The organism is Acidovorax sp. 69 (assembly GCF_002797445.1).
Taxonomy (GTDB): Bacteria; Pseudomonadota; Gammaproteobacteria; order Burkholderiales; family Burkholderiaceae_C; genus Acidovorax.
On sequence record NZ_PGEP01000001.1, the window covers coordinates 3,640,957 to 3,866,946 of the forward strand.

General features: G+C 64.7%; 212 protein-coding genes, 1 tRNA gene, 2 pseudogenes and 1 riboswitch (1 of these 216 only partly in view). Of the genes and pseudogenes, 106 read left to right on the plus strand and 109 right to left on the minus strand.

The window, feature by feature from the left end:
* A protein-coding gene (locus CLU85_RS16660) for an FAD-binding oxidoreductase (protein ID WP_100411236.1) crosses the window boundary here: on the plus strand, positions 1–1,232 show its 3' portion. The gene continues 262 nt to the left of window position 1, outside the view; 1,232 of the gene's 1,494 nt are visible here — the last part of the coding sequence; its start codon lies beyond the left edge, outside the window; it ends in the stop codon at positions 1,230–1,232.
* 37 nt (positions 1,233–1,269) lie between these two features.
* Here CLU85_RS16660 and CLU85_RS16665 read toward each other — a convergent pair whose 3' ends face one another.
* The 7 genes from CLU85_RS16665 to CLU85_RS16695 form a co-directional block, all read right to left on the minus strand.
* On the minus strand, positions 1,270–2,604 hold the full coding sequence (locus tag CLU85_RS16665) for a diguanylate cyclase domain-containing protein (protein ID WP_100411237.1): 1,335 nt from the start codon (positions 2,602–2,604) through the stop codon (positions 1,270–1,272).
* 168 nt (positions 2,605–2,772) lie between these two features.
* Positions 2,773–3,618 (minus strand): MipA/OmpV family protein, encoded by an 846-nt coding sequence (locus CLU85_RS16670; protein WP_100411238.1) that lies wholly within the window; start codon positions 3,616–3,618, stop codon positions 2,773–2,775.
* Between the two features lie 10 nt (positions 3,619–3,628).
* Positions 3,629–4,453 (minus strand): undecaprenyl-diphosphate phosphatase, encoded by an 825-nt coding sequence (locus tag CLU85_RS16675; RefSeq protein WP_100411239.1) that lies wholly within the window; start codon positions 4,451–4,453, stop codon positions 3,629–3,631.
* 100 nt (positions 4,454–4,553) lie between these two features.
* Positions 4,554–5,996 (minus strand): efflux transporter outer membrane subunit, encoded by a 1,443-nt coding sequence (locus CLU85_RS16680; protein ID WP_100412603.1) that lies wholly within the window; start codon positions 5,994–5,996, stop codon positions 4,554–4,556.
* Between the two features lie 10 nt (positions 5,997–6,006).
* Positions 6,007–9,189: an efflux RND transporter permease subunit gene (locus CLU85_RS16685; protein WP_100411240.1), complete on the minus strand. Its 3,183-nt coding sequence runs from the start codon at positions 9,187–9,189 to the stop codon at positions 6,007–6,009.
* The gene (locus tag CLU85_RS16690; protein WP_100411241.1) at positions 9,186–12,290 is read right to left on the minus strand and encodes an efflux RND transporter permease subunit; all 3,105 of its coding nucleotides are present in this window, start codon (positions 12,288–12,290) and stop codon (positions 9,186–9,188) included. Before CLU85_RS16690 ends, CLU85_RS16685 begins: the two co-directional genes overlap by 4 nt.
* 17 nt (positions 12,291–12,307) lie before the next feature.
* Positions 12,308–13,657, minus strand: a complete 1,350-nt coding sequence (locus CLU85_RS16695) for an efflux RND transporter periplasmic adaptor subunit (protein WP_100411242.1) — start codon at positions 13,655–13,657, stop codon at positions 12,308–12,310.
* A gap of 336 nt (positions 13,658–13,993) precedes the next feature.
* Here CLU85_RS16695 and CLU85_RS16700 point away from each other — a divergent pair, with 336 nt between their 5' ends.
* The 7 genes from CLU85_RS16700 to CLU85_RS16730 are packed head-to-tail and all read left to right on the plus strand — an operon-like array spanning position 13,994 to position 18,716.
* Positions 13,994–14,404, plus strand: coding sequence for a DUF2306 domain-containing protein (locus CLU85_RS16700; protein WP_100411243.1), 411 nt, complete (start codon positions 13,994–13,996; stop codon positions 14,402–14,404).
* Positions 14,405–14,453: 49 nt separating this feature from the next.
* Positions 14,454–15,032, plus strand: coding sequence for a DUF6622 family protein (locus CLU85_RS16705; RefSeq protein ID WP_100411244.1), 579 nt, complete (start codon positions 14,454–14,456; stop codon positions 15,030–15,032).
* 52 nt (positions 15,033–15,084) lie between these two features.
* On the plus strand, positions 15,085–15,378 hold the full coding sequence (locus CLU85_RS16710) for a 2TM domain-containing protein (RefSeq protein WP_100412604.1): 294 nt from the start codon (positions 15,085–15,087) through the stop codon (positions 15,376–15,378).
* A gap of 15 nt (positions 15,379–15,393) precedes the next feature.
* Complete coding sequence (locus tag CLU85_RS16715; protein WP_100411245.1) at positions 15,394–16,437, plus strand: dienelactone hydrolase; 1,044 nt, start codon at positions 15,394–15,396, stop codon at positions 16,435–16,437.
* A 54-nt stretch (positions 16,438–16,491) separates the two neighbouring features.
* A complete protein-coding gene (locus CLU85_RS16720; RefSeq protein WP_198509210.1) occupies positions 16,492–16,782 on the plus strand; it encodes a 2TM domain-containing protein in 291 nt (96 codons plus the stop codon).
* Between the two features lie 36 nt (positions 16,783–16,818).
* Positions 16,819–17,880: a sensor histidine kinase gene (locus CLU85_RS16725; protein WP_100411247.1), complete on the plus strand. Its 1,062-nt coding sequence runs from the start codon at positions 16,819–16,821 to the stop codon at positions 17,878–17,880.
* Positions 17,877–18,716: a LytTR family DNA-binding domain-containing protein gene (locus CLU85_RS16730; protein ID WP_100411248.1), complete on the plus strand. Its 840-nt coding sequence runs from the start codon at positions 17,877–17,879 to the stop codon at positions 18,714–18,716. The genes CLU85_RS16725 and CLU85_RS16730 overlap by 4 nt, the downstream gene beginning before the upstream one ends.
* 12 nt (positions 18,717–18,728) lie before the next feature.
* Here the strand turns inward: CLU85_RS16730 and CLU85_RS16735 are convergent, their stop codons facing one another.
* The 7 genes from CLU85_RS16735 to CLU85_RS16765 all read right to left on the minus strand — a co-directional run bounded on the left by CLU85_RS16735 (position 18,729) and on the right by CLU85_RS16765 (position 25,174).
* Positions 18,729–19,361: a LysE family translocator gene (locus CLU85_RS16735; RefSeq protein WP_100411249.1), complete on the minus strand. Its 633-nt coding sequence runs from the start codon at positions 19,359–19,361 to the stop codon at positions 18,729–18,731.
* A gap of 113 nt (positions 19,362–19,474) precedes the next feature.
* A complete protein-coding gene (locus tag CLU85_RS16740; RefSeq protein ID WP_100411250.1) occupies positions 19,475–20,104 on the minus strand; it encodes an ATP-binding cassette domain-containing protein in 630 nt (209 codons plus the stop codon).
* Between the two features lie 32 nt (positions 20,105–20,136).
* On the minus strand, positions 20,137–21,045 hold the full coding sequence (locus CLU85_RS16745; protein ID WP_100411251.1) for an EamA family transporter: 909 nt from the start codon (positions 21,043–21,045) through the stop codon (positions 20,137–20,139).
* The gene (locus tag CLU85_RS16750) at positions 21,042–22,052 is read right to left on the minus strand and encodes an NAD-dependent epimerase/dehydratase family protein (protein ID WP_100411252.1); all 1,011 of its coding nucleotides are present in this window, start codon (positions 22,050–22,052) and stop codon (positions 21,042–21,044) included. The genes CLU85_RS16745 and CLU85_RS16750 overlap by 4 nt, the downstream gene beginning before the upstream one ends.
* Positions 22,049–22,984: a bile acid:sodium symporter family protein gene (locus CLU85_RS16755; RefSeq protein WP_100411253.1), complete on the minus strand. Its 936-nt coding sequence runs from the start codon at positions 22,982–22,984 to the stop codon at positions 22,049–22,051. Before CLU85_RS16755 ends, CLU85_RS16750 begins: the two co-directional genes overlap by 4 nt.
* Before the next feature lie 10 nt (positions 22,985–22,994).
* Positions 22,995–24,329, minus strand: coding sequence for an NAD(P)/FAD-dependent oxidoreductase (locus CLU85_RS16760; protein WP_100411254.1), 1,335 nt, complete (start codon positions 24,327–24,329; stop codon positions 22,995–22,997).
* Entirely contained in the window at positions 24,326–25,174 is an 849-nt protein-coding gene (locus tag CLU85_RS16765) for an SDR family oxidoreductase (RefSeq protein WP_100411255.1), read from the minus strand. The genes CLU85_RS16760 and CLU85_RS16765 overlap by 4 nt, the downstream gene beginning before the upstream one ends.
* A gap of 88 nt (positions 25,175–25,262) precedes the next feature.
* Here CLU85_RS16765 and CLU85_RS16770 point away from each other — a divergent pair, with 88 nt between their 5' ends.
* The 6 genes from CLU85_RS16770 to CLU85_RS23170 all read left to right on the plus strand — a co-directional run bounded on the left by CLU85_RS16770 (position 25,263) and on the right by CLU85_RS23170 (position 29,653).
* Positions 25,263–26,015, plus strand: coding sequence for an IclR family transcriptional regulator (locus tag CLU85_RS16770; RefSeq protein WP_100411256.1), 753 nt, complete (start codon positions 25,263–25,265; stop codon positions 26,013–26,015).
* Positions 26,016–26,021: 6 nt separating this feature from the next.
* Positions 26,022–26,399 carry a hypothetical protein gene (locus CLU85_RS16775; RefSeq protein ID WP_369858243.1) on the plus strand — a complete coding sequence of 126 codons (378 nt, stop codon included), beginning with the start codon at positions 26,022–26,024 and terminating at the stop codon, positions 26,397–26,399.
* Positions 26,400–26,535: 136 nt separating this feature from the next.
* Complete coding sequence (locus CLU85_RS16780) at positions 26,536–27,504, plus strand: MBL fold metallo-hydrolase (protein WP_100411258.1); 969 nt, start codon at positions 26,536–26,538, stop codon at positions 27,502–27,504.
* A complete protein-coding gene (locus CLU85_RS16785) occupies positions 27,482–28,096 on the plus strand; it encodes a histidine phosphatase family protein (protein WP_100411259.1) in 615 nt (204 codons plus the stop codon). Before CLU85_RS16780 ends, CLU85_RS16785 begins: the two co-directional genes overlap by 23 nt.
* A gap of 357 nt (positions 28,097–28,453) precedes the next feature.
* Complete coding sequence (locus CLU85_RS16790; protein WP_100412605.1) at positions 28,454–29,341, plus strand: transglutaminase family protein; 888 nt, start codon at positions 28,454–28,456, stop codon at positions 29,339–29,341.
* Between the two features lie 141 nt (positions 29,342–29,482).
* Entirely contained in the window at positions 29,483–29,653 is a 171-nt protein-coding gene (locus CLU85_RS23170; RefSeq protein ID WP_008902830.1) for a hypothetical protein, read from the plus strand.
* Positions 29,654–29,792: 139 nt separating this feature from the next.
* On the opposite strand, the gene CLU85_RS16795 is transcribed toward CLU85_RS23170, so the two are convergent.
* From CLU85_RS16795 to CLU85_RS16810, 4 genes are all read right to left on the minus strand, one after another.
* On the minus strand, positions 29,793–32,330 hold the full coding sequence (locus CLU85_RS16795; RefSeq protein WP_100411260.1) for a PAS domain S-box protein: 2,538 nt from the start codon (positions 32,328–32,330) through the stop codon (positions 29,793–29,795).
* Between the two features lies 1 nt (position 32,331).
* Positions 32,332–33,126: an ABC transporter substrate-binding protein gene (locus CLU85_RS16800; RefSeq protein ID WP_100411261.1), complete on the minus strand. Its 795-nt coding sequence runs from the start codon at positions 33,124–33,126 to the stop codon at positions 32,332–32,334.
* Positions 33,127–33,168: 42 nt separating this feature from the next.
* The gene (locus CLU85_RS16805) at positions 33,169–33,864 is read right to left on the minus strand and encodes an HD-GYP domain-containing protein (RefSeq protein WP_232727958.1); all 696 of its coding nucleotides are present in this window, start codon (positions 33,862–33,864) and stop codon (positions 33,169–33,171) included.
* A gap of 77 nt (positions 33,865–33,941) precedes the next feature.
* Complete coding sequence (locus CLU85_RS16810; RefSeq protein WP_100411263.1) at positions 33,942–34,313, minus strand: response regulator transcription factor; 372 nt, start codon at positions 34,311–34,313, stop codon at positions 33,942–33,944.
* A 148-nt stretch (positions 34,314–34,461) separates the two neighbouring features.
* Between CLU85_RS16810 and CLU85_RS16815 the strand changes: the two genes are divergently transcribed.
* The 3 genes from CLU85_RS16815 to CLU85_RS16825 all read left to right on the plus strand — a co-directional run bounded on the left by CLU85_RS16815 (position 34,462) and on the right by CLU85_RS16825 (position 36,823).
* Positions 34,462–35,142, plus strand: a complete 681-nt coding sequence (locus tag CLU85_RS16815) for a response regulator (RefSeq protein ID WP_100411264.1) — start codon at positions 34,462–34,464, stop codon at positions 35,140–35,142.
* Positions 35,139–35,876, plus strand: a complete 738-nt coding sequence (locus tag CLU85_RS16820) for a response regulator (RefSeq protein ID WP_100411265.1) — start codon at positions 35,139–35,141, stop codon at positions 35,874–35,876. The genes CLU85_RS16815 and CLU85_RS16820 overlap by 4 nt, the downstream gene beginning before the upstream one ends.
* A 260-nt stretch (positions 35,877–36,136) precedes the next feature.
* On the plus strand, positions 36,137–36,823 hold the full coding sequence (locus CLU85_RS16825) for a glutathione S-transferase family protein (protein WP_198509212.1): 687 nt from the start codon (positions 36,137–36,139) through the stop codon (positions 36,821–36,823).
* A 69-nt stretch (positions 36,824–36,892) separates the two neighbouring features.
* Here the strand turns inward: CLU85_RS16825 and CLU85_RS16830 are convergent, their stop codons facing one another.
* The 7 genes from CLU85_RS16830 to CLU85_RS16860 all read right to left on the minus strand — a co-directional run bounded on the left by CLU85_RS16830 (position 36,893) and on the right by CLU85_RS16860 (position 44,674).
* Positions 36,893–37,966 (minus strand): XdhC family protein, encoded by a 1,074-nt coding sequence (locus CLU85_RS16830; RefSeq protein WP_100412606.1) that lies wholly within the window; start codon positions 37,964–37,966, stop codon positions 36,893–36,895.
* A 29-nt stretch (positions 37,967–37,995) separates the two neighbouring features.
* Positions 37,996–38,628 (minus strand): CoxG family protein, encoded by a 633-nt coding sequence (locus tag CLU85_RS16835; RefSeq protein WP_100411267.1) that lies wholly within the window; start codon positions 38,626–38,628, stop codon positions 37,996–37,998.
* A gap of 99 nt (positions 38,629–38,727) precedes the next feature.
* Positions 38,728–39,975, minus strand: coding sequence for a VWA domain-containing protein (locus CLU85_RS16840; protein WP_198509213.1), 1,248 nt, complete (start codon positions 39,973–39,975; stop codon positions 38,728–38,730).
* Complete coding sequence (locus CLU85_RS16845; protein WP_100411268.1) at positions 39,962–40,888, minus strand: MoxR family ATPase; 927 nt, start codon at positions 40,886–40,888, stop codon at positions 39,962–39,964. Before CLU85_RS16845 ends, CLU85_RS16840 begins: the two co-directional genes overlap by 14 nt.
* Before the next feature lie 108 nt (positions 40,889–40,996).
* Positions 40,997–41,788 carry a xanthine dehydrogenase family protein subunit M gene (locus CLU85_RS16850; protein ID WP_100411269.1) on the minus strand — a complete coding sequence of 264 codons (792 nt, stop codon included), beginning with the start codon at positions 41,786–41,788 and terminating at the stop codon, positions 40,997–40,999.
* Between the two features lie 13 nt (positions 41,789–41,801).
* A complete protein-coding gene (locus CLU85_RS16855) occupies positions 41,802–44,189 on the minus strand; it encodes a xanthine dehydrogenase family protein molybdopterin-binding subunit (RefSeq protein ID WP_100411270.1) in 2,388 nt (795 codons plus the stop codon).
* Positions 44,190–44,203: 14 nt separating this feature from the next.
* Complete coding sequence (locus CLU85_RS16860) at positions 44,204–44,674, minus strand: (2Fe-2S)-binding protein (RefSeq protein ID WP_100411271.1); 471 nt, start codon at positions 44,672–44,674, stop codon at positions 44,204–44,206.
* 220 nt (positions 44,675–44,894) lie between these two features.
* Between CLU85_RS16860 and CLU85_RS16865 the strand changes: the two genes are divergently transcribed.
* Positions 44,895–46,046: a helix-turn-helix domain-containing protein gene (locus CLU85_RS16865; RefSeq protein ID WP_100411272.1), complete on the plus strand. Its 1,152-nt coding sequence runs from the start codon at positions 44,895–44,897 to the stop codon at positions 46,044–46,046.
* Between the two features lie 127 nt (positions 46,047–46,173).
* Here the strand turns inward: CLU85_RS16865 and CLU85_RS16870 are convergent, their stop codons facing one another.
* Both CLU85_RS16870 and CLU85_RS16875 read right to left on the minus strand, forming a co-directional pair.
* Positions 46,174–46,986 carry a TOBE domain-containing protein gene (locus CLU85_RS16870; RefSeq protein ID WP_100411273.1) on the minus strand — a complete coding sequence of 271 codons (813 nt, stop codon included), beginning with the start codon at positions 46,984–46,986 and terminating at the stop codon, positions 46,174–46,176.
* A 28-nt stretch (positions 46,987–47,014) separates the two neighbouring features.
* A complete protein-coding gene (locus CLU85_RS16875) occupies positions 47,015–47,458 on the minus strand; it encodes a helix-turn-helix domain-containing protein (protein ID WP_100411274.1) in 444 nt (147 codons plus the stop codon).
* Positions 47,459–47,540: 82 nt separating this feature from the next.
* On the opposite strand from CLU85_RS16875, the gene CLU85_RS16880 reads away from it, so the two are divergent.
* From CLU85_RS16880 to CLU85_RS16890, 3 genes are read left to right on the plus strand one after another with little or no spacing between them, the layout of a single operon-like run.
* The gene (locus CLU85_RS16880) at positions 47,541–48,038 is read left to right on the plus strand and encodes a DUF2938 domain-containing protein (protein WP_100411275.1); all 498 of its coding nucleotides are present in this window, start codon (positions 47,541–47,543) and stop codon (positions 48,036–48,038) included.
* 44 nt (positions 48,039–48,082) lie between these two features.
* Complete coding sequence (locus CLU85_RS16885; RefSeq protein ID WP_100411276.1) at positions 48,083–48,682, plus strand: flavodoxin family protein; 600 nt, start codon at positions 48,083–48,085, stop codon at positions 48,680–48,682.
* Positions 48,679–48,906 carry a DUF2798 domain-containing protein gene (locus tag CLU85_RS16890; protein ID WP_100411277.1) on the plus strand — a complete coding sequence of 76 codons (228 nt, stop codon included), beginning with the start codon at positions 48,679–48,681 and terminating at the stop codon, positions 48,904–48,906. Before CLU85_RS16885 ends, CLU85_RS16890 begins: the two co-directional genes overlap by 4 nt.
* A gap of 24 nt (positions 48,907–48,930) precedes the next feature.
* On the opposite strand, the gene arsB is transcribed toward CLU85_RS16890, so the two are convergent.
* The 4 genes from arsB to CLU85_RS16910 are packed head-to-tail and all read right to left on the minus strand — an operon-like array spanning position 48,931 to position 51,370.
* Positions 48,931–49,950, minus strand: coding sequence for an ACR3 family arsenite efflux transporter (gene arsB, locus CLU85_RS16895; RefSeq protein ID WP_100411278.1), 1,020 nt, complete (start codon positions 49,948–49,950; stop codon positions 48,931–48,933).
* A gap of 56 nt (positions 49,951–50,006) precedes the next feature.
* Positions 50,007–50,513 carry an arsenate reductase ArsC gene (locus CLU85_RS16900; protein ID WP_100411279.1) on the minus strand — a complete coding sequence of 169 codons (507 nt, stop codon included), beginning with the start codon at positions 50,511–50,513 and terminating at the stop codon, positions 50,007–50,009.
* Between the two features lie 9 nt (positions 50,514–50,522).
* A complete protein-coding gene (locus CLU85_RS16905; protein WP_100411280.1) occupies positions 50,523–51,020 on the minus strand; it encodes an ArsI/CadI family heavy metal resistance metalloenzyme in 498 nt (165 codons plus the stop codon).
* Positions 51,017–51,370: a helix-turn-helix transcriptional regulator gene (locus CLU85_RS16910; protein ID WP_100411281.1), complete on the minus strand. Its 354-nt coding sequence runs from the start codon at positions 51,368–51,370 to the stop codon at positions 51,017–51,019. The genes CLU85_RS16905 and CLU85_RS16910 overlap by 4 nt, the downstream gene beginning before the upstream one ends.
* 151 nt (positions 51,371–51,521) lie before the next feature.
* Between CLU85_RS16910 and modA the strand changes: the two genes are divergently transcribed.
* The 8 genes from modA (at position 51,522) to CLU85_RS16950 (ending at position 58,561) form a co-directional block, all read left to right on the plus strand.
* Positions 51,522–52,283, plus strand: coding sequence for a molybdate ABC transporter substrate-binding protein (gene modA / locus CLU85_RS16915; protein ID WP_100411282.1), 762 nt, complete (start codon positions 51,522–51,524; stop codon positions 52,281–52,283).
* A 35-nt stretch (positions 52,284–52,318) separates the two neighbouring features.
* Complete coding sequence (modB, locus tag CLU85_RS16920; RefSeq protein WP_100411283.1) at positions 52,319–53,002, plus strand: molybdate ABC transporter permease subunit; 684 nt, start codon at positions 52,319–52,321, stop codon at positions 53,000–53,002.
* A gap of 1 nt (position 53,003) precedes the next feature.
* Complete coding sequence (gene modC, locus CLU85_RS16925; RefSeq protein WP_100411284.1) at positions 53,004–54,101, plus strand: molybdenum ABC transporter ATP-binding protein; 1,098 nt, start codon at positions 53,004–53,006, stop codon at positions 54,099–54,101.
* A gap of 218 nt (positions 54,102–54,319) precedes the next feature.
* On the plus strand, positions 54,320–55,444 hold the full coding sequence (locus CLU85_RS16930) for a saccharopine dehydrogenase NADP-binding domain-containing protein (protein ID WP_100411285.1): 1,125 nt from the start codon (positions 54,320–54,322) through the stop codon (positions 55,442–55,444).
* Between the two features lie 4 nt (positions 55,445–55,448).
* On the plus strand, positions 55,449–55,973 hold the full coding sequence (locus tag CLU85_RS16935; RefSeq protein WP_100411286.1) for a hypothetical protein: 525 nt from the start codon (positions 55,449–55,451) through the stop codon (positions 55,971–55,973).
* A complete protein-coding gene (locus CLU85_RS16940) occupies positions 55,970–56,362 on the plus strand; it encodes a DoxX-like family protein (RefSeq protein WP_100411287.1) in 393 nt (130 codons plus the stop codon). The genes CLU85_RS16935 and CLU85_RS16940 overlap by 4 nt, the downstream gene beginning before the upstream one ends.
* Complete coding sequence (locus tag CLU85_RS16945) at positions 56,359–56,835, plus strand: DUF2269 domain-containing protein (RefSeq protein WP_100411288.1); 477 nt, start codon at positions 56,359–56,361, stop codon at positions 56,833–56,835. Before CLU85_RS16940 ends, CLU85_RS16945 begins: the two co-directional genes overlap by 4 nt.
* A gap of 28 nt (positions 56,836–56,863) precedes the next feature.
* Positions 56,864–58,561: an AarF/ABC1/UbiB kinase family protein gene (locus tag CLU85_RS16950; RefSeq protein WP_100411289.1), complete on the plus strand. Its 1,698-nt coding sequence runs from the start codon at positions 56,864–56,866 to the stop codon at positions 58,559–58,561.
* A gap of 127 nt (positions 58,562–58,688) precedes the next feature.
* On the opposite strand, the gene CLU85_RS16955 is transcribed toward CLU85_RS16950, so the two are convergent.
* The 3 genes from CLU85_RS16955 to CLU85_RS16965 are packed head-to-tail and all read right to left on the minus strand — an operon-like array spanning position 58,689 to position 60,975.
* Positions 58,689–59,516: an extracellular solute-binding protein gene (locus tag CLU85_RS16955; protein WP_100411290.1), complete on the minus strand. Its 828-nt coding sequence runs from the start codon at positions 59,514–59,516 to the stop codon at positions 58,689–58,691.
* On the minus strand, positions 59,513–60,241 hold the full coding sequence (locus tag CLU85_RS16960; RefSeq protein ID WP_100411291.1) for a phosphate ABC transporter ATP-binding protein: 729 nt from the start codon (positions 60,239–60,241) through the stop codon (positions 59,513–59,515). Before CLU85_RS16960 ends, CLU85_RS16955 begins: the two co-directional genes overlap by 4 nt.
* Positions 60,238–60,975 carry an ABC transporter permease gene (locus CLU85_RS16965; protein WP_100411292.1) on the minus strand — a complete coding sequence of 246 codons (738 nt, stop codon included), beginning with the start codon at positions 60,973–60,975 and terminating at the stop codon, positions 60,238–60,240. The genes CLU85_RS16960 and CLU85_RS16965 overlap by 4 nt, the downstream gene beginning before the upstream one ends.
* Before the next feature lie 63 nt (positions 60,976–61,038).
* Here CLU85_RS16965 and CLU85_RS16970 point away from each other — a divergent pair, with 63 nt between their 5' ends.
* The 3 genes from CLU85_RS16970 (at position 61,039) to CLU85_RS16980 (ending at position 64,773) form a co-directional block, all read left to right on the plus strand.
* Positions 61,039–62,166 (plus strand): substrate-binding domain-containing protein, encoded by a 1,128-nt coding sequence (locus CLU85_RS16970; protein WP_100411293.1) that lies wholly within the window; start codon positions 61,039–61,041, stop codon positions 62,164–62,166.
* A gap of 181 nt (positions 62,167–62,347) precedes the next feature.
* Positions 62,348–62,968: a TRAP transporter small permease subunit gene (locus CLU85_RS16975; protein ID WP_100411294.1), complete on the plus strand. Its 621-nt coding sequence runs from the start codon at positions 62,348–62,350 to the stop codon at positions 62,966–62,968.
* A gap of 14 nt (positions 62,969–62,982) precedes the next feature.
* Positions 62,983–64,773 carry a TRAP transporter large permease subunit gene (locus CLU85_RS16980; RefSeq protein WP_100411295.1) on the plus strand — a complete coding sequence of 597 codons (1,791 nt, stop codon included), beginning with the start codon at positions 62,983–62,985 and terminating at the stop codon, positions 64,771–64,773.
* A 549-nt stretch (positions 64,774–65,322) separates the two neighbouring features.
* Here the strand turns inward: CLU85_RS16980 and CLU85_RS16985 are convergent.
* From CLU85_RS16985 to xseB, 4 genes and pseudogenes are all read right to left on the minus strand, one after another.
* Positions 65,323–66,405, minus strand: a complete 1,083-nt coding sequence (locus CLU85_RS16985) for a TRAP transporter substrate-binding protein (RefSeq protein ID WP_100411296.1) — start codon at positions 66,403–66,405, stop codon at positions 65,323–65,325.
* A 257-nt stretch (positions 66,406–66,662) separates the two neighbouring features.
* A pseudogene (gene dxs / locus CLU85_RS16990) lies at positions 66,663–68,554 on the minus strand (1-deoxy-D-xylulose-5-phosphate synthase).
* 125 nt (positions 68,555–68,679) lie between these two features.
* Complete coding sequence (locus CLU85_RS16995) at positions 68,680–69,624, minus strand: polyprenyl synthetase family protein (protein WP_100411297.1); 945 nt, start codon at positions 69,622–69,624, stop codon at positions 68,680–68,682.
* Complete coding sequence (xseB, locus tag CLU85_RS17000) at positions 69,621–69,863, minus strand: exodeoxyribonuclease VII small subunit (RefSeq protein WP_100411298.1); 243 nt, start codon at positions 69,861–69,863, stop codon at positions 69,621–69,623. Before xseB ends, CLU85_RS16995 begins: the two co-directional genes overlap by 4 nt.
* Before the next feature lie 268 nt (positions 69,864–70,131).
* Between xseB and CLU85_RS17005 the strand changes: the two genes are divergently transcribed.
* The 5 genes from CLU85_RS17005 (at position 70,132) to flhC (ending at position 74,796) form a co-directional block, all read left to right on the plus strand.
* On the plus strand, positions 70,132–71,262 hold the full coding sequence (locus CLU85_RS17005; protein WP_100411299.1) for an aromatic ring-hydroxylating dioxygenase subunit alpha: 1,131 nt from the start codon (positions 70,132–70,134) through the stop codon (positions 71,260–71,262).
* 262 nt (positions 71,263–71,524) lie between these two features.
* Complete coding sequence (locus tag CLU85_RS17010) at positions 71,525–72,436, plus strand: DMT family transporter (RefSeq protein ID WP_100411300.1); 912 nt, start codon at positions 71,525–71,527, stop codon at positions 72,434–72,436.
* A gap of 90 nt (positions 72,437–72,526) precedes the next feature.
* Positions 72,527–73,429, plus strand: a complete 903-nt coding sequence (locus CLU85_RS17015) for a sulfurtransferase (RefSeq protein WP_100411301.1) — start codon at positions 72,527–72,529, stop codon at positions 73,427–73,429.
* Between the two features lie 443 nt (positions 73,430–73,872).
* Positions 73,873–74,199, plus strand: a complete 327-nt coding sequence (gene flhD, locus CLU85_RS17020; RefSeq protein ID WP_008902803.1) for a flagellar transcriptional regulator FlhD — start codon at positions 73,873–73,875, stop codon at positions 74,197–74,199.
* Between the two features lie 45 nt (positions 74,200–74,244).
* Entirely contained in the window at positions 74,245–74,796 is a 552-nt protein-coding gene (gene flhC / locus CLU85_RS17025; protein WP_100411302.1) for a flagellar transcriptional regulator FlhC, read from the plus strand.
* A 153-nt stretch (positions 74,797–74,949) separates the two neighbouring features.
* Here flhC and CLU85_RS17030 read toward each other — a convergent pair whose 3' ends face one another.
* A complete protein-coding gene (locus CLU85_RS17030; protein WP_100411303.1) occupies positions 74,950–75,525 on the minus strand; it encodes a FlgO family outer membrane protein in 576 nt (191 codons plus the stop codon).
* Positions 75,522–76,253, minus strand: coding sequence for a hypothetical protein (locus CLU85_RS17035; RefSeq protein WP_232727853.1), 732 nt, complete (start codon positions 76,251–76,253; stop codon positions 75,522–75,524). The genes CLU85_RS17030 and CLU85_RS17035 overlap by 4 nt, the downstream gene beginning before the upstream one ends.
* A 383-nt stretch (positions 76,254–76,636) precedes the next feature.
* Between CLU85_RS17035 and CLU85_RS17040 the strand changes: the two genes are divergently transcribed.
* Positions 76,637–77,734, plus strand: coding sequence for an AI-2E family transporter (locus CLU85_RS17040; RefSeq protein ID WP_100412608.1), 1,098 nt, complete (start codon positions 76,637–76,639; stop codon positions 77,732–77,734).
* Between the two features lie 23 nt (positions 77,735–77,757).
* Here the strand turns inward: CLU85_RS17040 and ppc are convergent, their stop codons facing one another.
* Positions 77,758–80,547 carry a phosphoenolpyruvate carboxylase gene (ppc, locus tag CLU85_RS17045; RefSeq protein WP_100411305.1) on the minus strand — a complete coding sequence of 930 codons (2,790 nt, stop codon included), beginning with the start codon at positions 80,545–80,547 and terminating at the stop codon, positions 77,758–77,760.
* Between the two features lie 128 nt (positions 80,548–80,675).
* Between ppc and hemC the strand changes: the two genes are divergently transcribed.
* From hemC to CLU85_RS17085, 9 genes are all read left to right on the plus strand, one after another.
* Positions 80,676–81,617 (plus strand): hydroxymethylbilane synthase, encoded by a 942-nt coding sequence (gene hemC, locus CLU85_RS17050; RefSeq protein ID WP_100411306.1) that lies wholly within the window; start codon positions 80,676–80,678, stop codon positions 81,615–81,617.
* A gap of 11 nt (positions 81,618–81,628) precedes the next feature.
* Positions 81,629–82,444: a uroporphyrinogen-III synthase gene (locus tag CLU85_RS17055; protein ID WP_100411307.1), complete on the plus strand. Its 816-nt coding sequence runs from the start codon at positions 81,629–81,631 to the stop codon at positions 82,442–82,444.
* Positions 82,441–83,568, plus strand: coding sequence for a uroporphyrinogen-III C-methyltransferase (locus tag CLU85_RS17060; RefSeq protein ID WP_100411308.1), 1,128 nt, complete (start codon positions 82,441–82,443; stop codon positions 83,566–83,568). Before CLU85_RS17055 ends, CLU85_RS17060 begins: the two co-directional genes overlap by 4 nt.
* Positions 83,569–83,579: 11 nt before the next feature.
* A complete protein-coding gene (locus tag CLU85_RS23045) occupies positions 83,580–83,720 on the plus strand; it encodes a hypothetical protein (RefSeq protein WP_157803983.1) in 141 nt (46 codons plus the stop codon).
* Between the two features lies 1 nt (position 83,721).
* Complete coding sequence (locus CLU85_RS17065; protein ID WP_100411309.1) at positions 83,722–84,999, plus strand: heme biosynthesis HemY N-terminal domain-containing protein; 1,278 nt, start codon at positions 83,722–83,724, stop codon at positions 84,997–84,999.
* Between the two features lie 358 nt (positions 85,000–85,357).
* Positions 85,358–85,933: a cytochrome b gene (locus tag CLU85_RS17070; RefSeq protein WP_100411310.1), complete on the plus strand. Its 576-nt coding sequence runs from the start codon at positions 85,358–85,360 to the stop codon at positions 85,931–85,933.
* 57 nt (positions 85,934–85,990) lie between these two features.
* Positions 85,991–86,566 carry a YceI family protein gene (locus CLU85_RS17075; RefSeq protein ID WP_100411311.1) on the plus strand — a complete coding sequence of 192 codons (576 nt, stop codon included), beginning with the start codon at positions 85,991–85,993 and terminating at the stop codon, positions 86,564–86,566.
* Between the two features lie 164 nt (positions 86,567–86,730).
* Positions 86,731–87,312 carry a YceI family protein gene (locus CLU85_RS17080; RefSeq protein ID WP_100411312.1) on the plus strand — a complete coding sequence of 194 codons (582 nt, stop codon included), beginning with the start codon at positions 86,731–86,733 and terminating at the stop codon, positions 87,310–87,312.
* A 215-nt stretch (positions 87,313–87,527) separates the two neighbouring features.
* Positions 87,528–88,151, plus strand: coding sequence for a VOC family protein (locus tag CLU85_RS17085; protein ID WP_100411313.1), 624 nt, complete (start codon positions 87,528–87,530; stop codon positions 88,149–88,151).
* A 179-nt stretch (positions 88,152–88,330) separates the two neighbouring features.
* Here the strand turns inward: CLU85_RS17085 and CLU85_RS17090 are convergent, their stop codons facing one another.
* A complete protein-coding gene (locus CLU85_RS17090; protein ID WP_100411314.1) occupies positions 88,331–90,178 on the minus strand; it encodes a M48 family metallopeptidase in 1,848 nt (615 codons plus the stop codon).
* 366 nt (positions 90,179–90,544) lie between these two features.
* Between CLU85_RS17090 and CLU85_RS17095 the strand changes: the two genes are divergently transcribed.
* Both CLU85_RS17095 and galU read left to right on the plus strand, forming a co-directional pair.
* The gene (locus tag CLU85_RS17095; RefSeq protein ID WP_100411315.1) at positions 90,545–93,442 is read left to right on the plus strand and encodes a valine--tRNA ligase; all 2,898 of its coding nucleotides are present in this window, start codon (positions 90,545–90,547) and stop codon (positions 93,440–93,442) included.
* Positions 93,443–93,542: 100 nt separating this feature from the next.
* Positions 93,543–94,430, plus strand: a complete 888-nt coding sequence (gene galU / locus CLU85_RS17100) for a UTP--glucose-1-phosphate uridylyltransferase GalU (protein ID WP_100411316.1) — start codon at positions 93,543–93,545, stop codon at positions 94,428–94,430.
* An 84-nt stretch (positions 94,431–94,514) separates the two neighbouring features.
* Here the strand turns inward: galU and CLU85_RS17105 are convergent, their stop codons facing one another.
* The 3 genes from CLU85_RS17105 to cysM all read right to left on the minus strand — a co-directional run bounded on the left by CLU85_RS17105 (position 94,515) and on the right by cysM (position 96,309).
* Positions 94,515–94,742 (minus strand): sulfurtransferase TusA family protein, encoded by a 228-nt coding sequence (locus CLU85_RS17105; RefSeq protein ID WP_100411317.1) that lies wholly within the window; start codon positions 94,740–94,742, stop codon positions 94,515–94,517.
* Between the two features lie 5 nt (positions 94,743–94,747).
* The gene (locus CLU85_RS17110; RefSeq protein ID WP_100411318.1) at positions 94,748–95,317 is read right to left on the minus strand and encodes an NUDIX domain-containing protein; all 570 of its coding nucleotides are present in this window, start codon (positions 95,315–95,317) and stop codon (positions 94,748–94,750) included.
* Between the two features lie 89 nt (positions 95,318–95,406).
* Positions 95,407–96,309, minus strand: coding sequence for a cysteine synthase CysM (cysM, locus tag CLU85_RS17115; protein WP_100411319.1), 903 nt, complete (start codon positions 96,307–96,309; stop codon positions 95,407–95,409).
* A 39-nt stretch (positions 96,310–96,348) separates the two neighbouring features.
* On the opposite strand from cysM, the gene CLU85_RS17120 reads away from it, so the two are divergent.
* A tRNA-Leu gene (locus CLU85_RS17120) sits at positions 96,349–96,433 on the plus strand.
* A gap of 176 nt (positions 96,434–96,609) precedes the next feature.
* A complete protein-coding gene (locus tag CLU85_RS23455; RefSeq protein WP_232727855.1) occupies positions 96,610–97,458 on the plus strand; it encodes an integrase arm-type DNA-binding domain-containing protein in 849 nt (282 codons plus the stop codon).
* 325 nt (positions 97,459–97,783) lie between these two features.
* Here CLU85_RS23455 and CLU85_RS17135 read toward each other — a convergent pair whose 3' ends face one another.
* From CLU85_RS17135 to CLU85_RS17260, 26 genes are all read right to left on the minus strand, one after another.
* Complete coding sequence (locus CLU85_RS17135; RefSeq protein WP_100412609.1) at positions 97,784–97,993, minus strand: hypothetical protein; 210 nt, start codon at positions 97,991–97,993, stop codon at positions 97,784–97,786.
* Positions 97,994–98,079: 86 nt separating this feature from the next.
* Complete coding sequence (locus CLU85_RS17140) at positions 98,080–98,877, minus strand: 4'-phosphopantetheinyl transferase superfamily protein (RefSeq protein ID WP_100411321.1); 798 nt, start codon at positions 98,875–98,877, stop codon at positions 98,080–98,082.
* Position 98,878: 1 nt separating this feature from the next.
* Positions 98,879–99,328, minus strand: a complete 450-nt coding sequence (locus CLU85_RS17145; RefSeq protein ID WP_100411322.1) for an excinuclease ATPase subunit — start codon at positions 99,326–99,328, stop codon at positions 98,879–98,881.
* Between the two features lie 99 nt (positions 99,329–99,427).
* Positions 99,428–99,865, minus strand: coding sequence for an excinuclease ATPase subunit (locus tag CLU85_RS17150; RefSeq protein WP_232727856.1), 438 nt, complete (start codon positions 99,863–99,865; stop codon positions 99,428–99,430).
* 65 nt (positions 99,866–99,930) lie between these two features.
* Entirely contained in the window at positions 99,931–100,356 is a 426-nt protein-coding gene (locus CLU85_RS17155) for a hypothetical protein (RefSeq protein ID WP_232727857.1), read from the minus strand.
* A 6-nt stretch (positions 100,357–100,362) separates the two neighbouring features.
* Positions 100,363–101,607: a beta-ketoacyl-ACP synthase gene (locus tag CLU85_RS17160; RefSeq protein WP_100411323.1), complete on the minus strand. Its 1,245-nt coding sequence runs from the start codon at positions 101,605–101,607 to the stop codon at positions 100,363–100,365.
* Positions 101,604–102,368, minus strand: a complete 765-nt coding sequence (locus CLU85_RS17165; protein WP_100411324.1) for a 3-ketoacyl-ACP reductase FabG2 — start codon at positions 102,366–102,368, stop codon at positions 101,604–101,606. Before CLU85_RS17165 ends, CLU85_RS17160 begins: the two co-directional genes overlap by 4 nt.
* Positions 102,369–102,455: 87 nt before the next feature.
* Positions 102,456–102,932: a hypothetical protein gene (locus tag CLU85_RS17170; RefSeq protein ID WP_100411325.1), complete on the minus strand. Its 477-nt coding sequence runs from the start codon at positions 102,930–102,932 to the stop codon at positions 102,456–102,458.
* A 2-nt stretch (positions 102,933–102,934) separates the two neighbouring features.
* Positions 102,935–104,131: a beta-ketoacyl-ACP synthase gene (locus tag CLU85_RS17175; protein WP_100411326.1), complete on the minus strand. Its 1,197-nt coding sequence runs from the start codon at positions 104,129–104,131 to the stop codon at positions 102,935–102,937.
* Positions 104,131–104,724 (minus strand): DUF3261 domain-containing protein, encoded by a 594-nt coding sequence (locus CLU85_RS17180; protein ID WP_100411327.1) that lies wholly within the window; start codon positions 104,722–104,724, stop codon positions 104,131–104,133. Before CLU85_RS17180 ends, CLU85_RS17175 begins: the two co-directional genes overlap by 1 nt.
* Positions 104,721–105,980, minus strand: coding sequence for an NAD(P)/FAD-dependent oxidoreductase (locus CLU85_RS17185; protein WP_100411328.1), 1,260 nt, complete (start codon positions 105,978–105,980; stop codon positions 104,721–104,723). Before CLU85_RS17185 ends, CLU85_RS17180 begins: the two co-directional genes overlap by 4 nt.
* Positions 105,981–105,991: 11 nt before the next feature.
* Positions 105,992–108,352, minus strand: coding sequence for an MMPL family transporter (locus CLU85_RS17190; RefSeq protein ID WP_100411329.1), 2,361 nt, complete (start codon positions 108,350–108,352; stop codon positions 105,992–105,994).
* Positions 108,353–108,371: 19 nt separating this feature from the next.
* The gene (locus CLU85_RS17195) at positions 108,372–109,007 is read right to left on the minus strand and encodes an outer membrane lipoprotein carrier protein LolA (RefSeq protein WP_100411330.1); all 636 of its coding nucleotides are present in this window, start codon (positions 109,005–109,007) and stop codon (positions 108,372–108,374) included.
* A complete protein-coding gene (locus CLU85_RS17200; protein WP_100411331.1) occupies positions 109,004–109,444 on the minus strand; it encodes a thioesterase family protein in 441 nt (146 codons plus the stop codon). The genes CLU85_RS17195 and CLU85_RS17200 overlap by 4 nt, the downstream gene beginning before the upstream one ends.
* A gap of 57 nt (positions 109,445–109,501) precedes the next feature.
* A complete protein-coding gene (locus tag CLU85_RS17205) occupies positions 109,502–110,485 on the minus strand; it encodes an acyltransferase (protein ID WP_100411332.1) in 984 nt (327 codons plus the stop codon).
* A complete protein-coding gene (locus CLU85_RS17210) occupies positions 110,482–111,261 on the minus strand; it encodes a glycosyltransferase family 2 protein (protein WP_100411333.1) in 780 nt (259 codons plus the stop codon). The genes CLU85_RS17205 and CLU85_RS17210 overlap by 4 nt, the downstream gene beginning before the upstream one ends.
* A complete protein-coding gene (locus CLU85_RS17215) occupies positions 111,258–112,970 on the minus strand; it encodes an AMP-binding protein (protein ID WP_100411334.1) in 1,713 nt (570 codons plus the stop codon). Before CLU85_RS17215 ends, CLU85_RS17210 begins: the two co-directional genes overlap by 4 nt.
* Before the next feature lie 46 nt (positions 112,971–113,016).
* On the minus strand, positions 113,017–113,580 hold the full coding sequence (locus CLU85_RS17220) for a hypothetical protein (protein WP_100411335.1): 564 nt from the start codon (positions 113,578–113,580) through the stop codon (positions 113,017–113,019).
* Positions 113,581–113,602: 22 nt separating this feature from the next.
* The gene (locus tag CLU85_RS17225; RefSeq protein ID WP_100411336.1) at positions 113,603–113,863 is read right to left on the minus strand and encodes an acyl carrier protein; all 261 of its coding nucleotides are present in this window, start codon (positions 113,861–113,863) and stop codon (positions 113,603–113,605) included.
* A gap of 32 nt (positions 113,864–113,895) precedes the next feature.
* Complete coding sequence (locus tag CLU85_RS17230) at positions 113,896–114,156, minus strand: phosphopantetheine-binding protein (protein WP_007855388.1); 261 nt, start codon at positions 114,154–114,156, stop codon at positions 113,896–113,898.
* Entirely contained in the window at positions 114,143–114,919 is a 777-nt protein-coding gene (locus CLU85_RS17235) for a 1-acyl-sn-glycerol-3-phosphate acyltransferase (protein ID WP_100411337.1), read from the minus strand. The genes CLU85_RS17230 and CLU85_RS17235 overlap by 14 nt, the downstream gene beginning before the upstream one ends.
* The gene (locus CLU85_RS17240) at positions 114,912–115,679 is read right to left on the minus strand and encodes a beta-ketoacyl synthase chain length factor (RefSeq protein ID WP_157803984.1); all 768 of its coding nucleotides are present in this window, start codon (positions 115,677–115,679) and stop codon (positions 114,912–114,914) included. Before CLU85_RS17240 ends, CLU85_RS17235 begins: the two co-directional genes overlap by 8 nt.
* A 131-nt stretch (positions 115,680–115,810) precedes the next feature.
* A complete protein-coding gene (locus tag CLU85_RS17245; RefSeq protein ID WP_100411339.1) occupies positions 115,811–116,155 on the minus strand; it encodes a DUF1090 family protein in 345 nt (114 codons plus the stop codon).
* 162 nt (positions 116,156–116,317) lie between these two features.
* A complete protein-coding gene (locus CLU85_RS17250) occupies positions 116,318–117,196 on the minus strand; it encodes a DUF6279 family lipoprotein (RefSeq protein WP_100411340.1) in 879 nt (292 codons plus the stop codon).
* A 187-nt stretch (positions 117,197–117,383) separates the two neighbouring features.
* Complete coding sequence (locus CLU85_RS17255; RefSeq protein ID WP_100411341.1) at positions 117,384–117,599, minus strand: hypothetical protein; 216 nt, start codon at positions 117,597–117,599, stop codon at positions 117,384–117,386.
* An 83-nt stretch (positions 117,600–117,682) separates the two neighbouring features.
* The gene (locus tag CLU85_RS17260) at positions 117,683–118,627 is read right to left on the minus strand and encodes a LysR family transcriptional regulator (protein ID WP_100412612.1); all 945 of its coding nucleotides are present in this window, start codon (positions 118,625–118,627) and stop codon (positions 117,683–117,685) included.
* A gap of 185 nt (positions 118,628–118,812) precedes the next feature.
* Between CLU85_RS17260 and CLU85_RS17265 the strand changes: the two genes are divergently transcribed.
* The 3 genes from CLU85_RS17265 to CLU85_RS17275 all read left to right on the plus strand — a co-directional run bounded on the left by CLU85_RS17265 (position 118,813) and on the right by CLU85_RS17275 (position 123,361).
* On the plus strand, positions 118,813–120,009 hold the full coding sequence (locus CLU85_RS17265; RefSeq protein ID WP_100411342.1) for an acyl-CoA dehydrogenase: 1,197 nt from the start codon (positions 118,813–118,815) through the stop codon (positions 120,007–120,009).
* Positions 120,010–120,115: 106 nt separating this feature from the next.
* Complete coding sequence (locus tag CLU85_RS17270) at positions 120,116–121,387, plus strand: CaiB/BaiF CoA-transferase family protein (protein WP_100411343.1); 1,272 nt, start codon at positions 120,116–120,118, stop codon at positions 121,385–121,387.
* 441 nt (positions 121,388–121,828) lie between these two features.
* Positions 121,829–123,361 (plus strand): methyl-accepting chemotaxis protein, encoded by a 1,533-nt coding sequence (locus CLU85_RS17275; protein WP_100411344.1) that lies wholly within the window; start codon positions 121,829–121,831, stop codon positions 123,359–123,361.
* 87 nt (positions 123,362–123,448) lie between these two features.
* Here the strand turns inward: CLU85_RS17275 and CLU85_RS17280 are convergent, their stop codons facing one another.
* From CLU85_RS17280 to CLU85_RS17290, 3 genes are all read right to left on the minus strand, one after another.
* Complete coding sequence (locus CLU85_RS17280) at positions 123,449–123,994, minus strand: 6,7-dimethyl-8-ribityllumazine synthase (RefSeq protein WP_100411345.1); 546 nt, start codon at positions 123,992–123,994, stop codon at positions 123,449–123,451.
* A 127-nt stretch (positions 123,995–124,121) separates the two neighbouring features.
* Positions 124,122–124,292, minus strand: a riboswitch (FMN riboswitch).
* 113 nt (positions 124,293–124,405) lie between these two features.
* Complete coding sequence (locus CLU85_RS17285) at positions 124,406–124,891, minus strand: hypothetical protein (RefSeq protein WP_100411346.1); 486 nt, start codon at positions 124,889–124,891, stop codon at positions 124,406–124,408.
* Positions 124,892–125,063: 172 nt separating this feature from the next.
* A complete protein-coding gene (locus CLU85_RS17290) occupies positions 125,064–126,032 on the minus strand; it encodes a LysR family transcriptional regulator (protein ID WP_100411347.1) in 969 nt (322 codons plus the stop codon).
* A gap of 154 nt (positions 126,033–126,186) precedes the next feature.
* On the opposite strand from CLU85_RS17290, the gene CLU85_RS17295 reads away from it, so the two are divergent.
* From CLU85_RS17295 to CLU85_RS17330, 8 genes are all read left to right on the plus strand, one after another.
* Positions 126,187–127,209, plus strand: coding sequence for a TRAP transporter substrate-binding protein (locus tag CLU85_RS17295; RefSeq protein WP_100411348.1), 1,023 nt, complete (start codon positions 126,187–126,189; stop codon positions 127,207–127,209).
* 93 nt (positions 127,210–127,302) lie between these two features.
* Positions 127,303–129,084: an IlvD/Edd family dehydratase gene (locus CLU85_RS17300; protein WP_100411349.1), complete on the plus strand. Its 1,782-nt coding sequence runs from the start codon at positions 127,303–127,305 to the stop codon at positions 129,082–129,084.
* Between the two features lie 80 nt (positions 129,085–129,164).
* Positions 129,165–130,382: a fumarylacetoacetate hydrolase family protein gene (locus CLU85_RS17305; protein ID WP_100411350.1), complete on the plus strand. Its 1,218-nt coding sequence runs from the start codon at positions 129,165–129,167 to the stop codon at positions 130,380–130,382.
* A 55-nt stretch (positions 130,383–130,437) separates the two neighbouring features.
* The gene (locus tag CLU85_RS17310) at positions 130,438–130,998 is read left to right on the plus strand and encodes a TRAP transporter small permease (protein ID WP_100411351.1); all 561 of its coding nucleotides are present in this window, start codon (positions 130,438–130,440) and stop codon (positions 130,996–130,998) included.
* Between the two features lie 22 nt (positions 130,999–131,020).
* Positions 131,021–132,301 (plus strand): TRAP transporter large permease subunit, encoded by a 1,281-nt coding sequence (locus tag CLU85_RS17315; RefSeq protein WP_100411352.1) that lies wholly within the window; start codon positions 131,021–131,023, stop codon positions 132,299–132,301.
* A 62-nt stretch (positions 132,302–132,363) separates the two neighbouring features.
* Positions 132,364–133,788 (plus strand): FAD-binding oxidoreductase, encoded by a 1,425-nt coding sequence (locus CLU85_RS17320; protein ID WP_100411353.1) that lies wholly within the window; start codon positions 132,364–132,366, stop codon positions 133,786–133,788.
* 37 nt (positions 133,789–133,825) lie between these two features.
* Positions 133,826–134,584 carry an SDR family oxidoreductase gene (locus tag CLU85_RS17325; RefSeq protein WP_100411354.1) on the plus strand — a complete coding sequence of 253 codons (759 nt, stop codon included), beginning with the start codon at positions 133,826–133,828 and terminating at the stop codon, positions 134,582–134,584.
* Positions 134,585–134,603: 19 nt separating this feature from the next.
* Positions 134,604–135,467, plus strand: a complete 864-nt coding sequence (locus tag CLU85_RS17330; RefSeq protein ID WP_100411355.1) for a fumarylacetoacetate hydrolase family protein — start codon at positions 134,604–134,606, stop codon at positions 135,465–135,467.
* Between the two features lie 127 nt (positions 135,468–135,594).
* Here the strand turns inward: CLU85_RS17330 and CLU85_RS17335 are convergent, their stop codons facing one another.
* A complete protein-coding gene (locus CLU85_RS17335; protein ID WP_100411356.1) occupies positions 135,595–136,236 on the minus strand; it encodes an NAD(P)-dependent oxidoreductase in 642 nt (213 codons plus the stop codon).
* Between the two features lie 135 nt (positions 136,237–136,371).
* Here CLU85_RS17335 and CLU85_RS17340 point away from each other — a divergent pair, with 135 nt between their 5' ends.
* From CLU85_RS17340 to CLU85_RS17355, 4 genes are all read left to right on the plus strand, one after another.
* A complete protein-coding gene (locus tag CLU85_RS17340; RefSeq protein ID WP_100411357.1) occupies positions 136,372–137,274 on the plus strand; it encodes a LysR family transcriptional regulator in 903 nt (300 codons plus the stop codon).
* A gap of 632 nt (positions 137,275–137,906) precedes the next feature.
* Entirely contained in the window at positions 137,907–138,866 is a 960-nt protein-coding gene (locus tag CLU85_RS17345; protein ID WP_100411358.1) for a chemotaxis protein, read from the plus strand.
* A 304-nt stretch (positions 138,867–139,170) separates the two neighbouring features.
* Positions 139,171–139,719, plus strand: a complete 549-nt coding sequence (locus tag CLU85_RS17350; protein ID WP_100411359.1) for a hypothetical protein — start codon at positions 139,171–139,173, stop codon at positions 139,717–139,719.
* Positions 139,720–139,773: 54 nt separating this feature from the next.
* Positions 139,774–140,424 carry a DUF4124 domain-containing protein gene (locus CLU85_RS17355; RefSeq protein ID WP_100411360.1) on the plus strand — a complete coding sequence of 217 codons (651 nt, stop codon included), beginning with the start codon at positions 139,774–139,776 and terminating at the stop codon, positions 140,422–140,424.
* Between the two features lie 39 nt (positions 140,425–140,463).
* On the opposite strand, the gene CLU85_RS17360 is transcribed toward CLU85_RS17355, so the two are convergent.
* Positions 140,464–141,408 (minus strand): SDR family oxidoreductase, encoded by a 945-nt coding sequence (locus CLU85_RS17360; protein ID WP_100412613.1) that lies wholly within the window; start codon positions 141,406–141,408, stop codon positions 140,464–140,466.
* Between the two features lie 49 nt (positions 141,409–141,457).
* On the opposite strand from CLU85_RS17360, the gene CLU85_RS17365 reads away from it, so the two are divergent.
* Genes CLU85_RS17365 through CLU85_RS17380 form a run of 4 tightly spaced genes read left to right on the plus strand, consistent with a single transcriptional unit; the run spans position 141,458 to position 146,433 of the window.
* Positions 141,458–142,522: a CDP-6-deoxy-delta-3,4-glucoseen reductase gene (locus tag CLU85_RS17365; RefSeq protein ID WP_100411361.1), complete on the plus strand. Its 1,065-nt coding sequence runs from the start codon at positions 141,458–141,460 to the stop codon at positions 142,520–142,522.
* Positions 142,519–144,708 carry an ATP-binding protein gene (locus CLU85_RS17370; protein ID WP_100411362.1) on the plus strand — a complete coding sequence of 730 codons (2,190 nt, stop codon included), beginning with the start codon at positions 142,519–142,521 and terminating at the stop codon, positions 144,706–144,708. The genes CLU85_RS17365 and CLU85_RS17370 overlap by 4 nt, the downstream gene beginning before the upstream one ends.
* 11 nt (positions 144,709–144,719) lie before the next feature.
* A complete protein-coding gene (locus CLU85_RS17375) occupies positions 144,720–145,394 on the plus strand; it encodes a response regulator transcription factor (RefSeq protein ID WP_100412614.1) in 675 nt (224 codons plus the stop codon).
* Between the two features lie 58 nt (positions 145,395–145,452).
* Positions 145,453–146,433 carry a tripartite tricarboxylate transporter substrate binding protein gene (locus tag CLU85_RS17380; protein WP_100411363.1) on the plus strand — a complete coding sequence of 327 codons (981 nt, stop codon included), beginning with the start codon at positions 145,453–145,455 and terminating at the stop codon, positions 146,431–146,433.
* 89 nt (positions 146,434–146,522) lie between these two features.
* On the opposite strand, the gene folK is transcribed toward CLU85_RS17380, so the two are convergent.
* Genes folK through hda form a run of 4 tightly spaced genes read right to left on the minus strand, consistent with a single transcriptional unit; the run spans position 146,523 to position 150,120 of the window.
* Positions 146,523–147,038 carry a 2-amino-4-hydroxy-6-hydroxymethyldihydropteridine diphosphokinase gene (gene folK / locus CLU85_RS17385; protein WP_100412615.1) on the minus strand — a complete coding sequence of 172 codons (516 nt, stop codon included), beginning with the start codon at positions 147,036–147,038 and terminating at the stop codon, positions 146,523–146,525.
* 15 nt (positions 147,039–147,053) lie between these two features.
* Complete coding sequence (pcnB, locus tag CLU85_RS17390; RefSeq protein WP_100411364.1) at positions 147,054–148,637, minus strand: polynucleotide adenylyltransferase PcnB; 1,584 nt, start codon at positions 148,635–148,637, stop codon at positions 147,054–147,056.
* A gap of 37 nt (positions 148,638–148,674) precedes the next feature.
* Complete coding sequence (locus tag CLU85_RS17395) at positions 148,675–149,385, minus strand: HAD family phosphatase (protein ID WP_100411365.1); 711 nt, start codon at positions 149,383–149,385, stop codon at positions 148,675–148,677.
* A gap of 36 nt (positions 149,386–149,421) precedes the next feature.
* Positions 149,422–150,120: a DnaA regulatory inactivator Hda gene (gene hda / locus CLU85_RS17400; protein WP_100411366.1), complete on the minus strand. Its 699-nt coding sequence runs from the start codon at positions 150,118–150,120 to the stop codon at positions 149,422–149,424.
* Positions 150,121–150,370: 250 nt separating this feature from the next.
* Here hda and CLU85_RS17405 point away from each other — a divergent pair, with 250 nt between their 5' ends.
* The 4 genes from CLU85_RS17405 (at position 150,371) to CLU85_RS17420 (ending at position 155,687) form a co-directional block, all read left to right on the plus strand.
* Entirely contained in the window at positions 150,371–151,600 is a 1,230-nt protein-coding gene (locus tag CLU85_RS17405; protein ID WP_255409691.1) for an MFS transporter, read from the plus strand.
* Between the two features lie 77 nt (positions 151,601–151,677).
* The gene (purM, locus tag CLU85_RS17410) at positions 151,678–152,727 is read left to right on the plus strand and encodes a phosphoribosylformylglycinamidine cyclo-ligase (RefSeq protein ID WP_100411367.1); all 1,050 of its coding nucleotides are present in this window, start codon (positions 151,678–151,680) and stop codon (positions 152,725–152,727) included.
* A gap of 35 nt (positions 152,728–152,762) precedes the next feature.
* The gene (locus tag CLU85_RS17415) at positions 152,763–153,869 is read left to right on the plus strand and encodes an AI-2E family transporter (protein ID WP_100411368.1); all 1,107 of its coding nucleotides are present in this window, start codon (positions 152,763–152,765) and stop codon (positions 153,867–153,869) included.
* A gap of 210 nt (positions 153,870–154,079) precedes the next feature.
* A complete protein-coding gene (locus CLU85_RS17420; RefSeq protein ID WP_232727858.1) occupies positions 154,080–155,687 on the plus strand; it encodes a methyl-accepting chemotaxis protein in 1,608 nt (535 codons plus the stop codon).
* 114 nt (positions 155,688–155,801) lie between these two features.
* Here CLU85_RS17420 and CLU85_RS17425 read toward each other — a convergent pair whose 3' ends face one another.
* Positions 155,802–156,905 (minus strand): PHB depolymerase family esterase, encoded by a 1,104-nt coding sequence (locus CLU85_RS17425; protein ID WP_100412617.1) that lies wholly within the window; start codon positions 156,903–156,905, stop codon positions 155,802–155,804.
* A gap of 324 nt (positions 156,906–157,229) precedes the next feature.
* Between CLU85_RS17425 and CLU85_RS17430 the strand changes: the two genes are divergently transcribed.
* The 5 genes from CLU85_RS17430 (at position 157,230) to CLU85_RS17450 (ending at position 160,543) form a co-directional block, all read left to right on the plus strand.
* Positions 157,230–157,790, plus strand: a complete 561-nt coding sequence (locus tag CLU85_RS17430) for a cysteine hydrolase family protein (protein WP_100411369.1) — start codon at positions 157,230–157,232, stop codon at positions 157,788–157,790.
* Entirely contained in the window at positions 157,787–158,422 is a 636-nt protein-coding gene (locus CLU85_RS17435; RefSeq protein WP_100411370.1) for a DJ-1/PfpI family protein, read from the plus strand. The genes CLU85_RS17430 and CLU85_RS17435 overlap by 4 nt, the downstream gene beginning before the upstream one ends.
* A gap of 124 nt (positions 158,423–158,546) precedes the next feature.
* Positions 158,547–159,542, plus strand: a complete 996-nt coding sequence (locus CLU85_RS17440) for a GlxA family transcriptional regulator (RefSeq protein WP_100411371.1) — start codon at positions 158,547–158,549, stop codon at positions 159,540–159,542.
* A gap of 108 nt (positions 159,543–159,650) precedes the next feature.
* Positions 159,651–160,157, plus strand: a complete 507-nt coding sequence (locus CLU85_RS17445) for a GAF domain-containing protein (RefSeq protein WP_100411372.1) — start codon at positions 159,651–159,653, stop codon at positions 160,155–160,157.
* Positions 160,154–160,543: a response regulator gene (locus CLU85_RS17450; RefSeq protein WP_100411373.1), complete on the plus strand. Its 390-nt coding sequence runs from the start codon at positions 160,154–160,156 to the stop codon at positions 160,541–160,543. Before CLU85_RS17445 ends, CLU85_RS17450 begins: the two co-directional genes overlap by 4 nt.
* Positions 160,544–160,580: 37 nt before the next feature.
* Here the strand turns inward: CLU85_RS17450 and ppk2 are convergent, their stop codons facing one another.
* Positions 160,581–161,495 carry a polyphosphate kinase 2 gene (ppk2, locus tag CLU85_RS17455; protein WP_100411374.1) on the minus strand — a complete coding sequence of 305 codons (915 nt, stop codon included), beginning with the start codon at positions 161,493–161,495 and terminating at the stop codon, positions 160,581–160,583.
* A gap of 118 nt (positions 161,496–161,613) precedes the next feature.
* On the opposite strand from ppk2, the gene CLU85_RS17460 reads away from it, so the two are divergent.
* Both CLU85_RS17460 and CLU85_RS17465 read left to right on the plus strand, forming a co-directional pair.
* Positions 161,614–162,672 (plus strand): transporter, encoded by a 1,059-nt coding sequence (locus tag CLU85_RS17460; RefSeq protein ID WP_100411375.1) that lies wholly within the window; start codon positions 161,614–161,616, stop codon positions 162,670–162,672.
* Between the two features lie 75 nt (positions 162,673–162,747).
* On the plus strand, positions 162,748–163,611 hold the full coding sequence (locus CLU85_RS17465; protein ID WP_100411376.1) for a plasmid replication/partition related protein: 864 nt from the start codon (positions 162,748–162,750) through the stop codon (positions 163,609–163,611).
* A gap of 36 nt (positions 163,612–163,647) precedes the next feature.
* Here CLU85_RS17465 and CLU85_RS17470 read toward each other — a convergent pair whose 3' ends face one another.
* Both CLU85_RS17470 and murJ read right to left on the minus strand, forming a co-directional pair.
* The gene (locus CLU85_RS17470) at positions 163,648–164,499 is read right to left on the minus strand and encodes a SirB1 family protein (protein WP_100411377.1); all 852 of its coding nucleotides are present in this window, start codon (positions 164,497–164,499) and stop codon (positions 163,648–163,650) included.
* A gap of 92 nt (positions 164,500–164,591) precedes the next feature.
* Positions 164,592–166,156 (minus strand): annotated as a pseudogene (murJ, locus tag CLU85_RS17475) (murein biosynthesis integral membrane protein MurJ).
* A 241-nt stretch (positions 166,157–166,397) separates the two neighbouring features.
* On the opposite strand from murJ, the gene rpsT reads away from it, so the two are divergent.
* Positions 166,398–166,700, plus strand: coding sequence for a 30S ribosomal protein S20 (gene rpsT / locus CLU85_RS17480; RefSeq protein WP_100411378.1), 303 nt, complete (start codon positions 166,398–166,400; stop codon positions 166,698–166,700).
* 183 nt (positions 166,701–166,883) lie between these two features.
* On the plus strand, positions 166,884–167,420 hold the full coding sequence (locus CLU85_RS17485) for a hypothetical protein (RefSeq protein WP_100412618.1): 537 nt from the start codon (positions 166,884–166,886) through the stop codon (positions 167,418–167,420).
* A 73-nt stretch (positions 167,421–167,493) separates the two neighbouring features.
* Here CLU85_RS17485 and CLU85_RS17490 read toward each other — a convergent pair whose 3' ends face one another.
* The gene (locus CLU85_RS17490; RefSeq protein WP_100411379.1) at positions 167,494–167,820 is read right to left on the minus strand and encodes a DUF3579 domain-containing protein; all 327 of its coding nucleotides are present in this window, start codon (positions 167,818–167,820) and stop codon (positions 167,494–167,496) included.
* A gap of 266 nt (positions 167,821–168,086) precedes the next feature.
* Between CLU85_RS17490 and CLU85_RS17495 the strand changes: the two genes are divergently transcribed.
* Genes CLU85_RS17495 through CLU85_RS17505 form a run of 3 tightly spaced genes read left to right on the plus strand, consistent with a single transcriptional unit; the run spans position 168,087 to position 170,918 of the window.
* Positions 168,087–169,283: an aspartate aminotransferase family protein gene (locus CLU85_RS17495; RefSeq protein ID WP_100411380.1), complete on the plus strand. Its 1,197-nt coding sequence runs from the start codon at positions 168,087–168,089 to the stop codon at positions 169,281–169,283.
* Positions 169,284–169,294: 11 nt separating this feature from the next.
* Positions 169,295–170,221, plus strand: coding sequence for an ornithine carbamoyltransferase (gene argF, locus CLU85_RS17500; RefSeq protein ID WP_100412619.1), 927 nt, complete (start codon positions 169,295–169,297; stop codon positions 170,219–170,221).
* Positions 170,222–170,237: 16 nt separating this feature from the next.
* Positions 170,238–170,918, plus strand: a complete 681-nt coding sequence (locus CLU85_RS17505; RefSeq protein WP_100411381.1) for a hypothetical protein — start codon at positions 170,238–170,240, stop codon at positions 170,916–170,918.
* A gap of 324 nt (positions 170,919–171,242) precedes the next feature.
* Here the strand turns inward: CLU85_RS17505 and CLU85_RS17515 are convergent, their stop codons facing one another.
* The 3 genes from CLU85_RS17515 to CLU85_RS17525 all read right to left on the minus strand — a co-directional run bounded on the left by CLU85_RS17515 (position 171,243) and on the right by CLU85_RS17525 (position 175,649).
* Positions 171,243–173,168, minus strand: coding sequence for a ferrous iron transporter B (locus CLU85_RS17515; RefSeq protein WP_100411383.1), 1,926 nt, complete (start codon positions 173,166–173,168; stop codon positions 171,243–171,245).
* Positions 173,165–173,485 carry a ferrous iron transport protein A gene (locus CLU85_RS17520; protein WP_369858249.1) on the minus strand — a complete coding sequence of 107 codons (321 nt, stop codon included), beginning with the start codon at positions 173,483–173,485 and terminating at the stop codon, positions 173,165–173,167. Before CLU85_RS17520 ends, CLU85_RS17515 begins: the two co-directional genes overlap by 4 nt.
* A 178-nt stretch (positions 173,486–173,663) precedes the next feature.
* Positions 173,664–175,649 (minus strand): S9 family peptidase, encoded by a 1,986-nt coding sequence (locus CLU85_RS17525; RefSeq protein WP_100411384.1) that lies wholly within the window; start codon positions 175,647–175,649, stop codon positions 173,664–173,666.
* A gap of 123 nt (positions 175,650–175,772) precedes the next feature.
* Here CLU85_RS17525 and CLU85_RS17530 point away from each other — a divergent pair, with 123 nt between their 5' ends.
* The 5 genes from CLU85_RS17530 (at position 175,773) to kynA (ending at position 181,139) form a co-directional block, all read left to right on the plus strand.
* On the plus strand, positions 175,773–176,438 hold the full coding sequence (locus CLU85_RS17530; protein WP_100411385.1) for a response regulator transcription factor: 666 nt from the start codon (positions 175,773–175,775) through the stop codon (positions 176,436–176,438).
* An 8-nt stretch (positions 176,439–176,446) separates the two neighbouring features.
* Positions 176,447–177,865, plus strand: coding sequence for a HAMP domain-containing sensor histidine kinase (locus tag CLU85_RS17535; RefSeq protein WP_232727859.1), 1,419 nt, complete (start codon positions 176,447–176,449; stop codon positions 177,863–177,865).
* A 340-nt stretch (positions 177,866–178,205) separates the two neighbouring features.
* On the plus strand, positions 178,206–178,856 hold the full coding sequence (kynB, locus tag CLU85_RS17540; protein ID WP_100411387.1) for an arylformamidase: 651 nt from the start codon (positions 178,206–178,208) through the stop codon (positions 178,854–178,856).
* An 88-nt stretch (positions 178,857–178,944) separates the two neighbouring features.
* Positions 178,945–180,255 carry a kynureninase gene (gene kynU / locus CLU85_RS17545; protein WP_100411388.1) on the plus strand — a complete coding sequence of 437 codons (1,311 nt, stop codon included), beginning with the start codon at positions 178,945–178,947 and terminating at the stop codon, positions 180,253–180,255.
* A 2-nt stretch (positions 180,256–180,257) separates the two neighbouring features.
* A complete protein-coding gene (gene kynA / locus CLU85_RS17550; protein WP_100411389.1) occupies positions 180,258–181,139 on the plus strand; it encodes a tryptophan 2,3-dioxygenase in 882 nt (293 codons plus the stop codon).
* A gap of 156 nt (positions 181,140–181,295) precedes the next feature.
* Here the strand turns inward: kynA and CLU85_RS17555 are convergent, their stop codons facing one another.
* Complete coding sequence (locus CLU85_RS17555) at positions 181,296–181,655, minus strand: MliC family protein (RefSeq protein ID WP_100411390.1); 360 nt, start codon at positions 181,653–181,655, stop codon at positions 181,296–181,298.
* A gap of 676 nt (positions 181,656–182,331) precedes the next feature.
* Here CLU85_RS17555 and CLU85_RS17560 point away from each other — a divergent pair.
* A complete protein-coding gene (locus tag CLU85_RS17560; RefSeq protein ID WP_100412621.1) occupies positions 182,332–183,510 on the plus strand; it encodes an MFS transporter in 1,179 nt (392 codons plus the stop codon).
* On the opposite strand, the gene CLU85_RS17565 is transcribed toward CLU85_RS17560, so the two are convergent.
* Complete coding sequence (locus CLU85_RS17565) at positions 183,482–183,952, minus strand: hypothetical protein (protein ID WP_100411391.1); 471 nt, start codon at positions 183,950–183,952, stop codon at positions 183,482–183,484. The genes CLU85_RS17560 and CLU85_RS17565 overlap by 29 nt on opposite strands.
* Positions 183,953–184,067: 115 nt before the next feature.
* On the opposite strand from CLU85_RS17565, the gene CLU85_RS17570 reads away from it, so the two are divergent.
* Entirely contained in the window at positions 184,068–184,445 is a 378-nt protein-coding gene (locus CLU85_RS17570) for a MerR family transcriptional regulator (protein ID WP_100411392.1), read from the plus strand.
* A 122-nt stretch (positions 184,446–184,567) separates the two neighbouring features.
* Here the strand turns inward: CLU85_RS17570 and CLU85_RS17575 are convergent, their stop codons facing one another.
* The 5 genes from CLU85_RS17575 to CLU85_RS17595 form a co-directional block, all read right to left on the minus strand.
* Positions 184,568–185,779, minus strand: a complete 1,212-nt coding sequence (locus CLU85_RS17575; protein WP_100411393.1) for an FAD-dependent monooxygenase — start codon at positions 185,777–185,779, stop codon at positions 184,568–184,570.
* A 37-nt stretch (positions 185,780–185,816) separates the two neighbouring features.
* Entirely contained in the window at positions 185,817–188,330 is a 2,514-nt protein-coding gene (locus CLU85_RS17580) for an EAL domain-containing protein (RefSeq protein ID WP_100411394.1), read from the minus strand.
* Positions 188,327–191,653: an EAL domain-containing protein gene (locus CLU85_RS17585; RefSeq protein WP_100411395.1), complete on the minus strand. Its 3,327-nt coding sequence runs from the start codon at positions 191,651–191,653 to the stop codon at positions 188,327–188,329. The genes CLU85_RS17580 and CLU85_RS17585 overlap by 4 nt, the downstream gene beginning before the upstream one ends.
* Before the next feature lie 164 nt (positions 191,654–191,817).
* A complete protein-coding gene (locus CLU85_RS17590; RefSeq protein WP_100411396.1) occupies positions 191,818–194,757 on the minus strand; it encodes an aconitate hydratase in 2,940 nt (979 codons plus the stop codon).
* A gap of 220 nt (positions 194,758–194,977) precedes the next feature.
* Positions 194,978–195,385, minus strand: coding sequence for a hypothetical protein (locus CLU85_RS17595; RefSeq protein ID WP_100411397.1), 408 nt, complete (start codon positions 195,383–195,385; stop codon positions 194,978–194,980).
* Positions 195,386–195,499: 114 nt separating this feature from the next.
* On the opposite strand from CLU85_RS17595, the gene CLU85_RS17600 reads away from it, so the two are divergent.
* On the plus strand, positions 195,500–196,372 hold the full coding sequence (locus CLU85_RS17600; protein ID WP_100412622.1) for a helix-turn-helix domain-containing protein: 873 nt from the start codon (positions 195,500–195,502) through the stop codon (positions 196,370–196,372).
* A 254-nt stretch (positions 196,373–196,626) separates the two neighbouring features.
* On the opposite strand, the gene CLU85_RS17605 is transcribed toward CLU85_RS17600, so the two are convergent.
* Together CLU85_RS17605 and CLU85_RS23050 are read right to left on the minus strand one after the other, a co-directional pair.
* Positions 196,627–196,929 carry an H-NS histone family protein gene (locus tag CLU85_RS17605; protein ID WP_100411398.1) on the minus strand — a complete coding sequence of 101 codons (303 nt, stop codon included), beginning with the start codon at positions 196,927–196,929 and terminating at the stop codon, positions 196,627–196,629.
* Positions 196,930–196,980: 51 nt separating this feature from the next.
* The gene (locus tag CLU85_RS23050) at positions 196,981–197,175 is read right to left on the minus strand and encodes a hypothetical protein (protein ID WP_157803986.1); all 195 of its coding nucleotides are present in this window, start codon (positions 197,173–197,175) and stop codon (positions 196,981–196,983) included.
* A gap of 652 nt (positions 197,176–197,827) precedes the next feature.
* On the opposite strand from CLU85_RS23050, the gene CLU85_RS17610 reads away from it, so the two are divergent.
* Entirely contained in the window at positions 197,828–198,670 is an 843-nt protein-coding gene (locus CLU85_RS17610) for a symmetrical bis(5'-nucleosyl)-tetraphosphatase (RefSeq protein ID WP_100411399.1), read from the plus strand.
* A 24-nt stretch (positions 198,671–198,694) separates the two neighbouring features.
* Here CLU85_RS17610 and CLU85_RS17615 read toward each other — a convergent pair whose 3' ends face one another.
* The gene (locus tag CLU85_RS17615; protein ID WP_100411400.1) at positions 198,695–199,744 is read right to left on the minus strand and encodes an FAD:protein FMN transferase; all 1,050 of its coding nucleotides are present in this window, start codon (positions 199,742–199,744) and stop codon (positions 198,695–198,697) included.
* Positions 199,745–199,755: 11 nt separating this feature from the next.
* Positions 199,756–200,175 (minus strand): cytochrome c5 family protein, encoded by a 420-nt coding sequence (locus tag CLU85_RS17620; protein ID WP_100412623.1) that lies wholly within the window; start codon positions 200,173–200,175, stop codon positions 199,756–199,758.
* A 231-nt stretch (positions 200,176–200,406) separates the two neighbouring features.
* Here CLU85_RS17620 and CLU85_RS17625 point away from each other — a divergent pair, with 231 nt between their 5' ends.
* The 8 genes from CLU85_RS17625 (at position 200,407) to CLU85_RS17660 (ending at position 209,799) form a co-directional block, all read left to right on the plus strand.
* On the plus strand, positions 200,407–200,769 hold the full coding sequence (locus tag CLU85_RS17625) for a DUF2946 family protein (protein WP_100411401.1): 363 nt from the start codon (positions 200,407–200,409) through the stop codon (positions 200,767–200,769).
* 22 nt (positions 200,770–200,791) lie between these two features.
* Positions 200,792–202,717 carry a TAT-dependent nitrous-oxide reductase gene (nosZ, locus tag CLU85_RS17630; protein WP_100411402.1) on the plus strand — a complete coding sequence of 642 codons (1,926 nt, stop codon included), beginning with the start codon at positions 200,792–200,794 and terminating at the stop codon, positions 202,715–202,717.
* Between the two features lie 207 nt (positions 202,718–202,924).
* Positions 202,925–205,546 (plus strand): NosR/NirI family protein, encoded by a 2,622-nt coding sequence (locus CLU85_RS17635; protein WP_100411403.1) that lies wholly within the window; start codon positions 202,925–202,927, stop codon positions 205,544–205,546.
* Entirely contained in the window at positions 205,546–206,814 is a 1,269-nt protein-coding gene (locus CLU85_RS17640) for a nitrous oxide reductase family maturation protein NosD (RefSeq protein WP_100411404.1), read from the plus strand. The genes CLU85_RS17635 and CLU85_RS17640 overlap by 1 nt, the downstream gene beginning before the upstream one ends.
* On the plus strand, positions 206,789–207,733 hold the full coding sequence (locus CLU85_RS17645; protein ID WP_100411405.1) for an ABC transporter ATP-binding protein: 945 nt from the start codon (positions 206,789–206,791) through the stop codon (positions 207,731–207,733). The genes CLU85_RS17640 and CLU85_RS17645 overlap by 26 nt, the downstream gene beginning before the upstream one ends.
* Positions 207,734–207,735: 2 nt before the next feature.
* Positions 207,736–208,551: an ABC transporter permease gene (locus CLU85_RS17650; protein ID WP_100411406.1), complete on the plus strand. Its 816-nt coding sequence runs from the start codon at positions 207,736–207,738 to the stop codon at positions 208,549–208,551.
* Entirely contained in the window at positions 208,548–209,111 is a 564-nt protein-coding gene (locus CLU85_RS17655; protein ID WP_100411407.1) for a nitrous oxide reductase accessory protein NosL, read from the plus strand. The genes CLU85_RS17650 and CLU85_RS17655 overlap by 4 nt, the downstream gene beginning before the upstream one ends.
* A 7-nt stretch (positions 209,112–209,118) precedes the next feature.
* Entirely contained in the window at positions 209,119–209,799 is a 681-nt protein-coding gene (locus CLU85_RS17660) for a nitrous oxide reductase accessory protein NosL (RefSeq protein WP_369858250.1), read from the plus strand.
* Between the two features lie 94 nt (positions 209,800–209,893).
* Here CLU85_RS17660 and CLU85_RS17665 read toward each other — a convergent pair whose 3' ends face one another.
* The 3 genes from CLU85_RS17665 to CLU85_RS17675 form a co-directional block, all read right to left on the minus strand.
* Positions 209,894–211,402 (minus strand): DEAD/DEAH box helicase, encoded by a 1,509-nt coding sequence (locus tag CLU85_RS17665; RefSeq protein ID WP_100411408.1) that lies wholly within the window; start codon positions 211,400–211,402, stop codon positions 209,894–209,896.
* A 160-nt stretch (positions 211,403–211,562) separates the two neighbouring features.
* Complete coding sequence (locus tag CLU85_RS17670) at positions 211,563–213,752, minus strand: SulP family inorganic anion transporter (RefSeq protein ID WP_232727860.1); 2,190 nt, start codon at positions 213,750–213,752, stop codon at positions 211,563–211,565.
* A 45-nt stretch (positions 213,753–213,797) separates the two neighbouring features.
* Positions 213,798–214,682, minus strand: coding sequence for a neutral zinc metallopeptidase (locus CLU85_RS17675; protein WP_100411409.1), 885 nt, complete (start codon positions 214,680–214,682; stop codon positions 213,798–213,800).
* A gap of 161 nt (positions 214,683–214,843) precedes the next feature.
* On the opposite strand from CLU85_RS17675, the gene pcp reads away from it, so the two are divergent.
* From pcp to CLU85_RS17690, 3 genes are all read left to right on the plus strand, one after another.
* Positions 214,844–215,518 carry a pyroglutamyl-peptidase I gene (gene pcp, locus CLU85_RS17680; RefSeq protein ID WP_100411410.1) on the plus strand — a complete coding sequence of 225 codons (675 nt, stop codon included), beginning with the start codon at positions 214,844–214,846 and terminating at the stop codon, positions 215,516–215,518.
* A gap of 77 nt (positions 215,519–215,595) precedes the next feature.
* Positions 215,596–216,564 (plus strand): delta(1)-pyrroline-2-carboxylate reductase family protein, encoded by a 969-nt coding sequence (locus CLU85_RS17685; protein WP_100411411.1) that lies wholly within the window; start codon positions 215,596–215,598, stop codon positions 216,562–216,564.
* Positions 216,561–218,261 (plus strand): diguanylate cyclase, encoded by a 1,701-nt coding sequence (locus CLU85_RS17690; protein ID WP_100411412.1) that lies wholly within the window; start codon positions 216,561–216,563, stop codon positions 218,259–218,261. Before CLU85_RS17685 ends, CLU85_RS17690 begins: the two co-directional genes overlap by 4 nt.
* On the opposite strand, the gene CLU85_RS17695 is transcribed toward CLU85_RS17690, so the two are convergent.
* The 7 genes from CLU85_RS17695 to CLU85_RS17725 form a co-directional block, all read right to left on the minus strand.
* The gene (locus CLU85_RS17695; RefSeq protein ID WP_100411413.1) at positions 218,228–218,626 is read right to left on the minus strand and encodes a hypothetical protein; all 399 of its coding nucleotides are present in this window, start codon (positions 218,624–218,626) and stop codon (positions 218,228–218,230) included. The genes CLU85_RS17690 and CLU85_RS17695 overlap by 34 nt on opposite strands.
* A 139-nt stretch (positions 218,627–218,765) precedes the next feature.
* The gene (gene dcd / locus CLU85_RS17700; RefSeq protein ID WP_100411414.1) at positions 218,766–219,338 is read right to left on the minus strand and encodes a dCTP deaminase; all 573 of its coding nucleotides are present in this window, start codon (positions 219,336–219,338) and stop codon (positions 218,766–218,768) included.
* Positions 219,339–219,419: 81 nt separating this feature from the next.
* Complete coding sequence (gene guaD, locus CLU85_RS17705; RefSeq protein WP_100411415.1) at positions 219,420–220,718, minus strand: guanine deaminase; 1,299 nt, start codon at positions 220,716–220,718, stop codon at positions 219,420–219,422.
* 91 nt (positions 220,719–220,809) lie between these two features.
* Entirely contained in the window at positions 220,810–221,913 is a 1,104-nt protein-coding gene (locus tag CLU85_RS17710) for a BMP family ABC transporter substrate-binding protein (protein WP_100411416.1), read from the minus strand.
* A gap of 139 nt (positions 221,914–222,052) precedes the next feature.
* A complete protein-coding gene (locus CLU85_RS17715) occupies positions 222,053–223,627 on the minus strand; it encodes a methyl-accepting chemotaxis protein (protein WP_100411417.1) in 1,575 nt (524 codons plus the stop codon).
* 296 nt (positions 223,628–223,923) lie between these two features.
* Positions 223,924–224,976: an adenosine deaminase gene (locus tag CLU85_RS17720; RefSeq protein ID WP_100411418.1), complete on the minus strand. Its 1,053-nt coding sequence runs from the start codon at positions 224,974–224,976 to the stop codon at positions 223,924–223,926.
* Entirely contained in the window at positions 224,976–225,959 is a 984-nt protein-coding gene (locus CLU85_RS17725) for an aromatic ring-hydroxylating dioxygenase subunit alpha (RefSeq protein ID WP_100411419.1), read from the minus strand. The genes CLU85_RS17720 and CLU85_RS17725 overlap by 1 nt, the downstream gene beginning before the upstream one ends.
* Between the last annotated feature and the right edge of the window lie 31 nt (positions 225,960–225,990).

The window sequence follows — 225,990 nt, forward strand, 5'->3', positions numbered from 1 at the left end:
ACGACGTGCTGGAATGTATGGCGGTGGCACGCAACCACGGTGTCTGGGTGGCTGTGCGCTGCGGGGGCCACAGCACGGCGGGCTACTCGGTCAACAGCGGCATGGTGGTAGACCTGAGTGACCTGCAAGGCGTGATACTGGACCCGGCCCAAGAGTGCGTGCATGTGCTGCCGGGCACTGATTTCGACCATTTCAACGGTGCCATGAATCACACAGGCTGGCATGTACCCACGGGTGCCTGCGGCAGCGTGTGCGTGGGTGGGTTTGTGCAGGGAGGTGGCTATGGCTACACCTCGCGCGCCTTTGGCATCCAGAGCGACCTCGTCCAATCGCTCCGGGTGGCGCTGGCAGATGGCACCATCGTCTTGGCCAATGCACAAGAGCATCCCGACCTGTACTGGGCCCTGCGCGGCGGCACCGGAGGCAACTTTGGCGTAGTGCTGCAAGTGACCTACCGCATGCAGAGGCTCGACCAGGTATGGGCCTGGGCCATCCGCTGGGAGCCGGCTCACGCGGCCGAGGTTCTCACACTGATGCAGTCCCGCTTCATGAAGATCGGCGCTCCCGATGCGCTGGGCTACATGATGAATCTGGGCTTCCAGAACGGGGTGCCGGTGTACATGGTGCAGGGCATGTTCTGCGGAACCCGCGAGGCGGGACTGGCGGCCATAGCCCCACTGCTGGCCGTTCCCTGTGCGCAGTTGCTGGTGGACAAGACTGGCACCTACCCCGACATGAACATCTGGCTGGAAGATCACCCATACACGCTGCCAGACAACCTGCCGGATGGCGTGGCCGAAACCAAGGCCAGCGGCTACATCAACACCCCCCTGGCACCCGCCGACTGGCAGCGCATCATCGACTACTTCAAGACCTCGCCCAATCCATGGTCCCTGGCCTATCTGGAACCCTATGGAGGCGCCATCAACCGCTACCCGGTGGCAGCCAGCGCCTTCGTCCACCGCAACGTGGATGCAGACCTCGTGGTGGATGTGTTCTGGCGCGATCCCACGGAGCGCGCCCAGATGGAAGCCTGGCTCGACGGGTTCATGCAGCTGGTGAAACCATTTTTGAACGGGCATGTGTACCAGAACTACCCGGATGCGCGGCTTTCAGACTTTGCCTTTGCTTACTGGGGGCCCGCGTACCCCAAACTGCAGCAAATCAAGGCCGCTTACGACCCCAGCAACTTCTTCCACTTTGCGCAGAGCATTGGACTACCCGCCACCTGAAAACAGGGCCTGATATCCCCGCCCGTCCCGGCGTGCATCACACAGAGACGGCCTGCGCATAGTGCAACCGCCCCTTGCCCGCCCGCTTGGCTGAATACATGGCCTGATCTGCACGGCTCATGAGGGCATCAATGTCTCCTTCGAGTGGGGGATACACGGCAACGCCAATGCTGGCGCCGATACAGAGATCCCGCCCATCCACCACCATGGGCAAGTGCAGCGCCTCGATGATGCGATGACCAATGGTGTCGGTCACATCGCGGGTCACCTCCCGGTCGAGCATGACGAGAAACTCATCCCCGCCCAGGCGCGCCACGGTATCGCCCGCGCGCACGGTGCTCGCAATGCGCTGGGCCACGATGCGGAGCACCTCATCCCCAGCCCGATGACCTTCTGCGTCGTTCACGCGCTTGAATCCATCCAGGTCAAGAAACAGGAGCGCGACAGAACCTTGGTTGTGCCGCGCCTGCACCAAGGATTCTTCAAGACGCCCCTGAAATGCCGCACGATTGAGAAGACCCGTCAGCGAATCGTGATTGGCCAGGTAGTGGTGCTGGCGCGCAATCTGGATCTTGGCCGAAACATCCTGCACCAGCGCCATGATGGAAGTGACCTGACCCTCCTCGTCGGTCAGTGCTGAGTTGAACCACTCACAATGCACCTCCACCCCATCGCTGCGTACAAAGCAGGTTTCTGCGCGGTTCTGCGACTCCTCGCCCAACTGGAGGCGTTGCAGCGCTTTCTGCAGGCTGTCATCCATGGCGGCTGGGTTCAGAAGGTCGTCCAGCCGCCGCCCCTCCAGCCCGGCCACATGCAACCAACCCATGAGCTGCACCGCCCGTTGCGAGCAATGGAGCAACTGCAGCTTGTGGTCCATTTCCAACAACGCCAGCGGGCTGTTTTCCATGTGCGAGGAAAGCCTTTGATTGGCTGCCCGCAGCGCGTTCATGGTCACCTGCAGCTCATGTACATCCAGCGCTGTGGTGATGAAACCGTCGATGGCACCCTCGGGGTTGCGCCAGGGCGTCAGGCAAATCGTGCGCCACTCGTCAAAGCCATAGGGGGTGCGCAACATGCGCTGGTACTGAACCCTTTCGCCCCGCAAGACACGCTCCACAAAGGGCATGAACCGGGCGCAGTCTTGTTCGCCATACACGTCCACCAGCGTCTTGCCCACCAGCTGCTGCGGCACCGTGCCGAACCACCGGGAATACTCGTCGTTGACGTAAATCATGCGGAGACTGCGGTCGATGACTGCCATGGTCGCACCCGCGCTGCGAGAGATCAGATCAAGCAACTCCGCCTTGGACCACGTCTCTTTCAAGGAGGTGGTGCGGGAAGATTGTGACAACTCTGGCTCGTCTTGCATCATGCGGCAAAAGCCCCATCAAGGAATAGTCATCAACAGGAAGGCAATCCAAATGACTCTGGGATTGCGCTCCAAGTGCTGCCATGCGGCCCGGCCGTTTGCAACAACATGTTGGCGCCAGCTTATCACTTTCGACCGCCAGACCCGCTTTGCCGGGCAACAACCAGCCTCTCAGCGGCAACAGCGGTAGGCGAGTCCTACGGACACCGAATAGCCCATGGGCTCGACCGTCAGAGGACTGCGGCGGGCATCCCCTTTCAACTGCGACACCCGGACAGCGCCAAGAACCACCCAGTGGCGATTGATGGCCGACATGACCTCCACGCCACCGTCTACGCTGTACAGGCCCGCGCGCGGATCAAACGCCGGCAAGGGACTTGCACCGCCCGCAGGAACACCAAAATGGCCACGCACATAAGTGTGGTCACCAAAACCGGCCCCCGCACCCACCGTTATCTTGGTGTCTGCGGTCACGGGCCAGGTGTATCCCACGCTGGTGGAAAGCTGTGCGCCACCATCGCGCCCCAGGATGTCCTGCGACACGCCAGCCCCCACGGACCATCGGTCCGTGACGGCGTAACCCGCACTCAGCCGCGCACGCAAGGTCGAGCGTACCGACGGCAACCCCACCAGGATGGGTGCATCGGACCCATCACGGCCCTTGTCAATGCGCAACGCGGCGCTCAGGCTGAAACGGTCACTTTGCGCCAGCGTGGCACTGGCGCCCGACTCCCGAGGCCCCAGACCATGCCCCATGAATGCACTTCCCCGCGAGGTGCTGAGTCGAAAGCGTCCATATTCAACAGCCCAAGCGGGCCGCAGACTGTTCTTGCGGCCATTGCCACCGGCATAGTCCGGGCTGCTTCCGACGATGGCACCCAGTGCATAGTTGAACGAAGGCGCGGCGGATTTGTCTGGCAACTCCGACTCCTCGGCCCAGGCCGCCGGGAGAGCGCAGACAGACACAAGCGCCAAAACGCCCGCACGCAAGAAAATAGAACCGGTGGTGCAACACATGGATGGATTATCAATCCGCCCACTGCACCCATCCAGTCCATGCGGTCACCAAAACGATGATCCCGAAAACGATGCGGTAGTACGCAAACGGTACAAAATTGTGGGTGCTGATGTAACGCAAAAGCCAGCGCACGCACAACCAGGCACTGAGGAAAGAAAAAACCAGCCCGGTGATGAACAGGGGAACGTCCGCCACGGACAGCAGCGCTCGCTCCTTGTACAGGCTGTATACACCCGCCCCGATCAGCGTGGGGATGGCCAGAAAGAACGAAAAATCCGTGGCTGCCTGCCGCGACAACCCCAGCAGCATGCCGCCAATGATGGTGGAGCCACTGCGGCTGGTGCCGGGCACCATGGCCAGACATTGCACGAACCCCACCTTGAGGGCATCCAGCGGTGTCATCTCATCAACGCTGTAAACCCGTGTAGCAGACGGCGGGCGGCGCTCGGCCCACAAAATGATGAAGCCCCCGATGATGAACGTGCTGGCCACCACCACTGGCGTGAACAGGTGGGCCTTGATGACCTTGCCAAACAACAGCCCCAGAACCACCGCCGGCAGAAAACCGATGAACACGTTGAGGGCAAACCGCTGCGCCTGCCGCTCGGTGGGCAGGGACACCAGCGTGGAACGTATCTTTTGCCAATACACCAGGATGACCGCGAAAATCGCACCCGTCTGGATCGCGATATCGAACACCTTGGCTTTGGCATCATCAAAACCCAGCAACGAACCCGCCAGGATCAGGTGGCCGGTGGAAGAAATGGGCAGAAACTCGGTCAGACCCTCGACGACACCCATGATGGCGGCCTTGACCAGCAATACAACGTCCACGCGGGCTCCTTCAAGAATATGATTAAAAACGGCCTCTAGCGCTTACAAAAAAAGCGCCAACAGCTATCAAAACAGGAGTATATGCCCAGGCCGGTGTGGATTATCCGCCAGGGCCAGCCTGCCACGGAACCTGCCACCCACCACCCAGCGCCTGGATCAGCGTGACGGCCGCAAGCTGTCGGTTGACCTGCAGCTGCAGCAAGGCCCGCTGGGCCGACAGCGCAGAGGCTTGGGCGGCCACCACCTCGGTGTAGCTCACCTGGCCGCTGCGGTAGCGGTTGAGCAACTGTTGCACGGTGCGCTCGGCTGCCGCTACCGCCTCCCGGCGAAGTGGTTCCTGTTCCTGCAAGGTGCGCAACGTGGTGAGCTGATCTTCCACCCCCTGAAAGGCGGTCAGCACCGTTTGCCGGTAGGCCGCCACACGGGCGTCGCGCGCTGCCTGGGCCTCATCCACCCGGGCTGCCGTAGCGCCCGCATCGAACAGCGTTTGCGCTACCGACAATCCCAACGACCACACCGTGCCCGAGGCCCTGAAAAGGTCGGCCACGCTGGAGCCGCCACTGCCCAGCGACGCTCCAAGGCTGATGCTGGGGAAATAGGCTGCGCGTTGAATGCCGATCTGCGCGTTGGCCGCAGCCACCGCACGCTCTGCCGCTGCAATGTCGGGCCTGCGCTGCAGCAGCGTAGAAGGCACACCCAAAGGCACATCGGGCACCTGGGCCACCCAATGTGCCGAGGGGAGATCAAAGGCTGCAGGCACCTGCCCGGTCAACACGGCCACGGCATGCTCGAAGCGTGCGCGGTTCTGGCGCACCGTGGCCAGATCTGCACGGGCGTTGACCAACTGGGTTTGCGCCTGCAACACATCGGTCTGGGCCACCACGCCGGCAGCGTAGCGGTTTTGCACGATCTGCAAGCTGCGTTCATAGCCCGCCACCGTGGCCCGCAACAAGTCCATCTCGGCATCGGCCTCGCGCAATTGAAAGTAGGCAGAGGCCAGGGTGCCGAGGGCCGAGAGGCGGGCTGACGCCAGATCGGCCTCGCTCGCTTGTGCGCTGGCCTGGGCATTGCTCACGCCGTTTTGCAGTCGCCCCCACAGGTCGGGCGCCCAGTCCACGCCAAGTGCCGCCTGCGTCGTGGTGCCAGACCGGCTGGAGCCCTCGCCCCCTGATCTTGTCGCGCTGCCCGACAGGTTGACCGACGGAAAGAACCCCGCGCGCTGCTGGCGCACCACAGCCTGTGCCTGGGCATACGCCGCCACCGCCGCCGCAATGTTCTGGTTGGACAGCTGCACCTGCGCTGCCAGCCGGTTCAGCTCGGCATCGCCGAACAGCTCCCACCAGGGGCCTCGCTCCAGCACATCGCCCGGCGCTGCGGGCGCCCAGGTAGCCCCTGCCTCCTTGAAGCTGGTGGGCACGGCCATGTCAGGGCGCTGGTACGGCGGTGTGACGGAGCAGGCCGTCAACAGGGCCATCGCCAGGCCCAGGGATACCCATCGCGCCGCACGCGCGCCTGGGGTAAGCAAGTGAGAAGGTGATGTCATGGTGCGCAGATCAGGCAGCGGTGCCGGGAGGCCCGGCACGGCTCAGGTGTTGTTCATTGGGGGCGGGGGTACGCAGTTTGTCGAGCAGCACATACACCACCGGCGTCGTGAGCAGGGTCAGCAGCTGGCTGGCCACCAGGCCGCCAATGATGGCCACGCCCAACGGCTGGCGCAGCTCAGACCCCTGGCCAAAGCCGATGGCCAGCGGCAATGCCCCGAGCGCAGCGGCCATGGTGGTCATGAGAATGGGGCGAAATCGCATCAGGCAAGCCTCGCGCACGGCCTCCAGTGCCGTGAGCCCGCGCGCACGCTCTGCCTCCAGGGCAAAGTCGATGATCATGATGGCGTTCTTCTTCACGATACCAATGAGCAGAAACACACCAATCAGCGCAATGATCGTGAACTGCATGTTGAACAGCAGCAGCGCCAGCACGGCGCCCACGCCGGCCGAGGGCAGCGTAGTGAGCACCGTGATCGGGTGGATCAGGCTCTCATACAGGATGCCCAGCACGATGTAGATGACCACGATGGCCGTGATGATCAAGAACGTCTGCTGCCCCTGCGACTGCTGGGCACTCAACGCGGTGCCCTGGAAACTGCCGCGCACATTGGTGGGCATGGCGATGTCGGCTTCGGCCTGCGCGATGACATCACGCGCCTGGCCCAACGACATGCCAGGGTCGATATTGAAGGAGATGGTGGTGGCCAGTTCACCGTCCTGGTGGCTGATCGACGTGGGTGACGCCTGCTCCACCACCCTTGCCATTGCGCTCAGGGGCACCATGGTCGAGGGCGCTGTGCTGATCACCTGACCGGTGGACGCCCCGCGCTGACCCGGGTTCGCCACCGTTCCCGTGGCACCGGTGGGGTTGGCCGCCACATAGATGTCCTTGAGCGCCGGGGGCCCGCGCGTGTACTCGGGCGCCCACTCCATGATGACGGCGTACTGGTTGAGTTCGCCATAGATCGTGGCCACCGAACGTTGCCCGAACGCGTTGTACAAGGCGTTGTCGATCGCCGATGAACTCACCCCCAGCCGCGACGCACTGGGGCGGTCGACCTCTACGTAGGTTTCCACCCCGTTCTCGGCCTGGTCCGTATCGACGTCCTGCAGCAGGGGCTCCTCTTTGAGTCGATCTGCCAGCTTGGTGGCCCACTGCTTGAGGTCCGCCAGGTTGTCGCTCTTGAGCGTGTACTGGTAGGTCGAGTTGCTGGACCGCCCACCCATGCGCAGGTCCTGCACCGGGTTCAGGAACACACGCAGGCCGGTGATCTGGTTGAGCTGGGGCCGCAGCCTTGCAATCACCGCAGGTGTGGTGTCGGTGCGCTGCTTCAGCGGCTTGAGATTCACGAACATGAATCCGCCGCCTGCGCGGCTGCCGCCGGAGAACCCGACCACAGTGTCCACCGCAGGGTCCTTGCGGATGATGTCCACCGCCTGGCGCAGCTTGCGTGCCAGCGCATCGGAAGAAATGCTCTGGTCGGCACGCAGTCCGGCATTGAGTTGCCCGTTGTCTTGCTCGGGAAAGTAGCCTTTGGGAATCTTGGCGAACAGGTACACGTTCAGCCCGATCACCGCCAGCAGGATCAGCACCACCAGCGCCTTGCTGGCCAAGGCCCAGTCCAGGCTGCTTTCATAGCCACGCAGCACCCACTGATAACCGCGTTCAGACCACCGCGCCAGGCGCGACGGCGGCTTGCCATTGGCGGGGTCATGCGCCTGCAGCAGCCAGGCACACATCATGGGCGTGGTGGTGAGCGAAATCACCAGTGAAATCATCACGGCCGCCGACAGCGTGATCGCAAATTCACGAAACAAGCGCCCCACCTGCCCGTCCATGAACAACAGGGGAATGAACACCGCCACCAGCGAGAGGCTGATGGACAACACGGTAAAACCCACCTCCCGCGCGCCTTGGAGCGCGGCCTGCATGCGGTCCATGCCCGCCTCGATGTGCCGCATGGTGTTCTCCAGCACCACGATGGCGTCGTCCACCACAAACCCCGTGGCCACGGTCAGCGCCATCAGGCTCAGGTTGTTGAGGCTGAACCCCAGAAAGTACATCACCCCAAAGGTGCCCAGCAAAGAGACCACCGTGGCCACCGCAGGTATCACCGTGGCGCGCGCCTTGCGCAAAAAGAGGCCCACCACCAGCACCACCAGGGCAATCGAGACCATCAGCGTCAGCTCGATCTCATGCAGCGACGAGCGGATGGAATTGGTGCTGTCTGAGGCCACAGCCACCTGGATGTCTTGCGGCAGTTGTGCCTGCAGGTCGGGCAGCAAGGCACGCACCGCATCCACGGTTTCAATGATGTTGGCACCCGGCTGGCGCGTCACCAGCACGATGATGGCGGGGTCGCCATTGAAAAGGCCTACCGTGCGGCGGTTTTCAACCCCATCCTCCAGGCGTGCCACGTCGCCCAGGCGCACCGGAGCGTTGTTGCGCCAGGCCACCACCAGAGATTCATACTCCGCGGCCTTGCGTGCCGGCGACGGCGTATAGATCTGAAGGCGCCGCCCGTCCCCTTCGATGGCACCCTTGGGACGGTTGGCGTTCGATGCCTGGATGGCAGCGCGCACATCTTCCGTGCTGATGCCATAACGGCTCAGCGCAAACGGCAACAGCTCCACGCGCACCGCGGGCAGAGAACCGCCACCGATTTCCACCTCGCCCACGCCATCGACCTGCGACAGGCGCTGGCTCACCACATTGGAGACGGCGTCGTAGATTTCGCCCGGTGTGCGCGTCTTGGAGGTCAGCGCCAGGATGATGACGGGGGATGCCGCCGAATTGCGCTTGCGGTAGGTGGGGTTGCTGCGCAGCGTGGCTGGCAGATCGGCCCGGGCCGCATTGATGGCAGCCTGCACCTCGCGGGCCGCCGCATCGATGTTGCGGGTGAGATCAAATTGCAGGCTCACCCGGGCCGATCCATTAGAGCTGGTCGAGGTCATTTCGTTGACCCCGGCGATCACGCCCAAACGTCGCTCCAGCGGTGTCGCCACGCTGGTGGCCATGGTCTCCGGGCTGGCGCCTGGCAAACTGGCAGACACCGAAATGGCCGGGTAATCCACCTGCGGCAACGGCGACACCGGCAAAACGAAAAACGCGGCAATGCCAGCCAAAGCCACACCGATGGTCAACAGCACGGTGGCAACCGGGCGCTCCACAAAAGGGCGCGACAGATTCATGGCGCCGCTCCTGGCTGCACCGGGGCAGCAGCCGTGCCCCGCCCTGTCCAGCGGCGACCCAGGCGGTCAAACGCCAGGTAAATCACCGGCGTGGTGAACAGCGTGAGCATCTGGCTCAAGATCAGCCCGCCAAAGATGGCCAGGCCCAGCGGTCGGCGCAGCTCGGCACCATCGCCCCATCCGAGCATCAACGGCAGCGCTGCAAACAAGGCGGCGAGCGTGGTCATGAGAATGGGCCGGAAACGCAGCAACGCGGCCTGGTGGATCGCCTGCTGCGGCGGCATGCCGTGATTGCGCTCCGCGTCGATGGCGAAGTCGATCATCATGATGGCGTTTTTCTTGACAATGCCAATCAGCAAAATGATGCCGATGATGCCGATCACCCCCAGGTCGTTGCCCGACACCATCAGCGCCAACAAGGCGCCCACGCCGGCAGATGGCAGGGTGGAAAGGATGGTCACTGGGTGGATGTAGCTCTCATACAGCACGCCCAGCACGATGTACACGCAAACCATGGCGGCCAGGATGAGCCACAGCTGGCTGGAGAGCGATTTTTCATACGCCCCGGCGGCCCCCAGGAACTCCATCGACAGGCCCTGCGGCATACCGATCTCTTGGGCTGCGGCGCGAATGGCATCCACGGCACTGCCCAGGGACACGCCCTCGGCCTTGTCAAACCCGAGCGTCGCAGCCGGGTACTGGGCCACACGCGTCACCTGCAACGGTGCCAGCTGTTCACGAATGGTGGCTACCGCAGCCAGCGGCGTGGGTGAACCTGACCCCGTGCGTAACTGCAACGTGCCCAGGGCCTCGGGCGTATTGAGCTGGTCTTGCTGCGCCTCCAGAATCACCCGGTACTGGTTGGTCTCGGTGAAGATGGTGGACACGATGCGCTGGCCAAAGGCGCTGTAAAGCGTGTCGTCCACCGAACTGGCCGTGATTGACAGGCGCGACGCCGTGTTGCGGTCAATGTCCACATAGGCCGAGAGGCCCTGTGCCCCGGCATCGGTGGTCGCATTGCGCACCCTGGGCTCGCTCTGGAGGCGGTTCACCAGTTTCTGGGTCCAGCCGTTGACCTGCTCGGCATCCACGCCGCCGATGGACACCCGATATTCGGTGGGCCCCGTCTCCGCATCGATGGTCAAGTCCTGCGTGGGCTGCAGGTAGAGCGTGACGCCCGCCACCGACTGCACGCGCTCCCGCAGTCGCTGGATGATGGTCTCCTGCGCATCACGTTCCGACTTGAGGTTGATCAGCATGCGTCCGGCATTGAGCATGGTGTTGTTGGCGGCATCCACCCCGACGAAAGAACTGAGCGACTCGACATCCGGGTCTTGCAGGATGGCGCGCACGGCCGCTTGTTGCAGTTCGCTCATGCGGGCATAGGAGACCTCTTGCGAGGCCTCGATGCGCGCCTGCAGTTGCCCCGTGTCCTGGGTCGGAAACAACCCCTTCGGAATCACCACGTAAAGCAATACGGTCAATGCCAGCGTCAGCACGGCCACCAACAGTGTCACCCCCTGGTGGCGCAGCACCCATTGCAACCAGCGGTCATATCCGGCGATCACGCGCTCGAAACCCCGGTTGATGCTACCTGCCACCCCTTGTGGACCGCCTGCAGGTTCATGGCGCAGCCAGCGTGCGGCCATCATGGGCACGAGCGTCAGTGACACCAGGCCAGAGATCAGGATGGTGATGGCCAGCGTGACAGCGAACTCGCGGAACAACCGCCCCACCACATCGCTCATGAACAGCAACGGAATCAGCACCGCAATCAGCGACACCGTGAGCGAAATGATGGTGAAGCCAATTTGTGTGGCGCCTTTGAGTGCCGCCTGGAACGGCGGCTCGCCCTTCTCCAGGTAGCGCGCGATGTTCTCGATCATCACGATGGCGTCGTCCACCACGAAGCCCGTGGCAATGGTCAGCGCCATCAAGCTCAGGTTGTTGAGGCTGTAGCCCAGTAAATACATCACCCCGCAGGTACCGATGAGCGAAATGGGAACGGCCAGGCTGGCGATGACAGTGGCACGCAGGCTGTGCAGAAAGAAAAAGATCACCAGCACCACCATGAGCACGGCCAGTGCCAGCTCCATCTCGACATGCTCCACCGACGCCCGGATGCCCTTGGTGCGATCCGACAACACCTGCACCTTGAGCGAGGCCGGCAGCCCCGCCTGCAGCTCCGGCAGCAACTTCTTGATGTTGTCCACCGTCGCAATCACGTTGGCGCCTGGTTGGCGCTGCACATTGAGGATGATGGCGGGCGTTTCGTTGGCCCAGGCGCCCAGGCGGTTGTTCTCGGCGCTGTTCACAACCCGCGCCACCTCCAGCATGCGCACCGGCGCACCGTTGCGCCACGACACGATGAGGTTCTTGTAGTCGTCTGCGGTCAGCAGCTGGTCGTTGGCATTGATGGTGTAAGAGCGCTGGGGCCCGTCAAAACTGCCCTTGGCACTGTTGGCATTGGCCGACGTGATGGCCGTGCGCAAGGTATCCAGGCCAATGCCATATGACGCCAGCGCCTTGGTGTCGGCCTGGATGCGCACCGCAGGCCGTTGCCCGCCCGCCAGCGACACCAGCCCCACGCCTGACACTTGGCTGATCTTCTGCGCCAGGCGTGTGTTCACCAGGTTCTGCACCTCCGTAAGAGGCAATGTGTCGGAGCTGACGGCCAGCGTCAGCACCGGTGCATCGGCCGGGTTGACCTTGGCGTACACCGGCGGTGCGGGCAGGTCGGCCGGCAACAGCGAGTTGCCCGCGTTGATGGCTGCCTGCACCTCTTGCTCGGCCACATCCAGTGCCAGACCCAGACCAAACTGCAGCGTGATGATGGACACCCCCGACGCACTGGTCGATGCCATGCGTTCCAGCCCCGGCATCTGGCCAAACTGGCGCTCGAGCGGCGCACTCACCGTGCGGCTCATGACCTCGGGGCTGGCGCCCGGGTACAGGGTCTGCACCTGGATGGTGGGGTAATCGACCTCGGGCAGCGCCGACAGCGGCAGGAAGCGAAAACCCACCAGCCCGGCGAGCACGATCGCCACCATCAGCAGCGCGGTGGCCACGGGCCTTTCAATGAACGGACGCGAAGGACTCATGGTGTCGTCACCCGCGCTCAGGGGTTCTGGGCCGGACGCTGGCGGCGCTGGCCTCCCTCGCCGGATGCACCCCCACCGCGCGGCCCGGAGGCGCCACTGCGGGGCCCGCTCGCGCCCGCACGGGGGCCGCGTGCACCTTGTGCCCCCTGAGCGCCCGGCACCTGCACCGCCATGCCATCCTGCAGGCGGTCCCCGCCTTCAGTCACCACCCGCTCGCCTTCCTTGAGCCCCTCGGTGATCGCCATGAGCCCCACCGTTGCCTGCCCGCGCTTGACCTTGCGCAGCGACACCTTGCGGTCCTCGCTGATGACATACACATAGTCGCCATTGGCGCCCGTGCGCACGGCCGTGACAGGCACCACCACCGCAGGCACATTGCGCAGCAAGAGCTGCACGTTCACGAACTGGTTGGGGAACAGCGCGCCCGCCGCATTTTCAAAACGCGCCTTGGCCTTGACGGTACCGGTGGTCGTATCCACCAGGTTGTCCAGCGTGGAAAAGCGGCCCTTGTCGAGTTCGGCTTTGCGGGTGCGGTCCAGGGCCGTGACGGCCAGGGCCGCGGAATCTGCCTGCGCGGCCAGGATGTCGCCCACGCGGTCCTGCGGCACGGCAAACTGCACATCGATGGGCGCGACCTGGGTGATGGTGGCAATACCCGCGGCATCCCCCGAGGTCACATAGTTGCCCGCATCCACGGTGCGCAAGCCAATGCGCCCCGTGGCAGGTGCGGTGAGGCGGGTGTAGCCCAGATTCAGCCGGGCCGTACCCTCCTGGGCCTTGTCGGTCATCGCCGTGCCTTCCAGCTGCTTGACCAGCGCTGCCTGGGTGTCCACATCCTGGCGTGCAATGGAGTCTTGCGACAGCAGTGTGCGGTAGCGCTCCAGCGTGAGGCGCGCGTTTTCCAGCTGCGCCTCGTCTCGCTGGCGCGTACCTTGGGCCTGCATCAGCGCCTGCTCGAACGGCCGAGGGTCGATCTGTGCCAGCAGCTGCCCCTTCTTCACCATCTGGCCCTCAGTGAACAGCACCTGGGCCAGCATGCCCGACACCTGGGGCCGCAGGGTGACCGTGGTGGCCGGGATCACCGTCCCCAGCGCGTCGATGATCACAGGCAGCTCGGCCTTGCGCACGGTCGCCTCACCCACTGTGACCATGGGCCGCCCGCCCCCGGGGCCCCGCCCTGACCCCTGGCTCGGGTCGCTGGTGGAGCGCTGGATGAGGTACCAGGCAGCCCCTCCCACCAGCCCGACCAGCACCAGCGCCACCAGGCTCCCCACCCAGCGCGACCGTTGGGCGGACTTGTGGGACGGGGTGGGGGAGGCAGGGGGATTGGCCGATGGCGGGGTCGCTTTGACTTCTTGCGGGTTCATGACGGTCCTGATTCGTGTTCTTGGGCTGCGGGCCGGGCCTTCGCATGACGGCGACAGGCAAAGAAGCCGCGCCATGCCGGATCGTAGAGGGTCCACTCCGGCTCTGCCTTGAACGCTTTGCGAAGAAAAGTAAACCTGAGGGTTAAGGACCGCTCCAGCACCCGCCGTACAGGCGCCGTGAGGGCTGTGACCGCCTCCACCCTGAGAAATGCCAAGCAGATCGCGCAGTGACCGCGCATTTCACGGTGTCGCACCCGCATTTCGTCGCATCGCGCTGGCGATGCCCACGGGGCGTCGGCACAGTCCACTCCATCAAACGCGCCAGGAGCACCCACCATGCAACTCACCCCCGTCATCGCCATCCACCTCGCAGCAGCGCTGGCCGCCGTCACCATAGGGCCCATCGCCCTGTGGGCGCGCCAGGGCCGCGCGCAGCGGCCCCGCCTGCACCGTGCGGCCGGGTATGCCTGGGTGACCTTGATGGTGGCCACCGCCGTGTCCGCCATCTTCATCAGCGGGAGCAGCGGGCCGCGTTGGGGCAGCTTCGGGCTGATCCACCTGCTGGTCCCGATAACACTGGGCATGTTGACACTGTCCTTTGTCTACCTTGCACGCCGCAACATCGTCGGCCATCGCCAGACCATGCAGCGGATCTATATCGGCGCTTGTGTGGTGGCAGGTGCTTTCACCTTGCTGCCCGGCCGCTATTTGGGCCATTCGCTCTGGTCCGCCCTGGGCGTGAACTGACCCCACCCCTTTTCCAGACATTCCTGTCCCTCCACCCGGAACCATCGCCATGCTGCTCAATCTGCTCATCCAACAGCCCCAGATCCTGGGCACCATCATTCAAAACACGCCCTCGTGGGTCTGGGGCCTTCTGGTTGGCCTGCTCGGGCTGGGCGCCAGCCAGCTCCGTGGCCGCAATGTCGGCTTGGCGCGGGCCATGCTCATGCCCCTGGCCATGACCGGCCTTTCGGCATATGGCATCGCTTCTGCGTTTGGCAGTGCGGGCCAGGCGGGTGTCTTGGTCAGTGCCTGGCTGGCGGCGGCCGTCGCCCTCGCGGGCCTGGCTCTGTGGCTCCAGCCGACGGTGCCACAAGGCACTTTGTACGCGGCCACCTCACGCAGCTTCTATATCCCGGGCAGCGCCATGCCCCTGGCACTCATCCTGGGTATTTTTCTGACCAAATACTTTGTGGGCGTGGAACTGGCCATGCAACCCGTCCTGGCGCGTGACACCGGCTTTGCGTTGCAAATCGCTGTGCTCTACGGCATTTTCAACGGCTTGTTTGCAGCCCGGTCGCTGCGTCTTTGGCTTCTGGTGCGGCGCAGCGCTGCCTTTCGCACATCACCCGCCTCCACCGCTTGTGCCTGAAACACGCGGCTACTACCTCGTCCTTTTGTCTTGCTTGTCCAAGGAATTCACCATGCGCCACCAACACCTGATCAACGATCCCATCGAACACCTGGCCCGCAAGCGCGCCGGGGCCAAGCTGGGCTGGTACATGCATGCGGGGGTGTACCTTCTGGTCAACCTGCTGCTGGTCACGCTATCGGCCACCAGCGGGCGCCACTGGGCAGTCTTCCCCGCTGTGGGCTGGGGTATCGGTCTGGCCGTGCACGGGTTGGTGGTGTTTTTCCTGGCCGGCGGCACCGACCTGCACGAGCGCATGGTGCAGGCCGAACGCGACCGCATTGCCCAGCAGCACACCGGTTCTTGACACCAAGGAGCCTCCATGAAAAAACTGTGCATCGCCGCCCTTTTTGCATTGGGTCTTCACTCGGCAAGCCAGGCAGGAACAGGCCTGAAAGAGTTGCCAGGCATTCGCGGCGACGGCCCGGTCACCGTGTTCTACCCCAGCAGTGCCACCGACCACCCCGTCCAGCGCGGCCCATTCAGCATGGCGCTGGCACCCCAAGGCATTCCCGTGCAGGGCAACGGCCGTCTGGTGGTCATCTCGCATGGCTCGGGAGGCAATCCCTGGGTGCATTCCGACCTGGCCCGCGCACTGGTGTCGGCCGGTTTTGTCGTGGCGTTTCCTGAACATGCCGGCGACAACGCCCGCAACCCGTCCACGCCCGGACCGGAAAGTTGGAAGCAGCGCCCGGCAGAAGTCTCCAGAGCCATTGACGCGGTGGCGCAAGACGCCAGCCTTGCCCCCTTGCTGCAGCTGGACAAGGTCGGCATGTACGGCATGTCGGCAGGCGGCCACACAGCGCTCAGTCTGGCCGGAGGACGCTGGTCACCGGCTCTTTTCAAGCAGCATTGCGAAGCGCACATTGCCGAGGATTTTTCCACCTGCGTGGGGCTCATCACCCAGCTCAAAGGCAATTTTCTGGATGGCATCAAGAAAGCCGTGGCGCTGGGGGTGATACGCCAGCGGTTCGACGATGCCTCCTGGCAGGTGCATGAGGATCCACGCATCCGCGCCATCGTGGCGGGCGTGCCTGCGGCAGCCGACTTCGACTTCCCGTCGCTGAGCAGCCCCCGGGTGCCACTGGGCCTGGTGACGGCGGGCCAGGACCGCTGGCTCGTGCCACGCTTTCACAGCGGCAAAGTGTTGCAGGTCTGCCAGACCTGTACGGTGGTGGCCGATCTGCCCACAGCAGGCCATGGTGCGCTGTTGTCACCGCCGCCACCCGCCCAGGTGCTGGACAGCCTGGCCACCGAACTCCTGGGCGACCCGCCGGGCTTTGATCGCAGCCTGATGCCGCAGGTGGATGCACGTATCGTTGCCTTCCTGGCGCAGCACCTGGAGCCCCTGCGGCCCACACACTGACAGTACGCCGCGTGACCCAAGCCACCGCCTGGTCCGCCTAAAATGACCGCCTCCATGCCCATAACACCCGACGACATCGAACGACTGGCCCGCAAGCGCGCTGGAGCCAAACTGGGCTGGTACACACATGCCGCCGTTTTCACCCTGGTCAACCTGGTGCTCTTCGGCCTGTCGCGCTACGGTTTTGGCAACCGGCCCTGGTCGGTGTTTCCATTGCTGGGCTGGGGACTGGGGCTGGCGCTGCATGGCATCTCGGTGTTTGTGCTGGGCACCGGCAGCGGACTGCGTGAGCGCATGGTGCAAAAAGAGCGCGAACGCCTCCAGCGCCAGCGCGACAGGCACTGACGCGCTGCGCCTTCGCCCCCCAACCCGGCAGCCCCTATGACCATCGACTGGATCGACAAGCTGCGCCGCCTGCTGCAGACCATTGCTTTCTGCCTGGCGGTCTCGGCCATCCAATACGCGTTCCAGCCCGAAAAACCCTACGACATCCCCGCCCGCTACTCACTGGCCATCGGTCTCCTGACCTGGGCACTCATCGACTTCGGCCGGCACCTTTTCACGTCGAGCGAGGACACCGGCTGGCCGGCGGGCATCGCAGGTGTCGCCCTGCCGGTCGTGGGCATCGTCCTGGGCTATGTGGCCGGCACGGCGCTGGCCGACTGGTGGTGCGGTGTTTCGTCCTGGGCAGAACAGGGCCGCGCGCAGTTGCGCATCTCCATCGGCATCACGCTGCTGGCGGGCATTGCGGCCATCTATTACTTCTACATCAACGGCAAAAGCGCCTGGCTGCAGGCCCGCATGAACGAGGTGCGCGGCCAGGCCACCGAGGCGCAACTCAAGCTGCTGGAGACCCAACTGGAACCCCACATGCTGTTCAACACGCTGGCCAACCTGCGCATGTTGATCGGCACCGACCCCGTGCGCGCCCAGGACATGCTGGACCGCATCATTGCCTACCTGCGCGCCACCCTCAGCGCATCGCGCAGCACAGAGCACCCTCTGGCCCGCGAGTTCGAGCGCCTGCGCGACTACCTGGAACTCATGGCCGTGCGCATGGGGCCCCGTTTGGCCTACACACTCGACCTGCCCGACACATTGCGCGAAGTGCCCGTCCCCCCGCTGCTGCTGCAACCCCTGGTAGAAAACGCCATCCGCCATGGCCTGGAGCCCCAGGTGCAGGGTGGCCACATCACCGTGCGCGCACGCACGCGCACCGGGCCCGACGGCCCGCTGCTGATGATCGAGGTCAATGACACCGGCGCAGGCCTGCCCACCACCTTGCCCACGCCGGGCCCCGGCCAAAGTTTCGGACTGGTCCAGGTGCGTGAGCGTCTGGCGACCTTGCACGGCGATGCAGGCACTCTTGATTTGATAGCTGCCAGCGCAGGCGGCACTAGCGCTTGCGTCACTTTTCCCTTGAAAATGGCACCCACCCCATGAACCCACCCGCCCCCCGCGCCCTGATTGCCGAAGACGAACCCCTGCTGGCCGCAGCCCTGCGGCAGGAGTTGGCCCAAGCCTGGCCGGGGCTGGAAATCGTGGCCACCGTGGGCGACGGACGATCGGCCGTACAACAGGTGCTGGCACTGCAGCCCGACGTGCTGTTTTTTGACATCCGCATGCCCGGCCTGAGCGGGCTCGATGCGGCCGTGGAGCTGGCCGACGCCTGGCCCACCGAGGGCCCGGCCAGCCGCCCCTTCCCGGCCCTGGTGTTTGTCACGGCCTACGACCAGTACGCCGTGCAGGCATTCGAGGCGCAGGCCATCGACTACCTGCTCAAGCCCGTGCAAACGATTCGCCTTCAAAAAACTGTGCAAAAAGTACAGGTTGCACTGATGAATAAAGCGCAAGCAGCTATCAATTTTGAAGTAACCATTCGTCAATTGCGCCACCTGATGACGGCCCCAGGTGTCGTCGCACCGGGTGGGACACCCGCCACTGCCGGCATCACCCCCCTCACGCTCATCCAGGCCAGCAACGGCAGCCAGATTCACATGGTGCCGGTGGCCGACGTGCTGTATTTCGAGGCCGCCGACAAATACGTGCGGGTGCTGACTGCCGCACGCGAGTACCTGATCCGCACCCCGCTCAAGGATCTGATCGGGCAACTCGATACCCAGGTGTTCTGGCAGATTCATCGCAGCACGCTGGTGCGCGCCAGCGTCATCACCACCGTGACCCGCGATGAAGCGGGCAAACTGCACCTGGAGCTTGCAGGCCGCACGGAAAAACTGCCCGTCAGCCGTCTCTACGCCCATCTGTTCAAGGCGATGTAACGCACAGGGACGTCAGCGGTTGGTCGCCAGCAACAGGCAGCCCGCCCCCATGAAGAAACCGCCAGTGGCCTTGTTCAGGCGCACCACACCGCGCGAGGTACGGATGAAACGGCGAATCTGCCGACCACCCGCTGCATACACTGCAGTGGCCACAAACTCGGCCGCCAGATACACGGCACCCAGGATCACAAACTGGCGTGCAGCGGGCTGGCTCGGATCGATGAACTGGGGAAATATGGCGGCAAACAAGATGATGGCCTTGGGGTTGGTGATACCGAGCAGAAACTCCTGCGCGATGAGCGATCGAAGACGCACAGGCACCGTGCCCGCCTTCACCTCACCCCCGTCCACCACGTCCAGCCCGCTGAACTCGCGGCTGCGCCACGCACGCCAGCCCAGCCAGAACAGATAGCAGGCACCCACCCACTTCACCGCCGTGAAAGCTGCCTCGGACGCCAGCAGCATGGCGCCCAGCCCCACCGCAGACACGGTCAAAAAAATTGCGAACGCAGCCACCCGCCCCAGCGTACCCACCAGCGCAGCCCCCACACCTGCCCGGATGCCGTTATTGAGCCCACAAAAGTTGTTGGGCCCTGGCGTGAGCGCGATGGCAACCGCCACCGGGGCAAAAAGAAACGCGTCCATAAAACAATCCTTCAGGGAACCGGCAACACCACGAGGCGCTGCCACCAGCAGCCTTGCAGTCTAAAACAAGGCGGTATCAGGACGCTCGCACCGTCGGGTGCCAAGGACTGATGTCAGGCCTTCAATTCCATCACCGTGCCCCAGGGCACGCCCAGCAGCGCCTCGTAGTGCGCCACCACCACCACACGCCCTGGCTGGTCAGCCACTTGCGCCAGGGCATGCCCGAGATAGGTGGCCGATGGTTTGTCGAGCCCACCCACAGGCTCATCGATCAGTGTGAGCGGCGCCCCCGAAGCCAGGGCCCCGGCCATCAGCACCTTGCGTTTGCTGCCGGTGGACAACGCGTAAAACGGCTTGTCCAGATGCTCCTGCAGCGTAAAGCCCTCGGTGTGTGCCGCCAGCGCGGCGGCATCCCACAGGGGGTAACGTGCTGGCAGACTGCCGAGCCAGCCACGGGCTGTGAGCTGATCGACATTGCCGGAGCGTGGGTCGGCCCAGAACACCTTTTGCGCATAGTCCGTGGGCGCCTCGCTTTGGCGAACACCCTGCAGGCTGATGTGCCCGGCCTGCGCGGTGAGCTCCCCCGCCAGCAGGCGCAACAACGTGGTCTTGCCACTGCACTCGTCGCCGCGCACCAGTACCAGGCCCGCAGGCCATGCCAGCGACAGCCCGTCCAGCACCGCGCACTCGGGGTAGGAAAACCGCAGCCCATCCACTTGCAACACCAGGTTCTCAACCGCCATGTTTCTCAGCCAAAAAGAAGAAAGGGGGAATTTTAGGGAGCACGCCGTGCCCGCCACCAGCCTCCGGCCTGGTTCACCACCAGGCCACACAACACCGCCGCCGCGCCCGCCCATTGCAGTGGCAAGGGCGTCTCGCCCAAAAAGGCATAGGCGGCCCACAGCCCCACCACGGGAACCAGTAGCGAAAACGGCGTGACCCGCCCTGCTGCATGGCGCTGCAGCAGTTGGGTCCACAGCGTGTAGGCCAGCAGGGTGGCCAAAAATGCCAAGTAGCCCACGGCAAGAAGCGCTGTGCCATCGATGGCCTGCAATTGCGCCACGACGCCGCTGGCACTTTCGGTCCACACCGCCAGCGCAAAGAACGGCGCGATGGGCACCACGCTGCTCCACACGATGAACGGAAACGGTGCATAGGCACCGGCTTGCGCCGCGCGCCGCACCACCAGGTTGGACACCGCCCACATGAACGCCGCCCCCAGCGTCAACACAAAGCCCGCCAGCGTCATCTGCCCGGGCCCTTCGCCATGGGCCAGGCCAATCGTCATCAGACCGCCAAACGCCAGCAGCAAGCCCCACCACTGCCAGGGCTTGGCGCGCTCGCCGAGCAGCGGAGCAGCCAGCAGCAGCGTAAAAAATGCCTGCGTCTGCATGACCACCGAGGCCATGCCCGCCGTCATGCCCAGCTGCAAGCCCAGAAACAGAAAGCCGAACTGCCCGAGCCCCTGCGCCAGCCCGTAACCAACCACAAAGCGCCAGGGCAACGACGGGCGTGGCACAAAAAGCAAAAAAGGCAGCGACGCGGCAGTGAACCGCAGGGCGCCCAGCAGCATGGGGCTGAGCCCCTGCAAGCCCAGCTTCATCACGACAAAATTCAGCCCCCAGATGACGACCACGGCCAGCGCCCGCAGCAGGTCGCCACGGCTCAGTGCGCGGGCCGTCATGCCAGCGCCGGGCGCACGGACGCCGTGACCGGTCGGCCCTGGCGATCCCGGGCAGCCACAAAGGCATCGAACGCCTCGGCGCTGGTCTTGCCGGGTACGTAGCCCAACACCTCCTTGAGCGCCGTGTTGAGCAGCACCGGGCGGTAGCGCAGAAAGTCCAGCTGCTCCGACCCGTAGCGACTCACGCCCAGCGTGGAGCCAACCGCCAGCGCGGCGCGCAGCAGGCCTGCGGGCAACTCCAGCACCGGTTTGCCCAGGCGCCGGGCAATCTCGCGCAATGGCAACGCGCCATCCCCCGCCAGGTTGAAGCAGCCCGCGCGCTGCGTGCGCAGCGAATGCACGATGGCACCCGTCACGTCCTCGTCCCAGATAAAGACGAAAGGGCTCTCGCTGCCACGGATGGCCAGCAGGCGTGGCTTGTCGAACAGCGCCGTGATCTGGTTGTCCACGCGCTCGCCCAGGATGGTGCCAATGCGCAGCACGGTCTGCGCCAGCGCGGGATGTTGGGCGCGGTACTGCGCCAGCATTTCTTCGACCAGCCGCTTGTGGTGCGAATAGGCAAACACTTCATTGCCGCGCAGTGCATCGGTTTCACGCAACCAGTCCGGGTTGTCGGCGTGGTAGCCATACGCGGCCCCGCTGGAACTGACCACGATGTGCTGGACCCCCGTGGCCACGCAGGCATCAAGCACATTCTGGCTGCCGAGCACGTCCACAGAATATTCAAATTCCCGGCTGGAGCCCTTGCCCGGCGTGACGATGGAAGCCAGATGCACCACGCTGTCGATGGCATGGGCGGCCAGCGTCTGCGCCAGTGCCGGGTCGCGCACGTCCAGCACCACATAGGTCACACCGGGCAGGCGGCGCTCGGCAGGCACTTCCCGCACATCGGCGGCCACGAGGGTGGAGACGCCCTCCCGAACCAACGCAGCCACCACGCCGCGCCCCAAGAAGCCATCGGCCCCGGTGACCAGAACACGGCGCGTGTTGAACGTCGATGCAGTCATTCGCCGTTCCCCTTGCCATTGGCCACCGCTGGCACCACGGCCGGCCTGCGCCCCCACCACCCCGCGAGCGCCAGGCCCGCGATGATGTCCCAGAAGCCCCACACACCTGCCACCACGGCCATGCCACCCAGGCCTCCGAAGAAGCTGAAGATCAACACCAGGCCCAGCCCCGCATTGCGGATGCCTACTTCGATGCTCACGGCACGCCGGTCATAGTCAGAAAGGCCACTGAGCCGCGCGCAGGCATAGCCCGTACCAAAAGCCAGTGCATCGTGCAGCACCACCGCCAGCAGCACCAGCGCCACGTAGTCCAGAAAGTAGCGCCAGTTGCCCGCCACGGCGCCAAGGATGAAGCCAATCAGGCAGACAAAACTCAGGATACGCACGGGCTTGTGCACCCTTTGTGTGAAGCGCGGCAGCTTCTCGGCACACAGAATGCCCAGTACAAACGGCAATCCGATGATGACCACGATGTGCCCCGCCATCTCCAGCGGGTCGATCGCAATGGCCCGCAGGAGCGGCGCCGCCGTAGGATGCATGCCGCCCCAGAACGCGAAATTGAGCGGCATGAGCACGATGGCCAGCGCATTCGATATCGCCGTCATGGACACCGACAGCGCCACATTCCCGCCTGCCCGGTGCGTGAGGATGTTGCTCACATTGCCAGGCGGGCAGCACGCCACGAGGATCATGCCCAGCGCAATGCTGGGGCCGGGCTTGAGCAGCAGTGTGAGCGCAAAGGTCACCGCAGGCAGCACGATGAACTGGGCCGCGATGCCCACCGCCATGGCCCCGGGCATGCGCAGCACGCGCTTGAAGTCGGCCACGCGCGTATCGAGCGCAATGCCGAACATGAGAAAGCCCAGCACCACGTTGAGCGCCACGAGCGATGCAGGGTTGAAATTGAGGCGTATTTCGTCGACAGGCAGCATCGTGGGCCTTTCAGGCGAGGGCCGCCGAGGCTGCCCGCACCGCGTTGCGGTAGGTGTCTTTGTGCACGTAGTACGCCATGCGCTCCAGCTTGAGGTACTTGAAACCGCCTGACAGATCGGGCTGCGGGCCCGCCTTGGCTTGGCGCAGGGCTTCGGCACGCGGAGACCCCTCGGCTTGCGCCTTGAAGAAGCGCGCCATCAGCTCGGCCTGTTCGTAGCGGCCCTGCCAGCCGATGCCACTGGCCTCGATCATGCCCATCACCGCCAGGTTGTCGAAACGCGGCGACAGAATGTTGAGATACAGCTGCGGCGCCATGCCCTGCCAGTTGAGCAGGCTGTGGTCGATGAAGGGGTAGTGCAGTTGGTAGCCCGTGGCGCAGAGCACCAGGTCGTAGTCCTGCGCGCGGCCGTCTTTGAAGTGCACGGTGTGGCCGTCAAAGCGGGCGATGTCGGGCTTCACATGAATATCGCCATGGCCCAGGTGGTGCAGCACCAGCGAGTTCACCACGGGGTGCGACTCATACATCTTGTAGTCGGGTTTGGGCAGGCCAAAACGCACCGGGTCGCCGGTGAACCACTGCAGCACCACGCTGTCGACTTTTTGCTTGAGCCAGGGCGGCATCTTGAACTTGCCACCCAACGTGTCAGCGGGCTTGCCGAACACATATTTGGGAACGAAGTAATAGCCGCGCCGCACCGACAGATCCACGCTGCGCGCGTAATGCACCGCGTCTACGGCAATGTCACAGCCCGAGTTGCCCGCGCCCACCACCAGCACGCGTTTGCCCTTGAACAGCTCGGCGCTTTTGTAGGCGCTGGTGTGCAGCAGTTCGCCATCAAACTGGCCTTCAAAGCGCGGCATGTTGGGCTCGGCCAGCGTTCCGTTGGCAATCACCACGCCCTTGAACTCTGCGGTTTGCGCGGGGCCGCCGTGCTGGCTCCAGGTGATGCGCCACAGCGGCGCATTGCCCTCGCCCACGGGCTCCACCTTGAGCACCCGCGTGCCAAACCCGTAGTGCGGGCGCAGGGCAAAGTGCTCGGCAAAGTCCATGAAGTACTGCCGCATCTCGCGGTGACTGGGGTAGTCGGCGACCTCGGCGCGCATGGGGAACTCGGTGAACTCCGTCGTGTGTTTGCTGGAGATCAGGTGGGCCGACTCGTACACCGTGCTGCGCGGGTTTTCGATGTTCCACAAACCGCCTACCTCGGTGTGCGCTTCAAAGCCCTGAAAAGGAACGCCCAGCTTTTGCAGGTTGCGGGCAGCCGCCAGGCCGCTGGGGCCGGCGCCAATCAGGGCGATCTGGGTGCGGGTGTCTGCCACGGTGGGTTGTGTCTCCGTTGTCATGTGTTCTTGCTTTCATTTTTTATCGGTGTTTCTGCAGGCAACGGCAGGCCCGGAATGGCCGTTGCCCCCGCCTCGCCCACGCGTGGCTTGCGCGGTTGACCCAGCAGCAGGCGGTCGTGCAGGGCATCGGGCAGCAGGTTCAGCAAGCGGGCCAGCCAGCCGATGCGCGCGGGCAGCACGATGTGGGTGCGGCCGTTTGCAACGCCTGCCAGCAGGGCCTTGGCAGCGGCGTCGGGCTCCATGAGGCCCGGCATGGCAAAACGGTTGCCCGCGGTGAGCGCGGTGCGCAGATAGCCGGGGCTGACTGTGCTGACTAAGATGGATTCACTGCGCAGCTCGGCACGCAAGCTCTCCAGGTAGCGAATCAACCCGCCCTTGCTGGCGCAGTAGGCGCCGTTGCCCGGCATGCCGCGCCAGCCCGCAATGCTGGCCACACCCACCAGGGCGCCGTGCCGCTGCGCGCGCATGACTTTCACAAACGGTTGAAACGTGGTGGCCGCGCCCAGCAGGTTGATCTCCAGCATGCGGCGCAGCACAGCCAGGTCATCGGCTTCGGCAGTGTCAAAACCGCCCGCCACGCCCGCGTTCGCAATCACAAGATCGGGCGCTGCGCCCGAGCGCGCCATCCAGTCGGCGGCCATGGCTTGCATCGCGGTGCTGTCGGCCACATCGGGCGTGTACACCGCACAGCGCTCAGGCGCCAGCGCTGCCAGCGCCTGCAAAGCGGGCCTGTGCAGCCCCACCAACGCCACGGCGGTGCCTTGCCCGATCAGCTCCCGCGCCAGGGCCTGGCCCAGGCCACCACAAGCGCCCGTGAGTACCGCGTTCTGAAAAGTCACCGCCATGCCCCCCGTGAAATGTTGGTTTGCAGCTTAGCCACAATGCTCAATAATCCCGAAATGTTTTATGGATTCGTCTCGAATTCCGAGATTTATGACCAATTCATCACCCAGCCTGCGCCTGTTTGAACTGCTGGAAATCATGTGCGCCCGCGGCCGGCCCTTCAGCTTGGCGGACGCCATCGAGGCATCGGGCTGGCCCAAGCCCAGCGTGCACCGCATGCTGGGCCAGCTCGAAAGCGGCGGCTTGCTGGCGCGTGAGCCCGATGGCCGCCGCTACACCCCCGCTCCACGCCTGCTGCGTCTGGCCGAAAGCGCCCTCAGCGCGGGCACCCAGCATGGCGTGCGCCACGCGGTGCTACGCCAGTTGGTGGCAGACATCGGGGAGAGCTGCAACCTCACGGCGCTCAGCGGCGCCGAGGTGATTTACCTCGACCGTGTGGAATCGGCCTTTCCGCTGCGCATGGAACTGCGGCCCGGCACCCGGGTGCCCATCCACTGCTCAGCCAGCGGCAAGCTGTTTCTGGCCCACCTGTCGGCTGCGCGCCGGGCGGCCATCCTGGACGGCCTGCCCCTCACCCGCCACACCGCGACCACGTTGATCCACCGCGCCGCCCTGGAGGCCGAGCTGGAGCAGATCCTGCGGCAGGGCTACGCCACCGACGCCGAGGAGTTTGTGGATGGCCTGGTCTGTGTCGCCGTGCCCGTGGTGGGCAGTGGGCAACGCCAGGTACGCTGCGCGGTGGCACTGCAGGCACCAGCGGCACGCATGCCGCTGGCACAGGCGCTGCAGCAAGTGACCCGCCTGGGCGAAGCCGCCAAGGCACTGAGCCGCACCTGGGCATGACTTTGAATGACGAAGATGAACCTGAAATACCTGGATTTTGACTACAGCGAAGACGCGGACGGCGTGGGTACTTTTGATGCCATGGCCAGCGTGTCGCCCGCACAGATTCCCGCATTGCACGCCGAGATCGGCGCGTTGCTGGCCTGGGCGCACCAGCATTGGCCCGATGCCTGCGGCGCCTTGGAAGACGGGGGCGAATGGCACTACGACCTGCAGGGCGTGCAGGAGGTCAGCACACCGCTGGTACTGACGTTTGATGACACTGCCGGGCAACTGCGCACGGAGGCAGGCAGCCCCACCCCGCCCCGGACCACGATCACCCTGACGGTCAGTGGCAACGCTGCCTTTTGCGCTGCGTTGCGCGAAGCCTTCGAGATCGAATAGCCACCCAAAATGGGGTTAACCCCAGTTGCCAGCAAAAGCCCCACGTTGCGAACAGGTTAGCGCTCAGGCACGCGAACTCCTCTCGGGCAACGCTACAGTTGCAACTCATCAGTTCAACTTAATACCGGAGAGTTTCATGCTGTCACGCCGCCACTTCCTGAGCGCAAGCCTGGCCACCACCGTTTACGCAGCGGGCTCCTTCGTCCCCGTGTGGGCCCAGAACGCGCCCAACTTCGGTGCGCCCACCCTGCCCAGCCCCGGCTTTCGCCGCATGAAGGTGGGCGATGTGGAGGTGATTGCGCTCAACGATGGCATCACGCGCCGCCCACTGGGAGAAGAATTTGTAAAAAATGCGCCACTGACCGAGGTGCGTGCACTGCTGGCGTCCCAGGGACTGCCCACCGACTACATCGACGTGCCCTACACGCCTTTCCTGGTGGTGGCAGGCGCGCGCAAGATCCTCATCGACACTGGACTGGGCGAGTTTGGCGGCGCCACCACAGGCAAGCTGCTCGACAGCCTGCGCGCGGCGGGCCTGCAGGCAGCCGACATCGACACGGTGCTGATCAGCCACTACCACGGCGACCACATCAATGGCATCCGCAACAAGGCGGGTGAGTGGGCGTTCCCCAAGGCCAAGGTGATGGTGCCCGCAGCCGAACACGCGTTCTGGATGGACGACGCCCGCATGGCTGCAGCGCCCGCTGGCATGAAGGGCGCGTTCGAAAATGTGCGCCGCACATTTGCCACCATGCCTGCCGACACGCTGGTGCCGTTTGCCGCAGGCGCCGAAGTCGCACCGGGCATCCAGTCGGTGGCGGCCTATGGTCACACGCCCGGCCACACGCTGTTCGAGTTGAAGTCTGCAGGCCAGAACTTCTTTTACGTGGCGGACCTGACCAATGTACCGGCGCTGTTTGCACGCAACCCCGACTGGGCCGTGACGTTTGACATGGATGCCGAGGCCGCGCGCAGGGTACGTCGTGAGGTGTTCCAGCGCATCACGGCGAGCAATGCCATGCTGGGCGGCTTCCACTTCCCGTTCCCGGCATTCGGTCGCATGGCGGCGTCGGGAAGCGGTTATGCCTTCCAGCCTGCCGCCTGAAATGCAGATCAACCGGCGCACTTTTCTGGCCACAGGTACTGCGGGCACCCTGGTGCTCTCTGCACTGCCCGCCTGGGCACAACAGGAAGCGAGCGCAGAAACCCTGCTGCGCCAGGGCGGTGTTGTGGCCGTGTTCCGCCACGCGCTGGCCCCCGGCACCTTCGATCCACCGGGTTTTCGCCTGGGCGACTGCAGCACCCAGCGCAACCTGAACGACGAAGGCCGGGCACAGGCCCGGCGTATCGGTGACTGGTTCAAGGAGCGGCAGTTGCAACCTGCCAAGGTGCTTTCCAGCCCCTGGTGCCGGTGCGTGGACACCGCCACGCTGGCTTTTGATTCACCGCAGGTCTGGCCCGCGCTCGGGTCTCCGTATGGCGCACGCGAGACCACCGGGGCAGCCCATCTGCGTGAACTGCGCGCAGCACTATCAATAGCCTCTGCACGCAGCAACGGTTTTGAGGTGTGGTTCACCCACATGTTCGTTCAGTCCGATCTGGCCAACGACAGCACCCGCTCAGGCGACGCCCTCATCGTGCGGGTTGATCGTGGCGCACAACCCCGGGTATTGGCCAAGCTCTCCGTGACAGGCTGAGCACAGGCCATCCGCCTACAGCCTGCGGGCGCACAAGCGCCTATCCTGAAGCGGCGTTATCGCTGCGGGATATCCCCGTCGTGCACTGCGCACCGGGAGATGCTGATGAAAACCACCACCAAATCTGTTGCGCGGGCGCCTTGCCGTCTCACGCAAGGCCACCACACAGCCAGATGGCGCGGTAAAGCGGTGTGGCCGTGCGTGGACGCATAGGGGCGAAGATCCATGGCACTCAGCAACAATACCGCCCACAGTCCTTCCTGGCCGCAGGCCGCCAACCGCGTTTCGGCAAACGGCTTGCCCCCTTCCGTTGAACAACCTGCTCCAGCGCTGCGCACTACGTCGGGCCGCGTGCGCATGGAGTTGCAGATTGATCTGCAGTACGAGATCGACTCCTACGGTGCCGATTTCGTGTTCAACATCCATGCAGCGCAAACCGCCCACCAAACCGTCAGCAATGAACGACTGACCCTCAACCAAGGCATTGCGCACCAGGTCCACACCGACCCGGCCACAGGCACGCGCTACCTGCGGCTGCACGGCGAGCCGGGGCTCTTGGCGCTGACCTACGCTGCCACCGTAGACATTGCCCATCACCGGGCCGACCCAGCGCCACTGCAAGAGGTACCCATGCGAAGCCTGCCACAGGAGGTGATGGGTTACATCTACCCCAGCCGGTACTGTCAATCCGATCGCCTTCTGCGGCTGGCGCTCAATGAGTTTGGCACCCTGTGGCACGGATACAGCCGGGTTCAGGCCATCTGCGACTGGGTGCAGGCACATGTGGCCTTCACCTCCAACACCTCCAACTCCAACACGTCGGCGGTGGATACGCTGGTGGAACAAGTGGGCGTCTGCCGGGACTTTGCCCATCTGATGATTTCGCTGTGCCGCGCCATGAACATCCCTGCGCGTTTCACCACCGGCACCGACTACGGCGCTGACCCCGCCCTGGGCCCGCCAGACTTTCATGCCTATGTGGAGGCCTATCTCGGCGACCGGTGGTACCTGTTTGATCCCTCTGGCACGGCCATTCCCATGGGTCTGCTGCGTTTTGGCACCGGCCGTGATGCGGCGGATGTGGCGTTCGCCACCATCTTCGGGGGCGTGCGGGCACAACCTCCCGTGATCCATACCCGCGCCGTCGAAGACCCTGCCCGGGGCTTCGTCCTGCCTCATCACTGCACCGAAGCGCTTTCAACAGACTCTGGCGGTGGCGTGGCCACGAGGTTTGTCCCGCAGTGAAAGCACCGCTTCATGCGGCCTGGCGCCTGTTTCCACAGGTGCGCCCCGCGCGCGGCGGGGTTCCAGAAAAGCCTGCGGAAAGGCCGTGAACCCAGCTGTGGCCTAATATCACTCTTTTTTCCACTATCTCAGAGACCTACCATGGGCAACAAGATCGTCACCGAAGCAGACCGCAAGCGCACACCCCAACCCAAGCCAATGCCCGGCGTGACCCTGAATACCCCCGGTCGTGGCCAGCGCGTGAGCCTGGAACGTGGTGTTGCAACCCGCAGCAAGAAGAACCCCGGCAAGCGTTCGCGCAAGGGCGGTTAATTCGCCAACGGGGCGCCACCACGGTGCCCCCGCCCCATAAAAAAGCCCTCCAAGGAGGGCTTTTTTATGGGTGAGTGCAAGGTTGATAGGGTCACACCGTGTCAATGCCAGACGGCAACCGGCAAACGCCATGCCTGAATTACTCCAGCGGAGCTGGCATCGTCTCTGCCTGACCGCGCGGTGGCAGCACGATATGGAAGGCAGCGCCGCTGGCCGGTACGTTCTTGGCAAAAATATGCCCTCCCATCGCCTCCACGATCGTTCGGCAGATGGCCAAGCCCAGGCCGGTGCCACCAGACCCGTCCTTGGTCTTGCTTGACTGCACGAAGGCTTCGAAAATACTTTCCAGCTCTGTCTCTGGAATACCCGGCCCCTCGTCCTGTACCACCAGATGTGCCTGACCCTTGGCGTCCATGAACCCCTCCAGTGTGATCGTGCTCCCCGGGGGGGAAAACTTGATGGCATTCGCCACCACGTTGCGAATCACCTGCTGAAAACGCAACGGATCGGCCTTAGCCACCAAAGGCGTGTCGGACATGCGCACATCCATCATCAGATGACTGCGCTCCAGCAGCGGCTCCAGTTCACGGATCACGGGGCGCACCACTCCGCGCAAATCAATGCGCTCCATGTGGAAGGTGCCCACAGTGCTTTCAAGCTTCGAGACTTCCAGCAGGTCATTGACCAGGGTCAGCATGCGTTTGCCGGCCAAATGGATGTCTTCAAACATGCCTGCCAGTTTGGGCTGGGCACGCCCACGCAGCATGCCCAATTCAGCAAAACCCAGAATCGACTGCAGGGGGGTGCGCAGTTCATGGCTCATGTTGGCCACAAATTCGGACTTGGAGCGCGACGCCTCTTCCGCGGCATCGCGGGCCTCCTGCGTGGCGCGCTCCGCTTCACGAAACTCGCTCACGTCCATCAAGATGCTGAGCACGCCTGTCACCCGGCCATGCTCATCGGCAATGGCTGCCTTGGCCAAACGCGTATCACGCCGCGATCCGTCGCCATGGCGCACCTTGACTTCTACCATCGCCCTCCCGCCCCAACGCAGCAGCTGGGTATTGGCGGACTCGTGCACCTTGGCCTCGTCGGGAGGCACGCAACGGGCCAGCTCCTGCCCCAACACGGTATCACGCGACTTTCCCTTGTACTCTTCCCAGGCCTTGTTGACCCGCACAAAACGGTCTTGGGCGTCTGTCACCGAGATCGGCAGGGGATTGGTCTCCAGCAGCAAATCCTGAAACGCGATCTGTGCCTGCAGCTGTTGTTGCGCCACCCAGCGCTCGGTCACGTCCACCGCACTGCCCGCAAACCCCACAATACGCCCGTGGACGAGTAACGGAACGGCAGCCAGCTGAAACATCATCTCTTTGCCGTCCTTGAAACGCGCAAGCGCCTGGCATACCCGCACGCCCTCTGAAGAACGCACGTCCAGGGCCTTGAGCACATCCTTGCGACTCTGGGGGTCCACAATTTCCTGCAGCTTCTTACCGATGGCACTGTCCACACCGTCACCGGTGAATGCGGTCCAATGGGCATTTACATAGGTAATGGCGCCTTCGGCATCGGTGCGAAAGATGAGTTCCTGCACGCTGCGCATCAGCACCGAAAGCTCGCGCTCATTCTGGGCAATGCGGGTGTGCGCGGCGTCCACGGCAAGGCGCGCAGATGCTCGCGTCCGCACGCCACGCCAGACGGCGAATGTCAGCCCCAGCACCATGAGAATCAGTGCAGCACCAATGCCAAGCAAGCCTCCGGCATCTGCCAACCAGCGCTGCAGGGCGTGGCGACGGGACTCTTCAACAATCACCACCAGGGGCTTCGTGCTCGACGCCCTGAAGCCAATGATCTGGCGGTCCCCCAAAACCCCCGCCCCTGTATAGGTCGCATACTCCTGGCGTGGCAAAAACCGGGTGAACACAGGAATCTGGTCCACGCGCTTACCCACCAGATGCGCAGCAGCACCCGAAGTTGCCAAAACCAGGCCATCGTAGGAAGTCACCACCGAATCGAACGAATCAGCTTCCAGAGTGAGGTGCTGAAAGTTCGCCAGAGAATCGGTGTTGATCAATGCCACCAGCGCAAGCCCGTGCCCAGCTTCGGTTTTGTAACCGTACAACACCGGCACAAACGACACCCCGGCGGGTGCCTTGACAGGCGCTTCACGCAGGCGGATGGCCTGCAGGCCCCGCCCCGGTGTCAAGGCGCCCATCAGGCTCTGCCCCTCGACGACCTTGGGGCCCAGCAGAGACAGATCCACAAACATCTCGGCATCGCCCGCCTGCGTGCTGGCGATCACGCGCCCGCCAGCGTCAACCACCGCCAAACCGCGCAAGAAGGATAAGCCTGCCAACGCCTGGCCCAGCGCTTCTTCCATGCGATGGGGCTCTGTGGTGGCGGATACCAGCGCAGGCGAGGTTGCAAGGGCTTCCAAGGCCAGTTCGGTGGTTTCCACGGTTCGCGTGGCCTGGTCCTCCAGAATGCGCGCCAACATGGCTGCATGGGAATGGTCATTGGTGTTGGCACCCCGAAAATCATTCACAGCCAACGCACTGACCGCCATGAGGGTCCCCAACGCCGACAGCCCTCCGGTGACCAGAACCAGGTGACTGGCATTCGACACCCAGGCCTGTACCCGCAGCAGCAATGATGCGCGGGGGCGTTTATCCGCCATATCAGCGCACCACAATCGCGCTCAGCCCATGGTGCCCTGCTGCACGCTGCAAGCGGCCATCGGCTTTGATGCGCGACACGAAGGCGTCCACAGTCGCCAACCACGCGTCATCTCCCCGCTTCACCGCATAGGCATAGGGGAGCACAGAGAAAGGCTCTGGTGGCTCGACCAACTTGGCCCAATCGGCGTTGTCCAGCAAACGCCGACTGTAGGGATAGTCGGTCATGAACACATCCACGCGGCCAGCGACCAACTCCCGCTCACGCGTGGCTGGCAGCTTGATCTTCACCACGGTGGCGCTCTTGAGGCGCTGCAGCATGATGGGCTCCATGAACGTACCCGCCTGCACGGCCACCATCACGCCCGGCTTGTCGATGTCTGACCACTGCTTGACCACGGCATTGCTCTTGGTCGTGATCGCGTAAATGTCGCTGCGCAGGTAGGGCTGGGTGAAGGCCAGTTTTTCCATCCGCTGCGACAGCATGCCAATCGCATACATCGCCACGTCGCACCGGTCCTGGCCCAGATCCTCAATCAAGGTGGGGAAGGACGACTCCACATACTCCACCTTGGCCTTGAGATCGCGCGCCAGTTCGGCCGACAACTCGATGTCAATACCAACCAGCTCTTGTGTTCGCGGGTGACGGTAGGTCACGCCGTAGTAGTCAGGCCAAATACAGACTTTCAACACGGATTGGCTCTGCACGCGGTCCATCACCGGCCCGGCCAGGACGCCCGTCGAACATGCCGCCAGGCACAGGCCCGCCGCCACCATCCATCGATTCAACACATTCATTCTCAGGACTCCTTGGTCACCAGGTTCTGTTGTCTGCAAGACTTACGGCGAATCAATCAGCGCGTCGAAAGATGGGCACTCTTGCGTGATCTTGCATCGCAATGCGTTGATTTCCTCGGCCCGCGCGAGAAAAGCATCCACCACCACGGGATCAAAAGCGCGCCCACGCTCAGCGGCCAACATCTCCAGGGCCACCTCTACGCTGAAAGCTGGGCGATAGACGCGGTCCATGGTCAACGCATCAAAAAAATCCACCACCGCCGTGATGCGGCCTGCCAGCGGTATCGCGTCACCCACCAGCCCGTGGGGATACCCTTTACCGTCATAACGCTCATGGTGCGTCAACGCTACTTCGGCAGCCATGCGAAACACAGGAATCTGGGCCCGACCCAGAATCTCTGCGCCCATGGCGGCATGGCAATTCATGATCTGGCGCTCTTCGGGGTTCAGCGGGCCGGGCTTTTTCAACACATTGTCCGGTGTACCGATCTTGCCAATGTCATGCATGGGTGCCGCCTTGCGCAGCATGCGTGCGTAGCCTGTGGTTTGCCCCAGCGCCATTGCCAGGGCCTCCGCCAGATACCCGATACGAACGATGTGCACCCCCGTGTCGTCGTCTTTCAGATCCGCTGCCGCCGACAACTGCAACAACGCAGCATGGTGCGCCCGCGTCACTTCGCGCAGGGCTTCGTTGCGCTCGCGGTACATGCGACCGAAGTCGCGCACAAACCGTTCCATCTGGGCTGAGGCGGCCTCGTCAAAGCACCGCTCACCATCATCTGCGGGCCGCTCAAGATTGGGCGCAAAGGCCCCACTCACAAAGCAGACTCCATGCGGTAGATGGTTTCAAGCACCTGCAGGGTGCTGAAAGGTTTCATGAGGTAGTCATCGGCCCCGGCCGCCATGCCCGCCTCCTTGTCCACGGCCTGCACGCGCGCGGTCAACATGATCACCTTGGTGTGCAGCATTCCCGGATCAGACTTGATGCGGCGGCACACATCCAGCCCATTGAGGGTGCCGGGCATCATCACATCCAGCAGCACGATGTCAGGGCAAAGCTCGCGCGCCAAGGCCCAGCCCGCATCTCCGGTGGCGGCTTCATGGATCTCGAAGTCATCGAACTCCAGCGTCATCCTGAGCAGCTTGCGGATATCCATGTGGTCTTCGACGATCAGGATCTTTTTCATGGCGAGAGGTCTTTCCAGGGCATTGGGAGCAATTGGGAGCGCTAAACACCACATCGAGTGATTTTTCCGCGATTGATTCGATCATATCAATCATATTTATCAAATACAAGATGCAATCAAAGAAAAATAAGTCCAAAATGCGCGATCTATGCAATCTGACAAATATCCAACGGGGCTTCAGGTGCCTGACCACTACACCACGCTTGAAGTCGCCAAGATGCTGGGCATGGCCGTTCGCTCGGTCCAGCTGATGGTGGACCGCAACGAACTGGAGGCATGGAAGACCCCGGGCGGACACCGGCGGATATCACGGACCTCCGTAGAGCGCTGGATCAGCGCCCACGGCCCTGCAGGTGCAGATACCCCTGGCACGTCCTCCACGGGTGCGGGCACGGCACCCGCCAGCCGCCCCCCGGCAGCCGCCGCCAAGACATCTGCGCGCGCCCAGCAGATCCTGCTGATCGAAGACTCGATCCATTTCCAGAATCTGGTCGGCCTTATTGTTCAGCAGCACTTCCCTGGCGCGGCACTGCATGTGGCCAACGACGGCATTACGGGATTGGCCATGTACGGCCAGATCCAGCCCGATGTGCTGATCGTCGACATCCTGTTGCCCGGCATCGACGGCGCCACGCTGATCACCACGTTGCGCTCGCACGCACAGTTCGCACGCAGCCACCTCATCGTGGTCACGTCGCTGGATGAGCAGCAGCGTGAGCCCTACGCGTTTGCCCTGCAAGGGGTAAAGGTCATCCACAAACCCCGGCTGGTCGCAGAGCTGCCCGCTGCACTGGCCACCTGCATTCCGCCAGCCAGGGTGCTGGCATGAACCTGCCCAGGGTTTTGCTGGTGGAGGACGACGCGTCCATCGCACGCTTCGTGCAGATGGCATTGGAGGAGTTGCCCATCGAACTGGTAACTTGCTCCAACGTCCCCGATGCTATGCAGGCCCTGCGGGACAGTTGCACTCAGCTCATCATCACCGACCTCATGCTGCCCGGCGAATCGGGAATCGACCTTGTGCAAAGGCTGCTTCATGAACCCGGCTTGGGCCGCAGTATTCCCGTTGCGGTGTTCAGCGCTGGCCTGACGCCCGCAGTGCGCGATCAGCTCAACGCCATGAAAGTGTGGCGGATGTTGTCCAAACCGGCTTCTGTGGCGGAGCTGGAGGACTGTGTCCGCGATGCTCTGGCGCTCAAGCCAGACGAGGTGGAGGGCCGCCCCCCCGGCGACACACTTGCCGCGGAGACAGACGCCAGCACCGCCGAAGCACAAGCCATTGCCACCCACTTTGCAGGCGACGAATTCCTGTTCAAAGCCTACCGCGCCAGTTGCCTGCAACAGTTCCCTGTCGATGTGCGGCAAGGAGATGTGGCCTGTACCGCGCAGGACTGGGCGGCCCTGCGGCGCCTGGCGCACAGTCTGGTCACCGTATTGCTGACGCTGGGCTACCCCACCGAAAGCGTGCGTGCGCGCCAGCTTGAGAACGCAGCCGCCAACCTCACGGCCAGCCAGTGTGCGGAGCACTGGGGCATGCTGCGGGCCTTTCTGACCAGGCTCTGAATCCCGCTCACGCCAGGGCTCTGGGCCTTGTGTGGGTACCGGTACCACCAACCCGCTCGCGGCCAACACCGCTTTGCGAGACCTGCTGCCGATTGCCTTGCCCCGCCCATTGCAGACCCACGCCATGGCACTATGTCCAATCAACGCAGCATCGAGCCGCGTTGCGGTGCCCACCCCGGGCGCTGCGCGACCAAGAACGCATTGATGATGATCTCGCTGGGGGCCTCAGGCCATCGCCTGCAGGTTCTAAGATGGCGCACATGATCACCCTCCACCACCTTGAAACCTCGCGCTCGCAGCGCATTCTCTGGCTGCTTGAAGAGCTTGGCATCCCCTACGAACTCAAGATCTACCGGCGGGACAAAGCCACCAAGCTGGCACCTCCAGAGCTGAAAAAGATCCACCCCCTCGGCAAATCACCTGTGATCACCGATGGCGATGAGGTGATTGCCGAATCGGGCGCAATCATCGAGTATCTGGTGGAAACCTACGGCTCCCAGGCCCCTGGCGACCTGGCCCACCTGCAGCCGACGCTGCGCACGCCCGAGCACCGCCAGTGCCGCTTCTGGATGCACTACGCCGAGGGTTCACTGATGAACTGGCTGGTGATGAAGCTCGTGTTCATGACCATTCCCACCCAGCCCATGCCATTTTTTGTAAAGCCTATCGCACGGGCACTGTGTGGCACGGTGCAGAAAAAGCTCGTCGACCCCAATGTGGACAGCGCACTGGCGTTCATCGAGACACATCTGGCCACCCACCGCTGGTTTGCGGGCGAGCACCTGACCATGGCCGACTTCCAGATGAGTTTTGCCGTAGAGGCCCTGTTGTCGCGCGCCAATGACGCCAGCGGCAGCCCGCACTTGCAGGCCTACAAACAGCGCATGGAAGCGCGTCCGGCCTACCAGCGGGGCGTTGCCAAGGGTGGCCCGGTGGTCATCCGCTGAGTGCAGGCCGCCGAAGCCACCGCCTGCGGCGGCACCTGATAGCGCCCCAACCTGCCAACCGTGGACGCGCTAACGCACGCCGCACACCAGAGCCCCGGGCTCGTTGTGCACCAGCTCCCGATCGTTCTTGGCCTGGGCCACCTCCACGTCGCGAGGCAGGGTCACGCCATTTTTGACCGCCAGAATTTCGGCCATCACGCTCACAGCGATCTCAGGCGGCGTCTTGCTGCCGATGTAGATGCCAATGGGCCCGCGCAGCCGCGCAAGCGTCTGCGGCGTCTGGTCGAAGTGCTCGATCATGCGGGCCCGGCGCGCCTCGTTGTTGCGGCGCGAGCCGATACCGCCCACATAAAACGCCTCTGTGCCGAGAGCCTCCAGCAAGGCCAGGTCGTCAAGCTTGGGGTCATGCGTCAAGGCCACCACACAGGTTCTACGATCCGGCTTGAAGGCGAGCACCACATCGTCCGGCATGTCGCTCACCACCGTGGCGCCCGGCACGCTCCAGCTACCCCGGTATTCCTCGCGGGGGTCGCACACGGTCACGGCAAAGCCGTTGAACAAGGCCATGGTGGCCAGGTACTCCGTGAGCTGCCCGGCGCCGATGAGCAGCATGCGGTATTCCGGTCCAAAGGTGTTAGTCAATTGCAGCGCATCCACCGCCAGGTCTTCGGGTGCGGTGGCGGGTGTCAGAGCCACAAATCCATCCGCCAGGCGCACGGTGCGCTGCATCAGGCGCCCCGCACCGAGCTGAGCAATCAGCTCCGCCAGCAGCACCGGGTCGGAGTCGTATTCAAGCAACAATTCCAGCGTGCCACCACAGGGCAGGCCAAAACGGTGGGCCTCGTCAGCACTGATGCCGTATTTGACAAACGCGGGGGGACCACTGGGGATGCGATGCTCGCCAACGCCCGTGGCCACACCCGTTTGGGCATAGGCACGGGTGTGGCGGTCGATCAGGTCATCTTCAATACACCCACCCGACACCGACCCCACCACCGAGCCGTCTTCGCACAGCGCCATGATCGAGCCGACAGGCCGAGGTGACGAGCCCCAGGTGCGCACCACCGTGGCCAGCAGCGCACGGCGCCCGGCAGCACGCCAGCCGTGCAGCGTGCGCAACACCACAACATCCAAATTTTCCATGGCTGACATCCTCTGTTTCCTGGCCTTGCCTATCCCCGATTGAACCACCAGGCCAGGAATACGAGGGCCACCACACCAACACCCCACGCCCAAGCGGGGATACCGGCGCCCTGCGGGGCCGTGGCGGTACCGTCAACCCCTCCAGGCAGAGTGACCGCGTCCGCACCGGTGGTATCGGCCGCAGGGAGTTCCGGGCGGGGGTGGCGGCGTTGCATCTCGTTGTCAAAGCGCTTGAAGAAATCCTCGGCCATCGTCTTGGCGGCACCGTCGATCAGGCGCTGGCCCAGCTGCGCGATCTTGCCGCCCACGGAGGCGTGCACGGTGTAGTGCAGCTCGCAGCTGGCCTGCCCCGCAGCATCAGCGGGCAACGGCACCAGCTTGACCTGGGCATTGCCCTTGCCAAAGCCCGCGACACCACCCGAACCATCGAAGGCGATGTTGTAGCTCTCGGGCGCAACGATGTCCGACAGCGTGATCTTGCCCGCAAACTTGGCCGACACAGGCCCGATCTTGAGCGCCATGGCCACCGCGTACTGGTTGTCGGCGGTGGGATCGACCTTGTCACAGCCGGGAATACACAGCTTGAGCACCTCGGGATCATTGAGTGCCTCCCAGGCCTGCTGCTGGCTGACGGCAAGGGTGCGGCTGGCTTGCATTTCCATGGTGTGTCCTCTCGGGGGTTCAGATGGTGGTGATGTCGTGGGAGTTCAATCGGTCGGGTGCCTTGCGCGGCTTTGGGTCCGCCTGCATCGACCACGCCGTCATTGCCGCAGCACGCTGGCCAGGCCCGCGGCCAGGTCCTGCAAATGGCCCAGGTTGTGCACGGCCAACATGCCATGGGCCTGGCGGTGCAGTTGCGTCGCACCCCGCGCCGTGGGCAGATAGCCTTCAAAACGCAGCAATGGGTTGAGCCACAACAGGCGACCACCGTGGCGGCGCAGCCAGCCCAGCTCCTGCGCCAGTACCTCGGGTGCGCCCGTGTCCAGCCCATCGCTGATCAGCAGCACCAGCGTGCGCCGCCCGACCAGGCGCCTGGCGTGGGCCAGGCGCAACTGGGCCAGGCTGTCACCCATGCGGGTGCCACCAGCAAAGTCGGCGATCGCGTGGCTGGCCGCCTCGAGCATGGCGTCGGTGTCAGCAAGGCGAAACGCCGGGGTCAGGTCGGTCAAGCCCGTGCCAAAGGCAAACACATCGCGGCGCACCGCAGTACCAGTGTGACGCGGTGCCGTGGCAGCGTGCAAAAAGGCCAGCAGCAGCCGTGCATAGCGCTCCATCGAGCCCGACACGTCCACCAGCACCAGCAGCGGGAGAGGCTGCCGGCGCCGCTGCAGCAGCGGGATGTGCAGCACCTCGCCGCCGTTGCGCGCTGCATGGTGCATGGCACCGGGCCAGTGCGGACGATTGCCCCGCACACCCGGCCGGGTGCGGCGGGCCGCATAACGCGGCAGGGGCAAGGGCACCTCGCGCGCCAGGCGCTCCACCAGGATGTATTCGCTGGCCGAGAGCTGGTTGAAGTCGGCTTGCCGCAGGCGCTGCAGGTCGCTGGCCGTCATGGCGGCATCGAACTCGATCTTGTCCTCTTCACGCGCAGGTGGGGCGTTGCGCGCGGCACGCACGGGGGCCAGCGCCTCGCTCACACGCGGGCGGCGCTTGGCGGGCTCTGCCTTGGATTCGGCGCTGGGCAGCATCTGTGCGAGCAGTTTTTGCGCCACATTCGGGTTGCGAAAGTAAGCATCAAACAGCTCGCGGAACACCATGCGGTCTTGCTCACGGCTGACCAGCACGGCCTCCAGTGCGGCGCAAAAATCACCGCGCTGCAGGCCCACCAGCATCACAGCCTGCTGGGCCAGCGCCATGCGCGCGGCATCTACCCGCACACCGGCGCGGCGCAGCGTGCGGCCAAAGCCGCTCAGGTTGTCGGCCAGCTTGCCGGTGCGGGCATCGCCCAATTGGGAGATCGAAGAGATCGTCTTGCCCTCTGCCACGGCTGCGCCCTCAGGCATCGACATCAGCAGGCTGCAGCAGTTGTTCTGCCATATCGCGCGTGAGCGCCGCCACATCCTCGCGCTGCTTGAACAAGATGCCTGCGGTGTCGGACACGACTTCGGGGTCCACCACGATGGTGTCCAGCGCCACCAGCGCCTTGGCCCATTCCACGCTCTCGGCGATGCCCGGCGCGCGCTGGAAGGCGTTGGCAAACGGCTGGCTGCGCAGGCGGCCCACAAAGTCTGCTACCTGGGTGGCCAGCGCCGCACTCGCGCCCGGCACCTGGGCGCGCACGATGGCCAGTTCACGCTCGCGCTCAGGGTAGTCAAGCCAGTGGTAGAGGCAACGGCGCTTGACCGCGTCGTGCAGGTCGCGGGTGCGGTTGCTCGTGAGGATGGTGACCGGCGTGGCCGTGGCGCACACGGTGCCAATCTCGGGAATGCTCACCTGGTATTCGCCCAGGTATTCGAGCAAAAACGCTTCAAAGGGCTCGTCGGCCCGGTCCACTTCGTCAATCAACAACACCGCACCAGGCGCGGGGGCTTGCAGCGCCTGCAACAAGGGGCGACGGATGAGGAAACGGTCTTGGTACACCTCGCGCTCCACCTGCGCCATGTCGGCACTGCCTTGGCCCTCTGCCGCACGCATGTGCAGCAACTGGGCGGCGTAGTTCCATTCGTACAGTGCCTCGCGCTGCTCCAGGCCGTCGTAGCACTGCAGGCGGATCAGGCTGCGCGAGAGCACCTCGCCCAAGGCTTTGGCCAGCGCCGTCTTGCCCACGCCGGGCTCGCCCTCCAGCAGCAGCGGCCGCTGCAGCTTGAGCGCCAGGAACACCGCCGTGGCAAGGCGCCGGTCGGCAAAGTAGCCCACGTTTTGCAAGGCCAACACCAGGGCGTCGATGGAAACAGGAACCGGTGCGGCGATGGACGAATTCATTGCTACTCTATTTATAGCTACCAGTGCATATGAATCATGCGCCAGCGGCTGATTTCACTCAAAACCCCGCCACCTGGTGCCGTGCCGCGATGGTGGGTGTGCCCAAGTTCAGCCCAGCATCTGCGCTACAGCGCGTTGCGTCTGCACGCTGATGAGGTTGGCACGGTAGGCCGCGCTGGCGTGGATGTCGGAGTTCAGGTCACTCGCGTCAACCTTCACACTGGCGGCCGACTGCGGTGTGAAGCTCTGGTTCAGCGCCGCCTCCAGCCCCGCATGCCGAAACACGCTGGTGGCCGCGCCGGTGACGGCCACGCGCACGCCGCCATCGGTCTGCGCCACAAACACCCCCACCAGCGAGAAGCGCGATGCCGCCTGCTTGAACTTGAGGTACACCGCACGCTTGGGGATGGGGAAGCGGATCGCGGTGATGATCTCACCCTCCTCCAGCGCCGTGGTGTACATGCCGACAAAGAAGTCGTCGGCCTTAATCTCGCGCTGGTTGGTGATGACCGTGGCAGCGAGGCCCAGCACCGCACTGGGGTAGCAGGCGGCCGGGTCGTTGTTGGCCACCGAGCCACCCAGCGTGCCACGCGCGCGCACCTGGCGGTCGCCGATGTGGGCCGCCAGGTCGGCCAGCCCAGGGATCGCGGATTTCACATCGGCGCTGGCAGCGACATCGGCATGGCGCGTCATGGCCCCGATGACCAGCGCGTTGCCTTCACGGCGAATACCCGCCAGTTCGGCGATACCGTTCAGGTCGATGATCTTTTCGGGATTGGCCAGGCGCAGGCGCATGGAGGGCAGCAGGCTTTGCCCGCCAGCCAGCAGCTTGCCGCCCTGGGCGATCAACTGCGCGGCAGAGGCGGTAGAGGAAGGGGCCTCAAAGGTGAATGCATACATGGTGCGGATCTCCTCAAGCTTTGGCGTTTTGAATGGCTTCCCACACGCGGTGCGGCGATGCAGGCATGTCAAAGTCCTTCACGCCCAGCGGACGCAGCGCGTCCAGCACGGCGTTGATGACGGCAGGTGGCGAACCAATGGCCCCGGCTTCGCCACAGCCCTTGGTGCCCAGCGGGTTGTGGGTACAGGGCGTGCACACATGGCCCAGCTTGAACTCGGGGAAGTCATCGGCGCGCGGCATGGCGTAGTCCATGAAACTACCCGTGAGCAGCTGACCGGTCTCGCGGTCGTACACGCAGTTCTCCATCAGCGCCTGGCCAATGCCCTGCACCAGACCGCCATGCACCTGCCCTTCCACGATCATGGGGTTGATGATGGTGCCGAAGTCGTCCACCGCCGTGAACTTGTCCACCCGCGTGCTGCCCGTGGCGGGGTCGATTTCGACCTCGCAGATGTAGGTGCCGGCAGGGAAAGTGAAGTTGGTCGGGTCGTAAAACGCGGTTTCGTTCAGGCCCGGCTCCAGCACATCCAACGGGTAGTTGTGGGGCACATAGGCGGCCAAAGACACCTGGCCGAACGGGATCTTCTTGTCCGTGCCCTTCACGCTGAATTCGCCGTTGGCAAAGTCGATGTCGGCATCGCTCGCCTCCATCAGATGCGCAGCGATTTTCTTGGCCTTGGCCTCGATCTTGTCCAGCGCCTTCATGATGGCCGCACCGCCCACGCTGATGGAGCGCGAGCCGTAGGTGCCCATGCCAAAGGGCACGCGGCCCGTGTCGCCGTGCACGATGTCCACGTTCTCCACCGGGATGCCCAGGCGCGCCGCCACCACCTGCGCAAAGGTCGTCTCATGCCCCTGGCCGTGGCTGTGCGAGCCGGTGAACACCGTCACGCTGCCCGTGGGGTGCACACGCACCTCGCCGCATTCAAACAGGCCAGCGCGTGCGCCCAGGGCGCCTGCAATGTTGGACGGCGCGATGCCGCAGGCCTCGATGTAGCTGCTGTAGCCGATGCCGCGCTTGAGGCCCTTGGCCTCGCTGGCCGCCTTGCGCGCCGCAAAGCCCGCCACATCGGCCAACTGCTGTGCCTGCGTCATGCACGCGTGGTAGTCGCCAATGTCGTACTGCAGCGCCACAGGCGTCTGATAGGGCCAGCTGGTGATGAAGTTGCGCTTGCGGATCTCGTCCTGCGGCAGGTTCATCTCCCAGCCGCAGCGCGACACCAGGCGCTCCAGCAGGTAGGTGGCTTCGGGCCGGCCTGCGCCCCGGTAGGCATCGACGGGCGCCGTGTTGGTGAACCAGGAATCCACCTCCACATAAACCTGCGGCGTGGTGTACTGGCCCGCAAGCAGCGTGGCATACAGGATGGTGGGCACAGCGCTGGCAAAGGTGCTGAGATAGGCGCCCAGGTTGGCATGCGTGTGCACGCGCATGGCCAGGAACTTGCCGTCCTTGTCCATCGCCATTTCGGCGTGGCTGACATGGTCGCGGCCATGGGCGTCACTCACGAACGACTCGCTGCGGTCGGCCACCCACTTGATGTTGCGGTTGAGCTTTTTGGCGGCCCAGGTCAGGCACACATCTTCGGCATACAGATAGATCTTGGAGCCGAAACCGCCGCCCACGTCGGGGGCGATCACGCGCACCTTGTGCTCGGGCAGGCCCATCACAAACGCCGTCATGAGCAGGCGCTCGACGTGCGGGTTCTGGTTGCTCACGTACAGCGTGTACTCATCGTTGGCGCGGCTGTAGCTGCCAATGGCGGCCCGTGGCTCCATGGCGTTGGGAATGAGGCGGTTGTTGATCAGATCGAGCTGGGTGACATGAGCGGCGTTGGCAAACGCGGCATCCACTGCGCCCTTGTCGCCAATGGCCCATTTGAAGCAATGGTTGTCGGGCGCAATGTCGTGCAGTGCTGCGCCTGCCACCGCGCCCGAGGCGGCATCGGCCACATTGACCACGGCGGGCAACACGTCGTAATCCACCTCGACCAGCTCGGCCGCGTCACGCGCCTGTTGCAGCGTCTGGGCCACGACCATGGCCACATGGTCACCCACGTAGCGCACCTTGCCCTGGGCCAGGATGGGGTGTGGCGGCTCTTTCATGGGCTCACCATTGGTGCTGGTGATGAGCCAGCCGCAGGGCAGGCCATTGATGTTGTCGGCGGCGACATCAGCGCCCACAAACACGCCCAGCACGCCCGGTGCGGCCTTGGCGGCGCTGGTGTTGATGCTGTTGATGGCGGCGTGCGCGTGTGGCGAGCGCACAAACACGGCGTGGCTTTGTGCGGCCAGCACCACGTCGTCGGTGTACTGGCCCGCGCCGGTCAGGAAGCGGTAGTCCTCCTTGCGCTTGATGGATTCGCCGATATGCGGCAGCTTGGAAAAGTCGGATGCACCCATGGTCGTTCTCCTTTTTATGCCGATGCCATGGCTTTTTGGCCGACCTGCACCGCGCGCACGATGTTCTGGTAGCCCGTGCAGCGGCAGATATTGCCTTCGAGCAGCTCACGGATCTCGCCTTCGCTGGCGCCTGGATGGTTCTTGCACAGGTCCACCGCGCTCATCACCATGCCAGGGGTGCAGAAGCCGCACTGCAGGCCATGACACTCCTTGAACGCCGCCTGCATGGGGTGCATGGTGCCGTCCGGGGCGGCCATGCCTTCGATGGTGGTCACCTCGGCCCCTTGGGCCTGCACCGCCAGCATGGCGCAGGATTTGACGGCCCGGCCGTTCACATGCACGGTGCATGCGCCGCACTGGCTGGTGTCGCAGCCCACATGGGTGCCGGTGAGCGCGAGGTGCTCTCGCAGCGCGTGGACCAGCAGGGTGTTGGGAGGAACGTCAACACTGGCAGCGCGCCCGTTGACGGTGAACTGGACTTGCATCTGGCTGTCTCCTGGATAGGTTTTGGCTGGATAAGAACGTGTTCACGATCTCGCAGGGGCCCATGAATGCGTTCTTAACCCGCGCATCTTCTGCCGCGCCCCCGCCCCGATCCCTAGGGACAACCCTAGATTTCCAGCGGCCCCGGCTGGATATTCTCAAAATGAAACATGCTGCACTGCACACCAGAGCATCATGCGGACATCCAGGAGCCTGTTCCCCATGCTTTCCTCAGCGCCCAGCACCACCGCACACCGCCACGCGCTCATTGCGCAGGCCCGCCAGAGCTTGCTGGCGGGTGGCGCAGCGCCTGCGCACGCAGAGGTCGAGCCATGGATTGCACGGTCGTGGCAACGCTGCCTGACGCAGGGGCTCAACCCTGCGCAGCGTGTAGCGTTTGACGCCGTCAGCGCTCCGGCGCTGCGCCGCAGCCTGGAGGAGAACCACCCCCTGCTGCACGCGGCCCGCCCGGTGCTGGACCAACTCACCCGCGCCATCGCCGGCATGCGCTACTTCGCCATACTCACGGACGCACGTGGCATCGTGGTGAATGTGCAGGGCCCTTGCGACCGCAGTGACCCGCGCGCAAGTTCGATCGGCCGGGTGGGCATTGATCTCTCGGAGGCCGCCGTGGGCACCACTGCCATTGGCGCTGCACTGGCCGAACTGCAGCCCGTGTGGCTGCACCGGGGCGAACATTTTTTTGACGACAACAGCAGTTACAGCTGCGCAGGTGCCCCGCTGTTCGACCCCCATGGCCAGTGCGTGGGCATGCTGGACCTGACCGGCATTGACGTGCCCGAACGGCCCGAGCTGCGCCACCTTGTGGCGCGCTCGGCCCGCGCCATGGAAGATGCCCTGTTGCTGCAACGACCCCATGCACTGCTGCTTCGCTTGAACTGGCCCGGCTGCACGCTGGGCGGCGAGGGGGATGGCCTGCTGGCGCTGGACGGCGATGGTGTGGTGATGGGCGCCAACAGCATGGCACGCCAGCTGGTGCCCCAGCCCCTGCGCATGCCTGGCACACCCACCCATTGCAGTGACCTGCTGGCCATGCCCTGGACCATGCTGTTCGATGCGGCACGGCGGCACCCGGCGCAACCGCTGGATTTACCTCTGTGGTCAGGTCTGCGTCTGCAGGCCCTGGCACAACTGCGAGATCTCACCCGCAGCAGTGCCAGTGGCCCGGCAACCGCAGTGGCGCACGCCACGCCATCGGCGCCTTCGGTGGCAGCCCCGCTGCGCGAGGCCGAAACCGCTCTGATCCGCCGAGCCGTACAGGACGCCCGTGGCAACGTGGCTGAAGCCGCCCGTGCGCTGGGCATCAGCCGCGCCACGGTGTATCGAAAGCTGGGCGCACCCAAGGGGCCGTGAGCACCCCCACCAGGCCAGCGCCCGGTGGGCCGCTACACCAAACCCCTCAAAATTTGAATGAAATTGGGCTGTAGCGCTTATGAATCATGCGCCAAATGCTATTAAATAAGTAGCATTAAAACGAACATCAGATCTCGGCCAGTGCCAGCACCACTGCGTTTTCCTCCACCCTCAGCACAACCGGGCTGCCAGCACGCAAGCCACTGTCGGGTGCCGCAAAGCCCACCATCTGCAGACCGCCCGCCAGCTCGGCAGACACCTCGTCACCCGAACCGCCCCGCACCACTCGCGTCGCCCGGGCATCCAGAAGGTGGGTGCCGGAAGGCACACCCACCGTGGCTTCAGTGGCCAAGGCCACGCGCCCGCGGCGCTCCACCGACACTGCAGTGGCCTTGCACAGCGCCTGCACGGCCAGCCCCGGCTGCAGCCCCAGCAGCTCGGCACTTTCGCGGGTGATGCGCGACGCCAGCGCCACTGGCCCATCGCCCGCCCCCCGGCCATCCAACCCCAGCAAAAGGTGCACGCGCACGATCTGCCCCTGCACCGAGAGCCGCTCCACCACACAGGGCAACTGGTTGCGCATGCTGGTGCGCACGGCCAGCCGCGCCAGTGCAGGCCCCGCATGGGGCGTGGCCTGCCAGCACGAGAGCACAGCGCCGCGCGCCTGCGCCATCGCACTGGCCGCCGCCAGCAACTGCTGCCCCGCCTCGGTCAACTGGGCCCCGCCGCCCCCTGCCCCGCCCACCGCGCGGGCCACCAGTGGCGTGCCCGCCAGGTTGGTCAGCGTGTCCACTGCCTGCCACGCGGCCTTGTAGCTCACGCCCACGGCACGCGCAGCCTGCGAGATGGAGCCACAGGCGCCAATCTGGCGCAGGATGTCGATGCGTTTGTCGGTCAGGGCATGGCCCAGCGCGTCGCTGAGAGAGGGAGAAGCAGGCATGCGTCGATGATGCCTGAGCGGCCCCTCTTCACGCACCGGTGCGGCGCAGTCCGGCCACAGGCTTCACCCGGTTTTGCTTGTGCTCCAGCGCCCCGGCGGCAGCGGCCTTGAGCAGCCGCTGGAACGAAGGGCATTGCGCGTGGCTCTCGGCCGGGCAGGCCGCCGCATGCCGCAGTCCGTTGCTCATGGCTTTGAGGCGCTTGACCATGGCGTCCAGCTCGTCGGCCTTGGCCGAGAGCAGTTGCCGATCAATGTTCGGCTCGCCACTGGCCAGAAACATGGAACGGATGTCGTCGAGCGAAAGCCCCGCCGATTGTCCCAGCGCAATCAGCGCCAACTGGTCCAGCACGCCGGGGGCAAAACGGCGACGCTCACCCGGTGCGCCCACAGAGTGCACCAGTCCCTTTTCTTCGTAATACCGCAGCGTCGAGGCCCGCAGGCCCGAGCGGCGGGCGACTTCGGCAATGTCCATCAAAAATCCCTTGACCTCAAGTTGACTTGAACTTCTATATTCCTTCCAAAACGTTCTTTCGTCAACTTTTCGAGGTGCTTTGATGACACTCCCACTGCAAGACATTCCCCTCGCACTCCTGATCGGCATGGGTGCCACCGCTGTCATGGACGCCTGGCTGTTGCTGCTCCGGCGCCTGGGTGTTGCGACGCTCAACTTCTCCCTGATCGGCCGCTGGGTGGGCCACCTGTTCAAGGGCCAGCTCACCCACACAGCCATTGCCAAGGCGGCGCCCGTCCGGGGCGAGGTGGCCTGGGGTTGGTTCACGCACTACGCCGTGGGAGTGGCTTTTGCCGCCGTGCTGGTCGGCATCCAGGGCGCAGCCTGGGTCCACCACCCCACCCTGCTGCCTGCGCTGGCCATGGGCGTCTGCACGGTGGCGGCGCCACTGCTGGTGATGCAGCCCGCCATGGGCTCGGGGTTCGCTGCATCGCGCACACCCACACCGCTCAAGAACTGCTTGCGCAGCCTGGCCAACCACACGGTCTTTGGCCTGGGCCTGTACCTCTCCGCGCAGGTCGTCGCACTGATTTCACGATGACCTCTGTTTGCACCTCCCGAAATCACCACACTGGAATCGACACCATGAAAACCATCGCCATCGTTTATCACAGCGCCCACGGGCACACCGCACACATCGCCCGCCATGTCCTGGAGGGCACCCAGAGCCTCCCCGGCATTCAAACCGATCTGCTGCAGGCCGAAGACCTGGCCCGAACGCCCGATGATCTGCTGCACTACGACGGTGTCATCCTCGGCTCTCCCACCTACCTGGGCGGGGTGTCCGGCCCGTTCAAGACCTTCATGGATGCCACCGGCCGCTTGTGGAAGACTCAGCAGCTCAAGAATGTGCTCGCTGCAGGTTTCACCGTTTCGTCGCTGCCCGCGGGTGACAAGCAGTCCACGCTGGTATCCATGTTCGTGTTTGCCATGCAGCACGGCATGGTGTGGGTGGGCAACCCCATCCTTCCCGAACAGCACGCCGGGGTGCCGTACGACGAGGCCGCCAATCGGCTGGGCTCCTGGTCGGGCCTGATGGCGCAGGCAGGCCATGGTGCGGCAGCCGATGCCTTTGTGCCCGGCGATACCAAGACCGCCCGCATGTTCGGGCAGCATTTCGCCGAGACGCTGCAGCGCCTGGGCGGTGTGGCTGCGCACCAGCCCGGCGAGGAGGTCACCGCATGATCCCCGCCCGCTATGGCCCTGTGCTGTTCAGCCTGATCCTGTCGGGAGTGATGTCGCTGCTGGTGTCAGGCATCTCCACCTTTCGCGCTGTGCAGCCCCAGCAGGATTGGGTGAGCCTCTGGGCGGGTGCCTGGCTCACGGGGTGGCTGGTCGCGTTCCCGGCGGTGATGCTGGCGGCCCCGTTGGCCCGCAAGGTGGTGGCACGGCTCACCACCAAGGGCTGATCTGGCTTTGCCCCACCGCGCCAATCACGCCCGCTCGTACCAGCCCTTGCTGCGGTTGACGATGTGCACCACCAACAGCATCACCGGCACCTCGATCAGCACCCCCACCACCGTGGCCAGCGCGGCGCCCGAATGAAAGCCGAACAGGCTGATGGCGGCCGCCACCGCCAGCTCGAAAAAGTTGGAGGCGCCGATCAGTGCCGACGGGCAGGCGACGTTGTGCTTCTCGCCCACCGCGCGGTTGAGCCAGTACGCCAGCCCGGCATTGAAGAACACCTGGATCAGGATGGGCACGGCCAGCAAGGCAATCACCAGCGGCTGTTGCAGGATGGCCTCGCCCTGAAACGCAAACAGCAACACCAGTGTGGCCAGCAGCGCCGTGATGGACCAGGGGCCCATGCGCGCCATGACGGCCTCAAACACCGCCATGCCCTTGGTCAGCAACGACCGGCGCAGCCACTGGGCCAGCACCACCGGGATCACAATGTAGAGCACCACCGAGGTCAGCAAGGTGTCCCAGGGCACGGTGATGGCCGAGATGCCCAGCAAAAACGCCACCAGCGGGGCAAACGCAATCACCATGATGCTGTCGTTCAGCGCCACCTGCGACAGCGTGAACAACGGGTCGCCGCCGGTGAGGCGGCTCCACACAAACACCATGGCCGTGCACGGCGCCGCCGCCAGCAGGATGAGGCCAGCGATGTAGCTGTCGAGCTGGTCCGCCGGCAGATACGGCGCAAACCATTGGCGAATGAACAGCCAGCCCAGAAACGCCATGGAGAACGGCTTGACCAGCCAGTTCACCACCAGCGTCACGCCGATGCCCTTGGCGTGTTTGCGCACTTCACCCAGCGCACCAAAATCCACCTTCACCAGCATGGGGACGACCATCACCCAAATCAGCAACCCGACGGGCAGGTTGACCTGTGCGATCTCCATGCGGCCCACGGCCTGGAAGGCCCTGGGGAACAACTGTCCCAGCGCAATGCCGACCACGATGCACAAAAACACCCACACCGTGAGGTAGCGCTCGAACATGCTCATGGGGGCGGGTATCGGTGCGCCCGGCGTTTGCTGCGCCGGCGCCTCGCAGTGCGCACTCATGGCGCCACGGCGTGCCGGGCCAGCTCACGGGCCGAGCCTTGCAGCAGGGTCTTTTCGAGCTTGTCCGCAGGCAAGTTGATGAGCAGCTCCAGCCGCTGATGAATGGCGTGCAGCGTTTTGCGAAAGGCCTCGCGTTTTTCGTCTTCCGACGCATCACCCTCGGACGGATCGGCATAACCCCAGTGCGCCGTGGCCGGATGACCCGGCCAAATCGGGCACACCTCGCCCGCTGCGTTGTCGCAGACGGTGATGATGAGATCCATCGCAGGCGCACCGGGGGCCGCAAACTCGTCCCAGCCCTTGCTGCGCAGGCCTTCGGTGGCAATCCCCGCAGCCCGCAGCACCTGCAGGCCCAGGGGGTGGGGTTGCTGGTTGGCGCGTGGGCTGCTCCCTGCGGAATAGGCCTTGAAGCGGCCGGGGGCCATGTCGTTGAGCAACGCCTCTGCCAGGATGCTGCGGGCAGAGTTGTGGGTGCAGAGGAACAGGACGTTCAGCGTGTTCATGGGCAGCCCTCAGCAGCAGGTGGCTTTGGTGGGGGCGGCCGTTGCGGGGCCACAGCACGCGGGCCGGGCCACTGCGGGGGCAGACTCTGCGGCAGGGGCACAGCAGGCGCCCGCTGCAGCAGGCTGGCTGGCCTCATTGAAGACGGGGATGTCGCCCAGCGTGTGGAAATGCTCCCACGCAATGCCCTGCGGGTCGGTCACCCAATGCTTTTCGCTGCGCGCATAGCAACAGGTGGTGCTGCCTTCATCCAGCAGCGCCATGTCGGCAGCCTCTGCACGGGCCTTCAAAGTGGCCAGTTCGCCTGCGTCGTCGGTCTGCATGCCGAAGTGGTCCAGCCCCGGCTTGGCGCCCCGGGTGGAAATTGCGAAGTTGATGCGCGGGTCTTCCAGCATCCACTTGGCGTAGTCGGTCTCGACACGGGCAGGCTGGGCGTCAAACAGCTTGGAATAGAAAGCGATGCTCTGGGCCAGGTCTTCGACATGCACATGGGCGTGGAAACGTTTCATAAGGGTTCTCCTTCAACAAGGGGTTCACAGTGGCAGGACGACGCCGCTTCAGAAGGCGCACACGCGGCCCCCTGGCAGCAGTTTTCGGTGAGGTAGCCCAAAAGCGCGTTCATGGTGTCGAACGCAGCGCGGTAGATCAGGTTGCGGCCCTGCCGCTCCTGGCTGATGAGCCCCGCATGGGTCAGCTCCTTCAAATGGAACGACAAGGTGTTGGCAGCAACCTCCAGCTGCGTAGACAAATCCCCCGGGGTCAGCCCGGCAGGGCCAGCCACCACCAGGGCGCGAAAGACCCGCAGGCGAACCTCCTGAGCCAAAGCAGCGAGGGCACGGACAACATCGATTTCTTGCATACATTTATAATACAACGATTATTGAATTATTGGAATAACCATCACGGACAAACTTCAGCGGCGCATGGCCCCCTTTGAAAGCGCACCCTTTTTCCTCGGGCATATACTTTCGCTATTCCATCAATGAATAGCGCTTCAACGCTCCGATGCCATGTTCTACCGCCGAGCCTTTCTGCACCTCACCCTCATCGGCCTGGGTTTCGCCACGGCACATGCGGCCCATGCCGACCAGGTTTCGGTGGCGGTGGCCGCCAACTTCACGGCGCCCATGCAGAAGATCGCGGCCGCGTTTGAGGCCGATACCGGCCACAAGGCAGAACTCGCCTCTGGCGCTACGGGCAAGTTTTATGCGCAGATCACCAACGGGGCGCCGTTTCAGATCCTGCTGGCAGCAGACGACACCACGCCCGCCAAGCTCGAGCGCGAGGGCAAGGCCGTACCCCAGAAGCGCTTCACCTACGCCGTGGGCACTTTGGTGCTGTGGAGCGCTCAGCCCAGCTATGTGGATGGCAACGGCGATGTGCTCAAAAAGGGCGACTTCAAGCACCTGGCCATTGCCAACCCCAAGCTCGCGCCGTACGGCGCTGCGGCCGTGCAGGTGATGGACAAGCTGGGTGTATCGACCGCGCTGCAGCCGCGCCTGGTACAGGGCGAGAACATTGCGCAAACCTTCCAATTTGTGTCCACCGGCAATGCGCAACTGGGGTTTGTGGCGCTGTCGCAGGTGATGACCAACGGAAAGATCAGCAGCGGCTCGGCCTGGCAGGTGCCTGCCAACCTGCACGACCCCATCCGCCAGGACGCCGCGCTGCTCAACCCTGGCAAGGACAGCGCCGCTGCCGCCGCGCTGCTGGCTTACCTGCGCGGCGACAAGGCCCGCGCCATCATTCAGTCCTACGGCTATAGTTTCTGATCGCCTTCGGGCCCTCCGACCTCCTCCCCATCTTCATGCCCTTCTCCAGCGCCGACCTGGCGGCCATTGGCCTCACCCTGCGGCTGGCGGGCACCACCATGCTGCTGCTGTTGGTGCTGTGCACACCGCTGGCCTGGTGGCTGGCACACACCCCATCGCGCTGGCGCGGGCCAGTGTCGGCACTGGTAGCGCTGCCGCTGGTACTGCCCCCCACCGTGATCGGTTTTTATCTGCTGGTCACGATGGGCCCGCACGGGCCCCTGGGGCAGTTCACCCAATGGCTGGGCCTGGGCACCCTGCCCTTCACCTTCTGGGGCCTGGTACTGGGTTCCCTCATTTATTCACTGCCTTTTGCCGTGCAACCGCTGCAGCACGCGTTTGAGGCCATCGGCCATCGCCCGCTGGAAGCGGCGGCCACGCTGGGCGCCGGGCCGATGGACCGGTTTTTCACCGTGGCGCTGCCCCTGGCGCGACCAGGCTTCATCACTGCCGCCATCCTGAGCTTTGCGCACACCGTGGGCGAGTTTGGTGTGGTGCTCATGCTGGGAGGCAACATCCCCGGGGTGACGCGCGTGGTGTCAGTGCAGATCTATGACCATGTCGAGGCCCTCGAATACACCCAGGCCCACTGGCTGGCGGGGGGCATGGTGCTGTTTTCGTTTGTGGTGTTGCTGGGGCTGAACCTCACCCGCCGCAAGGCCACCTCGATGGTGCAGTGACATGGCGGCACATCCACCCTCCACACAGATCACGGCGCAACTCACGGTGGCGCACCCCGGCTTCACGCTGGACGTGAACCTGCAACTGCCCGGGCACGGCGTGACCGCCCTCTTCGGCCCCTCAGGCTGTGGCAAGACCACCTGCCTGCGCGCCATTGCCGGGCTGGAGCGCGCAAAGCCGGGACATGTGGTGGTCAACGGCGAGGTGTGGCAGGACGATGCGCAACAAATTTGGCGCACCACCCACGAGCGCGGCCTGGGCTACGTGTTCCAGGAGGCCAGCCTGTTCGACCATCTGAGCGTGCGCGGCAACATTGACTACGGCCTTCAGCGCACGCCCGCCACACGCCGCAAGGTGGCGCTGGAACAGGCGGTGGAGCTGCTGGGCATCGCCCACCTGATGGACCGCAAACCCCAGGCGCTGTCGGGCGGCGAACGCCAGCGCGTGGCCATGGCGCGCGCACTGGCCACCAGCCCGCGCCTGCTGCTGATGGACGAACCGCTGGCCGCACTGGATGCGCAGCGCAAGGCCGAGGTGCTGCCTTACCTGGAACGGCTCCATCGCACGCTCGACATCCCCATGCTGTATGTGAGCCACGCCATCGACGAAGTGGCCCGGCTGGCCGGGCACATGGTGCTGATGCGCGAAGGCCGTATGCTGGCCCAAGGTCCCACTGACGAACTGATCGTGCGACTGGACCTGCCACTGGCCCATGGCGATGCGGCCGCCACGGTGATTACAGGCACGGTGCTGCGCCACGATGCGCACGACCACATCACCACCGTGGGGTTCCATGGGGGCCAACTGCTGCTGGTAAGCCCCACACCCCGCGCCCCCGGCGAGCCACTGCGCCTGCGCGTGCAGGCGCGCGACGTGAGCCTGGCTCTCGCTGCCCCCCATGACACGAGCATTCTCAACGTCCTGCCCGCCACCGTGGTGGCACTGGCAGAAGACAGCCCGGGCCAGCTGATGGTGGCCCTGGATGCAGGCGCCACGCGGCTGCTGGCGCGAGTCACCCAGCGGTCGGCCCAGGCGCTGAGGTTGACCCCCGGCCAACCCCTGTTTGCGCAGGTCAAGGGCATCGCCATCGTGAACTGAAACCACGCCTGGCACCCATCCCATCGATCGTATGATCGTTCGCACAAGCGAAAGGGGAGGACATGGTTTCAATCTGGCGGGCGATGGGCAGCAGACGGCCTGCACAGGCGATGACCGATGGCCGTACGGACATCTTGATGGACGGGTCCGCTTTGCCGCCGTTGCTACCCTTGCCGGCCCTGCTGGCGTCTTGCCACTGGCAGCGCGGGACCTGAACCATGGCAGCACTCACCACCCTGGTCCTGGGCGGCTACGGCAACTTCGGCGCACGCATCTGCAAAGCGCTGGCGGGTGATCCCGCCACGCACCATGGCATCCGAGTGCTGGTCGCTGGCCGCGACGCATTGCGCGCCCAGGCCCTGGCAAACACCCTGGGCCACGGCGCACAGGGCGTGGCCTTGGACCACCAGACCCCTGGTCTGGCAGCCACGTTGCGGCAATGGGGCGTTGGTCTTGTCATCCACACAGCGGGGCCGTTCCAGGCCCAGGCATACAACGTAGCCCAGGCCGCCGCCGAGGCAGGCGCACACTACATCGACCTGGCCGACGGCCGCCGCTTTGTGTGCGACTTTCCCGCTTCAATGCAGGCTGCGTTTGCCGCTGCAGGGCGCACCGCCATTGCCGGAGCCAGCACCGTGCCGGCATTGTCTTCGGCCGTCATCGACCACCTGTGCGCGGGCTGGCAGCACATCGATCGCATTGACACCTGCATCGCCCCCGCGCAGCGGGCGCCTCGGGGCCAGGCCACGCTGGCGGCAGTGCTGAGCTACTGCGGCCTGCCCATCGACGTATGGGAGGGCGGCCGCTGGCAGCCGCAACGCGGCTGGGCCCACCCCACGCCGGTGCGGTTTCACCGGCTGCGGCCGCGCCTGGGGGCTGTCTGCGACATTCCGGACCTGGAGATTTTCCCGGCCCGCTACCAGGCACGCGACCGCGTCACTTTCCGTGCCGCTCTGGAGGTGGGCCTGGCGCAGAGAGCCTTTGCCACCCTGGCGGCGCTGCGCTCTTGGGGCGTGCTGCCCCATCCCGAAAAGCTGGCCTGGCTGATGCACCACGCGGGCGGCGCGCTGGACTTTCTGGGCACACCACTGGGCGGCATGGTGGTGCGGGTGGCAGGCACCGATGCCCAGGGCCAGCCCCGCCGCCGCGCCTGGCACATCGCTGCCGACCACGACCATGGCCCCGAAATCCCCTGCATGGCGGCGATCCTGCTGGCCCGCCAACTGGCGGCCGGGCAGGCGCTGCCAATGGGCGCACACACCAGCACCAGCCTGCTGCCGCTGGCGGCCTTTGCGCCCGAGTTTGCGAGGTGGGGCATGGTGACCGATGTGGTGGAGGAATGAAGCGATGGCCCACCAAAAAATGATCTTCTCCATGCCAGCGCGGGCAGACATTGTTTTTGACGCATTCCACTACCACGAGTGGCGATGCCAGTGGGATTCGCTGGTGCGCCGTACCAGCGTAGAAAGCGGCGCGCCTTGCCCCAGCGTGGGCGCCATCACCGAGAACCTGGGTGCGGGCCCGTTGCGGGCGCTGTCCATGCGCACGCAGTTCGTCAGCTACGACCGCCCTGTGATCGCGGCCGCTGCCATGGTTGACCGTTCGTTTCCCTTCACCCAATGGGCCGCCTCCATGCGCCACCAGGAGCAGGGCCCCGACCAATCCCTACTGATCTACACCTACACCTTCCAGGTGGGCCCGGCCGCCTTTAGGGCTGTTCTGGAGCCCTTGGTGGACTGGATCTTTGTCCGAAAGACGCGCCAGCGGTTCCTGCGCCTGGCGCAGTTTTTGACGATCCGCGCTGCGGACATTGCAGACTGGCAACAGGCGCAAGGGGCAGATCCTTCCGGCGCGCGCAAGGTCGGTCCATGAACCGCTCGTCTGCGAATCTCCTGCGCAACAGCCTTGTGGTCGTCTGGCTGGCTACTGCCTGGGTCAGCGTGTGGGAACTCCACGGCCAAAGCCGCGAACTGCTGGCCGGCCTGCCACCCGCTTGGACCGAAGGCCATGCTTCGTGGCTTCCCACCGCCATCATCCTGGGCGGTGCGGTTGCCGACGCCGTCCTGGGGCTGTGGCTGGCACTTCACCCTGGCCGCAAGGCGTATGGGGCAGCACTGCTGCTGATGGCCGCCATGACACTGCTGGCGACATTCATCGATCCCGCCTGGTGGCTACACCCTCTGGGGCCGCTGACCAAGAACCTGCCGATTGCGGCCATCCTGCTGGTGCTGCTGCAAGAAGAAACTTCCGCGCCACCATGAACCTGTACCTCACCCTGAAGTGGGTCCACATCCTTTCCAGCGTGCTGCTGGTGGGCACCGGGCTGGGCTCGGCGTTCTACATGTTCTTTACCAACCGCAGCGGCAATGTGCAGGCACAGGCGGTGGTCAGCCGCCTGGTGGTGCGGGCGGACTGGTGGTTCACCACCCCCACGGTCTTCATTCAGCCCGCCACCGGACTGGCCATGGCCACTATGGCAGGCATACCCTGGAGCACACCCTGGCTGGCCCTGTCCGTGGCGCTGTACCTTGTGGCCGGAGCCTGCTGGCTGCCCGTGGTGTGGCTGCAACTTCGCATGCGCGACATGGCGGCGCAGGCGGCGCACAGCCACGGCGCACTGCCCCCGCTCTACTGGCGCTGTGCGCGCTGGTGGGAGGCGCTGGGCTACCCGGCTTTTGTGGCGATGGCCATCGTGTTCTACCTGATGGTGAACAAACCCGCCCTGCCGTTCTGAGCCACACCCTGCCGACTATCATCGTCCCATGCTGATCGAGACCCTGGACACCGCGCGCGACCTGGGGCGCCTGAAGGAAATCCTGGGCGTGATGGTGCGCCATGGGTTTGGCGACACCGTGCGCCGACTGGGCCTGGCCGACCGTCTGGAGCGCGCGGGCCAGGCCCTGAACTGGACCCACGCCGCCGACCTGGCCCGCATCGAGCCGCCCGTGCAGGTGCGCCTGGCGCTCGAAGAGCTGGGCCCGGCGTTTGTGAAGTTCGGCCAAATCCTTGCGGGCCGGGCCGATTTGTTTGGCCCCCAATGGATCGCCGAGTTTGAAAAACTGCACAGCCACGTGCCCGCTGTGCCCCTCGATGCCCTGCGCCTGCAACTGCGTGAGGACCTGGGTGCCGAACCCGAAGATGTCTTTGCCTGGTTCGACACCGCACCGCTGGCGGCTGCATCCATCGCCCAGGTGCACCGCGCCCGGCTGCAGGACGGCACCGAGGTGGTCGTCAAGATACGTCGCCCCGGTATTGCAGACACCATCGACGCCGACCTGCGCCTGCTGCAGCGGCTGGCGGCGCTGGCCGAGGCCGAGCTGCCCGTGCTCAAACCTTACCGCCCCCAACAACTGGTGCGGGAATTTGCACGCTCGCTGCGCCGCGAGCTGGACCTGGCGGGCGAATGCCGCCAGGCCGAGCGCATTGCCACCAACATGGCCGCGCTGCCCCACATCGTGATCCCTCGCGTGCACTGGGCCTACACGCGCGAGCGCATCAATGTGCAGGATTTCATCGACGGCACACCCGGCGGCGCCCTGGCCGCACTGACGCCCGAGGCAGGATATGACCGCACCGTGCTGGCGCAGCGGGGCGCGCAGGCGGTGCTGCAGATGATCGTCAAGGACGGCGTTTTCCACGCCGACCCGCACCCGGGCAATGTGTTCTACCTGCCGGGCAACCGCATTGCGTTCATCGACTTTGGCATGGTGGGCCGCCTGTCGCAGCGCCGGCGCGATGAGCTGCTGCAACTGCTGCTGGGCCTGGTGGAACACCAGCCCCAGGCGGTAGGCGATGTGCTGCTGGACTGGACGGGGAACGAGCAAGGCGTGAACCTCGGCCAACTCGAAACCGAGATCGAGGCCTTTGTGGACCAGTACCACGGTGTTCCGCTGGCGCAGCTGAGCCTGGGGCAGATGCTGGCCGACGTGACGACCATCCTGCGCGAGCACCACCTGGGCTTGCCGTCCGACTTGGCGCTGCTCATCAAGGCCTTCATCTCGCTCGAAGGCATGGGCCGCAATCTCGACCCAGAGTTTCATATGGCGACCGAGGCCCTGCCGCTGCTCAAGCAGGTGGTGCGTGAGCGCTACCAGCCCAAAGCGCTGGCCGGGCGAGCCTTGAGCACCTTGCGGCGCGCGTTGGCTACCGTGGAGCAGTTGCCGGACGACTTGGGGCGGTTACTGCGCAACGCGCGGCGCGGGCACCTGCAGGTGGGCATTGAGCTGGCCCACCTCAAACGTGTGGGCGACCAGATCGACCGGTCGGCCAACCGGCTCGCCATGGCGCTGGTGATTGCCGCGCTGATCATCGGCTCGTCCATCGTGATGACCGTCAAGGGCGGGCCTACGCTGTTCGGCCTGCCAGCGTTTGGCTTCCTGGGGTTCTTCGGTGCGGTGGTGTGTGGCCTGTGGCTGGTGCGGGCCATCTGGCGCAGCTCTCACCATCGGGACGACGATTGACTTCGTGGGTCACACCGCCCCCGCCGCCTAAAAGCTGGCGCGACCCCAACCATGTCACAGTGGAACCGGCTCTGCCGGGCCACCGGTGGTGTCCCCCTCGGGGGATGGCGCGAAGCGACTCAGGGAGTTACTTGCTCGCGTTGGGAAAGAACAGCTGCTCACCGCCGATCTTGTAGCCCGCAATGGCTTGCTGGCCGGCGGGCGACACCACCCAGTCCACAAACTTCTGCGCGTCCTGCGCCTTGACATGGGAATGTTTGGCCGGGTTGACGACCATCACGCCGTACTGGTTGAAGAGCTTGGTGTCGCCCTCGACCAGCACGGCCAGGTCCGCACGGTTCTTGAAGTTGAGCCAGGTGCCCCGGTCGGCCAGCACATAGGCGCCGCTCGATGCCGCGATGTTGAGCGCAGGGCCCATGCCGCAGCCACACTCCTTGTAGCCGCCACCCTTGGCGGCGTCGGCACCCGCGAGCTTCCAGTAGCGCAGCTCGGCCGCGTGGGTGCCGCTCTTGTCTCCGCGCGAGATGAAGTTGCCGTTGGCGGCAGACAGCTTCTGCAGGGCCTGCACGATGTCCTTACCTTTGGTGCCCACCGGGTCGTTCTTGGGGCCAATGAGGATGAAGTCGTTGTACATCACCGGGTAGCGCTTCACGCCCCAGCCATCGGCCACAAACTTTTCTTCGGCCACCTGGTCGTGCACGAACAGCACATCGGCGTCGCCCCGGCGCGCCATGTCCAGCGCCTGCCCGGTGCCCAGGGCCACCACCTTGATATCGAGCCCGCTGACCTTCTTGAACTCGGGCAGCAGGTAGCCAAACAGGCCGGACTGCTCGGTGGAGGTGGTGGATGCCATGGTGATGCTCTGCGCGAACACGGAACCAGATGCTACCAAAACAATAGCTACCAGCGCTTTTGGCACCTGCGCTACCGCGCGAAAAGGCTTGAAACTCGTCATACCAGCTCTCCTTTGACAAACAGACGGGCGGCCTCGGGCAGGGGGCCGTTGAAAAAATCGTTCACGGGCAAGTCCGCCACCAGGCGGCCGTGCTCCATGTAGATGACGCGACTGGCCAGGCGCTTGACCTGACCCAGGTTGTGGCTGCTGAAGACCATCGTCACGGGATGCGCCGGGCCTGCAGCGCCATGGCTGGCAGCAAAGTCGGCCATCAACGTCTCCACCTCGCGTTTGGCGTGGGGGTCGAGGCTGGCGGTGGGCTCGTCCAGCAGCAGCACATCGGGCTTCAGCGCCCATGCACGCGCCAGCGCCACACGCTGCTGCTGGCCGCCCGACAGAGTGCGCGCGTTCTGCGCTGCAATGCCCTGCAGGCCCACCCGCTGCAAGGCCGTCAGGGCCAGCGGGCGCGCATCGCGCCAGCGGGTGCCGCGCAGCCACAGGGCCAGCGCCACGTTGTTCTGAGCACTGGTGCGCAGCATGTGCGGGCGCTGGAACAGCATCGCCTGGCGCAGCGAGGCATTGCACTGCAGGCCGCCCGCATGGGTATCGGCCAGGCCATGCAGCACCCGCAACAAGGTGCTCTTGCCGCTGCCATTAGCGCCCACCAGCGCCACGCGCTCGCCGGGCGTGATGCGCAGCGTGACCTGGTCCAGCGCCTGCACGCGGCCGTAGCGCACCGTCACCTGGCGCAGATCAACCCAGGGGTTTGGCAAAAGCCCGCTCATGCCGCCACCCCCACGGGCGTGCTGGACGCAGAGCCATCCACCCGTTCGCGCCAGCGCCGCACCAAAGCGATCAGTACATTGAGCGCCAGCACCACCGCCAGCAGAATCATGCCCAGCGCCAGCGCCAGCGGCAGGTCGCCCTTGCTGGTCTCCAGCGCAATGGCGGTGGTCATCACGCGCGTGAAGCCATCGATATTGCCGCCCACGATCATCACGGCACCCACCTCAGAGATTGCGCGGCCGAACGAGGCCAGCAGCACCGTGAGCAGCGCATAGCGCTCGTCCCAGGCCAGCAGCAGGCTGCGCAGCAGCGGCCCGGCGCCCATCGACCTCAACTGCTCGCCATGCGCGCGCTCAGCGTCTTCCACCGTCTGGCGCGTGAGTGCAGTGACCACGGGCAACACCAGAATCGCCTGCGCCAGCACCATGGCCTTGAAGCTGAACAGCCAGCCCAGCGAGCCCAGTGGCCCGCTGCGCGAGAGCACCAGGTACACCACCAATCCGACCACCACCGAGGGCACAGCCAGCAAGGTATTGAGCACCGCCAGCACCGCGCCGCGCCCGGCAAAGCGCGCCACGCCGAGCCATGCGCCCAGCACCAGGCCCAGGCCGCAGGCCATCACGCAGGCGGTGGCGCTGACAGACAGAGAGCGGCCCACGATGGTCCAGAGGACGGGGTCGGACGAGAGGGTGAGTTGCAGCGCTGTGCTCGCGCTTTCGGAGAGAGTAGACATGGGCCTTGTGATCGCGTTCGGCTATCGTAGGCACCCAACCAATATCCAGCGATATGAACTCCCGTGCATAGGGTCCAACTTCACTACACACTCAGCCGCGATGCAGGCAATGCGCTGATCCGCAACCCACTGCCCGAGCTGCTGCAGGCCGTGGCCGAGCGCGGCTCCATCTCGGGCGCAGCGCGCGCGCTCCATCTGTCTTACCGCCATGTCTGGGGCGCACTCAAGCGCTGGGAAGACCAGCTCGGCGGCGAACTGATCATCTGGGGCAAGGGCCAGTCGGCCCAGCTCAGCGAGTTCGGCACCAAGCTGCTGTGGGCCGAGCGCCAGGCCCAGGCGCGGCTGGCGCCACAGATCGCCGCGCTGCATGCCGACCTGGAGCGCGCGTTTGCCGTGGCCTTCGACCCCAAGGCCCATGTACTCACCATGTACGCCAGCCACGACGATGCCCTGGTGGCCTTGCGCACACACGCTGCCACGCAGGCCGATGCCGGGGCATTGCATCTGGATATCCGATTCACCGGCAGTGTGGACGCGATCCGCGCGCTGAACGAAGGGCGTTGCACGCTGGCGGGTTTTCACACGGTGGAGCAACCCGCTGCCGACTCGTTGACAGCGCGCACCTACAAACCCCTTTTGCAGCCCGGGCTGCACAAGGTCATCGGCTTTGCCCAGCGCACACAGGGCCTCATCGTGGCGCCGGGTAACCCGCTCGGACTGGGCAGCCTGGCTGACGTAGCCCGCACCGGCGCCCGCTTCGTGAACCGGCCACTGGGCACAGGCACACGCGTGCTGCTCGATGACCTGCTGGCCCAGGCAGGCCTGGACGCCCAGGCCATCCAGGGCTATGCGCTCAATGAACCGTCACACACTGCCGTGGCGCAGGCGGTGGTGGCAGGCGCAGCCGATGTGGGCATGGGTATTGAGGTCGCGGCGCGGGCCCGTGGGCTGGATTTTGTGCCACTGGTGCATGAGCGCTACCACCTGGCCTGCCTCAAAGCCAGCCTGGACCAGCCTGCCACGCAGGCCTTGCGCACTTTGCTGCAAACCCCCGAGTGGCGGGAGCATATGCAGGCGCTGCCCGGCTACGCCCCCCTGCACTGCGGTGAGGTGCTGGCCATGAGCACCGTGCTGCCCTGGTGGCAGTTTGCGCGAAAAAAGCGCACGGCACCGCCTAGGAACAAACCCTAATTGCTACACATTTCATAGCTACAGAATGAGTGTTTGCTGAGGGATAACACCGTCACGCTGCTGTCAGACTCCGCCTACAGTGCTCCGTAGAATCGCGCCGTTGTAAAAGTTTGTCGAGCCTTTGCGTCCACCGGCGCGCGGGCTGGCACGTCGTACGCACAGCCTTTTTATTGGAGACACCATGCAGGCTCTATTGAAGTTATCAAGGGGGATCGACTGGCTTAACACCCAGGTCGGCAAATATGTGGTCTGGCTGATCCTGGCCTCCACCGTCATCAGCGGCGTGAACGCCGTGGTGCGCAAAGCCTTCAATATCAGTTCCAACGGTTTTCTGGAAGTCCAGTGGTACCTGTTTGCCGCTTCGTTCCTGCTGGCCGCTGGCTACACGCTGCTGCAGGGCGAGCACGTCAAGGTGGACGTGATCTCCAGCCGCTTCTCCAAGCGCAACCAGATCTGGATCGACGTGTTTGGCTACATCGTCTTCCTCACGCCCATGTGCCTAGCCGTGCTCTGGTATGGCATTCCCTTTTTCACCCGCGCCCTGGCGTCGGGCGAGATGTCCAACAATGCGGGCGGCTTGATCCGCTGGCCCGTGTACCTGGTGATGCCGCTGGGCTTTGCGCTGCTGTGGCTGCAAGGCATCTCGGAGTTGATCAAGCGCCTGGGTTTCCTGCAGGGCCTGATCGAAGACCCCACCGTCAAGAAAGTCGAGAAGACGGCAGAAGAAGAACTGGCTGAATCCATCCGCAACCTGGCCGAAGCGGCCAAGGGCAACGGCAAGAACAAGACCGAAGCCGTCTGAGCGGAGCACACACCATGGAATTTCTCACCCACAACCTTGCCCCCATCATGTTCGCGGGGCTCATCTGCTTCTTGCTGGTGGGCTTCCCAGTCGCCTTCAGCCTGGGCGCCTGCGGACTGTTCTTCGCCTTCATCGGCATTGAACTGAACGTGCTTCCCGAAGCCCTGCTGCAAGCCGTGCCGCTGCGCATCTTCGGCATCATGCAGAACGACACCCTGCTGGCCATTCCGTTCTTCACGCTCATGGGGCTCATATTGGAGCGAAGCGGAATGGCGGAAGATCTGCTGGACACCATTGGTCAGCTCTTCGGCCCCATCCGTGGTGGCCTGGCACTGGCCGTGATCTTCGTCGGTGCGCTGCTCGCAGCCACCACCGGCGTGGTCGCTGCATCGGTGATCTCGATGGGCCTGATCTCTCTGCCCATCATGCTGCGCTATGGCTATGACCGACGCCTGGCAGCGGGGGTGATTGCCGCCTCCGGCACGCTGGCGCAGATCATTCCACCCTCGTTGGTGCTCATCATCATTGCCGACCAGATGGGTCGCAGCGTTGGCGACATGTACAAGGGCGCTTTTCTGCCGGGATTGATGCTCACCGGGTTTTACGCGCTATACGTCGTCCTGCTGGCCATCTTCAAACCTCAATGGGTGCCTGCCATCCCCCCCGAAGCGCGTACGCTCCGGGGCGACAACGGCAAGAGCGGTGTGCCATCCCTGCTGGTGTTGACCGGCATCTGCGTGGCCGCATCGATCTATGTGGCCAAGAACATGCCCGCCCTGCACACCTGGTGGTCTGGTGAAACCGTGGACAGCGTGGCGCTGGACGAAACCATCGTGGTCTCGATGTGTTTTGGCGTGGCATTGGCCTTCGTCGCTGCGAGCATCAACAAGATCGCCCGCCTGGGCCTGCTCTCCCGTGCAGCCGAGCGTGTGACCTTTGTGCTGATCCCGCCGCTGCTGCTGATTTTCCTGGTGCTGGGCACCATCTTCCTGGGCGTGGCAACCCCCACCGAAGGCGGCGCCATGGGCGCGCTGGGCGCCGGCATCATGGCCATCATCCGTGGTCGGCTCTCCATTTCTTTGCTCAAGCAAGCTGTCACCACCACCACCAAGCTCTCGTGTTTTGTGGTGTTCATCCTGGTGGGTGCGACCATGTTCGGCCTGACGTTCCAGGGCGTGGACGGCCCGCTGTGGGTGGAGCACCTGCTGACCGGCCTGCCCGGTGGCCAGCTGGGGTTCCTGATCGTCGTGAACATCATGGTGTTCTTCCTGGCGTTCTTCCTGGACTTCTTCGAACTGTCCTTCATCGTCGTGCCCCTGCTGGCCCCTGTGGCTCACAAGCTGGGCATCGACCTGATCTGGTTTGGCGTGCTGCTGGCCGTGAACATGCAGACCTCGTTCATGCACCCACCGTTCGGCTTTGCGCTGTTCTACCTGCGCAGCGTGGCTCCGGCGAAGGAGTACATGGACAAGGTCACCAAGAAGATGATTGCGCCCGTGACCACCACCCAGATCTACTGGGGCGCCATTCCCTTCCTGTGCATCCAGTTGCTGATGGTGGGCTTGATCATTGCCTTCCCAGGCATCGTCTCCAACGGCCTGGACAAGACCGAGGTCTATGACCTCGACAAGGTCCGCATGGAAATGGAAGCCACCATGCCCGACGCCGCCGGAGCGCCCGAGGCCACAGACCCTACGGCAGGCATGGAAGGCAGCGGTGCAACGCCCGATGCTGCAGCCCCAGCAGCGACGACAGACGACCCCTTGAAAGCCTTGCAGGACTCGATGGCCAACGAGAAGAAGTGATCGATTGCAAGGGCTGCTGAACGCCGCCCTGCGATACAACCGAAAGCCCTTGCAGATGCGATCTGCAGGGGCTTTTTTCATGGGCAGCGGCGTTCGGTAGCGACGGGCCGTCGCAGCGTTTGTTCGCGCAGACTGACCGCCTGGAACTGCGGCGTACGCGCCTGCCGGGTCCACCGCAGACCTAGCAGCCTATTGGGTGCTGCCTTGACGGGCAAGAGGGCACCTTGAGAGACAAGGCACGCCAAAACCGCATGGCTAAAAGATGCAATGCCCAAAGCACAAAGCACCACAAAGGCCGCACAACGGCCGACCCGAAAGCCATCAAAGGGGCCGTGAGCCACACAACTCCGCGCACAGCCTGCGTGTTCCTCAGAGCACAGGACGCCGCGCCCCGTTCAAAGCCACAGAGAAACACGGGACGAAGCGCCGTGTGGCCAACGGCACCGCCCAAGCTCACCGGCTTGAGGAAGAACACGCGTGCATAAAAAAACCCGCCAGGCAAGCCGGGCGGGTTGATGGTCCAGAGCGGCTTTCGCCGCCTTGTCCTCGTTAGATCTTTTGCGCGGACATGAAGGTGTCGTAGCGCGCTTCAGCAAAGCGGAACCACAGGATCTGGTCGCGCTGGAATGCACGCATGTCGGCGTAGATCTTCTTCCACTCGGGGCTCTTCTTGTCGTTTTCTGCGAACACTTCCATCGAGGCCTTGAACGAAGCGTCCATCACGGCTTGCGAGAATGGCAGCACCTTGGTCTTGGCGGCCACCAGTTGCTTGAGGGCCGTGGGGTTCAGTGCATCGTACTTGGCCAGCATGTCCACGTGCGCCACATTGGTTGCCGCTTCAACGATGGCCTTGTTCTCAGCCGACAGACCGTCGAACGCCTTTTGGTTGACGAAGAAGTCCACTTCAGGACCGCCTTCCCACCAGCCGGGGTAGTAATAGAAAGGAGCGACCTTGTTGAAGCCCAGCTTCTGGTCGTCGTATGGACCCACCCACTCAGCGGCATCCAGCGTGCCCTTTTCGAGGGCTTGGTAGATTTCGCCGCCAGGGATGCTTTGTGGCACAGCGCCCAGCTTCTGCATCACTTCGCCGATCAGGCCGCCGCCCAGGCGCATCTTCATGCCCTTGAAGTCTGCGGGGGACTTGATTTCCTTGCGGAACCAACCACCCATTTGTGTACCCGTGTTGCCACCGGCAAAGCTGAGCATGTTGTAGGCGCTGTAGAACTCGTTCATGAGCTTGCGGCCGTTGCCATGCAGCATCCACGCGTTCATCTGGCGGGCATTGAAGCCAAATGGCACTGCCGAGCCCAGCGCAAACGCGGGGTTCTTGCCGTAGAAGTAATAAGGCACCGTGTGTGCCATTTCCACGGTGCCTTGCTGCACGCCATCCACCACGCCGAAGGGAGGCATCAACTCGCCACCCGCGTGCACGGAGATTTCAAACTTGCCACCCGACATGGCCTTGACAGCCTTGGAGAACACATCAGCGCCGCCAAAAATGGTGTCCAGCGACTTGGGGAAGCTGGAGGCCAGACGCCAGCGAATGGCGGCCTGGGCGTGGACGGCGGGCGCAGCGCCTGCAGCCAGCACACCGGCGATGCCAGCGTGCTTGATGATTGAACGACGATCCATGAGGTTCTCTCCGATATATTGATTGCAAAACTTGGGCAGCACGCGTTGTGCACAGCAAGCCAAGAACTCGTTTCAGCCGAGGGACATTGTAGGAACATGCCCCCCCATACTTTTGCGGGTTTTCCCGCGAAATCGGGGCTCGACCATGCACTCTCAGGGTTCTGCAAGCATCCGCGCGACAACTCAGCAAAAACCAACGCGCACGCCGCGGTGACGCGCTGCCAGGCAGCAGCCTCAAGCCACCTCGTCAATGGCTCTCAGGCTGCGCTTTTTGCCAGAAAACGGGCGGCGATCGACGCACGAATACCCGCCGCATCCAGCCCCTGCAACGACAGCAGTTTGGCAGGATCACCGTGCTCAATGAACACATCGGCCAAGCCCAGTTGCAGCACGGGACGCACGATGCCCATGGCGTTGAGCGCCTCGGTCACTGCGCTTCCTGCGCCACCCATGATGGCGCCCTCTTCGAGCGTGACCAGCGCATCATGGCGCTCAGCCACGTCACGCAGCAGGGCCTCGTCGATGGGTTTGGCCCAGCGCATGTTGACCACGGTGGCATCGAGCGACTCGGCCGCCTGCAGTGCTGGATACAACAAGGTACCAAACGACAGGATGGCAATACGTGGTGCCTTGGTGTCTGTGCCTGTGCGCTCGCGCCGGATCTCGCCCTTGCCCAACGGCAGGCTGTCGAGACCCGCCAGCGGCGCCACGCCAGCACCGCTGCCACGCGGGTAGCGCACCGCCACGGGGTGGTCCTGCTCGAAGGCGCTGCTGAGCAACTGGCGGCATTCACGCTCGTCGGCAGGACATGCCATGCTCATGTTCGGAATGCAGCGCACAAAGGGAATGTCGTAGGCGCCCGCATGGGTCGCACCATCGGCCCCCACCAGCCCAGCGCGGTCCAGCGCAAACACCACGGGCAGGTTCTGCAGGGCCACGTCGTGAATCAGCTGGTCATAGCCACGCTGCAGGAAGGTCGAGTAGATCGCCACCACGGGCTTGACGCCTTCGCAGGCCATGCCGGCAGCGAACGTCACGGCATGCTGCTCGGCGATGCCGACGTCGTAGTAGCGGTCCGGAAAACGCTTTTCGAACTCGACCATGCCCGAGCCTTCACGCATGGCGGGCGTGATGCCCACCAGGCGCTCGTCGTGCGCGGCCATGTCGCACAACCACTGGCCAAACACCTGGGTGAAGGTCTGCTTGGGGGCGTGGCAGGCTTGGTCAGTCCCACGCTGGGGTCGAACTTGCCCGGGCCATGGTAGGCCACGGGGTCGGCCTCGGCCAGCTTGTAGCCCTGGCCCTTCTTGGTGACCACATGCAGGAATTGCGGGCCCTTGAGGCTTTTGATGTTTTCGAGCGTAGGGATCAGCGAATCAAGGTCGTGCCCATCGATAGGCCCGATGTAATTGAAGCCGAACTTCTCGAACAGCGTGGCGGGCACCACCATGCCCTTGGCCTGCTGCTCGAAACGTTTGGCCAGCTCCAGCAGCGGCGGCACGGGGCGCAACACGGTCTTGCCGACGTTCTTGGCGGCGGCGTAGAACTGCCCGCTCATGAGCTGAGCCAGATAGCGGTTGAGCGCTCCCACGGGCGGGCTGATGCTCATGTCGTTGTCGTTGAGCACCACCAGCAGGTTGGCGTCGGCAACGCCCCCGTTGTTGAGCGCCTCGAACGCCATGCCTGCGCTCATGGCACCGTCACCAATAATGGCCACGGCGTGCCGGTTCTCGCCCTTGCGCTTGGCAGCCAAGGCCATGCCCAGGGCCGCCGAGATGCTGGTGCTCGAATGCGCCGTACCGAAGGTGTCGTAAATGCTCTCAGCCCGCTGCGGAAATCCCGAGATGCCGCCCAGCTGACGCAAGGTGTGCATACGGTCACGGCGGCCCGTCAGGATCTTGTGTGGATAGGTCTGGTGGCCCACATCCCACACCAGGCGGTCTTCGGGGGTGTTGAAGACGTGGTGCAGCGCCACAGTCAGCTCCACCGTCCCCAGATTGGAGCTCAGGTGCCCGCCGGTCTGCGAGACGCTTTCGATCACAAACCCGCGCAGCTCGGCGGCCAAGGCCTTGAGGTCTGCCCGCGAGAGCTGGCGCAAATCTGCCGGGTCATTGATGGTCTGCAACAGGGGAAAGGATGTCGTGGACATTTACTATTTTTTTGATAGCTACCAGCGCTTTATATACAAGCGCAAGAGGCCAGTTAGACATTTATTTCATTGCAACGATGCAAGGACTCGGCATGGCGGGGCGAGCGGATCGATCGACACCCCGCTCAAAACGAGCGGCGCACCACCATGTCTGCCAGCGCTGCCAGCGCACGGGTATCGGGCAGGCCACAGCGGCCGAGCGCCGCATGCGCTTCACCCAGGAGCTCCTGGGCGTAGGCCTGAGCCCGCGTGAGGCCCAGCAACGACACATAGGTCGGCTTGTCAGCCGCAGCATCCTTGCCAGCCGTCTTGCCCAGCGTGGCCGAATCGGCCACCACGTCAAGGATGTCATCGACCACCTGGAACGCCAGCCCCATGGCTGCACCGTAGTCAGACAGCGCCTGATACGCAACCCCTGCGGCATGGCCGCACGCGGCACCCATGAGCACGCTGCCCTGCAGCAACGCGCCAGTCTTGAGGCGGTGCATCTGGCGCAACTGGTCTTCCGTCAGCGCCAGGCCCACACTGGCCAGATCGATCGCCTGCCCGCCAGCCATGCCAGCCGAGCCTGCGGCGCGCGCCAGCAGCCGGCACAGGGTCGCCTGGGTGTCGGCCGGGATGTCAGAGCTTTCAGGCGCAAGCAGCTCGAACGCAAACGCCTGCAGGGCATCGCCCGCCAGCAACGCCTGGGCCTCGCCAAACTGCACATGCACCGTGGGTTTGCCACGGCGCAGCACGTCGTTGTCCATGCAGGGCATGTCGTCATGCACCAGCGAGTAGGCGTGGATCAACTCCACCGCACAGGCTGCACGCAGCGCGGCATCGTCAAACACCGCTGCGATGGCCGCACCACTGCGCATGGCCTCGTAAGCCGCCAGCACCAGCAAGGGCCGCAGGCGCTTGCCGCCATCGAGCACGGCGTAGCGCATGGCATCACCCAGCCCGGCGGGAGCACCGTCGCCCACCCATTGCGACAACGCCTGCTCCACACGGGCGAGATGGTTCTGGCTCCACGGTGTGACGTCAAAGGGCTGATTCGAGGAAGATGACAAAGTGGGCACCGCGCTCATTCCTGGGTCCATGGTTGCAGTTGCCCTTCGTCCAGCACCTTGATCTGGTCCTGCACGGCATCCAGCCGCTGGCGGCAGAACGCCAGCAGCGTAGCGCCCCGCTGATAGCCCGCCAGCATCTGGTCCAGCGGCAACTGGCCAGATTCAATGCGGGCCACGAGTTGCTCCAGCTCTTCCAACGCCGCCTCGTAGCTGGCGGGTTCGGCAACGGGAGCAGATTTTGCGGAGGCCTTTGGCATGGAGGGGGCAGCAGAGCGTGGGTGAAAAACCGGTGATTTTAGGCGCTCCGGTAAGCCGCGGGTGTCAGACGCCGCCCGATCCGTAACATCTCCTATTTGTGGAACCGATGTTTTCAATACACGTATCTGGGATGCGGGAATAACCCCACCGCCTATAATCCCATTCCTCTCGGGCCGGCTAGTCACCTCTAGCCGGTTTCTTTTTTCTGGATGCGCTCCGGCGCACCTCCCGCACTTCCCTGTGGGGAGTCTTTAGGTCAGGTCACCCATGTCTGATTTAAGTCTTCAACTGCAGCAGGCTGCAAGCCAACTACCAGTTTCAAGCTACTTTGACGATGCGCTGTTCCAGCGCGAGCTGGACACCATCTTCCAGCGCGGGCCCCGTTATGTGGGGCACCAACTGTCCGTGCCGAACATCGGCGACTACTACGCCCTGCCCCAGGAGGGCGAGGGCCGCGCGCTGGTGCGCAACGCCCAGGGCGGCATCGAACTCGTCTCCAACGTGTGCCGCCACCGCCAGGCGGTCATGCTCAAGGGCAAGGGCTCGTTGCACACACAGCAAAAGGGCAGCGCGGGCGGCAACATCGTGTGCCCCCTGCACCGCTGGACCTACAACCCCCAAGGTGAATTGCTGGGTGCGCCGCACTTTGCGCACGACCCTTGCCTGAACCTGAACAATTACAAGCTTCGTGAGTGGAACGGGCTGCTGTTTGAAGACAACGGCTATGACGTAGCCGCTGACCTGGCCCAGATGGGCCCGCGCGCCGACCTCGATTTCGGCGGCTACGTGCTGGACCACGTGGAATTGCACGAGTGCAACTACAACTGGAAGACCTTCATCGAGGTCTATCTGGAGGACTACCACGTGGGCCCGTTCCACCCAGGCCTGGGCAGCTTTGTCACTTGCGATGATCTGCGCTGGGAGTTTGGCAAGAACTACTCGGTACAGACCGTGGGTGTGGCCAACCGCCTGGGCAAGGCCGGCAGCCCCGTGTACGAGCGCTGGCATGAAGCGCTGCTCGCGTTCCGTGGCGGCAAGCCACCGGAGCACGGCGCCATCTGGCTCACGCTGTACCCGCACATCATGGTCGAGTGGTACCCGCACGTGCTTACCGTATCGACGCTGCACCCCGTCAGCCCCACCAAGACGCTGAACATGGTGGAGTTTTACTACCCCGAAGAGATTGCAGCGTTTGAGCGCGAATTTGTGGAGGCGCAAAAAGCTGCCTACATGGAAACCTGCATCGAAGACGACGAGATCGGTGAGCGCATGGATGCGGGCCGCAAGGCACTTCTCACCCGTGGCGACAACGAAGTAGGCCCCTACCAAAGCCCGATGGAAGATGGCATGCAGCACTTCCACGAGTGGTACCGCGACAAAATGGGAAGCCCCCCCTGAGTCGCTTCGCGCTGTCCCCCCGAGGGACGCCCCCAGCGCGGTGGGGCGGCCCTTGCGCGGGGGCGCTGGCCTGGGTCGCGCCAGTTTTTCAAAACCCCGACCTGCGCATGGCGCCGTCGGTCAGTGAACACTCGAACAGCAAGGTAAACGCCGGCGATTCGTGACGATTGCCCGGAATGCTCTTATTACAATAGCTGCCACCGCTAGACCATCAAGCGCTAGCAGCTATTTTTACTTTCAGCCCTACCCTTATAAGTCTTCCATGCAAGCCCTCTGGATGGTGTTGGCCGCATTCCTCTTTGCGAGCATGGGCGTATGCGTCAAGATCGCATCGAACTTCTTCAACTCGGCCGAGCTGGTCTGCTATCGGGGCCTCATCGGCATGCTCATCCTGTGGCTGCTGGCACGCTCGCAAAAGGTGACGCTGGCGACGCAATACCCCGGCATGCACGCCTGGCGCAGCCTGGTGGGCGTGACATCGCTCGGTGCCTGGTTCTTTGCCATTGCCCACCTGCCCCTGGCCACGGCCATGACGCTCAACTACATGAGCAGCGTGTGGATCGCCGCCTTCCTGATAGGAGGCACCCTGCTGGCCTGGCGCCCCTCGCCGACCACGCCGCGCCCGACGCTGCAGGGCCCACTGATACTGACCGTGCTGGTTGGTTTTGTGGGCGTGGTGCTGATGCTGCGCCCCAGCCTGGACCAAAACCAGGCCTTTGCCGGAATGATCGGCCTGATGTCCGGTCTGACCGCCGCATTTGCCTACATGCAGGTGGTGGCGCTGTCGCGCCTGGGTGAACCCGAGTCGCGCACCGTCTTTTACTTCGCCGTGGGCTCGGCGGTGGCGGGTGGCGTGGCCATGCTGTTCACCGGGATGTCAGCCTGGCCGGGCTGGCAGGCGCTGTGGCTGCTTCCCATTGGCGTTCTGGCCGCAGGCGGCCAGTTGTGCATGACCAAGGCCTATGCCAGCGCCAAAACCCAGCGCGGAACACTGGTGGTGGCCAACCTGCAGTATTCGGGCATTGTGTTTGCCGCCGTCTACAGCGTGCTGCTGTTTGGCGACCAGATTCCACCCATCGGCTGGCTCGGTATGGCACTCATCGTGGGCAGTGGCATTGTGGCCACCATCTTGCGGGCCCGCGCGGCCCCCGGCACCCCCGCCGAAGAACACTGACGGATACGAAGTGACAAGGACACCGTGCACCGAGATGGCCACAATGGAGCACCTTCCGACACCCCCCGTCACTTTGCACAGCCCCTGCCGATGACCACTTACACCACCCTCATCTCCGCCCCCGACCTGCAATCCCTGATCGCCAGTGGCGCGCCGCTGATGGTGTTTGACTGCAGCTTCGACCTGACGCAATCCACTGCTGGCGCGCAGCAGTACGCGCAGGCCCATATCCCAGGCGCCGTCTACGCCGACCTGAACAAGGACCTGAGCGCCAAACACGGCGCACCAGGCGCCACCGGCACGCTCACAGCACAAGAGGCCGACCAACCCGCATCGGGCGGGCGCCACCCGTTGCCCAGCCGCGAACGTTTTGCCATGTGGCTGTCCAGCGTGGGTTTTGCCAACGGCATGCAGGCCGTGGTGTACGACCGCCAGGGTGCCAACTACTGTGGACGGCTTTGGTGGATGCTCAAGTGGGCGGGCCATGACGCGGTGGCCGCACTCGACGGTGGGCTGCAAGCCTGGCAGGCCACCGCAGGTGCGGTGAACAGTGGCGAAGAGCCCGCGCACTTCCAGTCCAACTTTCAGCTGGGCGCCCCCCTGCGCCAGCTGGCCACCGCCAGCGACGTGCTTGCACGCCTGCAGCAACCTGCCCAGACCGTGATCGACGCCCGCGCAGGCGCCCGTTACCGGGGCGAGGTCGAGCCGCTGGACCCTGTGGCGGGCCACATCCCTGGCGCCCTGAACCGCCCATTTGTTGAAAACATCGGCGCTGACGGCCGTTTCAAGCCTGCGACCGTGCTGCGCGCAGAGTTCGATGCCCTGCTCGCGGGCCGCGACCCCGCTACGGTCGTGCACCAATGCGGAAGCGGTGTGAGTGCGGTGCCCAATCTGCTGGCGATGGAAGTTGCGGGCCTGGGCCACACCGCCCTGTTTGCGGGCAGCTGGAGCGAATGGTGCTCAGACCCCGCTCGTCCCGTCGAAAAAGGCTAAGCGCTGGTCACACCGCTCCACTGGCGCCATTGCTTCGTTCTTGCTTCCTGCGCCCCGGAACGCCTGCAACGCAGCCCTTGGCCAAACCCGCTGGGTTACGGGTTTTTCCCCCCGCGAAAGAGCCCGGGCCGATCAATACCGACGGCGGGGGTTGTAAAAGCACAAAAAAGATGGTTTCGAAGGCGCTATCAAAACCATGAGCAGAATCCGTGGCGCCGTGCCTGTCGCGACAGCACGCACAACCCAATGGAATGCCGGACGGAGCCTGCTCGGCTTGTAAGGCAAATTCCTACAAGCACCACCCCAAAACCAGACACGCGGCACAGCCAAACCCCGACTTAATTTCTGATTGGGCCGGTTTCACAATCCATTTCAACGGATCACGCAAAACCTGCAACCAGCAGACAACGCGGGATCCGGGAACTGGAACAAAGGAAGCCGCCATGACCAACGAACAACTCCTCGCCGAAATCCGCGAAGCCAACCTCACGTACCTGATGTTGGCTCAGACCCTGATTCGCCAGGACAAGGCCGAAGCGGTTTTCCGTCTGGGCATGAATGAGGAATCTGCCGATATTCTTGCATCGCTGTCCGCAGCACAAGTGATGAAACTGGCGTCCAGAAACACGCTTCTTTGCAGCTTCCGTGTGGACGACAACCTGGTGTGGAGCTTGCTGACCAATCACTCGGCCAAGAAGGTGGGCAACGAAGCCACCAACACCCTGCACGCCAACATCCTGATGGCCAGCCGCGTGTCGGAAGTGCTCTGAAGCAATCGCGCCACCCCGTTTCCACGTCGCCTCCGAAAGCCTGCCATGTCCACACCCGCCAAAGCCCCCGTCAAGAGCGTTCTCAACGAATCCAAGCAGATCGAACGCGCTGCCATGCTGATCCAGATGGGCGCCCGCATGCAGGTGCTGGAGTCGGAAACCACGCTGTCGTACGAACGCCTGATCCGCCTGTACAAAGAAATCGCGGGCAAGTCACCGTCCAAGGGGCAGTTGCCGTTCTCCACCGACTGGTTTCTCACTTGGCAAGAAAACATCCACAGCTCGTTGTTCCTGAATATTTACGAGTACCTGTCCAAGGGCGTGGACCTGGATTCGGTGGAACTGCTGACCAAGGCCTACCGCCTGTACAACGAACAGGTCGCCACGGCGGAAATTGAACCCCTGCTCTCATTCACCCGCGCATGGCGCCTGGTGAAGTTTGTGGACGCCGGTATGCTGACCCGCACCAAGTGCAGCCAGTGCAGCGGCCAGTTTGTGACAGAGCTGTACGAAAACCGTCACTTCACTTGCGGCCTGTGCAACCCGCCCGCACGCGCAGGCAAGAGCAAGACAGCAGGCGCGCTGATGCTGCATTGATGCATTGGCGCAATTTCAGCCTAAAGCGGTGAATGCGCCCTCCCTGCCTGCCTCGATAGCTATAAATTAAATAGCAAACAAAAAAGCCCCGAACGGGGCTTTTTTGCGGCCCGCCGCTTGGGGCAGCAGCTTGCTGGAAAACCGCACGGTCCGTCAGCGCCCCACCAGCAGGGTGCGCACGTTCTCGTCCACGGGCACTGCATAGTTGTGCGCCGCCACCACGTTGTTGCCCGCCGGGGTCACCAACTTCAGGCTGATATACAGCATGGACGCAGACACGGCGTAAGTCCCCACCACCACGGCCTGCGCGTTTTGGGCCTGAATGACCTCGCGCACCTCGCGAGACAACAGCAATTCACCCTGATCACGATGCAACACCAGGTTCTCACGCAATTTGACCTCCGTCACTCGAAGGCCCCGCTGCACCATGCGCCCCGCAATCTGCTCCGAAAAAATACGGCCCAGGCGCGACGATTCGTTCAGACGATCTATGTTGACCAGGGTCGCCACCAACACTGGCTGGCTTGCGTCCAGCGGAGCATTGAGCAGCAACGCGTCGGTGGCACGGTCATTGACCTCGATAAGGTCAGAGCGTGATACACCACCTGCGCCCGCTCGATCGCCGTAGTAGTAGCCGTTGATCGCGTTGGCGCAGCCTTGCACACCCATAGCCACTGGCACGGCCACCAGGCACAGAGCAAAGTGCATTCCCCAGGAACGGCGCTTCATGGCGCAACCACCCGCCAGGCTTTGACGGGTGCTGGGGGCGGCACAGGGAGCGCCGCGGGGGGCGCTTGCATCTTGTAGAGCACGGAGTCGTCCTGCTCGATGTAGTACACATCGGCCGTGCTCGCCAGATAGCGATCACCACTCTCCAGCGACGTTGTGATGAGCACCTCGGTGCGCGTGGGGCCTCCAGCCGCAGGCCCGTCGATAGCGTACTGCGTCAGATCGCTCACAGCCCCCAGCGCGGTCACGCCTGCCAGCATGGATCTGACACCCTGGCGAAAGAGGTACCAGTCGCGAGCCACTCCCACACCCAGAGCCAAACGTGTCCATGGCATGGGTCCCGTGTTGCTCACGCGGGCCTGGTGTTGCACAAGCTGAGTTTCGAAGGTGAGCGTGACTGCGGTGGGCTGCCTGGACAGTGTCACACCCCGGTCCAACAGGCGAGCGATCAGCAACTTGCGGAATCCGTTGTTGAAACTCGTGTCGCCCGACACTGGTTCAAGATAGAGGGGGTACTCGCCAGCCGGCCATGCACTGATCTTGCCCACGATGCGGCTGGCCACATCATCGGCCAGCACATCCCAGTGGTGCACCGCACGGGCCTTCTTCTGGTCACTCGCAGGATAGTTGTCGGCCCGCGGCACATCGAGCGATGAGCAGCCGCCCAGCAGCGACAGCACTACCGCCACAGCCAGGGGCCGCAAGGAAGGGGAACGTTGAGATTTCATGCGCACACGCCCCTTGTCATATTGTGATGCCGTCCAATTGCATCGCACCATCCTAATGGCGGAGACAAGACACCATCACGCGAATAGCGCGGCTTTTGCGTGGCTCTTCGGCCACGCGGCCCCTCTGAGGATGGTCGCCTACAGAGGCGCTCCAGCAGCTGCCGCACAATCCGCCCATGACAGAGACCTCCGCCGCACCGCAGCAACCCGCCCCCACAACCACGACCCTGCCCGAGCAGGAAAGCCTGACAGCGCGTGCCGAAGACCTGCCCGTACCCACCGCAGATCAGACCAGCGCAGAGAACAACCTGGCGCAGTCGCATTCCGTTGCAGGGTCGGCTGCGCCGACCCCGGGCAGCGATGCGCCGCTCGCCACCCCCCTCATGCTCCACATGCCCGTGGACGTGCGCAACCTGTCTCTGGCACTGCTGGCACTGTTTGCCAGCGTGGCCCTGCTGCACTGGGCCAGTGCCGTGTTCATTCCCGTCATGCTGAGCCTGTTGCTCACCACAGCGCTGCGACCGGCGGTAGAAATGTTGCGGCGCTGGCATGTGCCTCGCTGGCTGGGCGCGGGTGTTTTGCTGATCGCCATGGTTTCGGGACTGGCCAGCGCCGCCTGGTCGCTCAGTGACGGAGCGGCCCAATTGGTGGACTCGTTGCCTGTGGCGGCCAAGAAGGTTCGCGACAACATCAAAGCCCGCGCGAGCGGGAACAGCCCCCTCGACACCATGCAACAGGCTGCGACCCAGATCGAGCAGGCAGCCAACGAGAACAGCACAGGCACGACCGTGCCGCGCCGGGGGGTGCAGCGGGTCATCGTCGAACGCCCACCGTTCAATATCCGCGACTATCTCTGGAGCGGCACCATGGGTCTTATGTCGGCCCTGGGACAACTGATGGTGGTGGTGTTTCTGACCTTTTTTGCATTGGCATCGGGCAACCTGTTTCGGACCAAGCTGCTGCGCATTGCAGGCACCAGCCTGGAGCGGCGGAAGGTCACCATCCACGTGCTGGAAGACATCACCCATCAGATACAGCGCTACTTGCTGCTGCAGGTGTTCACCAGCGTTTTGGTGGGCCTGGCAACCGGCACTGCCTACTGGGCACTGGGGCTGGAGAATGCTGCCGTCTGGGGCGTGGTGGCTGCCGTGCTCAACCTCGCGCCCTACATCGGCTCAGCCCTGGTCACGGGGGCGTCAGCCTTGGTGGCATTTTTGCAGTTCGGCACGCTGGACATGGCCCTCGCCATCGGTGGTGCGTCACTGGTCATTCACACCTTGATTGGCAACCTGCTCACCCCCTGGCTCACCAGCCGCACCAGCAGCATGAGCCCCGTGGCCGTGTTCATCAGTGTCCTGGCGTGGGGCTGGCTGTGGGGCCTGTGGGGCCTGCTGCTGGGCATCCCGGTCATGATGGCCGTGAAAGCCGTGTGTGACCGGGTGGAGGATTTGAAGGCAGTGGGGGAGTTGCTAGGAGACTGAACGCCTCCCAGACCCACCCAGCGTCAACCTGTGTTGCGCAGCCCCGCTGCGATCCCGTTGATAGAGATGTGAATCCCCGTCTGCACCCGTTCATCGCTCTGCCCGGCGCGCCAGCGGCGTACCAACTCCACCTGCAAGTGGTGCAGTGGGTCGATGTACGGGAAGCGGTGTTTGATGGAGCGCGCCAGCGCCGTGTTGTGCGTCAGACGCTGCTTGTCGCCGGTGATGCGCGTCAGCGCATCGGCCGTGCGGTGCCATTCGGCCTCGATGCTGGTGAACACCTTTTTGCGCAAACGGGCATCGGTGACCAACTCGCTGTAGCGTGAGGCCAGGGCCAGGTCGCTTTTGGCCAGCACCATGTCCATGTTGGACAGCAGGGTGCGAAAGAACGGCCACTGGCGGTACATCTTTTGCAGCAGGGCCAACTGGCTCTTGGGGTCTTTGCCTTCCAGGTTCACAAAGGCCTCAACGGCCGAGCCAAAACCGTACCAGCCGGGCAGCGTGAGGCGGCACTGGCCCCAACTGAAGCCCCAGGGGATGGCGCGCAGGTCTTCGATCTTCTGGCTGGCCTTGCGGCTGGCGGGGCGCGAGCCGATGTTCAGCTCGGCGATCTCGCGGATGGGGGTGGAGTTGAAGAAATACTCGGTAAAGCCAGGGGTTTCGTAGACCAGCGCGCGGTAGCTGCCCATGCTGGCCAGCGAGAGCTGCGCGGCAGCATCCAGAAAAGCCTTGGTCGCTGGCTTGGTGGGCTGCAGCAGCGTGGCTTCGAGCGTGGCAGCCACCAGGGTTTCGAGGTTGCGGCGGCCGATCTCGGGGTTGGCGTATTTGGAGGCGATGACTTCGCCCTGCTCCGTCAGGCGGATCTGCCCGCGCACGGTGCCGGGGGGCTGGGCCAGGATGGCCTGGTAGCTGGGGCCACCGCCCCGGCCCACCGTGCCGCCCCGGCCGTGGAACATGCGCAGCTGGATGCCGTGGCTGGTGGCCAGTTCGTCGAACAGATCCACCAGCGCGATCTCGGCGCGGTACAGCTCCCAGTTGCTGGTGAAGATGCCGCCGTCCTTGTTGCTGTCGCTGTAGCCGAGCATGATGTCCTGCTCACCCCCGCTGCGCTGCACCAGCGCGGCCACACCGGGCAGCGCATAGAACTCGCGCATGATGGGCGCGGCATTGCGCAGGTCTTCAATGGTTTCAAACAGCGGCACCACGATGAGGTGGTTCTTGGACTCCACGTCCAGGGTACCGTTCATCAGGCCCACTTCCTTTTGCAGCAGCAGCACTTCGAGCAAGTCGCTCACCGTTTCGGTGTGGCTGATGATGTAGTGGCGGATGGCTTCATGGCCGAAGCGCTCGCGCATGACCCGGGCCGTTTCAAAGATGGCCAGCTCGCCCTGGGCGTGGGCCGAATACTCGGCGCCCACCACACGCAGCGGGCGCGCGTCGTTGAGCAGCTTGATGAGCAGCGCGCGTTTGGCAGCCTCCTGAAGGCTGGCATAGTTCGGCTCGATGCGGGCTGCAGCCAGCAACTCGGCCACCACTTCTTCGTGTTTGTCGGAGCTTTGGCGCAGATCCACCGTGGCCAGGTGAAAACCAAACACCTGCACGGCACGAATCAGCGGATGCAGGCGCTCGGCGGCCAGAGACTGGCCATGGTGCGACTTGAGGGACGCTTCGATCACCCGCAGGTCGGCCAAAAACTCTTCGGGGCTGGCGTATGCGTTTTGTGGTGCCACAGCGTGGCGCGCGGCTTCGCCACCCGTCAGGTCCTTGAGCGAAGCGGCCAGGCGGGCATAAATACCGGTGAGCGCACGGCGGTAGGGCTCGTCGACGCGGTGTTCATTGGTGTCGGGTGAGCGCAGGGCCAGCGCCTCCATCTCGGCAGACACCTGCACCAGGCGCGCCGACAGCGACAGCTCGCCGCCCAGGTAGTGCACCTCCGTCAGGTAGTGGCGCAGGGCCACCTCGGCCTGGCGGCCCAGGGCGTATTGCAGGGTCTGTGCGGTGACATTGGGGTTGCCGTCGCGGTCGCCACCAATCCATTGGCCCATGCGCAGAAAGCTGTGCACGGGGTACTGGCCCAGTTCGTTCTCCAGATCGGCGTAGATCTTGGGGATCTCGCGCAGAAAGGTGGCTTCGTAATAAGAGAGGGCGTTCTCGATCTCGTCGGCCACGGTGAGCTTGCTATAGCGCAGCAGGCGTGTTTGCCACAACTGGGCCACACGGGCGCGCAGCAGGGCCTCGTTGGCGGCCAGCTCGCGCGGCGTGAGCGCGTCTTTGGCGCTGTTGTAGAGCTGGGCCCGCACCTGAATGTCGTCGCGCACGGCCAGCAGCTGGGCGATGTCGCGCTCGGCGTCCAGAATGCTCTTGCGCTGCACTTCGGTGGGGTGGGCCGTGAGCACAGGGGCCACGTAGCTGCCCGCCAGCGTCTGCGAAATCGTCTTGGGCGCAATGCCCGCCCAGCGCAGGCGCGACAGGGCCACCTCGATGCTGCCCTCTTGCGTGTCGCCCGCGCGCTCGTGCACGGCGCGGCGACGGATGTGGTGGCGGTCTTCGGCCAGGTTGGCCAGGTGGCTGAAATAGGTAAAGGCGCGGATCACGCTCACCGTCTGGTCGCCAGACAGCGACTTGAGCAGCTTCTTGAGCGCACGGTCGGCCTCCTGGTCGGCGTCGCGCCGGAAGGCCACAGAGAGCTTGCGCACCTGCTCAACGAGTTCGTAGGCGTCCACCCCTTCCTGCTCACGAATCACATCACCCAGAATGCGCCCCAGCAGGCGGATGTCGTCAATCAGGGGCTGGTCCTTGTCGGATCGTTTCATGCAGGTGTCTCCGGAATGGATGGGGTGGCCCGGCGCCGCGTGCCTGCACGACCGCAGGCTGCACCAGCCCCAGTGCGGGCGCATGCTAGCATCCTGAGCCCCTGAATAATTACAAACAGGTTACGAACTTGAGCGCCTTGCAAACACCCCCCATCGTCATCGCCACACGCGAAAGCCGCCTCGCGTTATGGCAGGCCGAGCATGTCAAAGCGCTGCTCGAGGCCCGTGGCCACAGCGTGCAACTGCTGGGCATGACGACCAAGGGCGATCAGATCCTGGACAAGTCGCTCAGCAAGGTGGGCGGCAAGGGCTTGTTTGTGAAAGAGCTGGAAGTGGCGCTGGAAGAGGGCCGCGCCGACATCGCCGTACATTCGCTCAAGGACGTGCCCATGGAGCTGCCCGAGGGTTTTGCCCTGGCCTGCGTGATGGAGCGCGAAGACCCGCGCGATGCGTTTGTCTCACCGAACTACCCGAACCTGGATGCCCTGCCACAAGGTGCCGTGGTGGGCACCTCCAGCCTGCGCCGCCAGGTGCTGCTGCAAGCCCTGCGGCCAGACCTGAAGATCGAACCCCTGCGCGGCAACCTGGACACCCGCCTGCGCAAGCTCGACGAAGGGCAATACGACGCCATCGTGCTGGCGGCAGCGGGCCTCAAACGGTTGGGCCTTGAAAGCCGCATCCGCGCCACCTTCGACCCCACCGCCATGCTGCCCGCGGCGGGCCAGGGCGCCTTGGGCATCGAGGTGCGCAGCGACCGCCAGGACCTCATCGACGCACTGGCACCCCTGGCGCACCACGCCACCTGGCTGACCGTGGCCGCCGAGCGCGCCGTGAGCCGCGCCATGGGCGGCAGCTGCTCCATGCCTTTGGCAGCACACGGCGTACTGGCCGGCGGTGTGTTGCAGCTTGACGCGGCCTGGGGCGACCCCGACGGGCAAACGCCACTGGTGCGCGCACAGGCCAACGCCCCCGTCACAGCGCTGACGCAGGCCGAGGCTCTGGGCGAAGCGATTGCCCAGCGCCTGCGTTCCGGTGGCGCCCGGGGCGTGGCCCCGGCGCATAACGCCTGATTGCACACGTGATGGCCCGGGTCATCGTCACGCGGCCCGCCCGCGAGGCGGACCATTGGGTAGGGCTACTGCAAGCGCGGGGCATCCATGCCGTGGCACTGCCACTCATCGCCATTGGCCCCAGTACCGATCCCATTGCGCAGCAAGCGCTTCACACGGCCTGCGCGCAGCGGGACCAGTACCGCGCTCTGATGTTTGTCAGCGGCAACGCCGTGGTTCATTTTTTTGCACCAAATCACCCTCTCGCGCCCGACTATCCATCAGTAGCAGCTATAAAAACAAGAGCATGGGCGCCCGGTCCTGGCACAGCGCGCGCGCTGGAGCATGCGGGAGTCCCCCGCGAGCACATCGACGGCCCCGCTCCCGACGCACCGCAGTTCGACTCCGAATCCCTGTGGCGGCAGGTTGCCCCCCAGATACGGCCGGGGGACCGCGTGCTCATCGTGCGGGGCCGATCGGCCACACCACAGAGCGCACATGAAGCCACCCAGGGCACGGGCCGGGACTGGTTGGCAAGGCAGATCGAAGCGGCCGGTGGGCAGGTAGAGTTTGTGGTGGCCTACGAACGGGGTGCGCCCCGGCTCACGGAGGCCGAGGTGGCGTTGGCACAACAGGCGGCACAGGACGGGTCTTTCTGGTTGCTGAGCAGTTCCGAAGCCGTCGGCCACCTGGCGCAAGCCCTGCCCGCCCAACACTGGGGCACCGCCTGCGCCTTGGCCACCCACCCGCGCATCGCTGACGCCGCCCGGGCGGCAGGCTTTGGCACCGTAAGGGAATGCCGTCCGTCATTGGAAGATGTGGTGGCCTCGATAGAATCGGCCGCATGAGTTCTGTGCCCCCCCACGATCCGTCCCACGCGCCCCCGGCCGCACCAGCAAACGCGCCCACCAGCAGCGCCGTGCCAGCCCCTGGGACACTGGCTGCGCCTGCCGCCACAGGGCGCAGCGGCCTGGTCACGGTGTTGCTGGGTGCCATGGCCGCCGGTGCACTGCTCAGCAGCGGCATGTTGTGGCAAAAGCTCAGCGCCATCCAGGAACAACTGGCCCGGCAATCCGCAGATTCAGGTGCGCTGGCCATCGAGGCCCGCAGCATGGCCCGCCAGGCCGAAGAACTGGTGCGCGACACGGCAGCGCGCCTGTCAGTGGCCGAAGCCCGCGTGAGTGAAGTGGCACTGCAGCGCAGCCAACTCGAAGAACTGATGCAAAGCCTGTCGCGCTCGCGCGACGAGAACTTGGTGGTCGACATCGAATCGGCCGTACGGCTTGCCCAGCAACAAGCACAGCTCACCGGGAGCCTGGAGCCCCTGGTGGCCGCGCTCAAAAGCGCCAACCAGCGCATTGAGCGCGCCGCGCAGCCGCGACTGGCTCCGGTACAACGCGCCATCGGCCGTGACTTGGACCGCCTGACCCGCGCCACCGTGACCGACACCGCCGGCCTGCTGGCGCGGTTGGATGACCTGGTGCGGCAGGTGGATGAATTGCCGGTGCAAAACGCAGTCGCCCAGGCTGCCGCCACAAAACGCCTCACAGCCCCCCCCAATGCACAAGGTGCCAAACCCGCCAACCAGGGCGACCTGGCCTGGTGGGAGGCCGCCTTGCAGCGCAGCTGGGAAGTGGTGCGTGACGAGGCCCGTGGCCTGGTTCGCGTGAGCCGTATCGACCAGCCAGAAGCCATCTTGCTGGCCCCCGAACAGACGTTCTTTTTGCGCGAGAACCTCAAGCTCAAGCTGCTCAATGCGCGCCTGGGCGTTCTGGCCCGCCAGTTCGAGTCGGCCCGTGCAGACCTGGCTGCCGCCACAGCCGCGCTGAACAAATATTTCGACCCCGCTGCGCGCCGCACGCAAAACGCGGCCTCGATCCTGCAGCAGGCCCAGGCCAGCATGAAGGCGGCGGAGCTGCCGCGCCTGGACGAAACCCTTGCGGCGCTGGCCACAGCAGCCGCTGGACGGTGAGGATGATGGTCATGCCCCCACTGAGCCGCTGCACACCCAACCCCTCGCGCGGGCCGACACAGCCACTGCGGGGTGGCCCTGGCTCGGCATCCCGTGCCTGGGCTGCGCCCGTATTGCAGGCCACCGGCGCACGCGGCGCATCGGACCACTGATATGCGTGCTGCACTTTGGCTTCTGGCGTTATTTGGTGTGGCGGTGGCTGCTGCTTTGTTTGCCGGCAACAACCAGGGCACCGTCACCCTGTACTGGCCGCCCTATCGCATCGATTTGTCGCTCAACATGGTGGTGCTGCTGCTCGTGGGCAGCTTTGTCACCATCTACGCGGCGCTGCGCGCCCTGACGGCGCTGCTGGAACTGCCACACCAGGCCCGTCGCTGGCGCGTTCAGCAAAAAGAGCGCGCCATGCATGGCGCCCTGCTCGACGCACTGACACACATGCTCGGTGGCCGTTTCATCCGTTCACGCAAAGCGGCGGTGGCGGCACTGTCGCAAGAACACGCACTGGAAGCTGGCGGTGATGCCGTGCCCCATGGCAAACAACTGCGTGCGCTGGCCCACATGATTGCGGCTGAGTCGTCACACGCCTTGCAGGACAGCCCCACACGTGAACGCCATTTGCAGGACGCCCTGCAGGAAGCGCCTATGCGTGGCACCGTGAACGAGCAGGAAATGCACGAAGGCACGCAGATGCGCGCTGCCCGCTGGTCGCTGGACGACCGCGATGCAGGCGCCGCACTCGACCGCCTGGCCGCACTGCCCCAGGGTGCAGCGCGGCGCACCTTGGCCCTGCGCATCAAGCTCAAGGCCACCCGGCTGGCACGACAGACCCAAGAGGCGCTGGACACCGCGCGCCTGCTGGGCAAACACCGTGCGTTCTCACCCGCTGCGGCCCAAAGCATCGTGCGTGGTCTGGCCACCGAACTCATCAACAGCGCACACGACACCGCACAGCTTCAGCAAATCTGGCTGTCTCTGGAAACCTCCGAGCGCAACATGCCCGAACTGGCCATCCATGCCGCGCAGCGGCTGGCCACCTTGGGCGGCGACGCCACGCAGGTGCGTAGCTGGCTGCTGCCCGTGTGGGAGCGCATGGTGGACCTGCCCAATGCGCTGCCAGAGCACCACGCCCTGAAACTTGTGCGCGCCCTTGAATCGGGTCTGGATGCACTGGATGGCCCCTGGCTGGTCCGCATTGAGTCGGCCCAGCAGGCCAACCCACGCGATGCCCGCCTGCAGTACCTGGCGGGCATGGCGTGCCTCAAGAGACAGCTTTGGGGCAAGGCCCAGCAGTTGCTGACCCAAGCCGCCCACCAGCTGTCTGATGCCCCGCTTCGCGCCAGCGCCTGGCGCCATCTGGCCGAACTGGCGGAGCAACGCGGCGATCAGGGCACTGCCGCCACCGCATGGAAACAGGCAGCACTGGGTCGATGACCCCCGGCACCAAGGGCCTCACAGCCTGACCACCCTTGTGCGGGAAAGGCCCCCGCCCAGAGGGCCATCGGCACACCGTCACACCAACAGCTCCTGCGGCGCCACAACCTGGCGCAGTGTGGCCTGGCGCGCCTCCCGTTTGTGCACCAACCAGCGGCAGCCCCTGCAAATACCGCACAGCATTGGGGAACTTTGAGCGCTCAAGGCCTATCAATTCATTTTTTTTGAATTGAAGCGTCAATCTGCCTGAAGCCGAACCCGGCCACGGCTTCCTACACTGGTTCATCGCTGAACTGCCTGCATGCCTTGGCCTGCGGCCCCAGTGCCTTCCCCTTACCGAACTGCCCACGCCTTTTTGATGACTGTCTCTGCCACCGCCACTGCGACCACCCCGCGCCGCTACACACGCACCGCCATGCTTTTGCACTGGGTGCTAGGCCTCGCGCTGATCGGTCTGTTTGGCGTCGGGATCTACATGGCCGATCTGCCGTTTTCACCACAGCGCTTGAAGCTCTACAACTGGCACAAATGGGCAGGCGTGACCATTCTTGTGCTGTCGGCGCTGCGCCTTGTATGGCGCGCCACACACCGCCCGCCCGCCCTTCCTGGTTCGGTTGAAAACGCCATGCCCGGCTGGCAGAAGTGGGCGCACCACGGCACCCACCACCTGCTCTATGCGCTGTTCTTTGCGGTCCCGCTGGTTGGCTGGGCCTACAGCTCTGCGGCGGGTTTCCCCATCGTGTTCCTGGGGCTGTGGCAATTGCCCGACTTTGTCCCTGCCAGCAAGGAGCTGGCAGAGGCCATCAAGCCCTGGCACCAGTACACGGCCTTTGCCCTGGCCGGATTCGCGGTGTTGCACATCGCCGCCGCGCTCAAGCACCATTTTGTGGACCGCGATGGCCTGCTGGCCCGCATGCTGCCCGGCCCGCGCTGAGTGGCCCGCGCAGGCCGCTGTTTCTCATTTTTTCGACATGTGTTTTCTGGAGTTTTCATGAACGTGCTTTCGACCTTCTCCCGTGTTGTGCTGGGCTCCGCCCTGGTGCTGGGCGCCCACGCAGCGCTTGCCCAGCAGCAGCTGGTGCCCGCCCAGAGCGAGGTGCAGTTCACCGCCCGCCAGATGGGCGTGCCGCTGGAAGGCCATTTCAAGAAGTTCAGCGCCCAGGTAGCGTTTGACCCCACCAAGCTGGCGAGCAGCAAGATCGCCTTCACGGTCGATACGGGCAGCGCCACGCTGGGCTCGCGCGAAACCGATGCCGAGCTGCCCAAGCCCGTCTGGTTCAACGTGCCCCAGTTTCCCCAGGCCCAATTCGTGTCGTCCAGCATCAAGGCGCTGGGCAGCGGCAAGTTTGACGTGGCGGGCACGCTCACCATCAAGGGCAATGCCCAGAATGTGGTGGTCCCCGTGACACTGACCCAGGCCGGCGCCACCACCACAGCCACCGGCGCACTGCCCATCAAGCGCCTGACCTTCAAGATCGGTGAAAACGAATGGGCAGACACCTCGATGGTGGCTGACGACGTTCAGGTCAAGTTCAAGCTGGCGCTGACCGGCGTTGGCAAGCTCTGAGCGCCTTTCACGAACCGGTGCAGGCCTCTCTCTGCCTCCGCGCCCTGCAAAGGGGTTGTTGGCCACACCAGCTGGTCCCTTCTTGTCCCGATCCCGGCTGGTGCCCCGGCACCGCCTTCTCGATTTCCCCGTTCTCCATCCCTTTTTGATTTTCAGGAGTTTCCATGCGCAAGTCCCTCTTCGCCCTGGCCGCCGCAGCAGCCACCCTGCTGGTTGCTGGTGCCGCACAAGCCCAATCGGCCAACTACGCCATTGACCCGACCCACACGTTTGCGTCGTTTGAAATCAGCCACTTTGGCGCCGCCGTGAACCGTGGCCGCTTCGACAAGAAGGAAGGCACTGTGCAGCTCGACAAGGCAGGCAAGACCGGCAAGGCAGAGGTCACCTTCGACATGACGTCGATCAACACCGGCACGGCTGCTTTTGACAAGCACCTGCAAAGCGCCGATCTGTTTGACGCCGCCAAGCACCCCACGATGAAGTTCGTTTCCAGCAAGTTCGTCTTCAACGGCGACAAGGTGGCCAGCGTGGAAGGCCAGCTCACCTTGCTGGGCAAAACCGGCCCCGTGACGCTGAAGGCCAACCAGTTCAACTGCTACGACAGCCCCATGCTCAAGCGCGAAGTGTGCGGCGGCGACTTTGAAGCCACCATCGATCGCACCCAATGGGGCATGAACTACGGCGTGGAATGGGGCTTCCCCAAGAACGTGCGCCTGGTGGTGCAGATCGAAGCCGTCAAGCAGTAATCCAGACGGGATTCAGACCAGGGCGCCCTGTGCGCCCCGGCAAGCCACCCAGGGCAGCAATGCCAGGGTGGCTTTTTCTTTGCGGCCATCGCCCCGAGACCCGCCACGGCGTGTGGCGTGCAGCATAAGAAACACCGTGCAAGCGATTAGAAAATTAACTTAACGTAAATCAATTACGAATAGTAGAATTACTCACCCATCTGAGGAGACCTTGCATGAACGCCGTCCTGAAAAAGCCCGACCTGGCCACCCTGCCCGCACCCGCCGCCGTCCAGCAGCTGCACCACTTCGCCTACAAGGCCCGCGACGCAGAAGAAACGCGCCAGTTTTACGAAGACATCCTGGGCCTGCCCCTGTACCACATCATCCAGAGCGACTACGTGCCCAGCACGGGCGAATACTGCCCCTACACACACTTCTTCTTTCGCCTGCAGGACGGATCGTTCATCGCCTTCTTCGACCTGGGCGACGACGTGAAGGCCGAGCCTTCGCCCAACACGCCGCTGTGGGTCAACCACATCGCCTTCCGCGTGAACACCGTAGAAGAACTGGAGAACACCAAGCAGCGCCTGGAGGCCCATGGCGTGGAAGTGCTGGGTGTCACCGACCACCACATTTTCAAGAGCATCTACTTCTTCGACCCCAACGGTATTCGCCTGGAGTTGTCGGCCCAACTGGCCAACGAAGAGCAGATGGAAAAAGACAGCACCGTGGCCCACGCCCGCCTGAACGAATGGACGGCGCGCAAGGAGCAATGGCGCAAAGAGCGTGCCGAAGGCAAGACCGCCGAGCCGCTTAAGCCCCAACAGAACGACCGGCCGGAGTTCGTGCGCGCATAGCGCACCAAGGCCCCGCCACACGCAACACGGCCCATTCGCCAGCCGCTGGGTGTACGCACCCGGCGGTGAATGCCGAAGCCGGTGCGCCGCCCGCCAAATAACGATAAAAAACGGTTAAAGCGTTTGATTTATATGCACTACAAGCTATTAAAAATATAGCAAATTAAACCATCAGCCCGTTAGCCCAACTGCTGATGCGCCCGCATCATCTGGTGGCGCTGCCAGTAGTGACCGACCACCGCGTTGAACGGGTCTTTTTCCTTCTTTAGGCCAGACAGTTTGATCTTGGTGGTCTTGGCGCCCAACATGCCCTTTTCAGGATGCGTGACGATGAGGGCATTGCCAAAACTGCTTTCCTTGAACTCCAGGGACTTGACGGCGTCCCAGAACACCGTGGTCTCATCGGCCGAGGTGCGAATACCTTCAATGCTCACCTCCACCGTGTCGGCGCCTTTGAGTGCAAACACCACGGGCGGAAAATACTGGAGCACCAGCGCACGCTCCTGATCATTGGCAGGCTCATAGCGGTAGGCCAGGCTGCGTTCATGGTCCTGCGCAAACTGCTGCTCGCGGGCACTCCATAGGCGCTGCTCGATGCCCTCGGCCGTCAGTATCTCCTGCGCCCAGGTGGCTGTCGGCACGCGCACGGCGATGGCACCGTAATCACGTGCCTTGAGCGCCATGCCCACATGGCGCAGGCGCTCGGGCATGGCCGGGTGCGAGTCAAAGGGATGTGGCACGTTGGCCGTTTTCATGGCGGCCAGAAAATCGTCCGACGTAGCGTATGACGCCAACCCCTGGGCCACAAAACCCGCAATACCCAAGGTGTGGTCATGCCGTTGGTCGCGCCCAAACAGTTCATCCTCGATCTTGTGGCGATATTGGGCGTAGGCCGCAATCTTCACCAGCGACTGCGCAATGGCGGCCGGAGACACCAGCTTGGCCGCCATCCGATCGGCCTTGAACTCGCGCTCGCGGCTGTCGCGCGCCAGCGCGATCTCGAAGATGGTGCGGTACAGGTCCAGCAGCGGCGACACCACGGCCGTGAGACCGCCAGAGCGCATGGCGTAACGGTAGTGGTCAAACTGCACGAGCTTGGGGCCCAACCGGGCGCTGCGTTGCGTGTCGCCTCCGCGCAGGTGAGCCAACTCGTGGCCAAACACGGCATCCGCCTCGGCCTGGTCGAGGATGCGCAAAAGGGGCAGGCTCACAAAGAGCGTGCGGCCTGTGAGCGTCTGGTTGCCCACGGTCAGCGGGGCTTCCGTGACGAAGAAGTTGGCGTCAATGCCCGCAACGATGTGCTGGGGCGGATCGGTTTTGAGGCGCTGGGCCATGTGGCGGATGCGCTTCCACAGCAGCGGAGCATCGGTCTCGGACACCAATTCACCCACGGCCTGGCTGTCCGACTGCACCCGCTTGAAGATACCCGCCACCGCCACCAGCACGCCGGCCGCTACGGCCAGCCCCACCACGATGATGAGTTTGGGTGAATACTTGTGAAAGAACACTGCCGTCACCCAGAACGACAACCACACCGCCATACAGCCCTGCAGCACAAGGGCCGCAGCGCTGGCCACCGTGGTCAGGCGCCAGCCAGTGACGAAGCTCGCGTACTGCAGCGTGCGGTCGGCAAAGGCCAGGCCTGCCAGGCCCAGAACGGCCATCAACAACACGGCGCTGGCCACCAGGGTCTCCCGTGACACCTTGCGGGCCAGGTCGAACTGCCAGGCGTCAGAGAACCGATCGCACAGGGCCTCGCGGTAGTCCTGCGCCGCAGGGTCCGTGCTATTGCAGATGGCGGACGGGGGGTTATTGCGGTAGTAGTCCTTGCGCGCCTGCTTCTCGGCGGGCTGTGTGCCTTTTTCAGCATCGATGCGCTGGCCGATACCCTGGACAAAGCGGGCATCCTGGTCACGCTGGGCGTAGCCCGCGAACACATAGGTCACCGCAGGGACCAGAAAAAGTGAGAGCAGCGCATACACAAAGACCTTGGCCAGGCCCACTCGCAAGGCAGATGGAAACGTCATGGGGTTCGGATGGCTGTTGTGGCCCCGCCAGCGGCACGCAAGGCACCAGGGCCGTGTTGTGTCCGCGTTGGCGCATGCCGTTGTTGTAGATGGCGATCCGGCGAACACAGATGGAGCCCGGTCCGCGTTGCCGCGTCCTCCTCGCTCCATGGGCCGCGATTATTGGTGCGCAAGGACGGGCTCGCCGAGGCACAAGGTAACCATTGGATAGAAGCGCCCGACAGACGGTCGTGCACGGGCCCACACGCTGGCGCCCAGGCTCGCATGAACGCGATGGTGGCGCGGCCTCATGCTCCCTTAAAATGGCGGGTTCACCCTCTTGTCCGTCGATGTGCCCCAGCGGCTACATCCACCACTGCCACACCCATGAGCACGCCCCAACCACAACCTGGCCTCGAAAGCCTGTCCAAGTCCTTTGAACCTGCTGCGCTGGAAGCCCACTGGGGCCCCGAATGGGAAAAGCGCGGGTATGGCACTGCAGGCCACCGTGGCACGGGCCAGCCCAAGGCGGGCGAACCCGCCTTTTCCATCCAGCTGCCACCCCCCAACGTGACGGGCACGCTGCACATGGGCCACGCATTCAACCAGACCATCATGGACAGCCTCACGCGCTACCACCGCATGAAGGGCTTCAATACGGTGTGGGTGCCGGGCACCGACCACGCGGGCATCGCCACGCAGATCGTGGTGGAGCGCCAACTGCAGGAACTTGGCATCAGCCGCTACGACATGGGCCCTACCCCGCCCGAGGCGCGCAAGAATTTTGTGAGCAAGGTGTGGGAGTGGAAGGAAAAGTCGGGGAACACCATCACCACGCAGATGCGCCGCATGGGCGACAGCGTGGACTGGAGCCGCGAATACTTCACCATGGACGACAAGCTGTCCAAGGTGGTGACCGACACCTTCGTGAAGCTGTACGAGCAGGGCCTGATCTACCGCGGCAAGCGCCTGGTGAATTGGGACCCGAAGCTGCAGTCCGCCGTGTCCGACCTGGAAGTGGAGAGCGAAGAAAAAGACGGCTCGCTGTGGCACATCGCCTACCCATTGGCCGATGGATCGGGCAGCCTGACGGTGGCCACCACCCGCCCCGAGACCATGCTGGGCGACGTGGCGCTGATGGTGCACCCCGAGGACGCACGCTACACCCACCTCATCGGCAAGATGGTGAACCTGCCGCTGTGCGACCGCCAGATCCCCATCATTGCGGACGACTACGTGGACAAGGAATTCGGCACGGGCGTGGTCAAGGTGACCCCCGCGCACGACCAGAACGACTACGCCGTGGGCCAGCGCCACAAGCTGCCGATGATTGTGGTGCTGACGCTGCAAGCCACCATCAACGAAAACGCGCCCGCCAAGTACCAGGGCATGGACCGCTTCGTGGCCCGCAAGGCCGTGGTGGCCGACCTCGAAGCCATGGGCGCGCTGGTCGAGGTGAAGAAGCACAAGCTCATGGTGCCGATCTGCACCCGCACCGGCCAGGTGATCGAGCCCATGCTGACCGACCAGTGGTTCGTGGCCATGAGCAAGGTGAGCGACCAGGACCCCACGGGCAAGAGCATCGCGCAAAAGGCCATCGACGCCGTGGCCAGCGGCGAAGTGACCTTTGTGCCCGAGAACTGGGTGAACACCTACAACCAGTGGATGAACAACATCCAGGACTGGTGCATCAGCCGCCAGCTGTGGTGGGGCCACCAGATTCCGGCGTGGTACGACGAAGACGGTAACGTGATCGTGGCCCGCGACGAAGCAGAGGCCCAGGCCAAGGCCCCGGGCAAGAAACTGCGCCGCGACGAGGACGTGCTGGACACCTGGTACTCGTCCGCGCTCGTGCCCTTCAGCACCATGGGCTGGCCCGAACAAGGCGATGCGCCCACCGACGACTTCAACCTGTACCTGCCCAGCAGCGTGCTGGTGACGGGCTACGACATCATCTTCTTCTGGGTCGCCCGGATGATCATGATGACCACGCACTTCACAGGCCGGGTGCCGTTCAAGCACGTGTACATCCACGGCCTGGTGCGCGACGCGCAGGGCAAGAAGATGTCCAAGTCCGAAGGCAACGTGCTTGACCCGGTGGACCTGATCGACGGCATTGCGCTGGAGCCCCTGCTGGACAAGCGCACCACCGGCCTGCGCAAGCCGGAGACCGCGCCCACCGTGCGCAAGAACACGCAAAAGGAATTCCCCGAGGGCATTCCTGCCTACGGCGCCGATGCGCTGCGCTTCACCTTTGCCGCCCTGGCCAGCCTGGGGCGCAGCATCAACTTCGACAGCAAGCGCTGCGAGGGCTACCGCAACTTCTGCAACAAGCTCTGGAACGCCAGCCGCTTCGTGCTGATGAACTGCGAAGGCCAGGACTGTGGCCTGATGGAGCACACCAAGGCCGATTGCGCGCCCGGTGGCAAGGCGCATGGCTACATGGCGTTCAGCCAGGCCGACCGCTGGATCATGTCGCTGCTTCAAAAAACCGAGGCCGAGGTGGCCAAGGGCTTTGCCGAATACCGCCTGGACAACGTGGCCAACACGATCTATGACTTTGTCTGGAACGAGTACTGCGACTGGTACCTGGAAATCGCCAAGGTGCAGATCCAGAACGGCACCGAAGCACAGCAACGCGCCACGCGCCGCACGCTGATCCGCGTGCTGGAAGCCATCTTGCGGCTGGCACACCCCATCATCCCGTTCATCACCGAAGCCCTGTGGCAAACCGTGGCGCCTGTGGCGGGTCTGAAGGGCGAATCGGTCAGCATCGTCCGCTACCCCGAGGCCCAGCCCGAAAAGATCGACGAGGCCGCTATCGCGCACATGGGCCGTGTGAAGGGCCTTGTGGACGCCTGCCGCGCTCTGCGCGGCGAGATGAACGTCTCGCCCTCCACCCGCCTGCCGTTGTACGTGGTCGGTGACACCGACTTCATGCGTGGCGTAGCCCCTGTGCTGCAGGCGCTGGCCAAGCTCAGCGAAGTCAAGGTGTTTGACGAAGACGCCGCCTGGGCCGCCGCCGCGCAGGCCTCACCCGTGGCGGTGGTGGGCGACGCCCGCATGTGCCTCTACATGGAGATTGACGTAGCGGCAGAGAAGGTGCGCCTGTCCAAGGAAATCACCCGCATCGAGGGCGAAGTCACCAAGGCCAACACCAAGCTCGGCAACGAAGCTTTTGTGGCCAAGGCCCCGCCTGCCGTGATCGATCAGGAGAAAAAGCGCATTGCCGACTTTGGCGCCACTTTGGGTCGATTGCGCGATCAGCTGACACGCCTGGGCTGAAACCCACGCAATACTGACCGTTGCACGAAACACGGGGTCGGCCTCTATCACCGGCCCCGTTTCACGCTGGCACTCGACACGCATTGACTGAAGGAGCCCCATGACTGTTGCCACCACCGTCCGCAAAGCCGTTTTCCCCGTCGCCGGCCTCGGCACACGCTTTCTTCCCGCCACCAAAGCATCGCCCAAGGAAATGCTGCCTGTGGTGGACAAACCGTTGATCCAATACGCCGTAGAAGAGGCCTATGCCGCAGGCATCCGCCACATGATTTTTGTGACGGGTCGCAGCAAGCGCGCCATTGAAGACCATTTCGACACCGCCTACGAGCTGGAGGCCGAACTGGAGGCGGCAGGCAAGAAAGAGCTGCTGGAGCTGGTCCGCTCCATTCAGCCCGACGACATGGATTGCGCCTTTGTGCGCCAGCCCCGCTCGCTCGGTCTGGGCCATGCCGTGCTGTGCGCCGAACCGCTGGTCGGCAAAGAGCCCTTTGCCGTCTTGCTGGCCGATGACCTGATGGTGGGGCCTGCCAACGGAGAACCCGTGCTCAAGCAGATGGTGACCGCCTTTCGCCAACAAGGCCGCTCGGTGATCGCCGTGCAGGAAGTCCCCGAAGACCAGGTGCACCGCTACGGCATCGTGGCAGGCGAGCCCGCCGGTGGCCCGCTGATCCGCATTGACCGCATTGTGGAAAAGCCCAAAGCCGACGTCGCCCCATCGCGCATGGGTGTGGCGGGCCGCTACATCCTCACGCCCGGTGTCTTTGACGAGATCCGCCATCAGCAACGCGGCGTGGGCGGCGAAATCCAGCTCACCGATGGCATCGCCCGCCTGATGCAGAACGAGGCCGTGTACGCTTTTCAGTATCAGGGCAAGCGCTACGACTGCGGCAGCAAGGAAGGTTTTCTGGAGGCGACCGTAGAGTTGGCCTTGCAGCACCCACAAGTGGGCAAACACTTCCGCGAATACCTGAAGACCTTGGCGCTGTAACCCACGGTGTGTTCACACCGCTTCAATTTTGATAGCTGCCAGCGCTTATCTAGAAAGCGCTGGCAGCTATTTTTATGGCTATTTCTACCTGCGGCGCAGGATGTGGATGAACTCTTCACCCACGGTCTGCTGCTCCACAAGCTCATTGCCTGTTTGCTTGGCAAACGCCTGAAAGTCGCGCAGCGACCCTTTGTCTGTGGCAACCACCTTGAGCAACTGCCCGCTGGCCATGTCGGCCAAGGCCTTCTTGGCCTTGAGAATGGGCAAAGGGCAGTTCAGGCCCCGGGTATCGATTTCTTTGTGAGCATCCATGGTCGTCAGTCCTTTGGCGGCAGGTCGTCCAGCCCGCGGCGCCGTTCCGCATTTTCCTCAGCGGTAAAAAACACAGGCTCATGCCCCCGGGTGCGCAACCAGTCTGCGAGCGCATACCCGGTGCCCGCTGGCCAGCATTTGAGGTCTGCGAGATCGTACAGCCGGTAGTCCACCAGTTCGGGCGACAGGCGCACATCACCCTCGGCCACGACATGGTAGGCAATGATGACCTGATTCATGCGCAAAAACTCGTACGCCCCCACCAAGGTGGCGGAAAGCACGTCCAGGTTGGTCTCTTCCTTCACCTCGCGCGCAATGCCCTCCTGGGGCGACTCGCCCGCCTCCATGAAGCCCGTGATCAGCGCAAACATCTTGCCCGGCCAGGCGGCATTGCGGGCCAACAGCACCTTGCCGCCAATCTCCACAATCGCCGCCAGCACGGGCGTGGGGTTGTTCCAGTGTGTCCAGCCACAGGCGGGGCAACGCAAGCGCTCTTTGTCGCCGCCATCTTCTGCCAAGGTAATGGGCTGCAAAGAGGTTCCGCAATGGGTGCAGTGTCGGGCTTCGTAGTGCATATACTATTATTTTGATAGCTGCCGGCGCTTATTCATCAAGCGCCAGCACCCAGTTTCATCAAAAAAACGTGCCGAGCAGGCACTTCGCGTCAGGCGGGGAAAACGCCGGTGGACAGGTACCGGTCACCCCGGTCGCACACGATGAAAACAACGGTGGCATTGCTGTCGCGCGCTGCAATCTGTTGCGCCACCCAGCAGGCGCCAGCCGCAGAGATGCCTGCGAAGATGCCCTCTTCTCGCGCCAGGCGGCGGCACATGTCTTCGGCGTTGTCCTGGCTCACGTAGACCAGTTCGTCTACCGTGCTCGCGTCATAAATCTTGGGCAGGTACTCCTGCGGCCACTTGCGGATACCCGGAATACGCGAACCTTCTTCGGGTTGCGCTCCAATGATCTGAATCGCCGGGTTCTTTTCTTTCAGGAAACGCGACACCCCGGTGATGGTGCCCGTGGTGCCCATGGCGCTCACAAAATGGGTGATGCGCCCGCCGGTTTGCTCCCAAATTTCGGGGCCCGTGGTTTCGTAGTGGATACGCGGGTTGTCGGGGTTGGCAAACTGATCCAGCACCTTGCCCTCGCCGCGTTTTTGCATGGCTTCTGCCAGGTCGCGCGCATGTTCCATGCCGCCGCTCTTGGGCGTCAGCACCAGCTCCGCCCCAAAAGCCTTCATGGTCTGCGCGCGTTCAATCGACAGGTCTTCTGGCATCACCAGCACCATGCGGTAGCCCTTGATGGCCGCCGCCATGGCCAGCGCAATCCCCGTGTTGCCCGAGGTGGCCTCGATCAAGGTGTCGCCAGGGCGGATGTCGCCCCGCTCCTCCGCCCGACGGATCATCGACAGTGCAGGCCTGTCTTTCACCGACCCCGCAGGATTGTTGCCCTCCAGCTTGCCCAGTACCACATTGCCCCGCGCCGTGTTGTCCTTGGCCCCAATGCGCTGAAGCGCCACCAGCGGTGTGTGCCCTACCGCGTCTTCAATCGTCGGATATTTCATACGCCCTACTGTGCCATAATTCGGGGCTTCACATATTCTGCCCGGGTGGTGAAATTGGTAGACGCAGGGGACTCAAAATCCCCCGCCGCAAGGCGTGCCGGTTCGATTCCGGCCCCGGGCACCATCTAATGCTGTCAGATAGCATCAAGACGGATCAAACCCGCTACATCTCATAGGTGTAGCGGGTTTTTCTTTGCCTCATGCCGCCTCACTAACTACCATGACATACCGTCAAAAAGACGGTATCTCTGACGGTATGTCCAGATACCGCCAACCGACATACCGTCAGCGGAGGGATTCATGGCCCTCACAGACACATTCACCAAAAACACGAAGCATAGTGGCAAGTCTGGAGGCGATAAGAACACTGACGGTGGGGGCATGTATCTATTGGTCAATGCAGGCGGAAAGTATTGGCGAATGGACTACCGCTTTGCCGACAAACGAAAGACGCTGGCGCTGGGTGTGTACCCCGAAGTCTCGCTGGCCAAAGCGCGGCAACGACGAGAGAAGGCAGGCGAGCTGCTGGCAGATGGGATCGACCCCAGCACCGCCAAACGCGAGGAAAAGCAAGCCAAGGCGGATGCGGCGACACACACCTTTGTACTAGTAGCACGCGAATGGCTGGCCAAGACAGCAGCAGAACGCGCAGACGCCACGCAAAACAAAATCACCTCATGGCTTGAAAAGGACGTGATCCCCTTCATTGGCGTCATGCCCATATCGGCCATCGGACCGCGCGACGTGCTGGCTGCGCTGCGCAAGATGGAGGCGCGCGGTGCCCTCGACAGGGTGCACCGGGTCAAACAGGTGACCGGGCAGGTGTTTCGGTATGGCGCCCGTCCCCTCGAAGGAGTTGCGAACGCTCGATGGCGAGAACCCGGCCGCCTGGCCCAGCAGCTCGGCCGCGCCCACCTCGTCCTGCACAACGATGCCCGTCTTGTCGCGCACGCCCTCGTCCCCGTAGCGCAGGGCCTTGAGCGGCCCGCGCGCCACGCTGGGCGCCATGGTCTCTCGCAAGGTGGTGAAGCACATTGGCGACTCACTGGTCAAGGCAATGGAGCTGGCTTTGTCGGCGGGTGGGCGCGATGGTCCAAGCCCCGCCACCAGTCCGCCTTGCGTGATAGTGTTCGAGAAACTATTCACTAGAGATGCAGCCATGGTCACGCAACCAAAACACCCAGACAAGGACCAAGACCATGATCCGAAGCCAGAGGCTATTGATGCGCCAGCAGATGCGCCGCCGGTCGAGCTGCCGGGCAGCCCCGTGGATGAGCCGAATGCTTGAGGGTTGGCTGGGCAGTGCGCACGGCCCGTGCACCCGGCCCGTGCACCCGGATTTTTAGGCCAAATTGGCCTCTAGCGCTTTATAGATAAGCGCTAGCAGCTATGAAATGCAAGGCATTCATGGCCACTGACTAGCACACTGACACGCCTTGCAGCATCGCACTTTGCAGGTGGCATCACCCTTCTCTCAATCCTCGAGAACCACCCCCAGTGCAGCGAGCTTCTCGGCATACGCATCCCTGCGCTTCGCTGCTTTGGCGGCCGTATCGACCGCAGTCTGGATGGCCTTGGGGCCCTTGGCGGCAACGGTTTTGATCAGCCCTTGCTTGTGGGCGGCATCGGCCTGTGCCCTTTTGAACGTGGCGATCAGTTCGGCATGGGCAACGGGTTGATTCACAAGCACCTTTCTTTTCAAGATTACTATTCTCTGCGGGGCATGCGGATGCGCTCTACCGGGCAGACGTCAATCCGCCCGCAGGCAGATCAACACGGCATCAGGACCCAATCGCTGTCGCCATGCCACTTGATGTCCGCATCACCAAGCAATGCACAGGGCTGTGTACCGCGTTCAAGCGTACATGCTGAAAGCACAACGTCATACCCATCCAGCGTTTCGCCTGACCACGATTGCGCGTGCGCGAGCGGTGGCGCTGAAGAGACGGTTGCTCGACAAAATTCGATGCGTTGGATGACTGAAAAATCGACGCCTGTCCCAAGGCACTTGAAGTACGCCTCTTTGAGGCTCCACCACTGCACAAACAGGCGCTGCCGAGACCGTTCGCAGTCGATGGCATGCAGTTGCTGCATCTCGCGGTCGGAGCAGGCCAGGGCAGCCGGTGCGAGCACATCGCGCCAGGAGGATCGAATACTTTGTACCTCGATATCCACACCCACGGGCTGGGTCGCCAGTGCACAGGCGATGAACATATCGCTGTGTGATAGGGAAAGGTACATTGAAGCCGCGGCATCCGCGCCATGGTGATGCACATTCAGCGCTGGCGCCTTGCCCTCTGCGGCGTCCAGCCGCCAGTGCTCCACGGGGGTGACGGTAGCCTGCGCCAGCAGGCTGCGCAGAGCATAGCGGCAGGCCACAAACTCTTGGCGCCTTGCGGGGCGCTGCATGGCGGCCAGACGCACCTGCTCGCCTTCACTGAGCCAACCCGGTGCCAGTCGCTGGGCCTGCGCCCATACGGACGCCTGCGCGGCCACCTGTATCTGCGGCGCCGCAGGTGCAACCGCAGACGCCGCCGCAGCGGCCTGGGTGTCTGGCGGAGCGTTCACCTCACGGCGCAGTGCGGGCGTAGGTGCCTTTCAGCGTCACGCCGGTCAGAAAATTGCCTGAATAGCATTCGAAACGCACCGGATCCTTGAAGGTCTTTTCTTTGTAGAAGCTGTGCAGGTCCACCACGGCATCGGCGCCTTGCTTCTTGGCGTTTTCTTGCAGGGTGATCAACCCGGACAGCGCCGCCCAATGGCATGCAAATACAGGATCCTTGCCACCTGAACTGGTTCTTCGGTTCACATGCTCTTCGCCCAGGCTGGGAGCGGCCATCTCCGGGGTGGGTGCGCCTGAGAGGTAGAACTTCACACTGCCATCGAGCTTGCCCTCCTTCAGCCCCAGGCGCACGGCGTCTTCCAGGGGCTGCAGTTGCACTTTGTCGCGTGCGTGCACCCCGTTGACCGCCCCCAGCACGGTCAGCGCCAAAACCCATTGGTGGACCTTCATCTTCATATGCCATTCCTCCGGATCTCTCAGCAAGGAGAGTGTTGTCAATCTTATGGTCAGCGACCGACTTACCCGCCAAGGCTCGCGTCGCTTCGCTCAGCCCCCTCAGCCACCGGTGCGGGCGTAGGTGCCCTTCAGCGTCACACCGATCACGATATTGCCAGCATGGCACTGGTAGGTGACCGGGTTCTTGATGGTGTCGCGCTTGTAGTAGCTGTGCAGGTCCACCACGGCGTTGGCGCCTTTTTGCTTGGCCGACTCCTGGAACGCAATCAGCGCGGACAACGCTGCCCACTTGCATCCGAAGGCGTCGTCTTTGCCTACGCCGTTGGTCTTTTTGTTGGCGACGTCTTCGCCCAGACGCGCGCTGACTTTGGGCGTCTTCGCACCCGAGAGGTAGAACTTGACGCTGCCGTCGAGCTTGCCTTGCTCCACCCCCATCCGCACTACCTCATCCAACGGCAGTGTCAACACGTCATTGCGTGCATGGGCCATGGTGCCCGCAGAAAGCGCTACCAGCGCCAAAACCAGATGCTTTTTCACAGTTGTTCCCTCGCCTCGAAAAAGGCCTTGTTGTTGGTGATTGCCAAGGTGCCCGTCCCTGGGCATCAAACCGGCCCGATCCGCTTAATCAAGTTGAGGATCCAGCGGTTGTAGTTGGGGTGAATCTTGCGCACGCCGCCGATCTCTTCATAGTTCAGATTGAAGCTGGTCACGTAGTCGATTTTGTAGCCCGTCGGTTCGTAGCGCACGGCAACCGTCACCTGGTGCTTGCCTTGTTTGTCGTAACTGAGTTCCACCAACCCTGGAGCTTCTCGGGTCACAACCCAGCCCAAGGCCTGGCCGCCTGCCACGATGCGGTCACGGGTTTGGCTGGCATCGAGGGGTGTGGCCGACACCGCCAAGACTTTTGGCGCATCGTACATATCGGCGGTGCGGGCCAGCGCCGCGCCACTGGCCATGCACAAGGCCAAGGCGATGAACACACCGGCCCAACGCGCCTGCGTATTCGCTCTTTTCATCGTTTCTGCCATATTTTTTCAGTCGCTCCACCGTTTGAAGATCAATGACGTATTGATGCCGCCGAACGCAAAGTTGTTGCTCATCACCACGTCGGTTTGCAGCTGGCGCGCCTGGCCCATGATGAAGTCCACCGTGCCGCAGCGAGGGTCGGGTTCGGTGAGGTTGGCGTTCTGGGCGAACCAGCCCTCGCGCATCATGTGCAGCGTCATCCAGGCCTCCAGCGCGCCGCAGGCGCCCAGGGTGTGGCCCATGTAGCCCTTGAGGGTGCTGACGGGCACCGCGCCGCCAAACACCGCGTGCGTGGCGGTGGTTTCGGCGATGTCGCCCTGGTCCGTGGCCGTGCCGTGGGCGTTGATGTAGCCGATGGCTTCGGGCGCCAGGCCGGCGTCGGCCAGCGCCATGCGCATGGCCTGGGCCATGGTGGCCGGGTTGGGGTGGGTGACATGGGTGCCGTCGGAGTTGGTGGCAAAGCCGATGATCTCGCCCAGGATCTGCGCGCCGCGCGCCTGGGCATGCTCCAGCTCTTCGAGCACGAAGGTACAGGCGCCCTCGCCCAGCACCAGGCCGTCGCGCTGGGCGTCGAAGGGCCGGGGCGTGAGCTCGGGCGTGTCGTTCTTGGTGCTGGTGGCGAACAGGGTGTCGAACACCGCAGCCTGGGTGGCATCGAGCTCTTCGGCGCCGCCGGCCAGCATGGCCAGCTGCTTGCCGCTCTGGATGGCCTCGTAGGCGTAGCCCAGGCCCTGGCTGCCCGAGGTGCAGGCGCTGGACGTCGGGATGACGCGGCCTGTGGCGCCGAAGAAGACGCCCATGTTCACCGCGGCCGTGTGCGACATCATTTTGATGTAGGTGTTGGCGTTGATGCCTTCGGTGCTCTTCTCGGCCATCATGCGGCCGAAGTCGCCGATGGCCGCTGGCGTGCCGGCCGAGGAGCCGTATGAGACGCCCATGTGCCCGCTCTTGACGAAGGGGTCGCCCAGCAGACCGGCGTTTTCCAGCGCGATCTCGGTGGCGCGGGTGGCCATCAGCGCCACGCGGCCCATGCTGCGCATGGTCTTGCGGTTGTAGTGCGCGGGCAGCTCGAACGGCTGCACGGTGCAGCCCAGTTGGGTGCTCAGGCCCTCGTAGCCTTCCCATTCGTGCATCACGCGGATCACGTTGCGGCCACTGAGCAGCTGGCTGCGCACCGTGGCCCAGTCGTTGCCCAGGGGGCTCAGGGCGCCGATGCCCGTGATGACGACGCGGCATTTGGCGGCGGTGCTCATCCGACCATGCCTCCATTGACCGAAATGACCTGGCGCGTGACGTACGAGGCCTCGGGCCCCATGAGGAAGGCGACCACACCAGCGACCTCGCCCACCGTACCCATGCGGCGCATGGGAATCATGTCCAGCGCGTGCTCCAGCACCTCTTGGTTCACCATTTCGGTGTCGATCAGTCCCGGGGCCACGCAATTCACCGTGATATTGCGCTTGGCCAGCTCGATGGCCAGCGACTTGGTGGCGGCGATCACACCGGCCTTGGCCGCGCTGTAGTTGGTCTGCCCCCGGTTGCCCATGAGCGCCGAGACCGATGCCAGCGTCACGATGCGCCCGGGCTTGCGTCTGCGCACCATCGGCATGACCACGGGGTGCAGCACGTTGTAGAACGCGTCCAGGTTGGTATGCACCACGCGGTCCCACTCCTCGCCCGTCATCGCGGGAAAGGCGTTGTCCATGGCGATACCGGCATTGCACACCACGCCGTAGTAGGCGCCGTGGGCCTCGATGTCGGCCTCCAGCGCGGCGGCGCAGGCGGCGCGGTCGGCTACATCGAACTGCAGCACGCGCGCGCTGCGGCCCAGGGCCTCGATCTCTGCGACGGCGCTGTGCGCGTGGTCCAAGCCACTGCGGCAGTGCACGACGATGTCATGGCCGGCCTGGGCCATGCGCAGCGCAATGGCCCGGCCTATGCCCCGGCTGGAGCCGGTCACCAGGATGGTGGCGCCGGTGCCCGGGGCTGGTGGTGTCTTCGTCAACTCGTTCATTCTTGGTATCGATCTGCCGGTCTCCCGGCGTGCTCCCTCGTCGTTCTAGCTCTGTCGTTCTGTCTGTTTTTATGAGTGCCTGTGCGCTCACTGGCCCTGCGCCGGCGCGGATGATGAAATATAGGTGTTCCCGTCACTAGGCTCAAAGACAGAAATGCGCGCGGTTGCCAACTCCCTCCCGCCATCGGCCTCGATGCGGCAGTCGAACATACCCAGGCCGTTGTCGCCCATCAGCTCGCACTGCACGCGCACCGTGAGCCGGGTGCCGGCTGCAAAAAAGGCCTGCGCGGCCTCGAACCTGCGCGAGCCGAGCAGGAAGCCGATCTGCACGGCCCGCCCCTTGCGCAGGGCGTTCCAGCCGGCCCAGGCGGCCACTGTCTGCGCCATGTACTCCATGCCCACCCAGGAGGGCATGCCAGCGTCGTGCAGGAACAGGCCATCGCGCGGCACGGTGACCTCGGCCACGGCGCGGTCCTCATCGGCGGCCAGCAAGCGGTCCAGCAGCAGCATCACGCCCCGGTGGGGCACATAGTTTTCGATGGGTATAAGTGGTTGGTCGCTCATGGCTAGGCGGCCTCGAAAAGCAGGGCACTGTTGCTGCCCCCAAAGGCAAAAGAATTGCTCAGCACTGCGCGCACGGCCCTGTCGAGCTGCTGGCCGGGGGCCACTGCGTTCAGGGCCGGAATAGCCGGGTCCACCGCGCCGTCCCACCAGTGCACGGGCAGCACACCGCGGGGGTTGTCCTGCAGCACGTGCCAGGCAATGGCGGCCTCCAGCGCACCGGCTGCGGCCAGGGCATGGCCGGTGAGTGGCTTGGTGGAGCTTACCGCCACGCCCTGGCCCAGAACGGACTGCACCGCCCGGCTCTCCATGGCGTCATTGTGCAGCGTAGCGGTGCCGTGCAGATTGACATAGTCCACGGCAGTGGGCCGCATAGCCGCGCGCGCCAGCGCCTTGTGCATTGCCGCCACAGCGCCTTGGCCCGAAGGGTCGGGGGCGGACATGTGGTGCGCGTCCTGCGACTCGCCCCAGCCCGCCAGGCGCACCGGGCCGCTGTCGCGGCTGAGCACGAAGAATGCCGCGGCTTCGCCCAGGTTGATGCCGTTACGGTGGGCCGACAAGGGGTTGCAGCGCTGGGCGGATACGGCCTCCAGCGCGCTGAAACCGCCCACAGTGAAGCGGCCCAAGGCGTCCACCCCGCCAGCCACCACTACATCAGCCATGCCGGACTGCAGCAGCCGGCCGGCCGAGGCCAGGGCCTTGGCGCCCGAGGAGCAGGCGGTGGAGATGGCGTGCGCAGGCCCGCGCACACCCAGGTGCAGCGCCAGGAACTCGGCAACGTTGCCCATCTCCTGCACGCGGTAGTCCAAACCCGGGGGAAAGCGGCCCTCATGCAGCAGGTGGCGGGCCGCGGCCTCGCCTTCGTCCATGCCTGCCGTACTGGTACCCACCACCAGCGCCACGCGCGTGGCGCCCCATTGGGCGATGGCCTGCCCCACCACGGGGCGCAGGTCCTGCATGGCGGCCCAGGCCAGCGCATTGTTGCGCGAGCGCTGGTGTGCCGGGGCAAAGTCCAGCGCGGGCAGCAGCGTGCCCGCGGGCAGGCAACCCAGCGGCAAAGTGCGGCCAGGGCTGTAGCGGTCCGTCCACTGCAGGGTTTGCGGGTCGGTGGCAGAAAAAAGATTCGCGCGCATGGACGCGGCGTCCAGCCCCAGCGCGCTCCAGGCCGATGCGGCGTTCAAGTAGACATGCGGGCCGGCCATCAGGACGCCCCTTGCGCCGAAGCGCATAGACGGGCGCCGCCGGGTGACTCAACGCGCAACGTGAAAGGCCCCTGCGGGTAGGTGATCTCGACGGCGGAGCTGCCGACGAACTGCACGCGCACCCGCTCCTGCCCATTGCGCAGCAAGCGGCGCCCCGTCGCAGAGGCTTCCACGCTCCAAGGCGCCTTGAACGCATCCTGCACGGTCGACGCGGGCCAGAAGGCCAGCTGCAGGTCGCTCAACACCTGCTCTGGCGCCAGTTGCGCAGGCCACTGGCGCCCGAGCTGTTTGTCCCACCGATTCCCGTCCCACACCATGGTGCCCATGCCCTGCCCCATGAGGAAGAAGGCCAGACGCACGGCCTCGGCGTCCACCTCGAGCAAGGCTTCGAGTTGCTGCGCGGGCCTGTCGGGCAGCTCCACGGTGAGGCGCTGCTGCACGGCCACAGAGCAGCCCAGGGCCGCAGGCGACAGGGCCAGCAAGGGCACGCGCGCAGCATTCTGCGCACCCGGCGATGCGCAGGCAGACAGCAGCAGCACGGTCAGCAGTGCAGCGCCCAGGCGCGATCTGAAAACGATTGGGGCGACGCTCATGCGGGAACGGCCCCCGGCTGCCGCGACGGGCGAGGCATGCGACACAGCTCGCCCAGCACCTGCAGGCGCCGCTGGGGTTCCGCCACATAAGGGTTCTTCTTGTCCCAGGCGTAGCCGGCCAGGATGGATGCAATCATGCGCCGGATCTCGGGGCTGTGTTGGTCGCTAAAAATCACGTCTTGAAAGCCTCCGTCGTACCAGCCCTGCACGAAGGCGCGGAAGGTGTTCACACCCGCCTGCAGCGGCACCGCATAGTCCTGCTGCCAGTCCACTGCCTCGCCGCGCCAGCTGCGCTCGATGCAGCGTGCCGCCAGGCTGGCCGACGTGACGGCTATGGTCACGCCGCTGGAGAACACCGGGTCGAGGAACTCGCCGGCGTTGCCCAGCAGCGCATAACCTTTACCCCACAGCGAGGTGACGTTGGCCGCGTAACCGGTGAGGGACCGGCCCGGCGTGTCCCACACCGCGTTGCGTAGCACATGGGCCAGGCTCGACGTTTCCGCGATGATGGCCTGCAGGCGTTCCACCTCGGTGCCTTGGTAGCGCGACAAAAACTCGGGCGTGGCCACCACGCCCTGCGAGCAGCGGCCATCAGCAAAGGGAATGGTCCAGAACCAGACCTCGTGGTGCACCGGGTGCACCGAGATCAGGATCTTGCTGCGGTCCATGTCGCCATGGGCGATACCGTCCTGGATGTGCGTGAACAGGGCGCCGCGCACGGGGAAGTCCGACGGGCGCTCGAGCTGCAGCATGCGCGGCAGGGTGCGCGCGAAACCGCTGGCGTCCAGCAGGAAGCGCGCACGCACGGTGTACTCCTCGCCCTCGGGCGAGGTGACCGAGACCTCGGGCTGCTCGCCCGACACGTCCACAGCGGTCACCGTGTGGCGGTAGCGGATCTCGGCGCCGGCCTTCTCGGCAGCGTCGGCCAGCACTTTGTCAAAATTGCCGCGCTGCACCTGGTAGGTGGTGCCCCAGCCGGGCGAGAACTTGTCGCGAAAGTCAAACTCGGTGCGCAGATCGCCCTTGGCGAAGGTGGCGCCGTTCTTGTACTGAAAGCCCGCCTCCACCACGTCCTGCAGCATGCCGGCTTCTTCGATGTAGGCCATGCTTTGGGGCAACAGGCTCTCGCCAATCGAAAAGCGCGGGAAGACCTCCTTCTCCAGCACCAGCACCTCGCGCCCCTGTTTGCGCAGAATTCCTGCGGCCACGGCGCCCGAGGGGCCCGCGCCCACGATCAGCACCTCGGTCTGTTCCATTCGACGTTGTTTCACTGTTTTTTCTCGTTGTCTGTTGTGCCGCGAAAGAGTGGCGCCAGCACCAGCACCAGCGGCAGGCCGAGCATGAGGGTGAGGCCGAAAGCCTTGAGCGCGGGTGTCTCGGACAGACCCAGCAGCCCGAACGACAGCCAGGTGCTGCCCGCGCCGATAACCACCGCCAGCCAGGCGTGAGGGTCGTCCTCATGCTCCTGCAGAAAGATACCGTAGTCGATGCCCACGCCCAGCAGAAGCATCAACGCCAGCACGTTGAACAGCTGCCACGGCGCGCCCAATGCAGCGAACACACACACCACTGCCAGGCTGGCCATCACGGTGGGCATCCAGGCACGCCAGGCCCTTCGGCCAAAGCGCAGCCACAGGGCGGCCAGCACCAGCACATGGCCCAGCAGCAGCAGTTCGGTCATGGAGATGCGGTAGCGCTGTAGCAGGCCCGATATTTCGGCGGGCTTGTCGACCCAGGTCACGCCCTCCAGGCCCTGCGCGGCACCGGCCAGCGCGGGCAGGGATTCGACGCCCTTCACCCCGCGCAGCATGAGCAAGCTGCGGTAGCTGCCGTCGCGCTCGCCCAGCCACAGAGGCCGCGCGGCGGCTGATATCGGCTGCGCGAGCCAGGCCTGCACCGTGAGCGGCGCGGACTCGGGAGTGGGGGCCCGTGCAAAGCTTTCGCCCAGCTCGGCGTTCACGCCCTTGTAGACAGCCTCGTGCGCACGGGCCACCAGCTGCGCATCGCTGCCCTGGCGTCGGGCCGAGGGTACCCAGTCCGACACTGCGCTGTAGCCCACAAGCACCTGGTGCGCGACGAGTGCGTCGAGCTTGTCCTTGAGTTCCTCTTCGCGCTGCAACACCTGCTCAGGCGTGTGGCCCTGCACCAGATAGAACTGCGCCGGGCTGGGCAGACCCAGGATGTCGCCCACCTGGCGCTGCTGCGCGACCAGGGCCGCCGAGCCGTTCTGCAGCTGGCGCACGTCGTCCTGCACCCGCAGGCCGCCCCACAGCCAGAGCATCAGGGCAAGGGCCAGGCACACCACCACCGAGCCCGTGAACGCATAGCGCCAGCGCGGCCACGCCATCAGCGTCTGGCCAATACGCTGGGCCAGACGGCTGTGGGGCATGGTGCCCCGGTCCAGCCAGGGGAACCAGCAGACCACGGTGAGCATGGCGGCCGTAAGCCCCACCACCGAGAACACCGCCATCTGCCGCAGCCCTGGGAAGGCCGCAGCACCCAGCGCCAGGTAGGCGATGGCGCTGGTGCCCAACGCCAGCCACAGCGCCGGCATCAGTCCGCGCATCAGCCCGTGCGGGCTGCGCCTGGGCGCGCCCTGGCGGCTGGCGAAGTAGTGGATGCCATAGTCTTCGGCCACGCCCACCAGGCTGGCGCCGAACACCAGGGTCAAAAGGTGCACCTGCTCGAAAAAAAACGCCGTGACCGACAGCGCCACCGCGCAACCCACCAGCAACGAAACGCCGACCAGGGCCACCGGCCGCAGCGAACGGAACGCGAACCAGGCCAGCAGCATCACGCCAGCCAAAGAGCCCCAGCCAATGGTGTTGATCTCGCTATGGGCCTGCACGGCGGCGGCCTCGGCATGCAAGGGCACCCCGGCAACAACCATGCGGGCACCGGGCCACTTTGCCTGCACATCGGCCAGCGCCCCCAGTAGCGCGTTACCCAGCACCGGCTCGCCCGACAGGCGAAAGGCCGAACCCTCGAGCGTGAACTCCAGCACCGCCCATTGCTGGCCGTCAGCCGCCACCCACAGCTCGCCATCTCGCGGGCGAGCCTGGCTTTGCGCACCTCGCGCCGTCCACCACTGGGTCCACAGGCCCAGAGGGTCACTCACCCAGTCGGACAGGCGCGCCTGCACAGCAGGCTGATACAGGTCCTGCAGCGCCTTTTGCACCAGGGCGGCATCGGGGGTACCGGTCAGCAGGGCGCGCTGTTCGGGCGTGAGCAGTCGCTCGCGCCAGGGCTGATAGAAGTCGAGCGCAGCCTGCATCGAGGTCTTCTGCGCGATGGCATCCTCGCGCAGCCGCGTGCCAGCGCGTATGACCAGGCCCTGGCGAAACACCTGCGCGGCCGCGCGCGCCTCGGCCCACTCACCCGCGCCCAGCAGCAGCACCACCTGGCGCGACATCTGACCCACCAGTTGCTCGGTGGCCAAGGCCACGTCGGGCGCCTGCTCGTTTACGGGCAGCAGTGCCATCACGTCGGTGTCGATGCCGTCGTGCATCCAGAACTGCCACTGGTGCACGCCCACGGCAATGATCACCAGCAACCAGGCGATTGCGGCTGCGCGCCACAGCCAGCCGGGCGGTGTATCGGCCACGGGATTCAACGGAGATTGCGCCATGCAGTCACAGTACCCGCCGTCATTCGAACTGCGCCGCGTCCTGCGGGCGCAGCACGTTCTCGGCCACGGGCGAGAGGACACGGATCACGCTGGCATCGCCACGCGCTTCCTGCAGCCGAATCTCCTGCACGAACTGGTTGCCCTGCAGCTCCACCGCGCTGAGCCACTGAGCCAGCGTAGGGTCGCGCGGCACCAGGTGCAGCGACCAGCCCTTGACCGCCACCTGCCCGGTCACCTCGAAATGCTGGGCGAGTTCTGCCGGGTTGGCCGACATCACGGCGAACAGCATGGCGTTGACGGTGCGCAGCACCGGCTCGTCCTGCGCGCGCATCTGCATGGTGAGCTTGCCATCGCTGCCGCGCGATTGCAGGCTGTCGGGCCTGACCACCAGCGTGGATTCGAAGGGCCGCAGCACGTGCCAGACAATGCCTTTGCCCCGCGCCACGACGAAGTCGCCACTGGAGCGCAGCGGCTGCTTGAAGCCCTTGACGGTTTTGAGCTGGTCAAACCCGCCGCGCACGACGGGCGCGTCCTGCACGCGCTCTCGCACCTTGGCCAGCAGTTCGCGCGCGGCGGGTTCTGCAGCATGTGCCGATGCAAGAACCAGCGCATACATCGCCAGCGCAAAGGCCTGCAACCAGGAAGTGACTCTCATGGCGCCACGCCCAGTCGCTCCCACAACACAGGCGGGCAGACGAAACACATGGCGCGGGTTTGCATATCAACCGCCACCTGGATCGTGTGCGCACTGTTGACCTTTTGACCCGTGGCCGCGTCGCGCATCAGGTAGTCGATGCGCAGCCGGTTCTCCCACTCGGTAATGGTGGCGCGCACCTTGAGGGTCTGGCCAAACGTCGTCGGGCGCACGTACTTGAGCCGCATATCCACCACGGGCCATGCGAAGCCCGAGTCACGCATGCGCGGGTAGTCGTAGTCGAACTGGGCCAGCAACGCGCTGCGTGCCAGTTCGAGAAAACGCACGTAGTGGCCGTGATAAACGACCTCCATCACGTCGATGTCGTAGAACGCGGGCGTGATCTCGATCTCATGGCTGAGCCGCTCGCGCGAGGCCAGCTCTTTATCAGTGGACATGCGAAAGCCTCCGGGCGTGCGTGGTAGCAACGGTCTGGGTCATGCTGGGGCACGGAATCATGTGGATGCACCTGGGGCCTGGCGCGCGGACGCACTCTGGTCCCAGAAGGGGAAAAAGTTGAACCAGTCGTACGGAGCGCGGCGCAGCATGCGCTCGAGCTGGCTGGCAAAAAGCCCCGCGTATTCCGCCATGGCCTCTTCGCGCCGGGCGCGCGGCAACACCACGCGCTCGGCCAGGGGCACGAACTCGACGGCATAGCCCGCGCCCTCATGCACGCAGCCCATGAAGTACAGCGGGCATTCGAGCACCGCGGCCAGCACATAAGGCCCGCAGGGGAAAGGCGCCTCGCGCCCGAGGAAAGAGGCGTGGGTGACGCGGCTTTCGCGCACGGGCACGCGGTCGCCGGCAATGGCGATCAGCTCGCCACACGCCACGCGCTCGCCCAACATCATGGCCGTGGCGGCGTTGAACTCGGTCACCTGCAGCAGCTGCACGCCGCTGTCGGGTGCCAGGCGCTGCAGCACGCGGTTGAAGCGCTCGGCATGGGACGTGTGCACCAGGATGCTCAGGCGCAGGCCCGAGCGCCGCTCGGCGATGGCGCGGCACAGCTCGATGCAGCCCATGTGAGCGGTCACCACCACTGCGCCCCGGCCCTGCTCCAGTAGAGCACCCAAGGGCTCGCGTCCAGTGAAGCTGACGCGCTCGAACCGGTAGCGCCCGGTGAGCGCGAGCAGCTTGTCCAGAATCACCTGCGCAAACACACGAAAGTGCCGCAGGCTCTGGCGCCAGCCGGGCGCCGTGGGCCACAGTCCGTAAGCAGCCTGCATGCGCTGCAGGTACTGCAGCGACGAACGGCGCGCCACCGGGCTGGCCAGCCAGTAGTAGGCGACGATGGGGTAAAGGCACAGCAGAAAGGGCCAGCGCCCCAGGAACCGGTGCACCTCGTACAGCAGCCACATGCCTGCGACGAAGGTGTTCTCGCCCATCTGCGCCCAGTGGGGCGCATCGGCCGCCGCGGCCCTGGCGTCCGGTGCCGTCATGCCGCGTGCCCGGTATGGCGCCGCCCCGCGAGCTTGCGCGCCAGCAGCACCGGGCTGCGCAGCAGCATGCCGCCGAACAGCCGCGTGTGCATGCCCGAGATGAGCAGATTGTCGCGCCACACGCGAAAGTGCGAGAGTCCGTCCTGCGGATAGGTCACGGCCGTGCGCTGGGTGACAAAGGGCAACCCCTTCCAGTGCATGCGCACCAGGATCTCAGTGTCAAACTCCATGTGCTTGCCAAGACGAGCGTCGTCCATCACGCCGATGACATCACGCAGCGGGTAGACGCGAAAGCCGCACATCGAATCTTCGATGTCCAGCGACAAGGTGTTGATCCACACCCACACATGCGTGGCATAGCGGCCGTACAGGCGCGCCTTGGGCACGCTGGCGTCGTAGCGCGGTGCGCCGCAAACCATGGCCTCTGGCCGCGCGCGGGCCAATGCGATGAAGGCGGGAATATCGGCCACGGCATGCTGGCCATCAGCATCGATCTGCAGCGCGTGGCTGTAGCCCGCCGCCAGCGCGTGGCGCATGCCGCTCATCACGGCACCGCCCTTGCCCTGGTTCTGCGGCAGGCGCAGCAGCGTGACATCGCCGCAATGCTGCAATGCCAAGGCATCGAGCACGGCAGCGCAGCCCGACTCGGAGCCATCGTCGACCAGGATGCAGTGCAGCCCCGCACCGAGCACGCCCTGCACCATGGCACCGATGGTGGTGGGGTGGTTGTAGACCGGGATGATGGCCACCGGCGCGAATGCGGGCAGGCCGCTCATGCCGGTTCGCCTTGCACCAAGCGCCCGCTGGCATGCGCACCCCGCGCCGAAGTCAGTGCGAACTGGAGGCTGCCCTTGTCGGGATTCCACTGCAGCTGCATCTCGATCCGGTCACCGGGCAGGATGGGCTGCTGAAACTTGACCACCTCGGCACGCAAAAAGGCCACCGGAATGCTGAAGGCCTGCGCACCAAGGGTCACCGCCCAATGCAATTGCGCCACACCCGGCACGATGGGTGCGCCGGGAAAGTGTCCATCCAGCACGCGCAGCCCTGGGTCGACCCGCAACGTGGCTTTGGCCTGGCGCTCGCTGCGTTCAGTCCATTCGGGCTGGGGCATGAGCGGAGCGAACAGGGCGAGCAGGTCGTGCTGCGTGGTCTTGCCCTGCGCGTTCTGCGGTAGTTGCAGCACGTAGCGCCAGCTGCGCGGCAAGGCGACGCGGTCCACCACGGGCTCGAGCAGTGCGCGTAGCGCAGCGCCCATCTGTTTGCGGCCAAGCTGCTGCAGGGCCTGCCAGCCGGCTTCGCTGAGCCCCAGCACCATGCCCACACGGGCAGTGGCCTGGGGCGATTCCAGCACGACGGCCTTGGCCACCTGCACCCAGTCAGACGCGAGCAGCGCGTTTTCCATGGCAGTGAGGGCAATGCGCTTCTCGGCAATTTTCACGATGCGATCGGCCCGCCCCTGCAGCACGAAGCCAGCCCCGCCGTCCTGTGGCAATGCACGGTCTGAGGTCTCCCACCACGCTCCCGCATCGGGTAAGTGACCCGAGCGCACCGAGAGGCAGCCGCTGTCGGCCAGGCGCACTTGCACACCGGGAAGAGGCTGCCATGCATCACCCTGCTCTGCCCTGCGCCGCCAGGCGATACCACCGGTTTCAGAGCTGCCAAACACTTCGGTTGGAGAATGGCTCAACAGCTCCAGACAATGCGCCGAGGCCTCGGGCGACAAAGGTCCGCCCGATGAAAAAATGCCGCGCAAGTTCTGGCACGCCGCCGACCAGCCGAGATGGTCCGGCAGGCGACTGAGCATGGCGGGACTGGAGACCAACACCGCAGGGCCGGGCTGCGACAGCAGCGCCACCAGCTCCTCGGGGTAGCGAAGAAATTCGGTGCCCAGGTGCCGCCCTGCGGCCATTGGCCACAACACACGGAACAGCAGGCCGTAGATGTGCTGATGCGATACGGTGGCCAGGGTGCGCAGACCCGGCACATCCGCGATGACACCAAAAACGGCCTCCAACGCATGCACCTCGGCATCAAGCTGTGCAAGGCGCTTGACGATGCGCTCGGGCACGCCCGTGGAGCCCGAGGTGAACAGCACCACCTGCGCATCGCGCAGGGAAAGGGGCTCCAAAACCACCGCCGGGGCCGCTGCTTCATCCGGCTGCACGGCGCCCGGCAACAGACCCGCGCAGGCTTGCACCTGGGGCAGCAGGTGCGCAAGGGTGTGCGGCTGCAGGTCGCTGGCAAGCACCGGCGTCTTGCCCGCATGCCAGGCACCCCAAAGCGCGGAGGCAAAAGCCAACGGGTCATCGAAATACAAGCCCACCTCGGTGCCCTGCACCCGTTGGAATGCAGCACACCAGGTTTTCACGGAGCGCACCCAGTCGGCGTGCGACACCGTGCGCCCACCAATGAGCGCAACCACGCGCGCAGCGCCCAATGCTTGCGGCAGGGCCACTTGGGAAAGCACTGTAAATGGTCTCACCTTGCTCGATTCCTGATTCTTGAAGTGATTGGACAGGGGCGGAAATTCATGGTTGATTTGAGACCACGGTGTTGGAGCGTTTGACCCATTGGCGCACTATCCACTCAACGCCCATCAGGCAACCCATCAGTCCGTATGCGATGAGCCCGTTATATAGCGCCCAGGTGGCATCGCTGCTGAAGGCGGCGGTGTAAGCCGCAACAGCGCCATTGACCACGAAGAAGACGCACCAGACGGCGGTCACCTTGCGGGTATAACGCACCCCCGATGGCGGCAGTTCGGGCTCGCTCAAGCGGGCCAGGCGCTCCACCACCGTGGGCGGGTGGCGCAGGCTCACCGCAAACACCACCAACAGCACAGCGTTGACCAGTACTGGGTAGAGCTTGACGGCCAGCGCATCATCCCGCCACCAGGCGGCCAGCGCCAGCACGGCGGCGCCCGAGGCCACAGCCCACCAGAAGCGCTGGCGCGTGACCAGGGCACGCAGCACGGCCAGCGCGATCAGCACCACTGCCAGCCACTGCGGCGCCACGTTGCCCAGCGCCAGATAAACGCCTAGGGGGTACAACACCGTCAACACCACCAGCACGGTAGTCACGATTTTGTGCATGGCTGGCGGTTCGCCTGCGCGCTCAGCTGGCGGAGGTTGCGTCGCTCACCAAGAGGTGCAGCGCATCGACCACATCCTGCACGGTGCGCACCGACTTGAAGGCGTCGGCGTTCAGGCGCTTACCAACCCAGGGCTTGAGCTGCACGATCAAGTCCACGGCATCGATGCTGTCGATGTCCAGATCGTCATACAGGCGCGCCTCGGGGGTGACGCGGCTGGCGTCGATTTCAAACGTCTCCTGCAGGATGGTGACGATACGTTCGTAGATGGCTTCTTTGTTCATGTCAGGATTTCCGTGAATGCTGCACGGCTCTTTCAGTGCGTGCGGCTGGCGGCCACGAAGGCGGCCAGCGCCTGCACGCTGCCAAAGTGTTTGCGCGTCTGCTCCGAATCAGCCGACATGCTCAGGCCGTAGCGCTTTTGCAGCGCCAGACCCAGCTCCAGGGCATCGATGGAGTCCAGACCCAGGCCCTCGACGAACAGCGGTGCAGCAGGGTCAATATCCTCGGGCGCAATGTCTTCGAGCGCCAAGCTGGAGATGATGATTTCTTTGATTTCTTGCTCAAGTTGAAGCACAGGCAGGTCCCTTGAAAAGTTGTTCAGACAGGTGCTCGGTCACATGGCGCGCAGCCAGGGATTCGCTGGCAGCCGAGGCACAGAATTCTTGCACCGGAATGTCTGGCCGCACGTCAATGGTGAAGCGCGGCTTTTGCACGGGCACCTTCCACCACGGCACCCCCTTGGTCAGCATGGGCAGGCTGCTGTGGATGTGTACGGGCGTGATGTCGATACGCCCGCGCACCGCCACGTGGGCAGCACCGCGCTGCAGCCGGATGGTGCCCGCCAGCGGGGTGCGCGTGCCCTCGGGGAAGATGATGAGGTTGTTGCCATTCTTCAGTGAACGCACGCAGTCTTCCAGCAGGCCCGCACCATCGCCGTTGGTGATGAAGCCCGCCGCGCGGACGGGGCCGCGCGTGAACGGGTTGCGCGCAAGTGCTGCCTTGACGATGCAGTCCGCATGGCGCACGAAGGAAATCAGGAACACCACATCGATCAGCGACGGGTGGTTGGCCAGGATCAACAGGCCCCGGCGCTGGAGACGCTCAGCACCATGCACCTCATAGGAGATCACGCCCACGGTGTTCATGAGGCCGACGAAACCGCGAAAGCTGTGGTGGATGATGGCCTGCGACAGCTGCTGCTGGCGCGCGGCCCCGCGCACGAACAGCATCGCGACAGGACACACCACCATCCCCAGCACAATGCCACCCAGGCCAAACACGGAAAAACAGAAACCCGTGGCCACAATGCGCCAGGCCCGGTTGATCGCTTCAAACATGCACACGCTCCCACATCCATTGGCCCGAGGCATGGCCGCGCATCAAACTATGCCGCTGCGCCTGCACCAGGAAGTGCAGCACATCAAGCCCATGCGGTAGTGCAGATGCCCCGGCAGCGGGGTCAACACCCTGCGGCGCGCAGTCCTGAGCCTGCAGAACAAAACCCTCGCTACCCGCTGGACAGGGGGCGAGCAACGCAGCCCAAGCGTACTCCGATGCGGGCTCATCGTGGAACACCGCGTAATCGTGCGGAAGGCGGCCGTCATAGCACACCAGCAACACCTCAGGCGACTCCTGCTCCATGTCACTCAGCAGACCTACCGCCTCGACAACACCCGCTTCGGGCACGCAGTGCGAGGACGCAACACACACCGAATTGGCACGCATGCCGCGCAAGATGGAGTGCTGCGCACCCACGGCGTTGTGCACCGACAACCCAAAGGCAGTCGGTGACAGGGGCTCATCGAGCGCCTGGGACCTGAGCAAGGCCAATGTCTTTTCAGCGTCGCCATAGCGCGACGCCCACACGACAGGGATATCAGCGCCACGCGCATGCAAAAGCACCTGGTCGGCCACGGAAATGGCCAACTTGGCCAGTTGGCCCAGTCGGCGGCGTGACATGGCGGGCACGTGGGGCAACTCGATTTCCGTGTCACCCACCGGGCTCACAGGCGCCTCTGCCCACCGCAACCATTGTTCTTGACTCTGCAGGCCCGGCGCAATCGCGGCCCACGCCTGTACGGCGAAGGCTGATCGCACGGTACTCCCACCTATTTATTGAAGCCGTCAATTGTCGCAGATCGCTTGCGCGAACAAGGCAGAAACAAGACCGCGAGGCAGCTGGGCGAAGGGATGCGCGCGCCAGAACGGACGCCTCACAGTGCCCTCGCTCAACGGTTGCCCTCACCCTTCAACTTGCGCAATTGCCCCTCAAGCGCTTCAAGCTCCCCCCTAAGCGCCCGAACTTCTCCCTCCAACCTTGCAATGTTCGCGGCACGGCTCTGCCCGGCGGAAGGCGGCTCGCAAGCCGCTTGCAGCGTGATGAGCTGGTCTGCGATTTGTCGGCGCAGCAGCATCTGGCCCTTGGACTGGGCGACTTCCATGCGCCTTTCAATGTCTGCCCTATCTGCAGCGCATGAGGCGTTGTCCTTCGCCGGGCTTGCGGTCTGCGCGGTGGCAACCCCCAGGATGGCCGTGGACAGGACCAAAGCGAAAAAACAACAGCGGACATGCATACAGATAAGTACCCAGGGAATAACGGCCAAGCACGACAGCTAATTTGCGCTGGCGTCCGGTACAGGGGACGCGGGACGGGCTTGAGGATGGTGCCAAGACCCCCACAGCGCCCATTCAAGGACACAGAGTTTTTTGGCTGGTTTTTATTTATCTACCTGTGCTCACCGCGCCGCCAGCACCAGAAAGTCTTGCTCGTAACGCTTCACAGACTGCACTGCTTTGAGCCGCTGCGCTGACGTCATCGCGTTGTGCACTTGGGAAAATCCGTCGCAGCCTTCTTCCACCAGCGTTTGCGCATAGCGTTGGTGCGCCGCGTCGGGCGATGTGTTGAAGCGGGCAAGGTAGCCGCGCAACAGGTTGCGGGCCTGCTCCGTGTTGGTGCGGTCTTGGGCAATTTTCTGCAGCACCTGCACCAGGTCTTTCTGGCGGCGCAGGCGTTCGGCGTAGGTGCGTTGCGGATCAAACGATGACTGGGCGATAAACGTGTGCAACGCCACCTTTTGCGGTTCGTCCAGGGTGCCGTAGAAGCCTTCAGCGCGTGACATGAGTTGTTTGAAACGCTGGTCACGCAGTTTGTCGGGCTTGACGTCCAGCCATTCCTTCTTCCAAGCGGTGTTGCTCTCAGCCTGCTTCCTTTGCAGATTGCGGATCTGGGCGTCGGTGAGCTGGGCGGCCAGCCAGACGAGCTTGGGTTCGGCCTGGACAATGACCTTGTCGATCTGGGCACGCACGGCATCGTAAGTGCGGCAGGCCTGGTCGGGCGATATCACGGATGGCAGTTGTTGCTGCACTTTTTGCAGAAGCTCGGCATGCCGGGGCAGCATGGTGTCACGGTGCCACTGGTGCAGATCACCCAGTTCGTCACGCACGCGCTCAGTTTGGTTTTCTGACAGATCGAGGTAGCTGTTCAGCTGCCAGTAGGCCAAGTGTGAGACCTGGTTGTAGGCCAGTTTGACGGCGCTGCAGCCCTGCAGCAGCAGACCACATCCCGCCAGGATGGCAACACACAGCGCCTTGCGAACGGGAAGCGATGCGCGCAAAAGGACTCCCGGTGGATGAAGGATGGGGTGACAGGCAGGATAGGGCGAACCGGTCACCCTGGTACTTGCGCGGCGCAATACCTGGCAAGCGCGAGAGGTTTAGCCCCGCCAAAACGCTGCTGCAGACCCCACGTCGGCGTCGCGCTCTGCATGCCTCGCTGGGATGGCGCGGGTGCGCCACAGCAGGTTAATTGTCCTGTCGGCGTATCAGTTGGCGGCCACTGGCTGTGATCGCCAGTTCGCCACCGGTGCCTTTGGTGATGAAGCCCCACTCCAGCAGGCGCGCGGAGACATGGTCCTTGAGCGCGTGGGGCAGCGAGATGACTTCGCCCATTTCGAGTTGCTTCAAGGTTGCGATCTCATCCACGGTGGGATCGAAATGCGGAGCGTGGTAGGTGGTCATGGTGGTCGCTCTCGAACAAGGTTGATGAAAGACAGACTTCCGTGCAACCAGATTAGTTCAGGGCCGCAGCAGATGCAAGCGCATCATCCCGCAGGCGGGGACACCCCCGCTTCCGCCATGCCCTGCAGCCACCGTGCAAACGTGGCCAGCACTGGCGGCTGCGCCTGTGCAGGGCTGATGAGGTAGTAGGCGCGCTCGCCGCGCAGCGGGCGGGCGCAGGCCACCACCAGCTCGCCGCTGGCCAGCTCGGCCTCGATCAGCAGCGGCGGGATCAGAGCTACCCCCATGCCGTGCGTGGCCGCCACGGCGAGCATCGAGAACAGCTCGTAGCGCGGGCCATCCAGCGCATGCGGCGCATCCACTCCCATGGCGTCAAACCACTGCCGCCAGCCATACGGGCGCGTGCTTTGCTGCAGCAGGGGCAGCTCAGCCAGCGCTTCGGCCGCAACGGGCTGGTGGGCACGCCCCCGGCCCCGGGGCGCGGCGGATTCGAGCAGGCGTGGGCTGCAGACGGGCACCACGTCTTCGTGCATCAGCAACTGCGCCTGCACGCCAGGCCAGTTGGCGACCTGCTCGGGGGTGCCCGCATACAGAGCGGCATCGAAGGTGGTGTCGGCAAACAAGAAAGGGCGTGTCTGCGTGTCGATGTGCACCACGATGTCGGGGTGCTGCTGCGCCAGCTGCGGCAGGCGCGGGATGAGCCAGCGGGTGGCAAAGGTGGGCACTGCCGCCAGGGTGATCGTGCCGCCCTCGCCCTGGTGCGCCATCACATCGAGCGTGTCGCGCTCCAGCCCTTGCAGCCAGCGCGCCACCTGGCGGCCGTAGTGCGTGCCTGCAGGCGTCAGCACCACACCGTGGCGCGTACGGCGAAACAGCTGCACGCCCAAAAATTCTTCCAGCGCCTGGATCTGGCGCGACACCGCGCTTTGGGTGAGCGACAGCTCCTGCGCGGCGCGGGTGTAGCTTTCGTGGCGGGCGGCCACTTCAAAACAGGCCAGGGCCTGGGTCGACGGGATGTTACGGCGCATGATGATCTGGAACATGAAACGGGCCATTCACCCTCGAACAACCTCGCCAGCAAGTATTCCATACATTCCAAAAACGCATGTCTGGATGAAAAGAACTCGCTTGCGGGGTGCCATTCCAAGGCCTACGATGCACCCCAGTTGATTTGTTTTCACCCCTTTTCCTACTGTTTGACCTGGAGACACACATGGCCCACGCCGCTTTTCAATGGGATGACCCTTTCCTCATCAGCCAACAACTGACCGACGACGAGCGCGCCATCCAGGCCGCCGCCGCTGCGTATTGCCAGGACAAGTTGGCACCCCGCGTGCTGGACGCCTTCCGCCACGAAAAGATGGACGTGAGCATCTTCCGCGAGATGGGCGAAGTGGGCCTGCTGGGCCCCACCATCCCCGAACAATACGGCGGCCCCGGCCTGAGCTACGTCGCTTATGGCCTGATCGCCCGCGAGGTGGAGCGTGTGGATTCGGGCTACCGCTCCATGGCCAGCGTGCAGTCGTCGCTGGTGATGGTGCCTATCCATGAGTTCGGCACCGAAGCGCAAAAGCAAAAGTACCTGCCCAAGCTGGCCACCGGCGAGTGGATCGGCTGCTTCGGCCTGACCGAGCCCGACCACGGCTCCGACCCCGGCAGCATGGCCACCCGCGCCTACAAGGTCGATGGCGGCTACAAGCTCAAGGGCAGCAAGATGTGGATCACCAACAGCCCCGTGGCTGACGTGTTCGTGGTCTGGGCCAAGGAAGTGTCCGAAAGCGGCGCCGTGGGTCCGATTCGCGGCTTTGTGCTCGAAAAGGGCATGAAGGGCCTGACGGCTCCGGCCATCCACGGCAAGGTGGGCCTGCGCGCCTCCATCACCGGCGAGATCGTGATGGACGACGTGTTCGTGCCCGAAGAGAACGCGTTTCCTGAAGTGCAAGGTCTGAAGGGCCCTTTCACCTGCCTGAACAGCGCCCGCTACGGCATTGCCTGGGGTGCGTTGGGTGCGGCCGAGTTCTGCTGGCACACCGCCCGCCAGTACACGCTGGACCGCAAGCAGTTTGGCCGCCCCCTGGCTGCCAACCAGCTCATCCAGAAGAAGCTGGCCGACATGCAGACCGAGATCGCCATTGGCCTGCAGGCCTGCCTGCAGTTTGGCCGCATGAAGGACGCAGGCACGGCCAGCGTGGAAGGCACCTCCATCATCAAGCGCAACAGCTGCGGCAAGGCACTGGACATTGCCCGCCTGGCCCGCGACATGATGGGCGGCAACGGCATCAGCGACGAGTTCGGCGTGGCACGTCACCTGGTGAACCTGGAAGTGGTGAACACCTACGAAGGCACGCACGATGTGCACGCGCTGATCCTGGGCCGCGCCCAGACGGGCATTGCAGCGTTCTCGAACTGAGCGACGCCGACACGCACCGTAAAAACACCGCCTTTGCGGTGTTTTTGCTTTCTAGCGCTTGATAGGCAAGCGCTACCAGCTATCTATTTCATAGTAATTGGCACCCATGACCGCACACTCTAACTCCACAGGCGCTCTCGCAGGCATCAAGGTGCTTGACCTCTCCCGCGTGCTCGCAGGCCCCTGGTGCACCCAGGTGCTGGCCGACCTGGGCGCGGACGTGGTGAAGGTGGAGCGCCCAGGCGTGGGCGACGACACGCGCCAGTGGGGCCCGCCCTTTTTGAAAGATGCGGAGGGCAACGACACCAACCAGGCCAGCTACTACACCGCCTGCAACCGCAACAAGCGCTCTGTGACCATCGACATGGCATCACCCGAGGGGCAAGCGCTCATCAAGCAGATGGCGCTGGAGGCCGACATCGTGGTGGAGAACTTCAAGGTCGGCGGCCTCAAGCAATATGGTCTGGACCATGAGAGCCTGCGCGCACTGAACCCGCGCCTCATCTACTGCTCGGTCACCGGCTTCGGGCAAAACGGGCCCTATGCCGAGCGCGCAGGCTACGACCTGATGGTGCAGGCCATGACGGGCCTGATGAGCATCACCGGCCAGGCCGACAGCCAACCCGGCGGCGGCCCGATGCGGGTGGGCGTGGCCGTGATCGACCTGTTCACCGGGCTTTATGCCAGCAACGCCATCCTGGCTGCACTGCATGTGCGCGACAACGGCGCCAACGGCACGGGCCAAGGCCAGCACATCGACATGGCGCTGCTCGACGTGGGCATGGCCGTGCTGGCCAACCAGGCCTCGGGGTTCCTCGCCACCGCCAAGGCGCCCGGCCGCATGGGCAACAGCCACCCCAGCCTGGCGCCCTACCAGGACTTCACCACGGCCGACGGCAACATGCTGCTGGCCATAGGCAACGACGGCCAGTTCCAGCGCTTCTGTGCGGCGGCCAACCAGCCGCAGTGGGCCACCGACCCGCGCTACGCCACCAACACGCTGCGCGTGCAGCACCGCACCGAACTCATCCCCGCCATGGAGGCCGTGACCCGCACCCGCACCACGGCCGACTGGATCACGCTGCTGGAAGACAAGGCCGTGCCCTGTGGCCCCATCAACACGATTGCCCAGGCGTTTGATGATGCGCAGGTGAAGGCACGCGGCCTCGCCGTGACGCTGCCGCGCTGGAAGGACGGCGAAGCTGGCGACGGCGTGGCACAGATCACCGGCGTGGCCAGCCCGCTGCGCCTGTCGGCAACGCCGCCCGTGCTGCGCAACGCACCGCCCGCGCTGGGCCAGCACACCGACGAAGTGCTGGGCGAGATGGGGCTGGATGCGGCGCGCATTGCCGCCCTGCGGGCCAGCGGCGTGTTGTGAGCAGGCCCAAAGACCCTGATCACCAACGCCACCCCTGTGGCGCCCGAGCGGCCTGGCCCTGACCGGCCAGGCCGTTTTGCTTGAGTAATCCACAAGAAATTGGCCTCTGGCGCTTATCGATCAAGCGGTAGCAGCTATCAATTTGATAACACAGCTGAACAAAAAGCATCGCTACCCCACCCTTGAGCGCCCATCAAAAAGACATGTACACAAACTTACATCCCTCACCATAATGGCTGAGGGAGTCTTCCCGGCGCGGCGTCTAGCGCCCACCGGTTGACCGAAACGATGGCGCAGTCGGGCAACAACCGCCGCAACAGACGGTGGCGTCAGGCTGGGCCTCAGGGCCTGCATGCGAACCCCAGGGGTGGGATCGCTCTCGGGCTCTGGTGGACTTTGCCCGCCACTGTGGCGTTGTGTGGACCCAACCAGGAGTTCGCGATGAAGCTCAGCCTCAAGCTACCCCTTGCCTTTACCGTGTCGCTGCTTTTGCTGTTTGCAGCGGCCCTCTTTGGCATCAGCCGCCTCAACCAGGCGCTCGACACCTACCAGACCACCGTAGCCCAGAGCTTTGAGCACGAGCGAATGGCATCCAGCATGCTCAACGAGTTCAAGGTGCAGGTGCAAGAGTGGAAAAACGTGCTGCTGCGCGGCAAGGACCCGGCCCAACTCACGCGCTATTGGGCCGCCTTTGAGAAGCAGGAAAAGACCATCAACGACCAAGCGCAAAAACTGCTGGCCGCCCTGCCCCCGGGCGAGGGCCGCGAGCGCGTGAACCAGTTTGCCCAGGCCCATGAACGCATGGGCACCGCCTACCGCAAGGGTTTCGAGGCTTTCAAGGCGGCCGACCACGACCCGCAGGCCGGTGACAAGGCCGTGGCGGGCATGGACCGCGAGCCCTCGCAGCTGATCGACCAGGCCGGCGAGCTGATCGCCAAGGCCAGCAGCGAAGTGGCTGCACGCGCAGCGGCCACCGCCCAACGCGCCACCACCATCAGCCTGGTGGTGATGATGGTGGTATGTGCCCTGGGCATTGCCGGGGCCATTGCGTTCAGCCGCACCGTGGTGAACCCGCTGGACAACGCCGTGCGGGTGTCGCAGGCCGTGGCCAATGGCGATCTCACCCTGGCCCGCCATGTGCAGGGCAAGGACGAAATCGCCCTGCTGCTCAATGCACTGCACCAGATGCAGCTGAGCCTGTCGCGCGTGGTCTCCGGGGTGCGCAACAACGCCGACAGCGTGGCCGCCGCCAGCACCGAAATCGCCCTGGGCAACAACGATCTGTCGGCGCGCACCGAGCAGCAGGCGAGCGCGCTGGAGGAGACCTCGGCATCGATGGAAGAGCTGAGTTCCACCGTGCAGGCCAATGCCGAAAACGCCCGCCAGGCCAACCAGTTGGCCGTGAGCGCCTCGACGGTGGCTGTGCAGGGCGGCGACGTGGTGGCCGAAGTGGTGACCACGATGAAAGGCATCAACGACAGCAGCAAGAAGATTGCCGACATCATCAGCGTGATCGACGGGATTGCCTTCCAGACCAATATCCTGGCGCTCAACGCCGCAGTGGAGGCCGCACGCGCCGGTGAGCAGGGCCGGGGTTTTGCCGTGGTGGCCAGCGAAGTGCGCAGCCTGGCCCAGCGCAGCGCCGACGCCGCCAAGGAGATCAAGACGTTGATACATGCCAGTGTGGAGCGCGTGGAGCAAGGCACGGCGCTGGTGGACAAGGCCGGCGCCACCATGACCGAGGTGGTGGCCTCGATCCGCCGCGTGACCGACATCGTGGGCGAGATCAGCGCGGCCAGCAGCGAACAAAGCGCGGGCGTGGCCCAGGTGGGCGAGGCCGTGATGCAGATGGACCAGGCCACGCAACAAAACGCGGCACTGGTGGAACAAAGCGCGGCCGCCGCCGACAGCCTGAAGGTGCAAGCGCAGCAGCTGGTGCAGGCGGTGGCGGTGTTCCGGCTGGCCGCGACCTGAACGGCCAAACGTTTGATAAAAATAGCCGCGAGCGCTTGATTTATATGCGCTAGCAGCTATATTTTTAATAGCAAATTAAATACAAGGTCAGGCGACTTCCGCCACCGCAGCCACCGCCTGCTGCGCCGTGGCCAGCGTGGGCGAGGCGAGCTTGCGCAGGTAGGCCATGGTCTGCAGGCAGGCCTGTGCGACCTCGGTGCCCTTCTTCACGAAATGCTCGCGGAAAAAGCGCACATGGTCCTCGTGGTCGTGAAAGTCGCGCGGCGTGAGCACGGCCGACATCACGGGCACCTCGGTGTCGAGCTGCACGCGCATCAGTCCGTCGATGACAGCGGTGGTGACGAACTCGTGGCGGTAGATGCCGCCGTTGACCACCAGAGCGCAGGCAACGATGGCGTCGTAGCGCCCACTGCGCGCGAGCTTGCGGGCCAAGAGCGGAATCTCGAACGCGCCAGGCACATCGAACAGAGCCACCTGCTTTGGCGGCAGGCCATGGCGATCAAACTCGGCCAAGGCCGCGTCACGGGCCTGGTGCACGATGTCCTGGTGCCAGCTGGCACTGATGATGGCCACGCGGGCGCCACGGTGAGCGGCCACGGGAACGAGGGGAGAGACAGAAGAAGACTGATTCATGGGTTCCTCAAAACAGGTCAAACCAGAATCAGGGCGCGCGCGAACACGGCTCCCGCCCTGTGGCGCCAAAACCCGCAGGCGCGCAAGCGCCCACCGGCAAGCCCTCCAAAGACGGGTGCTGTGGGTTTCGCGATCTCTTTCATCCGGACTGTGACCGTCGGCTCTGGCATCGCACCAGATCTGCTGACCCTGCGCGGCCATTCCGAGGAAAAGCCCTGCAGGCGCTCGCGGGCTCTTGCAGGCCTTTCAGCCCGCACATACCGCCGGTGGGGAATTTCGCCCCGCCCTGAGAACGCTGCGGGCCCCAGCAAAACGCCGGTGCCCACCCACAGATTTTAGGGGCTGCCCCGCAGGCAGACGGTCGCCCAGGCGATTGCCTGCACCGGCAGCGCTGATTTGTATCGGCCCGACTCAGCGGGGGCGCTCGAACCCGGCATCCACCCAGGCCGCGGCGCTGGCAGGGGTCAACTTGAAGGAAGGCGGCACAGGCACGCGTGCCAGTTCCTCGCCCAGATCATCGTGTGCACTCAAGGTGGCCGTGGCGCCCTCTTCATCGGGCACGATGGCCAGGGCCACACGCAGGCGCTGACCCTGCACGGTGGTGATGGTCACGTTCTTGTTGAGCTGCGCGTGCAGTTGCTGCTCATGGCGGCGGATCACCTCGCTGGCCGTCTTGACCAGGGTGTTGAAAGCCGACACATCGAGCGGCTTGGGATTCTTTTTGTCGCGCCCCATCGTCCACGGGCCTACCAGCGCAGGCTCTGACTCGCCTTGCAGCGTCATGGCCACAGCCCAGCCGTCGTCGTCTTCGTTCTTGATGACACGCGCTGTCCAGCGGCCGTCGCTCCAAAGGCGGGGTTCCTGGAGGATGTCGGGCGTGTCGGTGGCGTCTTGCATGGGGCGGCAGCTGGTTTCAAGGAAAGGGCGCCGAGCATAACGGCCCGACCGCTGCGCGCCCTGCCAATACCCCCGCAAAGAGGCACAAGAAGCGAAGGCACATGATGTCGACACTTCTGAAACCCGCATTTTCAATAACTTTTGGTTATTGATAAGCGAACCGCCAGGCGGTTCAGCCCAGGTCGATGGCACGGCTTGCCGCTTCCCGCAGCACGTCCATGAACGCCTGCGCTGCCGGCGTGGGCGGCTCACCCAGCCGCGTGATCAGGCCGTAGTCGGGCATGCGGTCTGGCAGCTCCACGGGGATGCGGGCCAACAGGCCTTTGTTCACGTATTTCTCGACCAGCGCAGCAGGCTGCAGCGAGACCATATGGGTGGTGTGCATCAGCTCCAGCGCAAACAGGAACGAAGGCGTCTCCACCACACCCGAGGTAGGCGCCAGGCCAGCGCCACCAAAGATGTCATCCGACACCTTGCGCACGGCGGTGGAGGCGGGGTAAAGAATCCATGGCCAGTGGGCCAGCTCGGTCAAGGCCAGGTCCACCGTGCCGCGCAGGGGGTGGTGCAGTCCGGCCACCACCTGCAGCGGCTCGGCAGACAGGCGCTCGTAATGGAATTGGCTGCGCTGCGCCTCATCGGTGAAGCGGCCAATCATGAGATCGATCTTGCGCTCGGCCAGCCACACCACCAACTGGTCGCTGCTTTGCTCCAGAATTTTGAGCACCAGCAAGGGTCGCAGGCGCTGGATTTCAGCCACCGAAGCCACCAGCAAATGGGCCGCAGAGCCGGTGATGGCGCCAATCGACAAGTGGCCATGCCCGCCCTGCTTGAGGGCGTTGAATTCATCCACAAACTGGCGCTGGCCATCGAGCGCCGCGCTGGCATAGCGCAGGGTAAAAAGCCCCAGCTCGTTGGGACGCATGCCACGCGACAAACGATCGAACAAACGCGCTTCCAGGATCTCTTCGATGTCCATCAGGATCTTGGTGGCCGCAGGCTGGGTGACGTGCATCTGCTCAGCCGTCAACCGCAGGTTGCGGGTGCGCCCGAGGATGTCCAGAAACTGCAAATGCCGAAACCGCAGCCGCGCGCAGGCCTGTGCCAAAGACAAGGGTTTACCCGGAAATTCACCTGAACTCATAACCATTTGGAATGGATCGTAGCAAAAGATTCAGTAGACCCCGTGGGGGGCCAGACCTAATCTTCGGCCTGCGTCATGACGGCCCCGCCAAAGGGATCGCGGGGCGCCGACGGGGTGCCCCCGTCGTGACACAGCCATTCCAACGGAGACAAACATGAAGTTCAAAACCCTCGCCTTGGCCGCCACGGTGCTGGCCGCCCTGGCCGCCCCGGTGTCTGCGCAAATCAAGGACCATATGTTCAAGGTCGGCATCGGCCTGAGCGAAGACCACCCCCAGGCGCTGGCCGTGAAGCACTTTGCGGAAAAACTCGCGGCCAAAAGCGGCGGCAAGATGAACGCCAAGCTGTTTGCCAGCGGCTCGCTCGGCAACGACGTGAGCATGACATCGGCCCTGCGTGGCGGCACGCTGGAGATGACCGTGCCGGACTCCTCCACGCTGATGTCGCTGATCAAACCCTTTGGCGTGCTGAACCTGCCGCTCACCTTCAACAACGAGCAGGAAGCCGACGCTGTGCTGGACGGCCCCTTCGGCCAGAAGCTGCTGGCCAAGCTGCCCGAAAAGGGCCTGGTCGGCCTGGGCTACTGGGAAAACGGCTTTCGCCACGTGACCAACTCGCGCCGCCCCATCAATAAGGCCGATGACCTGGCAGGCCTGAAGCTGCGCGTGATCCAGAGCCCCCTATTCCTGGACACTTTCAACGCCCTGGGCACCAACGCCACGCCCATGCCGTTTACCGAGCTGTACACGGCCATGGAACAAGCGGCAGTGGACGGGCAAGAGAACCCGCCCGCCACCATCCTGACCAGCAAGTTCTACGAGGTGCAAAAGCACCTGGTGCTCTCGCGCCACATGTACAGCGCCTGGGTGCTGCTGATGTCCAAGAAGACCTGGGACGGCCTCTCGGCCCAGGAGCAAAAAATCGTGCAGGAAGCCGCCCGCGAAGCCACCTTGTTTGAGCGCAAGGCCATTCGCGCATTGAGCGAAACGGCCCTGGGCGACCTCAAGAAGGTGGGCATGCAAATCACCGAGCTGCCCGCTGCCGAACAGGCCAAGTTGCGCGCCAAGCTGCAGCCGGTGCTGGCCAAGTACGGCCGCGAGTTTGGCGAAGAGACCACGAACGAGCTGATGGGCGAACTGGCCAAGGTGCGCGGCACCGCAGCCACTGCGGCGAAGTAAGCCACACGAGCCCCTTCCGGCGCGCAGCCTGCGCTGCGCGCCCCCAGCGCAGCCGCCCGCGAGGCCGGCGACGCTTTCGCCACAGGTAACGACATGGACAAGACACCCCGCCGCCCTTTTCGCTCGCGCGACTGGTTTGCCGACCCCGCGCGCTCCGACATGACCGCGCTCTATCTGGAGCGTTTCATGAACTACGGGCTCACGCCCGAGGAGCTGCGTTCGGGCCGGCCCATCATTGGCATTGCACAAACGGGCAGCGACCTGTCGCCGTGCAACCGCATCCACCTGGATCTGGCGCGCCGCGTGCGCGATGGCATCCGCGATGCGGGCGGGATTCCGATGGAGTTTCCGGTCCATCCCATTTTTGAAAACTGCCGCCGCCCCACGGCCGCACTCGACCGCAACCTGGCGTACCTGGGCCTGGTCGAAATCCTGTACGGCTACCCCATCGACGCCGTGGTGCTGACCACTGGCTGCGACAAGACCACGCCTGCCGGGATCATGGCCGCTTCCACCGTCGACATCCCAGCCATCGTGCTCTCGGGCGGGCCCATGCTGGACGGCTGGCACAACGGCGAACTGGTGGGCTCGGGCACTGTCATCTGGCGCAGCCGCCGTCAGCTGGCCGCTGGCGAGATTGACGAAGAAGAATTTTTGCAGCGCGCCTGCAGCAGCGCCCCGTCGGCCGGCCACTGCAACACCATGGGCACGGCATCGACCATGAACGCAGTGGCCGAGGCGCTGGGACTGTCGCTGCCCGGTTGTGCGGCCATTCCGGCACCCTACCGTGAGCGCGGCCAGATGGCCTATGAAACCGGGCGCCGCATTGTCGAGATGGCGTACGAAGACCTGCGGCCCTCGCGCATCCTGACACGGGAGAGCTTTCTCAATGCCCTCTCGGTCATCAGCGTGGCCGGAGGCTCCAGCAACGCGCAGGTGCACGTCATGGCCATGGCGCGCCATGCGGGCGTGGCGCTGGAAGCCAAGGACTGGACCGAGCACGCCTACGACCTGCCCCTGCTGCTGAACATGCAGCCCGCCGGTCAGTTTTTGGGCGAGCGGTTCTTCCGCGCAGGGGGCGTGCCTGCGCTGATGTGGGAGTTGCAACAGGCGGGCCGCCTGCACAACGATTGCGCCAGCGTGACCGGCACAACCATGGGCGAGAACCTGCAGGGCCGCGAAACACGCGACCGCGAGGTGATCCGGCCCTTCAACGACCCGCTGATGGAGAAGGCGGGCTTCATGGTGCTCAGCGGCAACCTGTTTGACTTTGGCATCATGAAGACCTCGGTAATATCGCCCGCGTTCCGCGAGCGTTACCTGAGCCAGCCGGGGCGTGAAGGCATCTTTGAAGCCCGCGCCGTGGTCTTTGAAGGCGCGGACGACTACCACGCACGCATCAACGACCCGGCGCTGAACATCGATGAAGGCTGCATCCTGGTGATGCGCGGCGCGGGGCCCATTGGCTGGCCCGGCTCGGCCGAGGTGGTCAACATGCAGCCGCCCGATGCGCTCATCCGCCGCGGTGTCACTACCCTACCGACACTGGGCGACGGGAGGCAATCGGGCACGGCCGACAGTCCCTCCATCCTCAACGTGTCGCCCGAAAGCGCCGTGGGCGGCGGCCTGTGCTGGCTGCACAGCGGCGACACGGTCCGCATCGACCTGAACGCCGGGCGCTGCGATGCCCTGGTGCCCCCCCAGGAAATTGAACGCCGCCGCCGCGAACTGCCCGTGCCCCCCATTCCCGCCAGCCAGTCGCCCTGGGAGGCGCTGTACCGCGAGAAAACGGGCCAACTGGTCGACGGCGCCGCGCTGGACTTTGCGTTGGACTACCGGCGTATCTCCGAAAAAACCCCGCGCCACAACCATTGACCTGGACTGTGGTGGTGCAGCGTGCCCCTTGGCGGGCTGGTGCCACAGGGGATGCAGATTGAACCCGTAAAGGACCTCGAATGAACGACATGACAACGGCCCGCGCGGCCGGTGCGGATGCGCACGCCCAGGTTTTGCCGAACGACGGCCTGCAAGGCACACTGGTGGGCCGCGTCTGGGCCCATGGCGCCACCCCCGGCCCGGCCGTGGTGGCCTTGCGCCCAGAAGGCGTGTTTGACCTGAGCGCGCACTACCCCACCATGAGCACGCTGCTCGACACCGCGCAGCCCGCACGCACTGTACAAGGCGCACCAGGGCTGCGCATCTGCAGTGTGGAAGAGCTGATCCACAACAGCCTGCCGGGCAAACGCAACCCCTCGCTGCCCTGGTTGCTGGCGCCCTGCGATCTGCAAGTGGTGAAAGCGGCCGGTGTCACATTTGCCGCCAGCCTGATCGAACGCGTGATCGAAGAACAAGCCCGGGGCGACGCCAGCCGCGCGCAAGCCCTGCGCAGCCAGGTGATCGGGCTGATTGGCGAGAACCTGGCAGACATCCGCCCCGGCTCGCCCGAGGCCATGGAACTCAAGGCTTTGCTGCAGGAAAAAGGGCTGTGGTCGCAGTACCTGGAGGTAGGCATTGGCCCGGACGCCGAGGTGTTCACCAAAGCGCCGGTGCTGGCCTCGGTCGGTTGTGGCGATGACATTGGTATCCGATCGGATTCCGCCTGGAACAACCCAGAGCCCGAAGTGGTGCTGGCCGTGAACAGCCGTGGCGACATCGTGGGCGCCACGCTGGGCAACGATGTGAACCTGCGCGACATCGAGGGCCGCAGCGCGCTGCTGCTGGGCAAGGCCAAGGACAACAACGCATCGTGCGCGCTGGGGCCCTTCATCCGCCTGTTTGACGATGCTGGCTTTGGCATGGAACAGGTGCGCAATGAAACGGTGCATTTGCGCGTGGTGGGGACCGACGGCTTTGAGCTGCGCGGCATCAACACCATGGCCAGCATCAGCCGCGACCCGGCCGACCTGGTGGCACAAACGATGGCAGCCCACCAGTACCCCGACGGGTTCATGCTGTTTCTGGGCACGCTGTTCGCCCCCATTGAAGACCGCGACCAGCCTGGCAGCGGCTTCACCCACAAACTGGGCGACCTGGTCACCATCCAGAGCGCCTGGCTGGGTGGCCTGCACAACCGCGTCACGCACAGCGAAACCGCGGCGCCCTGGCACTTTGGCTTGCGCGCCTTCATTGGCAATCTGGCCCAGCGCGGCCTGCTGCGCGACACAGTGCTTTAACCCGCAAAGCCAGCCCCAAAAATTGAATGGCCCAAGCCATCCTGGAGACACAACCATGCTGAACGAACTCATAGACCGGTTTTGCCGGGGGATCAACCTGCTCATCGCGCTGGCCCTGGCCGTGATGGTGCTGCTGGTGTTTGGCAACGTGGTGCTGCGCTACGCCTTCAACTCCGGCATTTCGGTGAGCGAAGAGCTGTCGCGCTGGCTGTTTGTGTGGATCACATTTCTGGGGGCCATCGTGGCGGTCAGGGACCACGGCCACCTGGGCACAGACATCCTGCTCACCAAACTGCCGCCCATCGGCCAGCGCATTTGTCTGGTGGCCAGCTACGGGCTGATGCTGTTTTGCACCTGGCTGCTGTTCAGCGGTGCCTTGGCCCAGGCGCGCATCAACCTGGATGTGGAGGCTCCCGTGACCGGCGCGTCGATGGCGATCTTCTACGCGTCGGGTGTGGTGTTTGCCGTGGCGTCAGGCCTGCTGCTGTTGCTGGACCTCTGGCGCCTGCTGTCAGGCCAGGTGGCGGACAACGAACTGGTGCAGGTCACCGAATCGGAAGACCTGGCGTCGGTCGAGGAGCTGCACCTCGATCGCACGGGCGCTTCGCACAAATAAACCGGCCCAGGAGCAAATTCCCATGACTGTTTTCATCTTCCTTGGCTCCCTGCTGGCGGCCATGGCCATTGGCGTGCCCATTGCCTATGCCCTGCTGGTGTCCGGCACAGCGCTGATGTGGCACCTGGACCTGTTTGACGCGCAAATCCTGGCACAGAACGTGATCAACGGTGCGGACTCGTTCCCGCTGCTGGCGGTGCCGTTTTTCATGCTGGCGGGCGAGATCATGAATGTGGGGGGGCTGTCGCAGCGCATCGTGAAGCTGGCGCTGACGCTGGTGGGGCACAAACGCGGCGGGCTGGGTTTTGTGGCCATTCTGGCGGCCTGCATGCTGGCCGCGCTGTCGGGCTCTGCCGTGGCCGACACGGCGGCGCTGGCGGCGCTGTTGCTGCCCATGATGGTGAAGGCTGGCCACGACAAGGCCCGCGCAGGGGGACTGATTGCGTCGGCCGGCATCATCGCCCCCGTGATCCCGCCATCCATCGGGTTTGTGGTGTTTGGCGTGGCCGCCAATGTGTCGATCAGCAAGCTGTTTCTGGCAGGCATCGTGCCCGGGCTGCTGATGGGCCTGTCCATCGCCGTGGCGTGGTACTGGGTGTCGCAGCGCGAGAACATCCAGCCGCCCCCCAAAACATCTGGCGCAGAGAAGTTGCAGGCGCTCAAGGAATCGACGTGGGCCTTGTTCTTGCCGGTGATCGTGATCGTGGGCCTGAAGATGGGCGTTTTCACCCCCACCGAGGCGGCGGCGGTTGCAGCGGTGTATGCCCTGCTGGTCGCCACGCTGGTCTACCGTGAACTGCACTGGAGCCAGCTCACCGCTGTGTTTGTGAGCGCCGCCAAAACCACCGCCGTGATCATGTTCCTGGTGGCAGCGGCCATGGTGAGTGCCTGGCTGATCACGGTGGCCGACATCCCCCGGCAGCTGATCGAGCTGCTGCGCCCCTTCATGGACCACCCCACGCTGCTCATGATCGCCATCATGCTGCTGGTGATGGCCGTGGGCACGGCCATGGACATGACGCCCACCATTCTCATCATGACGCCCGTGCTGATGCCGGTGGTCAAGGCCGCAGGCATCGACCCGGTGTACTTCGGGGTGCTGTTCATCATCAACAACGCCATCGGCCTGATCACGCCGCCCGTGGGCACGGTGCTCAACGTGGTGGCCGGGGTGGGAAAAATGCGCATGGACGAGGTGACCCGGGGCGTGATCCCGTTCATGACCGCCCAGTTCATCGTGATGTTCCTGATGGTGCTGTTCCCCTCCATCGTGCTGGTGCCCATGCGCTGGTTCACGGGCTAGACCCCGCACACGCCCACACAAGACACCCCTGGAGCCTTGCTCTCAGCCCCTTCGGAGACCCCATGGAATCGAACACCCTGCCCCACCCTCGCGCACAGCACCCTGTGGTGGATGCACTGATTGCCGCACTGGACCCCTCGGCGGTGCTCTTTGGCGCCGACATGCCGGCCCGCAATCACAACGACTACAGCGGACTGCCCCCCAGCATTCCGCTGGTCGTGGTGCGGCCCGCGGACACAAACGGTGTGGCCACGGCCATGCGCATCTGCCAGGCCCATGGTGTGGCCGTAGTGCCCCAGGGCGGGCTCACGGGCCTGTGCGGCGGCGCAAGAGCCGCACAAGACCAGGTGGCCTTGTCCCTGGAGCGCTTGACTGGCATCGAAGAAGTGGACACCGCCGCTGCCACCATGACGGTGCTGGCAGGGACGCCGCTGGAGACAGTCCAGCTGGCGGCCACCGCAGCGGGCTTTTTCTGCCCGCTGGACCTGGGGGCACGCGGCTCGTGTGCCATTGGCGGCAACCTGGCCACCAATGCGGGCGGCAACCGCGTGATCCGCTACGGCATGGCCCGCGAGATGGTGCTGGGCATTGAAGTGGTGTTGCCCGATGGCACCGTGGTGACCAGCCTCAACAAGATGATCAAAAACAACGCGGGGTTTGACCTCAAGCACCTGTTCATTGGCAGCGAAGGCACGCTGGGCATCATTACCCGCGTAGTGCTCAAACTGTTTCCACAGCCTGCCTCGACCATGGTGGCCGTCTGCGCGCTGCGCGACTATGCCGATGTGCTGGCGCTGCTGAACTCCGCCCGCCAGAACCTGGGGCCACTGCTATCGGCCTTTGAGGTCATGTGGCCTGACTACTGGCAATTTGCCATGCGCCATGCACCCGGCGTGCGCAACCCGTTCGATGGCGATGACACCGCCTACGGCGCCTACGTCCTGGTAGAAGCACTGGGCACCGACCCGATTCGGGATGCACCGCGCTTTGAGGCCTGGCTGGAGGGTTTGATGGACTCGGGCACGGTCCCCAACGCTGCACTGGCGCAGTCGCTGGCGGATGGCAAGGCGTTTTGGAGCATCCGCGATGCCAGTGGAGAACTGCACCCCGTCTGGCCGCACCACCTGGCCTTTGATATCGGGCTGCCGGTGGCCCGCATGGACGAATATGCCAACCGCTGCAGGCAGGCCCTTCAGGCGCAGTTTCCGGGGGCGCACTCGCTGTTCTATGGCCACATCGGCGACGGCAACCTGCACATCATCGTGTACCAGCCCGGCACGGACCCGCAGCCCAAGGAACAGGTCAACCACATCGTGTATGGCCTGGTGCGCGAGTACGGTGGCACGGTGTCGGCAGAACATGGCATCGGCACCCTCAAGCACGAGTGGCTGGGCCACGCCCGATCGGCCGAAGAAATTGCGCTGATGCGGATCATCAAGAACGCCTTGGACCCCAAGGCGCTGCTCAACCCCGGCAAGGTTTTGTGATTCAGCCTTCCACCGTACTTTTTGGCACCACCACACCATGACCACACTTCGACTTGCGAACAAAACGGCTTTTGTCACCGCTGCGGGCCAGGGCATCGGCCGCGCCACGGCCCTCGCTTTTGCAGCCCAGGGCGCCCACGTGATCGCCACCGACATCAATGCCCAGGCGCTCGCCAAGCTCAAGGACGACATTGGCTGCACCGTACATACCTTGGATGTCACCGACCCGCTGGCCATCGCAGAGGCAGCCAAGGCGGCAGGCCCAGTCCACGTGCTCTTCAACGGCGCCGGATTCGTACACGCGGGCAGCGTGCTCGACTGCACCGAAGACGAATGGGCTTTTGCGTTCGAGCTGAACGTGCGCTCGCAATTTCGCACCATCAAGGCCTTCCTGCCCGGCATGCTGGCCCAAGGTGGCGGCTCCATCATCAACGTAGCGTCGGTCGCGGGCAGTATCAAAGGAGCGCCCAACCGGTTTGTGTACGGCACCACCAAGGCGGCCATCGTGGGCTTGACCAAATCCGTGGCCGCCGACTTTGTGGCCAAGGGCATTCGCTGCAACGCCATTTGTCCCGGTACGGTGCTGTCGCCATCGCTGCAAGAACGCATCAACGCACAGGCCCAGGCGACAGGGCAGACCCTGGCCCAGGTGGAATCCACTTTTGTAGAGCGCCAGCCCATGGGGCGGCTGGGGCGTGCCGAAGAAATTGCCGCGTTGGCCGTGTACCTGGCCAGCGATGAATCCGCTTTCACCACAGGGACCGCCCAGATAATCGACGGCGGTTGGTCTAACTAGTCCACAAGGAACCACTGACATGCGACTTTTGCGCCACGGCCCCAAGGGCCAGGAAAAACCCGCCCTGCAACACACCGACGGTACGGTGCGAGACCTCAGCCAGGTCTTGCCCGACATCGGACCCGGCACGCTCTCGCCAGCGGGCATGGCCGCACTGGCGAGCGTCGACGCGTCCACACTGCCCGTGGTGCCCCAAGGCCGCCTGGCAGTGCCCTGGACCGGTATGCGCAAATTCATCGCCATTGGCCTGAACTACGCAGACCATGCAGCCGAAGCGGGTATGCCCATCCCCCAGGAACCCATCATCTTCACCAAAACCGTGGACTGCGCTGTCGGCTGCAACCACCCGGTGGTGCTGCCGCAGGGCTCGGTCAAGAGCGACTGGGAAGTAGAGCTGGGCGTGGTCATCGGCACCCGGGCACGCTATGTGAGCGAAGCGGACGCACTGAGCCATGTAGCGGGCTACTGCACGATCAACGACATTTCCGAGCGCGAATACCAGTTGGAGCGCGGCGGCACTTGGGACAAGGGCAAGGGCTGCGACACCTTCGGGCCCATCGGCCCCTGGCTGGTCAGTGCCGACGAAGTGGGTGATCCGCAAAACCTGTCGATGTGGCTGGACGTGAACGGCGAGCGCCAGCAAACCGGCAGCACCCGCACCATGATCTTCACGGTGGCGCAACTGGTCAGCTACCTGAGCCGCTTCATGACGCTGGAACCGGGCGACCTGATCACCACCGGCACGCCACCCGGCGTGGGCATGGGCAAAAAGCCCGCGCCGCAGTTTTTGAAGCCCGGGGATGTCATCACGCTGGGCATCGAGAAGTTGGGCGACCAAAAACAAACGGTGTTTGCCTGGGACCCCAGCCTGATCGACGGCTGAAGCGGCAGAGAACCTCAGCAGTGCAGGCAGGCGGCTCGTTTTGTGCCGTCCCGCACTTGCATCGCTGCATTAGCCCCCGCCACCGGGGGCTCGATGCGGCACCGGGTTTCGACGTGGTGCGCGGCCCTCAGCTTGCTACCGTGAACCGCTGCTGCACGTGGCGCGGGTTCTCCAGCTCGTCCACGATGGCCACGGCCATGTCGGCCACGCTGATACCACCAGGGGCTTCGCCGTTCATCAGCGGGGCGTCGGTGCCCAGGCGGTACTGGCCGGTGCGCTCGCCGGGGGCCAGCAGGATGGGGGGCGACAGAAAGGTCCAGTCCAGCGTGGTCTCGGCGCGGATCAGGTTGAGCGCTTCGCGCGCGGCCAGGGCGCCTGCCTTGTATTCGGCGGGGAAGTGGGGGGTGTCCACCAATTGCACACCGGGTGCCACAAACAGGCTACCCGCACCACCGACCACCAGCAGGCGCTTGACGGCAGCTTGCTTGACCCCTGCATAGATCGCGCGGGTACCGATGAGAAACTGGTCATGGATGTCGGGCACGGTCCAGCCGGGGTTGTAGGCGCTCACCACCGCATCGTGGCCCACCACAGCCTTGGCAACCTGGGCGGCATCCTGGGCATCGGCGGCCACCACGGTAAGGCCTTTTCGAGCTGTCAGCTTGGCGGGATTGCGGGCCAGAACGGTGACGCTGTGATTGCGGCGCAGCAGTTCTTCCAGCACGGCCGAGCCGACAAAACCGGTGGCGCCAATCAGGGCGATATTCATATCTTTTCCTTCTCGTTGAATGACCATGTGGTCGATGCAGTGAGAATAGAGGCTTGTCAAAATGGGCGGTAGAGGGCTAAAAATGCCTTCTATTTGAAGCTCAGCTTCACAATCAAGCCAAACCCAGGGTTGCGAATGGAAGACCTCAAACGCATGGCGGTGTTTGCCGCCGTGGTGCAACACGGCTCGATGAGCGGCGCTGCACGGGCCCTGGGCATGAGCACCTCGGCCGTGAGCCAGCAGGTGCGCAAGCTCGAAAGTGATGGCGGCGTCACGCTGCTGCACCGGTCTACCCGCAAGCTGGCGCTGACCGAGGCCGGCCAGCGCTACCACGCGCGCTGCGCGGCCATGTGGGCGGCGGCCGAACAGGCGCGTGCCGAGCTGGCCGCATCGCGCGACGCGCCCAGCGGCGAGCTTCGGCTGTCGGCCACCGTGGGCTTTGCACGCCACATTGCGCCTGCGCTGGGCGCACTGCTGGCCGCCCACCCGGCACTGCGCCTGCGGTTGCTGGTGGATGACACGCCCATCGACCTCATCAATGCCCGCATCGACCTGGCCGTGCGCTTTGGGCGCCTGCAGGACTCAACCTGGGCGGCACGGCGGCTGTGTGGCATGCAGTGGGTTCTGGCGGCATCGCCTGGCTGGGTGGCAGCGCACGGCACTCCACGCGACCCGGACGCTCTGCTCACCCACAGCTGGCTGGGCTTTGCCAGGGAAGGCGGTGGCCTGCTGATCGACCTGCACAGCCCGTCGGGGGAGCCCCGGGCCCTGCGCGTGGAGCCCCGCATCGCCAGCAACAACCAGTTGTCGATCCAGCAGATGTGCGAGGCCGGGCTGGGCCTGGCGTTGGTGGGCAGCATGGATGCGCATGAGGCCCTGCAGGCCGGGCGGCTGGTGCGCCTTCTGCCCGAGTGGTCGTTCGGCACGCTCGACATCTGGGCCGTCACGCCGCAGCGCGATGCCCAGCCCGCCAAGGTGAGGCAGGCCATCGCTGCGCTGCACAGCTATCTGCGGCAGGTGCCGGGTATTTCTGATTGACCCGGCCTGCTCGCGTGCCTGCGATCCATCGACTTTTTTATCTGTACGGCCATGAATTCCATCGTTGTGCTGGCACAGAACGATCCCTGAAGTCGCGGCTCCCGTTGCACCACGCCCGCTCGGCGGTATCGCGCAGGGCGGCCTGCCGCGTCCCGCCTCAAGGCGCTCGCCATGTCAGAAAGCAGCGCCGCCCGAACACTCGCACAGTGGATCGCAGTGGGCCTGGCCAAGCCATTCCCAGCCAGCATCGGCCACTGCCGTGTTTTACGCCTTGCAGTCCTTGCCGATCCGCAGCGCGTACTTTTCTCGCGATCAGCACGGGGGCTCCTTGAGCGATTGCGGCACGATATTTTGTTATTTTTGATAAATGTGATAAATTCATCAAACACGACGCATTATTGGCCGGGCGCCTTTGGCTGACAAGAACGCTGTGCGGTGGTCTCTCCACAGGGATGCAAGCGCAGGCAAAGTGCCCCGAAAAGCAACGATGTGCTCCCTGGAAGGCTATGCAAACCCTAGTGGAGCGCGGCACTTCGCAGTGATCATCGGCAAGCGGCGTAAATATTTACGAACAGCCCCAGCGTTCTACTCCTAGAATTTGTAAACGCGCGTATCAGCGCGAAGGACTCATCATGAAAGCAGTGCAGCAGGACATCGACGAACGGACCAACCTCACCAGCACCAACAAGTTCGAACTGCTGTTGTTTCGCTTGGGCACGGACAGTGCGCTGGGAAAATCCGAGCTGTTCGGCATCAACGTGTTCAAGATCCGAGAAATCGTGGCCATGCCCAGCATCACACCGATCGCAGGCACTACGGCACATTCACTCGGGGTGGTCAACCTGCGCGGACAGGTCATTCCCGTGCTGGACTTGCCCTCCATCGTAGGCTGCAAGCCACAAACAGGTCTGAACATCATGCTGGTGACCGAGTACGCACGCACCACCCAGGCGTTTGCTGTCGAATCGGTGGAAGACATCGTCCGGCTGGACTGGAAACAGGTGCTTTCCGCTGAAACCAGCGGCGCAGCCGGGAAACTGGTCACCAGCATTGCCCGGCTGGACGGCAATACCGACGAATCCCGCCTGGCCCAGGTGCTGGATGTGGAAGCCATCCTCCAGATGGTGTCCCCCTCTGACGGCCACGAAGTCACGGAGGAGAAGGTCGGAGCCAAGCTCAAGCTCAAACCCGGTTGCATCATCCTGGCCGCAGATGATTCGTTTGTGGCGCGCTCGCTCATCGAGCAGGAACTCAAGGTACTGGCGGCCCCCTATGAAATGGTCAAGTCCGGCAAAGAGGCATGGGACCGCCTGAACGCCATTGCCAAGAGCGCTGAAGCCGAAGGCAAGACCGTTCTCGACCGCGTGGCCATGGTGTTGACCGATCTGGAAATGCCCGAAATGGACGGATTCACCTTGACCCGCAACATCAAACAGGACGCGCGCTTTCATGGCCTGCCGGTGGTCATCCACTCATCGCTGTCGGGCTCGGCCAACGAAGACCATGTGCGCAGCGTGGGCGCCGACGGCTATGTGGCCAAGTTTGTGGCCGAAGACTTGGCAGAAACAATTCGTCGCGTATTGCCCAAGTGACCTCGGCGCGGGTGCCTGACGGGCGCAACATTTGATGATTTTGGCGTCTTGTGCTTGAGTATCAAGCACTGGGTGCTATCAATTTTGGTGCCGCAGCGGGGCTTCAAGGAGCCCCGCCACCCAACGGCAGAAGCCATGTTCGGCTGGGGCGGCACGATGGAGTCAACCAAACGGTGGCGCCAAACGCTAAAGTGTTTGGCACGGCAAATGCCAACCCGCGAAATTTGTAACACCCCACCGGGGTGCTTTTCGTGGGCTTTACGGGCAGGGCAGAACGCACCCACCCGGCCGGAGTCTGAACACCATGACATACACATTCGCCCGCATCATTGCTGCTTCGGTCCTGGGGGTCCTCGTGACGGGCTGCGCCACCGTACCAGGCGACCCGTACTACGAACCACAGCGCTACCCGGTGTATGAGCAACCTGGTTACATCTACAACGCTCCGCCGCCGGTGTACCAAGCGCCGCCCGTGTACCGCGCGCCAGGGGTGATCTATTCCGCCCCGCCTCCGCCGGCGGTTTACTACGGTGGGCGCGACCGGCGTGATGACCGCTGGGACAACAACCGTGACCGCAACGATTGGCGTGAACGCGAGCGGGACCGGGACCGAGCCGACAAGGACCGCGCAGCGCGCGAGCGAGATCAAAGAGACCAGCAGGCCCGCGAGGCCGACCGCCGTGCCCGCGAGCGTGACCAGGCCCGCCGCGACCAAGCCGAGCGTGATCGCCGCGCCGCCGAAGACCGGCGCAACCGCGACCACAACTCCGGGCGCCTCGCTCCCGACAGCTACACGCCCCACCCCCAAGACTGGCGCTCGCGCCAGCAATCGAACAGCCAGGAAAAGCCCTGAACCGCACAACGACATAGTGGCCCGCCCTTTCGCTGAACCCAAACGGCACCGACCATGATGACCCGAGCCCACCATCTCCTCGCAGCCCTGTGTATGGCCTCGATCAGCGCGGGGGCTCAGGCACAAGTGGTGCGCTGCACCGACGTCAGCACCGGCAAAGTGACCTACACGGACGGCAAATGCACAGGGGGCGCTGCGGCAAAAGAGGTGGAGCCCCGCAAAACGCCTGAAGCGATCCAGCAGGAACGCGAGCAGGCGGCAGAGGCGCTGGCGCGCAAGCAGCAGCGCCTGCAGGCCGAAAACACGGCTGCAGAGACTGAGGCCCAGCGCAATGCACAACGTGACCGCCTGCGGCCGACCAAGTCACAAGACTACGCCCGCTCACCTGAATGCGCGCGTTCGCGCCGCAACCTGGATGTCGTGCTGAGTGGTTCCAGCGGAGCCACTTACGAGCAAAATTTGCGTGCAGAAGCTGCCCAACGGCAGGTCGACCTGGATTGCCTGGGGCCAGATGGGTATACCGAGGTGGAAAAGGCCCGTGCGGCCAGACCCAGCGCCCCTGCACCGGTGGTGGTGGCGCCTCCGTACTATCCGGTGCGTCCCCACCCTGTACCGGCCCCCACACCAACACCGGCACCCAAAAAATTCACGCAGTGCAACGTATTCCGCTGCTACGACAGCCAGGGAAACAGTACCCCTCGCTGAGAAAATGGCACCGGTTTTTGAAGCGCTGACCTTCGAGCCCTAGGCCCGCAGGCCCTCAGCCACGCTGGGGTACAGCAACCGCACGCCCAGCTCCCGCACCATGCGCTGGTTGTCCAGCCTACGCGATTCGCTCATGAAACTCAGCAGCATCAGCGACAGCTGCTCCTGCGCGGCGCTGCGCGGCACACGCGGCGGGCGCGGCAGGCCGTACAAGTCGGCGGCCAAATCAAAGTAATCGCCCATCTTCATGTGCGTCGAATCACACAGGTTGTAGGCGCGCTGGGGCCGCCCCTTCCACAAGGCTGCCATACAGGCCCGCGCCAGGTCATCGGCATGGATGTGGTTGGTGAACACATCGTCCTCGGGCACCAACACCGGGGTTCCCCGTCGCAAGCGCGCCTCGGGCGTACCGCCCTCTCGGTCGGGGGCATAGATCCCCGGGATACGCAACACGTTGGCACGCACCCCGGTGCGGCCCAGGTGTCGCACGGCCCGCTCCGCGTTGACCCGGCGTTGCGCCCTGGGTGTGGCGGGCGCCACAGCCCGCGTCTCAGGCACCAGGGCGCCGCGGCAGTCGCCATACACCCCCGTGGTGGATGCATAAACCAGCGACACCGGCAAGCTGCGCAGCCTCAGTGCACGGGCCAATCCCACGGTGCGGGGGTCGCGCCACCACGCATCGCCACCGGCCCCTTCACCCGGAGGGGGCGCGAGGTGCAGCACACGGGTGGCTACACCGGACAGCCGCCGCAAGGTGCCCATGTCATCCAGATTGCCCAGCAGAGGCTTGGCACCCTGGGCCCGCAGCCCCGCCACCCGACCCGCGCTGGAGGTCAGCGCCAGCACCTGCATGCGCCCAGCCCCCGGGCCTGTCTGGAGGTTGCGCAGCACCCGTTGACCTACATCACCACACCCGACGATCAGCAGGCGTTCGCGGCGGAAGCGCGCCGGCAAGGCGCCAAGGGGGTTTTGGTTTGAAGGCAAAATCGGGTCCGTTTGCTTAGCTTGAGACGATTCCAAGGATACCCACAACATGACCAGCGCCGAGGCTGCCACCACCGCAGCGTTCCAGATCACCGTGCAGCCGAGCGGCCGCGCTTTCAGTGCCAACGCGGGCGAGGCCATCCTGGCTGCGGCCATCCGAAGTGGCGTTGGCCTGCCCTATGGCTGCAAGGACGGTGCCTGCGGTTCCTGCAAGTGCAAGAAGCTCAGCGGCTCCGTGCAACACGGCGAACACCAGGCCAAGGCCCTTTCCGCGGAGGAAGAGGCTGCAGGCCTTGTGCTGACCTGCTGTGCCCACCCCTTGTCGGATGTGGTGCTGGAGTCCCGCCAGGTCACCGACGAGAGCGCCTACCCCGTCAAGAAGATGCCCGTGCGCGTCGCCACGCTGGAAAAAAAGTCGCATGACGTGATGCAGGTGCGCCTGCAGTTGCCCGCCGCAGACACCTTCCGCTACCACGCAGGCCAGTACATCGAATTCATCCTGCGCGACGGCGCACGCCGCGCCTACTCGATGGCCAACGCCCCCCACACGCAGACCGAGACGCCTGGCGTCGAGCTGCACATCCGCCACATGGCGGGCGGCAAGTTCACCGACCATGTGTTCGGTGCGATGAAGGAGAAGGAAATCCTGCGCGTCGAAGGCCCGTTCGGCAGCTTCTTCCTGCGCGAGGACTCGGACAAACCCATCATTCTGCTGGCCTCAGGCACGGGCTTTGCACCCATCAAGGCCCTTATCGAGCACCTGCAATTCAAGGGCATCACCCGCCCGGTCACGCTGTATTGGGGCGGCCGCCGCCCGGGTGACCTGTACATGCACGACTGGGTTCTGGCCCGCACCGCCGACATGCCTCACCTCCACTACGTGCCCGTGGTGTCCGATGCGCAGCCCGAAGACGCCTGGACAGGCCGCACCGGCTTCGTGCACCAGGCGGTGCTGGATGACTTCGCCGACCTCTCGGGCCACCAGGTCTACGCCTGCGGCGCCCCTATCGTGGTCGACTCCGCCCGGGATGCCTACAGCGCCCAGCGCGGCCTGCCCGCCGAAGAATTCTTCGCCGACTCATTCACCTCCGAGGCCGACAAACACGGCGCATGAGCGTGACCGAGCGCGCCGCGCCCGCCGGCTCCACCGAGGCAGGGGCAACGCGCCCCACGCCCCGGCTGCGCTGGGGCGCGGGGTTCATCGCCGCCATGTTGTGCCTGGCCGTGCTGCTGGTGCTGGGTGCGGGCGAATGGGCCGCCCAGAGCGAGCGCGACACGCAGTGGGACAACCTGCGCCGCTCAGGCGAAGTGCAGGCACTGGCCCTGCGGGGGGTCGCCACCCGCTACAACTACCTGCCCTTTACAGCGGCCCAGCACCCACTGGTGAGTCAACTGCTGCACCACCCGGAGGCACAGGGTGTTCGCGATGCCGCCAATGCCTACCTGCAGACCGTGAACCATCACGCAGGCTCCGACATGCTCTATGTGATGGACCTGCAGGGCCTCACGCTCGCATCGAGCAACTGGGACACCCCCAACAGCTTTGTGAACCAGAACTACCAGAACCGACCCTACTTCAGGGACGCTCTGGACGGCGGGACCGGACGCTTCTATGGCGTAGGCAAGACCACGGGCGAGCCCGGCTTGTTCGTGTCCGCGCCGGTGCGGGAAAACGGCAGAGTGATTGGCGTGGTGGCTGTCAAGGTGCGCATGGAACCCATTGCCAACCCCTGGGAGCAGTTGCGCGACCCGGTGTTTGTGGCAGACGAGCGCGGCATCGTGTTCCTGGGCTCGGTACCTGCGTGGCTTTACCGCACCAGCCGGCCTGTACCTGACGCCGATGTGCAGCAACTCCAGCACAACGAACAGTACGGCACCGGCTGGACGCCGCGCCCCGTACCTTGGGCGTTGCGCCTGCTGGACGACCAGCCCGGTGCCGAACTGCGCCTTGCGGGCAACGGCAAGCAGTACCTTGCGTTCGAGGAGCCGCTGCCCGACCTGGGCTGGACGCTCACCGTCACGGCAGACCGCCGCGTGATCACCGTGGCACGCCAGCAGGCCTGGGCGCTGGCCACACTGGCGTCGGGCCTGCTGGTGCTGGGGGCGCTCTACTGGCAGCTGCGCGAGCGCCGCCTGGCAGAAAACCGCCAGGCCCGCATCGGGCTGGAACAGCGCGTACAGGAGCGCACCCACGCACTGCAACAGGCCCAGGCCTTCCGCCAGTCGATGGAGGACTCGCTGCTGGTGGGCATGCGCGCCCGCGACCTGGAAGGCCACATCGTCTATGTGAACGCCGCCATGTGCGACATGGTGGGCTACAGCGCCGATGAACTCATCGGCCAGTTGCCGCCCTACCCCTACTGGCACCCGGATGACCTCGACCGGCACTGGAACGACAGTGACACCATCCTGGCTGGCAAAGCCACGCCCCAGGGCAAGGAAAACCGCCTGCGTCACCGCAACGGCTCGGACGTGTACACCATGTTCTACACGGCACACCTCATCGACGGCAACGGCCAGCACATCGGCTGGATGAGTTCGGTGGTGGATATCACGGCGCAAAAACGTGCCGAAGAACAGCAGCAACAACGCGAAACACAGCTGCAACGCGTGCAGCGCGTCGTTACCGTGGGCGAGATGGCATCCACCCTGGCGCACGAACTCAACCAGCCCCTGGCCGCCCTGGTCAACTACGCAGCGGCAGCGCGCGTTCTGGCCGCACAAGGCAAGACAGAAGCACTCAACGACAGCCTGGCGGCACTGTCCACGCAGGCACTGCGGGCGTCGGACATCGTGGGCCGCATCCGGCGCTGGGTGCGCCAGCACCCCGAAACCCGCGAGCCCTGCGACCTGCAGGCCATCGTCGAGCAGTCCCTGGGCCTGCTGCTGCGCGCCGAGGCCCGCCGCCATGGAATTCCCGTGCGCATCGACCTGCCCCCCGCCCCCCTGCGCGTCAGCGCAGACCGCGTGCTGCTGGAGCAGGTGGTGATCAACCTCGGCCTCAATGCCCTGCAGGCCATGCAAACCCACACGCCTCCGCCCGGTGGGCACGAACTGCGATTGCGCATCGTGGCCGATGGTGGACACGCCCTGGTGCAAGTGCTCGACCGAGGCCCGGGGCTGCCCCCTGAGATCGCCGAGCGCCTGTTCGAGCCTTTTTTCACCACCCGCTCGGACGGGCTGGGTCTGGGCCTGAACATCTGCCGCTCCATCGTCGAGAGCATGGGCGGGGAGCTGCAGGCACGCCACCGCGACGGCGGCGGTGCCCTCTTCGAGATCCGGCTGCCCCTCGACCCGTGAACCACCGCACCATGACCCACGCACACCTGGCTCCCGCCGCCGACACGCTGGTCCACATCGTGGACGATGACGAGGGCGTGCGCCAGTCGCTGGCCGCGCTGCTGCTCGCGCGCGGGTACACCGTCCACACCTTCACCGGCGGGGCCACATTCCTGTCGCAGGCCAGCCTGGCACAGCCCGGCTGCGTACTGCTGGACCTGCGCATGGACGGCATGAGTGGCCTGCAGGTGTTCGAAGCCATGCGCCAGCAAGGTACCGTCCTCAAAACGGTGTTCCTGTCGGCCCATGGCGAGCTGGCATCGGCCGTGGCCGCCGTCAAGCAAGGGGCAGTCGACTGGCTGGAAAAGCCCTGCGACGAGCAGACCTTGCTGGCCGCCGTCTCGAAAGCCACGCACCTGTCACAAGAGCAAGCGCACCAAATGCAGAGGCGTGGCCTGCTGCTGGAGCGCTGGAACGCGCTCAGCCCCCGTCAGCAAGAGGTGGCACAACTGCTGGCCACCGGTATCAGCAGCAAGGAGGTCGCCCGCGCCCTGGCCCAGCGCGACCCCGAACGCCCCATCGACCCCCGCACAGTGGACACCCACCGGTCCGCCATCTTCCTGAAACTGGACATCCGTTCATCACACGAGCTGGGAATGTTGGTGGAGGATCTGGGCCTTTCTGGAAGCCCGTCTCACCCCCTTTGAACACTCCGTTGCAGGGTTTTCGTAAGCCCTCATACGATTTTTTTGCACAATGGCCCCCATGAACCGCAGAAACCTCCTCCTCGCCAGCGCCGCTGCAGCCGCAGTGGTTCTCTCTCCATCTGCCACTTGGGCTCAGGATGCGGGCCAGCCGATCCGCCTGATCGTGCCCTACGCCCCCGGTGGCCCCATCGATGTGACGGCCCGCGCGCTGGCCGAACGGGTGCGCGATTCACTGGGCACGGTGATCATCGACAACAAGGGCGGTGCGGGCGGCAATATCGGTGCAGATGCCATTGCCAAGGCCGCTCCGGATGGCCTGACCATCGGCATCGCCGCCACCGCCACGCACGCGGTCAACCCCTGGCTGTACACCCGCATGCCCTATGACGCTGGCAAGGACTTCGCCGGTATCACGCAAATGGTGCGCGTGCCCAACGTGCTGGTCATGAACGCCGCCAAGGCCGAGCAACTCAAGATCCACACCGTGGCCGATCTGATTGCCTACGCCAAGGCGAACCCCGCCAAGCTCAACTACGGCAGTGGCGGCAACGGCAGCGCGGGCCACCTGGCGGGCGAAATGTTCAAGCAGCGCGCAGGCATCTACGCATTGCACATCCCCTACCGGGGTGCCAATCCCGCACAGCTGGCCCTGTTGGCAGGCGAGGTGGACTTCAACATCGACAACCTCGCTGCCGCCGCGCCCAACATCCGCGCGGGCAAGCTCAAGGCACTGGCTGTGACATCGCTCGATGCGTCTGCATCGCTGCCCGGCGTGCCTCCGCTGTCGACCACATTCAAGGGATTCTCCATCGACACCTGGTGGGGCCTGGTGGCCCCCGCGGCCACCCCCAAGCCCATCATCGACAAGCTGAACAAGGCTTTTGTGGCAGCCCTCAATGCGCCCGAGACCAAGACCCGCTTTGGCGCCCTGCTGGCCGAACCCGTGGCCACCACGCCACAGCAGTTCGACAGCTTCATGGCGACCGAGCGGGCCAAGTACCAGCAGGTCGTGAAAGCCTCCGGCGCGAAGGTGGACTGAGCCCACACCACCGCCTTGGATTTAAGAAAAAAAGGCTGCTAGCGCTTATAAATAAAGCGCCAGCAGCTATTTTTTTGATAGTAAATTCTTCAAACCCCAGCCACCCAGCCCGGGCCCTGCAGTGGCTCTATGGACTGGTCTGCCACCTTGGACAAGGCTGACGCATCCACCCGTTGTGGCACCAGATCAGCCAAAGGGCGCAGCACAAACGCACGCTCCATCATGCGGGGGTGGGGCACGACCAGCTCGGGGGTGTCGATCACCTGGTCGCCAAACCACAGGATGTCCAGGTCCAGCGTGCGCGGCGCGTTGCGGTAAGGGCGCTCGCGGCCAGCGGATTGTTCGATGATTTGCAAGGCCTGGAGCAGGGCCTGCGGTGTGAGGGTTGTGGCCAACTCGGCCACGGCATTGCGGTAGTCGGGCCCACCCGCATCCACCGGCGCACTGCCATAGAGCGGTGATACCCGCTCCACCCGGGTGCCCGGCAATTGCCCAATGGCGTGCAAGGCCGATCGCAAAGTGGCCTCCCGGTCACCCAGATTGGCTCCCAGGCCCACAAACACCCCCGACAGCGCCGGGGGCCCTTCAGGCACCCCAAGCAACATGTCCACCGGGCCCACTCACTCGCCCGCTGCAGAGGGACCGGTGCCCTCACCGCTGCCTGGCTTGCGGCGACGGCGGCGGCGCTTCTTGGGGGCATCGCCTTCCGGGGCCAGCTCGGGCTCGCCACCTGCGGGCCCAGACTCCGTGGCCGGGCCCGCCACACGCGGCGGCGCGGCGGGCGCGCTGCGCGGCACGCGCTTGACCACCGGCTGGGCCTTCTGGCGCGCCTTCTGCTCTTCACGGGCCTGGTCCATCAGGTCGTCGCGGCGCTCGTCGTCAGCCGCCTGGAAGTCCTGCCACCATTCGGCCAAGGCCTCTTCGACCTCGCCCACATCGGCGCGCAGGCGCATGAAATCGAAACCGGCGCGAAAACGCGGCTGTATCACCATGCCAAACGGCGTGCTGCCCACGCGTTTTTCAAAGCGGGGCTGCATGACCCAGATCTCGCGCATGTCGGCAGCCAGCTTGCCGCGGCCCGACACGTCACCAATGCGTTTGTCGAACACCTCGTCGATGGCTTCTTGCAGCGCAGGCAGCGGGTGGTGGCGCTGGTTCAGGCGTTCTTGCCAGCCGTTTCGCACGTCTTCCCACAACACGCAGGCCAGCAAGAAGCTGGGGGCCACGGGTTTGCCTTCGTTCACGCGGCGGTCGGTATCGACCAGGGCGGCTTTGACAAAGGCACTGTCGGCCCGTTCCACGGCCACGTCCAGCAACGGGTAAATGCCCTTGGACATGCCCAGCTTGCGCAGCTGCTCGATGGTGGCAATGGCGTGACCGGTTTGCAGCAGCTTGAGCATTTCGTCAAACATGCGGCTTTGGGGCACCTCGGCCAGCAGGGCCTGGGACTGCACCAGCGGCTCGGCGGACTTGGCCTCAATGCTGAACCCCAGGGGGCTGAGCTTGGCTGCAAAACGCACCGCGCGGATGATGCGCACCGGGTCTTCGCGGTAGCGCGTGGCCGGGTCGCCAATCATGCGCAACGTTTTCTTTTTGGCGTCCTGCAAACCCTTGTGATAGTCCACCACGATCTGGCTGACCGGGTCGTAGTACATGGCGTTCACGGTGAAGTCGCGGCGCGTGGCGTCTTCGTCTTGCGGGCCCCAGACGTTGTCGCGCAGTACGCGGCCACTGGCGTCCACGGCGTGTTGCATGCCTGACAGCTGGGCTTTGCTGGTCTTTTCGTTGCCTGCCACCTGGCCGGCAGCGGCGTTGTCGAGGTAGGCGCGGAAGGTGGAGACCTCGATCACCTCGTGCTCACGCCCCCGGCCATGCACCACGTGCACGATGCGAAAGCGCTTGCCGATGATGAAGGCGCGGCGAAACAGGCCCTTGACCTGCTCGGGCGTGGCGTTGGTGGCCACATCAAAGTCCTTGGGGCGAAGGCCCAGCAGGAGGTCGCGCACGGCGCCGCCCACAATGTAGGCTTCAAATCCGGCCTGCTTGAGCGTGGCCACCACCTCGGCGGCGCGGCGGTCCACCAGCTCGGGGTTGATGCCGTGGACCGAGGCGGGCACCTCTTCGCGCTTGCCAAAGTGCGGTTTGCCGCCCGAGGTTCCGGGCGTCGATTTGCCCAGCAATTTGTCGATGAACTTCTTGATCATGGGTAGGGAGTAGTCAGGGGGTGCCGGAGCACAGGTGTCAGGAGGCAGCCTGGCTGGCAGAGGCCGTGAACAGATCCAGTATGCGCCAGCCGCGCTCCTGGGCCAGCGCGCGCAGGCGTGGGTCGGGGTTGGTGGCGACCGGGTGGTTCACCTTCTCCAGCAAGGGCACGTCGTTCATGGAGTCGCTGTAGAACGTGCTGTCGACGTCACCCCAACTGAGCTGGCGCTGTGCCATCCATTGTTCCATGCGCTTGACCTTGCCTTCGCGCATGGTGGGGATGCCATCGATCTCGCCGGTGTACCAGCCGCTGGCATCGCGCACCAGTTGCACCGACAGCAGCTGCGCCACGCCCAGCGCCTGGGCGATGGGCGTGGTCACGAACTCGTTGGTGGCCGTGACGATCAGCACTTCATCGCCCGCATCCTGGTGCTGGCGGATGAGGCTGAGCGCCTGGGGCTGGATGGCCGGGGTGATCACGTCACGCATGAACTGCTGGTGTGCAGCCGCTGCGGCCTCGGGCCCACGCAGGCGCACGGCCTCGGTGGCAAAACGCACGTAGTCATGCACATCCAGCGTGCCCGCCTGGTAGTGGGCATAGAACTCGTCGTTGCGGCGCGCAAACTCCACGGGATCGTTCCAGCCGATGCGGATGGTGAACTCGCCCCACTCGTAGTCGGAGTCAAGCGGCAGCAGCGTGTGGTCCAGGTCAAACAGCGCAAGCCGCAAGCGGCGGGGTTCAGAGGTCATTCGGGTTCACAGATAAAAGGGGCGCATGGGTCGGCGTCATTCCGATTCGAGCATCGTCTTGAGCAGCGGTATGGTGATCGCGCGCTGGGTGCGCAGCGCAAATGCGTCAAGCTGGTCCAGCAGTTGCATCAGGCTGCCCAGGTCCCGCGAGAAACGGTTGAGCATGTAGTCCATCACCTCATCGCCCAGGAACACGCCGCGCGCGTCGGCCTCCTGGCGCAGCACCGAACGGCGCTCGGCCTCACCGAGCAGTTGCAACTGGAACACATGGCCCCAGCCCAGGCGGCTGCGCAGGTCGTCGCGCAGCGGCAGATCGGCGGGGGGCAGGTTGCCCGCCGCCAGCACCCAGCGCTGGCTGCCACTGGCGGGGCTGATGGCGTTCACAAACCAGTTGAAGGCGGTGGACTGCTGGGCAGTGCTGTACAGGTGCACGTCGTCCATGACCACAGCGGTCCAGTTCTCGTCGAAATCAGCCGGTTCAACCACCGAGGGGTCGAGCCAGCCCACACTGGAACCCTGTTCGCGCAGGGCCTGGCGCACAGCCTGGAGCAGGTGGGTCTTGCCGCTGCCGGGCTCGCCCCACAGGTAGGTGGGCACGGGCGAGCGGGTGGCCTCGCTGCTGCCTGCGCCTGCCGCCAGGCGCAGGTGCTGCAGCGCGGCCTCGTTCGGGCCCGCAAAAAACCGGGCCAGCGTAGGCCCCGTGGCCAGGCCGATGTCCAGCGCCAGCTGCTTCATGCGCGGCCCCGCGCCGGCAGGGGCAGGCCCATGGCAGGCGAAGCAAGAGCGGCAGGCGGTAAATGGATCAGCAGCGGCATCAAAGGTGAATTGGAAAGCGCCTGGCCGTAGGTGACTGCGGCGGGGCGCGGCGAAAAATGACATACAGCGCGTCACCCCTAACCGGCACCCCTTGCAGGGGCTGGGTAACAATAGCAACGATTTTAGTCTGCCGCGAGCCCCGTTCAGCCGCTGTCCACCCCTGGCTTCCATATCCTCGCACCATGGCCTCGCCAACCCCCCCGCAAAGCGCCTGCCCGCCAGCATCTGGGCCCTGGGATTCGTCAGCCTGCTGATGGATGTTTCGTCCGAGATGATCCACAGCCTGTTGCCGGTCTTCATGGTCACAACACTGGGCGTCAGCATGCTCACGGTGGGCCTCATTGAGGGCGCCGCAGAGGCCACGGCACTCATACTGAAGGTGTTCTCGGGGGTGCTGAGCGACTGGTGGGGGCGACGCAAGCCACTGGCCATCGCAGGCTACGGGCTGGGAGCGTTGTCCAAGCCTCTTTTTGCCATGGCGCCCACCATAGGCCTGGTGGTCGCCGCCCGCCTGCTGGACCGCATGGGCAAGGGAATCCGGGGGGCCCCGCGCGATGCCTTGGTGGCGGACCTGGCACCGCCGGGCATGCGTGGCGCAGCCTTTGGACTGCGCCAGGCGCTCGATACCGGGGGCGCTTTTCTGGGCCCCTTGATCGCCATGGGCCTGATGCTGCTGTGGGCCGACGACTTCCGCGCAGTGTTCTGGGTGGCCGTGATTCCTGCCGCCCTGTGCGTGACCTTGCTGGTGGTGGGTGTAAACGAGCCCGAACGCCCAGCCAGCACCGCACGCACCAACCCGATCCGCCGCGAGAATCTGCGCCGTCTGGGGCCTGGCTACTGGTGGGTGGTGGCCCTGGGCGCCGTGTTCACGCTGGCGCGCTTCAGCGAGGCTTTTCTGGTGCTGCGCCTGCAGCAGGGTGGACTGGCCCTGGCCTTCACGCCCATGGTGCTGGTGCTGCTGAACCTGGTCTTTTCTCTGGGCGCGTACCCGCTGGGCAAGCTGTCCGACACCGTTCGTCACACCACACTGCTGGCGTGGGGGCTGGTGGTGCTGATTGCTGCCGATGCCTTGTTGGCCTTCAGCGACCGGGGCATGGCCGCCTGGCTGGGCATTGCCCTGTGGGGGCTGCATATGGCCATGACACAGGGGCTGCTGGCCACCATGGTGGCCGACACCGCGCCCGCTGACCTGCGAGGCACGGCGTTTGGCATGTTCAACCTGGTCAGCGGCCTGGCCATGCTCATGGCCAGCGCGCTCGCCGGACTGCTCTGGGATCGGTTGGGCGCCAGTGCCACCTTCATTGCCGGAGCGCTGTTTGGCGCCTTGGCACTGGCCGGGGTGCTGGTGGTTGCAGCGCAGGTCCGCACCGCCCCAAAGCCCCCCTCTACGCAGGGCTGAGCCAAGGTGTCCAGGCATGCCCCTTAAAATCCCCAGATTCCAGCCCGCCTGGCGGGCCTACCAGCACCACACCACCCATGAGCTCTTCTGCCCCTTCCACCCCCATCTCCTACAAAGACGCCGGCGTTGACATCGACGCGGGTGACGCCCTGGTCGAGCGCATCAAGCCGCTGGCCAAGAAGACCATGCGCGAAGGCGTGCTGGCGGGCATCGGCGGCTTTGGCGCCTTGTTTGAGGTGCCCAAGCGGTACAAGGAGCCCGTGCTCGTCTCCGGCACCGACGGGGTGGGCACCAAGCTCAAGCTGGCGTTTGAATGGAACATGCACGACACCGTGGGCATCGACCTGGTGGCCATGAGCGTGAACGACGTGCTGGTTCAGGGCGCAGAGCCCCTGTTCTTCCTGGACTATTTCGCCTGCGGCAAGCTCGACGTGGACACGGCAGCAGCCGTTGTGGGCGGCATCGCCAAGGGCTGCGAGCTGAGTGGCTGCGCCCTGATCGGTGGCGAAACCGCTGAAATGCCCGGCATGTACCCGGCGGGCGAATACGACCTGGCTGGCTTTGCCGTGGGCGCGGTCGAAAAATCGAAGATCCTGACCGGCAAGGACGTGGCCCCCGGCGACGTGGTGCTGGGCCTGGCCAGCCATGGCGTGCACTCCAACGGCTTCTCGCTGGTGCGCAAGTGCATTGAACGCGCGCAGGCCGCAGGCACCGTGCCCGCCACACTGGACGGCAAGCCCTTCAAGCAGGCCATCATGGAGCCCACCCGCCTGTACGTGAAGAACGTGCTGGCTGCGCTGGCCGCACATCCCATCAAGGCCCTGGCCCACATCACCGGTGGCGGCCTGCTGGAGAACATCCCCCGCGTGCTGCCCGACGGCACAGCCGCGCACCTGAAGAAGGGCAGCTGGCCCCAGACCGAGCTGTTCGCCTGGCTGCAAAAGACCGCAGGCATCGACGACATCGAGATGAACCGCACCTTCAACAACGGCATTGGCATGGTGGTGGTGGTGGATGCCGCCAACGCCGACGCCACGGCCGCCACGCTGCGCGCAGCGGGTGAACAGGTGTACGCCATTGGCACGATGGCGGCGCGTGGCGAAGGTGCCGCCGTGGTGGTGGCCTGAGCCACGCTGGGTCGCCTTCTCTTCTGTCGTAGCGCATGGCGCAGCGCCCCTCCCCGGCCCCCATCCCCTCAGCGCCGCCTGAGCCTGCGCCCGCCACGCTGCCCCCGCGTGTCCTGAGCCAGGGCATTGTGGCGGCCAGCTATCTGCTCGTGGCTGCCGTGCTGATGCTGGTGATGTGGCGCGGCCTGTTGCCCGGCCTGCTGTGTGTGTGCCTGGGTTTTCTGCTCACGCGCGCACTCACCGGCTGGTTTGCACAGGGGCTGGGCCGCATTCGGAGCCAGTCCGCCCCGTATGACACCCACCTGCGCGTGGCGCAGGTGACGGCCGCGGGCCTGGTGATGCTGCTGCCGCTGGTGCTGCTGGCCACCGGTCTGACCCACTCGCGCGGCTACCTCGTCAACGCCCCCCAGCAATACCAGGAACTGCTCACCTACATGGCCCGCACGGTGCTGGAACTGCGCCTGAAACTGCCTGCCGACGTGGCCGCCCACTTGCCCGAAGGTGTTGCCGACATCCAGCGCATCATTGCCAACTACCTGGGCGCCAAGGCCGGTGCGCTCGCCATGGCGGGCCGGGCCTGGCTGGCGGGTGTGCTGTTTGCCTACGTGGGCCTGCTGATCGGAGCCTTGGCCGCCGTCCGCCCGCCGGTGCTGGCACGCGGCCCGCTGGCCCAGCAGCTCAAGCTGCGTATCACGCTGTTTGGCGAGGCGTTCCGCCAGATCGTGGCAGCGCAGTTCTGGATTGCGGCCTTCAACACCCTGCTCACGGCACTGTTCCTGCTGTTTGTGCTGCCGCTGTGGGACCTGCGCCTGCCCTACACACCGGTACTGATCACTTTCACTTTTGTCGCCGGGCTGGTGCCCATCGTGGGCAACCTGGTGTGCAACGTGGTCATCACGATCGTGGGGCTGTCGGTGTCGCCACTGGCGGCTTCGGCCTGCCTGGGTTTTCTGATCCTCATCCACAAGGCCGAATATGTGATCAACGCCAAGGTGGTGGGCCGCCGCACGCAGATGGGCGTGTGGGAGCTGCTTTCGGTGATGTTCGTGGCCGAGGCCGTGTTCGGCCCCGCCGGGCTCGTGGCAGCGCCGTTGTTCTACGCGTATCTCAAGAAAGAACTGGTGGCGGCACGGCTGGTGTAGACCGCCGGGGCCCCTGCCCCTGGCCATCCTCCGAGCCCGGCACGATCGGCTCCCTTATCTCTGTCGGCTCTCTCTGGCGCCTGCCACCCATGCGGGTTTGTGCCGAGCCTGTGACAAAGACTGCGGCAGTAGGCTGTCCAAACTGGCAGTGCAACCTGCGGGGCCCTGCTCGGCACCCCTTGCCTCGACGTCCGCATTCAAAGGTTTTCCATGACGATCGCCAAAAAACTGGCCCTCCTGGTGCTGAGCGCCGTTCTCGGGGTCGCGGCGATGACCGCATGGTTTTTGGTGTCCGAACGCCAGCTGATCCTGGAGGAGCGCCAGACCGGGGTGCGCCAGGTGGTGGAGGCCGCACACGGCATTGCCACACATTTCCATGACCTCAGCACCAAGGGTGGCATGCCCGAGGACGAAGCGCGCAAGCGGGCTGCCGCTGCCATCCAGACGCTGCGCTACAGCGGCAACGAATACGTCTGGATCAACGACATGCACCCCCGCATGGTGATGCATCCGGTACGCCCCGAATTGAACGGGCAAGACCTTACGGCCAACAAGGACCCCAACGGCAAGCAACTGTTCGTCGAGTTCGTGCGCACCGTACAGGCCAGTGGTGCGGGCTTCGTGCCCTATCTGTGGCCCAAGGCCGGCAGCGACACACCGGTCGAGAAGACCTCGTATGTGAAGGGCTTTGCGCCATGGGGGTGGGTGATTGGATCGGGCGTGTACATCGACACGGTCAACGCCGCCATCTGGCAACGTGCCCTCGGATTCGGCGCCGTGGCACTGCTGCTGGGGGCTGCATTGCTGGTGGTGGGCACCCTGATTTCGCGCAACCTGCTGCACCAGCTGGGCGGTGAACCTGGCTACGCGCGCAGCATTGCCCGCAGCATCTCCGAAGGTAACCTGTCGGTTTCGGTGGACACGCGCCAGGGCGACCGCTCCAGCCTGCTGCTGGACATGCAGGCCATGCGCGACAGCCTGCACCGCATCGTGCAGCGCGTGCGCGATGGCACCGAACACATCGCAAGCGCCTCGCAGCAGATCGCAGCCGGCAACCAGGACCTGTCTGCGCGCACCGAATCCCAGGCCAGCGCACTCGAACAGACCGCAGCATCCATGGAGGAGATGACCTCCAACGTGAAGCAGAACGCAGACAACGCCCACCAGGCCAGCGTGCTGGCACAGTCGGCCTCCCAGGTAGCCCGCAAGGGAGGGGCTGTGGTCGAAAAGGTCGTGCAGACCATGGGGTCCATCGATGCGTCGTCGCGCAAAGTGTCCGACATCACGGGCGTGATCGAGGGCATTGCGTTCCAGACCAACATCCTTGCACTCAACGCGGCCGTCGAGGCCGCGCGGGCCGGCGAGCAGGGACGCGGATTTGCGGTGGTTGCCACCGAGGTCCGCGGCCTGGCACAGCGCTCCTCAGAGGCCGCCAAGGAGATCAAGGCCCTGATCGGCCATTCGGCGGAACAGGTGAAGGCGGGAGCCCAACTGGCCCAGGAGGCCGGAGCCACCATGCAGGAGGTGGTGGACAGCGTGCAGCGCGTGTCCGCCGTGATCGAGGAAATCAGCCAGGCCAGCCGCGAGCAAACCGATGGCATCGAGCAAATCAACGAGGCCATCTCGCAGATGGACCAGGGAACGCAACAAAATGCGGCCCTGGTCGAGCAAGCCACTGCGGCCGCTGCCGCACTGCAACAGCAAGCCAACGAACTCAAGCAGGTGGTGGCGGCCTTTCAGCTGCATGGCGAAGCAGGCCATGCGCACAGCGGGCAAGGGACTCTCCCCGCAGCCCCCGCCCCACGGCAGCTGAATTGATGCGGACACGCGCCGGCAAACATGGCCACAACTCGCTGCGCAGGTCGCTTCGTAGATTGCTATATTTTAAATAGCAATAAATGATTAAATATCAAGCACCACGGGCTATTTTCTTCATTTTTTTGGACTGAACTGACGCGCCACAAAGGCCCACACGAGGGCCGAGGCATCCGGCCCCGCAGGATCGCTGTAAGGCCAATTGGCGGCGCCCCCGCTCCAGGCATGGGCCAGACCCGCCACCTCGCGCAGGGCCACCACGGTGCGCCCCCGGGTCTTGAACTCGGTCACCCGCATCGCATAGCGCTGGCCGCGCTGCAGAGTGCGAATGGCCCCGGCCCTTGCGCCCAGCGCATCCGCCCACAGCAGCGCCGTGGCAGCGGCGTTGCGCACCGACACCACGCCATCGGCATCGCCATGCACCACCAGCAGCGGCGGCAAGGGGGCAGGGTCGCTGGGGTGCAGCAAGGGCTCAGCGCCCCCAACGGGCAGGACGTCCGCCGCGTCCACCGCCAGCGCAGGCAGGTGCGCCTCCCGGCGCCCATGCATGGCCGCCAGGGCTGTCGCGGCGGAGTCGGCGGTCCCGGGTGCCACGCCCGAGTGCATGGCCACTGCGCAAAATCGATGGGGGTAAAGGGCCGCCATCAGCACCGCCATGCTGGCACCCGCCGACAACCCGGCCACCGCCACCCGCGCCAGATCCACAGGCAGGCGGCGCGCCACCTTGTCCACGGCGGCCAGCAACGTGGCGGCCTCAGCCTGGGCACGGCCATTGCGGCGCTCGAACCAGTTCCAGCAACCGTGGGCATTGGCCAAACGCTCCTGCTCGGGGTAAAGCACCAGAAAACGCTCCCGCGCCGCCAGCCGGTTCATGCGCGAGACAGCCGCAAGGTCCCGCCCCGTCTGCCCGCAGCCGTGCAACATCACCATCAGGGGAAGTTTTTCGCCCGGTTTCAGGACCAGCCCCAGCGGAACATACACATGAAACCGCCGAGCGCCTGCCGGACCCGGTGCGATGCCCGACATCCACTCGCCCCGCGTCGGTACGGGCTTGCGCGCCGCACGCGGTGCCCGCGCCACCTTGAGCGGCACCGTCCGCAGCTTGGCTGGGGCTTTGGCTTTGACACGCACAGGCCGCGTAGCCCGCGCAAACGCCTTGAGATTGCGCTGGTAGGCCCGCGTCAGTGACGACAGGGTGAACAGGCGGGGGCGACGGGGCATGGGTGGGAGGTAGTGGCAGTCAGCGACGGCAAACAAGGGAAAACCCTGATCACCATAGCAGCTTCCGCTCCATCGCGGGAATCGCTATCAATAGGAGAGCTATCAAGCCATGAGCAACGGGCACACAAGAGCATTGCGATCTTAAAAGCATCTGCGATGCGGCCCTCCATGGCGCGTGGAACGCCCCTGTTCGATGATTCGCCAGAATCACACTCAGCTCATCATGGCTGAAATTGATCGAATACTGTCTCTCCCAGTTCGGACATGAGCCCCTTGCGCTAAGAAGATAAACACCTTCAAACAAAGCTCTCCGAGAAATTCACCATGAAAACCTGTCTGATTGTGATTGACGTCCAGGAATCTTTCCGCCACCGCCCTTTCTTCACGGCGAACGACCTGCCCGCCTACCTGCAGGCCCAGAATGCACTGATCGAGGGCTGCGTCAGTCAGGGCATCCCGGTGGTGCGCGTTTTCCACAGCGAAGGCCCTGAGGTGACTGAGAACCCGTTTTCGCAGGTCTCTGGCCAGGTGCGTCCGTTCGATGGCCTGGCGGGTTTTGAGGCCGCCGCGACCTTCACCAAGTCCCGCCACAGTGCTCTGGTGGGCACCGGGTTGGATGTCTGGCTCACACGCAATGGCATCCAGCGCCTGATCGTGAGCGGCATCCGCACCGAACAATGCTGCGAGACCACCACGCGCCACGCCTCAGACCTGGGCTGGGCCGTGGACTACGTGACCGACGCCACCCTGACCTGGGACATGGTGCAGCCCGATGGCCAGACGCTGGCGGCCGCCGACATCAAGACCCGCACCGCCACCGTGTTGCAGGGCCGCTTTGCCACCCTGTGCACGGTGCAGCAGGCGCTGGAAAGGGCAGCCGCATGAGCGCCCACCCCACGCAGGGAGCACCGTTCCCTTTGCAAGTCGCCATCCTGGTCTTCGACGAGGTGGAGGCCCTGGACCTGGGCGGCCCCTATGAAGTCTTCACCACTGCCAGCCGCATGCACCAGCGCCTGCACCCCGGCAGCCCCGCACCCTTTGAGGTGCGTTGCGTGGCCCGCAGCCTGGCACCGGTGCGCGCCCGCGCAGGCCTGCGCGTGTTGCCCGATGCAGACTTTGCCACCGCCACGGCGCCTGACGTGCTCATCGTGCCAGGCGGCGTGGTCGATGCCGCTGCCGCCTGCCCAGCCACCCGGGCCTGGGTGGCCCAGGCCGCAAGCGATGCGCAGATCACGGCCTCGGTGTGCACGGGGGCGTTCATTTTGGCGGCGGCGGGCGTTCTCACCGAAGGGCCCGCCACCACACACTGGGAGGACATTGCCGACCTGCGCAGGCAGTGTCCCCAGCTCGACGTGCGCGAGAATGTGCGCTGGGTGGACCGGGGTGCGCTGGTCACATCTGCAGGCATCAGCGCTGGCATCGACATGAGCCTGCACCTGGTCACGCGCCTGGTCAGCGCCGCGCTGTCCGAGCGCACGGCCCGCCAGATGGACACCCCGTGGAACAAAAGCCCTTGAACCCCTGGGTCGCTGCGCGCATCCCGACCAAGAGGGACGCCACCCGTGGCCTGGGAGAGCCCGTTCCAATGGTGGCACTGGCCTGGAGCGCGCCAGTTTCGTAGCGATTCACCAAAAACAAGCCATGTCCAACACAGTGCCCCCTCCCATTCATGTGTACTTTGCCCTGCTCCCAGGCAGCCTGGTGCTGGACTGGGCGGGCCCGGCCGAGGCCTTGCGCATCGCCAACCAGGCCCTGGCCAACCGGGGCCTGCCTGAGCGTTTTGTGCAGCACTTCGTCAGCCCCACGCCCCAGTCGGTGACCTCGGTGGGAGCCGTGCTGACAGGGCTTGAAGCACTGCCCGCCACCCTGCCCACGCCCGCATGGGTGGTGCTGGTGGGTCTGGCCGGCAAGCACATCAACGTGGAAAGCGAAGAGGCCCGCGTGCTGTTGCACTGGCTGCGCGCACTACGGCCCGTTGCGGGGCTGCAGGAGCTGATCACCGTGTGCGCTGGCTCGGTGCTGGCCGCACACGCGGGGCTGCTGACAGGCCGCCGCGTTACCACGCACCACCTGCACCTTGACGAACTGGCTGCCGTGGACCCGCGCTGCGATGTGGTGGCCAACCGCGTGTTTGTGGCCGATGGCGCCGTGTACAGCAGCGCAGGTGTGACCACAGGCATCGACCTGCTGCTACACCGCATCTCCGACACCTGCGGCCCGGCCCTGGCGGCCCAGGTGGCGCAGTCCATGGTGGTGGCGCTACGCCGAGGGCCCAACGACCCCGAGTTCTCGCCCTTTCTGCACCACCGCAACCACCTGCACCCCGCCCTGCACCGCGTGCAGGACGCCGTGGGCCAGCAACCGCAGGCCGATTGGAGCGTGCCGCAGATGGCCGAAGTGGCCCATACCTCGCCGCGCCACCTCACACGGCTATTTCTGGAACATGCGGGCATTGCCCCGCTGCAGTACCTGCGCCGCATCCGGCTGGCAACCGCCGAGGCCGCGCTGCAGTCGGGGCGCAATGTGACGCAGGCGGCTCTGATGGCGGGGTTCAGCTCGGACACGCAATTGCGCCGGGCATGGCACCAGTTCGGACGTGGCGGCACGCCGTCGCAGGGCAGCGCGCGCAGTCATTGATTGGTGCGGCACCGGCAGCGCCTGCGGGCCCTGCCAAGGCCGCACCAATTCCACGACGCAGACCGATAATCGGCACCCTCTGCCGCACCATCCATCCGGGTCGCCACCATGCAAGAACCACCCCGCCCCGCCAACGAGCCCGACCGCCTGCAGGCGCTGCGCCAGTTGCTGATTCTGGACACCCCCCCTGAAGAACGGTTTGACCGCCTGACGGCGTTTGCCGCACAGGAGTTTGATGTGCCCACAGCGCTGCTATCGCTGATCGATGACGACCGGCAGTGGTTCAAATCGCGGGTGGGCATGGACCAGTGCGAGACCTCGCGGGGCATCTCGTTCTGTGGCCACGCCATCCTGCAGGACGACATCATGGTCGTGCCCGATGTGAACCAGGACGAACGCTTCACCGACAACCCGCTGGTGACGGGCGAGCCCTACATCCAGTTTTATGCGGGGGCGCCGCTCAAGCTGCCTGGCGGGCAGAACGTGGGCACGCTGTGCCTGCTGGACAACAAACCCCGCACACTGGACGCCATCGACCTCGCCATCTTGGGGTCACTGCGCGATCTGGCGGTGGAAGAACTGGTGCGGCGCCAGCAGGGAGCCTCGACCCCATGAGCGACCACAACCCCCAAGACATTTTGCTGATCGAACCCAGCTCGCTGACCGGCAGCATCATCGTCGCCACGGCCCGCCAGCTGAACCTGCCTGCCGTGCGGCAAGTGAGCAGCGTGCGCATGGCCCAGCAGCGGCTAGGCCACCAGGACTTCGCGGGCGTGATCGTCTCGATCGACGAGCAAGAGCAAGAGGCCGTGGCCCTGCTGGAGCAGGTGCGCAACGACGCACTGGCCGTGCACGCCAACGTGCCGGTGGCGGTGACGACCGCGCAGGTGGATGCATCCACCGCCGTGAAGATGAAGGCGCTGCAGGTGCGGCGGGTGCTGATCAAGCCCTTCAAGGTACGGGACGTGATCGCCACCATTGCCATGCTGAGGGACTCGTAACGGCCCTTCGCACGCCGGTACCTGGCCGCTGAATGCCTCAGTAAATCTCCGGAACGTACATGCTGGCGGGCACGGGCTGGCGCAAATATTCGGGGTTGCGCACCCGTTCGGGCAATACCACGGCCGGGTGCGGCACATCCTGGTACGGCAACTGCGACAACAGGTGGGCAATGCAATTGAGGCGCGCCTTTTTCTTGTCCACCGCCTGCACAACCCACCATGGCGCCTCGGGGATGTGCGTGCGCTCGAGCATGGTTTCCTTGGCCTTGGTGTAGGCCTCCCAGCGCACGCGGCTTTCCAGGTCCATGGGGCTCAATTTCCACTGCTTGAGCGGGTCGTGGATGCGACCCAGAAAGCGCAGGTGCTGCTCTTCGTCGGTGATGGAGAACCAGTATTTGACCAGCGTGATGCCCGAGCGCACAAGCATCTTCTCGAACTCAGGCACGGTACGGAAGAATTCCTCGTACTCATCATCAGAGCAAAAGCCCATCACACGCTCCACCCCGGCGCGGTTGTACCAACTGCGGTCAAACAGCACCATCTCGCCGGCCGCAGGCAGGTGCGCCACGTAACGCTGAAAGTACCACTGTGTGCGTTCACGGTCGTTGGGGGCAGGCAGCGCGGCCACGCGCGCCACACGCGGGTTCAACCGCTGGGTGATGCGCTTGATGACGCCACCCTTGCCGGCAGCGTCACGCCCTTCAAACAAAATCACCACCTTCTGGCGGCTGTGCTGCACCCAGTCCTGCAGCTTGACCAGCTCGCCTTGCAGCTGAAACAGGTCCTTGAAATATTGCTGACGCGCCAGCCGGTCGGTGGGCTGGGGCGCGCCAATGTCATCCACGTTACGGTCCTCGATCTCCAGCTCCAGCTCCTCGTCGTAGCTGTCGATCAGGTCATTGGCGATGCGTTGCATCAGCTCCTGGGTATCGAGGGTGTTGTTGTAGAACATGGGGGCTATCCAGCGGTACAAATGAGGTGTGCCATGGTGGCGGGCTGCAGTGACAGTGTTGTGACATTGGCGTGATCTGTCACAACCTTGTCATACCTGCAGACCACGATACAGACCCGTGCCGCCTGCAGCTTCCCCTCCCACAACGCTCTCCCCCAGCGCCAGCCTGAACTACGGAGGCGACGCGGCTGGGCTGATCTGTGGATACCTGCTGGGTGCCAACACCGTGCCGCGCGAGGTCGATTCGGCCCAGGCCGCGCAGTGGCTGGCGGGCCTGCAGGCCGGGGCCGATCTGCAGGGGCAGTTCCTGTGGCTGCATTTCAACCTGAGCCAGACGCAGGCGGTGCGCTGGATGGAGCGGCACGCCGACCTGCCCGAAGCCTTTTTTGATGCACTCAGGGACCGCTCGTTCTCCACCCGCATCGAGCGCGACGACGACACGCTGATTGCGGTGCTCAATGACGCACATTTTGATTTTGCGTTCGAGCCGTCGGACATTGCGACCCTGTGGACCAGCGTGGCGCCGCACCTCATGGTGACGGGGCGCACCCGCCCCTTGCGCTCGGTGGACGCGCTGCGCACGGCGGTGCGCAGCGGCAATGCGCCCTGCTCCAGCGTGGCCCTGCTGGCAGAGCTGATGCGCACCCAGGCGTCGGGACTGGTGAACATTGTTCGCGGCGTAACCCAGCGCATCGACGATGTGGAAGATGCTCTGCTGGCGGGCCGGCTGGACCACAAGCGCGCCCGGCTGGGTGTACTGCGTCGCCTGCTGGTGCGCCTGCAGCGCCTGCTGGCGCCAGAGCCCGCAGCGTTGTTCCGCCTGCTGCAGCACCCCCCAGCCTGGATGGGCGCCGACGATGCCCAGGAGCTGCGCGACTCGACCGAAGAGTTCTCGGTGGTGTTGCGCGACATGCAGGGCCTGCAAGAGCGCATCAAGCTGCTGCAGGAGGAGATTGCCGCCAGCGTGCAGGAGGCCAACAGCCGCAGCCTGTTTGTGCTGACGGTGGTAACTGTGCTCGCCCTGCCCATCAACATCCTGGCCGGGTTGTTTGGCATGAATGTGGGCGGCGTTCCGCTGGCGGACAACGGCCACGGCTTCTGGATCATTGTGGCGGTGGTGGCGGCCTTCACGGCGGTGGCGGGGTGGCTGGCACTGCGGGGCGCGCGCGACCAGTAGCCCCTGGACTCCGCGCATTGAAGAGCACCTCTACAATCGCGCCCCTTGCCATGCTCCCCGGACTGCACGCCCACCATGAACATCGTCGTCAACGAAGAACTCAAAGCCTACATCGAACCCCTGACCCCCGACGAGCATGAGGCTCTGGAGCGCAGCATCCTGGCCGAAGGCTGCCGTGACGCCCTGGTGCTGTGGGGTGATGTACTGGTGGATGGCCACAACCGCTACGGCATCTGTCAAAAACACGGCCTGCCATACCAGACCGTGCAGAACCCCCGCTTTCAATCCATGGAAGACGTGCATCTGTGGATGATCGACCAGCACCTGGGCCGCCGCAGCGTGTCGGACTTCCAGCGCGGCGTGCTGGCGCTGCGCAAGCGCGAGATCGTGGCCGATCGCCGCGCCCGCGCAGCAGCCGCACCTGACGCGGCATCTTCATCCGGCGAAAGCGCTGCAGGCGCAAGCACCGCCGAAAACGCGGCCGGGCTGCCTTCCCCCGACCCGTTGAGCAGCCGCGAAGCCATTGCGAAGGCGGCGCGCCTGAGCAGCAGCCAGGTGGTGATGATCGAGAAAATCCAGAAGCAGGCAGCCCCCGAACTGGTGGCGGCGGTGAAGTCCGGCACCATCTCCATCAACGCCGCCGCCGCCGTCGCCACGCTGCCCGCCGAAGAACAGGTGGCAGCCGTCGTGGCCGGCAAGGACGAACTCAAGCAGGCGGCCAAGCGCGTGCGCGAACTCAACAAGCGCAAGCCGCGCGAAGAAGCACGGTCAGACGAAAGCCCTGCAGCCACGGGAACCCGTCTCGACCCCGAAGCCAGCACGGACGAATTGCAGGCCCTGCGCATCCGTGTGGCAGAGCTGACCGCAGAAAACACCGAGCTGCGCCGGCAGGTCGCACAATGGCAAGCCGCCCAGCCTGCCGACAGCACACCGTTCTGAGACCCTCTATTTCTCGGGTGTACGGAGGCTCGGGGGTCAGCCGTTGGCGCTGCGCAGCGCGCTCAACCGGTCGGCGATGAGGTCTATGTCGAGCCCATCCTCGGCGTGGGCCAGGTAGGCCTCCAGGTCGGCCACGGCCTCGGCCGTGTTGCCTCGCTCGGCATGGGCCAGCCCCCGGTCACGCTGCTCGCCCCAGGCTTCGGGCAGCAGGACAATGAGCCGGTCGAGCACGGCAATCAGGCGCAACCCATCCTGCTGGGTGCGGTGCACCTCCTTGAGATTGCGCAGCATGCGGGCGATGATGTCGCGCGGCGTGGCCGCCTGCAGGTACAGGCCCAGCGGTACGTCATAGTCATCCACCAGGCCATTGCGACGCTTGTAAGGCTCCAACCGCTCTGCCAGCTCTTCACGGCTCAACGATTGGCCCGAAATCGGATCGAGCACCACCTGGCCCTTGGGCAAAAGTACCTTGACCATGAAGTGGCCCGGGAACGCAATGCCTCTGGCGTGCAGGCCCAGCCCCTGCGCCAGCTCCATCCACAACACGGCCAGGCTGATGGGAATGCCCCGGCGCGTGCGCAGCACGGCGTTGAGATAGCTGTTCTCCGGGTCGTAGTAGTTGTTGATGTTGCCGCCAAAGCCCAGGTCGGTAAAAAAGAACTGGTTGAGCGTGCGCAGCCGCTGCAGAGCAGGCGCATCGGCTGGCAAGCGGCGCTTGATGCGCGCGAGCAACTGATCCATGTCACCCAGCAGTTGCTGCACATCGAATTCAGGGTATTCGTCGTGGGCCAGGCTGGCAGCGGCCTCCAGCAACGGGAAGTGGTCGTCGCTTTGCACCAGCGATGCAAAGTACTCCAGCGAAGTGGGCACGGAATAGCTGAGGGACATGGTGGAGTTGTAAATGCCTCACCCAGTGGCGTCAAGCCACAGAAGGCAAGGATTTGCGGGGCATTTTTACGGATCCAGGGGCGCCCGGCCCATCAGCGCCGCAGCATCTGGCGCAGCTTGAGACCCGCCGCCCACAGAGCACCAAAGTACAGCACGGCGGCAGCCATCATCAGCGCGGCCAGCAACCCGATGCGTTGCAGGGTCTTGCCCCTCATCTCCACCCAGTCGAAATACTGCGCGCCCCACACCAACAGCACTGTCAGCAGCGCGCTGGCCGCCACCACCTGCAGCACAAAACGGCCCCAACCCGGCAGGGGCCGGTAGCTGCCACGCCGCAGCAGCCCCACCAGCAGCCAAGCGGCATTGATGAGCGCGCCGACCCCGATAGTCAGGGTGAGGGCCGCATGCTGCAGATAGGGCACCAGCACCAGGTTCATCAGCTGGGTCAGCACCAGCACCGCCACGGCAATGAGCATGGGGGTACGCATGTCGTGTTTGGCATAAAAGCCCGGCGCCAGAACCTTGATGGCCACAATGCCCACCAACCCCACCCCATAGCCCGTCAGCGCCAAGGTGGTTTGCCGCACATCCTGGTCGCCAAAAGCACCGTAGTGGTACAGCACCGCCACCAACGGCTGGGAAAAAACCAGCAAAGCCACCATGCAAGGCACCGACAACAACAGCACCAGGCGCAACCCCCAGTCCAACATGGCCGAATATGCGTCGTCGTCCTGCTTGGCCCGTGCACTGGCCAGTTGCGGCATCAGCACCACGCCCAGTGCCACACCCAGCAGCGCCGTCGGCAGCTCCATCAGGCGGTCTGCATAAGTGATCCAGCTCACGCTGCCCGTGACCAGGTGCGAGGCAATCTGCGTGTTGATGAGCAGCGATATCTGCGCCACGCTCACCCCCAGCAGCGCCGGCAGCATCAGGCGCGCCACCTTGCGGGTGGTGGGGTCGGCCCAAGCGGCTCGAATGGCCGCCCAGCGCACGCCAATGCGCGGCAAAAGCCCCAGGCGCAACAGCGCAGGCACCTGCAAGCTCAGCTGCAACAGGCCACCCAACATCACTCCGGCCGCCTGCGCGTAGATGGGCTCGATGCCATGGCGCGAAAACCAGGGCGCACCCACCGTGATGGACAGGATCAGCGCGATATTGAGCAGCACGGGCGAGGCTGCCGGCACCGCAAATTTCTTCCAGGTATTGAGAATCCCCCCGCCAGCGCCACCAGCGACATGAACCCGATGTAAGGGAACATCCAGCGCGTCATCGTGACGGCGGCGTCAAAGCCCTGGGGGGACTGCTGGAGCCCGCTGGCCATCGCCCAAACCATCCAGGGCGCACCCAGCACACCGGCGACGCACAAAAGCACCAGCGTCCAGGCCAGCAAAGTGCCCACATGGTCGATCAGCACCCGGGCACCGTCGTCGCCCTCTTGGGCGCGGGTGGCGGCCAGCACCGGCACGAATGCCTGGCTAAAGGCGCCTTCGCCCAACACCCGGCGAAACAAATTAGGAATGCGAAACGCCACATTGAAGGCGTCCGTCAGGGCACTGACCCCGAACACCGAGGCCATGAGCAACTCGCGCACCAGCCCGGTGATGCGGGAGACAAGGGTCAAAAGGGAAACGGTGGAGGCGGCTTTGAACAGTGACACCCCAAGGAGTGTAGTCCCCGAAGACCTGCCCCTGTGGCGCAGGACGCCCTCCCCCAGAGGCCGCCGCCAACGCCTGCGCCATGGGATAGACGGCCCCGCAAAGGCCGCCGCTGACATGCCGACGCGCCAGTATCTTGCGCCTCACTGTTTGGCGCACAGAGCCGTGTATCACAAGAAAGGCACTCTGGGCTATAATCGTCGGCTTTGCTGGCATCATCCACAGACCCAAGGAATTTACATCATGGCATCCACCAAACCAAAAAAGAAGAACCCACGCCTGGCGTCGGGCCGCAAGCGCGTCCGTCAGGACATCAAGCTCAACGCTGCGAACACCTCGCTGCGTTCCAAATACCGTACCGCTGTCAAGAACGTCGAAAAGGCTGTTCTGTCCGGCGACAAGACCAAGGCGACCGAACTGTTCGCCAAGATGCAAGCCGTGGTTGACACCGTGGCCGACAAGGGCATCTTCCACAAGAACAAGGCAGCTCGCGATAAGAGCCGCCTGTCTGCCAAGGTGAAAGCCCTGGCACTGGCAGCCGCCTAAACCATCCCCGCCTGCCCCGGCAGGCAAACAGCCCGAACGGCATGTGCCGTTCGCCGTTTGTAACGGGTGCGCTGCCAGCAAAAAAACGAATGAAACCGCCTTTGGGCGGTTTTTTCGTTTCAGACTCCATGCAACAAGACAAGCTACATTGCGCGGTGCATGGGGGGTAAACAGGGCAACTGCATGATCTTGCGCCAGAAATCAGTGTTCGATGGCTTCACCTACGAGTTCCTGGATGACACCGGCACCGTGGTGTTGGGAGCGTTCCGACATGCGTGGTTCTCGCAGGCGAAAAATGCCCGTTTGCGCATCCACGCCACCCGGGATGCCGCAAAGGGCGATATTCAGATGACGTTGAACGGTCAGGCCTGGAGGGTGCGGCACCTGTATCTGAGCCGCGGCTACCTGAACGATATCCGCTACACGCTGGAAACGGGTGACGAAGCCATCCACGCACAAGTGGATGTGTTGGGCAAGACCGCCGGGCAAAGGCTGCCTCGGATCGTCATGACAGAGCCCATCTCGGTCGAGCTGGGCACCCCGAGGGGCTGGCCCAAGAAGCGCTACGCAGTCACCGACAGCGCCACCCGCAGGCCCATCGGGTGCATCCGCGAACCTTCGGCCATCACCCTCAAACGTGAACTTCTGATCGAAATGCCGGGGGTGGATTTGCCGGTGGCTGCTTTTCTGGGCATTGTGGCTCTCATCGCACGCTATTGAAGGCCGCCGAAAACGCCACAATACAGCCCCTCCGCCAGCGTCTGCACCACCGATTGCGCCCGGTGGGGCAAGATCAGGGCTGGGTCAGCGGCGGCGCGTCGGGCAGCAGGCAGGCCTCCGCCACCTGCAGGTTGTTGTCGCGTGCGAAATTGATGACGAAATCCCAGGCCATGGGCTCGTGGCCCTGCAGGTCGCGGTGTACCACCACGCATTTCACACCATTGAGGGTGGTGGGGATACACCACGGCGAATAGCTCAGATGGCTGCCAGGGCGGGCCCCGCCCGGGCGGAAACTGCTCATCACCCCGGCCAGCCGCTCGGCCCAGTCGCTGGGTCGAAAGGTTTTCCCGTCGTGGGTGATGCCCTGAATGAAGACTTCTTTGGAGGAGGGGGAAACCATCGGGGATTGGAGTGGTAGTGAGCGCGCCAGACACAGGATCACTGCATGCTGCACCGCAGCGCAACATTCTAACTCTTATATAAGAGCTGACTCTCTAATCCCTGCATTGAGCTGCACATAGAGATCCGAACTCAGGTAACAGGCTGCATTGCAGTGATGCGCAATCGTCAACAGACGATCACCGTGCGCGCCCTAGAATCGTGCTTCGCTTTTTCGGGTTTCTGGCCACGAGCCTGCCCCTCACTGTACCGTCTGGAGATTTCCGCATGACCGCTTCCATCCCGGCAGCTTCGCCCCACGTGATGAACACCTATGGCCGTGTGCCCATTGCACTGGCCCGCGGACAAGGCAGCCGAGTCTGGGATGTCAATGGCAAGGAATACCTGGACGGCCTGGGTGGCATTGCCGTGAACACGCTGGGCCACAACCACGCCAAGCTGGTGCCCGCGCTGCAGGACCAGATCGCCAAACTGATCCACACCTCCAACTACTACCACTCGCCCCTGCAGGAGCAACTCGCCGCCAAGCTGGTGGAGCTGTCGGGCATGACCAATGTGTTCTTCTGCAACTCGGGCCTGGAAGCCAACGAAGCGGCGCTCAAGATTGCGCGCAAGTTTGGTGTGGACAAGGGCATCGCCAAGCCCGAGATCGTGGTCTATGAGAAAGCCTTCCATGGCCGCTCCATTGCCACCATGTCGGCCACGGGCAATCCCAAGATCTACAGCGGCTTTGGCCCGCTGGTGGAAGGTTTTGTGCGCGTGCCACTCAACGACATCGAAGCCATCAAGAAAGCCACCGAGGGCAACCCCAATGTGGTCGCTGTGTTCTTCGAAACCATCCAGGGCGAAGGCGGCATCAACTCCATGCAGGTCGAATACCTGCAGCAGCTGCGCAAGCTGTGCGACGAGCGTGGCTGGCTCATGATGATCGATGAGGTGCAGTGCGGCATGGGCCGCACCGGCAAGTGGTTTGCCCACCAGTGGGCCGGGATCGTGCCCGATGTGATGCCCCTGGCCAAGGGCCTGGGCTCGGGCGTGCCGATTGGCGCCGTGGTGGCGGGCCCCAAGGCCGCCAACGTGCTGCAGCCCGGCAACCATGGCACCACCTTTGGCGGCAACCCGCTGGCCATGCGCGCAGGGGTGGAGACCATCCGCATCATGGAAGAAGACGGCCTGTTGCAAAATGCCGCCACCGTGGGCGAGCACCTGCGCGCAGCCCTGCAACGCGAACTGGGCCACCTGCCCGAGGTGAAGGAAATTCGCGGCCAGGGCCTGATGCTGGGTATCGAGTTGACCAAGCCCTGCGGCGTCCTGATCGGCCGTGCTGCCGAAGCCGGGCTGTTGCTGTCGGTGACCGCCGACACCGTGATCCGCCTGGTGCCCCCGCTGATCCTCACGACCACCGAGGCCGACGAGATCGTTGCCAAGCTGGTCCCCCTGGTCAAGACCCTCCTTGCCGAATGAAGAACGACGCCATGACGCTGAAACATTACCTGCAGTTCAACGACCTCAACGCCGACGAATACGCCTATCTGTTCGAGCGCGCCGCCGTCATCAAGAAGAAGTTCAAGGCCTACGAAAAGCACCACCCCTTGGTGGACCGTACGCTCGCCATGATTTTCGAGAAGGCCAGCACACGCACGCGTGTGAGCTTTGAGGCGGGCATGTACCAATTGGGCGGCAGCGTGGTGCACCTGACCACGGGCGACAGCCAGCTGGGCCGTGCAGAGCCCATCGAAGACAGCGCCAAGGTCATCAGCCGCATGGTGGACCTGGTGATGATCCGCACCTACGAGCAGGCCAAGATCGAGCGTTTTGCCGCCAACTCGCGCGTACCGGTCATCAACGGCCTGACCAACGAATACCACCCCTGCCAGATCCTGGCAGACATCTTCACCTTCATCGAACACCGGGGCTCCATCCAGGGCAAAACGGTAGCGTGGGTGGGCGACGGCAACAACATGGCCAACACCTGGCTGCAGGCGGCATCGCTGCTGGGCTTCAAGGTGCACGTGAGCACACCCCGTGGCTACGAAGTTAATGAAAAATTGGCCGCAGGCGCCGGTGGAATAAGCGCTGATAGCTATCAATTTTTTAGCAACCCGCTGGAAGCCTGCAAAGGCGCCGACCTGGTCACCACCGACGTGTGGACCAGCATGGGCTACGAGGCCGAGAACGAAGAGCGCAAAAAGGCGTTTGCCGACTGGTGCGTGGATGCCGAAATGATGGCGGCCGCCCAGCCTGACGCCCTGTTCATGCACTGCCTGCCTGCCCACCGGGGTGAAGAGGTCGAGGCCGATGTGATCGACGGGCCGCAGTCCGTGGTGTGGGACGAGGCTGAAAACAGGATGCACGCACAGAAGGCACTCATGGAGTACCTGCTGCTCGGCAAGCTGGCCTGACGGCCTGATCCGCCCCATGCCCTGGCGCCGCCAGCCTGCCTACACCACCGAGTTGCTCGCGCAATGGCAGTCCCTGGGACAGGCATGGGGCCAGAGCACCCCCGCCTGGCGTGCCGAAGGTCGGCGCCTGCTGCAAAGCTGGGCCCGCTGGCCGCGTGCCTACCACGACACCACCCACCTGCGGGCCTGCCTGCGGCACCTGCAGGCGGTGCACGAGCTACAGCCTGACGCAATCCAAAACCCGCACGCGGTGGCCCTGGCCCTGTGGTACCACGACGCCATCTACTGGCCCTGGAGCGCACACAACGAGACCCGCAGCGCCGACTGGGCGTGCGAGTTCCTGCTAGGCCAAGGGCTGCCCACCGCGCTGGCCGAAACCGTGCGCCAGCATGTGATGGACACCCGCCACGCCCCAGGCCCGCTCACGGGCGATGCGCAGTGGGTGGTGGACATCGACCTCGCCATCCTGGGCCAGAGCGACGCGGTGTACCGGCAGTTTGAGCGCAACGTGCGGCGCGAATACTTCTTTGTGCGCTGGCCGCGCTATGTGGCGGGGCGCAGCGCGGTACTGCAAGGGTTTCTGGACCGCCCCCACATCTATGGCACGTCGTACTTTGCGCAGCGTTACGAGGCCCAGGCGCGCACCAATCTGCAACACGCTTTGAGCGCGCTGGGCCAGGGCAAGCCCTACCAGTAGCCAAAAAATAGCCAAAACGGCCTGTGGCGCTAGTGAATGAAGCGCAAACAGCTATACAAACGATAGCATTTTAAGGGGCAGGCCCGCGACGGACGGGCATGGCCACGGGCCTTTCATCGCCCGCAGCTATTGGCGTCGCGCAACTGCCGCAGCTGCTGCACCCGCCATCCCCCCCACCACAGCCGGGCGACTGGGCCAGCCCGGGGTGGACCCTGCTCAACCCTTGGCGCCAGCGCCCGGGCAGATAACGCCAGAGCACATAGAGCGCAGCGGCAAGGACGATCAGACCGACGATGAGTTGCTGGGCCATGAGAACCTTTCCCCTCAACCACCGCCCAGCGCCAGCGCCACGCGGTAGGTCACAAAGCTGGCGGCATACGCCATGGCAAACAGATAACCCACCATCAGCAGCGGGTAGCGCCAGCCGTTGGTCTCCCGCCGCACGGCGGCAATGGTAGAGATGCACTGGGGCGCAAACACGTACCAGGCCATCAGCGACAAGGCCGTGGCCAGAGACCAAGAGCCCGCAATCAGCGTTCCCAACTGGTTCGCCACCTCGTCGCCCGTGGCAGACAGTGCGTACACCGTGCCCAGCGCGCTCACCGCCACCTCGCGGGCCGCCATGCCGGGCACCAAGGCAATGGCAATCTGCCAGTTAAAGCCAATCGGCGCGACGAGGACCTCGAGCAGGCGGCCCAGCTGGCCGGCCAGGCTGTACGTGATGGCGGGCTGCGTGGCGCCCTCTGGCGCGCCGGGGTAGGTGGACAAAAACCACAGCAACACCGTGACAGCCAGGATGATGCCACCCACCCGCTTGATGAAGATCACCGCCCGCTCGTACAGCCCATAGGCCAGGCCCCGCACGCTGGGCCAGCGGTAGGCGGGCAGCTCCATCAAAAGCGGCGTGGCCCGCGTATCGCTGCGGGCCAGCTTGGCGACCGCCGCCACCGCCATGGCGCTGGCAATGCCCGCCACATACAGCGCAAACAACACCACCCCCTGCAGGTTGAAAACACCCGCCACCGCGCGCTCCGGAATGAACGCCGCAATCAGCAGCGCGTACACCGGCAGCCGCGCCGAGCAGGTCATGAGCGGGGCGATCATGATGGTCACCAGCCGGTCGCGCCAATGGGTGATGGAGCGTGTGGCCATCACGCCCGGCACGGCGCAGGCAAAGCTCGACAACAGCGGGATGAACGACCGGCCCGACAGGCCCACCGTGCCCATCACCCGGTCCAGCAAAAACGCTGCACGCGGCAGGTAGCCGGAGTCCTCCAGCGCCAGGATGAACAAAAACAAAAACAGAATCTGCGGCAAAAACACCAGCACCCCGCCCGCGCCTGCCAGCACTCCGTCTGTCAACAGGCTGCGCAGGGGGCCGTCGGCCATGTGGGTGTTGATCAGAGCCGCCAGCCAGCTCATGCCCTCTTCAATCCACGACTTGGGCAGCTCGGCCCAGCTGAACACCGCCTGGAACATCAGGAACAGCGTGGCGGCCAGTATCAGCAGGCCCCACACCGGGTGCAGCACCACCGCGTCGATGCGGTCGTCGGTGCGCAGGCTGACCACGGGCACGCGCACGGCCAGATCCATGATGTGCCGCACCTGCTGATGGGTGCGAATGACATCGGCCTGGGCCTCCAGATCACCGGCATCCAGCCTGGACGCCGTGTTGGGCGACACCGATGGGCGCGTCAAAGTGTCGGGCGTGGCGGTGTCCAGCCACTGAAGCAGCTCACGGGCTCCATCCCCCCGCACGCCCACGGTAGCCAGCACCGGCATGCCCAACTCACGCGCCAGCACCTCACGGTCGATCACGATGCCCTGGCGCTCGGCCACATCCATCATGTTGAGCACCAGCACCATGGGCAGCCCCAGGGCGCGGGCCTCCAGCACCAGGCGCAGGTTCAGGCGCAGATGCGTGGCATCGGTCACGCACACCAGCACATCGGGCAAGGGCTCGCCAGCACGTTGGCCGCGCACGATGTCGCGCGTGATGGCCTCGTCCAGGCTGTGCGCATGCAGGCTGTAAGCACCCGGCAGGTCCAGCACCCGCACGCGGCGGCCTGCGGCGGTTTGCAACAAGCCCTCTTTGCGCTCGACCGTCACGCCCGCATAGTTCGCCACCTTCTGGCGTGCGCCGGTGAGCAGATTGAACAGTGCGGTCTTGCCACAATTGGGGTTGCCCAGCAGCGCGATGCGCAGCGGCGCAGTGCCCTGGGGCAATGACGCGGTCGCCTGTGTGTTCATGGCGCCTCCTGCACAGTTGGCGCTACCTGCACCATCGACGCCTCTTTGTGCCGCAGCGCAAAAGTGACCTGCCCCACGCGCACAGCAATGGGATCGCCGCCCAATCCGCCCCGCGCCACCACACGCACAGTTTCACCCGGCACGAATCCGATTTCCAGCAAGCGCAAAAGAACACTGTGTTCTTGCGCGTCGCGTGCGGGCAGCAACCCCGTCACCAGCGCCTGGGCATGCAATGGCAGTGCGTCCAACCCGGTAGATGAGGAATGCCCAGTGCGGGGTCGCAGCATCGCGGCAGCGCCATCGTCCATGGTTTTCATGGTGCTTGGTTTCGAGGTTAATAATATTGATTCTCATTCTACCAATATCTTCTCGCAACCGGTGATCCACTTTCACTGCAGTTGATCCAAAGCAGCCGGTGCGGTCTCCGGCGCCTTGATCCACTGTGCAGGCCACATGCCTGCACCACCATTGCGCGATGCGCCCTTCAAACACAGCTCAGAACGCCCACGCCCCCAGTTGGTAGTAATCAAAGCCGCTGCTGCGCCCACCCAGGCATTGCGCCAGGAAGTCTTCGGTCTTGCGGTACATGGTGAGGTTGTTAGGCCAGCGCTGGTTGCCATGGCCATCGCCCGTGAAGGTGACGTAATCCACCGGCTTGCCCGCCTTGCGCAATGCCGCCACCATCCATTCAGACTGCTCCAGCTTCACGCGCGGGTCGTTCACGCCGTGCATGATGAGGATGGGCTTTTGGGCCTGCTCGGCGCGGTACAGGGGCGACTTGGCATCCATGCGCGCACGGTCGGCGGGCACGGCGGGGTTTCCCACGTAGCGGTGCCACCAGGGAAGGCCTAGCTCCCAGTACGGCGGCGCGGCCTCCAGCAGGCGGGCAATGTCTGTCACGCCCACCACATCCACGGCGCACGCAAAGACTTCGGGCGTGAAGGTGGCGCCCACCAAGGCCGAATACCCGCCATAGCTGGCACCATAGATTGCCACGCGCTCAGGGTCGGCTACGCCGCGCTCCACCGCCCAGCGCACGCCGTCCACCAGGTCGTCGTGCATGCGGCCTGCAAACTCGCCCCGGGCTTTTTCCATGTGCGCGCGGCCGTAGCCGCTGGAACCCCGGTAGTTGACCTGCAGCACCGCATAGCCCCGGTTGGCCAAAAACTGCTGCATGGCACGGCTGGTGGCGCCATCGCCCCAGCGGTCGCGGGCCCAGGGGCCGCCATGCACCAACAGCACCGTGGGCAATCGCTGCGGCGCTGCGCCCACGGGCAGCGTGAGGTAGCCATGGATGGGCAGGCCGTCGCGGGCCTGGTAGGTGATGGGCTGGGTGGGGGCCAGGTCCTTGGCGATCAGGCTCAGGCGGTTCTCGCCCAGAAAGCGGGGCTCGTGCCCATCGCGCAGCAGGTAGCTGCGCGTGCCGCGGTCAGTGGCCACCGCCACCGTGAGCACCTTGTCGGTCTGGTCCACGCTGGTCACCAGCACCTCTGCGGGCTTGTCGCCTGCCAATGCTGACAGCCGCGCGTCCAGCGCCGGGTCGAACACCTTGCGAGCGGGGTAGCCCGGCATGAAGTACGCCACCAGGGGCTCGCGGGTGCGGCGGCTGAGCGTCACGTTGTCCAGATCCACGTCGGGGGAGGCAAACCATTCCTCTTCGCCCCCCGTGGTCAGGTCCAGCCGCACCAGCGACAGCTTGTCGCGCCCCCGGTTCGACAGCGCCCAGGCCTTGCGGCCCTCGTCATGCAGGCCAAAGATGTTCAGGGTGTCCCAGCGGCTGCGTTCTGCCACCGTGACCCAGCTGCCCGCATCGGCGCCCGGCCGCTCCAGCAGCACCTGCTCACCTTTGATCTGCGCACGGGCACGCAATTGCCCCGAAGTGTCCACACCCCACCAGCTCACATTGCCGGGGTTGGTGGCCATGAGCACCGGCGCGCCGCCAGCGGGGTTCACCCGGTACAGGTCGAACACTTTCTTGTCGCGCTGGTTGGAGGTGACGATGAAGTCGGACGACGCATCCACCGCCTCCGCAAAATGCGCCACCGAACGCGGCGCAGGCATCAGCTCCCGCAGCTCGGTGCCTGCGCCTTCGACCAGCCCCGCATAGATGCGGGTGTTTTCGTCGCCGGTCGGGTCGGCCGTGATGCCCAGCCAACGGCTGTCCGCACTGAAGCGGATGGTGCGTGCACGGATGCGAAACGCCTTGGCGTCGCCCCCATCGATGGACTGCACCCAGATCGCGGGCACCACGCCGTCGGTGCCAAACCAGGCGATGCGTTGTCCATCCGGCGACACGCGGTAGCCGCCCGTGGACTGACGGCTGGCGACAAAGTCGCGCACCGGTACCAGGTCGGGCAGTTGCGCCCCTGCCAGCGACGGGTGTGTGGGGCCGGACGCACAGCCCACCAACGCCAGCACCGCTGCCAGCGCCGCACTGCCCCACCATCGCCGCACCGTGTCTTGCCGTGTCGAATAACGCATTGCCTTCTCCCTCACGTGTTGACCGTTTGAATACCGCCATTGTGCAAACCTCCGCCTTAACGCCAGCCAAAGGCGCCACCCGATGCATCACCCAACAGGCATGGCGCCCGCCACAATCGCCCCATGCACATCCTGCTCATCGAAGACGACCTGGACCTGGGCCGCGCGCTGCAGTCCGCGCTGAAGGTGGAGGGCCTGACGAGCGAATGGCTGCGCCGCGCGGTGGACGCACCCGCCACGGTCGACGCCACCACGGTGGACTGCGTGCTGCTCGACCTAACGCTGCCCGATGGCAGCGGCTTTGACCTGCTGGCGCGCTGGCGCAACCAGGCAGGCCAAGGCGGGCAGGTGCCCATCATCGTGATCACCGCGCGCTCGGCGGTGGAAGACCGGCTGGCAGGGCTGGACGGCGGGGCGGACGACTTTGTGGTCAAGCCCTTTGCCACGGCCGAGCTGATGTCACGCATCCGCGCGGTGCTAAGGCGCAGCGCGCGCCAGGCCAGCGAGCGCTGGGCGCTGGGCGATCTGGTGATCGAGCCCCGGCGGCACGCCGCGCAGCGCGGTGGTTTACCGCTGGAGCTATCGCCGCGCGAGTTTCAGCTGCTGCTGGAGCTGGCGCGCGAGCCGGGCGTGGTGGTGTCCAAAAGCGTGCTGTCGCAGCGGCTCGACCCACTGGGAGAACCCATGGACTTTGGCGCCATCGAAGTGCATGTGTCAAACCTGCGGCGCAAGATTGGGGCGGAGTTGATTCGCACCGTGCGGGGCGTGGGCTACCTGTTGCAGTCATGACCGACGCCATGACTACTTCGCCCCTGTTGCGCAGGCTATGGACAACGCTGGCAGAGCCCACCCTGGTGCGCCGCAGCGTGGTGTCGGTCAGCATCGCTTTTGTGCTGGTTTGGGCCGTACTACTGACCTACAACTTCATCAACTACAAGCAGTCGTTTACCCAAGACCCAGGGCTGCTGAAGTACGGCGATGCGCTGCTTGACTCGTTGACACCGTATAACGACCCGGCACAGGCCGCGGCCGCCGTGGCGTCCACCAACCACTGGACGAACGTTCGCCGCCGTCAGATCGGCCAGCTCCCTGGTGTGGCAATGCATGAGTTGCGTGACAGTGCCACCGGCCTGGTGGTGTATGCGCCTGCTGGCCTCGAAGCGCTCAATATTCCGCCGCCCGAGCAAGGCGAGTCATCCTCCATCTCAGAGCCCATCGTGCAAGGCGAACACTACCGGGTCTACGCGGGACGCAACGGGCGCTGGGCGCTGCGCATCATCCAAATCAAGCGCTCGGACACTGACTTCCTGAACAGCAGCGGCCGCAATCTGGTGCCCTACCTGCTGCTGGCGGCTCCCTTCGTGCTCCTTCCGGTGTGGCTATCGGTACGCGCTGGCCTCAGGCCCCTGCAGCGACTCGCCCGCCGCATTGCACAGCGCAACACCGACGACCTGCAGCCCGTGGGCTTCAACGCCCGCCACCGCGAACTCAAGCCGCTGGAGCAAGCGCTGGACACCCTGCTGGCCCGTATGCGGCAAAAGGTGGAACGCGAGCGCGCCTTTGTGCAGGACGCCGCGCACGAAATTCGCACGCCCCTGGCGGTGATTACCGCGCAGGCCCATGTCATGGCCCGCTCGCAAAGCGAAGACGAGCGCACACAGGCGCAGGCGCACCTGGAGCAGGCCATTGCCCGCACCTCGCACCTGGCACAGCAGCTGCTGGACCTGGCCGCGCTCGACGAAGCTCAGCGCCCCGCACCGCGCGACCTGGACGTGGCCCAGTGGCTGCGCGCCGCGTTGGCGCAGGCCGCGCCGCAGGCCATGGCACAGCAGATCGAGCTGTCGCTGGACGCGCCCGACACCCTGCCCGCCCGGCTGGACCTGCCTGCGCTCGAATCCATCGCGCACAACCTCATCGACAACGCGGTGCGCTACACCACGGCGGGGGGCAACGTGGCGGTGGGGCTGCGGCACGATGGCGCGCTGCTGCACCTGGTGGTGCAGGACGACGGACCGGGCATCGCGGCCACCGAGCGCAGCCGGGTGTTTGAGCGCTTCTACCGGGGCCTTGGCCATGCCGCCAACGGCTCGGGCCTGGGCCTGGCCATCGTGCAGCAGGCGGTGCGGCGCATGGGCGGACAAGTGCAGGTGGGCGATGGATTGAACGGCCAGGGCGTGGGATTTTTTGTCAGCATTCCCCCCCGTCACAGTGCCTGAAGCTGCACTAGAGAAACTATTTTTTTGATAGCTGCCTGTGCTTATTCAATAAGCGCTAGAGGCCTATTTGGCTTGTAATTTTTGATGCCGCCTTTCCACCATGCGCGCGGCGTGCGTGGCACCGGCCAAGTGCCTGCGCGCGGCGCTCACAGGCACGATCGGCAACAGAGCCGCCCGCAGCCTGCCAGCGTGGCGCCCACCACCCTGCCGCCGCTTTCTGAAGCGCTTGTTTCTGATGGGTGAACCGCCATGGCAGATCGTTTAGGCCTCAACAAAAAACCCGCAAGCTGTTGGAAATAACCGACACCACGGGTTTTCTGGGACATGCAAACTTTGTCCCATGCCAGCAAGCCACTCTTCCAACGCCCGCCCGCTGTGGGATATCTCGCCCCCGGTGCACGCGGGCAGCCCCGTGTTCCCGGGTGACACGGCCTACAGCCAGCAGTGGTGCGCCACCATCGGGCCGGGTTGCCCGGTCAACGTGAGCGCCATCACGCTGTCGCCGCATGTGGGCGCACACGCCGATGCGCCGCTGCACTACGACGCAGATGGCGCCACCATTGGCGACGTGTCGCTCGACGCCTTTCTGGGGCCCTGCCGCGTGATCCACGCCATCGGCTGCGGCCCGCTCGTCACTTGGGATCACATCGCCCACGCTGTCGATGACACCCTGCCACAGCGAGTGCTGGTCCGCACGTACGCCAAGGCCCCCGAGCACTGGGACGGCCAGCTCACCGCCTACGCCCCCGACACCATCGAGCGCCTGGCGGACCGGGGCGTGTTGCTGGTGGGCATCGACACCGCCAGCATCGACCCGGCCGACAGCAAAACGCTCGACAGCCACCAGGTCATCCGCCGCCGGGGCCTGCGCGTGCTGGAGAACCTGGTGCTCGACAACGTGCCCGAGGGCGACTACGAGCTGATCGCCCTGCCGCTCAGGCTGACCACGGCCGATGCATCGCCCGTGCGCGCCATCCTGCGCGCGTTGTGACCCACTAATTTCAAGCCTTTTGGGCCTCTCGCGCTTATTCAATATGTGCCACCAGCTATCAAAACAATAGTAATTGACCGCAACCACCATGACCATCACTCACCAAGACTGCCGCGCCCTCGACGCGCAAGACCCACTCGCACCGCTGCGCGACCACTTCAGCCTGCCTGCCGGCGTGATTTACCTCGACGGCAATTCGCTCGGCGTGCTGCCCAAGGCAGCTGCGGCGCGTGTGGCCGATGTGGTGGCCCGCGAGTGGGGCACCGACCTCATCCAGTCGTGGAACAAAGCCAGCTGGTTTGACCTACCCCAGCGCCTGGGCAACCAGCTGGCCCCGCTGATTGGGGCTGGTAAAGACGAAGTGGTGTGCACCGACAGCACCTCCATCAATCTCTACAAGGTGCTGAGCGCGGCGCTGAACATTGCGCGTGAAGACAGCCCTGCGCGCCAGCGCGTGGTGAGCGAGCGCAGCAACTTCCCCACCGACCTCTACATCGCCGAAGGCCTGTGCAAAGAGCGCGGCCTGGAGCTGGTACTGGTGGAGCCCGAAGAGATCGCCGCCGCGCTGACCAGCGACGTTGCGGTGCTGATGCTGACGCACGTGAACTACCGCACCGGCGCCATGCACGACATGGCCGCCATCACCGCCGCCGCGCACGCCCAGGGCATTTTGTGCGTGTGGGACCTGGCGCACAGCGCAGGCGCAGTGCCCGTGGACTTGAATGGCGCAGGCGCCGACTTCTCCATCGGCTGCGGCTACAAGTACTTGAACGGCGGCCCCGGTGCCCCAGCCTTTGTGTGGGTGCACCCGCGCCACGCCGACCGCTTCTGGCAACCGCTGTCGGGCTGGTGGGGCCACGCTGCACCCTTCGCGTTTACACCCGACTACAAACCCGCACCGGGCATCACGCGCTACCTGTGTGGCACCCAGCCCATCATCAGCCTGTCGGCATTGCAGTGCGGGCTGGATGTGTTCACGGCTGCCGAAGCACAGGGCGGCATGGCCGCGCTGCGCACCAAGTCGCTGGCGCTCACCGACCTGTTCATCAAGCTCGTGGAAGAGCGCTGCGCAGGCTACGGCCTGGGCCTGGCCACACCGCGTGACCATGTGCAACGTGGCTCGCAAGTCTGCTTGACGCGCGACGAAGGCGCGGGCGTCAACGGCCAGGGCAGCGGCGCCTACGCCATCGTGCAGGCGCTGATCGCGCGGGGCGTGATCGGCGACTTCCGCAAGGGCGATGGCGGCAAAGGCCCGCACAAAGACATCCTGCGCTTTGGTTTCACGCCGCTGTACATCGGCTTTGAAGACGTATGGAACGCGGTGGAGCATCTGCGCCAGGTGCTGGAAAGCGGCGATTGGCAAAAGCCCGAGTTCAACCAGACCCACGCGGTGACCTGAGCATGTGCCCCTTCTCCCAAACCCCCGCAGGTGATGAAAAGCCAGCCGCCCTGCCCGAATCCATCGTGCACGAAGAGCGCGCCCAGCTCGACTTCAGCAAGTCAATGAGCTACGGCGACTACCTGCAGCTCGACGCCATCCTCACGGCGCAAAAGCCGCTGTCGCCCGCGCACGACGAGATGCTGTTCATCGTGCAGCACCAGACCAGCGAGCTGTGGATGAAGCTCATGCTGCACGAGCTGCGCGCGGCCATTGGCCACATCGCACGCGACGAGCTGCAGCCCGCCTTCAAGATGCTGGCGCGTGTGAGCAAAATCATGGAGCAATTGGTGCACGCCTGGGACGTGCTGGCCACCATGACCCCGCCCGAGTACAGCGCCATGCGCCCCTACCTGGGCCAGTCCAGTGGCTTTCAAAGCTACCAGTACCGCAGCATTGAATTTGCCATGGGCAACAAGAACCGCGCCATGCTCAAACCCCACGAGCACCGCGCCGACCTGCTGGCGCAGGTGCAGGCCGCATACGAGGCGCCTTCGCTGTACGACGAGGCCCTGCGCCTGCTGGCACGCCGTGGCATTGCCGTGCCCGCCACCCACACTGAGCGCGACTGGACGCTGCCCTACGCCGAAAGCGATGCGGTGGAACAAGCGTGGTTGGTGGTGTACCGCAACCCCGGGCAACATTGGGACCTGTACCAGCTGGGTGAGGAGCTGACCGACCTGGAAGACGCCTTCCGCCTCTGGCGATTCCGCCACGTGACAACCGTGGAGCGCGTGATCGGCTTCAAGCGCGGCACCGGCGGCACCGGCGGCGTGAGCTACCTGCGCAAGATGCTGGACGTGGTGCTGTTCCCCGAGATCTGGAAGCTGCGCACCGATCTGTGAAGGGGCTTCACACCATCAGACCCGGCGGTTGAACCAGAGGACTGGGCAGAAAAAAGCCGCCGACGCTTCGGGGGAAGCTCTGGCGGCTGTCTGCATTCGTTGGGGTGTGCCCTGTCGCGGTACAAGGCCAGCACCGCTGCGAGGGTTTTGGGGGGCTTACTTGACGCCCGCCACCATCATGGGGCGGTTGCTGCGGCACCAGATCGGTGCCAGGTGGCCAATCTGGATGGTCAGCTCATTGCCCTTGCCCAGCACAGTGGTGGGGCCGTTGCTAAAGGCATAACCCGACTCGGTCGCCTGCTTGGGCAAGTCCACCGTCCAGCCACTGCGCCGCAGCACGCTGTGTCCCTGCTCGGGGTAGAACTGCATTTCCACCTTTTCACCGTTGCCGCAGGCGAACTGCATGCTGCTGTCGGTCGGCTCGCCAAAGGCCTGCAGCGCCGGGGGCTGGCTTGCGCATCCTGACAACACCAGGGTTGCCAGCGCACCGGAACACAACGTAAGCATCTTCTTCATCGGTCACTCCTGAGAAGCGGTGCACATCGCTGCACACACACCAACCTGCCAACTGCTTGCGGCCACCGACCACCGGGGTCACTGAACGACTCACAAGCACAAACCTTGCCACCTGACTGCACGCCCCTCCATAACCCCGGGGCGGTGCATCCCATCCACTGCATGCGAGAGACCGAAACCTGCGACTTCAGAACCCACTCAACACCCAGCACAGGGCATGACCACAAGATTGCCTCACGGTCCATGCCCCGTCGATTGGGGTGATCCCCACATCGAGAGCCTCCTCTAAAGTCTGACCCCTCCCTGTGGCGCCTTCATGACGGCCCAGAAGGGTTCCGGATCGCGTGTGATTGGGAGCACGGAGCAATGCAATGCCCCGCAGACACGCACGATTGCGCGCTATTGGGCAAAAAACCGCCCCTTTGGGCGCCCCCGGGGGTCAGCGCCCCTGACGGCCTGGGAGATACCCTTAGAGCCGCGCAAACCAGAGCGCCCGGGTGGACATCCACAGTCCGCAACCCGCCCATCCCAACGAGACAGCAGCCGCTGGCTTGCCCATGTACCCTCGCAGGGCCGGGCTGCCGTTACTGCCGCCCCTTTTTGGAGACCCGACACTGTGCAGGCGCCCCTTTCCCCCACCCCTCCCCCACAGCTCACGCCCCGCGTCGCCTGGTCCATGCTGTTGGCGTTGGTGGGCGGCTTTGCGCTGAGCCAGGCGTTTCGCACCATCACGGCCATCATGGCGACGGGGCTGCGTGCCGAGTTCGGGCTGTCGGCACAGGCGTTGGGCGTTTTTGCCGGGGCGTTTGCGTTTGCCTTTGGCACCATGCAGCTCTTCATGGGCATCGGCATCGACCTGTATGGCGTTCGACGCACGCTGCTGGTGGCGTTTCCACTGGCGATTGCGGGATCGTTGCTGTCGGCACTGGCACCGGGCTATGGGGCGGTGCTGCTGGGGCAGGTGCTGATTGGTGTGGGATGTGCCCCTGCCTTTCTGGTGTGCACGGTGTTCATCGCGCGCTACTTTCCGGCAAGCCGTTTTGCGATGGTGTCGGGTGTAGCCATGGGTGTGGGCGGGGTGGGCATGCTGTTCACGGGTACGCCGCTGGCCTGGCTGGTGCAGCAATCGTCGTGGCGCATGGGGTTTGGCGTGCTGGCGTGCCTCGCCGCGTTGGCATGGCTGCTGATCTTCTGGAGGGTGCACGAGCCCGCACAGCCACTGCACGATGCCCCACCGCGTGAATCGGTGTTGCAGGCGGTGCGCGGCTTTGGTGCTTTGTTCCTGCTGCCGCACACGGCCGGCATCATGCTGCTGGCGCTGACGACCTATGCCTCGTTTCTCACATTGCGCGGGCTGTGGCTGGGGCCGCTGCTGATCGAACGGCACGGGTATTCGCTGGTGGCCAGCGGCAACGTGGCCATGTTGTCGTCGCTGGTGTCGCTGTTCAGCCCGGCTTTTTTTGGCCGGATGGACCCGGGCCCTGCGCGGCGCAGACGCTGGCTGCTGGGCTTCACCCTCGTGCTGGCCGCCTTGTTTGCGGCCATCGGTTTCCTGCACGCCGAATGGCTGGATGTGTGCGGCTCCATCGCTGTGGGCCTGCTGTCGGGCTACATGGTGCTGCAGTACGCCGACGTGCGCTCTGCCTACCCGGCCGCCATGACGGGGCGCGCCATGGCGGTGTTCACCATGGCGTTGTTTCTGGGCGTGGCGCTGATGCAGTGGGTGACGGGCGTTGCCGCCTCGATCGCCACCGCGCAGGGCGCGGACCCCTATGTGGCCGTGATGCTGACCATTGCCAGCATGCTGGCGACGGGCGCTCTGGCCTTCAGGTGCCTGCCTGCACCGGCACACTGAGCCGCCTGGGGCCGGGTGGGCACAGTGCAACGCCGGCGCCCGCAACACGCCACCACTGCAGCACGCCGAACAGCAACTCAAACGCTGTGAAACCGAGCACGATGGCATTGGCACCGTGTGCCACGGCATAGATCTGCCAGGCGGCGAACAGGAACCGCGCCACACCATCGAGCCGCCCGAGCAGCAAGGTGGGCGCAGCGATGCGCGCCACCGACCACACCACCACCACCGACCCCAGCAGGTTGGCCAGCAGCATGTGCGTCGTGTCAAGCGGGTGCAACGTGCCGGGCAGCGCCAGCGCCTGGGCGATTTGCCCCAATTGGGTGTAAAGCCAGGCAAAGGTCCAGGGCAAGGCAAAAGGCCAGGTGACGAGCAGGTCGTACCAGCCGCTGGCGCGGACGATGCGCTGGTAACGGGGATGGGAGAGCGCAGGCAAGGACATGGGTGGACCATCGGGCGAGTGAGAGAAGCCCCGAGGGTCAGGCCTGAAGTACGCTTCAGGGTCAAGCACTTTGTTGTTGTTTGAGCACCCCAACCACCCTGTTCGAAGGAACCCCATGCTGATCGGAGAACTGGCCACCGCCTCGGGCCTGAGCCGCGAGGCACTGCGCTTCTATGAGCAACAGGGCCTCATCCGCGCGCGGCGTCTGGGCAACGGCTACCGTGACTACCCGGCCGAGGCCGTGATGCTGGTGCAATACATCCGCACCGCACAGCAGCTGGGCTTCACGCTGGCCGAGATTGGCGACCGGCTGCCCGCCATCTGGGACGCCGCCGACCCTGGCCCCGCACTGGCCCAGGTGCTGGCCACCAAGCTGCAAGAAATCGATGTCCGCATTGCAGCGCTGCAGGCCTTGCGCCAGACGCTGGCCGAACGTGTGGCCACCGACTGCCCGTTGCGGGACGTGCCACAACACGCGGCAAGACCCGGCTGACGCCCGACACCACGGCGGATCGGGCGGCAGGGGCCTGTGCAAGCCGCTGCGGCACGGATTTGCATCAAAACGGGTTCTAGCGCCAATGGAATATGCGCAAACAGCTATCTATTTAATAGCAACTACAACGAACTGGCACTGGAGCCATCGCCCCGGTACAACCACGGCACGTCCAGCACCCGCTCGCCCAACAGGCGCAATGACAGGTCGCGTCCCCAGCGCACGGGCCCGGTGGCATGGAAGATGCGGCCGTTGCGCGCAGACCGGGCCTGCACGCGCGCGTTGCGCTGCCAGCGGTTGAGGGCGTAGCGGCGCAGGCGCAGCGGCACGTCCAGGTCGTGCATGGCCAGCGCGCGCTGCAACTCGGCCGCGTCTTCAATCGCCATGCCCGCGCCCTGCGCCAGATAAGGGCGCATGGGGTGGGCGGCATCGCCCAGCAGGCCCACCAGGCCTTGCGCCATCTCGCCCGCGTTTTGCACGGGCGGGCGGTCGCACAGCGGCCACAGGCGCCAGCCTGGCCCCCCCGCGGCGCTCACGCTGCGCACCACATCCTGCAGCGCCGTGCAGGTCCCCTGCAGGGCATGTTCGAGGCCAGCGGCGTTGGCGGCGTGGTCCCAGTTCTCCAGGTCCTGGGGCGCCGGGCCCTGCACGATGACAACAATGTTCTGCAGCTCGCCCCGGCGCACGGGATATTGCACCGCGTGCAGGCGCGGGCCAAGCCAGGCGGTCACCTGGCCGGTGCGCAGGGCATTGGGCAGCGCGTGCTGGGGCACCAGGGCCCGATAGGCCAGATGACCCGTCACGCGGGGCGGTACAGCGCCCAGCAACTGGGTGCGTGTGCGGCTCCACAGGCCATCGGCGCCGATCAGGGCATCGCCCTCGACCTCTTTGCCCCGGCTGGTGCGCACGGTGACAACACCTTCAGCATCGGTGAACCCGTCGATCGCATGCTCCAGGTGGCATTGCGTATCGGTGTATTTGGTCACTGCGGCCAGCAGCAGGCCATGCAGATCGGCCCGATGAATGGTGGCGTAGGCCGCGCCATAGCGCTCCACCGCCGTGGAGCCCAATGGCAACACGGCCAACTCGCGACCACTGACGGCGTTGCGCACCTGCAGGCGGCTGGGAAATGCCGCCACGGCCTGCAAAGGCTGCTGCAGGCCCCAGGCCTGCAGGCGGCGCACCACGTTGGGCCCGATCTGCACGCCTGCACCCACTTCGCTGAATGCCGCAGCGCGCTCATACAACCTGACGTCCCAGCCCGCACGCGATGCGCCCAACGCCGCAGCCAAGCCGCCAATGCCGCCACCAGCGACCAATACCTGTTTTTTCATGTGCCGATTGTCGCGGGCCTGGACGGGGTTGCTCTTGTCATAGCGCAGGCCGCAGCGCGCGCTCCAGTACCTCGGGCGGCATGGGGCGGCCAAACAGGTAGCCCTGAAAAGACTTGCAGCCGTAGCGTTGCAAAAATTCGAGCTGACCCGTGGTCTCGACCCCTTCAGCGACCACGGCCAAGTCCAGGCTGTCGGCCAGGGCCAGGATGGTGCGCACGATGGCCGCGTCGTTCGGGTCGGTCTGCAGGTCGCGCACAAAACTCTGGTCGATCTTGAGCTGGTCCAGCGGCAGGCGCTTGAGGTAACTCAGCGACGAATAGCCTGTGCCAAAGTCGTCGAGCGAAAAGCCCACGCCATAGCGGCGCAGGTGCTCCATGCGCGCAATGATGTCCTCGACATCGGCCAGCAGCAGGCTTTCGGTAAGTTCGAGCTTGAGGCGCTCGGGGTTGGCTCCGGTAGCGTCCAGCGTGCCCAGCACCCGTTCGACAAAATCGGGCTGACGGAACTGCCGCACGCTCACGTTGACGGACAGAAAGAACTGCCGCGTGAGCGAGCTGCGCGACCACGTCACAAGCTGTGCACAGGCGGTCTCCAGCACCCACTGGCCCAGCGGCAGGATGAGCCCCGTTTGTTCCGCCAGGGGAATGAATTCGGCCGGCGACACCATGCCCCGGCGCGGGTGGCGCCAGCGCACCAGCGCCTCTGCGCCCTGCAGGCGGCCCTTTCCGTCCACCACGGGCTGGTAGTACAGCACCAGCTCCTTTTCTTGCAAGCCCCGACGCAGGTCGGCCTCCAGGGCCGAGCGGTTGCTGACCGCCGCCTGCATATCGGGGTCAAAGAAACGCTGGGTGTTGCGGCCTGCCGCCTTGGCCTGGTACATGGCCAGATCGGCATGCTTGAGCAGCTCGTCCACGCTGCAGGCCTGCTGGCCAAACAGCGCGATGCCAATACTGGGCGTGCTGTGGTGGCTGGCCTCGCCCAATGCGTAGGGTTTGCCCAGTGTCGTGGCGATGTGGCTGGCCACCAGTGCGGCCTCGGCGCTGGCATGGTCGGCATCGGCGCTGAGGCCTTCGACCAGTACCACGAACTCATCGCCCCCAAAGCGGGCCACGGTGTCGGCCTCGCGCACACAGCCTTTCAGGCGTTGCGCCACCTGCAAGAGCAACTGGTCGCCCGTGTCATGGCCCAAGGTGTCATTGAGGTCCTTGAAGTTGTCGAGATCGATGAACAGCAGCGCCCCCTGGGTGCCCGAGCGCGCCACCGCCAGCGTGGCATGCTGCAGCCGGTCCACCAGCAGGCGGCGGTTGGGCAGGCCGGTCAGGGAGTCATAAAACGCCAGGCGCTCGATCTGGGCCTCCACCTGCTTGCGCTCGGTGATGTCGCGGCCCACGCCCCGGTAGCCGCGCAGCGTACCGTCGGCGTCGATCACGGGCACGCCGCTGACCGATATCCAGTGCATGCTGCCATCCGCGCGCTTGCGCTGCAGCTCCAGGTCGCGAAACGGCTGGTGCGATGCCAATACCGCGCGGTGCACCGCCCAGTCGGCATCGCTCATGTTCAGAGCACCGATCTCCCAGCGCGTGCGCCCCATCACGCTCGACAGCGGAATACCGTTCACGCTCAGGTCACCCGCCAGTTGCACAAAGCGGCCCTCGGCATCGTGCTCCCAGTACCAGTCGGACGAGAGATCGCTCAGCGACCGAAAACGCGACTCGCTCTCACGCAACTCGTTCTCCACCCGCACGTAGTCACTCACATCGGCAAAGGTGCGCACCAGGCTTCCATCGGCCAACGTGGTCGTGCGCACCTCCAAAGTGCGGCCATCGCGTGAGGTGCGCCAGTACAACGCGGGGGCGGCGGCCACAGCACCTTGGGCGATGTAGTCGTGCCCGCGCCGGTCCACCAGGCTGTATCCCTCGCCGAAGTCACCGCGTTCGGCCTGCACGCGCGTCAGGTCGGCCAGCGTGGGGCGCATGGCCATCAGCGATTCGGGCAGGTTGAGCAGCTCCAGCACGCGCTGGTTGTAGACGGTGATGCGCCCATCAGGCCCGGTCTTGAAAATGCCCTGGCTCATGCTGGCCAGCGTGGCCTGCAAGGCCGTGCGCTGTTCCTGCAGCATCGTCAGCGCCTCCTGCCAGATGCGCGCGTCCACCATACGCACCGGGTGACCTTGCCCTTGGGCGTTTTGCACCAGGGCCACCAAGCGGTTGAGCAGCTCGCTCAGGTGCGAGACATCGTCTGGCTCGCGCAGCACATAGTCGCCCAGCCCACAGCGAAAAGCGCGTGCGGCCAGGGCCTCTTGCGTGGCATCGATGCACATCAGCACCGGGCGGCCCGCGCACAGCTCCAGCAGGCCAGGCAGCTCCTGGTCCGAGGGCTTGAGGCACAGCACCACGGCGTCCCAGGCCTGCGACGCCAGTGGCGCCATGGCGGTTTCGGGCGTGGGGCTGTTCACTACACGCCAGTCCGGGAAACGGGCAGCCAGCAGCCGCCGCGCGGTCGCTGCGTGCTGCGTGTCGATGTCCACCCACAAGACCGCCACGCCCGTCATGGCTTGCGTCCCTCCGGCACAGTGGCCACGGGTTGTGCCATGAGGCCCAGCTGGTGCTCGCGCACAAACACGTCCATGGGGACCGGCCGGCCAAACAAATACCCCTGGAACCCCTCGCACCCGTGCAGCCTCAGGAATGACAACTGCCCCGTCGTCTCCACCCCCTCGGCCACCACCTCCAGATCCAGGCTCTTGGCCAGCGCCAATATGGTCCGCACTATCGCCGCGTCGTTCGGGTCTGTCAGCACGTCCCGCACAAAGCTCTGGTCGATCTTCACCTGGTCCAGCGGCAGGCGCTTGAGGTACGACAGCGATGAGTAGCCGGTGCCAAAGTCATCAAGCGCAAACCCCACGCCTTCACTCTTGAGCTGCACCATGCGCGCGATGGTGTCTTCGATGTCCCCCAGCAGCAGGCTTTCTGTGAGTTCGAGTTTGAGTTTTCTGGGGTCTGCGTTGTGGCTCTTGAGGGTCTGCAGCACTTGGGCCACGAAGCCTGCCTGCCTGAATTGCCGGGCGCTGACGTTGACCGAGATGGACAGGTGGGCGGTGGTTTCGTGCTGGCTCCAGCGCTGCAGTTGTTCGCAGGCGGTTTGCAGTACGTATTGGCCCAGTGGGAGGATGAGGCCGGTTTGTTCTGCCAGGGGGATGAAGTCGCCGGGGCTGATCATGCCGCGCTGGGGGTGGAGCCAGCGCACCAGGGCTTCGGCTCCCATGAGGCGGGCGTGGTGGTCGACCACGGGTTGGTAGTGCACGAGCAGTTCGCCCCGGGCCAGGCCTTGGCGCAGGTCGGCTTCCAGGTTGGAGCGGGCGTTGACGGCCGCTTGCATGTCGGGGTCGAAGAAGCGCTGGGTGTTGCGTCCTGCGGCTTTGGCCTGGTACATGGCCAGGTCTGCGCGTTTGAGCAGTTCGTCCACGGTGAGGCGTTCGTCGCCAAAGAGGGTGATGCCGATGCTGGGGGTGCTGTAGTGCTGGCCGCCGTCCAGATCAAACGGCTGGTTCAGGCTGGCCAGGAGCTTTTCGGCGACGGTTTCTGCCTGGGTGGCGGCTTCTTGCAGATCGGGGGCCAGGGCTTCGAGCATGACGACGAATTCGTCACCGCCAAAGCGGGCGACGGTGTCGGCTTCGCGCACGCTGCCCACCAGGCGGGTGGCCACCTGGGCCAGGAGCTGGTCGCCCATGTCGTGGCCCAGGGTGTCGTTCAGGTCTTTGAAGTTATCGAGGTCGATGAACAGCAGGGCGCCGAGGTTCTTGGTGCGCTGGCAGGCGGCGATGGAGCGTTGCAGGCGATCGAGCAGCAGGCGCCGGTTGGGCAGGCCCGTGAGTGCGTCGTAGAAGGCCAGGCGCTCGATTTCTTGCTCTGCGCGTTTGCGGTCCGTGATGTCGCGGCACACGCCCAACACGCCCGTCACACGGCCATGCAGGTCGCGGATGGGGGTCTTGATGGTTTCAAACCGGCCCTGGTAGCCGTCTTCCGCAAAGGTGAGCGTCTCTTCGTACACCAGAGGCTGCCAGGCATGCATGGCACGCTGGTCATATTTGCGAAAGCGATCGGCCTCGGCGGGGGTGGTCAGGTCGTAGTCATTGCGTCCCAATATCTGCTGCTCAGGTCTGCCGACAAACCGCTCAAACACCGGATTGACAGACAGATAAACCCCCTCTGCATCCTTGAGGAACACCATGTCAGGTATGGCACTGACCACGCTGGCCAAGTGCGCTTTCTGGTGGGCCAGCTCCTGCTCGATGCGCTTGAGTGCCGTGAGATCGTAAGAAAACAGCACCACGGCCGGTGTGTCCTCACCCGCAACGGTTTCGAGTGCGATGGTGGTGTGGCGGTACTGCATGCCATCAGGCCCGTCAATGCGGTTTTCAAACACCGCCGTTTCGCCCGCGAAGGCCTTGTCGAAGTGGGGCTGCATGCGCGCAAACACCTCGGGGGCAATCACATCCTGCAAGCGCTGGCCCTGCAGGTCCTGTGGCCGTTTGTACAGCCAGCGCGCCTGCTGCTCGTTGACATACAGAACGCGCAGATCACGATCGAGCCGTGCCACCCCGCCGGGCACGTGGCGCAGCATGTTGGCCATGAGCGCATCTTTGGCATGTGCGGCCTCTTCGGCCTCGTGGTGGACGGTAATGTCCGTCTGCACTCCGTCCCACAACACGCGGCCGTCCTGCAGCATCCGCGGCGATGAACTCAGGTGCATCCAGCGCACCTGCCCATCGGTACGGCGCAAACGGAAAACCGTCTCCAGGCTGGTCATTGACAAGAAGGACTGCCTCTCTGCCTGCCGCAAGCCGTTGATGTCTTCCTCCAGGATCTGTCGGTAAAGCACCCCGGGATCGTTCTGCACCTCTTCGGCGCTGACCCCATTGAGCCGCTCGATGGCATCACCCATGTGCACGAAGTGCACACGCCCATCCAGTTCGCGCACCACCTGAAACAATACACTGTGCGGGAGATTGCGCCCCAGCAGCGACAAGCGGCTCTCGCTTTCACGCAGGCGGCTTTCAGCCTCCTGAATGCGTGCAAACGGCCGGCGGATGCCCGCATCAAACACCGCCTGGTACAGCAGCGCATAGGCGATCACCCGCAACCCATGGGCCAACGGGCCGCCGACAAACGTGTTCCGGCCCAGCAAAACCAGGGTCAGTTCGCCACACGCAAAAACAACAGCGGCCCAGGCGAATAGAAGCTCGCGTGGCTGAGGGTCGCGGCGGTGGGCGCTGCGATACAACACCACCGCAGACACCCCGAGCACCACCGCCAGCCCAGCGGCTACCACCTGGGGCAACACGCCATCGGCCGCGTGAGCAAACCATCCCGGCAAGGGCCCCAGGGCGGAACCCACCAAGACCAGCGTAATGGCACCGGCCACCACCAACCATGCCCTGGCGGCCCCCGGCGCGGACAAACGCGCGGCCGTGAGCCCCAGTGTGACCGCCTCGGCCACCCGAGCCCCACGGCTCAGCCACAGGGAAATGTCGGTACTGCTCAGCAGCGAGCCCCCAGCACCGGAGTGCACCAGCACCCCGTGCAGAAAGTTGCAAGCCGCCGCCACCCCGAATCCCGCCACCAGCACATTGGCCCTGGCCTGCTCCTGCGCTTCAAGGGCATGCAGCGACACTGACACCACCAGCAGCCCCAGCAAAACAGCGACCAGCTCCAGAAATGGCTCCAAACCATACTGAGCACCCGCGCCGTCGCCAAGCATCTGTGCCAGCGGGAGGATCACAAGCACCAGCACAGCCACGACCAACACCACCGTGACGGCAGGCGCATCCGACAGGAGCGGACGCCCAGGCTGAAGGCTGTGGGGGGAAGACATACGAGGGGTGGAGCTGCCGGAGAGGATTTACTGAGACACTACGGCACAAGTGTATCTACGCGTAAAGAAATAACCAGAGTGTCAACTCGGCCGTGCAACAAAGCGCAGCCCCCACAAAAAACGGGGCCGAAGCCCCGCTGCCCCTGCGTACCGGAATCCTTGGTTCAGTCTTCCAGCAACTGTCGCAGCACAAAGGGCAGAATGCCCCCGGCCTGGTAGTAGTCCACCTCGATGGGGGTGTCGATGCGCAGGGTCACGGTGACCTCCTGGCGGCTGCCATCGGCGCGGTGGATCACCAATTGGGCATCACTTTGTGGCGCAAGGTCCACATCAGGCACCACGTCAATGACCTCCGAGCCCGTGAGGCCCAGCGACTCCCACGATTCGCCCGCCTTGAACTGCAGCGGCAGCACGCCCATGCCCACCAGGTTGGAGCGATGAATGCGCTCAAAACTGCGCGCCACCACGGCCTTGATGCCCAGCAGTTGCGTGCCCTTGGCGGCCCAGTCGCGGCTGGAGCCGGTGCCGTATTCCTCGCCCGCAAAAATCACCGTGGGTGTGCGCTGCGCCATGTACTGCATGGCGGCATCAAAGATGAACATCTTCTCGCCCTGCAGCGCACCTTCGTTCTGGAACACGGTCACCCCGCCCTCTTCGCGCGAGCCATCGGCCGTGGGCGGAATCATGAGGTTCTTGATGCGCACGTTGGCAAAGGTGCCACGCACCATCACGTCGTGGTTGCCGCGCCGCGCGCCGTAGCTGTTGAAGTCCGCCTTCTGCACGCCGTGCTGCAGCAGCCACTGGCCGGCGGGTGAACTCTCTTTGATCGAGCCTGCAGGCGAGATGTGGTCGGTGGTGATGGAGTCGCCAAACAGCGCCATGATGCGGGCGCCGAGCACCGAGGGAAGTTTGACATCATTTTGGCCTCCAGCGCTTGATTTGCCTGCGATAGCAGCTCCTCTTTCGAGAGCAAACTGGGCAAAGAACGGGGGCTCGGCAATGTAGGTGCTGGCGGGCCAGGTGTAGGCCGTGCCGCTCACACCCTTGATCTTTTCCCACAGCTTGCCAGGGTCGGTGGCGACCTTGGCGTAGTTCTCACGGAAGGCCTTGCCGTTCATGGCGAACTTCAGCAGGGCGTGGACTTCGTCGCTGGTCGGCCAGATGTCGCCCAGGTAAATGTCTTTGCCCCCCTTGCCCTGGCCCACCGGCTCGGTTATCAGGTCCTTGAGCACCGTGCCCGCGATGGCATAGGCCACCACCAGCGGCGGGCTGGCCAGGAAGTTGGCCTTGAGGTTGGGGTGGATGCGCGCCTCGAAATTGCGGTTGCCCGACAGCACGGCCGCGCAAATCAGGTCGTTGCTGGTGATGGCCTCGTTCAGCTCGGGCGTGAGGTCGCCCGCATTGCCGATGCAGGTGGTGCAGCCGTAGCCGGCCAGCGCAAAACCCAGCTTTTCCAGGTAGGGCAGCAGGCCCGTTTGCGTGAGGTATTCCGTCACGATGCGCGAGCCAGGGGCCAGCGATGTCTTGATGTGCGGCTGCACCTTGAGCCCCGCCTCCACCGCCTTTTTGGCCAGGAGGCCAGCGGCCAGCAGCACGCTGGGGTTGCTGGTGTTGGTGCAGCTGGTGATGGCCGCAATCAGCACGTCGCCATTGCCGACGGTAGGGTCCGCCCCTTTGGTGGGCATCACAGCCGTGGCGTCGGCATGGGCAGTGGCCAAAGCGGGTTTGTTGCCCTCCATTTCCGCCAGGGAGCGGGGTGCACCCGCAGGCGCTGGTTTGTCCTTGGGCGCGGCCTCCTGAACCATGTCCTGGCCGCGGTGAATATGGTGACGGGTGTGCAGCAGCTCAGCCGGCCGGTTGAAGCCGTTTTGCGCATTGGGTTGGCTGAACAGGTCTGCAAACTGGCGGCTGACCTGGCCCAGCTCGATGCGGTCTTGTGGGCGCTTGGGGCCTGCCAAACTGGGGGTGACGCTGCCCAGGTCGAGCTTCACGACCTGCGAGTAATCGATCTCCCCGGCCAGGGGCACGCCAAACAGGCCCTGGGCCTTGAAGTAGGCTTCGAAGGCTTCGATCTCGGCCTTGGTGCGGCCCGTGCCCTGAAAGTAGTCGATGGTCTTTTCATCGACCGGAAAGAACCCCATGGTGGCGCCGTACTCGGGCGCCATGTTGCCGATGGTGGCGCGGTCGGGCAGTGACAGCGTGCGCGTGCCTTCGCCGAAAAACTCCACGAACTTGCCCACCACCTTGTGCTGGCGCAGCAGCTCGGTCACCGTGAGCACCAGGTCGGTGGCCGTCACGCCCTCGCGCAACCGGCCGGTCATATCAAAGCCCACCACATCGGGGGTGAGGAAGTACACGGGCTGGCCCAGCATGGCGGCTTCGGCCTCGATACCGCCCACGCCCCAGCCCACCACCCCAATGCCGTTGATCATGGTGGTGTGGCTGTCGGTGCCGACCAGGGTGTCGGGGAAATACAGACCATCCTTGCGCTTGTGCACACCACGCGCCAGGTATTCGAGGTTGACCTGGTGCACGATGCCAAAGCCCGGGGGCACCACGCCAAAGGTGTCAAAGGCCTGCATGCCCCATTTCATGAACTCGTAGCGCTCCCGGTTGCGCTGGAACTCGAGCTTCATGTTCAGGTCGAGCGAATTCTTCTTGCCGTAGTGGTCCACCATGATGGAGTGGTCCACCACCAGGTCCACGGGCACCAGCGGCTCGATCTTCTTGGGGTTCTTGCCCAGGCGCGCGGCCACGCTGCGCATCGCGGCCAGGTCAGCCAGCAGCGGCACGCCGGTAAAGTCTTGCAGCACCACGCGCGAGACCACGAACGGAATTTCGTCCTTGCGCTCGGCATTGGGCGCCCAGTGCGCCAGTTGCTTCACATGCTCTGCCGTCACCTTGCGCCCATCGCAATTGCGCAGCACCGATTCGAGCACGATGCGGATCGACACGGGCAGGCGCTGGATCTGGGGGAACTGCCTGGCCAGCGCGGGCAGCGAGTAGAACTGGCCTTCTTTGCCAGACGCTGTCTTGAAGCTTTTGAGGGTGTTGGCAAACGCGTTGCGGGCGGGCTTGGGCGACAACTTGCGTGATACGGCCATGGCGAACTCCGGTGAAAGGCAACAAAGCCTATTCTGGCAGTCCTGGATGACGGTGCAATCGTGGGGCTATGCGGGCACGGCCCATAGGCCCCATATAGGCCCATGCGGCGTGGTCGCGGGCCGGCCCAAGCCGCTCCCGCGCAATTTTTGAGTAAAAGTGCCCCTTGCGCTTTTTGAATAAGCGCAGACAGCTATTCTTTCAGGAGCAAAAAAGGGTCCGTCAAGCGGCCGCCCATCTGGGCAGGCGGCGCACCCCCAGCCACTGCAGCTCGGCCAGCGCGGCCACCGACACCCCATGCACCATCAGATAGGCCTGCCCCAGCAAGGTGGGTGTGAGCGCGGAGCCCAGCAGCAGCGCCAGGCTGGCCAGCGCCCAGGCAAAGTTGCCCACAATCAGCAGCCATAGCCAGCCACGGGGCATAGGCTCGGACTGCGCAATCGCCACAGCCAGGGCCGCATAGCCCAGCAGCAGGGCTCCCGTCACCTGCAGCAGCCCCGGCGGCAGGCCCAGCCACTCGGCCAGCGGTGCTGTCAACAGCAGGTGCAGGGCACCCAGCAGAAGCCCCGTGGAGGCATCGAACCAGACCACGGCGCGCAGGAATCGGGGAGAGGACATCAGCTTGAACATGGAAAACTCCTTGGCGGAAGAATGAAGAAGGCTCCATCGTTCCCGCCCCGGCGCACCGCGTCGATGACCTGCCAGGTAATGGCCTGTGGGCGGTTTGATCCTAGGATGGGGCCCATGAAGCCCACGCCCACCCCCTTGCATCGATCCCCGCGCCACGCCTTGCCGCACCGGGAGGCACCAACGGGGCCTGCATCGTTCGGCGACCACCTGCGCACCTGGCGCCAGCAGCGGCACCTGAGTCAACTGGAGCTGGCCAACGAGGCGGATATCTCCACCAGGCATGTGAGCTTCATGGAAACCGGCCGCACCAACCCCAGCCGCGAGATGGTGCTGCGCCTGTGCGAGCGGCTGTCCATCCCGCTGCGCGAGCGCAACGCCCTGTTGGTGGCCGCAGGCTACGCACCGATGTACCGCGAACGGGCGCTGGACGACCCGGCGCTGGCGGCAGCACGCCAGGCGGTGGAGCTGGTGCTCAGGGGCCATGAACCCTGCCCCGCCATTGCACTCGATCGCTGCTGGAACGTGATCGCTACCAACCGGGCCGCGCAGGCCCTGCTGGCCGCGCATGTCAGCGCCGAATTGCTCACGCCCCCAGTCAACGTATTCCGCCTGAGCCTGCACCCCCAGGGGCTGGCGCCGCGCATCACCAACCTGGCGCAATGGCGCCACCACCTGTTTGAGCGATTGCGCCAGCAGATTCAGGCCACGGCCGACCCCGCACTGATAGCCCTGCAGACGGAACTGATGGAATATCCTGCCCCCGAGGAACCCTGCCCACTGGTTTTGGCGGGGGAAATGCTGGGTGTGGTCATGCCTTTTTGTTTTGAAAGTGTGCACGGTATGCTGTCACTCATCAGCACCACCACGATATTCGGCACCCCGGTGGATGTGACGCTGCAGGAGTTGGCCGTGGAGTCGTTCTTTCCGGCCGATGAATACACAGCCAATGTGCTGCGTGCAATAGCCCGCGACAATTGCGCGACCTGAAACAACCCCATGGCAGGTGGCCTTGTATGGCGTTGCCAAACGCGGCCTGCAGTCACCCGCGTGGAGCACAAGCCACCGGGATCCCATTCACCATGCAGGCACACAAGACAGACACGCCAAACAAGGGGCTTTTACCGCAGGTCCCACCAAAGACCCCGGGCCACCCTCCGTGATGCATTTACAGAAAAAACCATCACTGCAACCCATAAAAAAAACCCGCTGATGCGGGTTTTTTTATTAGCGAACGACCGTGCTTAAATGGCAAACTTTTCGCGGCTTTCATTTTGAATCCACTTGGGGGCTTTGCCACGGCCTGTCCAGGTTTGGCCGGTGGCGGGATCGCGGTACTTGGGCGCGACCTTGGAGCCCGCAGTGGAGCTGCGGCCCGCTTTGCCCGCAGCTTTGCCAGCCGGGAACACATCCTGAGCGGTCAAGCCATATTCGACCACCAGTGCGCGAACCTGGGCCACAGCGTCCGACAGTTCACGGCGTCGGGCTTCGCTGATTTGTTGCTCAAGGGCTTCACGCTGCTTCAAAAGTTCTTTGTAGCTGGTCATGGTGTCTAAATAAGAGGTGTGAGGTTGGTGACGCCCTGATTATATGAATAATCAGAAGTACAGGTGGGCCATGCCAAAAAATCCCGAAAAAAACCACAATTGACTGGCACCCTGATATTCAGCGCACAAGACGCCCGGTATTGGGGCCATGACCCATTTCTCAAGGACTTCCGCTTCACGTTGTGCCGATACCCGGTCACTTCTCTTGCCGTACAACCCCAGCACCCGAATATCCAGCACATTCACGCAATACGCGCACCTACGGCGGGAAAATGCCCTGCTTCTGTCATCAAAAAACCTGTCAGGGTGTTATCGCGTCGACGACCTTCTTATGGCAAATCCCTAATATCTAGGGTTCCTCTGAACGAATCAAGTGGTAAGGGTGCGCTGCGGATCGGGATGGGCTGCAAGGCGCAAAACGCAGCAATAGCGGTAGCTATTGCGAGTATTTGCAACACGGCAGACCGCCCGGGGCCGCAGATGCACACGGCACGTTGATTCGTGCAGAGGGTCCCTGGACGCGTCTTGCGTTCGTTCACCGCCCTACGCCTATCCAGCAGCCATACCCGTCGTCTCGCTGTAGTGGCCCACGCATCGGCGCCAGTCCCGGGTTGAAGCTCTCAGGTAATGGCTTTCAGTAAATCGCGGGGTCATGATGCCGTGTACCACCCCATATTCACCCTCCACAAACACCATGCGACGGGAGTCGTCCCCGAGCTGCTGCAGCAGTGCCATGCGACTCGGGGTTTCTGGCAGGACTACGGCAGGGTCCTTTGCGGGTCCGGCGCGCCTTGCGGCTCTAAGCCAAAGCAAGCTCAGACGTCGCGAACACACCATGAGTCAGCGTCCGTAGCGCGATCAGCAGAAAATCCACGCTTCATTCCACCAAACAAGCACCATGGCACTCTACTGTATCGGCGACATTCAGGGCTGCGATAGCGCTCTCGGCCGCCTGCTGGACACCATCGGCTTTTCCGCAAGCCAGGACACCGTCTACCTGTTGGGCGATCTCGTCAACCGGGGGCCGGACTCGGCCGCCGTGCTGCGCCGCTGCATGCGGCATGGCGATGCCATCCGCTGCCTGCTGGGCAACCACGACCTGCACCTTCTGGCCGCCGCGCATGGCGCACGCAAGCCCTCGCGGCGCGACACGCTGGGCACTGTACTAAACGCGCCCGACCGCAATGCCATGCTTGACTGGGTGCGCCAGCAAGCTCTGGCCCGTACCCACACACATGCCGGACAGGCCTTGCTGATGGTGCATGCCGGTGTGCTTCCCACCTGGACTGCAGCCGACACGCTGGCCTATGCCGATGAAGTGCATGCGGTCTTGCGCAGCCCCGATCTGCCCGCCTTTTTGCAGGCCATGTATGGCAACACACCCGACCGCTGGAGCGAAGGACTCCAAGGCACCGAGCGCCTGCGGGCGATCGTGAATGCACTCACCCGACTGCGGTTCTGCTCGGCCGATGGTGTGATGGATTTCGAGAGCACCGAAAGTGCCAGTGCCGCTCCACCTGGGCTCATGCCCTGGTTCGACGTGCCAGGGCGACGCACAGCCGGCACGCTGATGGCGTTTGGGCACTGGTCCACGCTGGGCTGGCTCAATCGCAGCGATCTGCTGGGGCTGGACACCGGCTGCGTGTGGGGCGGCTGCCTGAGCGCCGTGCGGTTTGGCGCGACGCTTGCGGACCGTAAGCTGATCCAGGTGCATTGCGAGCAGGCCCAGGCACCCGGCTGAGGGCCACCACAGAGTTCACAAGAATCAGGACGTCGCAGGCTCCAGAAGGGCCGACATCGCCGCCGACTGCCAGACGCCACCGTCCAGCCCAGCAATCAACACGGCCAGCCCCGGCATGCGCTGCTGCGCCAGCGCCCTGCCCACCTGCGGGCCCTGCACCATCAGCGCAGCGCCCAGGCCGTTAACGGCCGCCACGTCCCGCGCCACCATGCTCACACCGTGCACGCCCGATGTCGGGCGGCCCGTGTGCGGATTGAGCACGTGGTGCTGGCGCTGCCCTTCATAGAAGAAGCAGCGCTCGTAGTCGCCCGACGACGCCACAACCCCGGTGCCAGCCACCGCCACCACACCCAGCAATCGCTCGGGGGCACGCGGGTCGCGCAGCCCCACACGCCAGGGCCGTCCTTGCCACTGCCCTTGGGTCAGCACATCGCCCCCACCGTTGATCAGGGCGTTTTCGACACCCTGCGCGCGCAGCACTTGCATGCCTGCCTCCAGGATCGGGAGCTTGGCGATACCGCCCAGGTCCAGCGCCATGCCCTGACGGGCCAGGAAGGCCGTCCCCGCAGGGGTATCCAGCGCCAGACCCCGTGCATCGACCAAGGGCAACTGCCGCGCAATCTCATGCGCACCCGGCACCACTTTTTCACCCGGACCAAAGTTCCAGGACTTGAGAGCCCCTACGGTCACATCGAACGCGCCGCGGCTCATCGCTGACACACGCTGAGCGCTTTGAAGCACCGCCATGACTTCAGGCGGCACGGCCACAGGCACGATTCCCGCAGCCAGGTTGATGCGGCTGACCACACTGCGCGGCTGGTAGCGGCTCATGAGCGCTTCCAGTCTTTGCATCTCTGCATAAGCGCGGTCCATGGCCTCGCGCAACAGCAGCCTATCGGGGCCTGCGGCCACCATATCGACCTGTGTGCCCATCAGTGGCCGGGTGCTGCGCTCGGAAGCCTCCCGTGCCCCCGCCGCTGCACCAGCACCGCAGAACATGCTGCCCAGCAAGGGCAGCGCCATCGCCATGCGGCGCCGCGTCAAACCCTGGGGGCACAGAGAAGCCTGCTGCATGGCGCCTCCGCTCAGAGCGACTTGTCGGCCATGAAGTCCACGGCGGCCTTGACCTCGGCATCGGTCAAGTTGGCAGAGCCGCCCTTGGCCGGCATCATGCCCTTGGCCCCAGTGAAGCCTTCGATCGCATGTTTGTACAGCGTGTCCTTGCCTTGGGCAATGCGCGGGCCCCAGTCGGCCTTGTCGCCTGGCTTGGGGGCACCAGCCACACCAGCGGCATGGCACATGGCGCAGGTTTTACCGAACACGCTCTTGCCCAGTTCGTTCTCTGCGGCAGCCGGGGCGGCGGGGGCCGCTGCGGGCGCTGGAGCCGTCACGGCTGCGGGTGCAGCAGGCGTTGCAGCCACTGCGGGTTCCGACTTCTTGTCGCCGCAACCGGCCAGCAGTGCGGCCACGATCGCCACGGCGACCATCACGGTTTTCTTTTGCATCGCATACATCCTGTTCTTTGTTGTTGAAACAACCATCCAAAGGTGCCTGTGACTGCGCGCGGAGCAAGCCCACCGCACAGCCTGAAAGCGGCCCGGCGGGCTTTGCCCAGGCGCTCTTCAAACCGGCCTATGAACTGTAGGTGCAAGAGGCACTTTTGGGCAGGTGCAAGCCCTGTCAAAACATGATCCAGATCAAATTGATTCATATTATGTGAATCTATTATCCAACCCATGCAAAGCCACCAAACCCTTCGAACACTGCGCCTTTGGGTGCTGGCGTGGTTTGTCATGGCGCTGGGTGTGGCCATGGCCTCCCCGCTGATATCGCCCAAGGGCATGGAGGTGGTCTGCTCCGGTTCTGGCAAAGGCGCCACCCGGCTGGTGATGAAGACCACCGACGGCCTGGTTGCGTCAGATGCCGCAGGTCTGGACTGCCCCTTGTGCCTGGCCGCCGACACGCCGCCCACCACTCCCGCCACAGCAACACCTGCAGCAACGGCCCCCACATTTCAGCCCCGCCTCCACACACCACTTTCCGCACAGGGAGGGGCGGCAGTGAGCCCCCCTGCCCGTGCACCACCCCTTTTCAACTGAGCCCATCCTAAAGAGGAAAACCATGAGCGACAAAAAAGACCTGCAACCCGCACACGTCGGCTTGGGCCGACGCAGCTTCATCAACACCGCAGCCCTGGTGGGCCTGACCGCAGGCGTCGCCGCCTGCAACGAAAAGCCCAGCGCCGCCACACCAGCAGCCCCCACCCCGGCAGCGCCTGCTGCCAGCCATGCCAGCGCGGGCGCCAGCGTGCACCTCAAGCCCGGCGAGCTGGACACCTACTACGGCCTGTGGAGCGGCGGCCACACCGGCGACATGCGCGTGCTGGGCCTGCCGTCCGGCCGCGAAATCACCCGCATCCCTTGCTTTGTGCCCGACGCCCTGGTGGGCTGGGGCATTACCAACGAATCCAAGGCCGTGATGGGCACCAAGCCCGATGGTCACCTCGAATACACGGTGGCAGACACCCACCACACACACGCCTCGTACAAGGACGGCAACTACGACGGCCGCTACGCCTGGATCAACGACAAGATCAACAGCCGCGTCGCCCGCATCCGCCTCGATTACTTCATCTGCGACAAGATCACCAAGCTGCCCAACGTGCAGGGCTTTCACGGCATCTTCCCAGACAAGGCCGACCCGGTGGACCCCGCCATCAACTACACCACGCGCGTGTTCTGCGGCGGTGAGTTCGCTATCCCCCTGCCCAACACGGGCACAGAAGACTCCAGCAAGTACCGCTCGATGTTCAGCTGCGTGGATGCAGAAACGATGGAAGTGCGCTGGCAGGTGCTGATCGACGGCAACTGCGACCTGGTGGCCACGTCGTACGACGGCAAGCTGGCCGCCACCAACCAGTACAACACCGAGATGGGCGCGAAGTACGAGGACATGATGTCCGCCGAGCGCGACGCCTGCCTGTTCTTCAACGTGGGCCGCATTGAAGCTGCCGTGAAGGCCGGCAAGTTCAAGACCATCGGCACCAGCAAGGTGCCTGTGGTGGACGGCACGCACGAAGCCAACAAGGACCCCAAGACGGCTCTCACCGCCTACGTGTCGGTGCCCAAGAACCCGCACGGTGTGAACGCCAGCCCTGATGGCAATTACTTCATCTGCGCCGGCAAGCTCTCGCCCACCGGCACAGTGATTGAGCTGGCCAAGGTGCTCGACTACTTCGAAGGCAAGCTCGAAAAGCTGGACTCCGCCATCGTGGCCGAAGTGGAGCTGGGCCTGGGCCCATTGCACACCGCGTTTGACGGCCGCGGCAATGCCTACACCACCCTGTTCCTGGACAGCCAGGTCGTGAAGTGGAACGTGGAGGCCGCCATCAAGTTCCACGCTGGTGACAAGACCGCCAAGTACGTGGTGGACCGCCTGGACGTGCAATACCAGCCGGGCCACTTGAATGCCTCGCAGTCCGAGACCAAGGCCGCCGACGGCAAGTTCCTGGCCGTGGGTTGCAAGTTCTCCAAGGACCGTTTCCTGCCCGTGGGCCCGCTGCACCCCGAGAACGAGCAGCTCATCGATATCTCGGGCGAGAAGATGGTGCTGCTGGCCGACCACCCCGTGCGCGGCGAGCCCCATGACTTCATCATCTTCAAGCGCGACCTGGTGCGTCCCAAGCAGGTCTACACGCTCGACGAGTTCCCGCTGGCCGTCAAGGACCCCAAGGAGTCCGGCGTGTTCCGCAATGGCAAGAAGGTCACCGTGAAGATGACTTCGCAAGCCCCGGCCTTCAGCCTGCGCGAGTTCAAGCTCAAGAAGGGTGACGAGGTCACGCTGATCCTGACCAACCTGGACAAGATCGAAGACCTGACCCACGGCTTTGCGATCCCGAACTACAACGTGAACTTCATCGTGAACCCGCTGGAGACCAAGTCGGTGAGCTTTGTGGCCGACAAGCCCGGTGTGTTCTGGTGCTACTGCACGCACTTCTGCCACGCGCTGCATTTGGAGATGCGCACACGGATGATTGTGGAGGGGTGATTCGGAGCATCCCCCTGAGGCGCTGCGCGCCTTCCCCCTTCTCTCGGCTTCGCCGGGAAGGGGGACGCAGCCCTCGCGGCGGGGCGGCCCTTGCTCGGCTGCCCTGGCTTGGGTAGCGCCAGTTGCATCGGTCGCGCCATTTTTTAAGCGAAATATTGCTCTAGCGCTTTATTAATAAGCGCTAGAAGCTATCAAAAAGATAGTCCCATGATTTCCCTTCGTCGGCAGTTCGCCACGCTTCTCTTGGTCTTGCTTGCGGCAATTTCGATGGCGCAGCCCGCCCGTGCCGCCACAGGGGCCTACGAGGCCGAACTGCCTGCGGAACTCTCTACCGCGCGCGACATGTGCGCGCTGGTGCCGTGCAAGGACGTGTTTCCCGGCGCCAGCCATTTCTCTGAACGCAAGGGCCAGCCGCCCTATGTGGAGGCCTACGACAACGACAGCGCGCAAAAGAAGCTGCTGGGCTACGTGATGCTATCCACCGACATCACGGACACCCCTGCCTACTCGGGCAAGCCCGTGGTCACGCTGATCGGCATGGACACACAGGGCCGCTTTGTGGGCGTGAAGGTGCTCAAGCATTCCGAGCCCATCCTGCTGCTGGGCATCCCTGAATCCGCACTGCTCAAGTTCAACGCCCAGTACCTGGGCAAGTCGGTGGCCGACAAGATCGAGGTCGGCCAGTCGCGCCCCGATGAGAACGTGCTGGGCCTGGACGCCATCTCGGGCGCCACCGTCACCGTGATCGCGCAGAACCAGGTCATGATGGCCTCGGGCTCGGCCGTGGCGCGGCAGGTGGGCATCCTGGCGCCCACGGTGCGCGAGCCCGCACGCTATGCCGAAACCGGCAAACGCCTCACCTGGGCCGAACTGGTGCAACAAGGCACCGTACAGCGCCTGCGGGTGCTGCCCGAACAGGTGGGCCTGGACAAAGGCCCTGACCCGTTCATCGAACTGTGGTTTGGCGACCTGAACCACCCCGACATTGGCAAAAGCGTGCTGGGCGAGAACGGCTGGAACAACCTGCGCCTGCAGCTCAAAGAGGGCGAACATGCCTTCTTCATCATTCGCACCGGCGGCAAGGAATCGTTCAAGGGCTCGGGCTTTGTGCGCGGCGGCATTTACGACCGCGTGCAGGTGCGCCAAGGCGCCGATGCGTTCACCTTCCGCGACCTGGACGCGCTCAACCTGTATGGCATCGAGGCCGCTGGCGCGCCCAGCTACAACGAGTCGGTCATCTTCATCCTCCGCTCGCCCGCATTCTCGGCCGCCTACCCGTGGAAGCTGAGCTTTCTGGGCAATCGGGTCGACCGTGCCACGGGCACACGCAGCTTCACCAGCTTTGACACGCCCTACTGGCTGCCCGCTGCCACGCTGCAAGGCGGGCGCCCCACCATCGACGAGCCTGATGCCCCCTGGGTGCGCGTGTGGAAGTCGCGTGCGCTGGAGATTGCACTGTTTGCCGTGCTGCTGATCGCCGTGACGGTGGTGTACGCCCTGCGCGAGAAGCTCACACGCCTGTCCACCCACAAGAACAAGTGGCCCGTCAACGCCTTCAAGTACAGCTTCTGGGCACTCAGCATTGGCTGGATCGGCTTTGGCGCGATGGCGCAGCCCTCCATCACGCAGGTGCTGACCTGGTTCCACGCGCTGCTGTTCCAGTGGACCTGGTCGCTGTTCCTGTCCGACCCGTTCATCTTCCTGTTCTGGATCTTCATCATCGTCACCGTGTTCCTGTTCGGGCGCGGCCTGTTCTGCGGCTGGATGTGCCCGTTTGGCTCGCTGCAGGAGGGCATCTACAAGATCGCGCGCGCGGTGGGCCTCAAGCGCTTTCAGACCCAGTTGCCGCAGAAGTGGCACGACCGGCTCAAGTGGGTCAAGTACGCGGTGTTCTTCGGGTTGCTGGTGGTTTCGATGTTCTCGATGGGACTGGCTGAGAGGCTGGCCGAGGTGGAGCCGTTCAAGACCACCTTCCTCGTCGGTGTGCTGAACCGCGCCTGGCCCTACAGCCTGTTTGTGGCGGCCATCCTGGGCGTTTCGATCTTCATCGAGCGGCCCTATTGCAAATACATCTGCCCACTGGGCGCCTCGCTGGCCATGCCCAGCACCTTCCGCTGGTTTGGCCTCAAGCGCAAGCAGGACTGCAACAGCTGCAAGGCCTGCGCCGTGGGCTGCGGCGCGCAGGCGATTGATGCCGAAGGCCGCATCGACCACCGCGAATGCCTGCACTGCCTCGATTGCATGGTGCTCTACACCGACACCAAGGGCTGCCCGCCCCTGGCAAAAGAGCGCAAGCGCCGCGAGAAAGACGGTCTGGAGATCACGCCCATCGGCAAGAACGGCTACTTCATCCCGATCTACCCCGCCACCGTGCAGGACCAGATCTCGGCCAAGGCCGCGAAAGGGCCTGACCCACGCATGCCCACCACACCGGCACAGCCCACCCACAAAGCGGGGGCCCAAGGCCTGCGCTGGATCTGGCTGGAGTTGGTGGACCACCTGTGGCCCTGGAGCCGCGAAGGCTGGGCCTCGCGACGTGCGCTGCAGATCGCGGGCTTCTCGCTCGCCATCGCCGCCAGCGTGGCCTGGGTGATGACCGCCATGGGCACATTGTCGTCGGGCGCCATCATCGGCTGGTGGTTTGGCTGGAGCGTGTACGAGGTGCTGATCCGCCTGTCGGGCAAGCGCTATGTGAAGGATGGCCCGTGGTGGCGCGACCAGTACCGCGTGGCGGGTGTGATGGACATGCTGAGCTACGTGGGCTTCAAGAACCTGCTGATCGGCGCGGCACTGTTCCTGGCCATCAAGACCGTGGTGGGGTTGGCGTGATGAAGCCCCCCCTTGCACTCTGGATCACCGTGGCACTGCTCGCGGCCCTGCCCGCCAGCGCAGCCACCGTGCAGGTGCGCCCCGGGCAAGACCTGCAGGCCGCGATCACGGCCGCCGCGCCCGGCGACACGGTGGAGGTGCAGCGCGGCGTCTACCGCGCCAACCTGCGCATCGACAAGGCGTTGACCTTGCGCGGCATCGACCGCCCCACGCTCAGCGGCGGCCAGACGGGCGACACCATCCGCATCACCGCGCCCGACGTGGTGATCGAGGGCCTGATCGTGCGCGACTCGGGCACCAGCCTCAAGGACCAGAACGCGGGCATCTATGTGTACCCCGGTGCGCACCGCGCCGTGGTGCGCAACAACGACCTCACCTACAACCTGTTCGGCCTGTGGATCGAGAAGGCCAACGACGTGCAGGTGCTGCACAACACCATCACCGGCCTGCGCGATGTGGGCTCGTCCCAGCGCGGCAATGGCGTGCAGCTCTACAACACCACGGGCGCGCGCATCGAGGGCAACCACATCAGCTTTGTGCGCGACGCGCTGTATGTGGACGTGTCGCACCACGCGGTGTTTCGGGGCAACCGGCTGCACCACAGCCGCTACGGCACGCACTACATGAACTCCTACTACAACCTGTGGGAGGACAACGACACCTACCTGAACCGGGGCGGCTTGGCACTGATGGAGGTGCGCGACCAGGTGGTGCGCAACAACCGCGCCTGGGGCAACACCGACCACGGCATCATGCTGCGCACCATGCAGGACTCGGTGATCGAGAACAACGTGGTGGCCGAGAACAACCGGGGCTTTTTCATCTACGACGTGGAGTACGTCACCCTGCGCGGCAACCTGGTCACGCGCAACACCGTGGGCGTTCACCTGTCGGCCGGCTCCACCCGCAACAAGGTCGACAACAACGACTTCATCGGCAACCGCGAGCAGGTGCGCTACGTGGGCGCCCGCGACGAGCGCTGGGGCACCGGTGGCGGCAACCACTGGAGCAACTACCTGGGCTGGGACCGCGACGGCAACGGCGTGGGCGATGTGCCCTACGAAGCCAACGACATGGTGGACCGACTGACCTGGCGCCACCCCACGATCAAACTGCTGCTGGCCAGCCCCGCCGTGCAGGCACTGCGCCTGGTGGGCCAGCAGTTTCCGATGCTGCGCGTGCCCACGGTGGTGGACCCCCAGCCCCGCATGCAACCGAACCAACCCCAACGGAATTTTCAGCGTGACACGCAACCCACCCCCCATTGACCTGCGCGAACCCGCTGCCATCGAGGTGCGGGGCGCACACAAGCACTACGGCGCATTGCACGCCGTGGACGGCATCGACCTGCGCGTGGAGCGCGGCGAAATCCTGGGCCTCATCGGCCACAACGGCGCGGGCAAGAGCACGCTGTTCAAAATGATTCTGGGCCTGGTGCCCGCCACCTCGGGCGAGATCCGCGTCGGCGGCGCCACGGTGCAGGGCCGCGACTTTCGCGCCGCCCGCCGCCACTTGGGCTACCTGCCCGAGAACGTGGTGCTCTACGACAACCTCAGCGGACTCGAAACGCTGCGATTTTTTGCCAAGCTCAAGGGCGCGCCGCTGGCTCAGTGCGCCCCGCTGCTCGAACAAGTGGGCCTGGCCCACGCGGGCAACCGCCCCGTGCGCGAATATTCCAAGGGCATGCGCCAACGCCTGGGGTTTGCGCAAGCCCTGCTGGGCTCGCCCCAGGTGCTGCTGCTCGACGAGCCCACCAACGGTCTGGACCCCCAGGCCATCCGCGACTTCTACGCCACGCTGCGTGGCCTGCAGGCCCAGGGCGTGACCATCGTCATCACCTCGCACATCCTGGCCGAGCTGCAAGAACGTGTGGACCGCCTGGCCATCCTGGCCGCAGGCAAGCTGCAGGCGCTGGGCAGCGTGCAGGCGCTGCGCGAGCAGACGCACATGCCGCTGGCCATCGACCTGACACTGGCCGCAGCCGACCAACCTGCGGGCGTGCTGGCACTGGCTGCGCTGCCAGGCATCACGACCACAGCCACACCTGACGGCCTGCATGTGGACTGCCCCCGCAGCACCAAGATGGCCGTGCTGGCGGCCCTGGCACCACTGGGTGCGCGATTGCTGGATGTGAACATCCACGAACCTTCGCTCGAAGACGTGTACTTCGGGCTGCGCGGAGAATGACCATGGAATTCACCCAAATCTTCACCATCGCGGGCAAGGAGTTCCGCGACCGCATGCGCAACCGCTGGGTGCTGGCCGTGGCGCTCGTCTTCACCGTGTTCTCGCTGGCCATCGCCTACTTTGGCGGCGCCCAGCAAGGCACCGTGGGCTTTCGCTCCATCGAATTCACCATCGCCAGCCTGGTCAGCCTGGTCATCTACCTGATCCCGCTGATCGCGCTGCTGCTGGGCTTTGACGCCATTGTGGGCGAGCGCGAGCGCGGCTCGCTCGATCTGCTGCTGTCATTGCCCATCACGCGGCTGGAGCTGCTGCTGGGCAAGTACCTGGGGCTCGCAGCGGCGCTCACGCTCTCGACGCTGGCAGGGTTCGGGCTGGTGGCGGTGCTGCTGGTCCGGCAGTTCAGCGGGGCTGCGCTGTTCCATTACGGAGGCTTCATGGTCAGTTCGGTGCTGCTGGGGCTGGCCTTCCTGAGCATGGCCGTGTTGCTCTCGGTGCTCACGCACGAGCGCACACGCGCCTCGGGCCTGGCGATTGCCGCCTGGTTCTTTTTTGTGCTGGTGTTTGATCTGCTGCTGCTGGGCGCCCTGGTGGCCACGGGCGGCAGCTACGGCGGCGAGGCCATGGCCTACCTGCTGTTACTCAACCCGGCCGACGTGTTCCGCATCCTCAACGTGTTCTCGCTGGACGACGTGCGCACCCTGTACGGCCTGACCAGCATCGTGCCCCCTGCCCTGGCCAAGCCATGGCTCATGGGTGCGGTGATGGCGGGCTGGATTGTGGTGCCACTGGGTCTTGCGAGCTGGAGATTCAAACCATGACCCATTCATACCAATGCGCCTGCACCACGCGGCGCCAACTGCTGGGCTGGGCGGCCCTCGCATCGCTGGGCGCCATCACAGGCCTTGCGGGCTGCAGCCAGGCCGACGGCAACAACACCCAGGCCATGAAGCCCCTGGAGATCGACCGCACCACCAGTTGCGAACTCGACGGCATGCTGCTGGCCGACTACCCCGGCCCCAAGGCGCAGGTGCGCTTTGCGGGGCAGGACAAGCCCTCGTTCTTCTGCGACACCGTAGAGCTGTTCAGCACCCTGCTGGCGGGCGAACAGGTGCGTGCCGTGCAGGCCGTGTACGTGCAGGACATGGGCCAAGCCGACTGGAACGCGCCCCAGGGCCACTGGATCGATGGCAAGACGGCCCTCTACGTGGTGGGCGGCAAGCGCCACGGCTCCATGGGCCCCACCATCGGCAGCTTTGTGCAAGAGGCCGACGCACAGAAGTTCGCCGCTGAATACGGTGGCAAGGTGCTGCGCTTTGCCGAGATCACGCCCGCCATGGTGGACCTGAGCGGCGGCGCACAACAAGACACCCGGATGTGAGGCCACCATGCGCCTGCTGCCCCATCCACACACCGCCCATGGCCACGCCCGCCAGCCCACCCGGCGCGCCGCACTGACGGCGTTGCTGCTGGGCACGGCAGGTGTGGCTGCGTGGCAATGGCAGGTCGGCGCACCGCAGGGCGCAGCCAGTGTGGCGCCGGGCACCTCCTCCTCCCTTCCCGGCATGGGCGACGATGTGTGCATCGTCGCACCTCCCACACCGTATGACCCGGCATCCGGCCAGCCCTTGGCCGCCGCGCGGGAGGTGCCCGCCGAAGCCCGCTGCCCCGTGTGCGGCATGTATCCGGCGCGCGCGCGCGCCTGGGCGGCGCAGATCATTTTTTCGGACGGGGATGCCTACTTTTTCGACTCACCGCTGAGCCTGATGCTGTACCTGGGCAATGTGGCGCACTACACGCGGGGTCGCACCCCCGAGGCCATCGTGGCCCGCTACGTGACCGATACCGAGACAGGTGCGTGGCGGGATGCGCAAAGCGCGGTGTATGTCGCGGGGTCTTCGGCACTGGGGCCGATGCGGGCGGGCAACCTGCCGGCATTTGCCAGTGCAGAGGCGGCGCAGCGGTTTGTGCAGCAGCGTGGGGGCCGGGCTGTCCCGTTCAGCGCCATCGATGCGCCCTTGCTGCGCGGCCTGGCCCCGAACTTCAGGGCAGACCACCGTCAGCATTGAGTCTGAAAACTCAACTGCTATCAAAAACATATCATCCAGCGCTTATCTATCAAGCGCTACAAGCCAATGCAGGCCTAAAAAGGCCTGATTTTCATCACTGGACCGAAGTTTCCGGCTGGGCCGCCTTGAACAGTGCGGCCACCTTGCGCTTGGGTTTGATGTTGGCAGAGATGCTGCTGCGTTGCGCAGACTTGGCGGCTTCCCAGGCGGGAGCCGCATCGGCCATCGCGCTGGCCTCATAAGGCTTCTCAAAGAAGGGGTCGCGCGAGGCCACCGCAGGACGGAAACCCCGATGCTGCTCGCGCGTTTCGCGGGATTCACGGCCACCACGGTGGTCGCGCTCGCGTTCGCGCTCCCTCTCGCGGCGCGGAGCCGACGAAATGGCATCACGCCCGTCGCCGGTCTCACCCGCTTCGCGCCAGGCACGACGGCCGTCGTTGATGCGGCCACGGGGCTGGTCTTCTTCGTATTCGATGGCTTCGAGGTCGATCTTTTTCTTGATCAGCTTCTCGATGTCGGCCACCAGACGGGCATCGCTGCCCGACACCAGCGTGACCGCCAGACCTGACGCGCCCGCGCGGCCCGTGCGGCCGATGCGGTGCACATAGTCTTCGGCGTTGAACGGCACGTCGAAGTTGAACACTGCGGGCACGTCCTTGATGTCCAGGCCGCGCGCGGCCACATCGGTACACACCAGCAGATCGACTTCACCGCTCTTGAAGGCTTCGAGGGCCTTGAGGCGCTCGTCCTGGCTCTTGTCGCCATGCAAGGCTGCGGTCTTGAGGCCTTCACGCTCCAGGCTGCGCGCCAGACGGGCACAACCGAGTTTGCTGTTCACGAAGATGAACGCCTGCTTCAAACCCCGGGTCTTGAGCACCTGGTGGATGGCGCGGCGCTTGTCGTCGTCATTGGCGCTGTAAAAACGCTGCTCTACCGTTGAAGCCGTCTCGTTCGGGCGGGCCACTTCGATGGTGATGGGGTTTTGCAGGTAGCTGCCGGCCAGGCGCTTGATCTCGGGCGAGAACGTCGCGCTGAACAAGAGCGTGGTGCGCTGCTTGGGCAGGTAACTCAAGATACGCTGCAGATCGGGCAGAAAGCCGATGTCCAGCATGCGGTCGGCCTCGTCGAGCACCACGTACTCAACCTGGTTGAGCACTGCGTTCTTGGCCTCGATGTGGTCGAGCAGACGGCCGGGGGTGGCCACCAGCACTTCCACGCCTTTTTTCAGCTCGATCGTCTGAGGCTTCATGTCCATGCCGCCAAACACCACGGTGCTGCGCAGCTTGGTGTACTTCGCGTACAGCGCGATCTGCTGGGCGACCTGGTCGGCCAGTTCTCGCGTGGGCAGCAGCACCAGCGCGCGCACGGGATGGCGCGCCGGGGATGTGGAACTGCTCTCGTGCTTGAGCAGGCGTTGCAGCAGGGGCAGCGAGAACGCCGCCGTCTTGCCGGTGCCCGTCTGGGCTGCGCCCATCACGTCTTGCCCCGTGAGCACCACCGGAATGGCCTGCTCCTGGATGGGTGTCATGGACTCGTAGCCCATTTCGGCTACGGCGCGCGCCAGCGGCTCGGCCAGCGATAGATTGGAAAAGGAACTTGTCATTTAGCCCTCTATTGTCGCACCGGTGGCCCAAAATGCCATTTTTTGCGACGGGAGGGTGGTAGCAATGCCCAAGCACATGATCGCCACAGCGAGACATCACTATGCTTTTAATAGCTATGCATGCTTATAAATAAAGCGCCTCAGGCTATTTTTATCGCAATTACTCCAGCACGGCCCGCAACTGGCGCGTGGTGACGGCCAGGCGCCTCGCCCCGATCTGGGCGAGGTTATTCATCACCGTGAGCGCTGCTTCGGGGTATTGCCGGGCCCAGGCGTCAAAGTGCGTTCGCGACAAGCGCACCAGGTGCGCAGGCCCCCGCTCAGACCCCGCGCAGGCGCTGCGCGCCGCCCCGTTGAGGAACGCCATCTCACCAAAAGCCATGCCCGGCCCCACCGTCGCCAGGCGCAGCCCCTTGTCGGGCGGCCACATTGTCACCAAGGTGATGTGGCCCGACTTCACCACCAGCAGGTCATGGTCGGTGTCCCCCGCATGAAACACCACCCCATGGGGTGGCACGGCCTGCGGTTCCAGCAAGACCTGCAACGCCTCTGCGGCGGCTCTGGGAACCCCCTCGCCAATCTCGCCCAGCAGGTCCCGCTCCGGGCGTGCGGGGCGCTGCTCGATGGGACGCTGCGACAAGATGCCGGCCTCGGCCCATTCCAGCGCGCGGTCCAGGTCGGCAAAGGCGCGCACATGCTCACCCGCGTGTTCGGCGGCCATGGGGTCCAGCGCGGCCACGGCAGCGGCAATGCCTTGCTGGCCCAGGTCGCGTACCAGCGCCCGCAGTTGCGCCAGCGCGGTACTGTCCCACGCGGGCACACGGCCTGCATCCAGAATCACCCAGCGATGGCGCGGCTGCAGCAGCAAACGCACCTGCTCGGCCAGATGGGCGGCCACGCCGAACGACATCACGCCCTGCAATTCGAACACCGCCACCTGGTTCATGCGCGGGGACAGCCAGGTGTCCGACCCCGCCCGGCGCAACCGGCGTGAGCGCAGCTCACCATCCAGCCGCACATGGCGCAGCACCGTGGCCGCAGAGTCGTGCAGCAGCACGAAGGTGGCCACCACCAGGCCCGCCACCAGCGCCCCCACGCCGCCCATCACCGCAAACACCAACGCCACCAGCCAGCTCTGGGCCCAGGTCACCCTCGATCGGCGCGCGTAGCGCAATGACCACATGAGGCCCGGCACCTGCATCAGCCCCGCCAACACCAGCCCGCCCGCCAGGCAGGCCATGGGGACCCAGTGCAGCCACCACGCCCCCGTGATGGCCACGCCCAGCATGATGGCAGCGTGCCAACGCGGGGCGTCACGCGAGGCGCCCACCTGGGCCAGCACGATGCGTGAGCGCGATGCGCTGGTCGATGCCGGGATCATGCCGGCCAGGCCACACAGCACGCCCAGCAGGCTTTCACGGCGCAGCGCCAGATTGGCATTGCCGCGCAGGCCGTGGTCCAGCTCCAGCTCCTGGTTGAAAACGAGAATCTCCAGGCTGTTGACCAACGCCATCAAAAGCGCCAGCACCACCAGGGCCGACCCTTGCTGATGGGCCAGTGCCATCCAGGGGATACCCGTCCAGTCGGGCAGCAGCGGCCAGGCAAACACACTGGGCTGCACTGCGGGCGCGAACACGCTGCCCAACCCGCCACCCCACAGCCCTGCCACCGCCACAGCGCCCGCCACCAGGGCCACGGCAGTCAACAGCCCCGGCATGCTTGGCCAGCGCCGCCGCAGCCACCAGGCCAGCCCTACCACCGCCACGGCGGCCAGCGCATGCCAGCCCGTGCGGGCATCCCACAACGCTGCTGCCCCCGCACCAAAACCATTGCGAACCTGGCCAAACACCATGGACAACCCCACACCCGCCGCAAACCCATGTGTGACCGAGATGGGAAGAAACCGCGCCACCGATGCAAGCCGCAACACCCCCAGCAACCACTGGAACACAAAGGCCAAAGCCACCGTGGCGCCGCTCACGGCCAGCACCTGTCGCGCCCCCAGGCCCAGCGCTGGTGCCGCCCCATGGGCCGTGGCAAGCACGGCCGCAAACAGCAGTGCCACCACGGTGGTGGGCGCATACACCACCCCCGCGCGGGGCGCCACCAGAGTGAGCAACAGGCCTGGCAGCGCGGCCGACCACAAGGCCAGCGCCGCCAGTGAATAGCCGCCCGCCAGGGGCGCAAAGGCCAGCAGCCCCAGCCCCACGGCGTGGGGCACCGTGACGGCAGCTGCCGACCAGGCTGCCGCAGCACCCGAGGGCTGCGGGGCGGGCGGCCCAGCCACGGCGCCCGATGCAGGGTCCGCCGCGCGGGATGCAGAGACTTTCAGGGGCGCCACAGACAGCATGGACAGTGGCCTTTAAAACCCGTGGGGAGTGCAGGCCGAAGCGGCCTAAACGCTGCGCGCGGCGAAGGTGTCGCAGGCCTTCACGTCACCGTTCTTCAGCCCATTGTTGAACCAGCGCTGGCGCTGGGCGCTGGTGCCGTGGGTAAAGCTCTCTGGCACCACGGCGCCGCCATTGGCGCGCTGCAGGGCGTCGTCGCCAATCTTGGCGGCGGCGTTCATGGCCTCCTCGACATCACCCTGCTCCAGAATTTGGCGCGCATTCTGTGCATGGTGTGCCCAGACACCGGCAAAACAGTCGGCCTGCAGCTCCAGCCGCACCGACAGCGCGTTGTATTCGACCTTGCTCACCCGGCCCCGCATCTGATCGACCTTGGCACTGATGCCCAGCTGGTTCTGTACGTGGTGACCCACCTCATGAGCGATCACATAGGCTTGGGCAAAATCACCGGGAGCCCCCAGACGGCTCTTGAGGGTTTCATAGAACCCCAGGTCGATGTAAACCTTCTGGTCTGCCGGGCAGTAAAACGGACCCATCGCAGCCTGGCCAGTGCCACAGGCGGTGGGTGTTGCACCCCGAAACATCACCAGGCGCGGGTCCTGGTAGCGGCCGCCGCCCTCGCGGAACACCTGGCCCCACACATCCTCGGTATCGGCCAGCACGGTGGAGACAAAGCGGGCCATGGGGTCATCGGCCGGAGGGCGGTGTGCGGGCCCTGGGTGCTGCTGCACCTGCGCAGGCGCCCCTCCGCCGCTGAGCAGCCCCAAAATTGTCAACGGATTGATACCCAACACCCAGCCGCCGAGCAAGGCGATCACGATGGTGCCGATGCCAATGCTGCGCCCACCAAAAATAGGCGATCCCCCTCCGCCCCCACCTTCGTCACGGCGGTCTTCCACGTTGTCGGATTCGCGATTGCCTTCCCATTTCATCCTGTGTCTCCAGCGCCCTCCTGCGGATGGAGAGCCAAGGCTGCATATTACGCGCCCATGCAGACTCCAGAGCGGCAAACTACGATGAGAACCCCGTCTGGCATGGCACAGGCCGGGACGCCTCGCCCGCCCTTGTGACCACAGCCCCCTCTCCCCTTGCCATGATCAACGACACCCGCCTTCTCACGCCCCATGCCGACCGGGTCATTCTGCTCACGGGGTTCGACCCGTTCGGTGACGCCCCTCTGAACCCCAGCTGGCTGATTGCGCAAGCGCTGCATGGCCAGCGCGTGGCTGGCCACGTGGTGGTGGCCGCGCAGTTGCCCACAGTGTTCGGGCAGGCGCTGCAGCGGCTCGCGGCGCTGGTGCACGCGCAGCAGCCCGCGATGACCCTGTGCCTGGGCCTGGCAGGCGGACGCGGCGCACTGTCGATAGAACGCATCGGCATCAACATCAACGACGCACGCATCCCGGACAACACCGGCGCTCAGCCCATCGACACGCCGGTGGCACCCGACGGACCTGCTGCCTATTTCGCCAGTCTGCCCATCAAAGCCATGCTGCGCGCCGTGTTGCGCGCGGGAGTTCCCTGCGAGGTCTCGCAGACGGCAGGCACCTTTGTCTGCAACCATGTGCTGTATGGGCTGATGCATCTGCTGGCACAGGGCGCGGGCCCGGTGGGTGCACGCGGCGGTTTTGTGCATGTGCCGTGGCTCACCGGGCAAGGCGAGCCCCACCTGCCGCTGCGCGACATGGTGCGCGGTGTCCATGCTGCGCTGTGGGCGGCAGTGCTGGCACCGCAGGACATCACCCTGCAAGCAGGCGCCACCCACTGAACGGCCAGACCAGGATTGCCTATCCTGTGCCGAGGGCCTAGGCCCCCAAAGCGCCAGACGCTGTGTAAAGTCTGGCCATGTCCTCTTTATCCTCTTTGAACACCGCCGGTGCGCTCGACGCAGCGGCCACGGCGGCGCGGCTGCCCTGGTCCGGGCTGGCCGATGAAATTGCCCTTCTGCTGCAGGACAGCGCCGTGTCCGTGCCAGCACGCAGCGTGCTGCCGCTAGCGCAGGGCGGCAGCCTTTTTGTCATGCCCGCCACGGACCGTACCGTGGCCATGACCAAACTCATCACATTCACCCCCGGCAATGCGGGCACCGGGCGCCCTTCGATCCAGGGCGATGTGGTGGTTTTCGACATCGCCACGGGCGAGCGTCGGCTGGTGCTGGACGGTCCCACGGTCACCGCACGCCGCACCGCCGCTGTCTCGTTGCTGGCAGCGCGGCATCTGGCACCGGTACCGCAAGGCCCCTTGCTCATCGTGGGCGCAGGGGTACAGGGCCAGGCCCATGCCGAGGCCTTTGTTCACGGCCTGGGTGTGCAAGAGGTCTGGATCACGTCGCGCAGCACCGCCAGCGCCGAAGCCTTGGCCATCCAAGTGCGCAAGTTGGGCGTGCGCGTGCGTGTGGTGGCCGATGCCGATACCGCTGTGCCCCACTGCCCGCTGATCGCGGTCTGCACCACCGCCACGGGCGTGGTGCTGACGGCCACACCACGGCCGGACGCCTTCATTGCCGCCGTCGGCGCGTTCACCCCCGACATGTTGGAGCTGGCGCCCGCCCTGTGCCAGCATGTGGCGCTGCATGGAACCATCGTGGTGGACACCGAAGATGCGAACCACGAGGCTGGCGACCTGCTCCAGGCCTCCCTCGACGTTGCCAGCATGCCCGTGCTCAGGGATGTGGTGCACGGGCCGTGGTCACCCCGCATCCCGAAGGGCACCGGGCCGGTGCTGTTCAAAAGCTGCGGCTGGGCCGGCTGGGACCTGGCCGCCGCGCGGCTGGCCATGCGCCAGGGTGCTGCCAGCCCTCTGGTACCCACATGACCCTGCGCACGCGCTTCTCAGACCACAGTCTGCGCATGCAGATTGCGCTGGTGTTTGGCACGCTGGTCGTCGGACTCGCTGTGCTGCTATCGCTAGGGTTTGGCGAATTGCTCAAACACCGCATCCAGCGTGATGCCGGCAAATCGCTGCAAGTGGTGGCCGAAAACGCCGGCAAGCTCCTGGCTCAGGGATTGATGCAGCGCAGCCTGGAGGCCGAGGTGATGGCCAGTGCCGAAGTCGTCTGGTCCAAAGGACTGGACTCGATCGAGGCCCAACATATGCTCGCCCGCAGCCAAGCGATGCAACCCACCAATGTCTGGATTGGCGTGGCCGACACCCAGGGCGTCGTGCGCAGTGCCACGCATGGCCTGCTCGTAGGCCAAAGCGTGGCCCAGCGGCCCTGGTTTCAGCGTGGCCTCACGGAGATGCATGTGGGCGACGTGCACCCTGCCAAGCTCCTGGAGAAGCTGCTGCCGCCCACGGCGGGCGGAGAGCCCTACCGGTTTGTGGATTTCGCGGCACCCATCCGCATCGGCCCGACCACTGTGGGCGTGCTGGGCATTCACGGCAGCTGGGAGTGGACGCGTGAAGTGCTCGAAACCCTTACTCCGCCTTCGTCCGACGAGAGCGCACTGGAACTCTTTATCTTTGATCGCCAGGGACAACTGATTTTTGCACCCAGTGGGCAGACCGAGGCCTTTCAAGCGGCTGGCCAGCGCCTGCCCGAGGGCATCCATGTCAACAACAACCGCGACGGCGGGCGCATGCAGACCACTGTGGTGCCCTGGCTGGATGGCAAGCGCTACCTCACGGCGGCCACCCAGCTCCAGCCGCGCAACGCTGCCAGCGACCTGGGCTGGCGCATCGTGGCGCGCCAGCCAGTCGAAACAGCCTTTGCAGAGGCGGACAGCACGGTCCGCATGGCCCTGCTCATCGGCCTGGCGGCCGCCTTTTTTGCATCCGTGCTGGCATGGCTGGCGGCCCGACGGCTGAGCGTGGACCTGTATGCGCTGGCCGATGCCGCGAGTGCCGTCGAAGCGGGCCAACCCGGCAGCGACATCCCAGCCGTCCACAGCAACCGCGAAGTCGGCCAACTATCGCAAGCGCTCGGCCGCATGACCCATCGGCTGCTCGCAGCCCGCGAGGCCATGGAAGAAACAGTGCGCATGCGCACGCTGGAGCTGGAAGCCGCCAACCGGGCACTTGATTTGCAGGCCCGTACCGATGCACTCACCGGCTTGCTCAACCGGCGCGGCTTCGAGACACAACTAGCGTTTGCACTGGCCCTGGCACGGCGCAGCAGCCGGGCCCTGAGCCTGATTGCGGTGGATGTGGACCACTTCAAGCGCGTGAACGACACCTATGGCCATGGGGCCGGTGACGAGGTCCTGCGCAAACTGGCCCGCACGCTCGAAGCGCGGCTGCGTGGCTCGGACGTGATCGCCCGCCTGGGAGGGGAGGAGTTTGTGGCGCTGCTGCCAGATACCGACTTGGCAGGCGCCCAGGCCATTGCCCAGACACTGGTGACCGCCATGGCGGATCACCAAGACCCCGTGGTAGGCACCATCACGGTGAGTGCCGGTGTGGCCACCATGCGCAGCGCAGAGGACAAAGGCATCGACATCCTGCGCCGCGCAGACATTGCCCTCTACGAGGCCAAGGGTCAGGGCCGAAACAGGGTCTGCGTAGAAACATGACCTGAAGCGCGCCCCGGCCCCCCATCCGCCGGAGCGCTGAAATACGCCAGCAGCGGGGTCGCCAGCTGGTGCAGATCGCCGTCGTGCACGCTGCGCGCCAGGGCCAACTGCTCAAGTGCATACGCGCGGTGTCCCAGCATCATGGACATGTTCACACAGCAGCCATGGGCCGCCATCTTGAGCACAAACGCATTGAGCAAATCGCAAGGCCAGTAGGTGGGATGCTGCACACCTGCCCCTGCCCCTGCCCCTGCCCCTGCCTCTGTATCTACCGCTACGGCACACACGGCAGAGGTGCCCCCGGCGAAGGCGGGCTCGGCACACAGTGCCTTGGCGGGGGAAAAAGAGGCAGCAAAGCTCAGCATGGCACGACTCCATCAAACCCGCCGGACCCTCCGGGGGCATGACATCCATGCTAAAAATCTTGCGTTGATTTGCTGTTCAGCGCAAAGGCTGTAGCGCTGTAGGACGACGCCCTCTGAGGGCGCGGCCCGTTGATCGGGTTCAGGCCCTGGGCAGCGTGACGCCGACCTGCCCCTGGTACTTGCCGCCGCGGTCGCGGTAGCTGACCTCGCACACGTCATCCTTGTCGCTCTCAAAAAACAGCACCTGGGCACAGCCTTCACCGGCATAGATGCGGGCGGGCAACGGTGTGGTGTTGGAGAACTCCAGCGTCACATAACCTTCCCACTCGGGCTCGAACGGGGTCACGTTGACGATGATGCCGCAACGCGCATAGGTGCTTTTTCCAAGGCAGATGGTGAGCACGTTGCGCGGGATGCGGAAGTACTCCATCGTGCGGGCCAGCGCAAAGCTGTTGGGCGGGATGATGCAGCTGTCACCCTCGAAATCAACAAAGCTCTTTTCGTCGAAATTCTTCGGGTCCACCACCGTGCTGTGGATGTTGGTGAAGACCTTGAATTCAGGCGCGCAGCGGATGTCGTAGCCGTAGCTGCTGGTGCCGTAGCTGATGATCTTGCGGCCTTCAACCTCGCGCACCTGACCCGGCTCGAAAGGCTCGATCATGCCGTGCTCGGCCGCCATGCGGCGGATCCATTTGTCGCTCTTGATGCTCATAGCAGAACTCCCTGCGCTATGGCCCAGACTGTCTGCAGAGGGCTGGGCGCTATTAAATATGTAGCTAATAGCGCTTGAATATCAAGCGCGTGGGCCGTATTTTGCTTGAGAAATCACGGTTTCCTCCACCAGACGGTCATCACCCAGCACGATCAGCGCAAACAACAGCTCATCCAGGTTGCGCGCCTGGCGCGTCTTGCGCTCCAAAAGTGGGGTGGCCTGGGGGTTGAGCACCACAAAATCCGCCTCACAACCCGGCTGCAAATTGCCGACCACGCCCTCCAGGCCCAACGCCCTGGCCGCGCCCGCTGTGTGTTGCCACCACAACTGCTGGGGCGACAGACTCAGGCCCTGTTTGGTCTGGCCCTCGCGCCCCACGTAGTAGGCGGCCAGCATGGTGTGAAACGGACTGAAACTGGTGCCGCCACCCACATCGCTGGCCAAACCATAGCCAAAGCCCATGCGGTCGGCACCCACGTAGTCAAAGAACCCGCTGCCCAGGAAGAGGTTGCTGGTGGGGCTGACAGCGGCCACTGCGCCGGTGTCGTGCATCAAGGCCCGGTCGTCATCGTCAAAGTGAATGCAGTGCGCATACACCGCCCGTTCACGCATCAATCCAAAGTCGTCATACACACCCAGGTAGCTGCGCGATTCCGGGAACAGCTCACGCGCCCAGCGGATCTCGTCGCGGTTTTCAGCCACATGCGACTGGATCCAGACATCGGGGTAACGCGCAGCCAGCTCTCCAGCACCACGCAGTTGCTCGGGGGTGCTGGTGGGTGCAAAACGCGGGGTGATGGCATACCCCAGGCGGTCCACGCCGTGCCAGCGCTGAATCAACGACTCGGTGTCAATCAGGCTTTGCTCCGTGTTATCGCGCACACCATCGGGCGAGTGCCGGTCCTGCAGCACCTTGCCGGTGATCAGGCGCATGTGCTGGCGCCTGGCCTCCGAAAACAGCGCGTCCACCGATGCGGGGTGCGAGGTAGAAAACGCCAGCGCAGTGGTCACGCCGTTGCGCAGCAACTCGGCCACAAAAAACTGCGCCACCTGCTCGCTGTAGTCGGGGGCCACAAAACGCTTTTCGTGGGGAAAGGTGTAGTTTTCGAGCCAGGGCAGCAAGCCCTCGGCGGGCGATCCGATCACATCGGTCTGGGGGAAATGAATGTGCATGTCCACAAACCCCGGCGCGATGATACGACCCGGCAAGCGCGTGACCGGTTGATCCACGTAGCGGGGGGCCAGCGCCTGCCAGGCGCCTACCGCCAGCACCCGCTGGCGGCCCTGGGCATCAGGCCCTACGGCCAAAAGGCCATCTTCTTCATAGAGGGCACGGCCGTCATCGGCAAAACGCAACAAGGCGGAACGGTATACAGGCATGGCCGCTAGCTTAGCGGCAGGGCTGGTTGTCTGTATACGGCTGGTGCCATAGTGGCTATGGCGGGCCATGGCCACGCGGTGGACACTCGCGTCAGCGTGCCAGCTTGCCCACCACGCCCTCGGTCAGCCAGTTCATCTGCAGAATCTGCGCGTCGGTCAGTGCCTGGCCCGCCGCGATCCGCACCACCCCTTCGTTGTCACGCACCGGGGCTTTGCCGGCACGAAAAGGCTGCAGCTTGCCTGCACCAATGGCTTTTTGCGCAGCCTGCACCTCCTGCTGCACAGCGGCAGGCACCCGGGGACCAAAGTCGCCGACGCGGATCATGCCCTCGCGCACACCACCCCAGACGTTGGCGCTTTTCCAACTGCCGTCTGCCGCTGCGCGCACGCGCTCGGTGTAGTAGCGGCCCCACTGGTGTGTCACGGCCACGATCTGGGCATCCGGCCCGGTGCGGCGCATGTCCGAGTGGTAAGCCACTGCCATCTTGCCGCGCTCCTGCGCGGCGGCCATGACGGCGGTGGAGCCCGTATGAAACGCGATCACGTCCACGTCCTGGTTGAACAGCGCCATGGCCGCGTCACGCTCCTTGGGTGGGTCGAACCAGACGTTGAGCCACACCACCTTGACCAGGGCCTGCGGGTTGACCGAGCGCATGCCCAGCGTGAACGCATTGATGCCTTGCAGCACCTCGGGGATGGGGAAACCCGCCACAAAACCGGCCACGCCCGTCTTGCTCATGCGCCCTGCGGCAATGCCCGCGAGGTAGCGACCCTCGTAGTAGCGCGCGTTGGCGGCGGCCACATTGGCGGTGGTCTTGTAGCCCGTGATCGACTCGAACTTCACGTTCGGGTAGTCCTGCGCTACCTTGAGCGTGGGCTCCATGTAGCCAAAGCTGGGGGTGAAGATGATCTGGTGCCCGGTGGCAGCCAGGTCGCGGATCACGCGCTCGGCATCGGCGCCTTCGGCCACGTTTTCGACAAAGGTTGTCTTGACCTGGCTACCCAGAGCCGCTTCCACGGCCTTGCGCCCCTCTTCATGCTGGCGCGTCCAGCCCGCTTCAGTGATGGGCGAGACATAGACAAAACCGGCCTTGACAGGCTCGGCCGGCGGTGCCTTGGCACGGGTCGGGGTCTGGGAAAAAACGGGGGAGAAAAAACAGGCGACCGCGAGCGCGGCTGCGAGGTTTTTGTACATGGTGTTCCTCTACATGGCCCTGATTGAAAAAATGGAAAAACCGCAGGACGACGATTTTTCCGGGGGTGACAGCCGTTTGAAGGTGTGTGGACGGGCCTTGTAGTCTGGCTATCGGTTGGGGAAGTTCACCCGTGATCGATCAGTGCAGACGCAGCGTCTGCGACGCGGCGCCCAGGCGGAAGCCCCCGACGACATCGGCCAGGCGTGATGCCTGCTCCTTGAGGCTCTCGGCGGCAGCGGTGGACTCTTCCACGAGGGCTGCATTTTGCTGGGTCATCTGGTCCAGCTGGGTCACCGCAACGTTCACCTGGCCGATGCCCTGGCTTTGCTCCGAGGCCGCCGCACTGATCTCGCCAATGATGTCGGTGACCCGGCGCACGGAACTCACGATTTCGCCCATGGTGGTGCCCGCGTTCTGCACCAGTGCAGCACCCGACTCAACCTTTTCCACCGACACACCGATCAGTGTCTTGATCTCCTTGGCGGCCTGGGCCGAGCGCTGGGCCAGCGAACGCACCTCGCTGGCCACCACGGCAAAACCGCGCCCCTGCTCACCTGCGCGGGCGGCTTCCACGGCCGCATTCAGCGCCAGGATGTTGGTCTGGAAAGCAATGCCATCGATGGTGCCGATGATGTCTGAGATCTTCTTGCTGCTGGCATTGATCTCGTCCATGGTGTTCACCACCTGGGCCACCACCTCGCCACCACGCTGCGCCACCTGCGCGGCCGAGACCGCCAGCTGGTTGGCCTGCACGGCAGAATCCGCGCTCTGGCGCACGGTGCTGGTCAGCTCCTCCATCGAACTGGCAGTCTCCTGCAGGCTGCTGGCCGTCTGCTCGGTGCGGGCACTCAGGTCCTGGTTGCCGATCGCGATCTGGGTGCTGGCGGTGGAGATGCTGTCCACCACACCGCGCACCTGCTGCAGCGAACGGTGCAGCGCGCTGCGCATTCCGTCCAGCGCGCGCAGCAGGTGACCGGTTTCATCGTTGGCGTAACTCGACTGGGGCGCGCCGGTCAGGTCCATATTGGCAATGGTCTCGGCAATGGCCTCGGCCTGGCGCAGTGGGCGCGTGATGCTGGTGGTCAACAGCCAGGCCAGCAAGGCACCCAGCAGCAGCGAGACACCGGTGCAAATCTGCAGCAACAGCGTGGTCTGGGCACGCAACTCCTCACTGCGTTTACCCGCAGCGTCCAGTTCGGCGCGCTGGGCATCCACCATTTGCTGCACTCCCGCCAGGTAGCTGCGCGAGGTGGGCTCAAACCGCTCGGCAAAAACCTTGCTGGCGTTCTCGGCGTCCCCCGCCTGCTTGAACTTGCTCACCTCTTCGCGGGCCGCGAGATAGTTCTTGCGCAGCTCGCCCACCTTGGCAAAGAGCTGCTGCTTCTCGGGCGTGTTCATCTTGGACTCAATGAACTTCTGCAGTTCGTTGGTGTCGCGGATCGACGCCGCCGTGGCAGGTGCAAAGTAGGGAATCAGGCCCGCATCGCTGCTCTTGGCAATGGCCGCTGCGCGCTGCACCCCCGAGGTAGTGTGGCGCAACCAGTCGGAACCAGCACGCTCCGTCTTGATGTTGTCGTTGACCATGGCGTCAATCTCTTTGCCCAACTGGCCCAACTTGACCACCGCCACCACGCTGCTCGCCAAAAACAGCGCCAGGATCAGGCCCAGCACCAAGGTCAAGCGCTTGCCAATGGAGATTTGACTGAGAAACATGGAATGGCTCCAAAAATGGGAGAGCACCCCCGGCGCGTGGGGCGGGGGCGCAAAAGACGGCCCACCAGGGCCGTAACTCACCCCTGCGGGCATCGGCCCAGGGGCAATTCAAACGAATACTTACTATTTTAAGGGGTTACCCATTTTGGCGACTGCCATCCGGGCGACAGCGGTTTGGGGTGCCACGCAGACTGGCCGATCACCCTGCATAACCCGCTCTCTGGCCCGCCTGGCCCCTGATCTGATGCGCACAAACCTCTCGTCGCGCGCTCACGACCCATCGGCACAGCCACCACTCAATAGTCGTGTTCCACACACCGCTCAAATACCTCTTTAAGCTTGTGCTCCCACACCCTCTTTTCGGCATTGCCCACAAAACTCGCCTCAAAGCTATTGAACGCCAGCTGGTAGGCATGGCGGGCGGTGAGGCCCGTGGCAGCAAACACCTGTGTGAAGTTTTCGTTGAGGTAGCCGCCAAAGTAGGCGGGGTCGTCCGAATTGACCGTGGCCGCCAACCCGGCATCGAGCAGCTTGCCCAGGTTATGGTCTGCCAGGTTTGGGAACACACACAGCTTCTGGTTGGACAAAGGGCACACGGTGAGCGCAATGCGGTCTTGCGCCAGGCGCTGCATCAGTGCGGCATCGTGCACGGCTTGCACACCGTGGTCGATACGCTCCACTTTGAGCACATCCAGTGCGCTCCAGATGTACGCAGGAGGGCCCTCCTCGCCGGCATGGGCCACCAGGTGCAGACCCAGCTCGCGGCAGCGCGCAAACACGCGCGCAAACTTCTCGGGCGGGTGACCCAATTCGCTTGAATCAAGGCCTACACCCACCATTTTGTCGAGCAGCGGCATGGCCTGCTCCAGCGTCTCGAAGGCAGATTCCTCGCTCAGGTGGCGCAGGAAGCACAGGATCAGCGTGGCGCTGATGCCCAGTTCGGTGCGTGCATCTTCACAGGCACGGTGCAGGCCGTTGATGACCGTCTCCATGGCCACACCACGCGCAGTGTGGGTTTGAGGGTCGAAGAAAATTTCGGCATGCAGCACGTTGTCGCGCGCCGCGCGGCCGAGGTAGGCACGCGCCATGTCATAAAAGTCCTGCTCGTGCAGCAGCACGCTGGCTCCCGCGTAGTAAATGTCGAGAAAACTCTGCAGATTGGTGAACGCATAGGCGCTGCGCAGGGCCTCCACGCTGGCGTACGGCAAAGCCAGGCCATTGCGCTGGGCCAGGGCAAAAATCAGCTCGGGCTCCAGCGAACCCTCGATGTGGATGTGCAATTCGGCCTTGGGCATAGCGCGCAGCAGGCTCGGCAGGCGCTCTGCAGAGATAGGGGGGACTTTGAACATCAGCAAACTCCAAAAGTGGTGCCGCTCTGGCGCAAAAAACGACGATAGGCAGATGATGCCTTGTCGGCAGCGGTATGCAACTCCGCGCGCAGATCAAGCGGCAGGCACTGTGGCATCTGCGACTCCAGCACGGGCTGGTCCTGCGTGAAAATGGTGTGCTGAAAGGCCTGCAGCTTGGCGTCGGGTGACTCAAAATCAGCCACTGCCAGGCGAAACCATACGCGGCTGCGTACCGGTGTCACAGGGCAGATGAACAACGCAATCGACTCGCGCCAGCCATTCACCGATGTGGTGCCCACCTCGGGCACCTTGGTCAGCACGGCTGCATAGGGGGCCGTGACTTCGTAGGTGTATTCGACCTGGGCTGCCGCCGTGGAATGCAGGTTGGATTGCGGTTGCCACGCTTTACAGCCCGTGGCCAGCAGGCCCGTGGGCGTGGGCTCCACGCGGTAGTCGTCGATGGCCGTCGCTTCGCGGCTGCCCAGCCAGCCTTCGTGCACAAAGCCGAAATGCGACATGTCCAGAAAATTCTCGATGATGCGCGGCGCACTGGCCGCTACGTCGTAGGGACCGCAGTTGAGCTTGCGCAGGCGGGCATCACTTTCTGCAGCGAATGTGGGCAGATCCTGGTCGCCCGAGGCCATGCGCACCCATACCAGGCCATAGGCCTCCTGCACCTTGAAGTGTCTGGCGCAGTGCGTGGCCGGGGGTACAAAAGTGGGCAGTGCGGGCACATGGGTGCATTGCCCACCGGCCGCAAACTGCCAGCCATGGTAGGGGCACTCCAGCTGGCCCTGGGGCGTCACGCGGCCCAGCGACAGGCGGGCACCCCGGTGCGGGCACTGGTCGGCCAGCGCGTGCACAACGCCTTGGCCATCACGCCACAACACCACCGGTTGTTCCAGCACCTGCACGGCCAGCGGTGCCTGCGCCGCCACCGCCTCTGACAGCGCCACCGGGTGCCACAACGTTGATTCCACCATCGTCCATGCTCCTGAAAACTTGCGGGCGCTG

What these genes read in the sequence shown, in the direction of transcription:
- ppc (WP_100411305.1), bottom strand. Translation starts at nt 80,547, where the DNA reads ATGAAACGATCCGACAAGGACCAGCCCCTGATTGACGACATCCGCCTG.
- CLU85_RS16685 (WP_100411240.1), bottom strand. Translation starts at nt 9,189, where the DNA reads ATGAATCTGTCGCGCCCTTTTGTGGAGCGCCCGGTTGCCACCGTGCTG.
- CLU85_RS17285 (WP_100411346.1), bottom strand. Translation starts at nt 124,891, where the DNA reads ATGCAAGACGCCACCGACACGCCCGACATCCTCCAGGAACCCCGCCTT.
- CLU85_RS17015 (WP_100411301.1), top strand. Translation starts at nt 72,527, where the DNA reads ATGACCACTTACACCACCCTCATCTCCGCCCCCGACCTGCAATCCCTG.
- CLU85_RS16965 (WP_100411292.1), bottom strand. Translation starts at nt 60,975, where the DNA reads ATGTCTACTCTCTCCGAAAGCGCGAGCACAGCGCTGCAACTCACCCTC.
- CLU85_RS17060 (WP_100411308.1), top strand. Translation starts at nt 82,441, where the DNA reads ATGAGTTCTGTGCCCCCCCACGATCCGTCCCACGCGCCCCCGGCCGCA.
- CLU85_RS17265 (WP_100411342.1), top strand. Translation starts at nt 118,813, where the DNA reads ATGGCCCACGCCGCTTTTCAATGGGATGACCCTTTCCTCATCAGCCAA.
- argF (WP_100412619.1), top strand. Translation starts at nt 169,295, where the DNA reads ATGACGCTGAAACATTACCTGCAGTTCAACGACCTCAACGCCGACGAA.
- CLU85_RS16955 (WP_100411290.1), bottom strand. Translation starts at nt 59,516, where the DNA reads ATGACGAGTTTCAAGCCTTTTCGCGCGGTAGCGCAGGTGCCAAAAGCG.
- CLU85_RS16985 (WP_100411296.1), bottom strand. Translation starts at nt 66,405, where the DNA reads ATGGATCGTCGTTCAATCATCAAGCACGCTGGCATCGCCGGTGTGCTG.
- CLU85_RS16825 (WP_198509212.1), top strand. Translation starts at nt 36,137, where the DNA reads ATGATCACCCTCCACCACCTTGAAACCTCGCGCTCGCAGCGCATTCTC.
- CLU85_RS17305 (WP_100411350.1), top strand. Translation starts at nt 129,165, where the DNA reads ATGAACGACATGACAACGGCCCGCGCGGCCGGTGCGGATGCGCACGCC.
- CLU85_RS17715 (WP_100411417.1), bottom strand. Translation starts at nt 223,627, where the DNA reads ATGTTTCTCAGTCAAATCTCCATTGGCAAGCGCTTGACCTTGGTGCTG.
- CLU85_RS17235 (WP_100411337.1), bottom strand. Translation starts at nt 114,919, where the DNA reads ATGTTTGAAGCGATCAACCGGGCCTGGCGCATTGTGGCCACGGGTTTC.
- CLU85_RS16710 (WP_100412604.1), top strand. Translation starts at nt 15,085, where the DNA reads ATGCGCCACCAACACCTGATCAACGATCCCATCGAACACCTGGCCCGC.
- CLU85_RS17210 (WP_100411333.1), bottom strand. Translation starts at nt 111,261, where the DNA reads ATGAGCGGCCTGCCCGCATTCGCGCCGGTGGCCATCATCCCGGTCTAC.
- CLU85_RS16865 (WP_100411272.1), top strand. Translation starts at nt 44,895, where the DNA reads ATGCTTTCCTCAGCGCCCAGCACCACCGCACACCGCCACGCGCTCATT.
- CLU85_RS16745 (WP_100411251.1), bottom strand. Translation starts at nt 21,045, where the DNA reads ATGACGGCCCGCGCACTGAGCCGTGGCGACCTGCTGCGGGCGCTGGCC.
- CLU85_RS16720 (WP_198509210.1), top strand. Translation starts at nt 16,492, where the DNA reads ATGCCCATAACACCCGACGACATCGAACGACTGGCCCGCAAGCGCGCT.
- CLU85_RS16765 (WP_100411255.1), bottom strand. Translation starts at nt 25,174, where the DNA reads ATGGCGGTGACTTTTCAGAACGCGGTACTCACGGGCGCTTGTGGTGGC.
- CLU85_RS17625 (WP_100411401.1), top strand. Translation starts at nt 200,407, where the DNA reads ATGCAAAGCCACCAAACCCTTCGAACACTGCGCCTTTGGGTGCTGGCG.
- CLU85_RS16755 (WP_100411253.1), bottom strand. Translation starts at nt 22,984, where the DNA reads ATGCTGCCTGTCGACGAAATACGCCTCAATTTCAACCCTGCATCGCTC.
- CLU85_RS17035 (WP_232727853.1), bottom strand. Translation starts at nt 76,253, where the DNA reads ATGAAATCTCAACGTTCCCCTTCCTTGCGGCCCCTGGCTGTGGCGGTA.
- CLU85_RS17010 (WP_100411300.1), top strand. Translation starts at nt 71,525, where the DNA reads ATGCAAGCCCTCTGGATGGTGTTGGCCGCATTCCTCTTTGCGAGCATG.
- CLU85_RS17310 (WP_100411351.1), top strand. Translation starts at nt 130,438, where the DNA reads ATGCTGAACGAACTCATAGACCGGTTTTGCCGGGGGATCAACCTGCTC.
- CLU85_RS17595 (WP_100411397.1), bottom strand. Translation starts at nt 195,385, where the DNA reads ATGTTCAAGCTGATGTCCTCTCCCCGATTCCTGCGCGCCGTGGTCTGG.
- CLU85_RS16835 (WP_100411267.1), bottom strand. Translation starts at nt 38,628, where the DNA reads ATGGAAATGCAAGCCAGCCGCACCCTTGCCGTCAGCCAGCAGCAGGCC.
- CLU85_RS17290 (WP_100411347.1), bottom strand. Translation starts at nt 126,032, where the DNA reads ATGAGTTCAGGTGAATTTCCGGGTAAACCCTTGTCTTTGGCACAGGCC.
- CLU85_RS17090 (WP_100411314.1), bottom strand. Translation starts at nt 90,178, where the DNA reads ATGACGTTTCCATCTGCCTTGCGAGTGGGCCTGGCCAAGGTCTTTGTG.
- CLU85_RS16880 (WP_100411275.1), top strand. Translation starts at nt 47,541, where the DNA reads ATGACACTCCCACTGCAAGACATTCCCCTCGCACTCCTGATCGGCATG.
- CLU85_RS17655 (WP_100411407.1), top strand. Translation starts at nt 208,548, where the DNA reads ATGACCCATTCATACCAATGCGCCTGCACCACGCGGCGCCAACTGCTG.
- CLU85_RS16790 (WP_100412605.1), top strand. Translation starts at nt 28,454, where the DNA reads ATGGAGTTGCAGATTGATCTGCAGTACGAGATCGACTCCTACGGTGCC.
- CLU85_RS16730 (WP_100411248.1), top strand. Translation starts at nt 17,877, where the DNA reads ATGAACCCACCCGCCCCCCGCGCCCTGATTGCCGAAGACGAACCCCTG.
- CLU85_RS17570 (WP_100411392.1), top strand. Translation starts at nt 184,068, where the DNA reads ATGCTGATCGGAGAACTGGCCACCGCCTCGGGCCTGAGCCGCGAGGCA.
- CLU85_RS16960 (WP_100411291.1), bottom strand. Translation starts at nt 60,241, where the DNA reads ATGAGCGGGCTTTTGCCAAACCCCTGGGTTGATCTGCGCCAGGTGACG.
- CLU85_RS17515 (WP_100411383.1), bottom strand. Translation starts at nt 173,168, where the DNA reads ATGAACACACAGGCGACCGCGTCATTGCCCCAGGGCACTGCGCCGCTG.
- CLU85_RS17450 (WP_100411373.1), top strand. Translation starts at nt 160,154, where the DNA reads ATGAGCGACCACAACCCCCAAGACATTTTGCTGATCGAACCCAGCTCG.
- CLU85_RS17525 (WP_100411384.1), bottom strand. Translation starts at nt 175,649, where the DNA reads ATGCGTTATTCGACACGGCAAGACACGGTGCGGCGATGGTGGGGCAGT.
- CLU85_RS17320 (WP_100411353.1), top strand. Translation starts at nt 132,364, where the DNA reads ATGGAATCGAACACCCTGCCCCACCCTCGCGCACAGCACCCTGTGGTG.
- CLU85_RS16795 (WP_100411260.1), bottom strand. Translation starts at nt 32,330, where the DNA reads ATGGCGGATAAACGCCCCCGCGCATCATTGCTGCTGCGGGTACAGGCC.
- CLU85_RS17105 (WP_100411317.1), bottom strand. Translation starts at nt 94,742, where the DNA reads ATGGATGCTCACAAAGAAATCGATACCCGGGGCCTGAACTGCCCTTTG.
- CLU85_RS17350 (WP_100411359.1), top strand. Translation starts at nt 139,171, where the DNA reads ATGACATACACATTCGCCCGCATCATTGCTGCTTCGGTCCTGGGGGTC.
- CLU85_RS16670 (WP_100411238.1), bottom strand. Translation starts at nt 3,618, where the DNA reads ATGTGTTGCACCACCGGTTCTATTTTCTTGCGTGCGGGCGTTTTGGCG.
- cysM (WP_100411319.1), bottom strand. Translation starts at nt 96,309, where the DNA reads ATGAAATATCCGACGATTGAAGACGCGGTAGGGCACACACCGCTGGTG.
- CLU85_RS17260 (WP_100412612.1), bottom strand. Translation starts at nt 118,627, where the DNA reads ATGCGCCGTAACATCCCGTCGACCCAGGCCCTGGCCTGTTTTGAAGTG.
- CLU85_RS16950 (WP_100411289.1), top strand. Translation starts at nt 56,864, where the DNA reads ATGCTGATCGAGACCCTGGACACCGCGCGCGACCTGGGGCGCCTGAAG.
- CLU85_RS17365 (WP_100411361.1), top strand. Translation starts at nt 141,458, where the DNA reads ATGACCAGCGCCGAGGCTGCCACCACCGCAGCGTTCCAGATCACCGTG.
- CLU85_RS16980 (WP_100411295.1), top strand. Translation starts at nt 62,983, where the DNA reads ATGGAATTTCTCACCCACAACCTTGCCCCCATCATGTTCGCGGGGCTC.
- CLU85_RS16705 (WP_100411244.1), top strand. Translation starts at nt 14,454, where the DNA reads ATGCTGCTCAATCTGCTCATCCAACAGCCCCAGATCCTGGGCACCATC.
- CLU85_RS16845 (WP_100411268.1), bottom strand. Translation starts at nt 40,888, where the DNA reads ATGAATTCGTCCATCGCCGCACCGGTTCCTGTTTCCATCGACGCCCTG.
- CLU85_RS17190 (WP_100411329.1), bottom strand. Translation starts at nt 108,352, where the DNA reads ATGGCGCAATCTCCGTTGAATCCCGTGGCCGATACACCGCCCGGCTGG.
- CLU85_RS17610 (WP_100411399.1), top strand. Translation starts at nt 197,828, where the DNA reads ATGGCACTCTACTGTATCGGCGACATTCAGGGCTGCGATAGCGCTCTC.
- CLU85_RS17590 (WP_100411396.1), bottom strand. Translation starts at nt 194,757, where the DNA reads ATGGCCGTATCACGCAAGTTGTCGCCCAAGCCCGCCCGCAACGCGTTT.
- CLU85_RS16935 (WP_100411286.1), top strand. Translation starts at nt 55,449, where the DNA reads ATGGCCCACCAAAAAATGATCTTCTCCATGCCAGCGCGGGCAGACATT.
- CLU85_RS17165 (WP_100411324.1), bottom strand. Translation starts at nt 102,368, where the DNA reads ATGAACGAGTTGACGAAGACACCACCAGCCCCGGGCACCGGCGCCACC.
- CLU85_RS23045 (WP_157803983.1), top strand. Translation starts at nt 83,580, where the DNA reads ATGCCCCCACTGAGCCGCTGCACACCCAACCCCTCGCGCGGGCCGACA.
- CLU85_RS16850 (WP_100411269.1), bottom strand. Translation starts at nt 41,788, where the DNA reads ATGTATGCATTCACCTTTGAGGCCCCTTCCTCTACCGCCTCTGCCGCG.
- CLU85_RS17160 (WP_100411323.1), bottom strand. Translation starts at nt 101,607, where the DNA reads ATGAGCACCGCCGCCAAATGCCGCGTCGTCATCACGGGCATCGGCGCC.
- CLU85_RS17675 (WP_100411409.1), bottom strand. Translation starts at nt 214,682, where the DNA reads ATGAAATGGGAAGGCAATCGCGAATCCGACAACGTGGAAGACCGCCGT.
- CLU85_RS23455 (WP_232727855.1), top strand. Translation starts at nt 96,610, where the DNA reads ATGGCCCTCACAGACACATTCACCAAAAACACGAAGCATAGTGGCAAG.
- galU (WP_100411316.1), top strand. Translation starts at nt 93,543, where the DNA reads ATGACTGTTGCCACCACCGTCCGCAAAGCCGTTTTCCCCGTCGCCGGC.
- CLU85_RS16750 (WP_100411252.1), bottom strand. Translation starts at nt 22,052, where the DNA reads ATGACTGCATCGACGTTCAACACGCGCCGTGTTCTGGTCACCGGGGCC.
- CLU85_RS17080 (WP_100411312.1), top strand. Translation starts at nt 86,731, where the DNA reads ATGCGCAAGTCCCTCTTCGCCCTGGCCGCCGCAGCAGCCACCCTGCTG.
- CLU85_RS17205 (WP_100411332.1), bottom strand. Translation starts at nt 110,485, where the DNA reads ATGACGGCACCGGACGCCAGGGCCGCGGCGGCCGATGCGCCCCACTGG.
- CLU85_RS17155 (WP_232727857.1), bottom strand. Translation starts at nt 100,356, where the DNA reads ATGGCAGAAACGATGAAAAGAGCGAATACGCAGGCGCGTTGGGCCGGT.
- CLU85_RS16870 (WP_100411273.1), bottom strand. Translation starts at nt 46,986, where the DNA reads ATGCCTGCTTCTCCCTCTCTCAGCGACGCGCTGGGCCATGCCCTGACC.
- folK (WP_100412615.1), bottom strand. Translation starts at nt 147,038, where the DNA reads ATGTTGCTTGGGGTGCCTGAAGGGCCCCCGGCGCTGTCGGGGGTGTTT.
- CLU85_RS17635 (WP_100411403.1), top strand. Translation starts at nt 202,925, where the DNA reads ATGATTTCCCTTCGTCGGCAGTTCGCCACGCTTCTCTTGGTCTTGCTT.
- kynA (WP_100411389.1), top strand. Translation starts at nt 180,258, where the DNA reads ATGTGCCCCTTCTCCCAAACCCCCGCAGGTGATGAAAAGCCAGCCGCC.
- CLU85_RS16800 (WP_100411261.1), bottom strand. Translation starts at nt 33,126, where the DNA reads ATGAATGTGTTGAATCGATGGATGGTGGCGGCGGGCCTGTGCCTGGCG.
- CLU85_RS17330 (WP_100411355.1), top strand. Translation starts at nt 134,604, where the DNA reads ATGCGACTTTTGCGCCACGGCCCCAAGGGCCAGGAAAAACCCGCCCTG.
- CLU85_RS17430 (WP_100411369.1), top strand. Translation starts at nt 157,230, where the DNA reads ATGAAAACCTGTCTGATTGTGATTGACGTCCAGGAATCTTTCCGCCAC.
- CLU85_RS17560 (WP_100412621.1), top strand. Translation starts at nt 182,332, where the DNA reads ATGCTGTTGGCGTTGGTGGGCGGCTTTGCGCTGAGCCAGGCGTTTCGC.
- CLU85_RS17720 (WP_100411418.1), bottom strand. Translation starts at nt 224,976, where the DNA reads ATGTTCAAAGTCCCCCCTATCTCTGCAGAGCGCCTGCCGAGCCTGCTG.
- CLU85_RS17470 (WP_100411377.1), bottom strand. Translation starts at nt 164,499, where the DNA reads ATGTCCCTCAGCTATTCCGTGCCCACTTCGCTGGAGTACTTTGCATCG.
- CLU85_RS16905 (WP_100411280.1), bottom strand. Translation starts at nt 51,020, where the DNA reads ATGAAACGTTTCCACGCCCATGTGCATGTCGAAGACCTGGCCCAGAGC.
- CLU85_RS16995 (WP_100411297.1), bottom strand. Translation starts at nt 69,624, where the DNA reads ATGAGCGCGGTGCCCACTTTGTCATCTTCCTCGAATCAGCCCTTTGAC.
- CLU85_RS17085 (WP_100411313.1), top strand. Translation starts at nt 87,528, where the DNA reads ATGAACGCCGTCCTGAAAAAGCCCGACCTGGCCACCCTGCCCGCACCC.
- CLU85_RS16695 (WP_100411242.1), bottom strand. Translation starts at nt 13,657, where the DNA reads ATGAACCCGCAAGAAGTCAAAGCGACCCCGCCATCGGCCAATCCCCCT.
- CLU85_RS17335 (WP_100411356.1), bottom strand. Translation starts at nt 136,236, where the DNA reads ATGAATATCGCCCTGATTGGCGCCACCGGTTTTGTCGGCTCGGCCGTG.
- xseB (WP_100411298.1), bottom strand. Translation starts at nt 69,863, where the DNA reads ATGCCAAAGGCCTCCGCAAAATCTGCTCCCGTTGCCGAACCCGCCAGC.
- CLU85_RS16740 (WP_100411250.1), bottom strand. Translation starts at nt 20,104, where the DNA reads ATGGCGGTTGAGAACCTGGTGTTGCAAGTGGATGGGCTGCGGTTTTCC.
- hda (WP_100411366.1), bottom strand. Translation starts at nt 150,120, where the DNA reads ATGAAGCAGCTGGCGCTGGACATCGGCCTGGCCACGGGGCCTACGCTG.
- CLU85_RS17710 (WP_100411416.1), bottom strand. Translation starts at nt 221,913, where the DNA reads ATGTACAAAAACCTCGCAGCCGCGCTCGCGGTCGCCTGTTTTTTCTCC.
- CLU85_RS17375 (WP_100412614.1), top strand. Translation starts at nt 144,720, where the DNA reads ATGACCCACGCACACCTGGCTCCCGCCGCCGACACGCTGGTCCACATC.
- CLU85_RS17315 (WP_100411352.1), top strand. Translation starts at nt 131,021, where the DNA reads ATGACTGTTTTCATCTTCCTTGGCTCCCTGCTGGCGGCCATGGCCATT.
- arsB (WP_100411278.1), bottom strand. Translation starts at nt 49,950, where the DNA reads ATGAGCATGTTCGAGCGCTACCTCACGGTGTGGGTGTTTTTGTGCATC.
- CLU85_RS17180 (WP_100411327.1), bottom strand. Translation starts at nt 104,724, where the DNA reads ATGAGCGTCGCCCCAATCGTTTTCAGATCGCGCCTGGGCGCTGCACTG.
- CLU85_RS17485 (WP_100412618.1), top strand. Translation starts at nt 166,884, where the DNA reads ATGATCTTGCGCCAGAAATCAGTGTTCGATGGCTTCACCTACGAGTTC.
- CLU85_RS17005 (WP_100411299.1), top strand. Translation starts at nt 70,132, where the DNA reads ATGTCTGATTTAAGTCTTCAACTGCAGCAGGCTGCAAGCCAACTACCA.
- purM (WP_100411367.1), top strand. Translation starts at nt 151,678, where the DNA reads ATGAGCTCTTCTGCCCCTTCCACCCCCATCTCCTACAAAGACGCCGGC.
- CLU85_RS16700 (WP_100411243.1), top strand. Translation starts at nt 13,994, where the DNA reads ATGCAACTCACCCCCGTCATCGCCATCCACCTCGCAGCAGCGCTGGCC.
- CLU85_RS17110 (WP_100411318.1), bottom strand. Translation starts at nt 95,317, where the DNA reads ATGCACTACGAAGCCCGACACTGCACCCATTGCGGAACCTCTTTGCAG.
- CLU85_RS16885 (WP_100411276.1), top strand. Translation starts at nt 48,083, where the DNA reads ATGAAAACCATCGCCATCGTTTATCACAGCGCCCACGGGCACACCGCA.
- CLU85_RS17620 (WP_100412623.1), bottom strand. Translation starts at nt 200,175, where the DNA reads ATGCAAAAGAAAACCGTGATGGTCGCCGTGGCGATCGTGGCCGCACTG.
- CLU85_RS17575 (WP_100411393.1), bottom strand. Translation starts at nt 185,779, where the DNA reads ATGAAAAAACAGGTATTGGTCGCTGGTGGCGGCATTGGCGGCTTGGCT.
- CLU85_RS16840 (WP_198509213.1), bottom strand. Translation starts at nt 39,975, where the DNA reads ATGTCGATGCCTGAGGGCGCAGCCGTGGCAGAGGGCAAGACGATCTCT.
- ppk2 (WP_100411374.1), bottom strand. Translation starts at nt 161,495, where the DNA reads ATGTTCTACAACAACACCCTCGATACCCAGGAGCTGATGCAACGCATC.
- CLU85_RS17695 (WP_100411413.1), bottom strand. Translation starts at nt 218,626, where the DNA reads ATGCTGAGCTTTGCTGCCTCTTTTTCCCCCGCCAAGGCACTGTGTGCC.
- CLU85_RS17520 (WP_369858249.1), bottom strand. Translation starts at nt 173,485, where the DNA reads ATGAAAACCATGGACGATGGCGCTGCCGCGATGCTGCGACCCCGCACT.
- CLU85_RS16775 (WP_369858243.1), top strand. Translation starts at nt 26,022, where the DNA reads ATGACGAAGATGAACCTGAAATACCTGGATTTTGACTACAGCGAAGAC.
- CLU85_RS16900 (WP_100411279.1), bottom strand. Translation starts at nt 50,513, where the DNA reads ATGAACACGCTGAACGTCCTGTTCCTCTGCACCCACAACTCTGCCCGC.
- modA (WP_100411282.1), top strand. Translation starts at nt 51,522, where the DNA reads ATGTTCTACCGCCGAGCCTTTCTGCACCTCACCCTCATCGGCCTGGGT.
- CLU85_RS17200 (WP_100411331.1), bottom strand. Translation starts at nt 109,444, where the DNA reads ATGTCCACTGATAAAGAGCTGGCCTCGCGCGAGCGGCTCAGCCATGAG.
- modC (WP_100411284.1), top strand. Translation starts at nt 53,004, where the DNA reads ATGGCGGCACATCCACCCTCCACACAGATCACGGCGCAACTCACGGTG.
- CLU85_RS17340 (WP_100411357.1), top strand. Translation starts at nt 136,372, where the DNA reads ATGGAAGACCTCAAACGCATGGCGGTGTTTGCCGCCGTGGTGCAACAC.
- CLU85_RS17440 (WP_100411371.1), top strand. Translation starts at nt 158,547, where the DNA reads ATGTCCAACACAGTGCCCCCTCCCATTCATGTGTACTTTGCCCTGCTC.
- CLU85_RS17300 (WP_100411349.1), top strand. Translation starts at nt 127,303, where the DNA reads ATGGACAAGACACCCCGCCGCCCTTTTCGCTCGCGCGACTGGTTTGCC.
- CLU85_RS16890 (WP_100411277.1), top strand. Translation starts at nt 48,679, where the DNA reads ATGATCCCCGCCCGCTATGGCCCTGTGCTGTTCAGCCTGATCCTGTCG.
- CLU85_RS17185 (WP_100411328.1), bottom strand. Translation starts at nt 105,980, where the DNA reads ATGGAACAGACCGAGGTGCTGATCGTGGGCGCGGGCCCCTCGGGCGCC.
- CLU85_RS16875 (WP_100411274.1), bottom strand. Translation starts at nt 47,458, where the DNA reads ATGGACATTGCCGAAGTCGCCCGCCGCTCGGGCCTGCGGGCCTCGACG.
- CLU85_RS17030 (WP_100411303.1), bottom strand. Translation starts at nt 75,525, where the DNA reads ATGAAGCGCCGTTCCTGGGGAATGCACTTTGCTCTGTGCCTGGTGGCC.
- nosZ (WP_100411402.1), top strand. Translation starts at nt 200,792, where the DNA reads ATGAGCGACAAAAAAGACCTGCAACCCGCACACGTCGGCTTGGGCCGA.
- CLU85_RS17725 (WP_100411419.1), bottom strand. Translation starts at nt 225,959, where the DNA reads ATGGTGGAATCAACGTTGTGGCACCCGGTGGCGCTGTCAGAGGCGGTG.
- CLU85_RS16785 (WP_100411259.1), top strand. Translation starts at nt 27,482, where the DNA reads ATGCCTTCCAGCCTGCCGCCTGAAATGCAGATCAACCGGCGCACTTTT.
- CLU85_RS17465 (WP_100411376.1), top strand. Translation starts at nt 162,748, where the DNA reads ATGAACATCGTCGTCAACGAAGAACTCAAAGCCTACATCGAACCCCTG.
- CLU85_RS16815 (WP_100411264.1), top strand. Translation starts at nt 34,462, where the DNA reads ATGCAATCTGACAAATATCCAACGGGGCTTCAGGTGCCTGACCACTAC.
- CLU85_RS17395 (WP_100411365.1), bottom strand. Translation starts at nt 149,385, where the DNA reads ATGACCTCTGAACCCCGCCGCTTGCGGCTTGCGCTGTTTGACCTGGAC.
- CLU85_RS17095 (WP_100411315.1), top strand. Translation starts at nt 90,545, where the DNA reads ATGAGCACGCCCCAACCACAACCTGGCCTCGAAAGCCTGTCCAAGTCC.
- CLU85_RS16690 (WP_100411241.1), bottom strand. Translation starts at nt 12,290, where the DNA reads ATGAGTCCTTCGCGTCCGTTCATTGAAAGGCCCGTGGCCACCGCGCTG.
- dcd (WP_100411414.1), bottom strand. Translation starts at nt 219,338, where the DNA reads ATGAGCATCAAGAGCGACAAATGGATCCGCCGCATGGCGGCCGAGCAC.
- CLU85_RS17145 (WP_100411322.1), bottom strand. Translation starts at nt 99,328, where the DNA reads ATGAAGATGAAGGTCCACCAATGGGTTTTGGCGCTGACCGTGCTGGGG.
- CLU85_RS17425 (WP_100412617.1), bottom strand. Translation starts at nt 156,905, where the DNA reads ATGCCCCGTCGCCCCCGCCTGTTCACCCTGTCGTCACTGACGCGGGCC.
- CLU85_RS17600 (WP_100412622.1), top strand. Translation starts at nt 195,500, where the DNA reads ATGAAGCCCACGCCCACCCCCTTGCATCGATCCCCGCGCCACGCCTTG.
- CLU85_RS17225 (WP_100411336.1), bottom strand. Translation starts at nt 113,863, where the DNA reads ATGAACAAAGAAGCCATCTACGAACGTATCGTCACCATCCTGCAGGAG.
- rpsT (WP_100411378.1), top strand. Translation starts at nt 166,398, where the DNA reads ATGGCATCCACCAAACCAAAAAAGAAGAACCCACGCCTGGCGTCGGGC.
- CLU85_RS17380 (WP_100411363.1), top strand. Translation starts at nt 145,453, where the DNA reads ATGAACCGCAGAAACCTCCTCCTCGCCAGCGCCGCTGCAGCCGCAGTG.
- CLU85_RS17070 (WP_100411310.1), top strand. Translation starts at nt 85,358, where the DNA reads ATGACTGTCTCTGCCACCGCCACTGCGACCACCCCGCGCCGCTACACA.
- CLU85_RS16760 (WP_100411254.1), bottom strand. Translation starts at nt 24,329, where the DNA reads ATGACAACGGAGACACAACCCACCGTGGCAGACACCCGCACCCAGATC.
- CLU85_RS17640 (WP_100411404.1), top strand. Translation starts at nt 205,546, where the DNA reads ATGAAGCCCCCCCTTGCACTCTGGATCACCGTGGCACTGCTCGCGGCC.
- CLU85_RS17690 (WP_100411412.1), top strand. Translation starts at nt 216,561, where the DNA reads ATGACCCTGCGCACGCGCTTCTCAGACCACAGTCTGCGCATGCAGATT.
- CLU85_RS17355 (WP_100411360.1), top strand. Translation starts at nt 139,774, where the DNA reads ATGATGACCCGAGCCCACCATCTCCTCGCAGCCCTGTGTATGGCCTCG.
- CLU85_RS16940 (WP_100411287.1), top strand. Translation starts at nt 55,970, where the DNA reads ATGAACCGCTCGTCTGCGAATCTCCTGCGCAACAGCCTTGTGGTCGTC.
- CLU85_RS16820 (WP_100411265.1), top strand. Translation starts at nt 35,139, where the DNA reads ATGAACCTGCCCAGGGTTTTGCTGGTGGAGGACGACGCGTCCATCGCA.
- CLU85_RS17555 (WP_100411390.1), bottom strand. Translation starts at nt 181,655, where the DNA reads ATGAAGAAGATGCTTACGTTGTGTTCCGGTGCGCTGGCAACCCTGGTG.
- CLU85_RS17435 (WP_100411370.1), top strand. Translation starts at nt 157,787, where the DNA reads ATGAGCGCCCACCCCACGCAGGGAGCACCGTTCCCTTTGCAAGTCGCC.
- flhC (WP_100411302.1), top strand. Translation starts at nt 74,245, where the DNA reads ATGTCCACACCCGCCAAAGCCCCCGTCAAGAGCGTTCTCAACGAATCC.
- CLU85_RS17325 (WP_100411354.1), top strand. Translation starts at nt 133,826, where the DNA reads ATGACCACACTTCGACTTGCGAACAAAACGGCTTTTGTCACCGCTGCG.
- CLU85_RS17530 (WP_100411385.1), top strand. Translation starts at nt 175,773, where the DNA reads ATGCACATCCTGCTCATCGAAGACGACCTGGACCTGGGCCGCGCGCTG.
- CLU85_RS16665 (WP_100411237.1), bottom strand. Translation starts at nt 2,604, where the DNA reads ATGATGCAAGACGAGCCAGAGTTGTCACAATCTTCCCGCACCACCTCC.
- CLU85_RS17195 (WP_100411330.1), bottom strand. Translation starts at nt 109,007, where the DNA reads ATGAGAGTCACTTCCTGGTTGCAGGCCTTTGCGCTGGCGATGTATGCG.
- CLU85_RS17370 (WP_100411362.1), top strand. Translation starts at nt 142,519, where the DNA reads ATGAGCGTGACCGAGCGCGCCGCGCCCGCCGGCTCCACCGAGGCAGGG.
- CLU85_RS16680 (WP_100412603.1), bottom strand. Translation starts at nt 5,996, where the DNA reads ATGACATCACCTTCTCACTTGCTTACCCCAGGCGCGCGTGCGGCGCGA.
- CLU85_RS16975 (WP_100411294.1), top strand. Translation starts at nt 62,348, where the DNA reads ATGCAGGCTCTATTGAAGTTATCAAGGGGGATCGACTGGCTTAACACC.
- CLU85_RS16725 (WP_100411247.1), top strand. Translation starts at nt 16,819, where the DNA reads ATGACCATCGACTGGATCGACAAGCTGCGCCGCCTGCTGCAGACCATT.
- CLU85_RS17295 (WP_100411348.1), top strand. Translation starts at nt 126,187, where the DNA reads ATGAAGTTCAAAACCCTCGCCTTGGCCGCCACGGTGCTGGCCGCCCTG.
- pcnB (WP_100411364.1), bottom strand. Translation starts at nt 148,637, where the DNA reads ATGATCAAGAAGTTCATCGACAAATTGCTGGGCAAATCGACGCCCGGA.
- CLU85_RS17275 (WP_100411344.1), top strand. Translation starts at nt 121,829, where the DNA reads ATGAAGCTCAGCCTCAAGCTACCCCTTGCCTTTACCGTGTCGCTGCTT.
- CLU85_RS17665 (WP_100411408.1), bottom strand. Translation starts at nt 211,402, where the DNA reads ATGACAAGTTCCTTTTCCAATCTATCGCTGGCCGAGCCGCTGGCGCGC.
- modB (WP_100411283.1), top strand. Translation starts at nt 52,319, where the DNA reads ATGCCCTTCTCCAGCGCCGACCTGGCGGCCATTGGCCTCACCCTGCGG.
- CLU85_RS16830 (WP_100412606.1), bottom strand. Translation starts at nt 37,966, where the DNA reads ATGGAAAATTTGGATGTTGTGGTGTTGCGCACGCTGCACGGCTGGCGT.
- kynB (WP_100411387.1), top strand. Translation starts at nt 178,206, where the DNA reads ATGCCAGCAAGCCACTCTTCCAACGCCCGCCCGCTGTGGGATATCTCG.
- CLU85_RS17270 (WP_100411343.1), top strand. Translation starts at nt 120,116, where the DNA reads ATGACCGCACACTCTAACTCCACAGGCGCTCTCGCAGGCATCAAGGTG.
- CLU85_RS16735 (WP_100411249.1), bottom strand. Translation starts at nt 19,361, where the DNA reads ATGGACGCGTTTCTTTTTGCCCCGGTGGCGGTTGCCATCGCGCTCACG.
- CLU85_RS16860 (WP_100411271.1), bottom strand. Translation starts at nt 44,674, where the DNA reads ATGCAAGTCCAGTTCACCGTCAACGGGCGCGCTGCCAGTGTTGACGTT.
- CLU85_RS17650 (WP_100411406.1), top strand. Translation starts at nt 207,736, where the DNA reads ATGGAATTCACCCAAATCTTCACCATCGCGGGCAAGGAGTTCCGCGAC.
- CLU85_RS16945 (WP_100411288.1), top strand. Translation starts at nt 56,359, where the DNA reads ATGAACCTGTACCTCACCCTGAAGTGGGTCCACATCCTTTCCAGCGTG.
- CLU85_RS17420 (WP_232727858.1), top strand. Translation starts at nt 154,080, where the DNA reads ATGACGATCGCCAAAAAACTGGCCCTCCTGGTGCTGAGCGCCGTTCTC.
- CLU85_RS17220 (WP_100411335.1), bottom strand. Translation starts at nt 113,580, where the DNA reads ATGCACAAAATCGTGACTACCGTGCTGGTGGTGTTGACGGTGTTGTAC.
- CLU85_RS17255 (WP_100411341.1), bottom strand. Translation starts at nt 117,599, where the DNA reads ATGACCACCTACCACGCTCCGCATTTCGATCCCACCGTGGATGAGATC.
- CLU85_RS17065 (WP_100411309.1), top strand. Translation starts at nt 83,722, where the DNA reads ATGCGTGCTGCACTTTGGCTTCTGGCGTTATTTGGTGTGGCGGTGGCT.
- CLU85_RS17565 (WP_100411391.1), bottom strand. Translation starts at nt 183,952, where the DNA reads ATGTCCTTGCCTGCGCTCTCCCATCCCCGTTACCAGCGCATCGTCCGC.
- guaD (WP_100411415.1), bottom strand. Translation starts at nt 220,718, where the DNA reads ATGCCTGTATACCGTTCCGCCTTGTTGCGTTTTGCCGATGACGGCCGT.
- CLU85_RS16780 (WP_100411258.1), top strand. Translation starts at nt 26,536, where the DNA reads ATGCTGTCACGCCGCCACTTCCTGAGCGCAAGCCTGGCCACCACCGTT.
- CLU85_RS17585 (WP_100411395.1), bottom strand. Translation starts at nt 191,653, where the DNA reads ATGTCTTCCCCCCACAGCCTTCAGCCTGGGCGTCCGCTCCTGTCGGAT.
- CLU85_RS16770 (WP_100411256.1), top strand. Translation starts at nt 25,263, where the DNA reads ATGACCAATTCATCACCCAGCCTGCGCCTGTTTGAACTGCTGGAAATC.
- CLU85_RS17495 (WP_100411380.1), top strand. Translation starts at nt 168,087, where the DNA reads ATGACCGCTTCCATCCCGGCAGCTTCGCCCCACGTGATGAACACCTAT.
- CLU85_RS17040 (WP_100412608.1), top strand. Translation starts at nt 76,637, where the DNA reads ATGCTCCACATGCCCGTGGACGTGCGCAACCTGTCTCTGGCACTGCTG.
- kynU (WP_100411388.1), top strand. Translation starts at nt 178,945, where the DNA reads ATGACCATCACTCACCAAGACTGCCGCGCCCTCGACGCGCAAGACCCA.
- CLU85_RS17660 (WP_369858250.1), top strand. Translation starts at nt 209,119, where the DNA reads ATGCGCCTGCTGCCCCATCCACACACCGCCCATGGCCACGCCCGCCAG.
- CLU85_RS17055 (WP_100411307.1), top strand. Translation starts at nt 81,629, where the DNA reads ATGGCCCGGGTCATCGTCACGCGGCCCGCCCGCGAGGCGGACCATTGG.
- CLU85_RS16855 (WP_100411270.1), bottom strand. Translation starts at nt 44,189, where the DNA reads ATGGGTGCATCCGACTTTTCCAAGCTGCCGCATATCGGCGAATCCATC.
- CLU85_RS17580 (WP_100411394.1), bottom strand. Translation starts at nt 188,330, where the DNA reads ATGACGGGCGTGGCGGTCTTGTGGGTGGACATCGACACGCAGCACGCA.
- CLU85_RS17605 (WP_100411398.1), bottom strand. Translation starts at nt 196,929, where the DNA reads ATGACCAGCTACAAAGAACTTTTGAAGCAGCGTGAAGCCCTTGAGCAA.
- CLU85_RS17280 (WP_100411345.1), bottom strand. Translation starts at nt 123,994, where the DNA reads ATGAATCAGTCTTCTTCTGTCTCTCCCCTCGTTCCCGTGGCCGCTCAC.
- CLU85_RS17615 (WP_100411400.1), bottom strand. Translation starts at nt 199,744, where the DNA reads ATGCAGCAGGCTTCTCTGTGCCCCCAGGGTTTGACGCGGCGCCGCATG.
- CLU85_RS16810 (WP_100411263.1), bottom strand. Translation starts at nt 34,313, where the DNA reads ATGAAAAAGATCCTGATCGTCGAAGACCACATGGATATCCGCAAGCTG.
- CLU85_RS17685 (WP_100411411.1), top strand. Translation starts at nt 215,596, where the DNA reads ATGTCCTCTTTATCCTCTTTGAACACCGCCGGTGCGCTCGACGCAGCG.
- CLU85_RS17170 (WP_100411325.1), bottom strand. Translation starts at nt 102,932, where the DNA reads ATGAGCGACCAACCACTTATACCCATCGAAAACTATGTGCCCCACCGG.
- CLU85_RS17345 (WP_100411358.1), top strand. Translation starts at nt 137,907, where the DNA reads ATGAAAGCAGTGCAGCAGGACATCGACGAACGGACCAACCTCACCAGC.
- CLU85_RS17245 (WP_100411339.1), bottom strand. Translation starts at nt 116,155, where the DNA reads ATGCATGTCCGCTGTTGTTTTTTCGCTTTGGTCCTGTCCACGGCCATC.
- CLU85_RS23170 (WP_008902830.1), top strand. Translation starts at nt 29,483, where the DNA reads ATGGGCAACAAGATCGTCACCGAAGCAGACCGCAAGCGCACACCCCAA.
- CLU85_RS16715 (WP_100411245.1), top strand. Translation starts at nt 15,394, where the DNA reads ATGAAAAAACTGTGCATCGCCGCCCTTTTTGCATTGGGTCTTCACTCG.
- CLU85_RS16930 (WP_100411285.1), top strand. Translation starts at nt 54,320, where the DNA reads ATGGCAGCACTCACCACCCTGGTCCTGGGCGGCTACGGCAACTTCGGC.
- CLU85_RS16910 (WP_100411281.1), bottom strand. Translation starts at nt 51,370, where the DNA reads ATGCAAGAAATCGATGTTGTCCGTGCCCTCGCTGCTTTGGCTCAGGAG.
- CLU85_RS17535 (WP_232727859.1), top strand. Translation starts at nt 176,447, where the DNA reads ATGACTACTTCGCCCCTGTTGCGCAGGCTATGGACAACGCTGGCAGAG.
- CLU85_RS17505 (WP_100411381.1), top strand. Translation starts at nt 170,238, where the DNA reads ATGCCCTGGCGCCGCCAGCCTGCCTACACCACCGAGTTGCTCGCGCAA.
- CLU85_RS17490 (WP_100411379.1), bottom strand. Translation starts at nt 167,820, where the DNA reads ATGGTTTCCCCCTCCTCCAAAGAAGTCTTCATTCAGGGCATCACCCAC.
- CLU85_RS16805 (WP_232727958.1), bottom strand. Translation starts at nt 33,864, where the DNA reads ATGGAACGGTTTGTGCGCGACTTCGGTCGCATGTACCGCGAGCGCAAC.
- pcp (WP_100411410.1), top strand. Translation starts at nt 214,844, where the DNA reads ATGATCAACGACACCCGCCTTCTCACGCCCCATGCCGACCGGGTCATT.
- CLU85_RS17175 (WP_100411326.1), bottom strand. Translation starts at nt 104,131, where the DNA reads ATGGCCGGCCCGCATGTCTACTTGAACGCCGCATCGGCCTGGAGCGCG.
- CLU85_RS17670 (WP_232727860.1), bottom strand. Translation starts at nt 213,752, where the DNA reads ATGCTGTCTGTGGCGCCCCTGAAAGTCTCTGCATCCCGCGCGGCGGAC.
- flhD (WP_008902803.1), top strand. Translation starts at nt 73,873, where the DNA reads ATGACCAACGAACAACTCCTCGCCGAAATCCGCGAAGCCAACCTCACG.
- CLU85_RS17445 (WP_100411372.1), top strand. Translation starts at nt 159,651, where the DNA reads ATGCAAGAACCACCCCGCCCCGCCAACGAGCCCGACCGCCTGCAGGCG.
- CLU85_RS17415 (WP_100411368.1), top strand. Translation starts at nt 152,763, where the DNA reads ATGGCGCAGCGCCCCTCCCCGGCCCCCATCCCCTCAGCGCCGCCTGAG.
- CLU85_RS17075 (WP_100411311.1), top strand. Translation starts at nt 85,991, where the DNA reads ATGAACGTGCTTTCGACCTTCTCCCGTGTTGTGCTGGGCTCCGCCCTG.